The organism is Entomohabitans teleogrylli, from assembly GCF_001484765.1.
Taxonomy (GTDB): Bacteria; Pseudomonadota; Gammaproteobacteria; order Enterobacterales; family Enterobacteriaceae; genus Entomohabitans; species Entomohabitans teleogrylli.
This window is the reverse complement of record NZ_KQ947378.1, coordinates 179,789-352,512: the sequence shown is the minus strand read 5'-3', so window position 1 is coordinate 352,512 and position 172,724 is coordinate 179,789. Positions and strand designations below refer to the sequence as shown.

Here is a 172,724-nt window from a genome sequence, read left to right as displayed (position 1 = left end):
CCGACGCTGATGCCGACGCGGACGCTGATGCCGATGCGGACGCTGATGCTGATGCCGATGCCGACTCCGACGCTGATGCCGACGCGGACGCTGATGCCGACGCTGATGCCGATGCCGACGCCGATGCGGATTCCGACGCGGATGCGGATGCTGACGCCGATGCTGATGCCGATGCCGATGCCGACGCCGATGCGGACTCCGACGCAGATGCGGATGCGGACGCTGATGCCGACGCCGACGCCGACACTGATGCCGACGCTGACGCGGATTCGGACTCCGATTCCGTACTCGCGGTTGACGATACAATCGCATTGCAGATAGCGACAACCGCCACAGAAACCGACAACGGCCAGTCCAGCACCACCAATACGACGCTCGCCAACGTCGGGTTGGGCACAATCCTCGATGTCTCTGTGCTTGAAGGCCAGAACCCTGCCAGCTATAGCGTGGGTGAGGACGCCTCGCGTACCCTGACGCTTCAGGCGGTAGGCGGTGGTGTTGCTGTCGCAGCAACCTACGATCTGTATGTTTACAAACTCGATGCGTCTACCGGACAGTACGTCCAGTACAACTTCATTGATAACTGGCTGAACGTTCCGCTGCTGGGTGGTCAATCCGATCCGTTACAAATCACGCTACCGACAGGGGAATACCTGTTCCTGCTGCAGTCGGATGCAGGGATTTCGGTTCTGGGCACCTACACCATGAACGTGCTGTCTGACATCACTATCACCCAACAAACGGCACTCAGTACCGCCACGGGTAACGTGATCAGCGGCGCAGCGGACGGTAGCGGAGCTGACACTGTACCGGCAGGTACCGTGGTCGAAACCGTCAACGGCACGGCAGTCAATGCTGACGGTATCACGCAGATCACCGGCCAGTACGGTACGCTGACCATTGATGCTCAGGGTAATTACACCTATACCCTGAATGCCGGCCTGTCTCCGTCAGATATTACTGGTAGCGAAACCTTCCAGTATCAGCTGAAGGCGCCGGACGGCTCCACGGGTTCAGCAAATCTGACCATTGATCTGTCCCTGCCTGCTCTGAATGCAGTGAGTGATGTGGCGCTGCTTGATGTCACTACCTCCGAACAGGATACGGTGAATGATCCGTCATCCGTCAGTGGGGTAATGCTGGCACAGGTCGGGCTGGGCACCGTTCTGGATGCCGCCATCGACCTGCAAAACCAGGCGCAGTTCACGGTAGCGGAAGACACCACGCGGACACTGACCGTTCAGGCCAGCTCGTTTGGCGCGTCGATAGCCACGACCTATGATCTGTATGTCTATAAACTGAACGAAACCACCGGTAGCTACGAACAGTATCAGTTCGTCAACAACTGGCTGAGCGTATTGCTGATAGGCGGTACTTCAGACACCTTGACCCTGACACTGCCGTCCGGAAGCTATGTGTTCCTGCTGCAGGCGGATAGTGTACTGGCTCTGGCAACGGCCTATACGCTGAGTGTCAACACAGATATTGTTCACTCTACGTTAACTGACGCGGCCAGCGTTTCCGGTAATGTCATCACCGGAGACAGCAGCGGTACCGGTCACGATACCGGCCCGGCAGGTACTGTCGTTGCCAGTGTCAACGGTACACTGGTGGCGTTGACCGGCGATACAGTAATTACCGGCCAGTACGGTACGCTGACTATCGATGCGGAGGGGAACTATACCTACAACCTCAATGCTGGCCTGACGCCTTCGACAGTGACTGGCGATGAAACGTTCAGCTATGAGCTGAGAGGTGTGGATGGTTCGACCAGTATCGCAACGCTGACCATCGATCTGACGCTGATTGATGATTCGGATGCCGATGCAGACGCCGACGCGGATGCCGATGCCGATGCCGATGCTGATGCAGACGCGGATGCAGATGCAGATGCAGATGCAGATGCAGATGCTGATGCTGATGCAGATGCTGACGCTGATACTGACGCGGATGCAGACGCTGACGCAGATGCAGATGCAGACGCAGACGCAGATGCTGACGCTGACGCAGACGCAGATGCTGACGCTGACGCTGACGCCGATGCGGATACGGACACCATCCCGACCGCGGCTGACACAGCATCACTGCAGATAGCTACGACGGCTACAGAAACCGACAATGGTCCTTCCAGCACCTCCAGTGCCCTGTTGGCTAACGTCGGTCTGGGTAGCGTACTGAACGTCGGTCTGATTAACCTGCAGAACCAGGCCAGCTTCACGGTGGGTGAAAATGCCTCGCGCACGCTCACTCTTCAGGCTGAAACGCTGGGTGTCTCTGTAGCATCAACCTACGATCTGTATATCTACCAGTACAACGCCGTCTCGGGGCAGTACACCCAGTATCAATATGTCGATAACTGGCTCAATGCGCCTCTGCTGGGCGGTTCCTCTGGCGAACTGACTGTCACCCTGCCGACCGGTAACTATCTGTTCCTGTTGCAGGCCGACAGCGGGCTGGCGGTGCTGTCTACCTACACCCTGAACGTGCTTTCTGATATCACCATCACTCAGGAAACCGCGCTCAGTACCGTGACAGGTAACGTCATCAGCGGCGCGGCGGACGGTAGCGGTGCGGATACGGCTCCGGCAGGAACCGTGGTCGAAACCGTCAACGGTTCGTCGGTCAACGCCAGCGGTATCACGCAGATTACCGGCCAGTACGGTACGCTGACCATCGACGCGCAGGGCAATTACACCTATGCCCTGAACCCGGGTCTGTCGCCGTCGCAGATTACTGGTAGCGAAACCTTCCAGTATCACCTGAAGGCGCCGGATGGATCTACCGGTACGGCAAACCTGACTATCAACATGGCCCTGCCGGCTCTGAACGCGGTGAATGACGTAGCGCAGCTTGAGGTCACCACCTCACAGCACGATACAGTCAACGATCCGTCAACAACTACCGGCGTGATGCTGGCGCATGTTGGGCTGGGTAGCGTTCTGGATGCCTCCATCAACCTGCAGAATCAGGCCAAATTCACGGTGGCAGATGACACCACGCGCTCACTGACCATCCAGGCCAGTGCAGTCGGGGTGTCGATAGCCACGACCTATGACCTGTATATCTACAAACAGAACCCCACCTCCGGAAGTTACGAACAGTATCAGTTCGTCAACAACTGGCTGACCATCGTGGCGCTCGCCGGCAATTCCGGCCCCCTGAGCCTCACGCTGCCATCGGGTAACTATGTGGTTCTGCTGCAGGCAGACAGTGGTCTGGCGTTGGCCTCGGCCTATACGCTGAGCGTTACTTCCGACATCGTTCACGCCACGTTGACTGACGCTGCCAGCGTCACCGGCAACGTACTCGATGGAGATAGTGGCGGAGTGGGTCACGATACGGCGCCGGCGGGTACGGTGGTCAGTAGTGTGAATGGTACGGAGGTCTCGTTAACCGGCGATACAGTGATTACCGGCCTGTACGGCTCACTGACTATCGACGCTGACGGGAACTACACCTACACCCTCAACGACGGTCAGTCGGCTTCAGCGATTACCAGCGATGAAACTTTCAACTATCAGTTGAAAGCGGTGGACGGTACGACCAGCAACGCGACGCTGACGGTCGATCTGACCGGCGATGTCCAGACCACCAGCTTCAGTGTCCTGGCGGATTCGGCTCTGCAAGGAGAGAGCCTGACCCCGGTCATTGAAGGAACCAGCCATGAGGACGCGGTTACCAGCAGCGCCGGTAACGAGACCTACACGCTGGAGGCCGGTCAGGACACGGTCATCTTCAAACTGTTGGATGCCACCGACGCCACGGGCGGCAACGGGACTGACAACAAGTGGACCGACTTCTCCACCAGTGAAGGCGACCATATCAACGTCGACGAACTGCTGCAGGGCTGGGATGGCGATAGCAACACCATCGGTAACTACGTCTCGGTAGAACACACCGAGTCCGGCGATACCGTGGTGTCTATCGACCGCGATGGCGCCGGAGATCAGTTCCAGTCAACACAACTGATCACTCTGGAGGGGGTAAACGTCACACTGGATGAGCTGTTACAGCACAACCAGACCTCTGATTAACACCAAAACCATGGCACAGGGAAGTGCCGCATAGCAGTAAACAACCCGGCAAAGAACGGGAAATAATCTGGTGCGCCATCGGGAATCGGAGACAGTGAATGGGAGTCCCGGCCTACCGATGGCTGCACATTTTTAGAAGACTCACGATCAGGAAGAAGTTATGAGCATTAAACACGATCGTAAAACCGGCATAACCCGCCTTGTTGTATCCACCGGCGCGCTATTCTGTGCGTCGATACTGACACCGCCATCTACCGCGGAAGAACCAGAAAAACCCACAATCAGCGCTCAGCGCATGGTTCCGGAACAAAACCTTCCCAGCCTTCAGGGGCGAGTCACCGATGTCGCCAGCCAGTCGGTTCCCGAAACCCTGAGTATCGATCGCGCCGTGGAACGCGCAGCGGCCTGGCATCCGGATATCAGTACTGAAGTGGGCAAACTCTTTCAGGCCCAGGAACAGGTGAATGTGGCGGAATCCCGCTATTACCCGCAAATCAGCGGCGGGGTAAACAACGGCGTGACCAATAACTACGGCTACAAAGGTTACAGCCCATCGCTGGTACTGTCCGTTTCCCAGTTACTTTATGACTTCGGTAAGGTGTCCAGCTCGGTGCGGGAAGCCAACGCCGGGGTCGCCATGCAGCAGGCTAAAGTTCTGCTGAGCATTGATAACACCGCCCACGATGTCGCGGCGACGCTGGTACAGGTTCAGGGCTACCAGCAACTGGTGACCATCGCCCGTGAGCAGCTCGACGCGCTGAACAGCATCGCCAGCCTGGCCGAACAGCGCAACAACGAGGGCGCCAGTAACTTGTCCGACGTGGTACAAACCCGTACCCGTATCGAAGGGGCGCAGGCTACGCTGATCCAGTATCAGGCCAGCCTCGACCGCTGGCGTGCTTCACTGGCCAGCTACCTGGGCTGGCAAACCGTCAACCGGGTCAGTGATGACTTCCCCAACCGTCTGACCAGAGCCTGCGAAGCGACACCCACCGACGACCAGCCAGTGCCGTCGGTACTGGCCGCCTGGGCGCAGGCCAACCAGGCCGCGGCGCAACTGGACGGCGCCAACGCCGAGCTGCTGCCGACCATTACCCTGGAACCAGAAGTCACCCATTATCTGAACGATCGCTACGCCAACCATGACGTCCAGGATCGTACCCAGTACTCCGCCTGGGTGCGGGTAAAAATGCCCCTCTACCAGGGGGGAGGTTTAACCGCGGCGCGCAACGCCGCCCAACACACGCTGGAATCGGCCAATGCGTCGCTGAAAAGCGCGCGCCTGACCGCCAGTCAGCAACTCGATGAGGCGCGTAATGAAGCGTCCGGGTTAACCCTGTCTCTGAACAGCCTGCAACGTCAGCAGAAACTCGGGGAAGAGACCCGTCAGCTCTACCAGGATCAGTATTTACAACTGGGCACCCGCCCGCTGCTGGATGTGCTTAACGTCGAGCAGGAGATCTACCAGACCCGCTTTTCTGAACAGCAGACCATCAGCAAGCTACGCAGCCTGCAACTGGACTGCCTGTACAGCACCGGAAAAATTCGCCAGGCTTTCGCTCTGAATAATCAGTCAATTCAGGGCGTGGAGATCCAGCCATGACTCCTGACACTCTCGATCGCACCACGACGCCTCTTTCCGCCGGCGAACTGCTGGGCTGGGTACGCGCTATCAGCATTATCGCGACCCATTACCGGATTAGCTTCTCGCCGGGAAATCTACAGTCCAGCGCCCGCTGGCTGCAGGATCAACCTTTACCCGACGCCCTCGGCACGCTGGCCCGCCAGGCCGGGCTGGGCTACCAGCAACCGGGCGGCGCGCAAGAGGAGATCTCGGCCTGGCGCCTGCCGCTGGCGGTCCAGCTTAACGACGGCCAGATAGGCGTTATCAAAAGTTTTGACGGCGAAGACCAGGTCAACATCCAGTTCAGCGGCGACACCACCCTGACCAGCCCCCTGTCGCTGTCCGAACTGCTGCCGGCTATCAAAGAGGTCGCGGTTTTTCGTCCGGCCGGGATGCCGAAAGATGCCCGCACCGCCTTCTATCTGGCCAATTTTACTCCCGACTGGATGCGTAAGCTGGTCGTGAGAAATCTCAAGCCGTGGTGGCATATTCTGGCCGCCTCGCTGATTGTTAATACCCTGGCAATGTCAGGCATTTTATTTTCGATGCAGGTCTATGACCGGGTGATTCCGGCGCAGTCAATCCCTACCCTGTATGTGCTGTTCAGCGGGGTCATTATCTCCATCATCTTCGCGTTCATCTTTAAACAACTGCGCGGCCATATCACCGATCTGTTAGGTAAACAGGCCGATATGCGTATTTCCGACCGGGTATTCGGCCACGCGCTACGGCTGCGCAACAGCGCTATTCCCCGCTCTACCGGCAGTTTTATCGCCCAGGTGCGCGATCTGGAACAGATGCGCGAATTGATCACCTCCACCACCATGACGGCGATCGCCGACGTGCCGTTCTTCCTGCTGTTTATGCTGGTACTGGTCATCGTCTCGCCGCAACTGGCCTGGATTGCGCCGCTGGCGGTGGTGCTGATGCTGCTACCCGGGTTGTTATCGCAGCGTAAACTGGCGGTGCTGGCCAACCAGGCGGTACACGAATCGACGCTGCGCAATGCGGTGCTGGTGGAAAGTCTGCAGGGCATCGAAGACATCAAGCTGATGCAGGCCGAAGATCGCTTTCTGCAACAGTGGAACAGTTATATTCAGATAGCCGCGCAGTCCGGGATCCGCACCCGTAAACTGACCCATGCCCTGACCAGTTGGGGAACCAGCGTGCAAAGCCTGGTTTATGCCTCGGCGGTATTATTTGGCGCCCCGCGGGTGATTGAGGGCGATATGACCACCGGCGCCGTGGTCGCCGCGTCGATGCTCTCCTCGCGGATGATCGGCCCGATGACCGCGCTGTGCGGGATTCTCGCCCGCTGGCAACAGGTGAAAGCCGCTAAAGCCGGGCTGGATAACATCATGCGCCTGCCCGCCGAAAACGGCCCCGATGAACAGCGTATTCCCTGCCCGGTGCTGTATGGCCACTATCACTTTAAAGACGCAGTCTTTCGCTACCCGGGCGCCGCGGAACAGCCGCAGTTGCAGATTGCCCGTCTCGACATTCAGCCCGGGGAACGTATCGCCATTCTCGGGCGCAACGGCGCCGGAAAATCCACCCTGTTACAGGCCATGGTCGGCGGTATCGACCTGGCGGAAGGCGAACTACGTCTGGATAACCTCAGCCTGCCCCATATTGATATCGCCGACCTGCGGCGCAATGTCGGACTGTTGACCCAGAATGCCCGGCTGTTCCACGGCACACTGCGTGAAAACCTGGCGCTGGGGGCGCCGGAAGCCACCGATGAAGATATCTTCCGGATACTGGAAATGTGTTCGGCGGTGGATTTTGTACGCCGCCTGCCGCAGGGGCTAAATCATCCGATTATGGAGGGCGGTACCGGCCTGTCCGGCGGCCAGCGCCAGTCAATCCTGCTGGCACGTATGCTGTTGCGCAACCCGGGTATCGTGCTGCTTGATGAACCCACCGCCGCGCTCGACGATCATACCGAACGGGAATTCCTGCAGCGCCTGAAACCGTGGCTGGCCGGGCGTACCCTGATTGTCGCCACCCACCGCGCCGCGGTACTGGAACTGGTCGAACGGGTTCTGGTACTCAAGGATGGAAAACTGGTGATGGATGCGCCGAAAGATCAGGCAATCGCCCGTACTGCCGAACCGGCACGCCACAAGGAGGCCAGCAATGAAATCCAGTCAGCCTGATATGTCGCTCGCGCTTCCCGCCGGAGAAGAGCGGGATCTCAACCGCGCCTGTCGCGTGGTCTTCACCGCGTTTCTGCTGTTTTTAGCCGCCGGGGTCTGGGCATGGTTTGGCGTTCTGGACGAAGTCTCTACCGGTACCGGAAAAGTGATCCCCAGCTCCCGCGAACAGGTATTGCAGTCCCTGGACGGCGGTATTCTGACGGCGCTCTACGTGCGTGAAGGTACCATGGTGGATGCCAGCCAGGTCGTCGCGCGCATGGACCCGACCCGCTCAGAGTCCAACGTTGGCGAAAGTACCGCGCGCTATCGCGCCGCGCTGGCCGCCAGCGCCAGGATGTATGCCGAAGTCAACGATTTACCGCTGCAATTCCCGGAAGAACTGGCGCCGTATAAAGCGCTGGTCACCACGGAAACGCGCCTGTACAACCTGCGCCGCAGTCAGCTTGCCGAAACCGAAAACCGGCTTAAAGATTCACTGAATGCGGTGAATCGCGAGCTGGAGATTACCCGTAAACTGGCCAATTCCGGCGCCGCCAGTCAGGTTGAGGTTTTACGTCTTCAGCGCCAGAAGTCCGATCTGGAACTGAAATTGATCGATGTGCGTTCCCAGTATTATGTCCAGTCCCGGGAAGATCTGGCCAAAGCTAACGCCGAGGTCGATACCCTGCAGTCGGTCATTAAAGGTCGTTCGGACTCCGTGGCGCGCTTAACCGTTCGCTCTCCGGTGCGCGGGATCGTTAAAAACATCAAGGTCACCACTATCGGCGGGGTTATCCCGCCCAATGGCGAACTGATGGAGATTGTCCCGGTGGATGACCGGCTGCTGATCGAAGCCCGCCTGTCGCCGCGCGATATCGCCTTTATCCATCCCGGGCAGACCGCGCTGGTGAAAATCTCCGCTTACGATTACGCCATCTACGGCGGCCTGGCCGGGGAAGTGGAAAGTATTTCACCAGACACAATCCAGGATGAAGCCAAGCCTGAAGTCTATTATTACCGGGTATTTATTCGCACCCACCATGACTATCTGCAAAATAAAACCGGTAAACAGTTTTCCATTGTGCCGGGGATGATTGCCACGGTGGATATTAAAACCGGCGAAAAAACCGTGATGGACTACCTGATTAAACCCTTTAACCGGGCCAAAGAAGCGCTCAGAGAACGATAGTTCCCGCTCAGCCAGCCGTCGGTTTTTCCCGGCGGCATGATTATGGCCATTGCGCTAACCGCAAATCCACCGCAATGGCCAATGACATAGCCTGACGGACCAGGCGCTCAGGAGATTAATGCATGTCACTCAGCCAGTTATTAGCCAGCGCCTACCCAGGGGCCGAACAGTTGTCCGGGAACGCGCTCCCTTCCCCCCACCCCGGCGTGGTGCTGTTTTTCAGTATCAGCAGCGGAAAAGAGCGGGCGCGGGTACACATCGCCCGGGGAGAGGATTTTTCCCGGGCCTGGCAGGAAGGCGCCAGCGCCCTTCAGGCGTGGCGTAAAAAGCAACAGCATGAGCCCATCTGGTTACGCGTGGACGTGGTTTTCCAGCTCGAAGCGCTGAGCTGGGCGCAATTGCGCGACAAACTCAGTAAAACCAAACGTAACTATTTCCGTTTCGGCCTCGCCTTTGACGCCGACTTCCATCACGCGATGCTGGAACAGGAGATCGCCGCCAATGCCGTGCTCTACCAGGGCACGCAGGGCGTGGCGACGCCTAACGACGCCAACCTCGCCCACTATGGCCGCCAGCGCTTCGCCACAGAACTCGCCTGGCCGCAGGATGACCAGCAAACCCTCTGGCGCTTCAACACCCGGGCGGTATTCAGCGATGGCGCGGCCTGTTACCCGATTGAGTTTCGCGGCAAAAACGCCGGCTACCGGGAGCTGGAAAACTGGCAGCAACAGTTGCCGATGATGATCGACAGCGCCACTGACTATCTGGCTCGCCAGGTACAGAAAAGCGGCCGCTATCATTACGGCTGGTTTCCGTGTTTCGACAGGGCGATTCCGTCCTACAATGCGCTGCGCCACGCCAGCTCCACCTACGCCCTGCTGGAAGGCTGGGAACTGACCCGCTCCCCGCAGCATTTCGCCGCCATTGAACGCGCTCTGCAGGATCTGTGCAGTGAACTGATCCAGACCCGAACGCTGCCGGACGGCAGCGAAGCCGACTTTTTGATCGATACCGGAGATGAAATCAAGCTCGGCGGCAATGCGGTATGTATTCTGGCCATGGCCAAGTACACCGAACTGACCGGGGATAAGCGTTATCTGGAACAGATGGCGCGCCTGGCGAACGGCATCGCTTTTATGCAGAACCCGGATACCGGCGGCTTCGTTCATGTACTGAACGCCGGGGATCTTTCCCTGAAAGCGGCGCACCGGATTATCTACTATGACGGCGAAGCCACCTTCTCCCTGATGCGCCTCTACGGCCTGACCCGGGAGCCGCGCTGGCTGGCTATCGTCGAGCGGGCGGTGGACTACTTTATTATCCAGAAGCACTGGCAGGCCCATGACCACTGGCTAAGCTACTGCATCAATGAACTGACGCTGTACCGGCCCCAGGAGCGCTACTTCCGCTTCGGACTGGATAACGTGCGCGACTATCTGGATTTCGTCCTGCAGCGCATTACCACCTACCCGACGCTGCTGGAACTGATGATGGCGGCCCAGCGTATGCTGACCCGGTTGGCGGAATCTCAGCATCGCCACCTGCTGGACGGTTTCGACATCGATAAATTCTACCAGGCGCTGGAAGTGCGCGCCCGTTACCTGGCCAACGGCTTTTTCTGGCCGGAGCTGGCGATGTTCTTTAAAAATCCGGCGCGCATTGTTGGCAGTTTTTTTATTCGCCACCACAGCTTCCGGGTGCGTATCGACGATGTGGAGCACTATCTGTCCGGCTATGTGGCCTACAGCAAATACCTGAAGCAGAACGCGCCGGCGGCACAGCGGCAAGCGGCGCCGGAGCGCCAGCGGGTGGTGTTCTTGTGTGAAAACCTGCGCAAAGTGGGCAACGGGATTGAAGTTGCCATACTGCGCCGCGCCAGACTGTTCAGCGAACGGCTGGGTATCGTGCCGGAAATTATTACCTCCGTACAGGATCCGGCGCTGCCGGGAAATGTCGCCGCGCTGAAAGCCAGCGGCGAACTCCCCGGCGCGGTTGAGGTACGCAACGTCTGGGCATTGCTGAATACCCTGCGCCAGCGCGAGCTTATCCAACCGCTGGAAACCGCCGGCGATGCGCCGCGCGCCGCGCCGGGGGAGATAACCCACACCAGCGAACAACACGAGGACGGCGCCCGCATTCAGACCCTGTACAACGACCAGGGTGAGGCGCTGGCGCGCAAATATTACGCTGCGCGCCTCGGGAAAAATGTCCTGACCCATATTGAGCTTCTGGATCCGGGACACGGCCTGCGCCGTTTTAACAGCGAGGCGGCATTTTGCGCTTTTGTGCTGGAGGCCAGCCTCGATAAACAGACGCGCTGGCACTTTGTGGTGGACAAAAACCTCGCCTGGAAAGAGTTCGTCTGCTCGCAGCCGCGCCAGCGCCTGAATGTGACCATCAGCGCGTTCATCCACAGCACCCACCGCCACCCTAACGGCAGCCTGAAAGGGAGCTATGCCCATCTGATTAACGATCCGCTGATGCTGGATAATCTGCTGATTCAGACCCGCGAACAGCATAACGATCTGATTGAGGAAGGGGTACCTGGCGATCGGCTGCGGGTGATCCCCAACCACCTGGATAATGTGCTGTCAGAAGCGCAAGCCGACCGGGAAAACAGTACCCGCGTGCTGTACATGGCGCGCTACTCGCCGGAAAAGCAGCACGACCTGCTGCTGCGCGCCTTCGCGGAAGTAGTCAAAACCCTGCCGGACGCGCAGTTACATACCTGGGGTACCGGACCGCTGCGCGCCGCGCTACAGGAGGAAGTTAACCGCCTGGGGCTGGAAAAAAATATATTCATTCACGGTTTCTCCACCGACCGGCTGGCGCTCCAGCGCGCCAGTTGTTGCGCAGTACTGTGTTCCAGTCAGGAGGGGCTGTCGCTGTTCGGACTCGAATCCCTGAGCTACGGCACGCCGCTGGTGAGTTTCGCCATCAAATACGGTCCGCGGGATCTGCTGGAAAACTTCGCCGCCGGTCGGCTGGTCGCCCCGGGAGATGAACAGGCGCTCGCCGCGGCGCTGGTGGAGGTGATCAGCCAGCCACAGCAGCAGGCGGAACTACGCCGCCAGGCGCTGCGCAGCGCGCAGCGCTACCACATTGATAATATCGAGAAACTGTGGAAAAAATGGTGGCAAAGCGTCTCCGGCGCCAGCGTCAACCACGCCACCGATCAGCAACCGCTGCTGGTCGAGTAACCATGCTCCCCCTTATCCGCCCGGATAAGGGGGTAATATCACCGATGCAGAGCGGCGCACAGATCTGATACGCCTGTCAGCGCCAGGCTGCTACACTTCTCCATCATCCCCCCTTATCAGAAACAAGGTGAATCACTTATGTCTGACAACCACTATCAGCCCCCCCGGGTCTGGACCTGGAATCAGCAGGACGGCGGCGTCTGGTCAAAAACCAATCGCCCGATTGCCGGCGCCACCCATGAAGCCATGCTGCCGGTCGGCAAACATCCGTTGCAGTTGTACTCGATGGGGACCCCGAACGGACAGAAAGTTACCATCATGCTCGAAGAGTTGCTGGCCGCCGGTGAAAGCGGCGCGGAGTACGACGCTCATCTGATCCGCATTGGCGAAGGCGATCAGTTTTCCAGCGGCTTTGTCGCGGTTAACCCCAACTCAAAAATTCCCGCGCTGCTCGACCGCTCGGTAAAACCGGCGCTGCGAGTATTTGAATCCGGCGCCATTCTGCTCTACCTGGCGGAAAAATTTGGCCGTTTTCTGCCGCAGGATCTGGCTGGACGCACCGAAGCGCTGAACTGGCTGTTCTGGCTACAGGGATCGGCCCCCTATCTGGGCGGCGGTTTCGGCCACTTCTACCAGTATGCGCCGGTAAAAATCGAATACGCTATCGATCGCTTCACCATGGAGGCCAAGCGCCAGCTTGACCTGCTGAACCGCCAACTGGCGGATCATCCGTTCATCGCCGGTGACGATTACAGCATTGCCGATATCGCAATCTGGCCGTGGTACGGTAACGTGGTGCTGGGTAACGTATATGGCGCCGCCGAATTCCTCGACGCCGCCAGCTACCAGCACGTGATGCGCTGGGCGCGCGCGATAGCCGATCGCCCGGCAGTGCGGCGGGGGCGGATCGTTAACCGCACCTCCGGCGATCCCGGCACTTTCCTGGCCGAGCGTCACGACGCGGCGGATATTGATAAGGTCATTAACGGCTGATACTGCCGCGATACCCACAGAACGACGCGTCAGGCATGACTGGCGCGCCATTTTTTTGTCGCGCGCTCCGATGACAAAAGCCCTGGCAATAACACCAGGGCTTAATTAATCCGCTCACCCACTGATGATAATAAGCAGGTATCTATTGCCTGACGATTTAAGCTACCGGCGGCCTTCTCATTACAGCGCGATATCCGCCAGCGGTTCGTGCTGCGCAGCCGTAATGCGCGGATCCGGGAGCGGCGCCTGCCCGGCGCGGCTGCCAGGTAGCGGCAAATCCAGTTGCAGGACTTCGCTGGTGTAGCGCAGTTCTTCGCTGGCGGCTTGCGGGTTACCGTTAAGCTCAATTCCCCAGGAAGGAATTATCTGGCGCAGTTTTTCCTGCCAGGCCGCGCTCGCCACCTGCTCGGGGAACAGATTTTCCAGCAGATTCAGCATAATCGGCGCCGCAGTCGAAGCGCCCGGCGATGCCCCGAGCAGCGCCGCAATGGATCCGTCATCACTGCTGACCAGCTCAGTCCCCAGGCGCAACACCCCGCCCTTTTGCGCGTCCTTACGGATCACTTGTACCCGCTGGCCCGCCGTCCACAGCCGCCAGTCTTCCGCTCTGGCGTCCGGGTAATACTGGCACAGCGCTTCATAACGATCTTCATCGCTTTGCAGTACCTGGCCGACCAGATACTTCACCAGTGAAAAGTTATCCAGCCCGACGTGAGCCATTGGCAACAGATTCGAACCGTTGATGGTCGCAAACAGATCGGCGAGAGAGCCTTGTTTCAGGAAGCGGGTGGAGAAGGTGGCGAACGGCCCGAACAGCAGGACGCGTTTGCCGTCCAGTACCCGGGTATCCATATGCGGCACCGACATCGGCGGCGCCCCGACCGAGGCTTTACCATACACCTTTGCCAGATGGCGATTGACCACCTCAGGGTTTTCAGTCACCAGAAATTCACCGCCCACCGGGAACCCGGCATACCCGGCGGCCTGGGGAATACCGGACTTTTGTAGCAGGCGCAGGGAAGCGCCGCCGGCGCCGATAAAGACAAAACGCGCGTTAATGTCACGACGCCGACCATTGTTTTTCAGATCCGCCACTGTCACCCGCCAGCTGTTATCCGGGTTGCGCCTCATCGCGCGCACCTCTGTGCTCAGGTTGAGAGTGAACTGCGACTTTTTCTCCAGCGAGGCCACCAGTTGGCGGGTAATTTCGCCAAAGTTAACATCGGTTCCCCCGAGAATGCGGGTCGCGGCGACCTTCTGTTGCGGATCGCGCCCCTCCATGATCAAAGGGATCCACTGTTGAATCTGCTGCGGATCTTCGGAGTACTCCATCCCCTGAAATAAAGTGCTGCTTTGCAGGGCGTGGAAACGCTTGCGCAGGAAGTTGACATTTTCTTCACCCCACACAAAGCTCATGTGCGGCACGCTGTTGATAAAGGAAGAAGGATTGCGCAGAACGTTATTGCGTACCTGCCATGCCCAGAACTGGCGTGAAATCTGGAAAGATTCGTTAATTTTTATGGCTTTGGTGATATCAACCGCGCCGCCGGGGTTTTCCGGCGTGTAATTGAGTTCCGCCAGCGCGGAATGCCCGGTTCCGGCATTGTTCCAGCCGTTGGAACTCTCTCTGGCGATACCGTCCAGTCGCTCCACCAGGGTAACGGACCAGTCCGGCTGGAGATCCTGTAAAAAAGCGCCCAGGGTAGCGCTCATAATGCCGCCGCCGATTAACAGGACATCAACGGTGTTTTGTTCTGCGACGTGTGCCTTTTGCCCCTTTTCCAGGCGCCTGGTCGAGGGCGTGGCAAGACCATACTTCCTCATCTGTTCTCTGCCTCAATTTCATTATTATCACTGTCCCTGGAGCCACTCCCCTGCGCGCAAAAATCCCAATAACAATCAATTAATTATCATAAAAACCAGGCAACCCTGCCCAACCCGGTGCAGGTGAATGCTCGGGGCGTGATTAACATAGCACTTTTCAGGATTTGTTAAAGATTTTTATTAAAATTTAAAAAATATGGTTAATAATTTATTTTCTGTTTAGCAAAACGTGGGATTACGGGAAATTAAGCTAAATCGAGGCAGCCTGCCACAATATCTGACTGTCGACAAAATCATCGCCAGGCCGGAAGAAAAACATTCCATTCCTTATGGTTATGCATAAGCACCCGGACTTACCCTGTGGTTGGCAAACCCAGGCCACATTCCAGACACTACGCGCTTGTTGTCTGCGCAAACAGGTTTAAGATAGAAACGCCGTTTCAAATAATGCCCATTGAGAAGGAGAGATCATGTCTTACCTTGCGGCTCCAGAACGCTACCAACAGATGCATTATCGCTACTGCGGACGCAGCGGCCTGCGTCTACCCGCCCTGTCCCTTGGCCTGTGGCACAGCTTCGGACACACCAGCCCCCTGGAATCCCAGCGCGCGCTGTTAAGAAAAGCGTTTGACCTCGGCATCACTCACTTTGACCTGGCGAATAACTACGGCCCCCCTGCCGGCAGCGCGGAAACCAACTTTGGCCGCCTGTTGCGCGAAGACTTTGCCGGCTACCGGGACGAACTGATTATCTCCACCAAAGCGGGCTATGACATGTGGCCCGGGCCTTATGGCAGCGGCGGCTCGCGCAAATATCTGCTGGCCAGCCTCGACCAGAGTCTGAAGCGGCTGGGGCTGGATTATGTCGATATTTTCTACTCCCACCGGGTTGATGAAAATACGCCAATGGAAGAGACCGCCGCCGCGCTGGCGCAGGCGGTACGCAGCGGCAAAGCGCTTTATGTGGGGATATCCTCTTATTCACCGTCACGCACTCAGGCTATGGCAGATCTACTGCAACAGTGGAAAATTCCACTGCTTATCCACCAGCCCTCTTATAACCTGTTGAACCGCTGGGTGGATCACAGCGGCCTGCTGGATACCCTTGAGCAAAACGGCGTGGGCTGTATCGCTTTCACGCCGCTGGCCCAGGGTTTGTTGACCGGTAAATATCTCAACGGTATTCCCCAGGGCTCCCGGATGGAGTCCGAAAAAAATAAAGTGCGCGGCCTGACGGAAAATATGCTCAGCGAAGCCAATCTGAATAGCCTGCGCCTGCTTAATGACATGGCCCAACAGCGTGGACAGTCGATGGCGCAAATGGCGCTCAGTTGGCTGCTGAAAGACCTGCGGGTGACGTCGGTACTGATTGGCGCCAGCCGTCCGGAACAACTGGAGGAAAACGTCGGCGCATTACAGAATCTGACGTTCACCGCGGATGAATTACAGCGTATTGACCAGCACGTCGCGGACGGCCAGCTTAACCTGTGGCAGGCGTCATCGGATAAATAGCGTTTTTGCCATGCGCAACCGTTGGTGCACAGGCGAATGGCAATAAAAACAAAACCGCTGCCTTACGACAGCGGTTTTTTATCCGATCAAGGTGGGCAGCTTACTGCTGCGCTTTCACGGTCTCTTCGCCGACCAGACCGATTTTCAGGTAACCGGCCTGACGCAGCGCATCCATCACGCTCATCATGGTTTCATAGTCGACGGTTTTATCGGCGCGGAAGAACACAGTGGTCTCCTTGTTGCCTTCCGTCAGCGTATTCAGCGAATCCACCATGTTTTCACGGGTCACTATTTCGTTGCCGAGGAACATGGTTTTATCCGCCTTCACCGACAGATAAATCGGCTTTTCCGGACGCGGTTGAGGCTGACTGGTCGATGCCGGCAGGTTAACCTTTACATCCACCGTCGCCAACGGCGCCGCCACCATAAAGATGATCAGCAACACCAGCATCACGTCGATAAACGGCGTGACGTTGATGTCATGCATTTCGCTATCGCTGTCCGGATTTTCGTTAAAATGCATCGCCACAATCCATTACCCCACGCGCAGTTGCTGGGTGTTATTGCGAACCGGCTGGGCTGGCGCGGGAACAGGACGGCTGGCGCTGAGGTCCAGATCGCGGCTCTGCAGCAACAGCACCTGGGCGGCGACGTCGCCGAGATTGGCTTTATAGTTGCCAATGGTGCGGGCAAACACGTTATAAATCACAACCGCCGGGATCGCCGCCACCAGACCAATGGCGGTCGCCAGCAGCGCTTCCGCGATACCCGGCGCTACCACCGCCAGATTGGTGGTCTGCGTCTTCGCGATACCGATAAAGCTGTTCATGATCCCCCATACGGTGCCGAACAGCCCGACAAACGGAGAGATAGCCCCGATGGTCGCCAGATAGCCGTTGCCGCGCCCCAGATGGCGCCCTACCGCCGCCACGCGACGTTCAAGACGGAAGCTGGTGCGCTCCTTGATACCTTCCTTATCTTCGCAGCCTTCGGAAAGCTCCAGTTCATTTTGCGCTTCGTCAATCAGGCGACGGCTGAGGCTGTGTCCGCCAAACCCATCGGCCATTTTGCTGGCTTCATCCAGCGAACGGGCGGTCGCCAGCTGGCGTTTTTCGCGCTGCAGGCGGCGTTTGTGGGACATCAGCTTCGCGCTCTTACTGAAGAAAATCGCCCACGTCACCACCGACGCCAGGATCAGGCCAATCATCACCGCTTTAACGACGATATCGGCGTGCTGATACATCCCCCAGACGGACAGATCCGCCTGCATCAAATTTTCTGTCACGCTAACTCTCCGGCACGAAAAAAGAGACAAATTACCGCTAATGATATCAAAAAAGCATCGAATTGATAGTAGTTCTCATTACTATTTACATGTTGAAGCACTTTCTTCTCATTTTCTTTGCGATGGCACAGTAAAAAAACGCTGTTGATGAATTTATGCCTTTTTTATCCGTAATACAAAAACCCCGCTGCCTTTCCCGGACGTGCGTGATAACGTATGTTTAGACATCCAGACGTATATACGGAGCAATACCACATGGCTGGTAAACAGCATATCGACACAGCGCTGGTCAACGCCGGGCGCAGTAAGCGCTATACCCAGGGATCGGTAAACAGCGTTATCCAGCGCGCCTCCTCGCTGGTTTTTGAATCGGTGGAAGCCAAAAAACGCGCCACCGCCGGCCGGGCGCAGGGAGAATTGTTTTACGGACGCCGCGGCACCCTGACCCACTTCTCGCTCCAGGAAGCGATGTGCGAGCTGGAAGGCGGCGCCGGCTGCGCCCTGTTCCCGTGCGGCGCCGCGGCAGTGGCGAATAGTATTCTGGCCTTCGTCGAACAGGGCGATCACGTGCTGATGACCAATAGCGCCTATGAGCCAAGTCAGGATTTCTGTACCCGTATTCTGGCGAAACTGGGCGTCGCCACCGGCTGGTTCGACCCGTTAATCGGCGCCGGCATCGAGGCGCTGATTCAGCCCAATACCCGGGTGGTGTTTCTTGAGTCTCCCGGCTCGATCACCATGGAAGTACACGACATTCCGGCGATCGTCCAGGCGGTGCGCCGCAAAGCGCCGCAGGCGATCATCATGATCGATAACACCTGGTCCGCCGGGATCCTGTTTAAAGCGCTGGAATTCGGTATCGACATCTCTATTCAGGCGGGAACCAAATATCTGGTCGGCCATTCCGACGCCATGATCGGCACTGCGGTTTCCAACGCCCGCGGCTGGGATCAACTGCGCGAAAACGCCTATCTGATGGGGCAAATGGTGGATGCCGATACCGCCTATGTCACCAGCCGCGGGCTGCGCACTCTGGGGGTACGCCTGCGCCAGCATCAGGAGAGCAGCCTGAAAATCGCCGCCTGGCTGGCGCAACAGCCTCAGGTGGCGAGGGTCAACCACCCGGCTCTGCCCGGCAGCGCCGGCCATGAATACTGGAAACGGGATTTCACCGGCAGCAGCGGTCTGTTCTCGTTTATTCTGCAACAGCGCCTGAGCGACCAGCAGTACGCCCACTTTCTCGATAACTTCGAGCATTTCAGCATGGCCTATTCGTGGGGCGGTTTCGAGTCGCTGATCCTCGCTAATCAGCCGGAAGAGATAGCCGCCATTCGCCCTGCCGGAGGGGTCGATTTCACCGGCACTCTGGTGCGAGTGCACATTGGTTTAGAAAATGTTGACGATTTAATTGCAGATTTAGCAGCAGGGCTGCAGCGTATCGGGTAAAGTTGCCAGCGGTGGACACCCCACTTAACAGTGAGGGATGCCAAAAGACACCATGAGATGCGCCCGGGATCAAGAAGTGCCGGGCCATTTACGGTTATACTCATGAGACTTCAGGTCGCAGGCGCGCTGGTTATACCGGTCTTTGCCCATAAACAGCGCCTGGCGCTGCGCAAAAACGCCGGTCGTTTTGTCCTGCAACGCGAATCATTCGAGTACACAATAGTTAAAACCAGCTGTTCCACAGGATTACCCATGGTTGTCATTCAACATATTGTCGCTGCGCTCTGGCAACACGACTTCGCTGCGCTGGCGGACCCGCATGTTGTCGGGATTGTCTATGGCGTGATGTTCGCCACACTGTTTCTGGAAAATGGTCTGCTGCCGGCCTCATTTCTGCCCGGCGACAGTCTGCTGTTGCTGGCGGGCGCGCTGGTGGCGCGCGGGGTGATGGATTTTATTCCGACCGTCGCCATTCTGACCGTTGCCGCCAGCCTGGGGTGCTGGCTCAGCTATATCCAGGGACGCTGGCTGGGCAACACCCGGGTGGTAAAAGGCTGGCTGGAACAGCTCCCGGCCCACTATCACCAGCGGGCGACCTTCATGTTCGACCGCCACGGCCTGCTGGCGCTGCTCGCCGGACGTTTCCTGGCTTTTATCCGCACCCTGCTGCCGACCATGGCCGGTATCTCTGGTCTGCCCAACCGGCGCTTTCAGTTCTTCAACTGGCTCAGCGGCCTGTTATGGGTCGGCGCCATCACCAGCATCGGTTATGCGCTGAGTATGATCCCCTTCGTCAAACGCCATGAAGATCAGGTGATGACCTTCCTGATGATTCTGCCCGTAGCGCTGCTGGTGGCCGGGTTATTAGGCACCCTGTTTGTGGTACTGAAGAAAAAAGTCAGCGCCTGACAGGCCCCAGGAGAGGCCTGCCTCCCGCGTCTCAGCGGGCCAGCGTTTCGACAATCCCCTGCGCTTCGCGCATCCGCGCCGCATCCTCCCCCGGCGTGGTGCCGAAATAGCGTTTAAATTCCCGGCTGAACTGCGAGGCGCTTTCATAGCCAACCTGCATCGCGGCGGCGCTGGCTTTCAGACCATCATGAAGCATCAGCAAACGCGCTTTATGCAGCCGATAGCTTTTCAGATACTGCAATGGCGAAGTACTGGTCACCGCCTTAAAGTTATGGTGGAACGCCGAGATACTCATGTTGGCCTCCGCCGCCAGCTGATCGATGCTGAGATTTTCCGTGTAGCGGGCTTCTATCTGGCGCAACACCCGGCTTATCAGACTGAAATGGGTCTGGCGACTGACCAGCGCCAGCAGACCGCCGCCGCAGGGGCCGGTTAAAATATGGTAGAGGATTTCGCGCACAATCTGCTTGCCAAGAATCCGCGCGTCCAGCGGGTGCTCCAGGGCATCCAGCAGACGCTCCACCGCACACAGAATCTCCCCGGACAATACCGCGGAATTAATACCGCTCGACGACTGAACCGGGCGAAAAGCGTCGTCTTCGCCAATCTCCATCAACAGCTCCTGCAACTGCAGCACATCAATATTGATACGAATCCCCGCCAATGGATTGTCCGCCGAGGCCTGGGTTTCACACTCAAATGGCAACGGCACCGTCAGCAGCAAATATTCATTCGCGTCATAACGAAAAGTGCGATTGTTAAGGTATCCGGTTTTATGCCCGGAAAAGAGAATAATGATACCGGGGTGATACATCACCGGCGTGCGCGGACAGGGGCTGGTGCTGTACAGCAGCGTCACATCCTGAATAATATTTTGTTTATCTTTCAGAAGTTTGATTTTTTCGGTCAGTTGCCGGCACAGCGGCCCACAGTTCATTTCGCTCATTTTTTACACCTCTTTCTGCTGCGCATAGTGTGCGCAAAAAAAGGCATTTTCTCCAGCACTGCGGAGGATTGGGCAAGAGACTGGCAGAAATGTGCATTGAGCAACGCCAGCGGAAAAGCCGACAATGTGCCCCGGTCATGAAGGTTTTTACCTAATCAGAGGAACCAGGTAATGAATAATTTCAATCTCTATACGCCAACCCGCATTCTGTTCGGTAAAGGATCGATTCAGGAATTACGCGCTCAAATTCCCGCCGACGCTCGGGTATTGATCACCTACGGCGGCGGCAGCGTTAAAAAGACCGGTGTACTCGATCAGGTTCACCAGGCGCTGCAGGGGCTCGATGTGCTTGAGTTCGGCGGTATAGAACCAAACCCAACCTATGAAACCCTGATGAAGGCCGTTGAGCTGGCGCGCGCCGAAAACATCACTTTCCTGCTGGCGGTGGGCGGCGGCTCGGTGCTGGACGGCACTAAATTTATCGCGGCGGCGGCGCAGTATCCGCAGGGGGTCGATCCGTGGGAGATCCTTGAAACCTCTGGCAGCAAAATTACCCGCGCCATCCCGATGGGCTCGGTACTGACACTGCCGGCCACCGGCTCAGAATCGAACAAAGGGGCGGTCATCTCCCGTAAAGCGACCGGCGACAAACAGGCTTTCCATTCGCCGTGGGTACAGCCGGTGTTCGCGATTCTCGATCCGGTATATACCTACACGCTGCCCGCCCGCCAGGTGGCCAACGGGGTGGTGGACGCCTTTGTCCATACCATAGAGCAATATCTGACTTATCCGGTAAACGCCAAAATCCAGGATCGCTTTGCCGAAGGCATTCTTCTGACGCTGATTGAAGAAGGCCCGAAAGCGTTGCAGGAGCCGGAAAACTACGATGTACGCGCCAACGTCATGTGGGCCGCGACCATGGCGCTTAATGGGCTTATCGGCGCCGGCGTTCCTCAGGACTGGGCGACCCATATGCTGGGACATGAGCTGACCGCCATGCACGGTCTGGACCACGCCCAGACGCTGGCCATTGTGCTGCCGGCGCTGATGAATGAAAAACGCCAGCAGAAACGCGAAAAACTGCTGCAGTACGCGGAGCGCGTCTGGAACATCACCAGCGGCGGCGAAGATCAGCGTATCGACGCGGCGATTGCCGCCACCCGTCAGTTCTTTGAATCACTCGGCGTACCGACCCGCCTTGGCGACTGGAACCTCGACGGCAGTTCGATTCCGGCATTGCTGACTAAACTGGAAGAACACGGTATGACGCAGTTGGGTGAACGCAAAGACATCACCCTGGACGTCAGCCGCCGTATCTACGAAGCCGCTCGCTAAGCACTGGCTTTCATTCTGGTGTATTTCGTCCAGACTTAGGGTCTGGCTCTGAGAGTGCAGTTCAACCGGGGTAACTCCCCGGTCATCACGTTCTGAAGGAGGAGTATATGACGAACCCAACCGTAATTAAGCTGCAGGACGGTAATGTCATGCCGCAGCTGGGCCTTGGCGTCTGGCAGGCCAGCAACGAAGAGGTGGTTTCCGCCATTCACAAAGCCCTGGAAGTGGGCTATCGCTCCATCGACACCGCCGCCGCCTACAAAAATGAGGATGGCGTCGGTAAAGCGCTGGCAGATGCGGCGCTACCGCGCGATGAATTATTTATTACCACCAAACTGTGGAACGACGATCAGCAGCGTCCGCACCAGGCTCTGCAGGACAGCCTGGAAAAACTGCAGCTCGACTATGTGGATTTATACCTGATGCACTGGCCGGTGCCGGGTAAAAACCACTATGTCGAGGCCTGGAAGGGCATGATTGAGCTGCAAAAACAGGGACTGGCGAAAAGCATTGGCGTGTGTAACTTCCAGGTCAATCATCTGCAGCGGCTGATTGATGAAACTGGCGTAACGCCGGTGATCAACCAGATAGAACTGCACCCGTTGATGCAACAGCGCCAGCTGCATGCCTGGAATGCCACCCATAAAATTCAGACCGAATCCTGGAGCCCGCTGGCCCAGGGCGGCGCGGGGGTCTTTGATCAGCAGGTGATCCGCAAACTGGCGGAGAAATACGCAAAAACGCCGGCGCAGATTGTAATTCGCTGGCACCTCGACAGCGGACTGGTGGTGATTCCCAAATCGGTCACCGCGTCGCGCATTGCGGAAAACTTCGCGGTCTGGGACTTCCGGCTGGATAAAGAAGAGCTGGGAGAGATAGCGAAACTGGACCAGGGAAAACGCCTCGGTCCGGATCCGGACACCTTTGGTAGTTAAACTCATTGATAGCGCCTGGGCGAGTCTGTCCAGGCGCTACTTCCTGTCACACACCTGTCTCTTTCATATCTCTGCACCGGGGAGGTTCTGTCGGTATACAGACCTTTTTACCAAAGCGCGGCTCGCCATGAGCGCAGGAAAAACGGATGCACTCGGTCTGGCAGCGACAAAGAAATCCTGGTTGCAATCGTCAAAAAAGCCTCTGGCACATTTGCCACACAACAGAAAACACCACCTGCTGGCCTTTACCAGTAAGAAAGAAAGCCCTCTGTTATTTATTTCAACAGAAACCTTAACTGTTTACTGGTAATAGACATACTACCGAGTTCGCAAATTAATTTTTCACCCGTTTCATTTTCTGTAACTTTACTTTTTGTCGGGTACTCCATTGAAAATGTTATTTTTGGTTCGGATTCGCTATCCGTAATCTCCATCAATATAGCATCAGGAAACATAGCGACCGGCATTTCACTTTTAAATACTATTCCTCTGCCCCAGGAAGCTTTTATTTCCTGATGTGTTTCAGTGGTGAGAAATGACTGGTAGTCAATTTTCAGTTCGAGAATGTCACCTCTTTTAAGTAACATAAAGGGCACGCGTTTCCTGCCGCCAGGCCATACCGCTATTTTCTCAGCACAAGGAGGAGTGTACCTGTAGGGTATTAATTCCTGAGGAATCACAAACTCCATATCCAGAATAAGATAAACAGCGGGCCGGGAATAGGCAGCTGCTTCCCGTTCTGCTTTACGTGCCGCACTTCTGGCCGCTTTACAGGAACTACTTCCTACCTTGCAATACCAGCCATCACCAGTAATAACGGTAATAACCGCCATTACAAGAATCATGAAATATACCGTCTGAATTATTTTTTTCACGCTTAAAATCCTTTTTCACTTTATTTCTATAATATCCCCTTTATCACAGCACCCTGAAAAGGGTGCTGATATGTTAGCTATTTTCTTACACTCAACGATATAAACAAATTCCAGGAAGCATGACCTTCCCGGAACCAAATTGTTTAACGTGAACCCGGTTTAGCCCGTTTTTTCGCATTTACGGGCGTCTGACGCTGATGCGCAACCGGCGTATGTTTGGTCAGCGCCGGGCGCGTATTGCGGTTCTGACGCCGCGCTTCACGCATCTCATCCAGCGTCGGCGCCGGCACCAGGCAATCCCGGCGCGGACCAATCAGGTGTTTCTTGCCCATCGCTTCCAGCGCCTGGCGAATAAGCGGCCAGTTGGCGGGATCGTGGTAACGCAGCAGCGCCTTATGGAGTCGACGCTGTTTGTCGCCCTTCGGTACCACCACCTCTTCACTCTTATAGCCAATCTTACCCAGCGGGTTTTTACCGGTGTAATACATGGTGGTCGAGTTGGCCAGCGGCGACGGATAGAAGTTCTGCACCTGATCGAGACGGAAACGGTTCTTTTTCAGCCACAGCGCCAGATTCACCATATCCTCATCCCGGGTACCAGGATGGGCGGAGATAAAGTAGGGAATCAGATACTGCTCTTTCCCGGCCTGTTTCGAATAGGTATCAAACAGTTCCTTAAAGCGCTGATAGCTGCCCATCCCGGGCTTCATCATTTTCGACAGCGGCCCCTCTTCGGTATGTTCCGGGGCAATCTTCAGATAGCCGCCGACATGGTGGGTGGCCAGTTCTTTGATATAGCGTGGATCGGCCACCGCCAGATCGTAGCGTACCCCGGAAGCGACGAGGATCTTTTTAATCCCTTTCAATTCCCTGGCGCGCCGGTACAGATCGATGGTCGGCTGATGGTTGGTATCCATATGCGGGCAGATTTCCGGATAGACGCACGATAGCCGGCGACAGGTCTGCTCGGCGCGCGGCGAGGTGCAGCGCAGCATATACATGTTGGCGGTCGGGCCGCCAAGATCGGAGATCACGCCGGTAAAACCGGGCACGGTATCGCGAATGGCTTCGATCTCATTAATGATCGATTCCTCAGAACGACTCTGAATGATGCGCCCTTCATGCTCGGTGATCGAACAGAATGAGCAACCGCCAAAGCAGCCGCGCATGATATTCACTGAAAAACGGATCATCTCATAGGCCGGAATACGGCTGTCGCCATAAGAGGGGTGAGGTACCCGCTGATACGGCAGCGCAAAGACGCTATCCATCTCTTCAGTGGACAGCGGTATCGCCGGCGGATTGATCCAGATGTAACGATCGCCATGCTTCTGCATCAGCGCCCTGGCGCAGCCCGGGTTGGTTTCATGGTGCAGGATACGCGACGCATGGGCGTACAACACTTTATCGTTTTTGACTTTTTCGTACGAAGGCAACAGCACGTAGGTTTTTTCCCACGGCTTCGGCTTCGGCGGCTGTACGGTTACCGGTTTAGCCTGCTGCTGAGCCGGCGCCGGCTTGCCGCCGTCGGCACAGGGCAGATCCTCACCATAGGGATGAGGGATCGGATCGATACGCCCGGGAGTATCAAGGCGCGTGGAATCCACCCCGGTCCAGCCCGGCAGCGGCCCCTTGCGGATCACCGCCGTATTACGGACATCCACTATCTGATCGATGGGCTCCCCCGCCGCCAGGCGGTGCGATACTTCCACCAGCGGGCGTTCACCGTTGCCGAACATCAGCATATCGGCCTTGGCATCGACCAGGATCGAGCGACGCACGGTATCCGACCAGTAGTCATAATGGGCGGTGCGGCGCAGGCTGGCCTCAATACCGCCGAGGATCACCGGAACATCGCTCCAGGCTTCTTTACAGCGCTGGGTATACACCAGCGACGCGCGATCCGGGCGCTTGCCGGCCACGTTATCGGCGGTGTAAGCATCGTCATGACGCAGGCGGCGATCCGCGGTATAGCGGTTGATCATCGAATCCATATTGCCGGCGGTGACGCCGAAATAAAGATTCGGCTTCCCCAGCCGCATGAAATCCTGTTTGCTGGACCAGTCCGGCTGGGAAATGATACCCACCCGAAATCCCTGGGATTCCAGCATACGCCCGACGATGGCCATTCCGAAACTGGGGTGATCGACATAGGCGTCCCCGGTAACAATGATGATGTCGCAGCTATCCCAGCCTAATTGATCCATCTCTTCCCTGGACATCGGCAGAAACGGCGCCGGACCGAAACAGGCCGCCCAGTACTGGGGCCAGGAAAACAGGTCGCGATCGGGCTGAATCAGGGAGGTTACGCTCATAATGCTTCCGAAAAAGTGGCAAAAAAATCATCAAAGGGCCGGGATTATACGCCGGGAATTGGTCTGAAAAGAAGAGGATTAACGAGAGGGCTGTGTAAAGAGATAAAAAACCAGATGGATGGTAAACGCATCTGATTATCGCAATTGTAGATACCGCCTGATAAAAGCAAGGAAAATCAATTTATTGATTTCCGGCTGATAATACAGAGGAGGGAAAAAACACGCTTTTCCCTCCTCTTTCCGCCGTCTGCAAACCCACCGTAATGGGTTTGCAGGCTAACGAACCGGCGTCAGGATCAGTACAGCAGGCGCGCGCGAATCGTACCCGGAATCGCCTTCAGCTCCTGCAGCGCTTTATGCGCTACCTCTTCGCTGGCGTCGATATCAATGACCACATAGCCCATCTGCGCTGAGGTTTGCAGATACTGTGCCGCGATGTTGATGTTCTGATCGGCGAAGATATGGTTAATCGCGGTCAGTACGCCCGGGCGGTTCTCATGGATATGCAGCAGACGGCTGGTGCTGCTGGTATGCAGCGGCAGCGACACCTCCGGGAAATTGACTGCCGATAGCGTGGAGCCGTTATCCGAATACTTGGCCAGCTTGCCCGCCACTTCAAGGCCGATATTTTCCTGCGCTTCCTGCGTGGAGCCGCCGATATGCGGGGTCAGCAGCACATTGTCAAACTCGCACAGCGGTGAAGTAAACGGATCGCTGTTGGTGGCCGGCTCAGTCGGGAAGACATCAACCGCCGCCCCGGCCAGGTGTTTACTGGCCAGCACCTCGCACAGCGCCGGGATATCCACCACCGTCCCGCGCGAAGCGTTAATCAGCAGCGAACCTGGCTTCATCATCGCCAGTTGTTCAGCGCCGATCATATTCTTCGTCGATGCGTTTTCCGGCACGTGCAGGCTGACGACATCGCTCATATTAAGCAGGTCGGAGAGGTGTTGTACCTGGGTGGCGTTGCCCAGCGGCAGTTTGTTTTCAATATCGTAAAAGAAAACGTGCATCCCCAGCGACTCCGCCAGAATCCCCAGTTGCGTGCCGATATGTCCGTAACCGATGATCCCGAGCTTTTTACCACGCGCTTCAAAGCTGCCGGCGGCCTGTTTATTCCAGATTCCGCGGTGCGCTTTGGCGTTCGCTTCCGGTACGCCGCGCAGCAGCAGCAGCAGCTCGCCAATCACCAGTTCAGCCACCGAACGGGTGTTTGAGAAGGGGGCATTGAATACCGGAACACCACGTTTCGCCGCGGCATTGAGATCGACCTGGTTGGTGCCGATACAGAAGCAGCCTACCGCCACCAGTTTTTCCGCGGCGGCAAAGACCTCTTCAGTCAGGTGGGTACGGGATCGCAGTCCAATAAAATGGGCATCACGGATGGATTCTTTCAGGGCGTCGTTGTCCAGCGCCCCTTTATGATATTCGATGTTGGTGTAGCCTGCCGCACGAAGGTTATCGATTGCTTTCTGGTGTACCCCTTCCACCAGCAGGAATTTAATTTTGTCTTTCTCCAGTGATACTTTCGCCATTTCCCGACCCTGTATTATCTGACTGATGTTGTGTTCGGCTGTATAAGCCAGCCTTCTGTCAACATATCAAAAATTACGCTCCCGGCAATATGAACGTTTGCGTCACCCTCCTGAACAAATATCATCCAGCGGTCACAGGTGGGATAATATGCTGAATCTAAAGGCAGAAAGGGAATGAACGATCGGCGACAGAGTGGAAATGTGATATATATCACTAAATTCAGCAGTGAAGAAATTTCGTGTCTTCACTGCCGGGAATTGGGCGCCGCAGCGCCCGGTAAGATCATTTCACGATAGTTTTAACGCCGTCGGCGGTGCCGATCAACGCCACATCGGCGCCGCGTCTGGCAAACAAACCGACGGTCACTACGCCGGGAATGCTGTTAATAGCATCCTCCAGCGCCACCGGATCGAGAATCTCCAGGCCGTATACATCGAGAATCACATTCCCGTTGTCGGTCAACACCCCCTGGCGATACTCCGGGCGGCCACCCAGTTTTACCAGCGCCCGGGCCACACAACTGCGCGCCATCGGGATCACTTCGACCGGCAGCGGGAAGCGACCGAGAATATCCACTTGTTTGGAGGCATCGGCAATGCAGATGAATTTTTCAGCCACCGAGGCGATGATTTTTTCCCGGGTCAACGCCGCGCCGCCGCCTTTGATCATCTGCATATGACCATTAATTTCATCCGCGCCGTCCACATAGATGCCCAGCGAATCCACCTCATTAAGATCATAAACCGGGATACCCAACGCTTTGAGCTTTTCGGTAGAGGCATCGGAGCTGGAAACCGCGCCGTCGATCTGGTGTTTAATGGTGCCCAGCGCATCAATAAAATGCGCGGCGGTGGAGCCGGTACCCACGCCGACAATAGTGCCTGGCTGTACGTACTGGAGCGCAGCCCAGCCAACGGCTTTCTTCAGTTCATCCTGTGTCATGGTTTTTTGCCTGTGGTGTGTCAATTGTGGCGCATTATAGAACATGGCGCGGAAAATGTGCCCGCTATTCCCGGTTAACCACAGAGATTTCATGCTCATCCCCGGGATAATTCGCATTTGTGGCCTGCCAGTTAACCTGATCTGTGACGGTTATAAAGTGACAAATCCGCGGGATTTCATCTGTACCCATGACAAATTTATGTCATAGTGCTGAAATAACAAAAACAGGAGCCTACCCATCACAATGAAACGTCCGGACTACAGAACACTACAGGCGCTTGACGCCGTCATACGCGAACGCGGGTTCGAGCGCGCCGCGCAGAAACTGTGTATTACTCAGTCCGCCGTTTCTCAGCGCATCAAACAACTGGAAAATACTTTCGGCCAGCCGCTGCTGGTGCGCACTGTACCGCCGCGCCCGACAGAACAAGGGCAAAAACTGCTGGCGCTGCTGCGTCAGGTGGAATTGCTGGAAGAGGAGTGGCTGGGAGACGAGCAAACCGGCTCCACCCCGCTGCTGCTTTCGCTGGCGGTGAACGCCGACAGTCTCGCCACCTGGCTGCTGCCGGCGCTGGCGCCGGTGCTTTCGGACTCGCCAATTCGCCTCAACCTGCAGGTGGAAGATGAAACCCGAACTCAGGAACGGCTGCGCCGCGGCGAAGTGGTCGGCGCGGTTAGTATCCAGCCCCAGCCGCTGCCCAGTTGTCTGGTGGATCAGCTCGGCGCGCTGGACTATCTGTTCGTCGGCTCCCGGGATTTCGCCGCCCGCTATTTCCCCAACGGGGTAACCCGCTCAGCGCTGCTGAAAGCCCCGGCGGTCGCCTTCGACCACCTGGACGACATGCATCAGGCATTCCTGCAACAGAATTTCGATCTGTCGCCGGGCAGCGTGCCCTGTCATATCGTTAATTCGTCGGAAGCCTTCGTCCAGTTGGCCCGCCAGGGAACGACCTGCTGTATGATCCCCCATTTGCAGATCGAGAAAGAGCTCAACAGCGGTGAGTTGATCGACCTGACGCCAGGACTGTTTCAGCGCCGGATGCTCTACTGGCACCGCTTCGCGCCGGAAAGCCGCATGATGCGTAAAGTCACCGATGCGCTGCTGGCCTACGGCCACCGGGTGCTGCGTCAGGATTGAAAAAGCCTGCGGGGTACGCAGGCTGTGCAAAGCAAGAAAGCCCAAAACAGCGTTTTGGGCTTTCTGGTTTAGAGGCCGGGTATCATGTTACTGGCCGGGTGCCGGCGGCTGGCTCGGCGCCAGTTCGAACACCACATCGACCTGGTCGTCAAACTGAATGGTCTGCTGTTCGTAAGTGTCCTGGTCCGATACCGGCGCGGCCGCGGCTTTCATCATCCGCACCATCGGCGCCGGCTGGTAGTTCGACACGTGATAGCGGATGCTGTAGACCGCGCCCAGTTTGCTGTTAAAGCCGTCCGCCAGCATCTTCGCCTGGTGGATAGCATCGTCAATCGCCGCCTGACGGGCCTTATCTTTATAGGTTTCCGGTTGCGCAACCCCCAGCGACACCGAACGAATTTCATTCAGGCCCGCTTTCAGGGCGCCGTCGAGCAGGTCATTCAGTTTATCCAGTTGCCGCACCGTGACTTCCACACTGCGTACCGCGCGGTAGCCTTTTAGCTGCGTTTTACCGTCTTTCAGGTAGTCATACTCCGGCTGAGTACGCAGATTCGCGGCGTTAATGTCCTTTTTATCCACCCCGCTCCCCTGCAGGAAAGTGAGATATTGCGCAACGCGATCGTCGGCCTGCTTTTTGGCCGTTGCCGCATCTTTAGCGGAGACATTCACTTCAATCGCCAGTGTGGCGATATCCGGTACCGCATCTACGCTCGCGGTGCCTGACGTAACGACGTGCGGGCCATTCGGCAGCTCATTTGCCTGCGCCGATACCGCACCGAAACCCAACATTGCGGCCAGGGCCAAAACTTTAAACTTCACTGTAACTCCTCCATGCGTCGTTCCAATATCATCTGCCACTGATTCTGCGGCCGGTTCATCGTTTCAGATAACCGACCGGAACAATAAACGTGGCGCCTGGCTGCAAGCATAGTTGCTGACGACGTATTGTCTATCGGATAAAGGCGATTTGTTACAACAGCGCCCGCAGATGGGCAATGCCCTCCCGGGCCAGTTGCCAGGCGATAAACCACATCACCATCCCCACCAACAGGTTAATGATGCGCTGGGCGCGGGCGGTACGCAGACGCGGCGCCAGCCATGCCGCCAGCAGCGCCAGGCCATAAAACCACAGTATCGATGCGCTTACCGTCCCCAGCGCAAACCAGCGCTTCGGTTCCGCAGCCAGCTGTCCTCCCAGGCTACCGAGTACCACAAAGGTGTCCAGCCAGACATGCGGGTTCAGCCATGTCACCGCCAGCACGGTGACAATGATTTTCCAGCGCCCCTGACGCATCGCTTCCGCGCTGGCCAATTCTATGTTGCTACTCATGGCGGTACGCAACGCTCCCCAGCCATACCATAGTAAAAAGGCAACGCCGCCCCAGGTCACCAGCGCCAGCAGCCACGGGGACTGCATCAGCAGCGCGCTGCCGCCGAAGATACCGGCGACAATTAGCAACAGATCGCTGATGGCGCAAAGGGTGGCAATCATGATGTGGTACTGGCGGCGGAGCCCCTGGTTCATCACAAAGGCGTTTTGCGGCCCGAGCGGAAGAATCAGGGCGGCGCCGAGCATAAGCCCCTGAAAATAATAAGACAGCACGACAGATATCCTTTAACCGACGAGTTCAGGTGCAGTGTACCGGCGGCTGAATATTAGAGGAAATGGATAATATTTATCATCGATAAGGGGAGCTAATAAAGAAGCGCTGACCGGCGAGATCCGGCCAGCGACAGGCGTTACTGCGGTTGCTGCGGCGCAGCGACTTTATGAACGTGAACATCCATCTGCGGATAAGGAATCCCGATCCCCCGGGCGTCCAGCGCTTTTTTAATGCGCTCCAGCACATCCCAGTAGACCTCCTGCAGATCGCTGCTTTTGCTCCAGCAGCGCACCACAAAATTCACCGATGAAGCGCCCAGTTCGTTGAGCCGCACCGTGCGCTCGCGATCCTTCAGGATTCGATCATCGGACTCGATAATTTCCGTCAGGATCTGTTTCACCTCGTCGATGTCCGCATCGTAGGCGACGCCGATAATAAACTCATTGCGGCGCACCGGCTCCCGGGAGAAGTTGATGATATTGCCGGCAATGATCTTCCCGTTGGGCACCACGACGATTTTGCCGTCCACGGTACGCAGGGTGGTAGAGAAAATCTGTACGTTCATCACGGTACCGGCGATGCCCCCGAGATCCACATACTCACCGCTGCGGAATGGCCGGAACGTTACCAGCAACACCCCGGCGGCAAGGTTAGACAAAGACCCCTGCAGCGCCAGGCCTATGGCCAGACCGGCGGCGCCCAGTACGGCGATCACCGAAGCGGTCTGCACCCCGACTCTGCCCAGCGCGGCAATCAACGTAAAAGCGATGATGCCATAGCGCACCAGCGCAGACAGAAAATCGGCCACCGTGCTGTCGATTTTACGCGCCAGCATCACGCGGTTAACGGCATTAGAGACAAGACGCGCGATGATCATACCAACAATCAGAATGGCGATTGCCGCAACAATGTTCACCGCATAACTCAACAACAGCGCCTGGTTGCGCACCAGCCAGGTACCGGCATCGTTTATGCTGTCGACTACATTAATATCTTCCATTCACGGCTCCCTGAATGATGAAATAACAAAAAAGCGTGGCAGGTCTGTAAACCCTATTAAAGGGTAAACAAAAACAACGAAATATGCCAAGTTCATCACATAAATGAGCCATCGCAGGCGCTGTATTTGGGAAAATAACCTGCGGCAAGCTGCGGATGGAGGGGAAAGTCGCGACAAAAGGTATATTCTGTAAGGTTACTCAAAAATCAGGTTCTAAATCAGATAATTAAATTTTATTACTGCAGAATAATGTCATGCCGGAGATCGGCGAATAAAAATCCGCCTTCATAGCAGGCGACATTGATTACGCCCTGGAAAGGCGTACCAAAACCCTTAAAAATAAGTCTCTGCCAGTTTTGTAAGATTTAAATACAAAGACAATAAGGCAGAGCCAAAACCAGTTGATGACCACGCCCACAGGACGTGGTTTTCAGTTGGCAATAAAAAGCCCGCCGGTTAAGCGGCGGGCCTGAGAACCAGTACAACGACTGCGCTTACAGTACGTCGATAGCGTTCAGTTCCTGGAAGGCTTTCTCCAGGCGTACGACCATGCTCTGCTGGCCGGCACGCAGCCAGACGCGCGGATCATAGTATTTCTTGTTCGGCTGGTCTTCGCCTTTCGGGTTGCCCAACTGACCCTGCAGGTAAGCTTCGTTCTCTTTGTAGTACTTCAGGATACCTTCCCAGGTTGCCCACTGGGTGTCGGTATCGATGTTCATTTTCACTACGCCGTAGCTTACGGAATCTTTGATTTCCTGAGCGGAAGAACCGGAACCGCCGTGGAAGACGAAGTTCAGGCTGTTGTGCGGCAGGTTGTGTTTCTTAGAAACATAATCCTGAGAGTCGCGCAGGATAGTCGGAGTCAGTACCACGTTACCCGGTTTGTACACGCCGTGTACGTTACCGAAAGAAGCGGCGATGGTGAAACGCGGGCTGATTTTGCTCAATTCAGTGTAAGCGTAATCAACATCTTCCGGCTGAGTGTACAGCGCGGAGGCATCCATGTGGCTGTTGTCGACACCGTCTTCTTCACCGCCGGTGCAGCCCAGTTCGATCTCCAGCGTCATACCGATTTTCGACATGCGCGCCAGATACTTAGAGCAAATCTCGATGTTTTCTTCCAGAGACTCTTCAGACAGGTCGATCATATGGGAAGAGAACAGCGGTTTACCGGTGGCGGCAAAATGTTTTTCACCAGCGTCCAGCAGGCCGTCCAGCCACGGCAGCAGTTTCTTGGCGCAGTGGTCAGTGTGCAAAATTACCGGCACGCCGTAATGCTCGGCCATCTGATGAACGTGGTGCGCGCCAGAAATCGCGCCGAGGATCGCCGCGCCCTGGGGAACGTCGGTTTTAACGCCTTTACCGGCAATAAACGCCGCGCCGCCGTTAGAGAACTGAACGATAACCGGCGCCTTCACTTTTGCCGCGGTTTCCAGCACAGCGTTGATGGAGTCAGTGCCCACGCAGTTTACTGCCGGCAGCGCAAAATGGTTCTCTTTAGCTACCTGGAATACCTTCTGAACGTCATCACCGGTGATCACGCCTGGTTTTACGAAATCAAAAATTTTAGACATGTTACGTAGTCCTGTATCTTCGGCCGTTTCTGCTCGCCACAATTCGTGCTGCCAGTACGTTGGCTTTACCCGGCCTTCGGCCTCGACCCTTGTGGGCCAGCGCCCCTGGTTGCTGACTTGATGCAAGCTCCCGGGGATTCGCTGCATCGCCGCCTTCTGGCAACGCGAATTATTCAGAGCAACAATTGAGTCTTCTTTGAAAAACAGGCGGGTCGCCCCGCCTGATAAACGCTTACTGCTTAGCGCGCTCTTCGAGCATCGCCACTGCCGGCAGTACTTTACCTTCTACAAACTCCAGGAATGCGCCGCCGCCGGTAGAGATATAAGAGATTTTGTCGGCGATACCGAACAGATCGATAGCCGCCAGCGTGTCGCCGCCGCCGGCGATGGAGAACGCTTCACTGTCAGCGATCGCGTTAGCCACGATCTCAGTGCCTTTACGGAAGTTCGGGAATTCGAATACGCCGACCGGGCCATTCCACAGAATGGTTTTGGCGTTTTTCAGGATTTCCGCCAGTTTCTGGGCGGAAACGTCGCCGATATCCAGAATCTGCTCGTCGCTTTTCACGTCGTTCACAGACTTCAGGGTTGCCGGCGCGGTTTCAGAGAATTCAGTCGCCACCCGTACATCGGTCGGTACCGGAATATCGCAGGTGGTCAGCAGACGTTTGGCTTCGTCTACCAGATCGGCTTCGTAGAGGGATTTACCCACATTGTGGCCCTGAGCGGCAACAAAGGTGTTAGCGATACCGCCGCCAACGATCAACTGATCGGCGATTTTAGACAGGGAATCCAGCACTGTCAGTTTGGTGGAAACTTTAGAACCGCCCACGATAGCGACCATCGGACGCGCCGGTTCTTTCAGCGCTTTACCCAGCGCATCCAGTTCAGCGGCCAGCAGCGGGCCGGCGCAGGCAACCTCGGCGAATTTGCCGATACCGTGTGTGGACGCCTGGGCGCGGTGCGCGGTACCAAACGCATCCATCACGAACACATCGCACAGCGCGGCGTATTTTTTGGACAGCGCTTCGTCGTCTTTCTTCTCGCCTTTATTGAACCGCACGTTTTCCAGCACCACCAGTTCGCCGGCAGCGACATCAACGCCGTCCAGGTAGTCTTTCACCAGACGTACCGGGCTGGAGAGTTTGTCTTTCAGGTAATTAACCACCGGCAGCAGAGAGAATTCTTCGTTGTACTCGCCTTCGGTCGGACGACCCAGATGGGAGGTAACCATCACTTTCGCACCCTGTTTCAGCGCCAGTTCGATGGTCGGCAGAGAAGCGCGGATACGCGCGTCGCTGGTCACTTTACCCTCTTTAACCGGCACGTTCAGATCCGCACGGATAAAAACGCGTTTACCAGCCAGATCCAGATCGGTCATCTTAATTACAGACATGGTGAATCCTCTCGTTGATTCTTAAAGTTTTGCAGACGCCAGAGCGCCTTACCTGAAACCAGTCGCGGCCATTGCCAGGCTCGTGTCGAGCATACGGTTGGCAAAGCCCCATTCATTATCACACCAGACCAGCGTCTTAATCAGATGCCGGCCGCTAACCCGCGTCTGCGTACCATCGACAATGGCGCTGTGCGGATCGTGATTAAAATCGATTGAGACCAACGGTAATTCCGTATAGTCAACTATACCACGAAATGCCCCCTGCGCCGCTTTTTGCAGCAAGTGATTGACATCACTGGATTTTACCGGCTGCTGTACCGCCACGCTAAGGTCGATTGCCGTCACATTGATGGTTGGGACCCGGACCGCAATCGCTTCAAATTTATCGTTAAATTTTGGGAAGATACGGGTAATTCCCGCCGCCAGACGCGTATCAACGGGGATAATCGACTGACTGGCGGCGCGGGTGCGGCGTAAATCCGGATGATAGGCGTCGATCACCTGCTGGTCGTGCATCGCGGAATGGATTGTCGTAACCGTTCCCGACTCTATGCCAAAAGCGTCATCCAGCAGTTTAATGACCGGAATAATGCAGTTAGTGGTACAGGAAGCATTCGAGACAATCCGATGTTCGCGCTGCAGTTGCGCATGATTTACCCCGAAGACTACCGTGGCATCCAGATCGTGCGCGCCCGGATGCGAAAACAGCACTTTCCCGGCGCCGGCCTCCAGATGCGCAACGCCATCTGCGCGACTGCCATACACACCGGTACAGTCGAGCACGATATCCACCCCTAATTCGCGCCATGGCAGCGCCGCAATCGTCGGCTCATGCAGCAGGCGGATCGCGTCATCCCCCACCCACAGTTGGTCCCCTTCCTGGCGCACATCCCAGGAAAAGCGCCCGTGGCTGGTGTCATATTTCAACAAATGCGCCATGCCCGCGGCGTCCGCCAGCTCGTTAATCGCCGCCACGGCGATTTCCGCGCGACGGCCGGATTCGTACAGCGCCCGCACAACATTACGCCCAATGCGCCCGAATCCATTGATTGCGATACGTATGGCCATATTTCTCCCGCCAGGATCCCCTAATCAGGCTGACAGAGTAATGCAGCTACGCCGTCAGGGGAATCCTCGCCTGTCACAAACCACAACCGTTTATCGGGTTGGTGAACACTCAGTTAACTGAAACGCTTCAGCGAGAATAAGCGAAACAGTAATCAAAAGGAATGATTGTCACCCTGAATGAGATAATCTTCTGACAGCCATCACACTTTTTGAGCAAAACGGAGGAATAATACGCCCAGCATCCGTTGCCGGATAAAGGAATAATGGAATAAATGACGGATTCAGGCAACCCGATAGCGGCCTTCTTTATCCATCGCCAGGGTCAGATCCGCCGGCAGACTATGGGCCAAAACCCGCTTCACATTCGGGCCATCGGTACGTAGATAAAAATCCTCAGCCTGCTGCGGCGTTAAGCCGCCGGCAATTTTGCGCGCCACCAGACGCTGTTCCAGAATCACCCGCGGCGCGCGGATGAAAATGGAGAAATCGCAGTAGCGCCGTAACTGGCGCCACGGCTCCTCATCCAGTAGCAGCCAGTTACCTTCAACAATCACTACCGGCGCCGTCACGCGAATAGCGAATTCAACCGGGTCGTGCTTTTGCCTGTCATACTGCGGCCAACTGCCATCGCCGCGCCGTAACTGCTGTAAGTTGCGGGCCAGTTTCCCAACGTCAAAGGTCTGCGGCGCGCCTTTAAACGGCCTGAGCTGATGTTCGTCAAGGTAGTCGTTGTAATGGTGAAAGCCATCCATCGGCAGTGTCTGCAGCGCGGGCAATCGCGGATCGTTAGCCGCCAGATACTCCCAGAAGGTGGTCAGCGTCGATTTACCGGTTCCCGGCGGCGCACTCAAAAAGATAATGCAGCGCTGACCGGATAGCGCCTGATGCAGTTGGGCAAAGCGCTGCAATAACGGTTTGTGGAGGTTATGAATTTCACGGTCGCAGTAGCTGGCCTGGGTGGTCAGCCCGTTAATCGTCAGGGTAATGTTCACAGCGTGAGTTCCTTGAGTATCTCCGTGACCGCCAGCACCATTGCGGTTTTCACCATGCTGGTATAACGAGCCTGCGAATAGACGGCAAAATCGGCAAATTTCATCCCTTTCAACGCCTGCCAGAAGACATCATTGCGCGTAATGGTATTGATATTGCTGATAAAATCCCAGGTTACCTCATCCTGAAACCCGGGCGGCGCTTCCTGTTTCATCACATAGTCATGAAACTGGGAAAAACTGGTGATGTCCGCATACAGCCATTTATCCATTTTACCTAATGCGAAAATCAGCCGTAGCGCCACGTCTATATCATCCAGCGGCCCGCTGCGGGCAAGTAACGGCTTCACTGCATATTCCAGAATCTCTGCGTCATTATTCACAAACAATGACGGCAGAAAACGCCTGACCCCCGCCGACAATATTTCATGGGCCGCGGACATAAAGGCCGGTAAATCGGCCCGGGCGTCCAGTTGCTCAAGAATTTCGTCTTCCGTCAGCGTAGTCATGAGGTTCTCGGTTGCGCTCACTGGTGATGCAGGGAATCTATTATATTACACGTTTGGTCTATGCCATTGATCAGCAATGTTTGGGTACGCACCATACTGCCTTGCTGGCGTACGCCGCGCAGGATATCGCCCCCGGTAACGCCGGTGGCGGAAAACAGAATGGCCGTACTCCCCACCAGTTCATCCAGCCCGTAAATGCGGTTAATGTCGACCCCCATCTCCCGGCAGCGCCGGCGTTCATCATGGGCGATCTGCCGGTGCGACGGCGTATCGTCCTTCGCCTGGCAAAAATCCACCAGCTCAGCCTGCATATCACCGCCCAGCGCCTTCACCGCGCAGGCCGAGATCACCCCTTCCGGCGCGCCGCCGGTGGTATACAGCACATCAAACTGATTGTCTTTCATACAGGTCAGTACGCTGGCGGCGACATCGCCATCAGGCAGCGCGAACACCTTCACGCCCAGACGCGACGCCTCGGCGATCGCCTGTTGCTGGCGCGGTTTATCCAGCGTCGCCAGCCGCAGCGCCGATAACGGTTTCCCCAGCGCGGCGGCGATACGGCGCAGGTTCTCCGCCAGCGGCAGCGCCAGATCGATAGCGCCGCGCCCCCCGGCGTTGACCACCAGCTTTTTCATATACATATCCGGAGCGTGCAGCAGCGTCCCCTGCGGCGCCAGCGCCATCACCGCCAGCGCATTGTTCTGCCCCATCGCCACCATGCGCGTGCCTTCAATGGGATCGACGGCGATATCCACCGCCGGGCCTTTCCCGCTACCGACCTGTTCACCGATAAACAACATGGGCGCGTTGTCGATCTCTCCCTCGCCGATGACAATCCGCCCGCGCATAGCAACATGGTTGAGGGCTTCACGCATCGCACGCACCGCCAGACCGTCAATAGCGTTTTTATCGCCGCAGCCAATCGAGGGCCAGGCAGCGAGCGCCGCCTGTTCAGTGACGCGCAGCAATGGCCATACCAGCGAGTGCATCACACCGCCTCCCCGATATCGACGCCAAAATGGGCCAGCAGGTAGCGTTCAGCCTCCTCGTTCCAGATGCCGTGGGTTTTCTCCACCCGCTCCGCCAGCGCCTGGAATAGCGGATCGGATTTGCCCAGTTCGGCAAAATCGGTAATCGCGGTCAGCGGCAGCGTAACGCCGTTGTAGATAAGTTTCTTACCCCCCGGAATATCCGGCAGATTCAGAATGGTTTCCGGTACCGCATCCAGCCCGCCGATATGCGTCACCATAAAAGAGGGCCGTAGCCGCCCGTTGGCGCTCAAAGTAAGAGCCTCAATCATATCGTCGGTAGAGCCTCCGGAGGTGCCGACCACGTGTGTGCTGTTGTAATGCACATTGTAAAAATTAAACGGTACTTTGAACTGGCTATCCGTCGGACCGGCGAAGAAGTTCAGGCAGCCATCTTCCGCCAGTAATTCATCCGCCAGCGTAACCACCGCGGAAACCGCCGCATAAACAAACACATCGTCAAAACCGTGACCGCCGGTCAGCGCCCGCAGCGCCTGGGTTGGATTTTCCAGCCCAGCGCTGTTCACATAGATAAGCTCGATGCCCTTTTCCGCCGCCTGCGCCACGGGTAATAATTTCTGCGCTTGCGCCAGCCGCGCCTCATCAATATCCACCACCACGATTCTGCCCGGGCGCACCCCGCCATTAATCGCGTAATCGATGGCGCCGATACCCATCGGGCCCGCACAGGCCAGTAGCGCCAGGTTTCCGCCCGGCTTTATCCCCATCCGGTGCTCATAGACATAGGGTGTGGTGTGATAATTCGCCCGGTAAGCGCCGATAATGCAACACATCGGCTCCGCCAGAGAGGCATCGGCAAAACAGGAACCGTGATAGGGCAGAACACACCCCAGATTGATCGCCACCTCAGGGATAATCATATAAGTCGCATTACCGCCAAAATATTCGTAGCTGTAGCCCGCCGAATAACCGCTCGGTAAGCCCATCGCCGGCTGTAATACGAATCGCTGACCGGGCCGATAGCCGGCGGTTAAATTTTTCCCGACCTGAACGATAATCCCCGCGCACTCGTGGCCGGTGATAACCGGATGATTTTCCAGATCCCCCGGTACGCGTTTATGATCGCTCCCCAGTTGCGCCGCCTTCCAGGTGGACAGGCAGACACTATCGGAGATAACCCTGACCAGTAATTCGTTATCGGTGATCTCCGGCAATTCGAATTCGCGGATGCGCACATCCTGTTTCCCGTAAATTGCTGCAACTTTTGTTTTCATGGTTTTTCCGCCTGATGTGACGTCAATCGTTCAAAAAGGGTGTCCAGTTGCGGATCGCCGATATAGTTATTGATCAGGATTAGCGGTTGGTGGGTAACCCGTTTCACGCGTCCTTCCAGACTCGCATGCGTGACGATCAGATCGGCGTCCGGCGGTGCATTTTCAATGGCATAATGCCTGACTTCGATATTCAGTCCGCTCTTTTCCAGGCGCTTGCGAAAGGTGGTGGCGCCCATGGCGCTGGACCCCATACCGGCATCGCAGACAAACGCGATGTGTTTTACCTGACCGGAGAGTGATGTCCCCTGCTGTTTCATGGCTTTCACCGCCTGCGTGGATTGGGCAAAACTATCCACGTCTTCCTGTACGCCGCTCTTTTCCATTTTCAGAATCAACGCGGTCACCACAAACGACACTACCGTCCCCACCGTCACGCCGGACAGAGTAGCGATAAATGAGCCGCGGGGAGTGAGCGCCAGGTAAGCGAAAATGGAACCCGGACTGGGACCGGCCACCAGACCGCCATCAAGTAGATGGAAGGTGTAAATCCCTGACATTCCGCCGGCAATCATGGCGATCAGCGTCAGAGGCTTCATCAGCACGTAGGGGAAATAGAGCTCATGAATCCCGCCCAGGAAGTGGATAATCATCGCCCCCGGCGCCGAACGTTTACTCATGCCTTTGCCAAACACCGCGAACGCCAACAGCAGGCCCAGTCCGGGTCCCGGGTTAGAAGCCACCATAAAGAAGATAGACTTCCCGGTATCCGAAGCCTGCTGCATACCCAGCGGGTAATAGACGCCCTGATCGATGGCGTTATTCAAAAACAGAATCTTCGCCGGCTCGTTAATCAGCGACAGCAGCGGTAGATAACCGGTTTTCACCAGTGATTCGATACACTCTTTGACAAAGTTATTCGCCACCAGCACCGCGGGACCAATAATCTCAAACGCCAGCAGGCACATCAGCATACCGGCAATGCCGAGCGAGAAATTATTAATCACCATCTCAAAACCCGCCGGAATATGTTTTTCCAGCGCGGCATCGATGCGTTTAATCACCCAACCGCCCAGCGGCCCGACAATCATCGCCCCGATAAACATCGGAATATCCGCCCCGACAATCACGCCGATGGTGCCAATCCCCCCCATCACGGCGCCCCGCTTGCCACCCACCAGATGCCCGCCAGTAGAACCAATCATTACCGGTAATAAATAGGTAATCATTGGCCCGACAATTCTGGCGAAATGCTCATTGGGTAACCAGCCGGTGGGAATAAATAAGGCAGTAATAAAACCCCAGGCAATAAATGCGCCAATATTGGGTATAACCATAGCGGTTAAAAATCCCCCAAAAGCCTGGACCTTTGCACGAGCAGACTTATTTTCCATAATCATGTCCTGTTACAGGAAAAGAGAAATCAGGCGCGAATAAGAATATCCGCCAGCTGTTCTTCATTTTTTGCCGCCAGCAATGCCTGAATATTTTCGTCTTCACACAGCAATTCACTGAGTGACTGAATTGCCTCAATGTGAGTATCAGAATCAGCGGCGGACAGGCCAATCAGTAACCTGATAGGTTGGTCATCACCGAAAATAACCGGTTCATCCAGCAACGTTAATGTCAGGCCAGTCTTAATCGCGCCAGCCTCCGGCCTGGTATGGGGCATCGCGATATAAGGCGCCAGAATATAATAAGGGCCATTATCTAATGTCGAATCTTTAATGGCCTGAATATAGTCACTTTTGATATAGCCATTATTTAATAACCCCTCCATCGCATAATCCACTGCCTGGCGCCAGTCTTCCGCCCGTGATTTAATAACGATAGAATTTTTTGGAAAATAATCCCTTAGCCGCATGTTGCGCCCTCTTTTTATTTTCATAGCTCAGGAAGCAAACTACTCGCGAGCGCAAAATAAAGCAATCAGGGGCAATTCCCCTTAAATCAGACAGCGGAGAAATACAAAACCAACCAGATCAAAAAGTTGTATTGTGATATTTATTTGTCAATCATATTTTTGTGATAAATAACTCAAAACAAAACATAAAAAATATATTTTTTTTGTGATCATAATAACGTTAAGGTGATTGCTTTAAGATAAAAACCTTGATCAATCACGCAGATCAGCACAGCTCCAAAACACTTTACGGCGCATCCGGCGTGAAAACTACGGTTCGGGATTTGTCAGCGGCTTGCTCAGCGTATTACGGCGGCCAAAAAGACGGCTGCGGGTAATCAGCAGGCCTATAAACATCAAAGCGCAGGCAAGTTGCTTCTGCGGCGAAAACGGTTCCTGATAGATCAACAGACTGAACAGCAGTACCCACACCGGTTCAAGCAGCATAATCAGCGCGGCCGTTACCGGCGCGGCAAGACGCTGACCGGCGATTTGCACGACATAACGCAACACGGTAGCCGGCAACACGCTGACCAGCAGCCACCCGATACCTGCGGCGGAGATGCGTTCCGGCCACGTTTCCGTCGCCAGCGATACCAGTAGCCCCATAACGCCGACCACCAGTAACTGGGCGCAGCTGAAGGGCAGTACCGGCAAATGCGGCGCCAGCCGGCTGTTAACAATAAAAAATAGCGACATCAGCAAAGATGAGGCGGCGAACCAGATGTGGCCGGAGGCAAAGTTCCAGCTTCCCTGCAGGGAAAGCAGCATCAGCCCAGCCAGCACCAGCGGCAGCCCCAGCCAGAAGGCTAACGGCGGCCGGTTACGGAAAAATAACCAGTTCAGCAGGGGGACAAACAGCATCGCCAGGCTGGTAATAAATCCCCCTTCCGACAGTGTGGGGCTGACCGCCACGGCATAGATCCACAGCAGTAAGCCAGCGCCGAGCAGCCCGCCAGTCAGCAGGCCGTTACGCGCGGTCAGAGTAAAGTTAGCGGCAATATCGCGCCAGCAAAAAGGCAGCAGAACCAGCGCCGCCAGCAAAAAGCGCAGCCCGATAAATCCGCTGACCGGCAACGCCTCAATCGCCTGGCGCGATACAAACCAGCCCGCCGCGGCCAGCAGGCTGGTGAGCAGCATCAGTAATTCACCCTTTCTGGTCGCTTCCATCGCTTTACTATTCCTGGCTAAAAAGAGGGCTGGCGCGCAGCCTTATGCGCAGTTGCAGCCGAATATTATGCCTGTCTTTGGCAAAGAATAGCCATAGTGAAAATCGCCAGGATAGCGCGCTATCGTCGCAATGGCGGGCAAAAAAACGGGCCGCATCAGCGACCCGTTTTCATCAGCAATGCAGACCGCGATTACAGCAGCGCTTTGGCTTTCGCCACGACGTTGTCGACAGTGAAGCCGAACTCTTCGAACAGTTTCTCTGCCGGCGCGGACTCACCGAAGGTCGTCATCCCGACAATAGCGCCATTCAGACCGGTATACTTGAACCAGTAATCAGCGATACCCGCTTCAATCGCCACGCGGGCAGAAACCGCTTTCGGCAGCACGGATTCGCGGTAGGCGGCATCCTGCTTGTCGAAGGCATCAGTAGACGGCATAGAAACCACACGCGCTTTCACACCTTCCGCCGACAGTTTTTCCCATGCCGCCACCGCCAGCTCCACCTCGGAACCGGTGGCGATGAAGATCAGTTGCGGCTGGCCGGCGCAGTCTTTCAGCACGTAGGCGCCGCGGGCGATATCCGCCAGTTGCTGCGCGCTGCGCTCCTGCTGCGCCAGGTTCTGACGCGACAGGATCAGCGCTGTCGGGCCGTCATGGCGCTCAACACCATACTTCCACGCCACCGCGGATTCCACCTGGTCACACGGGCGCCAGGTGCTCATGTTCGGGGTCACACGCAGGGACGCCAGTTGCTCTACCGGCTGGTGAGTCGGACCATCTTCCCCCAGACCAATGGAGTCATGGGTGTAAACCATTACCTGACGCTGTTTCATCAGCGCCGCCATACGCACCGCGTTACGGGCATATTCCACGAACATCAGGAAGGTCGAGGTATATGGCAGGAAACCACCGTGCAGCGCGATACCGTTGGCGATAGCGGTCATACCAAACTCACGCACACCGTAATGAATGTAGTTACCGGCCGCGTCTTCATTGATGGCCTTCGAACCGGACCACAGGGTCAGGTTGGAAGGCGCCAGGTCAGCGGAACCGCCGAGGAATTCCGGCAGCCACGGGCCAAACGCTTCAATCGCGTTCTGGGATGCTTTACGGCTGGCGATTTTCGCCGGATTAGCCTGCAGACTTTCAATCCACGCCTGCGCTTTTGCGGCGAAGTCCGCCGGCATATCCCCCTTCATACGGCGGGTAAATTCTGCGGCTTGCTGCGGGAACGCTTGCGCATAGGCGGCAAACTTCTCGTTCCAGGCAGACTCTTTCGCCTGTCCGGCCTCTTTAGCATCCCACTGCGCGTAGATATCCTGCGGGATAACGAACGGCTCGTATTTCCAGCCCAGTTGTTCACGGGTTGCGGCGACTTCAGCATCACCCAGCGGCGCGCCGTGGGAATCATGCGTCCCCGCTTTGTTCGGAGAGCCAAAGCCGATGATGGTTTTGCACATCAGCAGGGACGGTTTGCCAGTCTCTTTACGGGCCTCTTCTACCGCGCGTTTAATGGCATCGGCATCGTGACCGTCCACCCCGCGCACCACGTGCCAGCCGTAGGCTTCAAAGCGCTTCGCGGTATCGTCGGTAAACCAGCCTTCCACATGACCATCAATGGAAATACCGTTGTCATCGTAGAACGCAATCAGCTTGCCCAGCTTCAGGGTGCCCGCCAGAGAGCACACTTCATGGGAAATGCCTTCCATCATGCAACCGTCGCCCATAAAGGCGTAGGTGTAGTGATCGACAATGTCGTGACCCGGGCGGTTAAACTGCGCAGCCAGCGTTTTCTCGGCAATAGCCATCCCAACGGCGTTAGCGATGCCCTGGCCCAGCGGACCGGTGGTGGTTTCCACACCCGGCGTGTAACCAACTTCCGGGTGACCCGGGGTTCGGGAATGCAACTGGCGGAAGTTCTTCAGCTCTTCCATCGGCAAATCATAACCGGTGAGGTGCAGCAGGCTGTAAATCAGCATCGAGCCGTGACCATTGGACAGCACGAAACGGTCGCGATCCGCCCAGTGCGGATTGTTCGGATTATGGTTCAGATAATCACGCCACAGGACTTCGGCAATGTCCGCCATGCCCATAGGGGCTCCCGGGTGACCGGATTTGGCTTTTTGTACGGCGTCCATGCTGAGCGCACGAATAGCATTGGCAAGCTCTTTACGAGAAGACATTTTAACTCCAGATCGGATGGTTGAAGGTCACGACTTGACTACTATGCGTTATGGGCTACGCCCGAAAAAATTGCCATTAATGTACCCCAGGCCGCATGCTATGTACATGGAACATCCTTGCGGAGACTCAGAAATCTCCGCAAGTGCAGGCTAACGCGCACAACTCACTCGCCGGAAATAGCTATTCTTTTTTATACTCATGTTGCCGCTGTTTGCCGTTGCGGCAGGCCTCATTAACCTTCAATTAAGTGGAAGTGACAGCATGAAGATTCGCCCTGTGTTATTAGCTCTGGGTGTCACAGCCGCACTCAGCGGTTGTCAGAATATGGATTCAGGTTCCCTGATGACGTCAGGGGCGGAAGCTTTTCAGGCCTATACGCTAAACGACGCGCAGGTGATTGCCCTGAGTGACAAAGCCTGCCAGGAAATGGATGCCAAAGCCACGCTGGCGCCAGCGGGCAGCACTTATACCCAGCGCCTGAATAAAATCGCCGCCGCGCTGGGAGATAATATCAACGGTACCGCGGTGAACTATAAAGTCTACGTGACTAAAGACGTCAATGCGTTCGCAATGGCCAACGGTTGTATCCGGGTCTACAGCGGGTTAATGGATATGATGACCGACAATGAAGTGGAAGCGGTTATCGGCCATGAAATGGGCCATGTGGCGCTCGGCCATGTGAAAAAAGGCATGCAGGTAGCGCTGGGCACTAACGCGCTCCGCGCCGCAGCCGCCTCTGCCGGCGGAATTATCGGCAGTCTTTCCCAGTCCCAGCTTGGCGATCTTGGCGAACAACTGGTTAACGCGCAGTTCTCCCAGCGCCAGGAGTCTGAAGCTGACGATTACTCCTACGATCTGTTGCGCAAACGGGGCATTAACCCCGGCGGACTGGCCACCAGCTTTGAAAAGCTGGCGCAGCTGGAACAGGGGCGCCAGAGCAGCATGCTTGACGATCACCCGGCATCGGCAGAGCGCGCCCGACATATTCGCGATCGGATGGCGGCAGACGGTATTAAGTAACCTTCCCTTTATACCCGCGCCAGGCAAGATTATCCCAATGCTGTCTGGCGCAGCCCATGCAGCTATTGGTTATTCACGAAATGTGCCGTTATTTCCTATAGCGGAAAATATAACCCCTTCATTTAGCGCCATAAATTTCGCTCCTGCGCACTGAAAAGTGACGATACGTGTTTAATGGCAGCAAATGTTATTGCATTGTAAATACATTCAGGTAACCATCTCTTTTAGCGGTAGAAACCGCCCTTCCAAAATTACAGACAGAGAAATCAGCAAGTGAAAAAAGAACTACCACTTATTATCCTCGGGATTTTAAGCGCTTCGTCGGCCTTCGCCGCCAGTCAGTCAGAAAGCCGCGGTTTTATTGAAGACGGTCACCTGGATGTGCTGCTGCGCAACGCCTGGATTAATCGGGATTACAAAGCCCAGGGCGTCCGCGACCGCGCGGAATGGGGTCAGGGCATTATCGCCACCTGGAATTCCGGCTTCACCCAGGGGCCGGTAGGTTTCGGGGTTGACGGTATCGCCCAGTACGCTGTACGCCTTGACGGCGGACGGGGACGTAGCGGCGCCGGCGGCATCGATTTCTTTGCTCAGGACAACGACGGAAAAGCCAAATCCGATCTCGCGAAATTCGGCGCCCGCGCCAAAATGCGCTTCTCAAATACCGAACTCAGCTACGGCACTCAAAACCCGGCGCTGCCTATCGTGAATGCCGACAATTCACGCCTGCTGTATGAAACCTACACTGGGGTAATGTTGACCTCCCGGGAACTGGCCGGGCTGGAAGTCAATGCCGGTTACTTTACCGACGAACAGCGCAAAAGCGATGACAGCCACGACAGCGGCCTGAAGAGCCTCTCATTCGGCGGCGCCAGCTACCAGTTTAACGATCAGTTCAGCGGCGCGCTGTACGCATCTCACGTCGAAGAGGTGTTGAACAAACAGTATCTGGGCCTGAATTTCAAACAGCCGTTGGCCGGCAATCAGCAGATGATTCTGGACTTTAACGGTTACAACTCACGCCTTGACCAACAGTACGCCGACAGCCTGAACACCGGCCGCAGCAATACTATCTGGAGCCTGGCGGCCAGTTATGTGCTGGATATGCATACCTTCAAGCTGGCTTACCAACAGAGTAGCGGCAGCACCGGCTATAACTACGGCGGCTATCGTAACCAGGGCGGCGTCGGCGACGGCGGCAATACCATCTGGCTGGCCAATTCCTACTGGTCTGATTTCAATGGCGAAGACGAACGCTCCTGGCAGGTCGCCTACGGGCTGGATTTCGCCGGACTGGGGGTACCGGGCCTGACTTATGATGTGGCGTATGTGCGCGGCGACAATATTAAAACCTCCGCCACCAGCAACGGTCACGAACATGAATGGTTCAACCAGTTGCAATACCAGGTGCAGAGCGGACCGGCGAAAGATCTGAAACTAAAAGTTCGCTATTCAGTACTGCGCGTGTCATCCAATGCCAGCGACTACAACACCAGCGGCAACGAGATTCGCGTCTACGTCGAATATCCTTTCAGCCTGATGTAAATCTCCAGGCAGCCATATTCTCGTCTATAAATATGGCTGCCCTTTTCCCTTCCGCCGCGCTATAGCGTGACATACGCCACAATCAGCCGCATTTTACCTGCCGGAATTGCGTTAACGATCACGAAAGAAACATGCATTTCCCGCGCTTTTCGCTATTCAGGAACAGAATGATCCGGATGTAACACTGAGATCCCGGCACCGGCACAACAAGCGGTGCGTAGCGCGGAGGGCGACCCGATGATTTCCAGCAAATGGCAAGGCGCCGTCGCTTTTATGCTATTGATCGTGATGCTGTATATCGATCGGGTAAATATGCATCTTCAGCTACTGGATCAGCAATTTCTGGTCCAATTTGGTTTCAGCGAGCCATCCGTCGCACAGGGACTGGCGCTCGCCCTGTTCCTGATTGGCTATGGTTTTTCCATGCTACTGATAACGCCGCTACTGGAAAGCAAATTCCACTACCGCACCGGGGTGACGATAACCGTTTTGTTCTGGGCTGCCGTATGCGCGCTGTCACCGCTGCTCGGTTCGCTGTCCGGCTTTATCGTGAGCCGTATCCTGACAGGCGCGGCCCACGGCCCCATCCTGTGTCTGAAAATCCGCTACCTCAACGATCACTTTCCACGCAACGAACTGGGCAGAGCCAGTGCATTGACGCTACTCGGCGCGCCGCTGGGGCTGGTGGTCGGGTTACCGCTGGTCAACGTGATGATACACCACCTCGGCGGATCCGGCGCGGCCTGGGGACTGGCCGCATTCAACCTGTTATGCGCCCTGCTGCTTATCGGCTATTTCCTCCCGGCGGAGCAATCGCGACGCCTGGGAACCCGGCTGCGAATCCGCACCACGCTGCGCCTGGCCTGGCAAACGCCGCTGCCTGGCTGGCTGTTCCTGCTGGAAGTCGCATCGCTGGGATATTTGTGGGGCAGCAGCAGTTGGTTACCGCTGTGGCTGCTGGAAACCCGACACTTTTCCCTGCCCGTCGCCGGATGGCTGGCGGCGATCCCGTTCGCCCTTTGTCTGGGCGCGAAGATGTGCGGCGGTATGATAATTGATAAGCAGCCAGCGGAACGTACGCCGCTGCTGCTGATTTACTGCGCGGCGCTGACCGCGCTGTCCATCGCTGGTCTGGCCTTCAGCCAGCAGAGCGCCTGGATCGCCTTCTGGTTACTGTCCGCCAGTATCTTTTGGGGATTGCAAAGCGCGGTAATTCCGGTGATGGTGCAACAGCGGGCGCGCCCGGAGGCGGTAGCCAGCGCCTGGGGGATTGTCAGCGGTATGGCCCACCTGTGCGCGGCGGCGATCCCGGTGGCGATGGGCATAATGATTTCCCACTACGGCAGCGCCGCGGTGGGATTCAGCGTCCTGACCGCCAGCCAGTTGGTCACTCTGGCCGGCGGTAGCATCCTGCTGCTGCGCCTGAGGCGCGCGCCGGCGCTGCTGGCCTGATATCAGGCGCCTTTTTTCGCCGCCTGGATATAGAGCATTTCCAGCGCCAGCGTCGCTGCCGCCAGCGCCGTAATCTCTGACTGGTCATAGGCTGGCGCCACTTCCACCACATCCATCCCGACGATATTCAGATCTTTCAGGCCACGCACCAGTTTCAGCGCCCGGTCAGATGTCAAACCGCCGATAACCGGCGTTCCGGTACCCGGCGCGAAAGCCGGATCGAGGCAGTCAATGTCAAAGGTCAGATAGACCGGCATATCGCCGACAATCTGTTTCACCTGGGCCAGGATATCATCCACGCCGCGGTCATTGACCTGCGCGGCATCGAGCACGGTAAAGCCATTGTCTTTATCAAATTCGGTGCGAATACCAATCTGCACTGAGTGGTGCGGGTCGATCAGCCCCTCTTTCGGCGCGGTATAGAACATGGTGCCATGATCAAATTCACAGCCGTTGGCATAGGTGTCGGTGTGGGCATCAAAATGAACCAGCGCCATTTTACCGAAATGCTTCGCGTGCGCGCGCAACAGCGGCAGCGTCACAAAATGGTCGCCGCCAAATGACAGCATCCGCTTGCCGGCCGCCAGCAGTTTCTCTGCATGGGCCTGGAGATTCTGGCTCATTTCGCGGGCATCGCCGAAGGCATATACCAGATCGCCGCAGTCCACCACCTTCAGGCGTTCGCGCATATCGAAATCCCACGGGAAGCGATTACCTTCCCAGGCCAGATTGGTGGAAACCTGGCGAATAGCCGCCGGGCCGTGGCGTCCGCCGGCGCGGCCCGAGGTCGCCATGTCGAACGGGACGCCGGTGATCACCCAGTCAGCATCGCTGTCATAGGGCATGAAGTTCAGCGGCAGGCGTAAAAAACCAAAGGCATTGGATACCAGGGAATTATCGTATTGATGGCCTAAGGTGCTCATTATCTGACCTCTCGGTTAGGGTTGAGTCGATATAAAAAAAATCCCTTCCGCGTCGTTAAACCCGACGAGGAAGGGACTGGATAGATTACTGCGTTGTTGGTGCGGATTATCGCCCCATTTACACGACGGTTCAATAGCTCAGTATTTATCAACCAGAGTATAGTGCAACGCTTCAGCGCTGGCAGGGCGGCTGCGCATAACCACTATTATCCGCCGGGAATGCCTGCCCTTCACAGGGCGGCAACGTTTTGCCACGCAGTTCAAACACCGCAAAACCAATGGTCCCGACGTTGTTCACATCGCCATGCTGAGAATTGGCGACATAGGAGTCGCCGACTGCAGAAAATTCAAATGACGCTTCGGCCTGCTTGCTGGTGCGGAAACCCTTAATAGCCAGCGATTCTCCGGCGTTGAGAATATAGCCATTATTGTTCACCGAGCCTGGCTTACCGTTCAGCACATCAAGTCCGTCGACGGTGGCGACAACTTCGTAGTTCTTCCAGCTACTGAAATTGCGGAAATAGAGCTGATAACGCTGCCCGGGTGTTCCTTTGATCACGTACTGAACGCTACCGCTGTAGTTATCACGCTGGCGGAAGATGGGCATTGAGCGAAAACTGGCGTCGCGTACCGCAAATTCAATATCGCCTTTACGCATTGAGTACACGTAATCCTGATGACGATAAGAATCTGCTGAATAGCGAATAATAGTGACATCTGAAGGTTCACTGTATTTACGCTGCGCCTCGACGCTCTTCACCGGCGAGTACACCTCATCCCCCCAGGCGGTACCCAGGGCGCTCTTTTCCATTGCGCTGCTGTGCTGGGGCGCTCTGCTGGCGCACCCGGAAAGCAGGGTTAATATGCTGACCAGTACGCCATATACCAATGTCCGTTTCATGCTGTTTCCCTTTATCTGTCATCCCGTGGTTTCTGCCAGTCAATTCCCACATGGCAGGTAACCGGATAATAAAGCCCCTGGCACACCAGGGGAATAAGAAAACTGGCTAAAAAATAGCAGGCTTAATTAAAATAAGACAAAGTGGTGAAAGAGAGCAGGATTCGTGGGACGAAGAAGGCGGCTCCCACCTTTCTGGCTCATGGTCAAGCGGATATCGCTGTCGGGACCGTCGTCGGAGAAATCACGGGTATGGATCCAGAGTAAGCCCACTGGATAGCCATCCCATGATACCGGCCCGAGAATCATCATCCGGCTGGAAAAGAGATAGCCCCCAGCACACCTGGCCCGGGGGAAAAAAGTTATCAGGCTCTGACAGGAAAGACCGGGATGGTCACAGCATCAATGCCGGAAAGCCCGGAAGCCGTAATGTCCGCCGTGCAATCAGCACGGCCCAGGCTTTCCGGGATACATCAGACTCAATCAGTAAGGGTCAGTCTGACCAAATAAGGCATCGGTGGACGCATCTTACGCTTCAGCCTGGCCAGCCAACCGGTTGAATGCTGTTGATGATAAAAGGAGGGCTGAGAATTAAACAACTCCCGAATATTATCCATCGTACTCGTCCCGGAATCATCAAAGTAAATAAGCTCCATATACGGCGGCATCCAGGGTTTTGCCATCTTCTGTACCTTGAGAAAATGTTGCTGCGCCTCTTGCTTATAATCACATTTAAATTCAATAAACATAACGTACTGGTTAGTATCATTAAGATTAACCAGCGCCAGATTACAGCAGGAGATCCTTTTTTGATCTTCGCAATAACCGTACAACTGGCGTACAAAGGTTACCGGCACGGGGAAACCATCAACAACGGAGAGACCATCCTGCCATTTTTCAACTGTGTCGAGGGCCTGTACTTGCGAAAAAGAGACATATTGCTCAGAATGTTCGGCAATAATTAATATCTGCCGCAGAATATTAAAACGTATATATTCAGCCTCATCCGCGGAAAGAATAAATAAAATATCAAAGCGCACTGAATCAAGAAGTTGCAGAATAATACCACCATGGACCTGTATTAAGTCATCCTCCGCCGCGTCCTCCAGCATCGCCGGGCGGGTATCCGCTTCAGCAGGTATCCACACGCTCAGCATAGGGTATTCAGAATATTCAGTTTCCTCGAACGAAAAGTTGACCCCGGCCTTTCCATCCTGTTCTATCAGACTGGCGGCTATCCAGAACGTCTGCGCCACCATCGCGTTGACTGTCTCGCAGCTTAATGCATGAATGCGTTCGCTATCCTGATGTTGATTCTGTAATAATTCATTCAATTCCCGAATGAGTGAAAATACCTGACTTTCCATATCCTGTATCCCGGTAATTTACAATTCCTGCGGATGATTATAAGTAAAAAAACGCTTTTGCATAGCTACCTGAAAATGGTTGATTTTGCAGTCAATTTGAGCTCACCATCCACTTTACTTGAAGCATTTTTCACCAGGGTTCGCTTATAAAAAAGGAGCAGTTTCCTGCTCCTGGTTTTATTTAATGAATCAAATTATTCATCTTCTAAATAGGTATAACCATACAGCCCGGCCTCAAACTCTTCCAGGAACTGTTTCTGCAATGCCTCGTCCAGATCGGTCTTTTTCACCTGATCGCTGAACTGAGTAAGCAGGGTTGCCGGGTTGAGCTGCACGTACTGCAGCATATCCGCCACAGTATCCCCTTCGTCGGACAGCTCAACTTCGACGCTGCCATCCGGGAATACAAACACATCCACAGCTTCGGTATCGCCGAACAGGTTATGCATGTTGCCAAGAATTTCCTGGTAAGCCCCGACCATAAAGAACCCGAGATGCGGCGGATTTTCCGGGTCATATTCCGGCATCGGCATGGTGGTGGCGATACCGTCACCGTCCACGTAGTGGTCGATAGTACCGTCCGAATCGCAGGTAATATCCAGCAGCACGGCGCGACGGCTCGGCGCATGGTTCAATCCTTCCAGCGGCAATACCGGGAACAACTGGTCAATCCCCCACGCATCCGGCATCGACTGGAATAGCGAGAAATTGACATACAGTTTATCCGCCATGCGCTCCTGCAGTTCATCAATGATCGGGCGATGCGCACGGTTTTGCGGGTCGAGCTGCTTCTGCACTTCGTGGCACATCCCAAGATAGAGCTGTTCGGCCCAGGCGCGTTCCTGAAGGCTAAAGTTGCCGGAGGAGTAACCAATGTGGATTTCGTGCAAATCCATCTGGCTGTCATGCAACCATTCACGCAGCGAACGGCGGTTGTCCGGCTCATGCATCTCCTGCCAGGTTTCCCACATACTCTGCAGCGCCCGGGGAGCATCGTCCGCCGGCGCCGTTGGGCGAGTAAATTCGTTACGCTCCACGCCAATGATATTGGAGACCAGCACCGTGTGGTGGGCCGTCACCGCGCGACCGGATTCGGTGATCACTGTCGGGTGCGGCAGTCCGTTTTCTTCGCAAGCATCGCCAATCGCCCAAATGATGTTATTGGCGTATTCATTCAGGCCGTAGTTCACCGAACAATCTGACTGGGAACGGGTTCCTTCGTAGTCGACGCCGAGCCCGCCGCCAACGTCAAAGCACTGAATGTTGACGCCCAGCTTGTGTAGTTCGACATAAAAACGCGCCGACTCGCGCACCCCGGTGGCGATATCGCGGATATTGGCCATCTGGGAACCGAGGTGGAAATGCAGCAGTTGTAGGCTCTCCAGCCGCCCCGCCGCGCGCAGGATCTCCACCAGTTGCAGCACCTGAGTCGCCGCAAGGCCAAATTTGGACTTCTCGCCGCCGGAAGATTGCCATTTACCGGAGCCCTGAGAGGCCAGACGCGCACGCACGCCGAGGCGTGGCACTACGTTCAGGCGCTCCGCCTCTTCCAGCACAATAGCGATCTCGGACATTTTCTCTATGACCAGATAGACTTTGTGGCCCATCTTCTCGCCAATCAGCGCCAGCCGAATATACTCACGGTCTTTATAGCCGTTGCAGACAATCACGCTGCGGGTCATACCGGCATGGGCCAGCACCGCCATCAGTTCGGCTTTCGAGCCTGCCTCCAGCCCCAGCGGCTCGCCGGAATGGATCAGCGATTCAATTACCCGCCGGTGTTGGTTCACCTTAATCGGATACACCAGGAAGTAGTCGCCGTTGTAGCCATAGGACTCACGGGCGCGTTTAAACGCCGCATTAATCGAACGCAGACGATGCTGCAAGATCTGCGGAAAACAGAACAGCGCCGGCAAACGTTGTCCCTGCGCTTCGCGGGACTTCACCAGTTGGGCGAGATCGACCTGCGCCTGCGGGACATCCGGATCCGGGCATACGCTGATATGCCCCAGTTCGTTAACGTCGTAGTAGTTATTACCCCACCACGCGATGTTGTATGTGCGTAGCATCTTGCTGGCTTCCCGGGAGCTCATCGCTACCTCCTGCATGGAACGTAGTACACCCTGTTCGCCTGCTGACGAACCCGGAACAGAAAAAATGTCGTCAGACATTGCGAACCTCAATCTTTAGCATCAGTGTAAAACAGTTGACTACTATCGCAGTGGCCAACGGCGATAACAACCCACAAAAAACGCGATTGTCCAGCACAATACGCTGTTTTGCGCCCTGTGCGACCGGTTTCTTATTCATAACATTGTAAAACACGTAACCGAACTTCGTGTGACGAGAGTACGGTGAAACCTGAGAAAGCTTCCGAACAGGTCAGAAGCGCCCTTGTTCAGTACCCACGGACAGTACCGGCCCGGGAATCCTGAGAAGCGCCGAGATGGGTATAACATCGGCAGGTTGCAGACAGAGAAAGGCGGAATGCAGGGAATAGACCAGCACCGGGACGGTGCGGCGGTTTTTCACGATAGTAGCGGTTCATCTTACTCTTATCACCTCCACGCTCACGAACGACCGTAAGCGATTAAGCCAAAGCGTTAACAATCATTGCTCAACCCGGCTGGAAGTGGCGTCACGACGAGTCGTGCGCTTTGATAGAGCCGCGCGCGCCGTTTTATACCTGGAACAGGGAGAAAAAGCAAAACAAAAATGCCCGACCTGCGCAGGCTGTCAGGAAAATTTTTGGCAGGATTTATCCGTTTGTGTAACCCGAATCAAAAAACGCTGGCAATCCGCTGACAGGTTAACCTAAAATGGCCGTCCAGAAGTTAATCCATCTATACTGATTAACATTCAGACTGCCTGTCGTACCCCTCACATGGATGACCACCATTTCAGGACTGGCTGAACCGATGCCGCAGTCTGAGCTAACCGATTTATCCTTAGGGTGAAGAAAACATGGCTAAACACCTTTTTACGTCCGAATCTGTATCAGAAGGGCATCCCGATAAAATTGCCGACCAAATCTCCGATGCTGTGCTGGATGCCATCCTCGAACAGGATCCGAAAGCGCGCGTAGCCTGTGAAACCTATGTTAAGACAGGCATGGTACTGGTAGGCGGTGAAATCACAACCAGCGCCTGGGTGGATATCGAAGAGATCACCCGCAATACCGTGCGCGAAATTGGTTACGTGCATTCTGATATGGGTTTTGACGCCAACTCCTGCGCGGTACTGAGCGCGATTGGCAAACAATCCCCGGATATCAACCAGGGCGTTGACCGTACCGATCCCCTCGAGCAGGGCGCTGGCGACCAGGGCCTGATGTTCGGCTACGCCACCAACGAAACCGATGTACTGATGCCAGCGCCGGTCACCTACGCGCATCGTCTGGTACAGCGCCAGGCCGAAGTACGCAAAAACGGTACTCTGCCGTGGCTGCGCCCGGACGCCAAAAGCCAGGTCACCTTCCAGTATGATGACGGCAAAATCGTCGGTATCGATGCAGTCGTGCTTTCCACCCAGCATAGCGAAGAGATAAGTCAGGCAGACCTGCACGACGCGGTGATGGATGAAATCATTAAGCCGATCCTGCCGGCTGAGTGGCTGAACGCCGCCACCAAATACTTCATTAACCCGACCGGGCGTTTCGTCATCGGCGGCCCGATGGGCGACTGCGGCCTGACCGGCCGGAAAATCATTGTCGACACCTACGGCGGCATGGCGCGCCACGGCGGCGGCGCTTTCTCCGGTAAGGATCCGTCGAAGGTGGACCGTTCTGCGGCCTATGCGGCGCGCTACGTGGCGAAAAACATCGTCGCCGCCGGGCTGGCGGACCGCTGCGAGATTCAGGTTTCCTACGCCATCGGCGTGGCGGAACCCACTTCCATCATGGTGGAAACGTTCGGCACTGAAAAAATCGCCTCTGAGCAACTGACCCTGCTGGTGCGCGAGTTCTTCGACCTGCGTCCATACGGCCTGATCCAGATGCTCGATCTGCTGCACCCAATCTACAAGCAGACTGCGGCGTACGGCCACTTCGGTCGTGAGCACTTCCCGTGGGAAAAAACCGACAAAGCGGCGCTGTTGCGCGAAGCCGCCGGTCTGAAATAATTCTCCCCCTCTGCTTCTGAAGGCCAGCTTATTGCTGGCCTTTTCATTTCCGCCACGTATATCTTCGCTTTCCGGATTCAAAATAATCATCAGTACAACATGCCTGGCGATGTTTAACAGGCCGGGTTGCGCCAATACCTTGCGAATTTAGCGTCCCGGAATATGCTGATTATCACTTCTGAATGAATAACGTTTTACTTGATTAACTTTTGGGCTGGCTGACAGGATGGATTATATGTCCAGCATTTGTCAGAAAAGGATTTTCAAACATGCCCTACAGCCATCAGATCGCCGTCAGGATAGAAGAAAATAACATACTGATTTTAAAAATGAAAATGGTGTTATCCGGAGTAAAAGACGCCCCCTGCAAACCCCGGGAAGAATTCAGGATGGAGCAACAAGAGTCTCCTGGTATTTGTCTTGTTTCACGGATAATCATCAGGCTGTGTGTACCAAATTAAAGGATGAAGGTCTGAGTATTAATTAAAATAGCCAAATGGCATGTGGAACCCTTTTAAACAGTGGATTAAAACGCAAATATCTTTTTTACCTGGTCCGTTGTGCCCGTTATTCTGACTACACGATTTTTCATGATTGCAGCAGTTCACTTTCCTGATAAAGCCCATATATCGACTTTAGCATTCTTCACTTTGCCTATGCCGGGATTTTATTCCTTAACAGAAAAAATAATCGGCCTGTACACAACGGTAATATCACCTCCCTGTTCAGGGTTAATATCCTAAAGAAGCCAATCGTAGCGTGTAACCACACATCGGGTGGAAAAAGACCGACAAAGCGGCGCTGTTACGCGAAATCGCCGGTCCGAAATAGCCCACCGCGCTTTTCACACAGAGACCAGCACACTGCAGGCTTCTTCATTTTCGTAACAACTCCCTGTCCATACACTGCCTGACGCCTGACGATGATCTGTAATGCTCTACCCGTCAGTAAAAAATGAAACCGATTACACAAAGAAAAACAGTCAATGATGACACTATCCATAATCATAAAAGCAAGAAAATTACATGTTTTATCAAAAATTTTCGCACGAAGAGCGCCATCACTCAGATAAATCAATATAACATAATGTTTTAAATGCCATTTTAAATTTCACCAAATCAATTGTTTATGTAAACGATTACATCAGTGTGACTACAATCACATTATTTTTGTGAATCGATAACTTATTATTTACAGGTTGAATCTGATTACTGAGCGGAGGGCGTATGCCTGAGATAAAAAAAACAAGACACTCGAATAAAACCATTACGTTCTTTGTCTGCTTCCTGGCCGCGCTGGCTGGACTGCTGTTTGGCCTGGATATCGGCGTTATCGCCGGCGCGCTGCCATTTATCGCCGATGAATTCCAGATCACCGCGCATCAACAGGAATGGGTGGTGAGCTCTATGATGTTCGGCGCTGCCGTCGGCGCCGTCGGCAGCGGCTGGCTCTCTTACAAACTGGGGCGCAAATACAGCCTGATGATCGGCGCAATACTGTTTGTCGCCGGCTCACTGTTTTCCGCCTTCGCGCCCAACGTCGAGATTCTCATCCTCTCACGCGTGCTGCTCGGCCTGGCGGTCGGCGTGGCCTCTTACACCGCCCCGCTCTACCTTTCGGAAATTGCGCCGGAAAAAATTCGCGGCAGCATGATATCGATGTATCAGTTGATGATTACGATAGGCATTCTCGGCGCATACCTTTCTGATACGGCCTTCAGCTACAGCGGCGCCTGGCGCTGGATGCTCGGGGTGATCATTATTCCGGCAATCCTGCTGTTGATTGGCGTCTTCTTCCTGCCTGACAGCCCGCGCTGGTTCGCCGCCAAACGGCGTTTTAATGACGCCGAACGGGTACTACTGAAATTGCGCGATACCCGTGCAGAGGCCAAACGCGAGCTGGACGAAATCCGCGACAGTCTGAAGATCAAACAGAGCGGCTGGTCGCTGTTCAAAGAAAATAGCAATTTCCGCCGGGCGGTATTTCTCGGCGTACTGTTGCAGGTAATGCAACAGTTCACCGGGATGAACGTCATCATGTACTACGCGCCAAAGATTTTTGAACTGGCCGGCTACGCCAACACCACAGAACAGATGTGGGGAACCGTCATCGTCGGTCTGACCAACGTGCTGGCGACCTTTATCGCTATCGGCCTGGTTGACCGCTGGGGCCGCAAACCCACGCTGATTCTCGGTTTCCTGGTGATGGCCGCCGGTATGGGGGTACTCGGCACCATGATGCATCTCGGCATCCATTCCGCCGCTGCCCGGTATATTGCGGTCGCCATGCTGCTGATGTTCATCGTCGGTTTCGCCATGAGCGCCGGCCCACTGATCTGGGTACTGTGCTCCGAAATTCAGCCTCTGAAAGGGCGTGATTTCGGCATCACTTGCTCTACGGCCACCAACTGGATCGCCAATATGATCGTCGGCGCCACGTTCCTGACCATGCTCAACGGCCTGGGCAGCGCTAATACCTTCTGGGTTTACGGTGCCCTGAACGTGCTGTTTATCGTGCTGACGATACTGCTGGTGCCGGAAACCAAACATGTCTCCCTGGAGCATATCGAACGTAACCTGATGCGGGGTCGCCCGCTGCGCGAGATTGGCGCCCACGACTAATCGTTTCTGCGGTTAACGCCACGTCGGGCAGGACTCACTGCCCGACCGGTTGCGCCGCGCCATACTTCCCACTATGCTCATCGGCTATGAAAACACCCCGCATCCCCATTTCCGTGACCCAGGCCGTCATGCGCAGTCTGCGCGAACATTTGCAGCGCGCTAACCAGCACACCGGCCTCAACCTGCCGGAACCAAAAGTTATCTTTCAACAGCGCGGTACCGCTGCCGGCACCGCCTGGCTGGAACAGAATGAAATCCGTCTTAACCCGGTATTATTGATGGAAAATCAGCAGGCGTTTATCGACGAAGTCGTCCCCCACGAACTGGCCCATCTGCTGGTATGGAAAACCTTTGGCCGCGTGGCGCCGCACGGCAAAGAGTGGAAATGGATGATGGAAACCGTACTCGGGGTTCCCGCCCGCCGTACTCACCGTTTCGCCGTACAGTCGGTGCGCCAGAAAACCTTTCCCTATCGCTGCGGCTGCCAGCAGCATCAGCTTACCGTACGTCGCCATAACCGGGTGCTGCGCGGCGAGGCGGAATACCGCTGTGTTCACTGCGGCGAGCGATTACAGGCGGAAAATTCAACGCTTTGTAAATAAAAGCAATTTTTCAGAACTTCTCTTCATAACAGACATTGCAACTGGATAAACGATCAGTTACGGTGCGGGCTGATTGGCTTCCGGAGTCTGGAAATGTCTCGCAATTTTTATCTGATTGTTGCATTCGTTGCGACCGTACCTGCTCTTCCGGCGCAGGCCCAGGGGCTCCCCAGCTTCGCCAGCGCGAAAACCGCCAGCATCAAGGTACATGCCGATGCCCCCGGCGACTTCTACTGTGGCTGTAAAATCACCTGGCAGGGCAAAAAAGGGATCCCGGACCTTGAATCCTGCGGCTATAAGGTGCGTAAGAATGAAAATCGCGCCTCGCGCATTGAGTGGGAACATGTGGTGCCCGCGTGGCAATTTGGCCATCAGCGCCAGTGCTGGCAGAATGGCGGCAGGAAAAACTGCGCCAGGGATCCGGAGTTCCGCCAGATGGAAAGCGATATGCACAATCTGCAGCCAGCCGTGGGTGAAGTGAACGGCGATCGCGCCAACTTTATGTTCAGCCAGTGGAACGGCGGCGAAGGCCAGTACGGCGCCTGTGAAATGAAGATTGATTTTAAAGGCAAAGTCGCCGAACCGCCGGCCCGCGCCCGGGGAAGTATCGCCAGAACCTGGTTCTATATGCGCGATCGCTATCAGCTAAACCTTTCGCGCCAGCAAACACAGTTGTTTAACGCCTGGAATAAAATGTACCCGGTCACCGACTGGGAGTGCGAGCGGGATGAACGCATCGCGCATATCCAGGGTAATCATAATCCATGGGTGCGCCAGGCTTGCCAGGCACAAAAGAGCTAACCTACACTACCGGCTATCGTTCATTACGGCGCGCCGCCGCAGGCCGCGCGTCCTGGCTATCACGGACAGGTATTTCATGCGTATTCCCCGCATCTATCACCCCGAGCCGCTCATCGTCGGCCAGCAGACAGACCTCAGCGAAGATGCCGCCAACCATGTGGGACGGGTGCTGCGTATGGGCGCCGGACAGGCGCTACAGCTGTTTGACGGCAGTAATCACATTTTCCCGGCGGAGATTGTTCAGGCCGATAAAAAGCGCATTCGCGTCGCGATACTGCGCAGCGAGCAGGAAGATCGGGAATCTCCGCTGCACCTCCACCTCGGCCAGGTGATGTCGCGGGGAGAGAAAATGGAGTTCACCATTCAGAAATCTATTGAGCTGGGGGTGAACATCATTACGCCGCTCTTTTCGGAGCGCTGCGGTGTCCGGCTGGATGGCGAGCGGCTGGAGAAGAAAATCCACCAGTGGCAGAAAATCGCTATCGCCGCCTGTGAACAGTGCGGGCGTAACCGCCTTCCGCTGATCCGCCCGGCGATGACGCTGGAAGCCTGGTGCGCGGAGGCCGATGATGGCGTAAAACTAAATCTGCATCCCCGCGCCAGCCAGAGTATCAATACCCTGCCGCAACCGTTATCGCGCGTACGCCTGTTGATCGGCCCGGAGGGCGGTCTGTCCGCCGACGAAATAGCCATGACCACAGAGCGCCAGTTTACTGATATTCTGTTAGGACCACGCGTCTTGCGCACTGAGACTACCGCGCTCACCGCTATCACCGCGCTCCAGGTGCGGTTTGGCGATCTGGGCTAATGGAGAACAACAATGATTAAGCTCGGCATCGTGATGGACCCCATCGCAACGATTAACATCAAGAAAGACAGCAGTTTCGCCATGCTGCTGGAAGCCCAGCGTCGCGGCTACCAGCTTCACTATATGGAGATGGCGGATCTGTATCTGACCAACGGCGAAGCCCGGGCCCGCACACGGCTGGTCAACGTCGAGCAAAACTATGACCGCTGGTATCAGTTCGGCAGCGAGCAAGATATCGCGCTGGCGGATCTGGACGTGATCCTGATGCGCAAAGACCCACCGTTCGACACCGAATTTATCTACGCCACCTATATTCTGGAACGCGCTGAGGATAACGGCACGCTGATCGTTAACAAACCGCAAAGCCTGCGTGACTGTAACGAAAAACTGTTCACCGCCTGGTTCGCCGATCTAACGCCGGAAACCCTGGTGACCCGTAACAAAGCGCAGTTAAAAGCCTTCTGGCAACAGCACGGCGATATCATCCTGAAGCCGCTGGACGGCATGGGCGGTACCTCCATCTTCCGGGTCAAGGAAGGGGATCCAAACCTGTCGGTGATCGCCGAAACCCTCACCGAGTTGGGTAGCCGCTATTGCATGGCGCAAACCTACCTGCCAGCCATTAAAGACGGCGATAAGCGGGTACTGGTGGTGGACGGCGAGCCGGTGCCCTACTGCCTGGCACGCATCCCCCAGGGTGGGGAGACCCGCGGCAACCTGGCGGCCGGAGGTCGTGGAGAGCCGCGCCCGCTGACAGAAAGCGACTGGGCCATCGCCCGCCGCGTGGGCCCGGTGCTTAAAGAAAAGGGGCTGGTATTTGTTGGTCTGGACATCATCGGCGACCGTCTGACGGAGATTAATGTCACCAGCCCGACCTGCGTACGGGAAATTGAAGCCGAGTTTCCTGTCTCTATTACCGGTATGCTGATGGACGCTATCGAAGCCCGGCTGTCCAGGTAACAGACGCATCGGCGGGACACTGCCCGCCGATATTCAGAACTCCGGAATGTTCAACCAGGAAGGCACAAGCACCGACAATGAATTTACAGCATCACTTTCTTATCGCTATGCCGGGACTACAGGATCCGCTGTTCAGGCGTTCCGTGGTCTATATCTGCGAATATAATGACGACGGCGCGATGGGGCTGATCGTCAATAAACCGCTGGATAACCTCAGGGTCAGCGAGGTCCTGGAAAAGCTGCAGATCGCGCCGGAAGATCGCAACCCGCAGGTCAGTCTCGACAAACCGGTGTTTATCGGCGGGCCGCTGGCGGAAGATCGAGGCTTTATCCTGCACTCGCCGCCGGATATGTTTTCCTCCAGTATTCGCATCTGCGACGAGACGGTGATTACCACCTCCCGGGATGTGCTGGAGACGCTGGGCACCGACCGGCAACCCAAAAACGTTCTGGTGGCGCTCGGCTACTCCTCCTGGGAGAAGGGCCAACTGGAGCAGGAAATCCTTGAAAACGCCTGGCTGACCGCCCCGGCCGATCCGGCCATTCTGTTCAAAACCCCGGCCTCAGAGCGCTGGCGCGCGGCGGCGCAACTGATTGGCATTAATATCCACAATATGCCCCATGATGCGGGACACGCCTGATGAGCAGCGGAACATTACTGGCCTTCGACTTTGGCACCAAAAGTATCGGCGTCGCTATCGGGCAGCGCATTACCGGCACCGCCCGCCCCCTGGCGGCGCTCAAGGCCCGGGACGGTACGCCGGACTGGAGCGCCGTTGAGCGGCTGCTAAAAGAGTGGCAGCCGGAAGCAGTGGTTGTCGGTCTACCGTTGAATATGGACGGTACCGAGCAACCGCTGACCGCCCGGGCGCGCAACTTCGCCAACAAGGTCCATGGTCGTTTCGGTGTGGCTATTCAGCTTCACGACGAGCGACTGAGCACCGTAGAGGCGAAATCCGGGCTGTTTGAGCGCGGCGGCTTTCGGGCGTTGAATAAGGGCAGCGTGGATTCAGCATCGGCGGTGATTATTCTGGAAAGCTGGTTTGAGCAGCATCCCTGACGCTGTCTGTCTGCGAACATCGGATAACAGCCTCCAGCCTCCAGCCTCCAGCCTCCAGCCTCCAGCCTCCAGCCTCCAGCCTCCAGCCTCCAGCCTCCAGCCTCCAGCCTCCAGCGTCCAGCGTCCAGCGTCCAGCGTCCAGCGTCCAGCGTCCAGCGTCTTTCAGCTATCATGATCCCCCATATCGCCTGGCGCAACCCGCCCCTGCAGGCGGCGCTGAGCCAGACTGCGTGCGAAATCCTGCATCCCGGACTGTAACCCGGTCTGAATCAGCCCCGGTAGTTGATGGTTCTTCCCGTCGCGGATCGTGCAGGCCACCGCCGGGGTATTGACCAGCAGCTCAAACAGCGCCACGCGCCCGCCGCTACAGGCTGGCACCAGCCGTTGGGCCACAACCCCCCGCAGACAATCCGCCAGTTGCGCGGCGATCAACGGCTTTTCCTCGGCGGCAAACACGTCGGTGATGCGCGCCACCGCCTGTGCCGCGCCGCGAGTATGTAACGTCGCCAGCACCAGGTGGCCGGTCTCCGCCGCCGTCAGAGCCAGACGAATCGTCTCGCTGTCGCGCAGTTCTCCGAGCAGTATCACATCCGGATCCTCACGCAGCGCTGCCCGCAGCCCGGCGGCGAAAGAGCCGCAGTGAACGCCGACCTCGCGCTGCTGGATTAAACTCCCGGCGGAGCCATGCAGGTATTCAATCGGATCCTCAAGGCTAATGATATGTTTACCGCCGCCCTGATTAAGGAAATCAACCATCGCCGCCAGGGTGGTAGACTTACCGCTCCCGGTCGCACCGGTCACCAGCAGCAGTCCGTTGTCCGAGCGCAGTAGCGTGGTCAAATGCTCCGGCGCTTCCAGCTCCGCCAGTTCCGGACAGCGCCACGGCAGGATACGCAGCGCCAGTGAAATGCCCTGGCGCTGGTGAAAAGCGTTAGCCCGCAACCGCTGTCCGTCCGCCAGGGTGACGGCGAAATCCAGTTGGCCGCGCGACGCCAGGCGCTCTTTTTGTTCCGCAGACAGCCACGAGGCCAGCAGTTGCTCCGGCGGCGGCGCGCCGACGGGCATTGTTTCCAGTACGCCGGCTTTGCGCCAGCGGGGAACTTCCCCGGTACACAGGTGTAGATCCGAGGCGTAATGCTTTACACTAAGGGCTACGATTTGTTCCATAGTCAGACATTCCAGGTTCCATGAACGATATAGCCGACAATTTAGCCCAGGTTCGCCAGCGGATCTCAGCGGCTGCACAGCGCTGCGGCCGATCTTCAGAAGAAGTTACGCTGCTTGCAGTCAGTAAAACTAAACCTGCGAGCGATGTCGAAATGGCCATCGCCGCCGGGCAGCGCGCCTTTGGCGAAAACTATGTCCAGGAAGGGGTGGAGAAAATTCGCTACTTCCGCGAACAGCGCCAGACCGACTTAACATGGCACTTTATCGGGCCGCTGCAGTCCAACAAAAGCCGTCTGGTAGCGGAGCACTTCGACTGGTGCCACACCGTCGACAGGCTACGGATCGCCACCCGGCTCAGCGAACAGCGTCCTGCCGGGTTGGCGCCGCTTAACGTGCTAATTCAAATTAATATCAGCGACGAGCACAGCAAGTCCGGCATCGCGCTGGAAGAACTGGAGGCGCTGGCGCAACAGGTCGCCGCTTTGCCGGGCCTGACATTACGCGGGCTGATGGCGATTCCGGCGCTGGAAATCGATTACCACAAGCAGTTTGCGGTCGCCAGTCAAATGGCGGTAGCATTCGGGCGGTTAAAAGCGCGCTATTCCACGGTGGATACGCTGTCCCTCGGTATGACCGATGACATGGAAGCCGCGATTGCCGCCGGCAGTACGTTGGTACGCATTGGCACTGCGATTTTTGGGGCGCGTCACCCTGCGGCGCGCCCGGCACAATAACACTGAGGAACCCCATGCTGACATTGACTTTCCTGGTCAAAACGCTGATTGAGCTGTACGTGATGGTGCTGCTGTTGCGCATCTGGATGCAGTGGTCGCGCTGTGATTTCTATAATCCGTTTTCGCAGTTTATCGTCAAAATCACCCAGCCGGTCATCGGACCGTTACGCCGGGTCATCCCGTCGCTGGGGCCGATCGACACGGCATCGCTACTGCTGGCGTTTATTCTGACCACGCTGAAATATCCGCTCCTGTTGCTGATTCAGTCCGGCGCGCTGAGCCTCGATCCGATGAACCTGCTGGTAGGGCTGCTGTCGCTACTGAAATCCGCCGGTTCACTGGTATTCTGGGTGATTATTATCCGTTCAATTATGAGCTGGATAAGCCAGGGGCGCAGCCCGATCGAGTACGTGCTGATGCAGATGACCGAGCCGATGATGGCGCCGATCCGGCGCATTATTCCGGCGATGGGCGGCATTGATTTTTCAGCGATGGGCGTGATTCTGATTCTCTATTTACTGAACTATCTCGGCATGGATCTCTTTCCGGGGCTCTGGTATCTGCTGTGAGCGCCGTCGCGACCGTAGAAGACGGCCTGGTGCTGCGGCTCTATATCCAGCCCAAAGCCAGCCGGGACAGTATAATCGGGCTACATGGCGATGAGCTAAAAGTCGCCATCACCGCCCCGCCAGTGGATGGCCAGGCAAACGCGCACCTGATGAAGTTTCTGGCGAAACAATTCCGGGTGGCGAAAAGCCAGATTACGATCGAAAAAGGCGAACTGGGTCGCCACAAGCAGGTACATATCATCCACCCGCAGCAAATACCGTCAGAAATCGCGGCATTTCTGTAGTACCGCTCCCAATACACGCCCGATCCCGGCTCCGGGGTCGGGTTATTTTATTCATTCAAGGACTTAGATCATGCAAAAAGTCGTTCTTGCCACAGGTAACGCGGGGAAGGTTCGCGAACTGGCCGATCTGCTGCACGACTTCGGCTTTGATGTCGTCGCGCAGACTGAAATGGGCGTCGACTCCGCCGAAGAGACCGGTTTAACCTTTATTGAAAACGCGATCCTCAAGGCGCGCCATGCCGCGAAAATCACTGGTCTGCCGGCCATTGCCGACGATTCCGGTCTGGCGGTGGACGCGCTCGGCGGCGCTCCGGGGATCTACTCCGCCCGCTACGCAGGCGAAGACGCCAGCGACCGCAAGAATCTCGAAAAACTGCTCGACGTCATGAAAGCGATTCCTGATGGCCAGCGTCAGGCGCAATTCCACTGTGTGCTGGTTTACCTGCGCCACGCTGACGATCCGACCCCGCTGGTCTGTCACGGCAGTTGGGCCGGCGCCCTCGCCCACCAGCCGGCCGGAGACGGCGGCTTTGGTTACGATCCCATCTTTATGGTACCAGGGGCCAGAAAAACCGCTGCCCAACTGACCCGGGATGAAAAACGCGCCATCTCTCATCGCGGTCAGGCTCTGAAATTACTGCTGGAAGCCCTGCGCAATGGCTGATATGCCGCCCCTGAGCCTGTATATCCATATTCCGTGGTGCGTGCAGAAATGCCCGTACTGCGATTTCAATTCCCACGCGCTGAAAGGGGAAGTGCCCCACGACGATTATGTTCAGCATTTGCTGGCCGATCTGAACCGGGACAGCGAGCAGGTGCAGGGGCGCACCGTCAGTACAATTTTTATTGGCGGCGGTACACCCAGCCTGCTTTCCGGGGAGGCGATGCAGACGCTGCTCGACGGCGTGCGCGCCCGGCTGCCGTTGGCCCGGGATGCGGAAATTACGATGGAAGCCAATCCCGGCACCGTCGAAGCGGACCGCTTTGCCCGCTATCAGCAGGCAGGCATTAACCGTATTTCGATAGGCGTACAGAGTTTCAGTCCGCAAAAGCTCCAGCGCCTGGGCCGTATCCACGGCCCGCAAGAGGCGCGCCGGGCGGCGCAGATGGCTGCCGGGCTGGGGTTGCGCAGCTTTAACCTGGACCTGATGCACGGGTTGCCGGATCAGTCGCTGGATGAGGCGCTGGACGATCTGCGCCAGGCTATCGCCCTTAATCCGCCGCATCTCTCCTGGTATCAGTTAACCATTGAACCAGGCACACTGTTTGGATCGCGTCCGCCGGTCCTGCCGGATGACGATGCGCTGTGGGAGATTTTCGAACAGGGCCACGCTCTGCTGAGCGCCGCCGGTTATCAGCAGTACGAAACCTCCGCCTACGCCCGGCCTGATTACCAGTGCCAGCACAACCTCAACTACTGGCGCTTTGGCGATTATCTCGGTATTGGCTGCGGCGCCCACGGCAAAATTACCGCGCCGGACGGGCAGATCGTGCGCACGGTAAAAACCCGTCATCCACGCGGCTATATGCAGGGTAACTACCTGGACAGGCAACATCATGTCGAGACGCAGGAACGGCCATTCGAGTACTTTATGAACCGTTTCCGCCTGCTGGAACCGGCCCCGCGCGTTGAATTCAGCCGTTTCACCGCGCTGGATGAAACCGTGATTCGCCGGCAGATCGACGCCGCGCTGGCGCAGGGGTATTTGACGGAAACCGACCAGTACTGGCAGGTAACCGAGCACGGCAAGCTATTTCTCAACTCATTGCTGGAACTGTTCCTGGCGGAATAAACCGTCAGCGCCTCTCCCGGCGGAGAGGCTCAAATCAGGAGGCGGGCTGTACCAGTAACTGGCCGATAGATCCGCGATCGGCCATCTCCAGCGTCTGGCTGGAATAGAGGAACGGGAAGTGCGACCAGGAGGGCTGCCCAAAGTAAACCAACAGCTCTACCTGGCCATCGACCCACACGGTATCTTTCCAGCCGCGATCTTCCGGGAACGGCGCCGCGCCGTTGACATTGCGCACCAGAAAGCTGACGCCTTCGATATGGAACGCCTGCGGCATATCGGCGCGCACCGTCCAGCGCTCCCAGGTTCCCTGGCGGGCTTCAATATCCACCCGCGTCATATCCCAGAGCTGGCCGTTAATCCCCGGCTCGTCGTTAAGAGTAATATCGCGATTGCGCACCGGCGCGCCGTTAACAATCTCATCGGGAAGCAGACGCCGCGGCAGACTGTCGGTCACCAGCGGCAGCAGCCCGGTGGGGCGCAGGGTCAGCACCAGCGTGGAGATCAGTATGGTCGAAGGCTCGAAGAAGCCACGAATGCGATCCATCAGGCTGGCGGCCTCGCCGCAGGTAATTGAAACCTCCTGGCCGTTGGTCATATCCACAAGGATTTCGCGCCGCTCGCCGGGCGCCAGCGACAACTGTTTTACCGACACCGGCGCTGGCAGAAAACCCTGATCGCTGGAAATGACGTGCAACGGCCGGCCATCGCTCATCTGTAACTGATAGCGGCGCGCGTTAGAAGCGTTGAGCAAACGCAGACGCACCCAGCCGCGGGAAACCTCCACATACGGGCTTTGTACGCCGTTGACCAACAGAGTATCGCCGATAAATCCGCCGCCCCCTGGCTCGCTGTATTCCGGCGCGCCAAAGTTATCCAGGCGCTTATCCTGAATAATGACCGGGAAATCATCTACCCCATAATGGGCGGGAATCGGCAGAGATTTGCTGACCTCATCCTCCACCAGCCACATCCCGCATAGCCCTTTATACACCTGCTCCGCTGCGCGGTTTGGCGTATTGGCCCGATACCACAGCGTGGCGGCCTGCTGGCGGATTGGCAATACCGGCGCCCAGTCGGCATTGGGCGACATCATACGCGCGGCGCCGCCAATTAGCGGACCGGGAACCTGCAACCCGCAAACCGTCATCGCCACGTTTTCCTGGAGACGATTGCTGTAAATCATCTTGACGTCATCCCCGCTCCACACGCGAATGGTTGGCCCCATGTAGCTACCGTTAAAACCCCAGACCGGCGATTTAGCGCCGCCAGTAAATGACCAGTGGGCGCGCTGCATGGTTAAAAACAGCGGCTGACCGCGCCGGGATTCCAGTAACGGAGGAACCGGCAGCGGCTGCTGCTGCCCGGCGGCAACGGCCCTCAGCGGCACCGAACCCGCGCACAGCGCAACGCTGGTAGCCTGAATAAACTGACGCCGACTGAGTGACATAATTGCTCCATGTAAAACTGGCTAACATTAAGGCAGGCGCCGCCTGCCATTAAAGAAATACCCGTTAGTTGCATGGCCGGCGATATACCGACGCCTGCGTTTCCACCTGACCCGCGCTGCGGGTCATCTTTGCGCTCAGTTCGCCTCTTTGCGGGTTACCGAACCACTTGCTTCGCGCTGCGCGACTTCTTCATTCAGCGCCGCCAGCTTCGCTTCCATCAACTGGCGGCAGTGGGCCGCCAGGTCGCGAACCTGCTCTTTGTTATAGCCTGAAATATCCACCGGCGGCAGCATTTCAACAATCACCAACCCGTTATTCCAGCGGTTCAGCTTGATCTTATTGTTGGTATTCGACACACAGATCGGAATGATCGGCACGCCGGCGGCAATCGCTGCGTGAAACGCCCCGGTTTTAAACGGCAGCAACCCTCTTCCCCGGCTGCGGGTCCCTTCCGGAAACATCCAGATGGAAATTTTCCGGCGCTTAAACTGTTTCACGACTTCAGCGATTGTGCTGTGGGCGCTGGTGCGGTTATTGCGGTCGATAAGCAGATTACCGGTCAACCAGTAGAGCTGGCCGAAAAAGGGGATCCATACCAGGCTTTTCTTCCCGACGGTTACCGTGGTGGGTTGCACAATATTAGACGCGGTCACCATGTCATAATTATTCTGGTGATTGGCGATATAGATAGCATTACCGTACTGCTCTGCCCCGGCGGGTTTACGCGTTTCAACGCGCAGTCCGAATACCGGCGCCAGCCGCCCGAAAAGATGGCCGAAGGTCGCCACATGGCGCGGGTTGCGCGGGCTGAACAGACAATAAATCGAACCGAATATGCATACCAGAATGCAGTAAATAACCACAATAATAAAACGAACAATCGCTAGCATAACAACCTCTGAAGCCGCATCCACCGACCAGTATACACATCATCACTCACACTGCCTCGTCGCGGGTTGCGATCGCACACCGCCAGCGACCCTGGCCGATGCTGTGTGAATACCGGCGGTACCGCAAACACACCGTTATTCCCGGCCCGCTTCCTGATTAATGGTGGAGTCTCAGGGCCACGAAAAGGCTATTGTTATGCGCATCGCGCTGACAAACAATGCCCACAGGGAAAAATAGCGGAGAAAATGCGGCGGCCAAATTGACCGCCGCTGTGTTACTCCTCTGAGTCGCCGACCCCAGGCCGCGGCGGCGAATCAATCTCAATACGGTCAATACGCTGCAGACCGCGCATCAGTGTACCGCGCCGGCCGCGCTCGCCGCGCACTTTCTGAAGCTCTTCAGGCCGCAGTTTCAGCTTGCGTTTACCAACATGTACCGTTACCGAGCTTCCCGGCGGCAGGATATTGAGGTACGCCAGTTTATCGTCCCCTTTCGCCGCTTCCGCAGACGGAATCGAGATAATCTTGTTGCCCTTACCTTTCGACAACTGCGGCAAGTCGCTGACCGGGAACATCAGCATCCGGCCTGCGGCAGTGATCGCCAGCAGCATATCGTCCTCATTGTCGATCTCCAGCGGCGCCATGACATGAGCGTTATCCGGCAGAGTAATCAATGTCTTACCGGCCCGGTTACGCGCCACCAGATCGTTAAAGGTGCAGACAAAACCATAACCGGCGTCGGAGGCCATCAGCAGTTTCTGCTCGTCGGCCGCCATCAGCAGATGCTCTACCACCGCCCCCGGCGGCAGGGTCAATTTGCCGGTAATCGGCTCCCCCTGGCCACGGGCTGAGGGCAGAGTGATCGGATCCAGCGCGTAGCTGCGCCCGGTGGAGTCAATGAACACCACCGGCTGGTTACTTTTCCCTTTCGTGGCGGCCAGATAACTGTCCCCGGCTTTATAGCTCAGCCCGCTGGCGTCGATATCATGTCCTTTGGCGCTGCGCACCCATCCCATCTGCGACAGCACGATAGTCACCGGTTCGGAAGGCAGCATGTCATGCTCGTTCATCGCTTTCGCTTCACTGCGTTCATGCAGCGGCGAACGACGATCGTCGCCATAAGCTTCGGCATCGGCCTGCAGCTCTTTTTTGAGCAGATTATTCATTTTGCGCTCAGAGGCGAGAATGCCCTGCAACTGGTCGCGCTCTTTCTCCAGATCGCTCTGCTCGCCGCGGATCTTCATCTCTTCAAGTTTGGCGAGGTGGCGTAGTTTCAGCTCCAGAATCGCTTCCGCCTGCGTTTCTGACAGGCTAAAGCGCTCCATCAGCACCGGTTTCGGCTCATCTTCGCTGCGGATGATGTGAATCACTTCGTCGATATTCAGGAACGCCGCCAGCAAACCGTCGAGGATATGCAGGCGTTTCAGCACCTTCTCGAGACGGTAGTTAAGGCGGCGGCGCACCGTGTCGCGGCGGAAAGCCAACCATTCGGTGAGGATTTCATGCAGGTTTTTCACCGCCGGACGGCCATCCAGACCAATCATGTTGAGATTGATGCGGTAGCTCTTTTCCAGATCGGTAGTGGCGAACAGGTGATTCATCACCTGCTCCATATCCACCCGGTTGGAGCGCGGCACGATCACCAGCCGGGTTGGGTTTTCATGATCGGACTCATCGCGCAGATCGTCGACCATCGGCAGCTTTTTAGCGCGCATCTGGCTGGCTATCTGCTCCAGCACCCGGGCGCCGGAGACCTGGTGCGGCAGCGCGGTAATCACCATCGCGCCGTCTTCTTTTTTCCACACTGCGCGCATTCTCACCGAACCGCGGCCGCTCTGGTAAATTTTACGAATCTCATGGGCGGAGGTGATAATTTCCGCTTCAGTGGGGTAATCCGGCCCGGGGATAATATCCAGCAGCTCATCGAGAGAGGTTTTAGGATTTTCAATCAGGGTAATCGCCGCCTGAGCCACTTCCCGCAGGTTATGGGGCGGGATATCCGTCGCCATCCCGACGGCAATCCCGGTGGTGCCATTGAGCAAGATGTTCGGCAGGCGCGCCGGCAGCATCTTCGGTTCGTTGAGAGTGCCGTCAAAGTTGGGTATATAGTCCACCGTCCCCTGGCCAAGCTCGCGCAGCAACACATCGGCATATTTAGAAAGACGGGATTCGGTATAACGCATCGCCGCGAAAGACTTAGGATCGTCCGGCGCCCCCCAGTTCCCCTGACCATCCACCAGCGGGTAACGGTAGGAGAACGGCTGGGCCATCAACACCATCGCCTCATAGCAGGCGCTATCGCCGTGAGGATGGTATTTACCCAACACGTCCCCCACGGTACGGGCGGATTTTTTAAACTTGGCGCTGGCGTTCAACCCCAGTTCCGACATGGCGTAGACAATACGTCGCTGAACCGGCTTCAGACCGTCGCCAATAAACGGCAACGCGCGGTCCATGATGACGTACATGGAGTAGTTCAGGTAGGCATTTTCCGTAAATTCATGCAGCGCAAGACGCTCTGCACCATCATGAGTCAGATCGCTCATTAATCGTTAATCCTCAGTCTCTCCGGCCGTAGCTGCGATATACCTGTCATTATTTAAGCTGCGCCGCAGCGGCAAGCGGAAAAAAATCCCGGACGGGATTTCTGCGCGCGGCCGACAAACAGGCAGCTCAAAACGAAGGGTATCAACGGCAATATTGCCGCCGATAGTACCGCATCTGCCCTGCTTAGTCACAGGGGGAGTGATATCTTTGCACAATGAGGATAGCAGGGAACGCCAGGCGCAGGGACAGCGGACCGGGTTAGCGGCCCGCTGCGGGTTTACTGACTGATTTTCGTAATCTGTTTCACATCGATTTCGACCGAATTCCAGTCTTTGTCCACTTCCCCCTGAATTTCCACTTTATCCTGGGGCGTGACATTCTGGCCGTTCCAGTGCTTGTTATCGATATCCACATGAATGGTGCCGCTGGCGTCGCGGAACAGGTAGAGATCGTCGGACAGGCGCTGCTCAATGTTACCGCGCAGGATAACCCAACTGTCATCGCGCAGAGTTTTGGCTTTTTCCACCGTGGTCACGCTAACGCCAGGGCCGCTGAACCCGCCGCTCTGCCGGGTCGCCTGTGGCCCGTTGAACCCGCCTCCCTGCTGAGCCATTACCGGTGCAGCGCACAGTGAAAGAACTGCTAATAATGTAGCCATTTTTTTCATGGGTTTTTCCTCCTTCAAATCCCGTTTACCACGTTATTAAAACCCACAGTTCTTAACAGGTTCTTAAGATGCGGAAAAAAAGATTTCCACTGTACATCCCGGCAATGACGGGGTATTACAGCACCAGGATGGGCGTAAAACAGGAGCGTGGAATGCGAATACTGCTGATTGAGGATGATCCGCTGATTGGCGATGGTATTCAGGCGGGTCTGAACAAAATGGGTTTCAGCACCGACTGGTTCAGTGACGGGCCGCAGGGAAAAAACGCCCTCGCCAGCGCCCCTTACGATGCCGTAATCCTTGATTTAACACTGCCGGGCCTCGACGGCCTTGATATACTGCGCGACTGGCGTAATCAGGGCCTGAAAACCCCGGTACTAATCCTCACCGCCCGGGACGCGCTGGAACAGCGGGTCGAAGGGCTACGCCAGGGCGCCGATGACTATCTGTGCAAACCCTTCGAACTGGTCGAAGTCGCAGCGCGCCTGGAGGCGCTGATTCGCCGATCCCATGGCCAGACCCGGGCACTGCTGACCCACGGCGCGGTGGCGCTCGATCCCGCCGGGCTTACCGCCACCGTCAACGGTGAGCCGCTAACCCTGAAACCGAAAGAGTTTGCGCTGCTGGAATTGTTGATGCGCAACGCCGGTCGGGTACTGCCGCGCAAGCTGATCGAAGAAAAGCTCTACAACTGGGACGATGAAGTCTCCAGCAACGCCGTCGAGGTGCATGTCCACCACCTGCGCCGGAAACTGGGTTCGACATTTATCCGCACCGTCCACGGTATCGGTTACACGCTGGAAACCCCATGAAGCTGCCCCGGTTAATGAACCTGAAAACCCGGCTGGCGCTGGGTATGATCCTGCTGGCGACGCTGGCGTGGATCGGCGCCAGTCTGGCGGCCTGGCAGGAGACTCGCCAGAAACTCGATAAACTGTTCGATACCCAGCAAATGCTGTTCGCCAAACGGCTGAGCGTGATGCCGCTGGAGAACAGCGCCCTGCGCCCGCTGGAAAAAAGCAAACAAATGATCCGCAATAATCGCGGCGCGCAGGATGATGACACTCTGGCCTTCGCCATTTTTTCCGCCGATGGCGCGATGTTGCTGCACGACGGCGACAACGGCCCGGCCATTCCATGGCGCTACCAGGGCGATGGGTTTACTAATGGCTATCTTAACGGTGACGACGATGAGTGGCGCTTTTTCTGGCTGACGTCGGCGGACGGGAAATACCGTATTGCGGTAGGCCAGGAGCAGGACTATCGCCACGAAATGGCGCTGGATATCGTTACCGGCCAGATGGCGCCGTGGCTGACGGCGCTGGTACTGATGGTCGTCCTGATGATCTGGCTGTTGATCCGCGAAATGAGCCCCATCGCCAGCCTGGCCCGCGAGTTGCGGCAGCGCCAGGCAGACAACACCACGGCGCTGAAAACAGCCGATGTTCCCGGCGAAGTACGCCCGCTGGTGGAAGCCCTGAACCAACTCTTCGCCCGGACCCGCGCCTGGATGGCCAGGGAAAGGCAATTTACTTCGGATGCCGCCCACGAACTGCGCAGCCCGCTAACGGCGCTGAAGGTTCAGGCGGAAGTGGCGCAACTGGCCCATGACGATGCGCAGGGCCGCCGCCAGGCGCTGGATAATCTGCATCAGGGCGTGGATCGCGCTTCGCGGCTGGTCGATCAGCTCCTGACCCTGTCGCGCCTTGATTCACTGGAATCCCTTGACGGCGTGGAAACCTGTGCGCTGGATGCGTTGATCCAGCAGGCGATCATGGACATCTATCCGCAGGCCACCCAGGCCGATATCGACATTCGCTACCGGCTTATCGCTTCCCCGGCGCCGCGCCTGATCCAGCCGCTGTTGTTCAGTCTGCTGGCGCGCAACCTGCTGGATAACGCCCTGCGCTACACGCCGGCGGGCAGTCTGGTGGATGTGGTGGTCGAAGTGAACGGCTTTACCGTCAGCGATAACGGGCCAGGAGTCAGTGGCGAAGCGCTGGAGCGCCTTGGCGAACGTTTCTACCGCCCTCCCGGGCAGAAAAAAACCGGCAGTGGGCTCGGTCTGTCTATCGTGCAGCGGATCGCCGCCCTGCACCAAATGCGCGTCACCTTCAGTAACCGCCCGGAGGGTGGCTTCAGCGTGCGGATCAGCTGGTAGCTGGTCAATTATTGCAGTAAAAGCAAAAGTATTTGAACATTATTAGCATTTAAACCATTCACAAAACGGATTAACATTCGTGACAAACATCACATTTTAAGGTTTACAACATGAGCAACATTTTAATTATCAACGGCGCGAAAAAATTCGCCCACTCTAATGGCCAGTTGAATGACACCATGACCGAGGTTGCCGAAAGCTTCCTGCGCGACGCCGGTCACGACGTAAAAGTGGTACGCGCCGAAAGCGATTACGATGTGAAACAAGAAGTGCAGAACTTCCTGTGGGCAGATGTGGTTATCTGGCAGATGCCTGGCTGGTGGATGGGCGCCCCGTGGACGGTGAAAAAATATATCGATGATGTCTTTACTGAAGGCCACGGCTCCCTGTACGCCAGCGATGGTCGCACCCGCTCCGACGCGTCTAAAAAATATGGCTCCGGCGGCCTGGTGCAGGGCAAAAAATATATGCTTTCCCTGACCTGGAATGCGCCAATGGAAGCCTTTACTGAAGAAGATCAGTTCTTCCACGGCGTGGGAGTGGATGGCGTCTATCTGCCGTTCCATAAGGCTAACCAGTTCCTGGGCATGGCGCCGCTACCGACCTTTATCGCCAATGACGTTATCAAAATGCCTGATGTCCCGCGCTACATCGCAGAATATCGCAAGCATCTTGGTGAAATTTTTGGTTAACTGAAAGCCTGATCAAAAAGGAGTGAGTGTCATGCTGACAGTGATAGCAGAAATTCGTACCCGTCCGGGGCTACACCATCGCCAGGCCGTGCTGGACGTATTTAAAAAGATTACCCCTACGGTGCTTCAGGAAGAGGGTTGCCACGGCTATGCCCCGCTGGTGGATCATAACGCCAACGTGGAGTTTCAGGCCACGGCGACAGATTCCATCATCATGCTGGAAAAGTGGGAAACGGTCGCACATCTGGAAGCGCACCTGCAAACCCCGCATATGAAGGCATTTGCCCAGGAGACGAAGGACGACATTCTGGATATGCACATTCGCATTCTGGAAGACGGGCTGCGCTAAGCCAACCCGTAGCGGCAGAATAAAGGCGGTGATTCCACCGCCTGAGTATTTAACCGCCGTTGATTTAAACCCGCCGCAAATCCCCGGCCAGTAAAAATCCGCTCAGGGTAATTTCCCTGAGCCGTCGTACTCACACTTCAAGATCCGCGAGATCGCCTTTTTCCTGTAGCCAGTTACGCCGATCCTCAGAGCGTTTTTTCGCTAACAGCATGTCCATCACCGCCAGCGTTTTGTCAGTATTTTCGTCGTCGATAGTCAGTTGCACCAAGCGGCGGGTATTGGGATCGAGGGTAGTTTCACGCAACTGCATGGGGTTCATCTCCCCCAGACCTTTAAAGCGCTGCACATTCGGCTTCCCTTTCTTGCGCTTAAGCTGTTCCAGTACCCCGGCTTTCTCTTCCTCGTCCAGCGCGTAATACACCTCTTTGCCAAGATCGATACGGTACAGCGGCGGCATTGCCACATAAACATGACCATCTTTCACCAGCGTACGGAAATGGCGCACGAACAGCGCGCACAGCAGAGTCGCGATATGCAAACCATCGGAATCCGCATCCGCGAGAATACAGATCTTACCGTAGCGCAACTGGCTCAGATCCTCGCTGTCCGGATCCATCCCGATCGCTACCGAAATATCGTGGACCTCCTGCGAGGCCAGCACTTCGTCGGATGACACTTCCCAGGTGTTGAGGATCTTGCCCTTCAGGGGCATGATAGCCTGATACTCGCGATCGCGCGCCTGTTTGGCGGAACCGCCCGCCGAGTCCCCTTCCACCAGGAATAGCTCGGTGCGATTAAGATCCTGCGCGGTACAGTCCGCCAGCTTGCCCGGCAGCGCCGGCCCGCTGGTGAGCTTTTTGCGCACCACTTTTTTCGCCGCCCGCATTCGCCGCTGGGCGCTGGAAATCGCCATTTCCGCCAGCTGTTCCGCGGCCTGCACATTCTGATTCAGCCACAGGCTAAAGGCGTCTTTCACCACGCCGGAAACAAAGGCCGCGCACTGGCGCGAAGAGAGGCGCTCTTTAGTCTGGCCGGCAAACTGCGGATCCTGCATTTTCACCGACAGCACGTAGGCGCAGCGTTCCCAGATATCCTCCGCGGAGAGCTTGACGCCACGCGGCAGAATATTGCGGTATTCACAGAATTCGCGCATCGCATCCAGCAGCCCCTGGCGCAGACCGTTGACATGGGTGCCGCCGAGCATGGTCGGAATCAGGTTAACATAGCTTTCGGTAAGCAGATCGCCGCCTTCCGGCAGCCACAGCAGCGCCCAGTCCACCGCTTCCGTCTCACCGCTGAAGTTGCCGATAAAGGGTTTTTCCGGCAGCGTCACCAGACCGTTGACCGCCTCGCACAGATAATCATTCAGGCCATCCTGATAGCACCAGCGCTGCTCCGTGTTGTTCACCTCATCTTTAAAGGTGATTTCCACTCCGGGACACAGCACCGCTTTCGCTTTCAGCAAATGCGCCATACGGGAAACAGAAAAGCGCGGACTGTCAAAGAAGGATTCATCCGGCCAGAAGTGGACACTGGTGCCGGTATTGCGTTTGCCGCAGGTGCCGACCACCGTCAGATCCTGCACCTTCTCGCCATTTTCAAAGGCGATACTGTAAACCTGACCATCGCGGCGCACCGTCACTTCCACACGCCGCGACAGGGCGTTAACCACCGAGATACCGACGCCGTGCAGGCCGCCGGAGAACTGGTAATTCTTATTGGAGAACTTGCCCCCGGCGTGCAGCCGGCAGAGGATCAGCTCAACGGCGGGCACGCCTTCTTCCGGATGAATATCCACCGGCATTCCGCGCCCGTCATCAATGACTTCCAGGGACTGATCGGCATGCAGGATCACGTCTACGCGTTTAGCGTAGCCGGCCAGCGCTTCGTCCACACTGTTATCAATAACTTCCTGCCCCAGATGGTTCGGGCGAGTGGTATCGGTATACATCCCCGGGCGGCGGCGGACCGGCTCAAGCCCGGTGAGTACCTCAATGGCATCAGCGTTATATGATTGCGTCATGATTTAATCGTTCAGATAACCAAACAGGGGTCGCTTCCCGGCTTACTGAAGCCCAAGGAAATCGACAATCTGTGTGAAATGATTTTCAAAGCCAGTGAATGCGTGGTTTCCCCCCTGCTCCACCGTCTGACGACAGGAGGCGTAGTACGCCACCGCCTGGCGGTAATCCAGCACTTCATCACCGGTCTGCTGTAGCAACCAGATAAGATCCGGCGCCTCCAGCGGGTCAATTTGCATGACTTTGAGATCATAAATATGGCGAGACTCTAACACATATTGCTGGCCCGTCCACGGATTCTCGTTTTCGCCCAGATAGTCAAGCAACAGTTCAAAGGGGCGCACCGACGGATTCACCACCACCGCGGGCAGCATAAAACACTGGGACAGCCAGGTCGCATAATAGCCCCCCAGCGACGATCCGACGATCCCCAGCGGCGCGCCGCCATGTTCCAGCACGATACCCTCCAGCAGTTCCGCCGTCGCTTCCGGAAAGGGAGGAAGCTGCGGCACTACCATTTCAATGTGCGGATGATGGGCGCTGAGCCACTGTTGCAGGCTGGCTGCTTTTGCGGAACGCGGCGAACTATTGAATCCGTGTAAATAGAGGAGCGTAGCCATCAGTATCCTTCTGAAGCAGTATCAGGGCTGAAATGAGCCTCTTCCAGGCGGCAGACGCCGGTCGTGAGGGCGCCATCTGGGTGCAGTTCCAGCCAGCGCCAGCCTGGCGCGATGGTATCAAGCGTAAAGTTAGCGCAGTGCGGCTTAAATTGTACGCAGGTTGAAGGGGTAGCCAGAACCCGACGGCCATTCCAGTCGACGTCCAGTTCCTGGTGAATATGCCCGCACAGCAGGGTCGTGACCTGCGGGTAGCGGCACAGGATGTGATCCAGCGCCGGCGCATTGCGCAGACTGTGCTGGTCCAGCCAGCTACAGCCGGCGGGCAGCGGATGATGGTGCAACAAAAGCAGAGTATGGCGCTGCGGATCCGCTTTAAGCCGACGCTCCAGCCATTCCAGTTGATAGTCGCTGAGTTCGCCGTGCGGTACGCCAAATACCTGACTATCCAGCAGGATGATTTGCCATTTAGCGCCGATAAGCACCTGTTTGGCGCAGGAAATGCCCGCTTCCTGAAGCGCGCTAAACATTGCTGGCTGAAAATCGTGGTTTCCCGGCAACCAGACGCAGGGCATGGTGAAGCCGGCAATACCTTCAGCAAAATGGTGATACGCCTGCGCGGTATGATCCTGGGCCAGATCGCCGGTGGCGACGATCAAATCATAGTGCGCCTGCTGGCGATGGATCGCCGCGATAACCGCCTGGTAACTCTCCCAGGTGTTTACGCCAAGCAATGTTTCGCCCTTTCCGGCAAACAGATGGGTATCAGTGATTTGTAAAATCCTGATGCTGGCCTCTTCGGCAACAGGAATCTTTAACAGGCTTTCCAAATGGTGTCCTTAGGTTTCACGACGCTAACAAACCGGAACCGCCACCGCTCCATGCGCTAAACAGTAGCGCAACCAATCAGCAAGAAACTGGTTAATTTGATGCTTTTCGTCGCGTTGATGCAACTTTTTATTCGGATAATCATAACGCGCTTTAAAACGAAAGATCTGCTGGCTCGAACACACTTCGGCGACCATCGCATCATGATAGAGCCGCACCGTCATTGAGGGCAGGCTCCAGTAGCTGATCGCTGGCACCGTCTGTACTATCTCCACCAGTGTAGTGTAACGGGTAGACTCCAGCACCGTTAACCGGTATTGCGCATTATTAACCTGATAACTTACCATCGCGCCCGGCTCGTCCTGGCGCGGCAACAGGCGACGCAACTGGGCGAAATTGGTTTCGCACAGTCTCATCATTTCTGGAAAATCAGGCGTATAGCGCTTCATGTTCAGATATTCCACTCTTTTTGCAAATTCTCATAGTGCAGCTGCAACCATTGCAGGGCGATGACTGACGCTGCGTTATCAATTTTCCCCTCTTCCACCCACCGGTAAGCCTGTTCCCGACTTACCACCTGAACCCGAATATCTTCGTTTTCATCCGCCAGGCCATGAATTCCATGGGCGCTGGCGGCATCCACTTCCCCGGCGACGATAGATAACCGCTCGCTGGTGCCGCCGGGGCTGGCCAGATAGCTGAGTACCGGCTTAATACGTCCTACCGTGATACCCGCCTCCTCCATCGCTTCGCGCCGCGCTACGTCTTCAACGGTTTCGCCCACTTCAATCATGCCGGCGACCATTTCCAGCAGCCACGGAGTTTCACTGCTATTCAGCGCCGCAATACGTATCTGCTCGATCAGTACCACTTCATCGCGCACCGGGTCATAGGGTAGCAGTACGGCGGCATGGCCGCGCTCAAAAATTTCGCGCTGAACCTCACCACTCATTTCCCCGCTGAATAGACGATGGCGAAAACGATAAAGATTGAGCGAAAAAAAACCGCGATAAAGCGTTTCACGTGCAATAATTTCTACATCGTTTTTGGTGAAGTTCATGGCTGGCGCGTTCGACGTGTTGGTCATAATGATGTCCACTAGCTATGGTGATGAATTAAGCGATTTCAAGCTTGTCCGAAGACAGTTACTGGCGATAATAGCTATCTTGCTTAGGGAAATTGCTGAAAAGGGCGCTGCATGGCACATTAGGCCAACCTTAACTGCTGGCGCATTCGGTTAAAATCGGCGATCATTTTCGACACTTGTCAGCGCTAACAAAACAATTTCTGCTTCACAACAAGGAATGCAAATGAAGAAACTGCTCCCACTACTTATCGGTCTGAGCCTGACAGGGTTCAGCGCCATGAGCCAGGCAGAAAACCTGTTGCAGGTTTATCAGCAGGCGCGCCTCAGCAACCCGGATCTGCGCAAATCCGCTGCTGACCGTGATGCTGCGTTTGAGAAAATTAACGAAGCACGCAGCCCGCTACTGCCGCAACTCGGTCTGGGTGCAGATTATACCTACAGTAACGGCTACCGCGATAGTAACGGCGTGAACTCTAATGCCACCAGCGCGTCGTTATCCCTGACTCAGACCATTTTTGACATGTCAAAATGGCGGGCGCTGACTCTACAGGAAAAGACCGCCGGCATTCAGGACGTCACTTATCAGACCGATCAGCAAACGCTGATCCTCAATACCGCGACAACCTATTTCGAAGTGCTGAACGCCATCGACACGCTTTCCTATATTGAAGCGCAGAAACAGGCCATTTATCGCCAGTTAGATCAGACGACCCAGCGTTTTAACGTCGGCCTGGTGGCGATCACCGACGTTCAGAACGCCCGCGCCCAGTACGACAGCGTGCTGGCCGACGAAGTCACCGCCCGCAACAACCTTGATAACGCGGTGGAAAAACTGCGTCAGGTGACCGGCAACTACTATCCGCAACTGGCGTCCCTGAATGTCGCAGGTTTTAAAACCAATAAACCGCAGACGGTGAACAACCTGCTTAAAGAAGCGGAGCAGCGTAACCTGAGCCTGTTGCAGGCGCGTCTGAGCCAGGATCTGGCCCGCGAACAGATCCGCTATGCCCAGACCGGCCATATGCCGACCCTGAGCCTGAGTGCCTCAACCGCGGTGTCCGATACCAGCTATAGCGGCTCCAAAACTAACGGCGCCCAGTATGACGACAGCAACATCGGTCAGAATAAAGTCGGTCTGACGTTCTCGCTGCCACTGTATCAGGGCGGTTCAGTGAACTCCCAGGTTAAACAGGCGCAGTATGCGTTTGTCGGCGCCAGCGAACAACTGGAAAGCGCCCACCGTACCGTGATTCAGAACGTGCGTTCATCCTATAACAACATCAATGCTTCCATCAGTAGCATTGCCGCCTACCAGCAGACCGTGGTTTCTGCGCAGAGCTCCCTTGATGCGATGGAAGCCGGCTACTCGGTGGGTACCCGTACGATTGTTGATGTGTTGAACGCCACCACCACGCTGTACAACGCCAAACAACAACTGGCGAATGCCCGTTATAACTACCTGATCAACCAACTGAATGTGAAATCGGCATTAGGTACCCTTAACGAGCAGGATCTGGTGGCGCTGAACAACACTTTAGGTAAACCGGTTTCCACCACCCCGGATGTGGTCGCCCCGGAAACTCCGCAGCAAAATGCAGCGGTAGCCCAGGCGGCATCAACTACCAGTAACGGAAATAATCCGTTCCGTCACTAAAAGCCGTATCCAGGGCGTGCGTGCACGCCCTTTTTTACGTAAGACAACGTAAAGATCTCCGCCGGGCATCCGCTTTTCGCTTTAATTTCAACCATCCATCCCCTATCCTTAAGCACTACAGATCGACAATCCCCTGGGCTCAGGAAGACAAAAATGAAACGGACAAAAAAGATAAATCACGCGGCGTTTCGCAAAAGCTGGAACGCAAAACATTTAACTCCGGTAGCGCTGGCCATCACCGCTGTTTTTATGCTGGCGGGCTGTGAGCAGAGCGATGAGACCGTCTCGCTCTACCAGAACGCCGACGACTGTTCGCAGGCCAATCCGGGTAAAAGCGCCGAATGTACCACCGCGTACAACAGCGCCCTGAAAGAAGCGGAGCGCACCGCGCCGAAATACGCCACCCGCGAAGACTGTATCGCCGAATTTGGCGAAGGCCAGTGCCAGCAGGCGCCGGCTCAGGCCGGTATGGCCGGTGAAAACCAGGCTCAGGCGCAGTCCAGCGGCAGTTTCTGGATGCCGCTGATGGCAGGTTACATGATGGGTCGCCTGATGGGCGGCGGCGCAGGCTTTGCGCAGCAGCCGCTGTTCTCGTCGAAAAACCCGGCCAGCCCGGCATACGGAAGATACACCGACGCCGCCGGCAAAAACTATGGTGCCGCCACCCCGGGTCGTACCATGACGGTACCGAAAACCGCGATGGCGCCGAAACCGGCCACCACGTCGACAATCACCCGCGGCGGTTTCGGAGAGTCGGTCGCTAAACAGAGCACGATGCAGCGCAGCGCTACCGGCAGCACCAACCGCTCAATGGGTGGCTAAGCATGGAACGTATCGCTATCAGCGAACGCCCGGACTGGCGTGAAAAAGCCACCGAGTACGGTTTTAACTTTCACACCATGTATGGGGAACCGTACTGGTGTGAAGACGCTTATTACCAGTTTACGCTGGCCCAGATTGATCGCCTGGAAGAGGTGACGGCGGAGCTGCACCAGATGTGTCTGCAGGTAGTAGATAAAGTCGTCGCCAGCGATGAGCTGATGGCGAAGTTCCGCATACCGAAACACACCTGGGAGTTTGTCCGCCAGTCCTGGCGTTCCGGCCAGCCTTCGCTCTATTCGCGCCTCGATCTCGCCTGGGACGGGAAAGGCGAACCGAAGCTGCTGGAAAATAATGCCGATACGCCAACCTCCCTGTACGAGGCGGCGTTTTTTCAGTGGATCTGGCTGGAAGATCAACTCAACGCCGGCCAACTTGCGGCGGGCAGCGATCAGTTCAATAGCCTGCAGGAAAAGATCATTGAGCGCTTTGCCGAACTGAAAACCCGCTACGGGTTTAACCTGCTGCATATCGCCTGCTGCCGGGATACCATCGAAGATCGCGGTACCGTGCAGTACCTGCAGGACTGTGCCGCAGAGGCGGAGCTGCCGAGTGAGTTTCTGTACATCGACGATATCGGCCTCGGGGAAAAAGGGCAGTTTACCGATCTACAGGATCAGGTGATCAGCAATCTGTTCAAGCTCTATCCCTGGGAATTTATGCTGCGCGAGATATTCTCCACCAAACTGGAAGATGCCGGCGTGCGCTGGCTGGAGCCAGCCTGGAAGAGCATCATCTCCAACAAAGCGCTGCTGCCGATGCTCTGGGAGATGTTCCCCAACCATCCGAACCTGTTACCGGCGTATTTTGCCGAAGACGACTACCCGGCGATGGATAAATATGTAGTGAAGCCGATCTTCTCCCGGGAAGGAGCCAACATACAGATCATCGAAAACGGTCAGGAGATCGCCCGGGTCGACGGGCCTTACGGTGAGGAAGGTATGATTGTTCAGCAATTCTGCCCGCTGCCGAAGTTCGGCGACAGCTATACGCTGATCGGCAGTTGGCTAATTGACGATCAGCCAGCCGGTATCGGCATCCGGGAGGACCGCGCATTGATCACTCAGGATCTTTCACGCTTCTATCCGCATACCTTTATTGAATAATCTTTCCGGGCAGGCGCCATCTCAGGCCCTGCCCGTCTTCTCTTTTTAGCCGATCTGTACCGACAGCATACTCAGGGATCCCATCTCGATACCGTCGACAGGTACACTGATCGGTTCCTGACCATCCCAGGTACCCAGCACATACAGCAGCGGCAGAAAGTGATCCGCCGTCGGGTTAGACAGCGAACCGCCTTCATGATCCAGATAATGCGCCAGCGGATGCGCCTCATCGGGTCCTTTCCACGCCAGATTAGCATGAACGAAATCATTAAAAGATGTCGCCCACGGATACGGCGTGCTCTCGCCGTGCCAGCGCGCGGTACGCAGGTTATGTACTACGTTGCCGCTGGCAACCACCATAATGCCTTCATCACGCAGCGCCGCCAGCTTACGACCCATCTCCAGGTGCCAGAGCGCAGGCCTGGTACTGTCAATACTGAGCTGCACCATTGGAATATCCGCCTGCGGGTACATTTTAATCAGGACGCCCCAGGAGCCGTGATCGAATCCCCAGGCTTCTTTATCCTGAATCACCGGCACCGGCGCCAGCCGTTCTGCTACCCGCTGCGCCAGCGCCGGGGAGCCGGGCGCCGGATAGCGCATGTCGTACAGCGCCTGCGGAAAACCGCCAAAATCATGGATAGTCTGCGGGTGTTCCATCGCCGTTACCCCGGTACCGCGGGTAAACCAGTGCGCGGATATCACAACGATAGCCTTTGGCCGCGGTAGCGTCTCTCCCAAATGCTGCCACGCCCGGGTATATTGGTTATCTTCCAGCACGTTCATCGGGCTACCATGGCCAAGGAACAGTGCCGGCATACGGGAGGAGGTCATTTGCTCTATCCTTCAGGGTTATCTGCTTAATAACCACAGACTACGCGCTTTCGCGCCGGGAAGAACTCAGATAACCATGATGAAGATCTTCAGTAAATTTGAAGTTCACGCCCGGAACCTCCCTCGTATTTTCCGGAAAGGGACTTTACTATTCTTAAGAGTGTTGTTTAAAAGGAGCGTTTTATGTCGGTACCGCTGATCCTGACTCTACTGGCCGGGGGAGCCACATTTATTGGCGCCCTACTGGGCGTTCTCGGGCAGAAGCCGTCAAACCGGGTGCTGGCGTTTTCTCTGGGCTTTGCCGCCGGGATCATGCTACTTATTTCCCTGATGGAAATGTTGCCGGCGGCATTGCATACCCCCGGTATGTTTCCACTACTGGGCTACGGCATGTTTATGGTCGGCTTGCTGGGCTATTTCGCCCTCGATCGCTGTCTGCCCCACGCTCATCCGCAGGATTTGATGGACCACGCCCCGCGGCCGCGCAATCTGCGGCGCACCGCCATTCTGTTGACGCTGGGTATCAGCCTGCACAACTTCCCGGAAGGTATTGCCACCTTTGTAACCGCCAGCAGCAACCTTGAGCTGGGATTCGGGATCGCGCTGGCGGTCGCCCTGCACAATATCCCTGAAGGGCTGGCGGTCGCCGGCCCAGTCTACGCGGCCACCAATTCAAAGCGTAAAGCGCTGTTCTGGGCCGGGCTGTCCGGATGCGCGGAAATCTTTGGCGGTATTCTGGCGTGGTTGATTCTGGGCAGTATGGTATCACCGGTGGTGATGGCGGCGATTATGGCCGCGGTGGCCGGCATTATGGTGGCGCTCTCGGTGGACGAACTGATGCCGCTGGCTAAAGAGATCGATCCTGCCAACAACCCCAGCTACGGCGTGCTGTGTGGGATGTCGGTCATGGGCCTCAGCCTGACCGCCCTGCAAAGCGCCGGGATCGGCTGATTCAGAGACACAAAAAAACCGGCTGAACGCCGGTTTTTTTTATGCCTATCGCCGGTTAGCCGGCTTTACGCTGTTCGTGAGCCTGGCGGTAAGCCACCAGATCCTCAATCGTCACCACGGCCATATCGTGTTTGCCGGCGAAAGCGATACATTCCGGCGCCCGGGCCATACTACCGTCGTCGTTAGTCAGTTCACACAGCACGCCGGCAGGCTTCATTCCGGCCAGCGTCACCAGATCGATGGTAGCCTCCGTGTGGCCGCCACGGGTCAGTACCCCGCCAGGCTGAGCGCGCAGCGGGAACACATGCCCCGGGCGGTTGAGATCGCTCGGTTTGGCGCCATCGGCAATCGCCGCACGCACGGTGGTCACACGATCCGCGGCGGATACGCCGGTGGTGACGCCGCTGGCGGCTTCGATAGTGACCGTAAACCCGGTGCCGTAGGCGCTGGTGTTATGATCCACCATCATCGGCAAATCCAGCTGCTGGCGGCGATCTTCGGTAATGCACAGGCAGACAATGCCGCTTCCGTGGCGAATGGTCAGCGCCATCTGTTCAACGGTCATGGTTTCAGCGGCAAAGATCATATCGCCTTCGTTTTCACGATCTTCATCGTCCAGCACCATTACGCCGCGGCCTTCGCGCAGCGCAGACAGTGCCAGTTCAACACGTTCGAAAGGTGTACCTGTAAGTAGCGTCTGATTCATGGTAAGAATGCCTCATTAAAATTATCGATTACCAGAATCAGGGCAGTCTTAGGAGTGCCGGAATGCGGCTAAATAAATAACGCGAGCGGGCACGCAAGCCCGACTGGACCGTTATCCTCTCCCATCCGGACTTTAACCGTCGGCCCCGGAATTACACCGGATCTGCTGACCTCCGGAAATCATCCGGAGCGCTCGCGGGCTTTCAGCGTCTGCTGATTTACCGCCGGTGGGGAGTTTCACCCCGCCCTGAGAATAAGCGGATTTACTATAACGCTAATATTTGCCCCCGGCAATCCATCAAAGCCACGTATTTCCGGTTTATCCCCCGCGAGACACACATTACAATGGAATGTATTCACCCATTCACCAGCAGGAAATCACGATGATTGACCCGAAAAAAATTGAACAGCTCGCTCGTCAGGTCCATGAGTCCATGCCTAAAGGCGTGCGCGAGTTCGGGGAAGATGTGGAGAAGAAAATCCGCCAGGTGTTACAGGCGCAATTAACCCGTCTTGATCTGGTCAGCCGCGAAGAGTTTGATGTTCAGACTCAGGTACTGCTGCGCACCCGCGAAAAAATCGCCCTGCTGGAACAGCGTCTGACCGAGCTGGAAAATCGCCAGTCGGCGGCTAACGCGCCGGCACCGGCGATCCCGCCGGTAGAGAATCAGGAGTAACCCCCCCTGGTTCCTGGGGGAAACCGGCCGCCGCCGCGGACGCAGAGTATAATGTGCGTCGCGGCGCCAGTGTATTCAAGGAAGAAATAACATGGATTTTTTTACCGACTACAACACCCCCTATCTGTGTGCGCTGGCTATCGTTTTTCTTATCGGGCTCCTTGAGGTCATTTCCCTCCTGGTCGGCCACACGTTGTCCGGCGCGCTCGACGCCCATATCGATCACGTTGATCCGCTGGGTAGCCACGACGCCATCTCAACGGTACTCAGCTATCTCAACGTCGGACGGATTCCCTTTCTGGTCATACTGTGCCTGTTCCTGCTGCTCTTCAGCTTGTTGGGTATCTTCGGCCAGGGACTGGCCGTCACGCTGCTGGGAAGCCCGTTATCCAACGCGCTGACGGCGCCGCTCGCCATGGCTTTTTCTTTACCAGGGGTTCATTACCTGGGCCGCTGGGCCGAACCCTGGCTGCCGAAAGATGAAACCGCCGCCGTGTCGGAAGACAGCTTTGTCGGCTGCGTGGCCGTGATCACCGGCCACCGGGCGACGCCGGGCTCCCCCTGTGAAGGTAAACTCACCGATAAACATGGCAATACCCACTACCTGGCAATTGAACCTGATGAAGGGGAGACCTTTCAGCGCGGCGATCGGGTGCTAATTATTTCCCGCCTCAACCGTACGCGGTTTCTGGCGGAAGCCTATCCATGGGCTGACAGGATATAACCTACCAAAGGACGTAAATAGATGGACATACTTAACAACTTTTCTTCATGGATGATTCCGGCAGTCATTGTCGTCGTCGGCCTGTTCATTATTGGTATTATTTTCGCTCGCCTCTATCAGCGCGCCTCGGCGGAGCAAGCCTTTGTGCGTACCGGGCTGGGCGGCCAGAAAGTGGTGATGAGCGGCGGTGCCATTGTGTTGCCGATCTTTCATGAAGTGATCCCTATCAACATGAACACCCTGAAGCTGGAAGTCAGCCGTGCGGCCACCGACAGCCTGATCACCAAAGACCGTATGCGCGTCGATGTGGTGGTCGCGTTCTTTGTGCGGGTCAAACCGACTGAAGAAGGTATCGCCACCGCGGCGCAGACCCTTGGTCAGCGCACCCTGTCGCCGGAAGATTTGCGCATGCTGGTGGAAGACAAATTCGTCGACGCACTGCGCGCCACCGCCGCCCAGATGACCATGCACGAGCTGCAGGACACCCGCGAGAATTTCGTCCAGGGGGTACAGAACACCGTTGCCGAAGACCTGTCCAAAAACGGTCTTGAGCTGGAGAGTGTGTCACTGACCAACTTTAACCAAACCTCTAAAGAGTATTTCGATCCCAATAACGCGTTCGACGCCGAAGGTCTGACCAAACTGACCCAGGAAACCGAGCGTCGCCGCCGGGAAAGAAACGAAGTTGAGCAGGATATTGAGGTTGCGGTACGCGAGAAAAACCGCGATGCGCTGGAGCGTAAACTTGAGATTGAACAGCAGGAATCGTTCATGACCCTGGAGCAGGTACAGCAGGTAAAAACCCGTACCGCCGAGCAGAACGCCAGAATCGCCACCTTTGAAGCCGATCGCCATCGTGAGGCGGAACAGAGCCGCATTGCCGCCGAGCGCCAGATACAGGAAGCGGAAATCGAGCGCGAACAGGCGGTTCGGGCCAGAAAAGTTGAGGCGGAGCGGGAAGTTCGGATTAAAGAAATCGATCAGCAGCAGGTCACGGAAATTGCCGAGCAGAACAAGGCGATTGCTATCGCGGCGAAATCCGAACAGCAGTCCCAGGCGGAAGCCCGGGCTAACGATGCGCTGGCGGAAGCCGTTCGCTCTCAGCAGAATGTAGAAACCACCCGCCAGACCGCGGAGGCCGATCGTGCCAAACAGGTTGCTCTGATCGCCGCAGCCCAGGAAGCGGAAACCCAGGCGGTGGAACTCACTGTTCGCGCCCGGGCTGAGAAAGAAGCGGCCGAACTGCAGGCGGCAGCCATCGTCGAACTGGCGGAAGCGACCCGGAAAAAAGGCCTGGCGGAAGCTGAAGCGCAGCGCGCCATCAACGATGCCATTAACGTACTTTCCGATGAACAGACCAGCCTGAAATTCCGTCTGGCGCTGTTGCAGTCGCTGCCGGCGATCATTGAGAAATCCGTCGAACCGATGAAGTCTATCGACGGCATTAAGATCATTCAGGTCGACGGTCTGAATCGCACCGGCGGCGCAGGCGCAGCGGCGCTGGAAGCGGGTACCGCTGGCGGCAGTAACCTCGCCGAGCAGGCCCTGTCCGCCGCCCTGAGCTACCGCACCCATGCGCCGGTGATTGATTCGTTACTCAATGAAATCGGGCTTTCCGGCGATTCACTGAACAAACTCACCGCGCCGCTGCAAGCTTCCACCATTGGAAGCGCCCCGCAGATAGCAGACCCGGAAACGCCGGCGGTTCAGGCGCCAGTCGCACAGATCGAGGAAGTGAAACCGGAAGGCGTCTCAGGTTCCTGGACGCTGCCCTCTTCTGAGCAGAAGAAATAATGCCAGGCAGGCCACCTCGCCAGAGGCTGGCCTGAGATTGATGATAAACCTCATCTCATGTCCGGACTTGCTGATAACAAAAAAGGAGGAAAAACGCGTTTTTCCTCCTTTTTTCAGCCATCTGAGCAGACCGCTGAGTCTGTTTTTTATTCAGTGACGCGGCGCCCGCATCGGGCTTAGCTCTGTTTCTGAATCTTTTGAATGATGTTGGTTGTGGAGCAACCATCTTCAAAGTTCAACACCATCACCTCGCCGCCGTTTTCCCAGACCTCTTTGCTACCAGCGATCTCATCCGGCTTGTAATCGCCGCCCTTGACCAGCAGGTCGGGCAGGATTTCAGCTATCAGGCGCTGTGGGGTGTCCTCTTCAAATGGCACCACCCAGTCCACGGCTTCCAGCGCCCCCAGCACAATCATGCGCTGTTCCAGCGGGTTAACCGGGCGAGTATCCCCTTTCAGACGCCGGGTAGAGGCATCGCTGTTCACCGCCACAATCAGGCGATCGCCCAGTTTACGGGCATTAGCGAGGTAAGAAACGTGGCCGGCGTGCAAAATATCAAACACCCCGTTGGTCATGACCACCTTTTCGCCACGCTTGCGGGCGGCCGCCACAGCATCCTGCAGGCTCTCTTCGGTCATCACCCCGAAGCCGGTTTCCGCCCGGCCGCGCACGGCGTTTTCCAGTTCCACCGGCGAAACCGTGGATGTGCCCAGCTTGCCGACCACCACCCCTGCCGCCGCATTCGCAAAAAAGCAGGCTTCTTCCAGCGCCTTTCCGGACGCCAGCGTGGCCGCCAGAACGCCGATCACCGTATCGCCGGCCCCGGTCACATCATAAACTTCCTGCGCCTGGGTCGGCAGATGCAGTGGTGCTTTCCCGGGCTGCAACAGCGACATCCCCTGCTCAGATCGGGTAATCAGCAGCGCGGACAACTGATAATCGTCAATCAGCTTCATCCCGCGTTCGACCAGCTCGTCTTCGCTTTTACATTTGCCGACCACCGCTTCGAATTCCGACAAATTCGGCGTTAACAGCGTAGCGCCGCGATAGCGCTCAAAATCCGTGCCTTTAGGATCGATCAGCACCGGCACTCCGGCCTGACGCGCCAGGGCAATCATCTGCTGTACGCTGGCCAGCGCCCCTTTGGCATAGTCGGAAAGCACCAGCGCGCCAATCTGCGGCAACGCCTGGCTGATACGCTCATGAATCGGCTGCGGATCGACGCCTTCAAACCCTTCTTCGAAATCGAGGCGAATCAGTTGCTGGTTACGCGACAGTACGCGCAGCTTAGTGATGGTCGGATGGGTCGCCACAGAGACGAAATCGCACTTCACATTAACGCCGGTCAGCGACTGGCTCAGCGCGCGCGCCGCATCGTCGATGCCGGTCAACCCGACAAGGCGTGAACCCGCCCCCAGGGAGGCAATATTCATCGCCACGTTGGCCGCGCCGCCGGGCCGCTCTTCAATGTTATCCACTTTCACCACCGGCACCGGGGCCTCGGGGGAAATACGGCTGGTGGGACCATACCAGTAGCGATCGAGCATCACATCCCCCACCACCATGACGTTGGCGCGGTGGTATTCGGGCAGCGTTACTTTCATTCCTGACTCTCCAGAGCGAAACTAAATTCTGGCGCGATGATAGCACAATTAGCTGTCAGCGCGCGGTTGTGAGGCGGCCAGCCACTTTTGCCAGCTGTGGGTAACACAGGCGCGCTCGGCGCTGAACGCCTCTTCCGATACGTGTCCTGGCAGTTCCTGCAGCGCCAGGTGATGCAGAGCATCGCGCAGGGTGACGTAAGCGTGCGTCAACGCCCGGGCTTCTTCTTCCGGCATAATCTCCGCCGCGGTCAGCAATTCCAGGATACGTACATTGTCCGACCAGCGCGTCAGCTTCGGCGCTTCATGGGCGTAGCGTAGTACCAGATACTGGGTAATGAACTCAATATCGGTGATTCCGCCGGCGTCGACTTTAATATCAAAGCGTTCCCGTTGCTTGTTGCCAAGGTGAGCGCGCATTTTCTCGCGCATCTCGCGCACCTCCACCTGCAGCTTAGCGCCATCGCGCCGGTTACACAGGATCTGACGGCGAATATCGTCAAAGCGCTGGCGCAGTTGCGGATCGCCATACACTACCCGCGCCCGCACCAGCGCCTGGTGTTCCCAGGTCCAGGCCTCGTTTTGTTGATAATCGGCAAACGCGTCGGCGGTGGTCACCAGCATTCCGGCAGCGCCGGAAGGACGCAGCCGCGCGTCCACCTCATAGAGGATCCCCGAAGAGGTGCGGGTACTGAACAGGTGCATAATGCGCTGGGCCAGTCGCAAATAAAACTGGCGCCCGTCAATCTCCCGCTCGCCGTCGGTCATAACCTCCGCCGGGCAGTCGTGAAGAAAGACCAGATCGAGATCGGAACTGTAGCCCAGTTCCCAACCCCCCAGCTTGCCATACCCGACCACGGCAAAGCCGCGTCCCTCACGATCGCGCAGATGAATCGGCTGACCGTAGCGGGCCACCATCTGATTCCAGGCCTGCTGTACCACGGCATCAATCATCGCCTCCGCCAGCCAGGTCAGATGATCGCTGACCTTCATCACCGGCAGAGTGCCGGCGATATCGGCCGCCGCCACGCGCAGCAACTGCGCCTGTTTGAACTGGCGCAGCGCCTCCAGCTGTTGCTCTTCATCTTCTTCCGGCACCCGCAGCTGGTACTGGCGCAACTCATCCCGGTAAGCGTCGGTCGCGGTGGGCTGATAAAGGGTTGCCGGGTCCAGCAGCTCATCAAGCAACAGCGGGTAGCGCGCCAGTTGCCCCGCCACCATCGGCGAGGCGCCGCACAGGCGAATCAGGTGTTTCAGGGCGCCGGGAAATTCCACCAGCAGTTCCAGATAGGTGGTGCGGGTGACAATACCCGCCAGCAGCGGCGTGAGACGCGACAGAGGAACCGAAGCATCTTCCCGCTCGCAGACTTCGCGCAGCAGATGCGGCATCAGTTGATCGAGCACCTGGCGCCCGCGCGGGCCGATAGTGCGTTTGTCCATCTCCTGACGGAAATCCGCCGCCAGCGCCAGCACCCGCTGGCGCTCCTGCGGGGAGAGAGGATTCAGCACCGGCGTCGAATCATCGGCGTCCAGCGCGTCCTGCCACAGTTCGCGCCAGCCTTCCGCGCACTTCTCATCCTCTGCCTGCGGTTCATCATCGCCGATCAGTTCATTAAACACCCGGCGCACGCCGCTCATATGGCGATCCAGCGTGGACTGCAACCCTTCCCAGTGCTCTTCCGCCATCCCCCACGCCAGCCGGGCGCGGTTAAGCGCGTCTCCGGGCAGCGTCTGGGTCTGTTCATCATTGATGCTCTGCAACAGGTTTTCCAGGCGGCGCAGATACAGATAGGCCTCGCGCAGCGTCTCCACCTCCTCTTCAGTCAGCAGATGCAACTGGCCGATAGCCTCCAGCGTCGGCAGCAGCGCCCGCGCCTGAAGCTGCGGCTCACGACCGCCGCGAATCAACTGAAAAACCTGAACAATAAACTCCACTTCCCGGATACCGCCGGCGCCCAGCTTGATATTGTCGGTTAAGCCGCGACGCCGCACCTCGCGGGCGATCATGCCCTTCATATTCCTCAGCGACTGAATAACGCTGAAATCGATATAGCGGCGGAAGACAAAAGGCCGCAGCATGGCGCGCAGCTCCTGGCTCCAGATATCATCGTTATCGCCCATGATGCGCGCTTTGACCATCGCATAGCGTTCCCAGTCGCGCCCCTGCTCCTGGTAATAATCTTCCAGCGCGGCATAGCTGAGCACCAGCGGCCCGCTATCGCCAAAGGGGCGCAGCCGCATATCCACACGATAGACAAATCCATCCTGAGTAGGCTGGTCCAGTACTTTGATGAGGCGCTGGCCAAGGCGGGTAAAGAACTGGGCATTATCCAGCTCGCGGCGCCCGCCCTGAGTACTGCCGTTCTCCGGCCAGGCAAAAATCAGATCGATGTCTGAGGAAAAATTCAGCTCGCCGCCGCCCAGTTTACCCATCCCAAGAATCATCAGCGGCTGAGCGACGCCGTCGCTATTGACCGGCGTCCCCCATTCGCGACAGCAGGCCTCATACAGCCAGTCCCGGGCGGCGACAATCAGCGTCTCCGCCAGCGCGCTCAGTTGCTGCAATGTCTGTTGGGTGGTCGCCGACCGCGCTATCTGGGCCCAGGCGATACGCACCATCACTCGCCGCCGGAAGCCGCGCAGCGCCTGCATCAGCGCGCCTTCGCTGTCTACCTCCGCCAGCGCTGTCTGCAACCATGACGCGTAGTGACGCCATTCATCGGGCGCCGGGGGCTGCGCCTGCAACTGCGCCAGCCATTCGGGATGCGCCACCACACTATCAGCGACAAAATCGCTGAAGGTCAGCACTTCCCTGGCCTGTTCATTCAGGGCGGCGGCGTCCATCTCCTGCGGCAGGCGCGACGCGACGGCCTGCCATTGCTGTTCCAGCATCGAACCTGACATCATTATTTTCCCCGGTTAAGCTTTTCCACTGTGCCGCCAGAATGGCGGCTGAGCCAGCGCCTGGCGACGCAATTCCTCCACTTCGGCCCGCTGTCCGTGAGCCATAGCGTCATGCAACTGTTGCCAGCGTTCCAGCCACGGTAAGGCCAGGCTTTCCTGATAAGCCCCGGCCAGCAGGCGAACGGCGTCAATTTCCCGCACCAGCCGCGGCAAACGCTCCTGATAGTTCGCGCCGATCGGCAATTCAAACGCTCGCCGCTGCTCAGCGGCATGACGCGACAGCTGGTTATCGGCAAAACGTTTAAAAGAATCGGCGATTCTGCGCCGGGCTTTATCATCAAGAAACGGCTGCCAGCCGGCGCCGATAATCCATTCCGTCAGCGCCAGACGCGCGCCGCTGAACAACGGGCTGAATGCCAGCGTCATAGCCGATTCCCCGCTAACCAGCGACGCCTCGCAGCGGGTCAACTGATCGCGTAAGTGAGCGCTCGCTTTTCGTGGCACAATACCGCCAAACAGCGCCAGTGCATGACGCACCAGAGCCATGCCCGCAGCGACTTCACCGCGGGCACTTTCATTACCGCGCACCCACAACTCTTCATGGTACTGCCAGTGCGCCAGCGCCATTTCCAGCGCTCCGGCAAGCGCCTGTTCTATGGATGATTTTGCCGCCACGCGCAGCACGCCCAGCGGTTTGATCGGCCGCGTCGGGTTCCCCTGCGCCAGGTGATAACCGCGCGCCGCCTTGCTCAGACTCCCCTGACGCAGGCCGGGAACCGCCACCAGCTGGCGCGCCAGCTTCAGCAGATCGCCGGTAGCGCCTTCCAGCAGTTCCAGTTCCAGCTCGCAGATCGGTTCCGCATCGGCGCCACTTTTCACCTCGCCCAAATCCAGAGCTATCTCAATGCGGCTGTCACCGTAAGTAACCACCCACTTCTCACGCAAAAAATCGGTGCTGAACAGGGGTTCAACCCGCAATGCCAGCGCCTGCGCTTCCAGCCCTTGCGGCCACATATCCGCCGGGAACAGCGCCAGTTGCAGTTCAGGCGTCGCCAGCTCGACATTGTATTCCGGCCGCTGATGCAGCCCGCCAGTAGTGCGCCCGGCGGTTTTCATCGTCATCTCATAGCGGCCATTATCGCCGCGGATACGCAGCCCCATGTCATGACGACGCAGCAGCAGATCGGGGGTTTCATAATAGATGTTCAATAACTGGCGGGGCGCCGTATGATCGGCAGTCAGCGCATCAAGCGCGGCGCGCAGCGGTTCCAGGGCGGTTTGTTCAACAATAAACTTGAGTTCGATTTCCTGAGCCATAGTATGTTTAATTACCGTTGTCGACGGACGGGAGACAATTCCCGCGAACTTACCAGACGAATGTTTGTCAGTAGATATTATTTTGCAGCAAATTGCCATGTTCACGGGTGAGACTGATTTACAGCGCAAACCTCCTGGATGATTCTCATTCAGTTTCAGGTTTGGCCTCGTCAGACTGAGCCATTACTATCGTTCCACATTTAATGAAAACAACGAAAAACTGATGCACAAATTACGCCTTGTTTGCTTTACCTTACTTACGCTCAGCGTTTCAGCGACAGTCCATGCCGAGGAGAAACGCTACATTTCCGACGAACTGAACACCTGGGTGCGCAGCGGTCCGGGGGACAACTATCGCCTGGTCGGTACCGTGGATGCCGGTGAAGAGGTGCTGCTGTTGCAGAGCAATCCTGAGACCAAATACGGCCAGATTCGCGATACCAACGGGCGCACTTTCTGGATCCCGCTGGCTCAGCTCAGCACTGAACCGAGTCTCAAAGTACGGGTGCCGGATCTGCAAAACCAGGTCAACTCACTGACCGAGAAGCTCAATAATATTGACGCGACCTGGAACGATCGGACGGCGGAAATGCAGAAAAAAGTCGCCGCCAGCGACAGCATCATCAACAGCCTGAAAGACGAGAATCAGTCTCTGAAAAACCAACTGGTGGTGGCCCAGAAAAAAGTTGAAGCGGCCAACATCCAGTTGGACGACAAGCAGCGCACCATCATCATGCAGTGGTTTATGTATGGCGGCGGCGTGGCTGGCGTCGGCCTGCTGTTGGGCCTGCTGTTGCCGCACATCATTCCGGGCCGTAAGCGAAAAGATCGCTGGATGAACTGAGTCTTCGGCCCCGAATGGGGCCGACACGATTATCGATTTTTCCGGCATTCCCTGACCCGGCGCTGGCGTTTTTGTCTGTGCGCCGGATGCCCTACCTGCCGCCGTCTATCGCAGCGGGTCGCCTTTTCTTTTGGCGATCCGCGCGCTTCTTAACGTATCATCAGTAGAGTATATCAATTCAGGAGAGGTTGAGGTGAAGCGTTATCTGGTCGGTGGTGCAGTGCGGGATGAATTATTGGGGCTACCGGTCAAAGACAGGGATTGGGTGGTGACGGGCGCCACGCCGCAGGAGATGCTGGCCGCGGGTTTTCAGCAGGTCGGGAAAGATTTTCCCGTCTTTCTGCATCCGGATAGCCACGAAGAGTATGCGCTGGCGCGTACCGAACGCAAATCCGGCCGCGGCTACACCGGTTTCACCTGTTATGCGGCGCCTGATGTCACGCTTGAGCAGGATCTGCTGCGCCGCGATCTGACCATCAACGCTATCGCCCGGGACGAAGACGGCCAGTATGTCGATCCCTGGCGGGGCCGCCGCGACCTTGAGGCACGCTGGCTGCGCCATATCTCCAGCGCATTTAGCGAAGATCCGCTGCGTGTACTGCGCGTGGCGCGCTTTGCCGCCCGCTATGCCCATCTCGGTTTTCGCATTGCGCCGGAAACCCTGGCGCTGATGCGTACGATGACGGAGCAGGGAGAACTGGCGCACCTGACCGCCGAACGGGTATGGAAAGAGACGGAAAACGCCCTCACCAGCCGCAGTCCCGAGGTCTATTTTGAGGTGCTGCGCGACTGCGGCGCGCTGGCGGTTATGTTCCCGGAAATCGACGTGCTGTTTGGTATCCCGGCGCCGGAAAAATGGCACCCGGAGATCGACACCGGTATTCACACCCTGATGACACTACGCCTCGCCGCCCGGCTCAGCCAGGCGGTAGATATTCGTTTTGCCGCTCTGTGCCACGACCTGGGTAAAGGACTGACGCCCCGCCATCTGTGGCCCCGCCATCACGGTCATGGCCCGGCGGGGGTGAAACTGGTGGAACAGCTGTGCCTGAGGTTGCGCGTACCCAACGAGGTGCGCGACCTGGCGAAACTGGTGGCTGAGTTTCACGACCTGATACATACCATTGGGCAGTTACGACCGGAGACGCTGGTCAGGCTGTTTGACCGCCTTGACGCCTGGCGCAAACCGCAGCGGGTGGAACAAATCGCCATCACCAGCGAAGCGGACGCCCGGGGGCGAAAAGGGCTGGAAGAGATCGACTATCCGCAGGGCCGTCTGCTGCGCGATGCCTGGCAGGTAGCGCAAAGCGTGGCGGTCAGCGAGGTTATCGCGGCAGGATTTAAAGGGGCGGCGGTGCGTGATGAACTGACTCGCCGCCGTATTCAGGCGCTGGCAGCCTGGAAAGCCACAGCCTGCCCCCAGCCGCAAAGCTGAGGGCCAGGGCGGTTACATAAAGACCACCCATACCGCTGCGGCAACCACAAAGCGGTAAATGGCGAAAGGAATGAAAGAGACGCGCTTGATGAGCTGCAGGAAGGTTTTAATCGCGATCAGCGCCACGATAAAGGCCATCACAAAGCCCACAGCAAACATTGGTACATCGGCCATGGTCAAAAAATCGATGCTTTTGTAGAGATCCAGCGCAGTAGCGCCCATCATCATCGGCACCGCCAGCAGGAAAGAGAATTCGGACGCCGCATAGCGGCTCACCCCCATCAGCATCCCGCCGGAAATGGTGGCGCCGGAACGAGAGAACCCGGGCCACAGCGCCAGGCACTGAAAGCAGCCAACCATAAACGCCTGCCGGTAGGTCATATCGTCCAGCCCTGCCGCTCGCGGTACTTTCGGTTTCAGCACTTCAGCGGCGATCAGCAACAGGCCGCCAACCACCAGGGCATACATCACGTTGACCGGGTTAAACAGCGACTTAATGGTATCGTGGAAAATCAGTCCCAGCACCACCGCCGGGATCATACCGAGGATGATATGAATCAGAGATAAGCGCCTGGAGCCGGAACCCTCATGAGGCGGCCTGCCGAAATGAATACCGATCAGGCCAAACAGACGCCGCCAGAACATCACCACCACGGCGAGAATCGACCCCAGTTGGATCACCACTTCAAAGGTTTCAGCGGTGTCGCCCTCAAAGCCCAGCAGATGGCCGACGATGATCATATGACCGGTGGACGAAACCGGCAAAAACTCCGTTAATCCCTCAACGATCCCAAGTATCGCCGCCACCAGCAGCGAATGCATATCACCCATTAATAAAACCTCAGTCGTTCCGAACAAAAAACGGTCATAACAACGCTGACCGCAAAAAATAAAAAACCGCGCTCACGAATATACCACCAGACGGAGAAACACCGGCGCAGCGGATGGCTTAAGCCACACAGTCTGGCGTTAAGACCAGCATATGCGGATTTTGTTTAATAAAGATGACGTTATTTCGGAGGAATTCCACTATTTACACGCTCAATGAGTACGCCGACGTTCGCCGCGCGGGCCACCGCGCCGGGTTTGCTGACTTTAATTTTCACCCGCGGAGCGTTAAAGCGGGCCAACAATAATTGCGCTACCTCTTCCGCGACCCGTTCCACCAGCGCAAAACGCCCCCCTTCGACATGCTCAACCACCGCCTCGCAGACATCTGCATAACTAAGACAATCTTTAACGTCGTCGCTGCCGGCCGCTTTGCGGTTATCCCAGGCGATTTCGATATCGAACACCAGGCGCTGCTCAATGGTTTGCTCCCAGTCATAAACACCAATCGTGGTGATTACCGAAAGTTGCTCTATAAATACAATGTCCATCACGTCCACCCGCTTTTTAGCCCAACCGGATACCACTTCCGGCAAAATATGCGTATTATCCACAGATGCTGAATATAAAACGACATTTTCACAACGGAACAGCGTTATGAGTGCAATCGCGCCAGGCATGATTATCCTTGCGTACCTTTGCGGCTCGATATCCAGCGCCATTCTGGTCTGCCGTATCGCCGGTTTACCCGATCCGCGGGAAAGCGGCTCCGGCAACCCGGGAGCCACCAATGTGCTACGTATTGGCGGTAAAGGCGCCGCCGTCACGGTACTGATTTTTGATATTCTGAAAGGCATGCTGCCGGTCTGGATATCTTATCTGATAGGCCTGACGCCTTTCTGGCTGGGGCTGGTGGCGATCGCCGCCTGTCTGGGCCACATCTGGCCGGTTTTCTTCCATTTCAAAGGCGGAAAAGGGGTGGCTACCGCCTTCGGCGCCATTGCCCCGATCGGCTGGGATTTGACCGGTGTAATGGCCGGCACCTGGCTGCTAACGGTGCTACTCAGCGGTTATTCGTCACTTGGGGCTATCATCAGCGCGCTGGTCGCGCCGTTCTACGTCTGGTGGTTTAAACCCCAGTTCACCTTCCCGGTCGCCATGCTGTCGTGCCTGATCCTGATTCGCCATCACGATAATATCCAGCGGCTGTGGCGCGGCCAGGAGACTCGAATCTGGAAAAAACTGCGTAAAAAGAAAGCGCCGGAGCAGGATAAGTAGTCGCCGACCTTCCGGCTACAGCGCTAGCGGATAAGGTTCGCCGCGCCAGGCTGCGGCTGATAGACCTCATTCGACGTCCCAAGGAAACGCTGGCAGTATTCCGCCAGAAATTCAACGCACACCCGCAGTTTCACGCTACGATACAGCGGCTCCTGATACACCGCCCAGATATTGGCGCTTTGCGCATAGCCCGGTAGTACCCGCACCAGTTCCCCGGAATCCAGAAACGGCAGCACGTCCCATTCGGAACGCAGCATGATGCCTTTACCTTCCAGCGCCCAGCGCAGCACAATTTCACCGCTGTTGGAGGAAAGATGGCCGGAGACCTTCACCGATCTTTTCTCTGCGCCGTTGTCCAGCTCCCAGACGCCGTGGGTCATATCCCGCTCTTTCGTCACCAGGCAGTCATGGGCCGGTAACTCGACCAGCGACGCCGGCGGCGGATTTTTTTCCAGATACGCCGGGGCGGCGCATAATATGCGATTATTCTTTGCCAGCAGATGAGCAATATAATGCTGAGGTATTTCGTCATTAATGCGGATATCCAGGTCAATATTATCGCGGCTTAAGTCAATCTGCCGATCGAATAATTCAAAGTGCACCTGCAGTTCCGGATATAAACGCATTAATTCGGTGATCGCCGGAGCAATAAAGGTCCGGCCAAAACCAAAACTGCAGCCGATGCGTATCAACCCCTCTGGCCGGGTCTTAATCCTGGTCACGTCTTCCACCAGCACCTGCAGCCGGGTCAGGATATCCAGCCCCTGCTCATAGCAGCGCCTGCCGCTCTCGGTCAGCGTCACGCCGCGCGCCGATCGGTTAATCAGGGTTGCCCCCAGCGATGACTCAAGGATTTGGATCCGCTTGGTCACAAAGGCTGGCGTCTGGCCGAGCTTTTCCGCGGCGCCGCTGAAGCTTCCGGTATGGACAATCTCCACCAGCACCTGAAGATCTTTCGGCAACGGGTATTGCGCAATTACCATGGCATATCCCTCAAAATCGACTGAGGGCAGTTTACGTCCTGCCCGATACGCTAACTTTGGCCTTGCTCAATTTTGTAGATCCCAGGCGCTGTTTTTCTCGCGCCGACAGGTGAATTCACGAATCGTTAATTGAATATTCACAGCCGCAGAAAATAAAAAACCACTCTTTCAGTGGTAGTTTAATTTCAGCTTTTTTATTTCTTTTCATCCAGATGGATTAATAATACTGGAGCAATGTCATGAACCCACAAAATAATCAGCAAGCGATCGGTAAACTGACGCAAATTGTCGCCGACTTTACCGCCATGATATCCACCCGTATGCCCGACGATGTGGTGGATAAACTCAAGCAGTTGCGCGATGCCGAAACCTCGGACATGGGGAAAATTATCTATCACACCATGTTCGACAATATGCAAAAAGCCATCGACCTGAATCGTCCCGCCTGCCAGGACACCGGGGAGATCATGTTTTTCGTCAAGGTCGGCGCCCGCTTTCCTCTGCTTGGCGAATTGCAGGCCATTCTGAAGCGGGCCGTGGAAGAAGCCACAGTGAAAGCGCCGCTGCGTCATAACGCCGTCGAGATTTTTGACGAAGTGAATACCGGTAAGAATACCGGCAGCGGCGTACCGTGGGTCACCTGGGATATTGTGCCCGACGGAGAGGACGCGGAGATCGAGGTCTATATGGCCGGCGGCGGCTGCACCCTGCCCGGTCGTTCCAAAGTACTGATGCCTTCCGAAGGCTATGAAGGTGTAGTCAGATTTGTATTTGAAAATATCTCCACGCTGGCGGTCAATGCCTGCCCGCCGGTACTGGTCGGCGTCGGCATCGCCACCTCGGTGGAAACCGCCGCCGTACTGTCACGCAAGGCGATTTTGCGCCCGATTGGTTCACGCCATCCCAACCCGAAGGCTGCCGAACTGGAGCTACGCCTGGAGGAGGGGCTCAACAAACTGGGCATCGGCCCACAAGGCCTCACCGGAAATAGCTCGGTGATGGGGGTACATATTGAATCCGCCGCCCGCCACCCTTCCACTATCGGCGTTGCCGTCTCCACCGGCTGCTGGGCGCATCGCCGCGGCACCCTGCTGGTCCATGCCGACCTGTCCTTTGAAAACCTGTCACATACCCGGAGCGCGCTATGAAAAAGATCCTGACGACCCCAATCCAGGCTGAAGATCTGGCGGATATTCGCGTCGGCGATGTGATTTACCTGACCGGCACACTGGTGACCTGCCGCGATGTCTGCCATCGCCGGTTGATTGAGCTTAAAAGACCCATCCCCTACGACCTGCGCGGTAAAGCCATCTTCCATGCCGGCCCGATAGTGCGCCAGAACGGCGACAAATGGGAAATGGTCTCTGTAGGCCCCACCACTAGTATGCGTATGGAAGCCTTTGAGAAGCAGTTTATTGAGCAGACCGGCGTACGGTTAATCGTCGGCAAAGGCGGCATGGGACCGCTGACTGAACAGGGTTGCCGGGAGTTTAAGGCGCTGCACGTCATCTTTCCCGCCGGCTGCGCGGTACTGGCGGCCACGCAGGTTGAAGAAATCGAAGAGGTGCACTGGACCGAGCTGGGTATGCCGGAATCGCTGTGGGTGTGCCGGGTGAAAGAGTTCGGCCCGCTGATTGTCTCGATTGATACCCAGGGTAACAACCTGATTGCCGACAACAAAAAGTTATTTGCCGAACGCCGCGAACCGCTGGTTGAAGAGATCTGCGAGCACGTTCATTACATCAAATAGCCGTCACGGAGAGGCGAGTGCCTCTCCCCGCAGCAGGGACACACCATGGCTACTCTACGTGATTACTGGCGCTACCTGGCGCCACTGCTGGTGATTGCCGTTATTGCGCTGATCCCGGCGCCCGATGGCCTGGAAAGGCATACCTGGCTCTACTTCGCTGTTTTTACCGGCGTGATCGTCGGGCTGATCCTCGAGCCTGTGCCTGGCGCCGTGGTCGCTATGATCGGGATTGCCATTATCGCTATTCTGTCGCCGTGGCTGCTGTTCAGCCCGCAACAAATGGCGCAGGACGGTTTTAAATTTACCTCAAAAGCGCTTTCCTGGGCAGTATCCGGCTTTTCCAACTCGGTTATCTGGCTGATTTTCGCCGCCTTTATGTTTGGCACCGGCTATGAAAAAACCGGCCTCGGGCGACGCATCGCCCTGATGCTGGTGAAAAAAATGGGCCACCGCACACTGTTTCTCGGCTATGCGGTGATGCTGTCGGAGCTGGTGCTGGCGCCGGTCACCCCGTCAAACTCGGCGCGCGGCGCCGGTATTATTTACCCGATTATCCGCAACCTGCCGCCGCTCTATGACTCGCAGCCCAACAGCGCCAGCTCGCGCAGTATTGGCTCTTATATTATGTGGATGGGCATCACCGCCGACTGCGTGACCAGCGCTATCTTTCTTACTGCGATGGCGCCAAACCTGTTGTTGATCGGGTTGATGAAGAGCGCCTCTGGCAGCGCCCTTTCCTGGGGTGACTGGTTCCTCGGCATGTTGCCGCTGAGCATCGCGCTGATTTTGCTGGTGCCATGGCTGGCATACCTTCTTTATCCGCCGGTGCTAAAATCCGGCGATCAGGTTCCCCGCTGGGCGGAAGCGGAGCTAAAGGCAATGGGGCCGTTGTCCAGCCGGGAAAAACGCATGCTGGTACTGATGATCGGCGCTCTGGCGCTGTGGATTTTCGGCGGTAGCTATATTGATGCCGCAATGGTCGGCTACAGCGTGGTGGCGCTGATGCTGACCATGCGTATCATCTGCTGGGACGATATCATCAGCAATAAATCGGCCTGGAGCGTGTTTTTCTGGCTGGCGTCACTGATTGCCCTGGCGACCGGGTTGAACAATACCGGATTTATCACCTGGTTCGGCCAGTTGCTGGCCCAGGGGCTGGCGGGCTATCCCTCCACAATGGTGATGATAGCGCTGATTGTCGTGTTCTATCTGCTGCGCTATTTCTTTGCCAGCGCCACCGCCTACACCTCGGCGCTGGCGCCGATGATGATCGCCGCCGCTATCGCTATGCCGGAAATTCCACTGCCGGTCTTCTGCCTGATGGTCGGCGCCGCTATCGGCCTGGGCAGCATCCTGACGCCTTACGCGACCGGTCCCAGCCCAATCTATTACGGCAGCGGTTATCTCCCAACCACGGATTACTGGCGGCTGGGGGCTTTGTTCGGCATCACCTTCCTGCTCCTGTTGCTGCTCACCGGGCTGATATGGATGCCATTGGTGCTGTAACGATCGCCCTAAATGAAAACCCCATGCATCGGCATGGGGTTTCTGATTGCTGACCAGTCCTGCGCAAATTTCGTAACCACAGGCAGGCGGATCCTCTTAAAAACCGGCCGGTATCAGGCGGCGGGCAGTTCCGCCAGCGGCCAGCGCGGACGAACGCTGACGCTCAGATCTGTGCCGCCTACGGCCTTCAGCCGTACCATACCGGCATAAGCGATCATCGCGCCGTTATCGGTACAAAACTCAGGCCGGGCATAGAACACCTCGCCGCGGCGCTTCGTCATCATCCCGGCGAGCCTGGCCCGCAGCGTGCGGTTGGCGCTGACGCCGCCGGCCATCACCAGGCGTGTAAATCCGCTCTGATCCAGCGCCCGTTTGCACTTAATCATCAGGGTGTCTACCACTGCGTCTTCGAACGCGCGGGCGATATCAGCGCGAGTTTGATCGTCTGTGCCGCTGTCGCGGATGGTGTTAGCCGCAAACGTTTTCAGGCCGGAGAAACTGAAATCCAGTCCCGGGCGATCGGTCATAGGCCGCGGGAAGGTAAAACGCCCGGGCGTTCCCTGAGCGGCCAGTTTCGACAGCAACGGCCCGCCCGGATAATCCAGCCCCAGCAGTTTGGCCGTCTTATCAAAGGCCTCCCCCGCCGCATCATCAATAGACTCGCCCAGCAGTTCATAGTGACCGATGCCGGTTACGCTAATCAATTGCGTATGGCCGCCGGACACCAGCAGAGCGACAAACGGAAATTCGGGGGGATTTTCTTCCAGCATCGGCGCCAGCAGGTGCCCTTCCATATGGTGCACCGGCACCGCCGGCACATCCCAGGCGAATGCCAGCGCCCGGCCGACCGTGGCCCCCACCAGCAGCGCGCCCACCAAGCCTGGACCGGCCGTGTAAGCCACGCCGTCGATATCTTTTGCTGTCAATCCGGCCTCTTTTAGCGCCGCCTGAATCAACGGTACGGTCTTGCGTACGTGGTCCCGGGACGCCAGTTCCGGCACCACACCGCCGTAATCGGCATGCAGTTTCACCTGGCTATATAGCTGGTTGGCCAACAGACCGCGCGCATCGTCGTAGATGGCGATGCCGGTTTCATCACAGGAAGTTTCAATACCCAGTACACGCATCACTTTTACCTCTTTTACCCGGCGCGCAGTGTATGCCTTAGCGGCAATATTGTAAAACCTTGCGCACTTTTCAGCGCCGGCGTGTATACTCTGCCCCCCTGGACAGGGGTGAAGCAATAAAGCCGCTTTCTTGCCCTGGCGGTGCTTTACAAAGCAGCCGCAGTTGAAGTAAAATTCCGCACCATTTTGAAATAAGCTGGCATCGATGCCAGCGGCAAACCGAATTATCTAAAGGTGAGAGGCACATGCCGGTAATTAAAGTACGTGAAAACGAGCCGTTCGACGTAGCACTGCGTCGCTTCAAGCGTTCCTGCGAAAAAGCAGGTGTTCTGGCGGAAGTTCGTCGTCGTGAATTCTATGAAAAACCGACCACTGAGCGTAAGCGCGCCAAAGCTTCTGCTGTAAAACGTCACGCGAAGAAACTGGCTCGCGAAAACGCACGCCGTACTCGTCTGTACTAATCTGCGGAGGGTTTTTCCCCTCTTTTCAGACCGAGTTGTAGTTATAAAGGCCGTGCTTCCGAAAGGAATGCGCGGCTTGTTCTCGTTTATAAGCTAACAAAACGGGGCTTATGGCTGGACGAATCCCACGCGTCTTTATCAATGACCTGCTGGCTCGCACCGATATCGTCGACCTTATCGACGCACGGGTGAAGCTCAAAAAGCAGGGCAAGAACTATCATGCGTGTTGTCCCTTCCATAATGAGAAGACCCCTTCTTTCACCGTCAACGGTGAGAAGCAGTTTTACCACTGCTTCGGCTGCGGCGCCCACGGTAACGCCATCGATTTTCTGATGAACTACGACAAGCTGGAGTTTGTCGAATGCGTTGAAGAACTGGCGGCAATGCATAACCTGGAAGTGCCCTTTGAAGCGGGCAATGGGCCGAGCCAGATAGAGCGCCACCAGCGGCAAAGCCTTTACCAGTTGATGGACGGACTGAACGCGTTTTACCAGCAATCGCTGGCGCAGCAGAACGCCGAAAACGCCCGTCAGTATCTGGCAAAGCGCGGGATGAGTCCGGAAGTGATTCAGCGTTTCGCTATTGGCTATGCCCCGCCGGGGTGGGACAACGTTTTGCGTCGTTTCGGCGGCAACAGCGAAAATCGCCAGGCCCTGACGGACGCCGGTATGCTGGTCACCAATGACCAGGGCCGCAGTTATGACCGCTTCCGCGAACGGGTAATGTTTCCGATCCGCGATAAGCGCGGGCGAGTCATTGGCTTCGGCGGGCGCGTGTTGGGCGATGCGTTGCCTAAGTATCTGAACTCGCCGGAAACCGATATTTTCCATAAAGGCCGCCAGTTGTATGGCCTTTATGAAGCACAGCAGCATACGCCGGAGCCCCCCAGATTACTGGTGGTAGAAGGTTATATGGATGTGGTCGCCCTGGCGCAGTACGACATTAACTATGCCGTCGCGTCGCTCGGGACCTCAACCACTGCCGATCATATTCAGTTGCTGTTTCGCGTGACCAATAACGTGATCTGCTGTTATGACGGCGACCGGGCGGGTCGGGACGCGGCATGGCGGGCGCTGGAAACCGCCCTGCCGTACATGAGCGATGGCCGCCAGCTACGGTTTATGTTCCTGCCGGAGGGCGAAGATCCGGATACCCTGGTGCGCAAAGAGGGTAAAGCGGCTTTTGAAGCGCGTATGGACAAAGCGCTACCGCTGTCGACGTTTTTATTTAACAGCCTGCTGCCGCAGGTGGATATGAGTACGCCGGACGGCACGACCCGGCTCAGCGCGCTGGCGCTGCCCCTGATAAGCCAGGTACCGGGAGAAACGTTGCGCATTTATCTGCGCCAGGAACTGGGCAACAAGCTGGGGATTTTTGACGACGCTCAGCTCGATCGCTTAATGCCGAAGCTGGCGGAAAACAGCGCGCCGCGCCCGGTTCCGCAGCTAAAACGCACAACCATGCGTATACTGATAGGATTGCTGGTGCAGAATCCGACCCTGGCCGCTCTGGTACCGCCGCTGGCAGGACTGGAGCAGGAAAAAATGCCGGGGCTGCAATTGTTTAGCGAGCTTGTCGAGCTGTGTATTGCTCATCCCGGGATGAGCACTGGACAGATTCTTGAACACTATCGCGGCAAAAATGAGGCTGCCACCCTTGAAAAACTGGCGACATGGGACGATATAGCAGATAAGGACATTGCAGAAAAAACGTTCACTGATGCGCTGGATCACCTGTTTGACTCAGCGCTTGAGCAGCGGTTAAACGAATTGATTGCCCGTTCGCGGACCCAGGGGTTAACCCCGGCAGAGCGGGAAGAAGTGCGCGTCATTACGCAGGCGCGCGCCAAAAAATAGTTACAGCGCCGCAGGCCGGCGCCGGTAAGGCAAAGATTTCCACGGCTTATAACATACGTGGAGAGCCGGGCTGGCGTCCAGATGTAAATGCCGTGGCGGCACAGAATTCCTCGGCTTAACTGCCGATTATGACTCGGGAAAACCCGAAAGCCGCACTGAAGGGCAGCGGCACTAATATAAGCAGGCCCTTGTTACACAAAGTTGGCGGTTTCGCCGACCGATACCAACCCTAATGACTTTAGTGTGGATACCGTCTTATGGAGCAAAACCCGCAGTCGCAGCTGAAACTTCTTGTCACCCGTGGTAAGGAGCAAGGCTATCTGACCTATGCCGAGGTCAATGACCATCTGCCGGAAGATATCGTCGACTCCGATCAGATCGAAGACATCATCCAAATGATTAACGACATGGGCATCCAGGTGATGGAAGAAGCGCCGGATGCCGATGATCTGATGCTGGCCGAAAACACCGCGGATGAAGATGCCGCCGAAGCCGCCGCGCAGGTGCTTTCCAGCGTTGAATCCGAAATCGGGCGCACCACTGACCCGGTGCGTATGTACATGCGTGAAATGGGTACCGTTGAGCTGCTGACTCGCGAAGGTGAAATTGATATCGCCAAACGCATTGAGGACGGCATCAACCAGGTACAGTGTTCTGTCGCCGAATATCCGGAAGCGATCACCTATCTGCTGGAGCAGTACGATCGCGTGGAAGCGGAAGAAGTACGCCTGTCCGATCTGATCACCGGTTTCGTCGATCCCAACGCGGAAGAAGATCTCGCTCCGACAGCGACCCACGTTGGCTCTGAGCTTTCCAGCGAAGAGATGGACGACGACGAAGATGAAGACGAAGACAGCGACGACGACAGCTCTGATGATGACAACACCATCGATCCGGAGCTGGCCCGCGAGAAGTTCGCCGAGTTGCGCACTCAGTACATCGTCACCCGCGACACGATCAAGGCCAAAGGGCGCAGCCACGCGAACGCGCAGGAAGAGATCCTGAAACTGTCGGAAGTCTTTAAACAGTTCCGCCTGGTGCCGAAGCAGTTCGATTATCTGGTCAACAGCATGCGCGTCATGATGGACCGTGTTCGTACTCAGGAACGCCTGATCATGAAGCTGTGCGTTGAGCAGTGCAAAATGCCGAAGAAGAACTTCATCACGCTGTTTACCGGCAATGAGACCAGCGAAACCTGGTTCAACGCGGCGGTTGCGATGAACAAGCCGTGGTCCGAAAAACTGCATGACGTCAGAGATGACGTGCAGCGCAGCCTGCAGAAATTGCAGCAGATTGAAGAAGAAACCGGTCTGACCATCGAGCAGGTAAAAGATATCAACCGCCGTATGTCGATCGGCGAAGCGAAAGCCCGCCGCGCCAAGAAAGAGATGGTGGAAGCGAACCTGCGTCTGGTTATTTCTATCGCCAAGAAATATACCAACCGCGGTCTGCAATTCCTGGATCTGATTCAGGAAGGCAACATCGGCCTGATGAAAGCGGTGGATAAGTTCGAATACCGTCGCGGCTACAAGTTCTCCACCTATGCGACCTGGTGGATCCGTCAGGCGATCACCCGCTCTATCGCGGATCAGGCGCGCACCATTCGTATTCCGGTGCATATGATTGAGACTATCAACAAACTCAACCGTATTTCTCGCCAGATGCTGCAGGAGATGGGCCGCGAGCCGACGCCGGAAGAACTGGCTGAACGTATGCTGATGCCGGAAGACAAGATCCGCAAAGTGCTGAAGATCGCCAAAGAGCCTATCTCTATGGAAACGCCGATTGGCGACGATGAAGATTCGCATCTGGGTGATTTCATTGAGGATACCACCCTCGAGCTACCGCTGGACTCGGCCACCACCGAAAGCCTGCGCGCCGCTACCCACGACGTGCTGGCTGGCCTGACCGCCCGTGAAGCGAAGGTACTGCGGATGCGTTTCGGTATCGACATGAACACCGATCACACGCTGGAAGAAGTGGGTAAACAGTTCGATGTTACCCGCGAGCGCATCCGTCAGATCGAAGCGAAGGCGCTACGTAAACTGCGCCATCCGAGCCGTTCCGAAGTGCTGCGCAGTTTCCTGGATGATTAATCGTCCGGCGCATTAAACTCACAAACCCCGCCAGGCGGGGTTTTTTTATGCCGGTCAGAACGCGTCATCAACAGAAGCAGGCATTAAACGGACTGCCGCTGGTTCTCCGTTGCCAAAGCATCATAAAGTTCCCTGTAAGCGGCCACCAGTTGCTCCAGCGAGGCGCGGTTAAGTCCGCTGGGATTTGGCAATACCCATATCTGCGTCTCACCTATCCGATATTCCTGCTTCCCCCAGCGGATACCGCGACGCCCGCTGGCCTGTTCCCAGGCCTGCTTACCCAGCATCGCCAGGGCAGCGGGCTGATACCGGATGATTTTACGCTCCAGTTCTCGTCCTCCGGCGCGCAGTTCATCCAGGCCAACCTCACTGGCCTGTATCGTAGGCCGCTCCACCAGTTTCGTCACCCCGCATCCCCACTCCGGCAATAGCTGCGCTTCTTCCGGTTTAAGCTGGCGCCCGGTAAACCCGGCCAGATGGATAACTTTCCAGAAACGATTCGCCGGATGGGCGAAAGGGAAACCGGTATGGGCAGATGACTTCCCGGGATTAATTCCGCAAAAAACCACCCTCAGCCCCGGAGCCAGAATATCGGCAACCATTTTCTCTCCTTAAGATGTTCAGATTCCTGAATTATCAGGCTTTATCAGCCGGTTGTTTATAAAAACAGCATCTGTACCATTGAGGCTGGATTGACGCCCCCTGTTACATTATAATCCCTCGCCACGGCCCCTTAGCTCAGTGGTTAGAGCAGGCGACTCATAATCGCTTGGTCCCCCGTTCAAGCCGGGGAGGGGCCACCAGAATTCGATAGCAATATCAAAAAGTTAAGTCACCCTTTGAGGTGGCTTTTTTGCTTTTTATATCAGGAGTGGCGATAAAATGGCGATCTATTTTATACACTCTTAAAGGCAGTTATAAAAAACCCCGCATTCTGCGGGGTTCTCTTCACATCCAAAGCGATTCCTGTCCACCCCTTACCGGGTGTGGTGGCACTGGTTTGACATGCCCCGGCGTAACGATAAAGCGCTCAATAGACTCCATCGTCACAAAGGTGCAACTGCAATTAATGTTTGTGCACTGGTGGTAGCGTTCTTTGGTGTTTTCACTCAGATAACGGCTGGTGCGCGCGTGGGCGGCGTGCTGACACTTAGGACAGTGAAACATATGACCCCCATAAACCCGAAAAGTGATATAACATTACTCAAAAATTCATAAAATGTGAATTTATTTTCCAATAAATCACAAAATGGAATTTAATCTTCCTCCTCGTACTCGACATCCGACAACTTAACCTCAAGTTCCAGCACCGTCGTGTAACCACTGGTGCTGAGCGAATGCGTCACCTTCGTGATGATCCACGCCTGCTCATCAATGACCCGCTTAAACCCGGATACTCGTACCGGCGTTTCCGGGTAAATATCCGCCCGTCCCGTTGCCAGACTAATAGAGAACTCCGCCACACCGCGCTGTAATTTGTCCCATTTCGCCTGAGCAGCGCGCATGGCCTGAGCCCTGGTGGCGTATATCGTCGTCAGGGCGAAAACGTTGTCCGCCTCACCGGCCATGTATTCCCCTTCCCGTGCTTCCTGCTCCTTTCTGGCCTTCGGCTTGCTCGTCGCTTTCGCCTTCGGGTGCTGTAGCGCCCTGAGCTGTTGCTCTTTTGGCTTGCGTTTCAGCTTCACCTTTTGCGCCTGCTGCCTGGGGTCTTTGGTATGCAGCCATTTAGCGGTCACGCCGGTATAGGCACCCCGATCGGCAATGGCAAACTGGTGCCGGTCGCCATCGCTGCGCGTGAGGGTGATTTCCGGGATGGGCTTGCCGCTGGCAGTCACTCCCCTCCCCGCCTTCAGGAAAAGCAGCTTTCCGGCCTTTACCGAGACCTCACCGCCGTTCCGCTCCGCAAGCCGGGTCAGGAATTTTGCGTCAGACTCCTGGGACTGGTCGATATGGGAAACAGGGATACCGGCCAGACTCTCTGTCACGCTGGCCGCCAGCTTATTACGGGAGGCTATCGCCTCCACTATTGCGCCCAGGGTGGTATCATGCCATGACCCCTCACGCCGGGAATTGAGCGTCCCACGAAAGTCAGCGCTGCGGGCGCGAACCGTCACCGTATCCGGCGCCCCCCTGTGCTCAATTTCATCAACCGTAAACCGCCCCTTACCGACCAGCGCCGACCCCTTCCACCCCAGATATAACGTCAGCACCGCCCCCCTGAGCGGTAACTCGACCCGTCCGTCACTGTCGTCGATTTCAATATCGAGCTGGTCAGCCTCAAAGCCCCGGTTATCTGTCATCGTCAGGCTGATTAACCGTTCACTGATGTCCTGCGTGATATCTTCTTTTCCGACAGTCAGCATAAAATCAGGCGTGAGTGTCGCATCTGCTCCCCATGTCAGCGCATTCAGCATCAGCCCACCCCCACCATGCCAGCCAGTGACGCAGCAGCGCTCCCGGCCTTATCAATCAGCACTTCCGCCTGTTTCTGGATATCGCCATACAGGGACGCCAGCGACTCATCGACCCGGGTCAGGCTCAGGGTAAACTCAATTTTTCGCGGCGTACCATCCGCAAAAAATACCGTCTTCGTATCACTGACATTTTTTATGACATACATGCCGTATATCGTGCCGTCTCCACCAATCAGCGGCCACGCCCGCCCCTCATCGGCCATCATATTGACAGCCAGCATGGAAAGCCTGCCGCCGGTGATTTCAGGGTACAGGATACCGCTCAGCGTGATCCGCTCCTCATCCGGGCCGAGGTACTGAAAAGCGGCACGTTTACCCACACGGCTGTTAGGTGACCACCGGTAGTCCGCGCTGCGCTGCCAGTTCTGATAGGGCAGCGTCTGGCGCATAAAAACAAACAGTCCTAAAGCAAGCATCATTGTCGCTGTCCTCCTCAGTCATGCCCCATACCGGCACGCTGGCGCGCCCGTTTATCCCGCTCGTATTTTTCGAGTGCATCCTGTAGCTGGCGATCAAGCTGACCGCCCGGTACCGGGTGAGTGATACTGACATGATATTCACTGCGGCTCTGATCGATATATGACCGGCCCGCCGGCGCCGTTACAGGCTGATACGCGTTATACCCGCCGTAACTGCTCGTCGCCGGAATATAACCGCCCGCACCATACGCGGTGGCCCCGGGCCTCTCTGCTTTTTGATCAATATCTGAAGACTCTTTTTTAATGATGCCGAGTTTTTCCAGCAGCCAGGTGGCTTTGTCCCGCAGTGAATCAAATAACCGGATCGGCATCGTCAGTGCATTGCCGATAGCCTGACCAAACAGCACGCCGGCATTCCGGCAACTGTCCAGAGTTTCCTTGCTGGCCTTTACCGGCTCGATCAGGTCTTTAAACCACTGCCAGATTTTCGCCAGCCAGCCTCCCAGCGTCTCAAACACCGGCTTAAGCGGGGCGAACAACTCCGCCACCGGCGCAAAGGCCAGTCTCAGCCCCTCCACCACGCCCGCAAAAAAGGCGCTGACGGGCTCCCAGTATTTACGGATCAGTACCGCCGCGCCGACGACAGCCGCCACCACGGCCACCACTGGCCAGGAGATGGCACCAATCGCCGTCACCACGCCACCACAGACCGTCGAGAAGACGCTCCCCATCATCCCGACAACACCGATAATCGCATTGATACCGGCGACCACCGGCCAGGAGAGCAGGCCAATTGCGCCAACCGCACCAATCACGCCCAGCGCCGCGCCGCCGACGGCGGTCAGGGTCTGCGCCAGTCCTTTGTTACGGGTGATCCAGTTATCCAGCTTCAGCATATAAGTGGTGGCCGTCTGTACCAGCTTACGGAGTGACGATTCCTGCTGGTCAAACAGATCTGTCCCGACTGCCTCATACGCTGACTGAAACTCCTTAAAATCACCGCCAAGGTTATCCTGCATGACCTTTACCAGTTCTGCCGTCTTCCCGTCCGATGTTTTCAGGGTGGCCGTAAGCTGGTCGAGTTTGCCGGACGATGCCGCCGCCATCAGGACCGCCGCCGACGAGCTGGCTTCCTCCCCAAAAATGGCCTTCATATATTCGGCCCGCTGCGCCGTTCCTAACCGGTTTTTCTCAAAGCTGGTCTGCATTTCCTTCAGGATGGTAAACAACGGGCGCATATTCCCTTTTTTATCCGCCGTCTTCACGCCCAGCTCTTTAATCGCCGCCCAGGCTTTACCGGTTGGCGCCTGCAACCGGGTGATCACCGCACGGCTGCCGGTACCGGCCATTGAGCCGGTAATTTTGGCATCGTGCAGCGTCCCCACCATCGCGGCGGCCTGCTCAATGCTGATCCCGGCGTTCTTCGCCACCGGTGCCGCATAGGTGAGCGCATCACTCAGCCCGCTGAAATCAGCGGCGGTCTTGTTCATCGTCATGGAGAGCACATCGCCGATGTGACCCACAGTGTCATTAGAAAGCTGAAAAGCGGATTTCATCCCCATCAGCAGCGCGGCGTTCTCCTCCATCGTCTGGCGGTTTGCCAGCGCCATATTGAGGGTGACCGGTGTGATCGCCTGTATGGCCTCTGCATCCCCGCCCCCTTTGGCGATGATGATTTGAGCTCCTGCCGCATCATCCGCTGAGGCGGCGGTATTGTCGCCGAGCTGGCGCGCCTGCTTACGCAGTGCCGTCATTTCGGCTGAGTCTTTCGCCACCCCAAGCACAGCCTGAAGCTCTGAGTTTTTCAGCGAAAAGTCATAGCCCGGCCTGAGTACTTTACTGCCGGCCACAATACCCGCCGTCGCCATACCCACCCCCATAGCCCCCACGGACGCCGCACTTCCGGCCAGTGACTTACCGGCCTGATAACGGGATTTAACGGCATTCAGGCGCGCCTGTTGGGTACTGACCCGTGCCAGCGCTTCCCGCTGCCGGTTAAGTTGTGTGGTGGTTTCACCGATAGACGCCTTCAGACGCCGCTCATCTGCCGCCAGTGACCGGGTATTGATTCCAGCCTGACTCAGTTCCTGCCGCTGGCGCTGCACAGCCAGTCGCAGACTGTTGTGCTTCGCCTGAAGCTCTGCCGCACTGCGCCGGGCAGCCTCCATGGCCCGCGCCTGTTCCCGGGTGGGGTTAGTGGTCTTTTTAAACTGGATAGCCAGCGCCGCCGCTTCCTGTTTCGCTTTCTTCAACGCCTGCCCGGTCACCGCCAGTTGCGCACTGGATTTGCGAAACCCGTCAATACGGGACGCCTGGCCGTTCAGATCGCGCAGGGTTTTCTGCGTGTCCCGTATATCACCCGACAGCGATTTACTGGCTGTGCGGATGGATTTAAACGGACGGGTAGCCTGATCCACAGCCCTGAGCAGCACTTCAATCTTTACGTTGTTACTCACTGGTATTCCCGCTTCGCTGTAGCGCCTTTTCGCGCCAGATAAGGAGATCGGTCAGACCGAGGGAATAAAGCTCTGACGGCGGCCAGTGGAAGATCACCGCGATATCCGCCATCAGGTCATCAACAGTCAGCCGGGAAGGGAACTCTGTTGTCCCGAATTCCCGGACAAAAAACCGACCACCTTACCGGCAAACGACATCAGGTCCGGCCATTCCATCATTGACACCTCATACTCAGTCAGCGACGGGTATGTCATGCGTGGCAGTACCTTAATCAGGGCATCGACATCAGAAGTCGCCAGCGCGGCCAGCGACACGCCGCGCAGCGTGCCCGCATTGGGTTTCATCAGGGTAACCTGACTAACCAGCTCCTCCCCGCGTCGGATGGGATTTTCCAGGGTGATAATGTTCTGATTTTCAGTCGTTACGTTCTCTTTTTTCATGATGATTTCTACTCTGTCAAAAAAGGGAAAAAGGACCGGCCATTGTGCTGACCGGTCATTCAGGTATTACAGGCCGATATTCCGGCGGTGCTGTTCCAGGCGATTATTGCCGTTGACGTTCTCCACCATGTTCACGGTGTCAATTTCCACCATCACCTTTCCGTTCATGGTCAGCTTGTAGTACGTGCAGATCACCGGGATTTTTGATTCAGTATCTTCACCCTGCTTACCTTCACCAGTATCGACTTCTTTCTGGCGGCCACGCATCACCACTTCAACGGGGATAGTTTCCCCGGTGTCGTCCCGCTGGTAAGAACCGGCAAAACGCAACGGTACCGCATCAACACCAACGGCCCCGTACAGCGACCAGATGGCTTCATCAGGAAATCCGCCGACAGAAAACTCCATCGACAGGGCATCATCATCCAGACCCAGATCCACCGGGGCGCTGCCATTCATACCGGCGCCACGGTAGTTCTCCAGTTTGCGGGTCAGCTTAGGCAGAGTCACCGACTGTGCGACCCCCATAAAACTGACGCCGTCATAAAAAAGATTCATGTACTTGAGCTTGCGCGGTAATGCCATCAGTCAGACTCCTTAACTGTTGTTGACTGACGAGATAAGATTCGCCAGATATTTGTCAGTGATACGCTGGCGTAACGTCAGGTTTTCCAGCGGCGGGACCGGCGTATAGTCGTAATCCAGAATGAGCTTTCCGGCCTTCAGGGTTTCCTCATCGTTGGCGCTTTCGTCAAACCAGCACTGCGCATCAACGATGTACCCATTCGTTTTCAGCTCGCGGAACTTCGCGTTAATACCTTCCACGATGTCGCGGATAAGCGTCGCAGTGACCGGCTTATCCACCGCCCACATATGCCCCTCAGCCATGGTGTCGGCGATCACCTGTGCAGTGCGGGTGTAGTTCTCAAACAGGAAAAGCGGGTCATCAGAGCAGGTCCGGTTTCCCCAGAAGCGGAAACCCTCTTTGCGGATCAGGGTGGTCACCCCGGCCTCATTGAGGAGATCGGCATCAGTACCGGATTCCTGCAAATCCCAGAAGACAGACGCACTGATACCGGTGACGCCATTGACGCCCACATTTGACAGGGTTTTATGCCAGCCGGTGTCCTGGTCGATTTTCGCCCGCAGCCCCAGCGCCCGCGCAGTGGCGTAAGCCGTTGTGCCGGCGTTCGCCGTGGTGTCCCATGCCAGAAAATCCGGCCAGATGACCATCAGCTCACGCTGGCTGAAGTTATCGCGGTACAGCCTGGCCTCAGAAACCGTCCGACAGTCCCACGCGCTGACATAGCCAAAAGCGCGCAGCTTCTGACAGACTGACGCCAGCGCCGTTGATACCGCCTGCGTATCCAGTCCCGGCACGCCGATAATACGGGGTTTTACGCCGGTTACCGCCTCCGCAGTTAACAGCGCTTTCATGCCGGTATATTTGCCATTCTCATCCGTGGTGCCGATGATATTTGAAACCGTCTGCGCGAGAGCATCCTCATCGTTGCCGGCGCCCTCCTCCACACGGACCACCACAATGACCGGCTTTGACTGGTCGGCGATAGCCTGAAGCGACGCAGACAGGGTGCCCTTTTTACCGGCCTTACCAATCGCGGTCTGTACATTCGTAATCAGTGCCGGTTCATTAAGGGGAAATGTTGCGGCGTCAGCATCGCTGGCCGTGCAGACCATACCGATGACCGCTGTCGAGACAGTGGAAATGACGCGGGTGCCGTCGTTGATTTCGACGACCTGCACGCCGTGATGATAGTCACTCATCCGTTTACCTCATGGTTAATGGATTATTTCGTGGTTAACAGGCGTGTTTATTGTCCGGGGTCACCGGCAGACGGGCGAGCGGATGAGGTTTGCAGGGGAACAGCACAACAGAAAAGCCCCGTTGCGGGGCTTACGCGACACGACTCCAGCACATAAGCAGGGTATGCGCCTCAGTCACGCTGAGAGACTTGCCTTGCCCAAGGTTTTCCGTTTCCCCCTGTACAATATGGCTGTGAGATCCCAAGGCAATCTGATGAATATGCTCGCCAGCGCTGTCAGTGCTGCCTGCTGCGTTAGGATCAAACAAAACCCTGACTCCTCCCCCTAACTCCCATTCGTTGTTTCGTTCTGGAACACCACCATGTACATGCTCCCCGGCGGGGAGAGTTTCTTTAGTTCCCAGGTCAACATCGGTTGCCACACCGGTCACAGTGATCGGCGCTGCCGGGAGGTGCTGACGCGTCAGGGTGACGGTATCGCTTCCACCGGTCTGACCAACGTCTGAGCCGTCGGCCTTACCGATGCGTATCGTTTTATTTTCACCGGTATATATCCATTCTGACCATGGCCATTTTTCGTTTGGATTCAGCCACTGATTAAAAAATCGGGTTGTGCCGACCGGATTATCCTCTTCCCACATATCACGCCGCGCCTGGGAAATTTCAGATTTCACCATATGCTGGAGTTGAGCGCCCATTTCGTCAACGTAATCTTTTACTTCGCTTTTCGCTTTTTCGACCTCGCTGACCGACGCCATAATGACCGCCGGATCTGCAATTAAATTAACGTCCGCCGCATTACTCACGGCAATCCAGATATTTACAGCCTGCTGCCGGCCAGCACCAGATGAAAGTTCAGGCTTAAATGATTCTGGGAGATTGGCCACTGCCAGACACAAACCACTATCATCAAAGAGTGCCGCCTCCCGTATCCAGAAGCCGCCCTTCTGGGCCGGAATGACTATCTCCGCACGAATAATATTTTGCCTATGATCTGCGATAATCAGCCGATTGAGCGGGGCGCGGTACACCTCATTAACCAGAGCATTCTGATCTGCATCAGGCAAAGGCAAATATCCTCCCCCATCCCCAACGGCCATATAGGCAAAACCAACCGGGACGCCGGTCAGCGCGGCGGTGGCTACAGCCTTTTCCCCTGCGTGCGTTAACAATGCATAAAACTGGCGCACCATGCTTCACCCCATCAATGAAATAAGTTTATCCATTTCGCCCGATGTCAGAGCACCATTGAATGCCAGAATGTGCCCATAATTTCCCGGTCGCAATAACAATGTATTCTCATTATTCACCAGCCCAAATTGATAAGCAGGATGGAGCACCAGCCCTTTAATCTCATTGATATGGAATGTTCTGCTATAAGTGGTGCCAACTCTGATTGTTACCATCCCTGAAAGGGTATCAATACAAAAAACCACTGATAACACACTGCCAGCAGTTAACAATGGACCATCGTAATCATCCGCTGTTGAGGTATATTCACCAACCCTGAATAATAACTTTCCATCAGTATCATTGCGAATCCAGAATGTAGATCCAGTCGGCGCGGCATGACTTGAAATACCGATCCCCCCTGTCACTTTTGCTGCAAAAGTTGCACCGCCATTAAATGTCGATACAAATGATCTCCAGCATGTATTTTGACTACCGATAACCACCGCTGAAGTGCCGTCACGAAGTGAAGTGATTGAAAATGACTCCGCCCCAACGGTTCCGAGGTATGAGTCAGTCATCCTGTCATATAGTGATTGTGGTGACGAGCCAGAAACACGCCCGTAAATATCATCAATATACGGCCAGTAGATAATCCCTGGAATATTTGCCACCGCAATTTCATTGCTCGTAATATCGAGAGGGATGGATCCCGTTTGCCCTGGAATATCATCAAGAATAAAAGCAACACGAGTAGTCATTATACCTGGCTCCTTAATTATTTAATTTCCAGCACTTTGCCGACTGAAAAGTTATAAAGATAATCACTGTCGTAAGATGACCGGTCTCTCTCATCACTGTCACGAACAGCCCCACCCGCACCCGCCTCACCGATCGCGTATTTAACAACAGAACCTGCGACCGGAGCTGTTGACAGAGATAAAATTACAGAGACGCCATCCCCACCAGTTGTGACAGATGTAACAGAGACGTTAGTATCCGAAATATAAAAACCGCAGCAACCATCAGTATTAACCCCGCGCTCAGTATCGAGCACCAGTTTGCCAATCGGCCCCGGAGTATCATCACCACCATTGAGCATATTATTAAACCTGATAGTCAGTGTTGTGCCAGCCAGCGCGGCTGACACCGGGCGAAGGCAATCCCATTTCCTCCCCCCGAGCATGAACCTCCGGGCACGGGCCCGCAGTTCTCCCACTTTGACATATCCCTCCGCTAAAAGATGTTGCGCATCATAGCGAGGAAACTGATATTTCGGACAATACAGAATAAAATCGGGGTCAGTTTCGTGCAGGTTTACCTGCGCAGACGCGACGCCCTCTGAAGCCAGTCCGCCAGTATTGCACTGTGAATATGTCATTTTAATTGAGCGCCGTGACTGCCCGGTCCGTAAAATGACATCGTCACGGAAATCACTCAACCATTCCCGGCAGTATCCTTCATACACGGCCTGCCCTGTATACAGCTCAGCCTCACCGTGCGTAACATCCAGATCACCAGCGCGGTATATCATACCTTGTTCTTCAATAATCTCTCTTGCTGCATCAATGGCATTAAACATCGCCTGCCAGACATTCGAGCCTTTTTTCAGCGAAGCGTATTTACTCGCCCCTTTTGCTGACACTATCGGCAATAGCCTGAAACGTACGTTTTTTTGTTTTTTTAATGCTGTCATTAATGCGTCAGCGTATGACGAACAGATAGTTTGTCCTACAACACCACCGTCCCAGCGCTCATACATAGGTTCAATTCCGGTGAAGTCTGTAATCTCCGGGGGGACGTATGTGTCATTATTTACAAACACACGCACACCCAGTTTATTACCGGCAGAATCAACCCCTTTTAGCATTAAACATAAATTGCCATGTTGTGATGGTGCAGATGAAAATACCTCACCGGATAATCCTCCCCCCGGCACAGTATTGATAAAACCACGGGAACCGAGAGCCAGCGACTGACCTGTAAACACATCAATAATGACAAGCGATGGAGTGTAAACCGACTCGCCAATAGATTGCTGCCTACCGTCAACATACATACCGTTTTCATCCAGATACCACACATAAGCACCACCCACGATTAATCCGTCAATAACACCTTTCGGACCGCGTGGCAGTTTGCTCTTTGTTGTACCAGTCAATTTATTGACCAGTTCAGGGTTAGCCAACGTTCGGAATATTTCCTCGTATTTATCATGCGAGTGTGAACTGATAAACTCCCCGAGCTTATTCACTGCGATTAACCATTTCTCTCCTGAGATAACGCCCCAGCGTATATCTGACGGCCCCCGAGGTATTTTTTTTACAGTCAAGTATGACGATGAATTATAAAAGTCCCGAAAAAGTTCAACTGTAAGCTTTCCATTTGACATAAAGGCAACGGGAACAGCCACACCTGAATTATTCAGGTAATAGATAAATGAATATTCACCGGTCGCATGGGCCACACGAAACAACTGTCCGTCCTTAGTTGATGACAGCCCGGCATTCTCCCCTGACTCATCTCCAGCACTGGGATAGAATGTAAATTCCTGACTGTCAAAATTTGACTCAATAATTTTTTTTAAAAATAGCGTCCTGTTTGCAAGCTGTCTGGCCTGACGGTTAGCGGGTCCATGAATCCCCCCCTCCACTTTTTCACCGCGCTTTATCATGGAAATACCATTTTCCCATAACGGCGTTTCAATTATATCTGTCATATCATTCCCCGGAATAATGGTAATTTCCGTCATAATTCACAACGGCATCATAATAAACACTGTCATCCGGTTCATATCCTGGTGGATATACCGTAATCACATCCCCCTCAACAACAGCCACACCGGTGTATATCGAACCGCCCGATCCAACTGAAATTGTCAGTTGCGAGACATGACGGCTGGCGGGCTTCGTCTCTCCGATAAGGCGCTCCAGCTCCCTGAGCATCGGCTCACTGATGCCGGCCTCTTTCAGGTCAACGGTCAGCCGGAACGTACCCGCCGGATCGGCGACCTGCCACCACTCCTCAATCGTCATGGCATAGCCGAGGTTTTCAATCACCCGCCGGACGGCGGCTACTGAGCCCTTACGCTGATGGATCCAGAAAGCATCCGCCACCGCCCGGCGCTTTTCGCTTTCGCGCCAGCCCTCGTCCCAGGCATCCACAGAAAACGCCCAGGCGAGGTACGGCAGAAACGCAACCGGGCAGGAATACGGGTTCCACAGGTCACGCAGCGGCACCTGTAAATCACAGAGCCTGGCGCACGCCTGCGCAGCGCGACGCTCTGACGCAGACGCGCCGGGCGGCAACAGGTCGCTACTCATCCGATCCACCGATCACCACCTGATAATCCGTGCAGTTTGCCGCCTGAGTTTTATCCAGCACCACATCAACCAGCGGGGCGGCCAGCTCCACCCGTTGCACACCCTGGACATGCAGCGCGGCATAAATAGCAGAGCGGCGGATATCACGCCCGAGGCGGCGCTGTTCGTTGATATAGGCGACTAACTGCTCTTTAGCCGCCGCCAGAATGGGCTCAGTCGCCGGACCGGGGTAGACATACAGCACAGCATCCACGGCATAATTCACAATCTGCGCGGACTGCACAGTCACCCGATCAGCTACCGGACGCACCTCCTCATCATTCAGCGCTGCCGCAACAGCGGCCAGCAGACCAGCAGTGGCCGTGCCGTCGCCGTCCCGTGACAGTACAGTGACCGTGACTTCCGCCGGCGCCGGGCTTATCACTGACGCATCCGCGACCTGGCCATCCGCACTCAGGGCATGGAATTCATAGGCACCTGTCGGCCCGGCCACGCTCATCCCCTCAAAAGCGGCCGGAATACGCTGGCGTAAATCCCCGTCAGACTCCATCACCGCCGCCGTCGGGGGCGTGGAGGTATCATCCGCCGGGGTGATGGTCAGCCGTTTAACGTTATTGTTTGCCGCCAGATTATCGAGGTCACTGCTCAGGGCATAAGCGACCATGACGGCCCGGGCGGCTTCATTCACCCGCTGGCGTAGCAAAACTTCGCGGTAGGCGTTCTCCTCCAGCACCTTGACAATGGGCTCCGACTCCAGCGCCAGCGTGCGGGCAATCGCATCCTGTTCATCTTCCGGGTACAGGGAAATCAGCGTCGCCTTTCTTTCAGCGAGCAGGGTCTCATAATCCAGCGTTTCCACCACATCCGGGGCAGGTAGCTGGCTCAGGTCAATGACGGGCATAGTGTCAACTCAGTGGAATGATGGAAGAAAAACCCGCGCCGGTGTCCTGGCGCTGGCCGGTGATTTCCGCGGTCATGTTCCCGCTGGCGTCCCGCTCCACGGTCAGCCCGGTCAGACTGACGCGAGGCTCCCACTTCAGGAGAGCCATATAACAGGCGGCCATAATTTGCAGTTTCAGCGCGTCACTCTGCGGCTGGTCAATCAGGGCAGACAACAGCGACCCGTAATCACGGCGCATCACCCGCGAACCGATGGGCGTGCGCAGAATGTCACTCATGCTCTGACTGATATGCTCATCATCGGTCAGGGCTCTGCCGGTGGTCCGGTTCATGCCGGTATAACGGATTGTCATTGGGTGCCCTCCGTCCAGTCATCGCCCTGACGCACTGCGCCATGACTGTGATTGTCAATCTGTACGCCGTTCGAGGTAAACGCGCCGCCGGTGTGAGCAATGTTCCCGGACATGGTGCCGCCCTTCTGCACTTCCAGCGTGCCGGTGATCAGTTTGCTGGTACAGACCACTTCCGGGGTGTCGAGGGTGATGCGCGTATCGGCTTTAATCAGGACCAGCGGCACCGTCGCGGTAACAGACTCTGAGGCCGTAATCGTGGCGGTTTTAATACCGGTGACAGTCAGCGCGCCGCTGGCGGGCTCATATTCCAGCGCTGCTCCGTCAGGAAACGACACATGCCAGGCGTCCGCCGAGGCCGACGGCGCGGACGCATCGTCAGAGAAAATTGCCGGCAGAACAAAAGCAACATCCAGCTCACCGCCAACGGACAGGATCAACACCTGCTCACCGACTGACGGCGCCCACCAGACACGCGAACGCCCGGCGCGGCAGGTCAGCCACTGGAGCCAGTCGGTCATGATGCCGCCCGTCTGCACGCGACAGCGTCCGGCATCCGTGTCTGTCTCGACGATGATGCCGGTGCGTATCATGTTGCGCAGCAGTCGCGCGAGTTCATTTAATTGAGCAAGTATATTCATACCGGAAAGGATGCCGCCGGGGATGTCCGGCGGCAATTCGGGCGGGTTTTCTCAGGTGTGACACAACTATCAGCCAGACAGGCGCTTAATGATAATGTCCTCAATAACCTGACGGTCACCGTCAGCAAATCCCAGCAGCTCACGCGCCGGATATTCCACCGGACTGCTGTTGCGGGCTGGCCTGTCCCTGAGCCCGTACTGATGAACCTGCGCGATACGCTGCACCCTGCCGGTAAACTCCACTACCGCCGCCTCCGTCGTGGCACTGGCTTTCATAAAGCGACTGGTACGCAGCTTCGCAAACATTTCACGTTTAACCCGGCCCTTCTTTCCCCTGACCGGCTGGCGCTTCCTGGCTGCATATGGCTTACCGTCCGGCGCAGTCTGCGCTTTAATACGCTTCTGCTGGCGCTGGCGCAGTGTCTTCGCGATATCAGCAGCCATCCTGCGACGTTCAGCAGGCGACAGGGAAGCAATCAGGGCGGCCAGCCGGTCCTCAAAAGGGGTAAATTCATTCATGCCACACGCTCACCAGTTCATCGCCGGCATACAGGGCGGTGGGCCTGGTTACCGGCTCCGGCGGTGACGGCTCCGGCACATGCCGCACATGGAGACGGCCGTCCGACTCACTGACGAGGGTGCGCTCCGTGAGCATCAGGCTGATGCTCACGTCCTGGCTGTCATCGTTATTAATATCTGCAAACCAGGTGAATCCTTTTTTCCGGCCTTCGTCCGTGGTCATGATGTCCGGCTGATGTTCCCGCAGCCATGCCTGAATCGGGACCAGCAGATAATCCAGCTCCCCGGTATAGTCCGTCACCACCACGTTGAGGGTGTACTGGTTTTCAAAAGAGAGCGACGCGGCCAGCGTGGAGGCAATTTTCCCGCTGTCGATAAACAGCCTTACCATCTCGGGATTTTTGCGCAATACCGGCACGGCATCAGTTAAGGCTTTGCGTAAACTTCGCGGCTTCAGCATCAAGTTCATCCTGGCAGTATTTAACGGTTTCCACCTGAAGGGCACAACTTTCCAGCGCGCGTTCAAGCTGGCGAATATCGGCGCTCAGGTCACCCTGGGTTTTCGGGTCACTTTCCGGCATCGGGCACAGGCTGACTTTCGGACAACCGCTGTAAACAATGACCGGCGCTGGCACAGGCGGCGCGTTGGTGCACCCGGCGGACAGCATCAGGCAGATCAGCGCCGTACCAGCGGCGAAACGCTTCATTTTCATTAAGTAACCTCGCGATAGTCTGTTCACGCCGTACCGCCAGTGCCCCGGCAGCGTCCAGTTTCTGACGCAGTTCCGCGTGCGCCCGCTCGTTTTTATCAGCCCTGTTACCTGCAACCGTGAGCTGATTTTTCAGCATGACAATCTGGTTTTTCTGCTCACCGGCGACCTGATTTGCTCGGGCAAAAGAACGTGTCAGATTGCTGTTCTCCCGCTTGAGCCAGAACAGACACGCCAGGCATAACAGCAGGGCAATCATCAGCGTTTTCATTTAATCCCCTTAAGGCAGTAATCCCGTTCACGCACACGCCGGTTTTCCAGCCCCTTATTCCGCACACCGTTGACATACACCCAGCGCGGAAACTGGTCACAGGCCGCCTCCCACTGGCCGCGCTTCACAAAGTGCGCCAGCGTCGAATCACATGCGGCGCCGGATCCGACATTAAAGGCAAAGCTGACTACCGCGTCATAAACCGGCGGCGGCATATCAACCGGCAGACATATCGCGAGACGGCGCTCCACATTCAGCACATCGCTGACCAGATTCTCCGCCGCTTCCCGCTCGGTGATGTCCCGTTTGGGTACCACCCCGGCAGTGTGGCCGATGCCGGATGTCCAGACTCCGGCGCTGCACTGATACGGGCGCAACCGGCACCCCTCCAGATCGGCAATCAGTGCCAGCCCGCCTGCCGATGTATTCAGGAGCCGGAAATCCGGTACCAGGACCGCCAGCGCCAGTACAATAGCCACGCTACAACGCTTAACGATTGAGCCCACGAATAGCCCCCTCACCCAGCCCCAGAGACCGGAGATAGTTATAGGTCTTGCGGCGGTACCATAAATTCACCAGCGCGGTGAAAATGGCGCAGCCGCCCCCCACGTAAAGCGCTAACCGCTCTGTTGTCTGCGCGCCAAAATATGCCAGCGCCACAGACAGCCAGTAGGTCAGAAACGTGGTGATTTTTTCCGTTGTCAGTCCCACAGATTCACCGTCTCCGTAACAGATGATGACGGCACGGCGGGCAGATCAATAACCGTGCCGTGGGGCAGAATAACTCCCAGCTCAGCCAGACCCGGATTGGCATCCAGCACCCGTTCAAACACCGCCTGCGTTCGCCCGTAATACCGCTGACAGATAATGTCCAGGGTGTCACCCTGGCTGGCGATAACGTTCATCAGATTTGCCCCACAATGCAGCGGGGTTTGTCCTGGATTCGCGCCACAGACCAGCGCATATCCCGCCACAGTTCATCAATGGTGCCATCAATGCTGTCGGCCTTTTTATCGCCCTTCGCACTGGCATCCACCCCGCGATAACGCTCGTAAAGCGATGCCGTCGCCATCGCACACACGGCACGGGTATAGTGAAAAACGCGCACACTTTCGCCGTCGATGTCATCTGCCGGGACATCCGTCAGACTGGAGAAACCGGCGGCGATCTGCGCTTCGCGGTAGTCGAACAACTCCGCATTGGTTTCCGCCATTCCGGCGCGGATGGCCTCCCGTAACCGTTCCGGCGCGATGGTCTGCTCAAGACGCATCAGCGCCCGCACCCGCTTCGGATCGATATCCGGGAAAAAGAACGTATTTTTAATAACCGGCTCATCCACGGCGGCAGGCGGTATCACCACGCCTGCGCCGCCCGGTTCTCCGGTGTTTTTTTCAATAATCAGCGTTTTCATGACTACCTCTGAAAAGGTGGGCGGTGGACGCCGGTCTCAGGTCAGGTAAATCACCGTCATCGACCGGCGTGCCGCCCGGCGCGGGGCGCATTCTGTTAACCGGCGTTTTTTCTGGGACGACCCCGCCCTCGCTTCGCCGGTGCGGCGGCGCTGGTCCGGGATTTTGCCGGGGTTTTACGTTTAGCGGCGGGTGCCGGGTTCAGTTCCCGACCCAGACGCTCAATCTCTTTTTTCACGCCTGCCCCTCTGTCGAGCTGCATCGCCCGCTGAAGGTGCGCCAGCGCGTCAGCAGGCTGACCGTTGTCCCGCAGTACCAGACCGGTAACCTTATGGAGCCGGGCGCGCACCTGGTCCGGCATATCGTCCGCAGTGGTCAGCGCGAGGGTTTCCAGCAACTGGCAGACCGCCACCGGCTGTCCGGCATCGCGGGCCCGGAGAGCGGCAAGGGCCACCTCTTCGGCCAGCAGGTAAGGCACCGGGCGTTCATGACGGCCCGGCATTGCCAGACCGCAGCGCAGCGCATAACGGGCGATTTCCAGCGCGCCGGTGATATCCCCGACATCCAGCCGCCACAGCATGACCGTCATCAGGATGTCATCCTGTGCGCCAGTCCCCTTCTCCAGCACACCGGTTACCCACGGCAGCCAGAACGGCAGCAGCTCGCGCTTTTTATCTGCCTTACGCTCAACGGAACGGATGTTTTTCAGGGCGCGACAGTCTGCGGCCATCTTGACGAGCATTTGCTCATAAGCGCTGGCATGGCGCAGCGGGGTTTGTTCCCGCTGCGCAGCCATCATGGCCGAGACCCGCATCCGGTGACGCTGTGCGGGGCTCATCATGATTTATGCCTCCCCGCCCTGAGCCGGTGCTGTCTGTGAACCAACCAGTAACTGGACCGCCTTCGCCAGTTCTGCCGCCAGTGCGCTGGCGCCGGGCGTCTCATCGGTGGCGTCTTCGTCCGGCTCCAGAATCTCAATGTTTTCAATCAGGCAGCAGGCGCTGTAGTCCTCAATGACGAAATCGACTTTCACCTGTTCGTAGTTTTCCACCTGATCGAGCTTCGGGTTTTCGGTGATGTGGCGGCGGTGGCCATCCTCATAGAGGTAAATCGACAGGTTATCCAGCGGGGTGATCATGATGGCATTGGCCGGGAAGAATGGCGCCCGCACAGCCTGTAACTGCCCGATGGTTTTCTGGCTGATAATCAGCTCACCGGCCAGATGTTCGCTGTTCGCCTGAAACTTGTTAATCATCGGGAAATATTTGTCGGTCAGGATACGTCGACCGCAAATCACCACCATTTCCGGGTTTTCGCGGTGAACCTCATCAATCAGGGATTCCTGCGTATCCATAACCAGAGCGTCGATGTTGGCATAATGCCCGCCCTTACTTTTTCGGCCGATTTTGATGGTGTCCGAAATAACGGTACCGTCATCATCAGTAACGTTATTCATCACGCGCTCAGGAGCGTCATTGCGACATTTCTGTAACCAGCCGACCGCGACATCCTGCAACAGCGGATTTGCCGTGCGATCAGAGGTGGGCGCACGCATCACCCCGTTAAAGCCGACAGTGATATAGTCCAGCGCCTGGCGCCGGATAATGGCGTTACGGATACGGATCTGAAAATCCTGATAACGGGCCCACAAATCCAGCTTGTTATATTTCAGATGAAAATCGAAGTTCATCGGCTGGCAGAAATAGCGGAAGCTGTCCAGCTTTGAAAAGTCTGCGGTCTTACGTTCCACGTTATTATCGGTATCGGTGGTGCTGGCAATGGTGCCGTTGACATCAATACCGACTTTCTCCTCCGTCAGCTCTTTGACCACCACCATATTGATCAGCTTCAGGAAGGAAGAGGACTGCTGAATCTTGTCAAACAGGGTCTGCGTGACCGAAGGCTCAACGGTGAATTTTTTATTCAGATCGTTAACGCTGACATTATTCAGCTCGGCGATACGGCTCAGGTACTGATTAAATTTAAAACGGGTTTCTGCTCGCATTATGTCTGTTTTCCTGTGAATAAATTCAGGGTAAAAATCGTGCTTAACCCCCGGTAATACCGGGTTTAACAGTCGGTGAGACTGGTGTCCGCGTTATCCCCGCCGGTACTGACCGGACGGCGCGGCTGGCGGAAGCTTTCCGTTTTATCCAGAGTGGTTTTCAGGGTGGAGAAATCCTGCTCGGTTTTACTGATACGGCCTGTCACGTCCTGGTTTAATCCGGCGAATGCCTGCTCCAGTGCAGTGATACGCTGGTCACTGGCGCCAAGACTGTCCTGTACATGCTCACCCACCGCCGTCACCGCCTCATGAATGTCCGCGAAACGGGCATCGTCAGACGCCTGTTTACGGCTAAAAATGGCTTTGACCTTGTCAGTCAGGGCAGTGAGTACAGTCTCTGGCTGGTCTTCGAATTCCAGCGCCGCCAGGGTGGCGACAGAGAACAGATCGTCAGGGTGAGCCTTACGGCCCGCCAGGGGGTTTTGTCTGGCACGGGCGCAGAATTCCAGATATTCCGTGCCGAGGCTGGCCGGGTCATCAGTTACCGCGAGACCCACCAGATAGCACTTGCCGGAATTGGCGAAATTGGGACGGATTTCCATGGAGGTGTAAACTTTCTGGCCTGCCGCTACCATGCTGACCAGCTCATCAAGCGGGGCCATTTTTGCATACAGCGCCCATTTACCGTTAAGCGCGGAATCGTCGCTGATTTGCTCAGCTTTCAGATCCACCACATCGCCATAACGTTTAAAGACACTGTCCGGCAGGATGCCGCGCAGATGTTCGAGATTAATCCGGCAGCCGAAGACACGCGGGTCGAAGGTTTCCCCCATTTCCTGAATATCAGTGCCGCTGATAACACGACCGTCACAGGTGTCACCCTCAACACCAATGCGGAACCATTTGGAGATTTTTTTTGCCATCGTCAGGAGTCCTGATTAGTGATTAGTCGCGGTTAGTTTCCTGACTGACAGCGGGCGGGGCCATCGGTTACAGATGGCTTACTCCTGACACAACAGCGCCTTAGCGATTCATTTCCGGCGATTCCTTAGCCTTGCCTCGTATCCACACCGCGAGGCAGAAATGATCACGACAGACACCAGCCTTTTACACGACCCACGACGACAGGCGGCGCTGCTTTTCTGGCAGGGGTTTTCTGTACGCCAGATTTCCGAAATGTTGCAGGTAAAGCGCCCCACAGTGCAGAGCTGGAAACAGCGCGACGAATGGGACGCCGTTACCCCGATTGACCGCGTGGAAAAAAGCCTCGAAGCGCGGCTGATTCAGCTCATCGTGAAGACGAAAAAAGACGGCGGGGATTATAAGGAGATTGACCTTTTGGGCCGTCAGATTGAGCGGCTGGCGCGGGTCAACCGCTACAGCCAGACCGGCAACGAGGCCGATCTCAACCCGAAGGTGGCAAACCGCAACAAGGGAGAACGGAAGCAGCCGAAAAAGAACTTTTTCAGCGACGAGGCGATCGCCCGGCTGGAAGAGATATTCATTGAAAATTGCTTTGATTATCAGCTCGGCTGGTATGAGGCAGGACTGGCGCATCGTATCCGCGACATCCTGAAATCGCGCCAGATTGGCGCAACGTTCTATTTTGCCCGCGAAGCCCTGTTACGGGCACTGAAGACGGGCAATAACCAGATTTTCCTGTCTGCCAGTAAAACCCAGGCATACGTTTTCCGGGAATACATTATCCAGTTTGCCCGCCTGGTGGATGTTGACCTGTCCGGCGACCCGATTATCCTCGGTAACAACGGCGCAAAACTGATTTTCCTCGGCACCAATTCAAACACCGCGCAGAGCCATAACGGCGACCTGTATGTCGATGAAATATTCTGGATCCCCAACTTTCAGAAACTGCGAAAAGTGGCGTCCGGTATGGCGTCACAGAAGCACCTGCGCACCACTTATTTTTCCACCCCGTCCACCCTGGCGCATGGCGCCTATGCCTTCTGGTCCGGTGAGCTGTTCAACCGTGGGCGTGATGATCCGGCGGAACGGGTGGAAATCGACCTCAGTCACGCCGCGCTGTCCGGCGGCGTACTGTGCGGTGATGGCCAGTGGCGACAGATTGTCACCATTGAGGACGCCCTGGCGGGAGGCTGTACCCTGTTTGACCTCGACACCCTGCGTAAGGAAAACAGCGCCGACGATTTCCGCAATCTGTTTATGTGTGAGTTCGTTGACGACAAAGCGTCCGTATTCCCGTTTGAGGAGCTACAGCGCTGCATGGTAGACAGCCTGGAAGAGTGGGAGGACTACAGCCCGTTCGCCGATCGCCCGTTCGGGTATCGACCGGTCTGGATTGGCTACGACCCGTCACACACCGGCGACAGTGCCGGATGCGTGGTACTGGCGCCGCCGGTGGTTCCGGGCGGTAAATTCCGTATTCTGGAGCGTCATCAGTTCAAGGGGATGGACTTCGCCACCCAGGCCGAAACCATCCGCCGTCTTACCGAAAAATACCACGTTGAATATATCGGCATTGATGCCACCGGCATCGGCCAGGGCGTTTATCAGCTTGTTCGCGCGTTCTGGCCTGCCGCACGCGGTATTCGCTATTCACCGGAAATGAAAACGGAAATGGTGCTGAAGGCAAAAGACACCATTAATCGCGGGCGCCTGGAATATGACGTCGGTGCCACCGATATCACTCAGTCATTTATGGCCATCCGCAAAACCATGACCAGCAGCGGGCGCAGTTCCACCTATGAGGCCAGCCGCAGCGAGGAAGCCAGCCACGCCGATCTCGCCTGGGCCACCATGCACGCCCTGTTAAATGAACCCCTTACCGTCGGTAACGGGTCCGCACCGTCATCCATTCTGGAGTTTAATTAATGGCAAAGCGAAAATATCACCAGAAAACCCGCACGACTGTCACCACGGCAGAGCCACAGCGCATGGAGGCGTTTACCTTTGGTGAACCGGTACCGGTGCTCGACCGGCGAGAAATTCTGGATTATGTGGAATGTGTCAGCAATGGCCGCTGGTATGAACCGCCGGTCAGTTTTTCCGGTCTGGCGAAAAGCCTGCGCGCCGCCGTCCACCACAGCTCACCGATTTACGTTAAACGTAATATTCTCGTCAGTACGCTGAAGCCGCACCCGCTGTTATCCCGGCAGGACTTCAGCCGTTATGCGCTGGATTATCTGGTATTCGGTAATGCTTTTCTGGAAAAGCGCATCAGCCATACGGGCCTCCCGGTCCGGCTGGAGACATCCCTCGCCAAATATACCCGACGTGGCGTGGAGGATGACGTCTACTGGTTTATTCAGTCATACGACAGGCCGCACCAGTTCGCGCCCGGTTCTGTCTTTCATCAGCTTGAACCCGACATCAATCAGGAGCTGTACGGGATGCCGGAATACCTGAGCGCGCTTAATTCAGCCTGGCTCAATGAGTCGGCGACGCTGTTCCGGCGCAAATATTACCAGAACGGGGCGCACGCCGGTTACATCATGTATGTGACCGACGCAGCACAGAGCAGTACGGATGTTGAAGCCCTGCGTAAGGCGATGCGTGACTCAAAAGGCCTGGGAAATTTTAAAAATCTGTTTTTCTACGCGCCCAACGGAAAACCGGACGGCATAAAAATTGTTCCCCTCAGTGAAGTGGCAACGAAGGACGATTTTTTTAATATCAAGAAAGTCAGTGCTACTGACCTGCTTGACGCTCACCGTATCCCGTTCCAGCTAATGGGCGGCAAGCCAGAGAACGTCGGGTCCATTGGCGACGTGGAAAAGGTTGCAAAGGTATTTGTCCGCAACGAGCTAACCCCGTTACAAAACCGGTTCAGGGAGATTAACGACTGGATAGGCGAGGAGGTCGTCCGGTTCGATGAGTACAGCCTCGACGACGTATAATAACAGCCGCCCGCGGGCGGCTTTTTATTGCCTTTCTCACGCCCTCAACGTCCTACAGAGTCCCTGTCCCGATACAGCCACATAACCCCCCCCCGAGAAATTAAATCGCCCAGCGAGCCGCTCAGCTCGCCAGAGAAAAATAAATAACCACGCTGGCGCGCAGTGCTATCCCCGCCTCGCCTGCCCGCTTTATGGGTCGGAATTAGTGCAGTTGCAACAGGTCATCAGATCCGCATCAGCTCTGGCGGTGATCGTCAAAAGTAGTGGGTAAGCACGCATGCAGAATGATGCACTTAATGCATGCACGACTATAAAACGGAAAAATCTCGGGAAAATGGCATAAAAAAACCGGCATTCAAGATGACGGTTCAGCGTGGATAAACATAGGTCTATGGTCGGCTCGGCGGGGATTTTGGCATATTTGGTGCGCTAATCTCACTCGTTTTTGGGTGACTGATGCTGTAGAGCTTAGAGTAATTATCTTTCACTATCTCAGCACACCCAACCAGCTCTTCAGGACTAAGGTTCTCGTTGAGCATTATCTGTTGAAGGCGATTAACTACAGCCATCAGCTTAACGCTGTGGGTTTTATGCTTTGGGGTATCAAATGGCACATGATGCATATTGTCTCCTAGAATCGATAGATCACCAAAATCTTGAGATAACACATTGATAAAGATCCTTTTATTTTTGCATTCTTATGTGATTTAGTAGGTCTTTAATGACTAGCCCGAGCTCAGTACTGCTCGTATGCTCGACCAGCTTGTCGGTATAGGTGTCGACCTCGCGTGAACTAAGGTCATTGTTCTGGGCAAGACAGGTAACGTGTTTCGACCAACACTTTACCCACTCACCCTCACTAGAAACGGAAATTTGCATGCCTAATAACCTCGATTTATTTAACCAGCAGACAGCGGAAATCTTTGGGGTACTATGGGAAAACTTTCCAGTCCCACAGGTCATCACCTACGAAAAATTTAACGCTGCATTACCCGATGACTACTTTAACCAACTTAACTCACCGGAAATGAAAGCATTAAATCAATTGCGTAGTGTGGTTGAAGGTACATTCACTTTTCTTGGTGAAAATGGATATATCCAATATGAAACAGACCATCAAACATATTTTCGAAATGTGCGCCTAACCGAAAAATCGCTCGCAGTGCTCAACAAAAAGCCCGAGGCACTGGGAGGGAATGAAACTATGGGTGATAAGATTGTCAGTGCGGTGAGGGATGGTACCCCTGGTGTCATTGCTGGAGCAGTAACAAATTTGCTAACCCTAGGTATGAACCTAGTGACGTCAGTATAATAACCAATTTACTTCTAACACAGATTTAAATTAAATGAATGTTAAAACCAACAGCATATGGAAAGAAGAACAATGAAAAAAATTCATCAGATGGCAAGCGCCAACGCTCTTAAATACTTCCTCCGCAATGACTCTTATACAACTCTCGAAATCCCGAACTACATAAATTTTTCACCACTACTCAACAAAATTAATTCAGCAATAGATAATAATGAAATTTCTTTTGCTCCCGACGCCAAATTGTTAATGGGGAAAAACATAAACCATGAAATACTTGTTAGTAAGGATGGATTATACAGCTGGAGAAGAATAACACTCATTAACCCATTGTACTATGTTTATTTCTGTAAATTGATAACTGAAAAAGAGAATTGGAAAAAGATAAGGGCGAAATTCAAAGAATTTGAGTCAAATGAAATATTTCTATGCTCAAGCATTCCTGCCCAACAGAAAAATGAATCTAACATAGCATCTTCCATCATAAATTGGTGGGAAGATTTTGAACAAAAAAGCCTGGCTCTTTCGCTTGAGTATGAGTTTATGTTTAGTACGGACATAGCTAATTTTTACCCATCTATATACACTCATAGCTTTGAATGGGTGTTCATTCCAAAAGAAGATGCAAAAAATAAAATTAACGGTGACAACCCTGGTCAATTGATAGATAAGCATATTCAAATGATGATGAGTAATCAAACGAATGGCATCCCTTTAGGTAGTACGCTGATGGATACATTTGCTGAACTCATATTAGGTCAAATTGATCTTCAATTGAGGATTGAAACCACTAAATTGAATATATCTGAATATAAGGTTGTTAGATATCGGGATGATTACCGTATTTTCTCAAATAGCAAGGATGATTTGGATAAAATATCTAAATGTCTTGTTACGGTATTGGCGGGGTTTGGTTTAGATCTGAACTCTAAAAAAACCGAGTTACATGATGATATAATATTCAACTCACTTAAACCGGTTAAAAAAGACTACATTAAGGAAGCGCGAGTAGACTCCTTGCAAAAAATGCTATATGTCATTTATCTTTTCTCCCTCAAGCATCCTAATTCAAAAACAACCGTTAGATATTTGAATGATTTTTTAAGAAAATTATTCCGTAGAAAAAAAATTGTTAACAGTGGCAATCAACTTGAAGCTATGCTGGGCATAACTTCAGGCATCATGTCAAAAAACCCAACGACATATCCTGTTTGCACAGCCATATTCTCTAAAATACTCAGTTTCTTATATGATGATGATGAAAGTAAGTTCATTAAACTAGATCAACTTCATCAAAAATTAAGCAATCAACCAAATACTGAAATGTTAGATATTTGGTTCCAGCGAGTTCAAGGGAAAATTAACCCCGAATGGGCTGGAACTTATCATTCTTCCCTTTGCCTTCGAGTAGATAGTGAGTTTAGGAAAAAGAAAACATTCCCGATAGATAACTTATGGGACATGGACTGGATTCCGGGAAAAAGCACAAACAAAAATAAGGCCAAGATACTATCTATACTGAAGAAAACTAATATTGTTGACTTTGATATTCTTGATGAGATGGATGTGGATATCACCCCCGAAGAGGTCAATATATTCGTTAAGGAACATAGTGCATAATAACAGACGAGCCATGTTAATTTAAAACATGGCTCTCTATATCTTTTATCTCCAGCTTTCGTCTTCCCAAACTTCCTGGAGAATACCATCTAACGCCTCTCGGTCTGATTCCTGTTCAAACCCCACTAACTCAACACCAGTCATTGTTCCTTTTTTAACCGTAATGCGTGTTGTTGGAAAAATTGACTGTACTCTCTTAGTTAGTTCGTTCTGAAAAGCATCAATCACCTGCTGCCCTACTTTTTGTTCTTTATCTAACGTGATGTTTACTCTCACTTCGCCCCCTTCTTTTAATCGTTTTTCAACAGGAGCGGGGGCGAAAACGACAGAAAAAGAGTTGTTTTTCATCAAGTTCCCTCTCGCAATTTCCGCAATTAAATTCAAAGCAATTTCACGATCTCTTTCCTGACACACTCCCTCGGTCGTCAGACGCGCAATCATTTCGACCCGTTCAATCATGACTTGCTCGTTTAACTCTCTATCCACACAACCTCCAACTCGGGATACTGTATAAACATACAGTATCACGTATCAACAAAAGGATGGAAGAAAAAATTGTCGCAACCATAATTTGTATGTAACTGATAAGGATGAACTTAGTTATGCTTTTATCTTATAGACATCAGTTAACCCCGCGACTCGATTCAGGATTTGTCTTGCATGCTCCCTGCACGTTCTCGCCTTTACCAGGTGTGATGGCGTAGCCGGGAAAATTTCACCGGCAACAGAACCACGACACCATTTCCCATTTATGCAGCTTTTGCCACCGGCCATTAGGTGCAAGGCCTCACCCCGGCTAATAGTTTCGCCGGTCATAAGCTGAATCTCGTCTATTGTTCTGTCAATTGCAGCGCTTTGTTTATCCGTTCCGTGGACAAACTCCCGCATTGAAACCCGTTCCTTACCCCTGAGCCGGGTTGTTAACTTCCACCTTTGACTTCGACTCAACGGTTTGGATAAATCGAGGCCCAGGGGAACACTTCCACTTCCCGTACAGTTATTGACAGAACTCCAAGAGGGCGCAGGAGCGCCCTTAACGTCAACGGCCAAATCAACGGCACGCTTCGGCACAATTTTCCACTGCGTTAGCCGGGTTAAAATCGGGGTGTCAGCGCCGACGGCGGAATCGTATACGCCACGAATACAGAGAGTTTCCTCGCCATACTGGTTAAACTCGGCGCGCGGTTCATACAGCGTGCGCACCTGCAAATCATCGCGACGGACAAACGGGCCACCCTGCGCATTAACGTAACCAGCCCAGTCACCGGCGTCGGCGGCATCATGGACGGCGGCAAACTCAACGCTTAGACCGTGCGCGGTCTCGCTATCAGCGAGGCGACGCAATTCACGGTAGACCGTCACCGGCGCACCGCCGATAAACTGGAATTGACGGATGTGCCAGCGAGCCGCCCATGCTGATACGGCAGGAGCTGTATCTTTCAGCAGCTCACCGCTTTCGTCATCGGTTTCACCATCGAGAGCATAGCCGTCGATATTTTTTGAAATGTATTTAGCAACATAGCCGGTAGCGCTGCCCTTTTCCGGATCAATGGCCTCAGCATGAAAGCGCGCTTTTTTGGCTTTATCGCTTCTCAGTTCGTGGCGGTCTTCATCCCACGCATAATCACGGATGATTAGGCGCACGCGCTCGACGTCTTCCGGCAACATGAACATAAGCATGTGCCAATGCGGCGTTCCGTCGTGATGAGGCTCGGCAACACGTATGCCGAAAATGCGAATTTCTTCCCGATGCAGCTTGGCCCGAATGCGCGCCCAAAGACCGGTGAGATAACCTTGCGTATCCGACGGGCTGGCTCCATTCCATTTGCTGTTACGGTATCCCGCTTTGGTCGTGGCGTGATATTTAGACGGTGCAGTCAGGGTGTAAAACTCCCCGACGTATCCGAGTTCATTACAGATATTTTCAAACCCACGGATACGCGTCATCAGCTCGCAGCGACGTATCGCAGGGTTAGCGACCGAACCATCATATTTTTCAATCAGGCTGATGCGGTTGCCGTCTTCGTCTTCCAGATCCAGCCCCTTGAGAAATTCACGCGTGCGACGCTTCTGCTCGCGCCAGTCGATGACGCAGTTTTTACTCGCGTAGGCATGCTTTTTCTTGCTGACGTTGCCAACGGCAATGTGCAGGTGTTCGCGCCATGCAGCAGCAATGCGACGCAAACGGCCACGCCACCAAACCTCATTAAACATGCGGGTGATGGCTGGGGCAATTTCATCCTCACCGACATATTTCTTTGTCACCCGCTCCCAATGCGGCGGGTTAACGTCGAATTGCAGGGAAATAATACCGGCGCGCATGTACCACGTGTACAGCGTTTTAAGCTCGCTAAATCCGGTGTCATCAATGTCGGCCAGTTCAGCGCGAATGAAATTAGCGATATCAGCGGCCAGCAGGTCAATATCGGCGCGCGACATATCGGGGAGGCGGTTATATCTGGCGACCATATTGACCATGCGTGACGCCAGATATTGCATAAGCTGGGTATCAAAATGACCACCAAAAACAGCGGCTGATACGTTGCTTTTGATACCCGCACACTCATATTTTTTTACGACCAGTTCAAGACGCGGCAATGCCTTTTTACAAAAGCTGATTAAAAAGGCATTGGCTCGTTGACTGCCCTGATTTTGCTCCAGCACCGCCGCGGTGCGATAAACGTCAAAGCGCACGCACTCGGGCTGGAGAGAAAGCACTTTTCTCGCATGCAGCAAAGCCGCGAACATACGGTCGCGGCGATGCTGTTGGTCATAGGTAAGATATGGGCTGGCTATTGCCGACCGTGGAGTATTCCACGGATAAGCGTACTCAATCATTACTTGCCTCAACATCAGGCAAATATTTGACATTGATTAAATCCAGAGCACGCCCCATTCCCATTCTGTCAATAACAATCGAGTGCTGACGCGGATGAGAAATGGCCATGCGTTGAAAACGATTCATTCCCTTTTCAAGATGTACGCCAAACCCGCAAAACATGCAGCCAGTTCTTTTTTCGGCAGGTACACGACATCCATTGATTTCCCTGTCGAAATAAACTTCACATATTTCTACACCGCGCGTGTTTATATATTCCCATACATCACTTTCAAGCCAGAACAGCATAGGGGCGCAGTTAGGTCGCTTACCTTCGTAAACGTTGCACTGAGTACGCATTTCGCGCGCACCTCCTTCATCAGCCATGATGGCACTAATACCGTGACGGCCAGATTCTTTGGCATATGTATCAAGAGGCTCTTTTTTGAGGAAGTCACAGCACAAATCTGTAATACGCGGTGCCTGATCATTAACATACACCCTCCATTTTTCAGGTATCTTCCAGCTTTTAGCTATTTCTCCTTTTGAATTAATTCCAGTATCGTAAAGACGATGCATATTAGTGTTCTTTCCATTATCCCCCTCTTGCAAAACACGAATCATCTTGGCTACTTTTTTACTGCCAATAGGAAGACCATATTTTTTCCAAACTTCATTAAAGGCAACTTTTGGTTTAACCTGAATAACACTCGAATCAGTGCTGGCCTGCTTACGCACGAAATCAACAACTTCTGGCATTTCCAACCCAGTATTGCTGAATACGAATGGCATTTTTAGCTCCATGCTCATAACAATATGGCGTAGTACCGTACTGTCTTTGCCACCAGAGAATGAGCAGTAAACCTCACCGTCAAAATGATTGTAAAAGTCCTTTATACGACGCATAGTTATCTCAATTTTATCTTCTAAGCTCAAAGACTGACGCTGCAATATTTTTTGCTTATCGAGCAAGTTGGATTTACTCATTGTTACACCCTCGAAAAGACACAGCGCACAGTTCACCGATACGAGTTATTTCATCAGCAATGGAATTAAGTGAATTCATTTCTGAACCATGAATATGGTGATGAATCAGACCAGAAATAAGCTGATTAATTTTGGGGTAATAGCCGATAGTGTCGAGCCATTCCTCACCAGCTTTATTACCGGTCTTAACGACTTTCTTTTCATTCAGGATAAATTGATATTGGTCGCAGGTAATAACCCATTTGTCACCGACTTCGATGCGGATAGCCATTTATACACTCCTGTAATGCTTGGATTTGAGCTCGGTTATTTGCTGGCAGGTCACGCAAAAGGCCACACCCGGAATCGCAATACGGCGAGCTTCCGGGATTGGTGCGTCACATTCTTCGCAGAGGAAACGAGATTGCGCAGCGATACGGCTGCGCGCGTTGCTGATGTGGCGTTCGCGGTCTTCCTGCTCGCGCTGTTGTACTAAATCCATTGCGTCGGCCATTAGTGCAGCTCCTGTGATTCGTTCTCAAAGCGATTAGCTTCACGGCGCAGCAGTTCGGCGGCTTCGGTACCGCTCATACCCTTTTGGGTGATATGGATCGCTAGCGCCTCAAGGCGGATTGAAACTGCGAGAGCGCGGTCTTTGCGCTCTTCTTTTTTTGCATCGGTCAGCAATACGGCCAGCGCAACGCTATCGGTGTTAAAAGTATGGGTTTCGGTATTACGCATAATTGATTCTCCTGTTTTCGGGCAATAAGAAGCCCGGCGGGTTTACGCCATTAAATTTCTGTTTGGATTAATTCGGCATTGTTAGCCGTTTGGGAAATAAGCTCACTACTGCGCGAAAATGGTTCATCGCTGTAATAAGCGCCTTTTTCTCGTCAGTAGTCAGCTCACTTAATTCGAGCTCATGACGAGCCGCCGGTATTTTTGCCAGAAAGAAGATAGCGGCCAGCGCCCGATTATTTTCTTCAAATTGTGGATCACGTTTATCGCGCATATCATCGACAAAACGCTCGACCCCTTTCCAGCTATCTCCCCAATATCTCGCGCGCAATTCAGCTACATGATTGAGACCGGCCAGACGTTCGCCCGCTTTCAGCGAAACAGTCGCGGAAACAGCTTCGATAGCCATGATTCCCCCTGCTTTTGAGTAGAGAGGCCAGCCAGTAAATCAGCCTGTGAGCGGCTCGGGTGCCAGCGCTTGCCGTCCTTACCTGCGATCCAGCCGTGGCCGTAGTGCATGCCGGGGCTTTGCTTGACGAGCAGAGACGCGAATGATGGTTCACTTTTCAGCATACGCACCTCAAATCAGACCGAATGACGCGCCAATACCGCTCATGGTATCGACCACGCTCGTCATAGCGGGATTAGTCTGCAGACGCGCATGCAGCGCCAGCGCCGACAACGACAACATGCGAATGCCAGCGTTAACGCTTTCAATCATGTTGTGCTTACGGACAGAGGTCAGACGTTCATCAGATACCGTACCGCTTGCCAGTTCGCCGAGTTCACGCATTGCGCGCATGACATAAGACTGCAATTTGTCTTTAGCCAGCTCATTAACCGGTACGCATGGCAGGCAATGAATCTGCGCCAGAAAACCATCAACGAGGGTTGAGTCTTCTGTCAGGTCAGTCAGTAGCCACAATTCAGGCGGCGTAAACTGGTGAGGCTGTTCCGGGTTGAGCTTGTTACGTAACGTTTGAACGTTCATACCCGCACGCTCGGCCAGCTTCGCCATGTTGTGACGCTGCGCAAAAGCCCGGCACGCTTCGTCATAGTGGGGATGTTTGGAAACCTGAAAATCAAACATGTTGCATCCCTCCAATTCACATAAAGTGAATTAAGCACCGATGACGAGTTGAAAACGGGAATGACCCAACGCCTTACGCAACTGCTCTTCTTTCCATCGTGCGTAATAAATGCGAATCGGGCCACCTGCTTTCTTGCAGCCTTTACGGATGGTGCGGGGTTCGATTGGTACACAAGGGTTGTCGCCGGTTGTCCAGCGATAAGCGGTGCGTTCAGAAACACCCTCAAGCTCTGCAAATTGTTGCAGAGTAACGATAGGTGCAGGCACTTTGATGATTGCGATTTCAGAAGCCATATTGCATGATTCCCCATTGGTAAACATTTTCCATTGATAGCCGAAGTTTTGCCAACGTTTGCCATCAATGAACTTCACAATTGAGGACTCTATTCAACAAATGAGTAGCTGTCAACATGGAAATCACAAATGAAGATTAGAGACTACACATTTGAGGCTGTATCTATACTGGATCGCATATGCGAGATTTATGGTTTTCGCCAGAAAATTCAGTTAGCAGACCATTTTGAAATTTCCGCAAGCTCTCTTTCAAACCGCTATACACGCGGCACTATCTCATATGATTTTGCGGCTATATGCGCGCTTGAAACTGGTGCCAGCCTAAAATGGTTACTGACGGGAGAGGGAGAGCAGTACAGCGAAAATGCAATTAACTCCAACGTAAAAGAAATCCCATCATTCACTTTAAGTGAAGAAAGATTAACTGAAGACTCCCCTTTGAGTATTGACCTTAAGTTAATCAACAAGCCGGAATCTGATTGCTACGTAGTTCGTGCTGATGGAAAACTTCACTTCATAGATAGAGACTCAACTCTCTCCGATGGCTTGTGGTTAGTTAACATTGATGATGCGATAAGCATTCGAGAGCTAACCAAACTCCCCGGCAAGAAACTCCATGTAGCAGGTGGCAAAGTTCCTTTTGAGTGCGGGATAGATGAGATTAAGGCTCTTGGTCGAGTAATCGGGTTTTATAGCGATGCAAGCTAATCGCTTTTAATGTTATTAATAAGGAAATTATGATGGATACTATAATTCCATTTTTGCTATTAGGCTTGTCGGTTTTCTCAATGGTTATTTACTTGAAATCACCTGAAAAACTGATTATGCGTGCGGTTAAAGGAATTACAGCTTTTATCTTCCCGATTGGAGCTTTAGGCGCATTTTTGAGTGGTGATTATGCAACAGCGTTAACAATTCCCGTTATTGTCTTTCTCATTACGATTCGTCGTATGAATATAAACAAAAAAGATGCGTTTCCATCAGTTGCAACTGAACAAAATACTCATGTGAATAAGTCAAAGCCATTCTATGGCAATCACAACACAAAGGATTGGTTCAAAAATATTTCCTTCAGATACACGGATTCTAACGGCAATTCATCTTATAGAGAGGTTGACATAAAAGAAATTAACGAACAAAGCATGACAGGCTATTGTCACTCACGCAGACAACTACGAACATTCCGATTAGACCGAATTGATAATAGCGAAATTGTAATCCGCGACACCGGCGAATTAATCAATGTTTATGACTGGATTGTCCAGCTATATGAGGAATGAGGTTAACTAATGACCGTGCGTAAAAATCCTGCTGGCGGCTGGATTTGCGAGCTCTATCCAAACGGTGCAAAAGGCAAACGTATCAGAAAGAAATTCGCCACCAAAGGCGAGGCGCTGGCGTTTGAACAGTACACCATTCAAAACCCGTGGCAGGAAGAAAAGGAAGACAGGCGCACGCTAAAAGAGCTGGTTGATTCATGGTATAGCGCTCATGGTATTACACTGAAAGACGGCTTGAAACGCCAGTTAGCCATGCACCATGCTTTTGAGTGTATGGGCGAACCACTCGCACGCGATTTCGATGCGCAGATGTTTTCCCGCTACCGAGAAAAACGGTTAAAAGGTGAGTATGCCCGTTCAAACAGAGTGAAAGAGGTATCGCCTCGCACGCTTAATCTTGAGCTGGCCTACTTCCGGGCAGTGTTCAATGAGCTAAACCGCCTCGGAGAATGGAAGGGTGAAAACCCACTGAAAAATATGCGCCCATTCCGCACAGAAGAAATGGAAATGGCCTGGCTAACTCACGACCAAATTTCGCAACTGCTCGGAGAGTGTAAACGGCATGATCACCCTGATTTAGAAACCGTGGTAAGAATCTGTCTCGCCACTGGCGCACGGTGGTCTGAGGCCGAGAGTCTGAGAAAAAGCCAGCTTGCGAAATACAAAATCACATACACCAACACAAAAGGCAGAAAAAACCGCACCGTTCCAATTAGCAAAGAGCTCTATGAGTCCTTGCCTGATGATAAAAAAGGCCGGTTGTTTAGTGATTGTTATGGCGCGTTCCGGTCAGCTCTGGAAAGAACAGGTATCGAACTACCGGCAGGACAGCTTACCCACGTTTTGCGCCATACCTTCGCCAGCCACTTTATGATGAATGGTGGTAATATTTTGGTCTTGCAGCGCGTACTCGGCCATACCGACATAAAAATGACTATGCGATATGCGCACTTTGCCCCTGACCATCTAGAAGATGCTGTAAAACTCAACCCGTTGCAAAGTAATGAAAATCCATCATGAAAAAAGAATGCCCTATATGCAGCTCCTTATCTGAACTAAGTAAGCACGCCCATGAAGTCTATTATTTTTCATCTTTCTTCATAGGTAGTGCCGACATTAAAATACGAGCGATTAGTGAATGGATAAGATTATCATCAATGCTTGAAAATGTTGAAATATCCCCTTGGAAGCATGACCGCCAGTCTATATTCATGTGTGAACCAGCTGTTGAAGCATTGGACTCTGAGGGAAAGCATTACAGCCTATATGCCACTGAATTAACGAGATTTTTCTACACCATCAATGCACTTGAAGAAACCTACCGTTTTGTTTCACAATATTACAACGAAAGACTTAACAAACGGTTCAAAAATGACATCAGAGATGAAAGCGTTAAAGCTATAATATTATTTGAAAGCATGGAAAAATTACACATCCCTAAGCACATGCCACATATTAATGATAACTTAAGAATTTCCTTCGAAAAATATTGCAGTACATACAATAAAAACTTAAACAACAGCTTTAAATATGAAATACACCATAAATGCTATGGTTTAAATTTAGTTAGAAATCTTCGAAATCACTTAGCTCACGGAGTAATCCCAATAAACATAAACCCTAACTACAACTCAACTTTCGAGCAGTGGCTGGATCTCTATCATTTAATCAGGAAGGCAACCCGGGTTTCACTTCTTTATATACAGGCATTTTTATCGAAATACGGAAGCATCTTCGATACGGAGATATATCTTGACAGCATAGGATACTATAACTGGAGAGAAGAAAATTATGCAGATTCCTACACCCAAGGAGATCAGGAAAACGAATCTCCTGATGTTACAGACATTATTTCTCAGCTTCATCTTGATGACTGCTTCGGGTATTACAAGTTTTCCAATTTTTGAGAAGCCGTAGAGTGGTGGCAAAAATGAGGAACAATGGGTAATCGCTGAAATGGAGGAGAACGGGCTAACCTTCTCGAAGCTTTGAGTAGTTGGATTGTAGTAACGGAAAACAATGCATCACAAATCGAGAAATTTTGGGGTGCATTTTTTTTCGCGATGACAAAAACTCTAACAAGCCCTTGATAAGGAAGAAGAAAAATATAGTTTTGTATCTCTATCTTTCCAACGTTTACCTTTGGATCGCTAAGAGATCGACCAACGATAACGCTCATCGCATAATCAAGATAACTTCTTTCTAGATCATCTTCGCCAGCATCAAAGCCTAAAGCATCAGCCGCATGCGATAGCACCTCATGGATTCGATCAATGTTGATCGCTTCCAGGTTACCATTTCGCTTTGTGACTAGTAATTGCTTCAATGCTTTTCCTCGTTACATTTACCCTAACGTTCCAGAAGAGCTACTCCTCTTCAACGGAAGCTAAAATGGAGGGGATTCCTCCGTTTTAAGTGGTTTTTATGCTTCAGAAATCGTAGAAGATAGGGACGAATTTCTCATAAGCCCTCCATTATTCTAAAAAAATCGTTTAAAAACCAATGACAGCAACTTCAAAACTACGCCTATTTTCTCCACAAGCGCTGGAAGGTGTTCTAACCAACCTAAGTCCCGCATAGATCTGTACATTGAAAAAGCACATGAAATAAATTGAAAAACTTTCAATGCCTTACATGAAAATTTACTTTTTGCAACAGTTCGACTACGACGAGAAACTTGAACGCTTTTAGCGTAGGTTTTATGTTTTCTCTTAAGCTTCTTTTTCATATCCATTCCTTAGGGATTTAAGGGATATGAGGAAGCCACCTTGCCACTTTCAAACAAGCCAGTGCGGGTATACTCACGGCTTAATTCAAAATGTATGGCCATAGCTTCGTTGAAGCAATACCTCAAACAGTAAAGAAATGAAATGGCGATAAAGTGGCGGTAGAAATGGCGAATAATAGGTAATCATTGGCAAACAATGGCAATCTATGTCAATGATAAATAACGCAAACTATTGATTTTCGGTTGTTCCGGTAGGAACTCATAATCGCTTGGTCCCCCGTTCAAGCCGGGGAGGGGCCACCAGAATTCGATAGAAATATCAAAAAGTTAAGTCACCCTTTGAGGTGACTTTTTTGCTTTTTATATCAGGAGTGGCGATAAGTTTCATACCGTGCATGTTAAGGACTGCGGCGTTGATGTTCACCCTGAACCACTGCTTGTCCAGGTGTCGCCATAGCAGGCGCAGTAAAGCCTGTCCTGATAAAACCGTAAAGAGATAATGCCCCTGGAGTTCCTGCATAACGCAGGCGGCAACCGCCTCCACCAGGTCTTTACTCGTTCCTGTAACAAGCGCGACGTCCTGAAAGATTATCCGGCGCAACCAGCGATATTGAATCATCTGCGACAATTGGCTTGTATCCTGTGCATCCAGCTATACCAGCATCTAAGAATCAGGCCGCGACTGCATCACTTCGGAAATAATATTGGTGCCGAGAATAATCATTATTCAATGTCGCCCGCACGAGGCTCTCGAAGCTGATCAGGTCGGGAAATGTCCAGATCGACACCGCCAATGCTTCTGAAGCGCTGGTTAATTCGGCTCCCTGGTCCCCTTTATGGTTGCGGCGCCTGTAACGCCTTGCTCAGGATGTTATGCCATCGAGTTGCCATGACAAGCCGCTGCAATTCGCAGACTCGCTTTCAGTTCATCATCCAGGTTACAAATCGTAATCGTTGCCATAAGTACCTCTCTTAATTTCATTGCTATCCTTGATAGCATCGTTGAGCGATAACTCTCTGTTCACCTTGAATAGAAAGTGGTAAGTGCCCCAGCTCCTGAATATCGCGCCAACAGGCATATTCGGCCAGACTCACTGCCCTTTATTGCCGACATCGGCCCCACAGCCATTTAAGAAAATTCTCCCAACGGATTACCGCCTGGTAGTTTATTACGCACCATCTAAAGAGAAAGCCATCGCATCTGTTTGTAGCCATCCTCTCTTTCTGGTTTTTAGCAAACATAAACCATTCATAAACAGAACAAAAAACCAATAAAATTCAGATAAATTACAAAAACAACGTCATAGCACTCGATAAGTAAGCTCACCAACTAAAATTAATCAGGAAAATTCCCTTTTAAAAATACCCATAAAAATCAACCTGTTGATTTTAAATCATTTTTTAATATACCCATCTTAAAAAAACCCAGGATAATTCCCTAAAGACTGGAAACGTACTTTGAATGTCTATACCACCACGCAGGCAACCGAAGCATTCTATTTTTTCAGATGCATATTGATATACATCAAAAAAAATCATATTCAGAACATCAATCTGCTATTTCAGCCACATCAGAAGAAAAATCAAACCATGCCGAAAAAATAGTTTTTAATTAGCAACCGAGTCGGATTTTATTGATCTTTTTTCCTGTCGCAATGACACAGCATTAGCGAAAAATCCTATTACTCATTTTACCTGATTTACAGATAGTATTGGAGTTAACTAAGAATAATCTGTCTTTCTATGTGCCGACATTACAACAAGAGCATTCTCCGGGAGCCTCATACCGGAAGCGCACGACTACCAGCACAATATGCTACTGGTATTAATGACAGTGATGCCCTGAACATGAATCAAGAATGTTCATAACTGAATCGTTAATTAAAAATCGATCATAAAACAATACTACAAACAATAAACACTGAAGTCCGACTGTAACATTTGCTATCTAACCTGACCTGGTATAATACGAGAAAATATTATGTTTTTTTATCTGGTTTCTGATGATTATTATTTTTCACGGGGAATCTTTCACCTGTTAGCCTCACGCGGGGTCAAAATCTCCTGCCATACAGCGAATGAGAGGGAATACGACGAGCTTTTGCCACGACTGGGCTCAGACGACATCCTTATCGTAGCCATTAACTCACCAGAACAGCTCTATCGATTCCTGGATGCCCGACGTGGCATATCAGACAATGTTAACTACCTGCACGTCATGGATATCAAAAAGCTCGCCATTGCTAAAAAGAATAAAATTTCATTTATTCCAAAAAATATAACAGCCGAGGAATTACTAAAAAGGCTGAGTCTCACTTATACTCCGCGGAGAATAATGCTTTCAACCCGGGAACAATTTATCCTCGATAACATTATGAAGGGTAAAGATGTTGAATCAATTGCCCGACTATTAAACAGATCGGTGACCGCCATTTATGCCGGACGCAATCGCATTATCAATAATATGGGGTTGAACTCAACCAGTCTGGTGGCGTTGCAGTTATGCCAGGATATCTCCAGACTGAATGCTCTGGCAGACCAGAAACGATGCAAAACGCTGTCAAAATAAATGACCGCATTTAAAAATCACATCCCCTTAATTACTCACCAGTAAAAGCCCCTGAAAGCCGCACTCGTCAGTAATAAAGTACATTCTGCCGCAGCGGCATTTCACCGCCGCTGCGACACCTGGTTTAATGATGCCAGGGCTGCGCGTGCTGGCGGAAGAAATCCTGATTAATCGCGAAACCCAGACCCGGCTTGTCGGGCAGCGACAGCCAACCCTTTTTATGTTCCAACGGCTCCTCAACCAGCGCGGTACGGAAGGGGTGCGCAGAGGTGTCGTACTCAAACAGCGGCTGGCCGGCAAACAGCGCATAGTTGGTTAACGGCGTGGCGGCTACCATACATACCGAAGCATACTGACCAATCGCGGTACCCCAGACGTGTGGATTCACCTGTACGCCGCCGGCCATCGCCAGCACATTAATATGGCGCAGCGCGGTAAACCCACCGGCCAGGCAGATATCCGGCTGGGCGATATCAATCGCCTGGGCATTAATGAAATCCCGGAAACCATAGAGCGTAAATTCAGCCTCTCCGCCGGCAATCGGAATATCCAGCGCCTCCCTGACCCGCCGATAGCCGTTGAGATCTTCAGGCACCACCGGCTCTTCGAGCCACAGCGGGTTCATATCCGCCAGCGCCCGGCCAAGGCGGATGGCTTCATTAGCGCCATAGCCATGATTGACATCCACCATCAGCCCGGTATCACGGCCTACGGCGCCACGCACGGCGTTCATCACCTGAATATCATCCTGCAGGCCAAATCCCAGCTTCACTTTCATGATCGAGAAGCCCGCTTCCCGGTGTCTGAGGGCTTCTTCGGCCATCTCCTGTGCCTGACCCTGTCCTCCCGGCCGGAAAAATCCGGTAGCATAGCACTGAATTTGTTCGCGGAATGCGCCGCCCAGCAGTTTCCAGACCGGTAAACCCGCGGCTTTACCGCAGATATCCCACAGGGCGATATCCACGGCGCTGATCGCGCCGATGACCACGCCTTTACGCCCGTAGTCCCGGGTGCGCACATACATCTCCTGCCACAGTACTTCGGTGTCGCGCGGGTCTTTGCCTAACAGCAGCGGTTTCAGGGCGCTTTCAATCACCGCGGCGCCAATATGCGGCGGCTGGAGCCCGACGCTGAATGTTTCCCCCCATCCCTCCAGGCCATCATCCGTGCGGATACGCACCACCACCGTCGAGCGTCCTTTTACCCATCCCTGTGAATATGCAAAAGGCTGAGTCAGAGAACTTTGCAGAATAAACGAATCAACATGCGTTATTTTCATTTCCGGAACTCCTGTAAGGGTTGGCCAGGCTGCGGCTCAGCACTCTGGCTGGAAATAATCGGGCGGCGTACCAGGTTCAGGTAGATCAAAGCCCCAATAACCGAGACCACCGCGGAAATAAGAAACACCAGGGTAAAAGATTGGGTACTGTCGACAATAATCCCGGCCACCAGCGGCGAAATCGTCGCCCCGAGGAACCCACCAAAGTTTTGCACCGCCGCCACGGAGGCTACCGTTGAAGGCGCGGTCACTTCGGCAGGAATGGACCAGGCATGGGCGACGACGGCGCCGTTGAAACCGAGCGCCAGCGCCATCAGCAATACGGCGACGGTCAGGCCGATCCCCTGGCCGAACATACCGTTAAACGGCAACAACGCCATCACCACCGCCTGCAATAACAGAGCGCCGATAATGGTCGCCTTTTTCGCTTTCATGGTGGTCCAGCCCGGGCGTTCAGAGAGTTTTCCGGAAATCACACCGCTGGCGAGATCGCCTATAATCGCCCCAATCCACGGCACGCTGACAATCAGCCCGAGCGATTCAAATTTAATGCCAAACTGTTTGATAATAAAAAGCGGGATAAACACCAGGAATATCTGGTAAACCCACATATTGCAGAAGAATCCCGCCATCATGCCCCACATACTCTGGCGTTTAAACATCGCCGCCCAGGGCGTGTGTTTTTTTTCATGAACCGGAACGCCATCCTGGCGAATATAATCGCGCTCTTCGTCAGTCAGGCGCGGACATTTATCCACATCGCGGAAAAAAGCCATAAAAATAATGGCGGCAATTATTCCCACTCCGCCGGCCAGGAAATACATCATGCGCCAGCCATAGGTCGCGACGATCCACACCAGCAGAAAGGTGAAAAACGCCGGCCCGACTTTTAACGCCGCATCCCAACTGGCATTGGCAATACCCTGCTCTTTTTTCGGAAACCACTGGGTGACAATTTTATTGGTCGCCGGCAGTGAAGGCGCTTCCGCCAGCCCCAGCCAGACGCGGGCCAGAATTAACGCCGTCAGGGTGTAGGAGAACCCCATCGCCGCGGTGGCCAGACTCCAGACAATCACCGAAACCCCCAATAAAACCCGGGGGCCGAAACGGTCGACAAACCAGCCGGAAGGCAGTTGCCCAAAGGCATACGACAGCGCGAACGCACTCCCCAGCAGGCCGATATCGGTGGTGGAAATGCCCAGTTCAGACTGCATCGCCGGCGCGCTGATGGATAGCGTGAGACGATCGATATTGTTCACCAGCGCCAGCAGGCACAGCAGACTGAGCACCATCCAGCGCTGGCGTCCCTGCGGTTTCGGGAGCAGGCTGACTCCAGAATATTTTACCCCTGCAGACATAAGCGTGCTCCTTTAAGTAACGAGTAAACCAGTTGACCAGATGAAAAACCGTTATATTTTCCTGCCATACCAATAAACAAAAGAGGCTGATATCCAGGTTTTATTTCTTTGGGTACAGATTTTTCTTTCATACCAGACATCCTGTGATGGCCGTACGCAGATAACAGAAAGCACAGGCTCTGTTATTTATCCACGGCGGCCAGGGTTATTGACGATAAAAATAAAGCGTCTGTTATTTAGCAATGACCTCGTCATAAATACTGATAATCCGGCGGGCGTTTTTACTGACCTGCTGCGCACTGTCCCCCGGGCGATATAGCGACGTCCCCATACCAAAGGTTTTCACGCCAATGGCCGCATAATCGGCGAATGAGGTTTCAGAAATCCCGCCCACGGCGCCGATAACCGTCCCACCGGGCAGTACCGACCGGAGCGCGGCGATACCCTTCACTCCCAGTACCGATGCCGGAAAGAATTTCAGGGACGAAGCGCCGGCGCCAAGCGCGGTAAACGCCTCTGTGGCGCTGAACACGCCAGGCATCGTCACCATGTTTTTACGCGCCGCGGCTTCCAGCACCTGAACATTCACATTCGGGCTGACCATCAAACGCCCGCCCACATCGGCAACGCGCTCCACGTCCTGCGGCGTCACCACCGTCCCGGCGCCCGTCAGGATATGCGCGGGCAGAAAATTGACCAGTCGCTCAATGGAGTGAAAGGGCTCCGGCGAATTAAGCGGCACTTCAATCGCCTCAAATCCCGCTTCCGCCAGCGCTTCGCCGATCGCGCACACCTCATCTGGCCGCACGCCGCGCAGGATAGCGACCAGATTGCGGGAAAGCGCCGGCCAGGGAGCTGATATCTGCATAATGAACTCCTTATTTTCCGCACCACGTCAGCTGCGACGCCAGAAATAGCCCCTGACGCACCGCCCTGTCGGCATCAATCTGGATGCAGGATAATCCCGCCAGCGCCAGCGCTTTGCTGTACAGACGTCCCATCGCCCCGGACGCCACCAGCGTGACCGGCGTATCGCCGGAAATGGCGCTGGCCCCGGCGATTTCGGCGCCTATCAGCAAACCGGACAGACGCGCCGCGCTTTCATCCGGCCCGCTATTTTTGAGCAACATCGCCCCGCGGACGCTGAACAACTGCCCGGTTAACGGCTGACCGGACAGCATCTGCATCACGGCATCGCTAAAAGCCGGGTGATTTTCATCCACGCTTTCTGCGGCGTCGCCCAGCGAATAGCGGAGGATGGAATAGCGCGACAGCAGCGCATACAGCTCTCCGGTCAGCCAGGTATCAAAGCGTTCGACGCGGCCGTTAACCAGCCACACCCATTTCGAATGCGTGCCGGGCAAGATAATCAGACCATCGCGCATCTGCTGTTCAAGGATCGCCCCCAGCAGTTGAGTTTCCTCACCGCGCATCACGTTCGGCGTCCCCTCTGTCCGGGATAGCCCCGGCAGAATCCGCACATCGCGCGCAATATCCGTTATCCGCCGCGCGCCGCCGGTAATGGCATATACATCGGCGGGGGTGGCGACATATCCGGCGTCCTGCCATCCCTGACGCGCACCAGCCATGCCGCAAATCATCACCGGCAGATCCGCCGGGGCCTGCAGCGTATCCAGCGCGGCCTCCAGCACCCGGGCAAAGCCCTTTTGTCTGGCGGCGTCCATTCCGTCATCACTGCGGGTTTCCCCCAGGACATTGCCATCGTTATCCACCAGCCAGAGCCGAAAGCGCGAGGTTCCCCAGTCGCTGAGGGCGTAGACAGGTAATCGGTTCATCATTTTCTCCAGTCCGTTAGTGAATGATGGCGGGCGACACAGCGCTTGCCGCCCGCGGCATCAGTCAGATACGGCCAAATTCGGCCAGCAGATCCTCGACGGTTTTCCCCTGTTTCACCCATTCGCGGGTAGCTTCTTCCCTTTCCACCTGTTCTTTCGCCAGTTTCAGCACCTCCGCGGCTTTCTCCTGCGGGATCACCACCACCCCCATCAGATCCGCCACGATAAAGTCGCCGGGTTTCACAACCTGACCGCCCACCGCGATGGGCACATTAATCGACAGCTCTTCTTTACGCCCGGAGAACATGGTGTGGGTGCCGCGCGGGGTAATCGCCCGGGTCCAGACAGGCCAGCCAATATCTTCCAGTTCGTCGGTATCGCGGCCGGCGCCGTCAACGATCATCGCCCGGATACCGCGGTTTTGCGCCAGCCCGCCCATCAGGCCGCCGCACACCGAGGTATTCATATCGCCCCCGGCATCCACCACAATCACATCCCCCGGCAGCCCCATCTCCAGCGCTTTCAGGGGATCGACCAGGTCACCTTTCGACAACTGCACCGTCACCGCCTGGCCGCAGACTTTGGCGCGAAAAGCCGGTTTGATACCGCTGTCCATGACGCCAGTACGATACTGAACATCAGCAAATACCGCAGAGATGGAGTAGCTGTTAAGCAAAGCGTCAAACTGCGCCAGTAACTCAGGGCGGCGGGTAAAGTCATTAAATTCTTTTAACATGATGAATAACCTCTGGATTAACGTTGATTTTTAAGCTTGTCGCCATTAACCGGGAAACGGGGAGTTTTGCCGGTCAGCACGCTGGCGACTTCACTTGCGGCCAGGGTGCGCGCGGCGCGGATAGACTCTTCGGAGTAGTAGGCGGAATGGGGAGTCACCAGTACGCCGGGCAGTGAAAACAGGGGATTATTGGCCGGGGACCAGTTGGCGCGTTTCGCGGGCTCTTCTTCCGGATCGTCCAGCGCGGCGCCGGCGACCCAGCCTTCCGTCAGGGCTGTATACAGCGCCTGGTTATCGATTGTCGGTCCACGTCCGGTATTGACGATCAGCGCCCGGGATTTCATGCGCCGCAGTTCATCCTCGCCGAGGAAGTGACGGGTTTCCGGGGTCATCGGCACCTGCATCATCAGCACATCGGAGCTTGCCAGCAATTCATCTTTCTCGACCTTACGACCACCGTGTTCGGCAATCACACTGGCCGGCAAGAAGGGATCGTAGACCACCACATTGACGCCAAACGCCCGGGCGCGCTGCGCAATCGCCTGGCCAATGCGTCCGAAAGAGACAATGCCCATGGTTTGTCCGCGCAGACGGTATACCGGAGCGCCGGACTGCCAGCGCCAGATGCCGTCATGGGTCGCCTGGTTATAGGCTTTCAGGTTCCGCGCCAGCGCCAGCCACAGACTGACGGCATGATCGGCAACCTCTTCGGTACAATAGTCGCGCACATTGGTGACCAGAATTCCGCGCCGGGTCGCGCTGTCGACATCCACGATATCCACCCCAACCCCGTAGCGGGCGATGACCTGGCAGCGTTCCATGGCGGCGATGGTTTTCGCCCCCACCCGCGCGTACTGGTTCATAATGGCGTCGCAGTCCCGCGCTTCGTGCAGCAGTTCTTCTTCGCTTTTCGCCTGCAGGCCGACGACTTCGGCTCCAATTGGCTCGAGTATCGCGCGCTCAACATCGAGGTTGCCGTAATCGTAATCGGTGATGACTACTTTAAATTTGCCACTCATGGGTTTCTTCCCTCGTAAAAAAGATGGTCATGCAACAGACAAGTCACTTTATTGCGACAAGGAATAACTGATATCTGATATACCAGTCAAAATTAAAAGCGACGATTTGTGACGCGGATAGAATTATTTCGCCGGCGAACGGCTGCGGGAAAAAGGCCAGAACGTGTCTGGCCCGGGGAGGAAATTAGATGTTGATCAATCAGTTATCGCATCAGCCGCAGCGATATCCTCCACGCCGATTTCATAGGTTTCGTGGGTGCGCCCCAGGTGTTGATCCAGTAATGCCAGCAGCGGTTCGAGCTGCCCCTGACGTATGGTTTCAACAATCTGGCAATGTTCCTGAAACGACAGGCTGGTATGGCGGGGCTTAATCGACAGATGAGTACGCAGCGCCGCAATCTTGCCCGCATAGCGCACATAAGAGTTGGTCAGATAGCTGTTATCGCAGAAGTCAAAAAACACCTGGTGGAAATCATTGTCCAGCATCAGGTAGCGGCGCTGATCGCCAGCCTCCAGCGCCGCGCCCATTTTATCCACCACCGCCTGTAGCGCTTGCGCCAGAGCCGCCGGATCGTTCTGCATCGCGATGGCGATCGCCGCAGTCTCCAGCGCCTTACGGAACACACAGATTTCGCGCACTTCTCTGGCGCTCAGGGTGAATACCCGGACCCCGGACTGCGGCTTAATGGTGACCAGCCCCTCGTTACTGAGCTGGGCCAGGGCTTCGCGCACCGGGGTTTTCGAAACATTAAGTTCCGCAGCGATAGTACGTTCGCTGATGGCCGCGCCAAGATGGATATCACCGTTAATAATCTGCTGGCGGATATGCTGTGTTACTTCTGCCGTCAGTGTTTTCGGTCGTTTGAACTCCGTCACCATTTTTTCTCCATGGGTAAGCCTGAATATGGCGCCATAGTAACATTGATGTAGCGGATCAGTCATACCAGATACCAGATGCCTGTCGGTCTTCCGGTAAACACCTCAGCCGGCTCAGACACAGACGATGCAGACAGACGCTAACGCTACGGTCACAGCGGCGATGTAGCGATATCCCCTGGGGCGGGGAAATGGCCGGAAAAGTGTGATTCCGGCCACCGCTCACCGTTTATTCTCTGCACACTCGCCGTTAACTTGTGGTAGCGTCCCCGGATAGCCAGCAACAGGACGGTACTATGTGCAAAGGACTTTCCCCTTCAACCATCCACGATGTCGCCCGGGAAGCCGGGGTGGGGAAAACCAGCGTATCGCGCTACCTGAACGGTGAACAACACCGGCTTTCCGACGCGCTGAAACGGCGTATCAGCGAAGCCATCGCCCGCCTTGACTACCGCCCCAACCAGATGGCCCGCAGCCTGAAAAGCGGCCAGACCCGGATGCTGGGTCTGATCCTCGCCGATGTCACCAACCCGTGGTCGATTGGCATCATGAAAGGCATTGAAGATACCTGCCAGCAGCAGGGATTTACGCTGCTGATGGGTAACGCCGGCAACAGCCCGGCGCTGGTCAAAGAGTACCTGCAGTTATTCACCAGTTACCGCGTCGAAGGGCTGCTGATCAATACCGTTGATTTTCCCCCGCAGGAGTCGCCGGTCCCGCTGTTGCCCGACCTGCCCCGGGTGCTGATCGACAGAAACCTCCCCGGCACCGGCAGCGACTTTGTGGGCCTGCATAACCATGAAGCGGTGCAGGCCGCCTGCCAGCACCTGATCCAGCAACAGTTTGAAGCGATACTGTTTCTCACCGAACCGACCGGCCAGCTCACGCCGCGTATTGAGCGGTTACAGGCATTTCTCGACGTTATGGCCGGTTTCCCGCATCTGACGGCACAAACCGCGCAACTGGCGCTCCACGACGCCCGGGCCATTGAGCAGCAGCTGCGCCAGTTTTGCCAGCAGCAGCGCGGCAAACGCAAAGCGGTGATCGTCAGCAATGGCGCCCTGACGCTGCAGGTGGCGCTGGCGATGAAGCACATTGGCCTGAAATGGGGCGATGACATCGGACTGCTGGGTTTTGATGAACTGGACTGGGTGGATATTGCCGGCACCGGCATCACCACCATACGCCAGCCGGCCTTCCAGATGGGCGCGCTGGCCTGCCAGTTGCTCATCGAACGTATCCACGGAAACGATTGCCATGGGCGTGAAAAACGCTTTTTTGGGGAACTTATCATCCGCCAGTCAACGGTTATTTATTAATACTTCGTCACATTTTTTTACTCTCTGACGTGATCGCTGTGTCAAATGTGAAGGATTTGTTTGGCCAATGGAACCGGTCCCATATAAGTTACCGACTAAGGAAACGACGGCAAAGCATGGAACGCCGCGTTACCGACATTCCCCTCATTTCATGTAGTACAGACGGAAGACTATACATATGAAAGCGAAAACACTCTTTACCTCTACCCTCATCGCTGCCAGTCTGTCCCTGGTGTCTTTTTCCTCTCAGGCGGCAGACATCAGCTCCCGCAACCTGAAAATGCCGATTGTTAACGCCATTGACCATCCGCAGGGCGTCGGCGCCAAAGTGTTTGTCGATGAAATCGCCAAACACACGGATAACAAAATCAAAATTAAAATCTTCCCGAACGGTACGCTGGGCGGCGAACAGCAGGTCGCCTCCGCCATGCAGGGCGGCACTATCGAAATTTCCATGATGTCCCCGGCGCAGATTGTCGGCACTGTTCCGGAATTTATCGTGCTCGACTTCCCGTTCTCGTTCAAAAATGAAGCCCAGGCCGACGCGGTGCTGGACGGCCCGTTTGGCCAGAAACTGATGGACTACATGCCGGGTAAAGGCTGGGTGGGTTTGGCCTATATGGAACAGGGCTACCGCAGTATCAGTAACAACAAGCGCGCCATTCATAAGATTGAGGATGTCAAAGGACTGAAGATCCGTACTATCCTTAACCCGCTGTATGTCGATATGCTGAACGCGCTGGGCGCCAACGCCGTACCAATGCCGATGCCGGAGCTGTACACTGCGCTGGAAACCCGCACCGTTGACGGCCAGGAAAACCCGGAAACCTCGGTAGACGCCAACAAGTTCTACGAAGTACAGAAATACTTCAGCGGCACCCGCCATATCTATAACCCGCAGATGCTGATGGTCAGTAAAAAACTGTGGGACAAACTGTCCGCCGATGAGAAGAAAATCTTCCAGGATGCCGCCATTGTCGCCCGCGATGCCCAGCGCAAATCTGCCCGCGATATGACCGAAATATCCCGTAAGAATCTGATTGCCAACGGTATGGAACTTAACGAACTGGCGCCGGAAGAGATCGACCGCATGCGCGCCGCTGTACAGCCGGTCACCCAGAAATATGCCGAAAAACTGGATCCGGAACTGTTAAAACAATTCCAGGCTGAACTGGAAAGAACAAAAGACCTGTAATTCATCCCGTCCGGGGGCGCGTGCGAACACCAACACCAGGGAACGTTCTGCGCGCCGCCTGCAGGTCCCCGTTCAAGGAGAAAGTCCCCATGGCGACGATAGAAAAATATATCCTCCACCTGATCAATGCCATTATCGTGTTTTGCCTGGCGTCGATGATGTTAATGGTGTTTGTTAACGTCGTTTTACGCTACGGCTTTAACTCGGGCATTACCTTTTCAGAAGAAGTCTCCCGGCTGTTTTTTGTCTGGCTAACATTTCTGGGTGCGATCGCCGCCATGAAAGACGGTACCCATATTCGGGTCGATTCGCTGGTCCAGAAGCTCTCGCCTGCCGGGCAAAAAGCCTGTGCCTTTATTAGCAACGCATTAATTCTCTATGTCTGTTCCTTCCTGCTGGAAGGGGGCTGGCAGCAAACCGTCATCAACATGGACACTGTTTCTCCGGTCACCGGTTGGCCGATGGCGTCGCTGTATATTACCAGCGTCATTGCCAGTATCGGCATCGCGCTATACGCCATTCGCAACATCATTAACCTGTTCCGCAAACAAGACAGCCAGCCAGAGGAGAATAACGTATGACGGTTCTGATTTTCCTCGGCATCCTGCTTGGCGCTATCGCCATTGGCGTGCCTATCTCCTTCGCCCTGTTCCTGAGCGGCGTCGGGCTGATGTGGCACCTGGACTTGTTTGATGCCCAGCTCATCGCCCAGAACGCGGTGGACGGCACCAATAACTTCGTACTGCTGGCAGCGCCGTTCTTTATGCTGGCGGGTGAATTCATGAACGCCGGCGGCCTGTCGCGGCGCATTGTCCGCATGGCGCTGGCGCTGGTCGGCCATATCCGCGGCGGTCTCGGTTATGTAACGGTGTTCGCCGCCATCCTGATGGCCAGCCTTTCCGGCTCAGCGCTGGCGGATACCACCGCGCTGGCAGCGATGCTACTGCCGATGATGCGTGAAGCCGGCTATAACCTCAACCGTTCCGCCGGGCTTATCGCCTGCGGCGGGGTTATCGCCCCGGTCATTCCGCCGAGCATCGGTCTGATCCTGTTCGGCGTTGCCGCACAGGTGTCGATCACCAAGCTGTTTATGGGCGGCATCGTCCCCGGGATCCTGATGGGGGTCAGCATTCTGATAACCTGGTGGTTTGTTTCGCGCCATGACAAGGTAGTAACGTTCGAAAAACCCACCCGCGCCGAAGCCTGTAAAGCCTTTAAAGAAGGCGCCTGGGCGATGGTACTGCCGTTCATCATCCTGTTCGGTCTGAAGTTCGGTATCTTCACCCCCACCGAAGCCGGGGTGGTTGCTGCCGCCTACGCGCTGTTCGTCGGAAAATTCGTCTACAAAGAGCTCCAGTTCCGCGACCTGTTCAAACTGTTCCTCAACGCCGGGAAAATGACGGCCACCGTCATGTTCCTGGTGGGCGGCGCCATGGTCACCTCGTGGCTGATCACTGTTGCCGACCTGCCGGGCGATCTGATTGTCATGCTGGAACCGTTTATGGAACATCCGACCATCTTCCTGCTGGTGCTGGTTACCCTGCTGTTTGTTATCGGGACTGCAATGGACCAGACGCCAATCATCCTGATTCTGGCGCCGGTACTGATGCCGGTGGTGAAAGCGGTGGGCATCGACCCGGTGTACTTTGGGGTCATCTTCGTGATGATTACCGCGCTGGGACTGATAACCCCGCCAGTGGGCACCTCCCTGAACGCGGTGTGCGGGGTGGGTAAACTGAAGATAGGCGCGGTGACGGTGGGTATGATGCCATTCCTGATGGCGGAATTCCTGGTGGTGATCCTGCTGATTATCTTCCCGCAGATTATCCTCGCGCCTCTGGCATGGATGAGCTAGCGCGTATCACCGATAAGCCTGGCGGCGCGCAGTTTGCGCCGCCGTAGTCAGGAGACTCCCCATGCAGCCGGCTATTTTTGTCGTGGCGTCAGCCTATGGTTATGCCACCGTGCGCCATTTCGGCGGCCAACAGCCACTGCTGGCGATCGTCGCTGCCAGCGGCGCCGACGGCATTGAGATCCGCCGCGAACTGCTGGACGAAAGCGAACTGGAGGGGCTATCCCGGTTACAGGTTAAAATCGCCGATAACGGTTTGCTGGCCCACTATTCCGCGCCATTGCCGCTGTTTCAGCCGGACGGCAGTCTGAATCCCCAGTTACCTTCGCTGTTTGGCGAAGCGCAGCGCCTCCGCGCCCGGCAGTTAAAGCTCGCGCTGGGACATTTTTCCGCCCGCAGTCTTGACGACCTCGAACCGCTGGCCCGGGCGCTCAACGGCCAGCCGTTCATTCTGACTATCGAAAACGATCAAACGTCTGTCGGAGGCAGCCTGGCGGTGATGAACGCTTTTTTCCACGAAATAGCCGCCCGTTCCCTGCCGGTGAAACATACCTTCGATATGGCAAACTGGTGCTGGGTGGAGCAACCCGCTCTGGAAGCCGCCGCAGCGCTGTGTCACTGGGTGAGCTATATCCACGTTAAGGTCGCGACCTGGCACTACAACCTCTGGCGCGCGACGCCCCCCGATGAGCAGGACGCCTCATGGAAAAACCTGCTGCGCGCGCTGCCCCGGGACGTTCCGCGGGGTATTGAATATCCGCTGGCCGGCAGCAACCTCGCCGCCGTCACCCGCCATCACGTTGAGCTTTTAAGGAGTACATCACTGTGACTATGAAGCTGGTTTCTCCGCCCCGAACGGACGATACGCTGGATCTGGTAACCATTGGCGAAGCGATGGCCATGTTTGTCGCCCGGGAGTATGGCGATCTGGCCGAAGTGGAGCATTTCATCAAACGCATCGCCGGCGCGGAGCTGAACGTCGCCACCGGCATCGCCCGTCTCGGCCTGCGCGCCGGCTGGGTCAGCCGGGTGGGCAACGATGCCTTTGGCCGCTATGTCCTGAACTGCCTGGAGAAAGAAGGTATCGACCACCGCCAGGTCACGGTCGATTCCGGCTACGCTACTGGCTTTCAGATCAAATCGCTGGAAAAAAATGGAATCGATCCCATTGTGCAGTATTTCCGTAAGAACTCCGCCGCCAGCCATCTTTCAGTAGCGGATTTCTCCGCCGACTACTTCCTCCGGGCCCGCCATCTGCATCTGACCGGCGTGGCGGCCGCGCTCTCGCCCGAGGTCCTGGCGCTATGCCATCACGCGGCGGACGCCGCCCTCGCCGCCGGAAGAACCCTCTCTTTCGACCCCAACCTGCGGCCGGTATTGTGGCCGGATACCCCGACGATGGTAGAAACCCTGAACGCGCTGGCGTTTAAAGCGGATTTGGTCCTGCCGGGATTGCAGGAAGGCAAACTCCTCACCGGCCACGATGCGCCGCAGGCCATCGCCGACTTTTATCTCGAGCAGGGCGTCAAAGCGGTGGTCATCAAACTTGGGCCGCAGGGGGCATGGTTTAAATCGGCATCCGGAGAACAGGCAACCATCCCCGGATTTCCGGTCGCCCATGTCGTCGATACCGTCGGCGCCGGCGACGGCTTTGCCGTTGGGGTGCTGAGTGCACTACTGGAAGGCAAAGCGCCCGGAGATGCGTTGCGACGCGGTAACCTGATTGGCTCGCTGGCAGTCCAGGTACAGGGCGACAGCGAAGGTTTGCCGAACCGGGAGCAGCTCGCCGCCCATGAACAGGAGGAAATATCATGAAGCCAGCAATCGTATTGTACAAACGCATCCCGGAAGATTTGCGCCAGCGGCTGGATGCCCATTTCGAAGTGCGTTTTTTTGACGGCATCAACGACGCCAACCGCAGCGCGGTGCAGGCGGCGCTACAGGACGCCCGGGGAATGATCGGCGCCAGCGCGCCGGTACGCGCCGGTCTTCTCGACTGTGCGCCGCAGCTACAGGCCATTTCCACAATTTCAGTGGGTGTCGATCAGTTCGATCCCGACGACCTGACCCGCCGCGGGATCCTGCTGATGCACACCCCCACCGTCCTCACGGAAACCACCGCTGATACCATTTTCATGCTATTGATGATGACCGCTCGCCGCGCCGGCGAACTGGCGGAGTGGGTGAAAGCCGGACACTGGAAGCGCAGCATTGACGCGACGATGTACGGCGTCGATGTCCACCACAAAACGATCGGCATTATCGGTATGGGGCGTATCGGCGCCGCACTGGCTCGCCGGGCGCACGGCGGATTCGCCATGCGGGTGTTGTACGTAAACGAAACCGCTAATCAACAGGTCGAACAACAATACGACGCGCGCCGCTGCTCGCTGGATGAGTTGCTGGCGCAGTCCGATTTTGTCTGCCTGACGCTGCCTCTGACGCCGCAGACCGAGAAAATGATCGACGCCCGTCGTCTGGCGCAAATGAAACCCGGCGCGATTCTGGTTAATGGCGCCCGGGGGAAAATCGTCAACCAGCAAGACTTAATTGACGCCCTGAAAAAAGAGATTATCCGCGGCGCCGGGCTGGACGTCTTTGAACAGGAGCCGCTGCCCGCTGACAGCGAGCTGCTCCGGTTGCCTGGCGTTGTCGCCCTGCCGCATATTGGCTCGGCGACCCATGAAACCCGCTACAACATGGCCGCCTGCGCCGTCGATAATCTGATTACCGCGCTGACCGGTACCGTCACGCACAACGGCTATAACCTGCATCAACTGACGCAGCGCTAAGCCGCAGTTTAACCAGCCAGCCCGCCTCCGGGCTGGCCAGGCCGGCTATCGGGTCGCCGGAAATTCAGATATTACCAGAAGCGAAAAAACCATAATTATTATTTATATTTATTCAGTGGCGGCTATAAATAAAGATCGAGATCTATTCCTAAAAACACCTGTAAAATACTACTTTAATACCCGCCATCAATTCTGCGCTATCCGGCAAAGCATCCTATTCTCATTAATAATCAATCAACTAAAAGTCACTGCGTGATACTTACCAGAAAACCTGATAGTTGTTTTTTTATTATTTAAATTCTGCTATAACTCCTTCCCCTTTTCGGACAAAATTATACCTCTGTTATCATTTTGGATTTTTATACAACCTAATAATAATATTAGCAGATGAAATTGTTCCACTGGTGTACAGGGAGTTACCACCATGTCTTTACCTAATCGATTTTTTTATTCGCTGCCGGAAGCCGCGGAGTTTCTGACCTCCAGGAACTTAAAATGTAGTGTCAATGATTTATTACACTTTGCCGACACCGGCATGCTGGAAGTTTGTACGCCGGTATCAGGATACTGGCGCTCGACGACAGGAACTTCCGGCCTGGATTACCGCGAATCCGTCTTTCTCCCCCATCCGGATTTCTCCTGGCACTATCCATTTTCGATACCCGATAATTATCAGATCGATGATTTAGAGCTATCAACACGAATTTTATATATATCATCCAAAAAATTACTGGACTTCCCGGATGCCCCGGACCACCAGGCGCCTGAAGCAGCAGCCTGCCGCTATCTTTATATCGATGGCATGATGGCGTTACATAGCCTGCGTAAATCGATGGCCTTTTATGATTTCCTCAAACAAGGCCTTGCGCCGGCGGCCAATTTTATCTATGCCTGCCCGAGAAATATCGGAAAAGCAACAGACACCCAGACCTTCCCAAAGCTCAACTTTAACCTGGTGCCATTTAGTATTGAATTTGCCGACCTGTTTATCACCGACAGCGAAATACGCCTGTTGATGAATGGTGGTAAAGAGTTCACCAGTGATTTTACCGGCCGGGAACGCACTTACTGGCTGCCTTTTCTGGCCCGCCATTCTGTTTCCCGCCAGGATATCATCGCCCGGGGGAAAAACGTCCACGCTTTTTACCGTGATACCAGCAACCCATCAGTAACAGACCTGCTTTAACCGGTGGCGCCGGTCGTCACAGACGGCCGGCCATTCACTGCGCTCCCATGTTTAATCCGGGGTTATTACGCTGCAAAGTATTGGCCGTAACGACACTGCCACGGATAAAACAGGAACAGTTTAATAAAACGCTCCTCGTTTACTTCCGGTTAATCAATATACTTATCATCACAGGTCAGGTTACCGATACGTTTCCTGATTAATCCCCTCCTCATCACAGGGCCGGTTGCGAAATAAAGGCGGCGCTTCAGCCCTGAAGCAGGAGTTAAGCACATAATTCACGTCAATGGAGGTGGAAAATGACAGGCTTCCGACAGGAAATCGACTATCTGCGTCACTATTTTCAGCGCGTACAGCATATTGAAAAACCGCTCTTCGCCTGGCTATGGCTCAGCCCGGAACAGCGTATTGAACGATTAACTGAATTAATGTCGCCAACGGTAAAAAAACGCCGCTAATATATTTAGCAGACATATAAATTAATTATTCAAATCAGATTTATATATGTATTAAACCCAAAATCGTTTTTATATTTGTTCCTTGTTTTTACTTTAAGTAAAAAATCAATATGCCCGAAGTTATTTTTTTGCAAACTACATCACTAAATTTAATTTCGGGTATTTATTTCTCTTACTGATGCGATTAATTTTCGACGTGAATTAAGTACCTTTACAGGATCCATCGCTAATGAACGTATTCAGTTACCTGCAACGTCTGGGTAAAGCCCTGATGTTACCCATCGCCACGCTTCCGGTGGCCGCGATTCTGCTCCGTCTCGGCCAGCCGGACGTTTTAAATATCCCGTTTATCGCCAGCGCTGGCGGCGGTATCTTTGACAGTCTGCCGTTATTGTTTGCACTGGGGATCGCTATCGGTCTGGCCAAAGATAACGCCGGCGCCGCCGCGCTGGCTGGCGCCGTCGGTTTTCTGGTGCTGACCAAAGCCACTGCGGTGATTGATTCCACCATCAATATGTCTTTCTTTGCCGGCATTATCGCCGGTATTGTGGCGGACCATTGTTACAACCGTTTCTCCGACACCAAACTGCCGGATTTTCTGGCATTCTTTGCCGGTAAACGCCTGGTGCCGATCATGACCGGGCTGATCTGCCTGTTGCTGGCGTGGATTTGCGGTCATATCTGGCCTGCCGTACAGCACGGTATCGACCACTTCAGCCTGATGGTCTCCAGAAGCGGTGAAACCGGCTGGTTTGTGTACGGTATTCTCAACCGGGCGCTGATCCCGTTTGGTCTGCACTATATTCTGCACTCGGTATTCTGGTTCAGCCTCGGTGATTGCCTGAAAGTCACCTACGATCTGGGCGGCGCGATGCACAATATCTGCCTGGCGCCGGAGGTGGTGAAAGGTTTAACCGTCGGTGGCATGGTGCCGGGGATTGATGGTTCGGCGATTAGCCAAATCGCCAGCGAAATGACCCGCGGCGATCTGAACCGTTTCTTTGCCGGCGATCCCCATGCCGGGGTCTATATGGCATGGGCCTATCCTGTCTTTATGGGCGGCCTGCCGGGTGCTGCGCTGGCGATGTATTTCGCCGCGCCAAAAACACGCCGCCCGCTGATTGGCGGTATGCTGCTCTCCGTGGCGCTGACCGCGTTCCTGACCGGTATCACCGAACCGCTGGAGTTCTCCTTCCTGTTCCTCGCGCCGGGACTGTATGCGCTGCATGCCATTCTGGCCGGCGTCAGCATGGTAATCGTCAATAGCCTGGGGATTCTGCACGGTTTTGGTTTCTCCGCCGGGCTGATCGACCTGGTGCTGAACTGGGGTCTGGCTACCCGACCGTGGATGCTGATTCCGCTGATTGCGGTATTCTTCGCGATCTACTTCGTCTGCTTCTCGCTGGCGATCCGCTTCTTTAACCTGAAAACCCCGGGCCGTGAAACGCAGGATACCCTGGCGCAAAGCGTGACGGATGACGATATCACCATTGAGCGCTATATCACCGCGCTGGGCGGCAAAGACAATCTGCGATCCGTGGACGCCTGCATTACCCGCCTGCGTCTCACCCTGGCCGACAACCGCCGCCTGGATGAAGCGACCCTGAAAACGCTCGGCGCCAAAGGGGTGCTAAAAATCGGTACCCAGAGCGCCCAGGTGATCCTGGGTCCGCAGGCGGAAGGCATCGCCCAGCGAATCCGCAACCATACCGGTTTGTAATTCAGCAGGGAAACCGTCACGACGGTTTTCCCTTTATTGCGCCTGGCTCAGCGAACCTATTCATTACACGCCCTGCGCGATTTCATGGCCTGGGAGATAAACAGGAACAGTTTGTGCATTGCAGCCTTATTTGTTCCTGTTTAAAACGTACACTTAAAACAAAACAGCCCGGCCAATATTCACCCGGAGGTTAACGATGCGTCAGTTGCAGAAAGTTCGCCAGTACCAGCGCCTGCTCGACCGTTTCGGTAACCAGGAAACCCACACCACGCTCAGTGAGCTGGCCGAGATCCTGATTTGCAGCGAACGCCACGTACGCACGCTTATCAAGCAGCTCAGCGCCAGCGGCTGGTTGAGCTGGCAGGCCAGCCCGGGCCGCGGTCATCGCGCGCGACTCCAGTGCCAAATGCCGGCCAGCAGCCTGAGCGTATCCCTGATGCAGGTTTGCCTGGCAAAAGGGGATTACCAGAGCGCGCTCCAGTTAGCCGACGGCGATCCCGCCAGCCTGCACCACATTATCGCCCCGTTTCTGGGCGGAAAATGGCTGCAGCACCAGCCAACGTTACGCATCCCCTGGTACCGCAGCCTGGGGACGCCAGCCCCGACACTGGGCGCCCAGCGGGCGGAACGCCACCTGGTCGGCGAGATCCACGCCGGACTGACCCGTTTTATGCCCGGCCACCCGGAGCCGATCGCCGATCTGGCCCATCACTGGCAGTGCGATGCCGCCAGACGCCGCTGGCGTTTCTTCCTGCGCACCGGGCTGCGCTGGCAAAACGGCCAGGGGATTGAGGCGGAGCAGATTCTGGCCGCGCTGCATCAGGCGCTGGTCGATCCGCTGCGTAACCGGGGAACCGAACATATCAGCGACATTCGCCTGAGCCATGAGGATTGCCTGGAGTTCCGTCTTGCCAGCCCTGACGCCCTGCTGGCGCAGCGGATGGCCAGCCCGCTGTGGCGTTTGCCGCACCCGGCGCTGCCGGAAATCGGCGCCGGCCCTTTCAGTATCGCGTCTCACCAGAGCCACTATCTGCGCCTGGAAAAACATCCGTGGTATTTCGCGAACCACCCGCTACTGCATGCCATTGAATTCTGGACCACCTCCGGCGCCGGGGCGCGCTCGCCAGCATTTAAATCCGGGCATATTACCGTTGGTCAGGGTCAGCAAAATCGCCAGCCAGAAACCCGGTCCCAGCCAGGAAAAGGCTTCACCTGGATGATGATCCACCACCGGCACCCGCTGCCGGTGCGCCAGGCGCTGCGCAGTCAGTTGCTGAGCCTGTTTTATCGTGACCTGGCCGCACGCAGCGATCTGGTGCCGGTAAGTCAGTTACTGGATGACCTCGCCATGCCGGCCTTTTCTCCGGCAAATGAGGGCGCACTGCCGACCAGCGCCAGCCTCGCCTGTTACGACACCGCGGAACTACGCCTGCTGGCGGAAAAAATGCAGGCCTGTTGGCGCCGCCAGGGCCGGGAACTGAAGATGTATTTTTATCAACGCCGCGAGTGGTACCAGGCCGGAACACTGGACGGTATGGATATGATTATCGGCGACCACCTGGCGGGAGAGATTCCGGCATTAACCCTGGAGGAGTGGTTCACCCACGATCCCGCCTGGCAGGCGGTGCTCGAACCTGATGTCTGGCTGAAGGGGAAACAACATCTGCTGGCCTGTAGCGCCGATGCCGAAAGTTATCCGCAGCGGATTGCCGATTTCTATCGACCGCTGCTGCATGATGCCCTGTGCACACCGCTATTCCACTACAACTACCAGATCAACGCGCTGGAAAATGTTGAGGACATTACCCTCACCGCCGACGGCTGGTTTGATTTCTCCCGCCTGTGGCTGCCCCCGGCGCCGGCTCAGCGCAGCGGATAGCCGTCGGAGACAATCTCCATCAACTCTTTCACATAGGGGGTCATCGGCGTTTTTACCATCGCCGGGAAAAAGATCTGCGGAGAAGGGAAAACCTCCAGTACATGGCTGTTGTGTAACTGGCTGGCGTCCACCTCGCAACAGGGCAGCAGGGTAGCGCCCTCCAGCCCGGATTCCAGCCAGTCGAGGATCGCTCCGGGCTGGGTAATGTGCATCATCACCTGCGGATGCACGCCTCCCTTACGAAACAGATCGAGCAATATTTCATAAGTCCCGGCATCCCGCGCCCGATGCAGCAGCACCAGCGGATATTTACCCAGCGCCAGATACGGGAAAGGATCCTGCGGTTTTTCCGGCAACAGCTTTTTACTGACCACCGCTACCAGTTTGATCGGATCGAACGCCACAAAATCGTAGCCTTCGCTGCGATAGGGTTTCTGAATCAGCGCAATATCAATTAATCCGTCATTGAGCAACGACTCAAGGTGACTGGAATCCGATACTGAAATACTTAATTCCACCTGTGGATGGCGGCGGTGTAATTCCAGAAACAGCGGCTTAAAGTAACGCTGAAACAGATGAGTCAGGCCAATACGTAATACGCGCACCTCCTGGTGGGCAATCTGAATGGTTTCCTGAGTCGCATCTTCAACCTGGCGTAAAATTTCGCAGGCGCGGCGATACATGTGGTAACCGGCATTGGTCGGTTCAATGCGGTTGCCGTTCCGTACAAACAGCGCCACACCCAGCTCTTCTTCCAGTTCCTGAATCCGCTTGCTGAGCGGCGGCTGCGCCATATTCAGTAGCCGGGCGGCCTGGCTTACCGACCCCTGCTCCACCACCTTGCAGAAATACTTCAGCCTCTTCAGATCCACCGCATCCTCCCGATTTGCTGCCGATGTTTATCCATCATAGCGCACCAGCACCACACTTTTTCGATATGGGCTGCATGACATAAACGGTATTTGTCGCTGTTTTTTCCGGGGAATATATTTCTTATTCCCCCTCCCGGTATCGAGAAAATAACATCATGACCCAGTACGCCGATGAAAAATCGCTGGTCCGCGATATGCGCACCGCGCTGGAACTGCTTAAAACACTGCCCGGCGAATATGTCGAAACCCGGGTGGAAGTCGATCCCCATGCCGAGCTATCCGGGGTATACCGCTATGTCGGCGCCGGCGGCACCTGCCAGCGCCCGACCCGGAAAAACGGCCCGGCGATGGTGTTCCACAACCTCAAAGGCTTTAAAGATATCAGCGTGGCCATCGGGCTTAACGGTTCACGCAAACGCGTCAGCCATTTTCTCAACTGCCCGCCGGAAAAACTCGGTTTCCTGCTGAAAGATTCGGTAAAAAACGCCATCCCGCCGGTGGAAATCGCCGCCAGCGAAGCGGTTTGCCAGCAGGTGGTCCACCTGGCCGACGACCCGAATTTTGACCTGCGTACCCTGTTGCCGGCGCCGACCAATACCGAAGAGGACGCCGGCCCCTATATCACGATGGGTCTGTGCTACGCTTCCGACCCGCAGACCCGGGAGTCGGACATTACCATCCATCGCCTGTGCGTCCAGAGCCGCGATGAACTCTCCATGTGGCTGACGCCAGGACGCCATATTGATGCTTTCCGTATGAAGGCGGAGGCGGCGGGCCAGCCGCTACCGATATCCATCAGTATTGGGGTGGATCCGGCTATCGAAATCGCCGCCTGTTTTGAGCCCCCCACGACCCCGCTGGGGTTCAACGAGCTGAGCATCGCCGGCGCCCTGCGCGGCCACCCGGTAGAGATGGTGAAATGTAAAACTATCGATGAGAAAGCGATTGCCCACGCGGAAATCGTCATTGAAGGCGAACTGCTGCCAAACGTGCGGGTACGCGAAGACCAGAATACCCATACCGGGCGGGCGATGCCGGAATTTCCGGGTTATACCGGGGAAGCCAAAGAAGCGCTTCCGGTAATCAAAGTGAAAGCCGTCACCCATCGCCGCAATCCAGTCTGGCGCACCACGCTCGGCCCGGGCGAAGAACATGTCAATATGGCCGGGATCCCCACGGAAGCCAGTATTCTTGATATGGTGGAACGCGCCATGCCGGGCAAACTGCTCAACGTCTTCGCCCATTCCGCCGGCGGCGGCAAACTGCTGGCGGTGATGCAGTTTAAAAAATCCTCCCCGGTGGATGAAGGACGTCAGCGCCAGGCGGCGCTGCTGGCGTTTTCTGCCTTCTCTGAGCTGAAAAACGTTATCCTGGTGGATGAAGACGTGGACATTTTTGACAGCGATGATGTGCTGTGGGCGATGCAGACCCGCTATCAGGGTGATGTCGATACGGTGTTTATCCCCGGCGTGCGCTGCCATCCCCTCGACCCGTCGCAGATGCCGGAATACAGCCCGTCGATTCTCCAGCAGGGCATGTCCTGTAAAACCATTTTCGACTGCACGGTGCCGTTCCACCTGAAATCGCATTTTGAGCGTTCGAAATTCAAAGCAGTGGACGTCAAACGCTTCCTGACGGATTTCGAATAACGATGTCGGGGAGTTATCGTTTTTTTTCGCTGGCGCTCGCCGTCCACCCGCGCCCGCGCTGCGCCGCTGAAACGTGCCCCACAGCACCCGGCGGGATTCTACCGCGCAAAGTCACCCGGACTGGCGACAGCAGAGGCATGACAAGCGAACATAATGCTGACGGGTCCAGCGGTTAATGGTGCCGCGATGATTTTTAGCGGTCTGCTATGGGTGATGTCGTTCTCCTGGCGATGGAGCACACTGGCTGGCTAACGGCGCCAAAAAATCGCCGCTACAATAGGCTGACAGATACGGCGGATGGGTTGCCCGGTCCGCTGTTTATTGCTCCTGTCAGCCTCGCCTGACCCGCAGCGCCTCCCCCAACCCACGGATGTTAAAGATGATTTCCGAACATGTTGTACTGCTGGATGAACAAGGTCATCCGGCAGGTATTCAGGAAAAAGCGACGGTACATCACACCAGTACTCCCCTGCATCTTGCGTTTTCCTGTTGGGTTTTCAACCAACAGGGTCTGCTATTGCTTACCCGTCGGGCGTTAACCAAAAAGGCCTGGCCCGGGGTATGGACCAATTCAGTATGCGGTCATCCGCAGCAGGGAGAAGCAATGGCAGCGGCAATAGCGCGCCGCTGCCGCTACGAGACCGGGCTGGAGGTCAGTGATATTCAGTCGGTCTACCCGGAATTTCGTTACCGCGCCGTGGACAGCAGCGGGATTGTTGAAAACGAGATTTGCCCGGTGTTCGCCGCCCGGGCGCAGAACGCGATAGCCCCCCGCGCCGACGAGGTGAGTGATTACCGCTGGTTGCCCCTGGAGCAGGTGCTGCAGGCGGTTGAGACCGCGCCCTGGGCGTTGAGCCCGTGGATGGTGATGCAGGCCAGCCACCCGGCGGCGGCGCAGGCGCTGAGGGGGTATCAGGGGGGGAGGGGGTAAGTTTTTTCGTTCAGGCGGTGAGTCTGGAGCGACGCTTTTTTCCGTTCATGGTGTCAGTCGGGAATCTGTCTGATGCACCGCTGTTTTTCCGTTCACTTTATGTCTGGTGCTCTTTGTTAACTCCGGTTATCAGTGAACGGGTCGGGGAGCGTCCCGCTCGCTCCCCGACTCCCCTCGCGGCCCCGCAACGGAAATCGCCGCTTCGCGGTCCCTTCCACTCCCGGCCTTATCCCGCGGACCGGGCATGACTCGATGTCCTGTCTCGGCATGCCCTCCCGGCGCCATCCATGGTGCCTGGTCCTTGTCTCGCGGCCTTCGTTCCAGCGATTTCCAGCGGGGGGATATGCCCCGCTGCCATTTTATTGTCTGGTTTGCAGCATCATTGTCGCGGTAAGACTGGTTTAATTCTTTGAAAAATAGGTGGAAGTCTGCGGGAAGTCTGCGGGAAGTCTGCGGGAAGTCTGCGGGAAGTCTGC

General features: G+C 55.3%; 169 protein-coding genes, 1 tRNA gene and 1 riboswitch. Of the genes, 71 read left to right on the top strand and 99 right to left on the bottom strand.

The annotated features are described in order from the left end of the window. The 6 genes from AQ981_RS27585 to yghU form a co-directional block, all read left to right on the top strand. Positions 1 to 4,034, top strand: a 4,034-nt coding sequence (locus AQ981_RS27585; RefSeq protein WP_154675910.1) for a beta strand repeat-containing protein, incomplete at its 5' end; no start/stop codon positions are given. Positions 4,035 to 4,194: 160 nt separating this feature from the next. Next, positions 4,195 to 5,637, top strand: a complete 1,443-nt coding sequence (locus AQ981_RS07210; RefSeq protein WP_058911075.1) for a TolC family outer membrane protein — start codon at positions 4,195 to 4,197, stop codon at positions 5,635 to 5,637. Continuing rightward, the gene (locus AQ981_RS07205) at positions 5,634 to 7,817 is read left to right on the top strand and encodes a type I secretion system permease/ATPase (RefSeq protein WP_058911074.1); all 2,184 of its coding nucleotides are present in this window, start codon (positions 5,634 to 5,636) and stop codon (positions 7,815 to 7,817) included. The genes AQ981_RS07210 and AQ981_RS07205 overlap by 4 nt, the downstream gene beginning before the upstream one ends. Next, the gene (locus tag AQ981_RS07200) at positions 7,798 to 8,985 is read left to right on the top strand and encodes an HlyD family type I secretion periplasmic adaptor subunit (protein WP_058911073.1); all 1,188 of its coding nucleotides are present in this window, start codon (positions 7,798 to 7,800) and stop codon (positions 8,983 to 8,985) included. Before AQ981_RS07205 ends, AQ981_RS07200 begins: the two co-directional genes overlap by 20 nt. 122 nt (positions 8,986 to 9,107) lie before the next feature. Beyond that, entirely contained in the window at positions 9,108 to 12,185 is a 3,078-nt protein-coding gene (locus AQ981_RS26845) for a glycosyltransferase (protein WP_082683159.1), read from the top strand. A 138-nt stretch (positions 12,186 to 12,323) separates the two neighbouring features. Beyond that, the gene (gene yghU / locus AQ981_RS07190) at positions 12,324 to 13,178 is read left to right on the top strand and encodes a glutathione-dependent disulfide-bond oxidoreductase (protein ID WP_058911072.1); all 855 of its coding nucleotides are present in this window, start codon (positions 12,324 to 12,326) and stop codon (positions 13,176 to 13,178) included. A gap of 180 nt (positions 13,179 to 13,358) precedes the next feature. Here yghU and mqo read toward each other — a convergent pair whose 3' ends face one another. Then, on the bottom strand, positions 13,359 to 15,002 hold the full coding sequence (gene mqo, locus AQ981_RS07185) for a malate dehydrogenase (quinone) (RefSeq protein WP_058911071.1): 1,644 nt from the start codon (positions 15,000 to 15,002) through the stop codon (positions 13,359 to 13,361). A gap of 470 nt (positions 15,003 to 15,472) precedes the next feature. Here mqo and mgrA point away from each other — a divergent pair, with 470 nt between their 5' ends. Then, positions 15,473 to 16,513, top strand: coding sequence for an L-glyceraldehyde 3-phosphate reductase (gene mgrA / locus AQ981_RS07180; protein WP_058911070.1), 1,041 nt, complete (start codon positions 15,473 to 15,475; stop codon positions 16,511 to 16,513). Positions 16,514 to 16,613: 100 nt separating this feature from the next. Here mgrA and exbD read toward each other — a convergent pair whose 3' ends face one another. Next, positions 16,614 to 17,042: a TonB system transport protein ExbD gene (exbD, locus tag AQ981_RS07175; RefSeq protein ID WP_058911069.1), complete on the bottom strand. Its 429-nt coding sequence runs from the start codon at positions 17,040 to 17,042 to the stop codon at positions 16,614 to 16,616. A 6-nt stretch (positions 17,043 to 17,048) separates the two neighbouring features. Then, a complete protein-coding gene (gene exbB / locus AQ981_RS07170; RefSeq protein ID WP_121500624.1) occupies positions 17,049 to 17,798 on the bottom strand; it encodes a tol-pal system-associated acyl-CoA thioesterase in 750 nt (249 codons plus the stop codon). A gap of 255 nt (positions 17,799 to 18,053) precedes the next feature. On the opposite strand from exbB, the gene metC reads away from it, so the two are divergent. Continuing rightward, a complete protein-coding gene (gene metC, locus AQ981_RS07165; protein ID WP_058911067.1) occupies positions 18,054 to 19,244 on the top strand; it encodes a cystathionine beta-lyase in 1,191 nt (396 codons plus the stop codon). Between the two features lie 69 nt (positions 19,245 to 19,313). Here metC and AQ981_RS28410 read toward each other — a convergent pair whose 3' ends face one another. Continuing rightward, positions 19,314 to 19,442, bottom strand: a complete 129-nt coding sequence (locus AQ981_RS28410) for a hypothetical protein (protein ID WP_275935295.1) — start codon at positions 19,440 to 19,442, stop codon at positions 19,314 to 19,316. A 54-nt stretch (positions 19,443 to 19,496) separates the two neighbouring features. Here AQ981_RS28410 and yghB point away from each other — a divergent pair, with 54 nt between their 5' ends. Next, a complete protein-coding gene (gene yghB / locus AQ981_RS07160) occupies positions 19,497 to 20,153 on the top strand; it encodes a DedA family general envelope maintenance protein YghB (protein ID WP_058911092.1) in 657 nt (218 codons plus the stop codon). A gap of 31 nt (positions 20,154 to 20,184) precedes the next feature. On the opposite strand, the gene AQ981_RS07155 is transcribed toward yghB, so the two are convergent. Further along, on the bottom strand, positions 20,185 to 21,090 hold the full coding sequence (locus tag AQ981_RS07155) for an AraC family transcriptional regulator (protein ID WP_058911091.1): 906 nt from the start codon (positions 21,088 to 21,090) through the stop codon (positions 20,185 to 20,187). A 180-nt stretch (positions 21,091 to 21,270) separates the two neighbouring features. Between AQ981_RS07155 and yqhD the strand changes: the two genes are divergently transcribed. Together yqhD and dkgA are read left to right on the top strand one after the other, a co-directional pair. Beyond that, on the top strand, positions 21,271 to 22,434 hold the full coding sequence (gene yqhD, locus AQ981_RS07150) for an alcohol dehydrogenase (RefSeq protein ID WP_058911066.1): 1,164 nt from the start codon (positions 21,271 to 21,273) through the stop codon (positions 22,432 to 22,434). 107 nt (positions 22,435 to 22,541) lie between these two features. After that, the gene (gene dkgA / locus AQ981_RS07145) at positions 22,542 to 23,369 is read left to right on the top strand and encodes a 2,5-didehydrogluconate reductase DkgA (protein WP_058911065.1); all 828 of its coding nucleotides are present in this window, start codon (positions 22,542 to 22,544) and stop codon (positions 23,367 to 23,369) included. A 275-nt stretch (positions 23,370 to 23,644) separates the two neighbouring features. Here dkgA and AQ981_RS07140 read toward each other — a convergent pair whose 3' ends face one another. The 4 genes from AQ981_RS07140 to rpiA all read right to left on the bottom strand — a co-directional run bounded on the left by AQ981_RS07140 (position 23,645) and on the right by rpiA (position 29,037). Then, the gene (locus AQ981_RS07140; protein ID WP_058911064.1) at positions 23,645 to 24,244 is read right to left on the bottom strand and encodes a hypothetical protein; all 600 of its coding nucleotides are present in this window, start codon (positions 24,242 to 24,244) and stop codon (positions 23,645 to 23,647) included. Positions 24,245 to 24,387: 143 nt separating this feature from the next. Continuing rightward, positions 24,388 to 26,559 (bottom strand): YgiQ family radical SAM protein, encoded by a 2,172-nt coding sequence (locus AQ981_RS07135; RefSeq protein WP_058911063.1) that lies wholly within the window; start codon positions 26,557 to 26,559, stop codon positions 24,388 to 24,390. 296 nt (positions 26,560 to 26,855) lie between these two features. Continuing rightward, positions 26,856 to 28,094, bottom strand: coding sequence for a phosphoglycerate dehydrogenase (gene serA / locus AQ981_RS07130; protein WP_058911062.1), 1,239 nt, complete (start codon positions 28,092 to 28,094; stop codon positions 26,856 to 26,858). Positions 28,095 to 28,377: 283 nt separating this feature from the next. After that, positions 28,378 to 29,037, bottom strand: coding sequence for a ribose-5-phosphate isomerase RpiA (gene rpiA, locus AQ981_RS07125; RefSeq protein ID WP_249226279.1), 660 nt, complete (start codon positions 29,035 to 29,037; stop codon positions 28,378 to 28,380). 244 nt (positions 29,038 to 29,281) lie between these two features. Between rpiA and argP the strand changes: the two genes are divergently transcribed. Next, positions 29,282 to 30,175 (top strand): DNA-binding transcriptional regulator ArgP, encoded by an 894-nt coding sequence (gene argP / locus AQ981_RS07120; RefSeq protein WP_058911061.1) that lies wholly within the window; start codon positions 29,282 to 29,284, stop codon positions 30,173 to 30,175. Between the two features lie 87 nt (positions 30,176 to 30,262). Here the strand turns inward: argP and AQ981_RS07115 are convergent, their stop codons facing one another. From AQ981_RS07115 to tkt, 14 genes are all read right to left on the bottom strand, one after another. Continuing rightward, positions 30,263 to 30,994 carry an oxidative stress defense protein gene (locus AQ981_RS07115; protein WP_058911060.1) on the bottom strand — a complete coding sequence of 244 codons (732 nt, stop codon included), beginning with the start codon at positions 30,992 to 30,994 and terminating at the stop codon, positions 30,263 to 30,265. A gap of 151 nt (positions 30,995 to 31,145) precedes the next feature. Beyond that, positions 31,146 to 31,778: an arginine exporter ArgO gene (gene argO / locus AQ981_RS07110; protein ID WP_058911059.1), complete on the bottom strand. Its 633-nt coding sequence runs from the start codon at positions 31,776 to 31,778 to the stop codon at positions 31,146 to 31,148. Positions 31,779 to 31,915: 137 nt separating this feature from the next. Continuing rightward, entirely contained in the window at positions 31,916 to 32,779 is an 864-nt protein-coding gene (locus AQ981_RS07105) for a small-conductance mechanosensitive channel MscS (protein ID WP_058911058.1), read from the bottom strand. A 494-nt stretch (positions 32,780 to 33,273) separates the two neighbouring features. Continuing rightward, positions 33,274 to 34,353 (bottom strand): class II fructose-bisphosphate aldolase, encoded by a 1,080-nt coding sequence (gene fbaA / locus AQ981_RS07100; protein WP_058911057.1) that lies wholly within the window; start codon positions 34,351 to 34,353, stop codon positions 33,274 to 33,276. Positions 34,354 to 34,585: 232 nt separating this feature from the next. Next, on the bottom strand, positions 34,586 to 35,749 hold the full coding sequence (gene pgk / locus AQ981_RS07095; RefSeq protein WP_058911056.1) for a phosphoglycerate kinase: 1,164 nt from the start codon (positions 35,747 to 35,749) through the stop codon (positions 34,586 to 34,588). A gap of 48 nt (positions 35,750 to 35,797) precedes the next feature. After that, the gene (epd, locus tag AQ981_RS07090) at positions 35,798 to 36,817 is read right to left on the bottom strand and encodes an erythrose-4-phosphate dehydrogenase (protein WP_058911055.1); all 1,020 of its coding nucleotides are present in this window, start codon (positions 36,815 to 36,817) and stop codon (positions 35,798 to 35,800) included. Between the two features lie 281 nt (positions 36,818 to 37,098). Then, on the bottom strand, positions 37,099 to 37,809 hold the full coding sequence (locus tag AQ981_RS07085) for a nucleoside/nucleotide kinase family protein (protein ID WP_058911054.1): 711 nt from the start codon (positions 37,807 to 37,809) through the stop codon (positions 37,099 to 37,101). Continuing rightward, entirely contained in the window at positions 37,806 to 38,315 is a 510-nt protein-coding gene (locus tag AQ981_RS07080; RefSeq protein ID WP_058911053.1) for an MltR family transcriptional regulator, read from the bottom strand. Before AQ981_RS07080 ends, AQ981_RS07085 begins: the two co-directional genes overlap by 4 nt. Before the next feature lie 17 nt (positions 38,316 to 38,332). Next, complete coding sequence (gene glpX, locus AQ981_RS07075) at positions 38,333 to 39,304, bottom strand: class II fructose-bisphosphatase (protein ID WP_058911052.1); 972 nt, start codon at positions 39,302 to 39,304, stop codon at positions 38,333 to 38,335. Further along, complete coding sequence (locus AQ981_RS07070) at positions 39,304 to 40,578, bottom strand: zinc-binding dehydrogenase (RefSeq protein WP_058911051.1); 1,275 nt, start codon at positions 40,576 to 40,578, stop codon at positions 39,304 to 39,306. The genes glpX and AQ981_RS07070 overlap by 1 nt, the downstream gene beginning before the upstream one ends. Beyond that, positions 40,575 to 41,969: a PTS mannitol transporter subunit IIBC gene (locus AQ981_RS07065; RefSeq protein WP_058911050.1), complete on the bottom strand. Its 1,395-nt coding sequence runs from the start codon at positions 41,967 to 41,969 to the stop codon at positions 40,575 to 40,577. Before AQ981_RS07065 ends, AQ981_RS07070 begins: the two co-directional genes overlap by 4 nt. A gap of 29 nt (positions 41,970 to 41,998) precedes the next feature. After that, positions 41,999 to 42,439 carry a PTS mannitol transporter subunit IIA gene (gene cmtB, locus AQ981_RS07060; RefSeq protein WP_058911049.1) on the bottom strand — a complete coding sequence of 147 codons (441 nt, stop codon included), beginning with the start codon at positions 42,437 to 42,439 and terminating at the stop codon, positions 41,999 to 42,001. Positions 42,440 to 42,748: 309 nt separating this feature from the next. Beyond that, on the bottom strand, positions 42,749 to 43,648 hold the full coding sequence (locus tag AQ981_RS07055) for a DMT family transporter (RefSeq protein ID WP_058911048.1): 900 nt from the start codon (positions 43,646 to 43,648) through the stop codon (positions 42,749 to 42,751). A gap of 191 nt (positions 43,649 to 43,839) precedes the next feature. Further along, positions 43,840 to 45,831: a transketolase gene (gene tkt / locus AQ981_RS07050; protein WP_058911047.1), complete on the bottom strand. Its 1,992-nt coding sequence runs from the start codon at positions 45,829 to 45,831 to the stop codon at positions 43,840 to 43,842. 262 nt (positions 45,832 to 46,093) lie between these two features. On the opposite strand from tkt, the gene loiP reads away from it, so the two are divergent. From loiP to AQ981_RS07035, 3 genes are all read left to right on the top strand, one after another. Then, positions 46,094 to 46,852, top strand: a complete 759-nt coding sequence (gene loiP, locus AQ981_RS07045; protein ID WP_058911046.1) for a metalloprotease LoiP — start codon at positions 46,094 to 46,096, stop codon at positions 46,850 to 46,852. Between the two features lie 273 nt (positions 46,853 to 47,125). Continuing rightward, positions 47,126 to 48,397: an OprD family outer membrane porin gene (locus tag AQ981_RS07040; RefSeq protein WP_058911045.1), complete on the top strand. Its 1,272-nt coding sequence runs from the start codon at positions 47,126 to 47,128 to the stop codon at positions 48,395 to 48,397. 237 nt (positions 48,398 to 48,634) lie between these two features. Further along, entirely contained in the window at positions 48,635 to 49,849 is a 1,215-nt protein-coding gene (locus tag AQ981_RS07035; RefSeq protein WP_058911044.1) for an MFS transporter, read from the top strand. A 2-nt stretch (positions 49,850 to 49,851) separates the two neighbouring features. Here the strand turns inward: AQ981_RS07035 and speB are convergent, their stop codons facing one another. The 6 genes from speB to AQ981_RS28405 all read right to left on the bottom strand — a co-directional run bounded on the left by speB (position 49,852) and on the right by AQ981_RS28405 (position 55,585). Next, positions 49,852 to 50,772: an agmatinase gene (speB, locus tag AQ981_RS07030; protein ID WP_058911043.1), complete on the bottom strand. Its 921-nt coding sequence runs from the start codon at positions 50,770 to 50,772 to the stop codon at positions 49,852 to 49,854. A gap of 172 nt (positions 50,773 to 50,944) precedes the next feature. Continuing rightward, the gene (locus AQ981_RS07025; RefSeq protein ID WP_058911042.1) at positions 50,945 to 51,673 is read right to left on the bottom strand and encodes a hypothetical protein; all 729 of its coding nucleotides are present in this window, start codon (positions 51,671 to 51,673) and stop codon (positions 50,945 to 50,947) included. A 476-nt stretch (positions 51,674 to 52,149) separates the two neighbouring features. Beyond that, entirely contained in the window at positions 52,150 to 53,037 is an 888-nt protein-coding gene (locus tag AQ981_RS07020) for a hypothetical protein (RefSeq protein ID WP_058911041.1), read from the bottom strand. 194 nt (positions 53,038 to 53,231) lie between these two features. Next, complete coding sequence (gene speA, locus AQ981_RS07015) at positions 53,232 to 55,208, bottom strand: biosynthetic arginine decarboxylase (protein WP_058911040.1); 1,977 nt, start codon at positions 55,206 to 55,208, stop codon at positions 53,232 to 53,234. Further along, entirely contained in the window at positions 55,201 to 55,347 is a 147-nt protein-coding gene (gene yqgB / locus AQ981_RS27180) for an acid stress response protein YqgB (protein ID WP_154675912.1), read from the bottom strand. Before yqgB ends, speA begins: the two co-directional genes overlap by 8 nt. Positions 55,348 to 55,435: 88 nt before the next feature. Further along, entirely contained in the window at positions 55,436 to 55,585 is a 150-nt protein-coding gene (locus AQ981_RS28405) for a hypothetical protein (protein WP_420809740.1), read from the bottom strand. Between the two features lie 416 nt (positions 55,586 to 56,001). Between AQ981_RS28405 and metK the strand changes: the two genes are divergently transcribed. The 8 genes from metK to ruvX all read left to right on the top strand — a co-directional run bounded on the left by metK (position 56,002) and on the right by ruvX (position 64,008). Next, on the top strand, positions 56,002 to 57,156 hold the full coding sequence (gene metK / locus AQ981_RS07010; protein ID WP_058911039.1) for a methionine adenosyltransferase: 1,155 nt from the start codon (positions 56,002 to 56,004) through the stop codon (positions 57,154 to 57,156). Between the two features lie 1,226 nt (positions 57,157 to 58,382). Next, positions 58,383 to 59,777: a sugar porter family MFS transporter gene (locus AQ981_RS07000; RefSeq protein ID WP_058911037.1), complete on the top strand. Its 1,395-nt coding sequence runs from the start codon at positions 58,383 to 58,385 to the stop codon at positions 59,775 to 59,777. An 86-nt stretch (positions 59,778 to 59,863) separates the two neighbouring features. Then, positions 59,864 to 60,379 carry a SprT family zinc-dependent metalloprotease gene (locus tag AQ981_RS06995; protein ID WP_058911036.1) on the top strand — a complete coding sequence of 172 codons (516 nt, stop codon included), beginning with the start codon at positions 59,864 to 59,866 and terminating at the stop codon, positions 60,377 to 60,379. Between the two features lie 93 nt (positions 60,380 to 60,472). Then, entirely contained in the window at positions 60,473 to 61,180 is a 708-nt protein-coding gene (gene endA, locus AQ981_RS06990; RefSeq protein WP_058911035.1) for a deoxyribonuclease I, read from the top strand. A 76-nt stretch (positions 61,181 to 61,256) separates the two neighbouring features. Continuing rightward, entirely contained in the window at positions 61,257 to 61,988 is a 732-nt protein-coding gene (rsmE, locus tag AQ981_RS06985) for a 16S rRNA (uracil(1498)-N(3))-methyltransferase (RefSeq protein WP_058911034.1), read from the top strand. 12 nt (positions 61,989 to 62,000) lie between these two features. Continuing rightward, complete coding sequence (gene gshB, locus AQ981_RS06980) at positions 62,001 to 62,948, top strand: glutathione synthase (protein ID WP_058911033.1); 948 nt, start codon at positions 62,001 to 62,003, stop codon at positions 62,946 to 62,948. A gap of 77 nt (positions 62,949 to 63,025) precedes the next feature. Continuing rightward, the gene (locus AQ981_RS06975; protein WP_058911032.1) at positions 63,026 to 63,589 is read left to right on the top strand and encodes a YqgE/AlgH family protein; all 564 of its coding nucleotides are present in this window, start codon (positions 63,026 to 63,028) and stop codon (positions 63,587 to 63,589) included. After that, entirely contained in the window at positions 63,589 to 64,008 is a 420-nt protein-coding gene (gene ruvX, locus AQ981_RS06970) for a Holliday junction resolvase RuvX (protein ID WP_058911031.1), read from the top strand. Before AQ981_RS06975 ends, ruvX begins: the two co-directional genes overlap by 1 nt. 162 nt (positions 64,009 to 64,170) lie before the next feature. On the opposite strand, the gene AQ981_RS06965 is transcribed toward ruvX, so the two are convergent. Then, positions 64,171 to 65,181, bottom strand: coding sequence for a type IV pilus twitching motility protein PilT (locus tag AQ981_RS06965; protein WP_058911089.1), 1,011 nt, complete (start codon positions 65,179 to 65,181; stop codon positions 64,171 to 64,173). Between the two features lie 14 nt (positions 65,182 to 65,195). On the opposite strand from AQ981_RS06965, the gene AQ981_RS06960 reads away from it, so the two are divergent. The 5 genes from AQ981_RS06960 (at position 65,196) to hemW (ending at position 68,555) form a co-directional block, all read left to right on the top strand. Then, positions 65,196 to 65,909: a YggS family pyridoxal phosphate-dependent enzyme gene (locus AQ981_RS06960; RefSeq protein ID WP_058911088.1), complete on the top strand. Its 714-nt coding sequence runs from the start codon at positions 65,196 to 65,198 to the stop codon at positions 65,907 to 65,909. Between the two features lie 14 nt (positions 65,910 to 65,923). Continuing rightward, a complete protein-coding gene (locus AQ981_RS06955) occupies positions 65,924 to 66,478 on the top strand; it encodes a YggT family protein (RefSeq protein WP_058911030.1) in 555 nt (184 codons plus the stop codon). Continuing rightward, positions 66,475 to 66,762 carry a DUF167 family protein YggU gene (yggU, locus tag AQ981_RS06950; RefSeq protein WP_058911029.1) on the top strand — a complete coding sequence of 96 codons (288 nt, stop codon included), beginning with the start codon at positions 66,475 to 66,477 and terminating at the stop codon, positions 66,760 to 66,762. The genes AQ981_RS06955 and yggU overlap by 4 nt, the downstream gene beginning before the upstream one ends. 70 nt (positions 66,763 to 66,832) lie before the next feature. Next, a complete protein-coding gene (gene rdgB, locus AQ981_RS06945) occupies positions 66,833 to 67,426 on the top strand; it encodes an RdgB/HAM1 family non-canonical purine NTP pyrophosphatase (RefSeq protein ID WP_058911028.1) in 594 nt (197 codons plus the stop codon). Next, positions 67,419 to 68,555, top strand: coding sequence for a radical SAM family heme chaperone HemW (gene hemW, locus AQ981_RS06940; RefSeq protein ID WP_058911027.1), 1,137 nt, complete (start codon positions 67,419 to 67,421; stop codon positions 68,553 to 68,555). The genes rdgB and hemW overlap by 8 nt, the downstream gene beginning before the upstream one ends. A gap of 34 nt (positions 68,556 to 68,589) precedes the next feature. On the opposite strand, the gene ftsP is transcribed toward hemW, so the two are convergent. From ftsP to AQ981_RS06920, 4 genes are all read right to left on the bottom strand, one after another. After that, entirely contained in the window at positions 68,590 to 70,002 is a 1,413-nt protein-coding gene (ftsP, locus tag AQ981_RS06935) for a cell division protein FtsP (protein ID WP_058911026.1), read from the bottom strand. Positions 70,003 to 70,137: 135 nt separating this feature from the next. After that, positions 70,138 to 70,893, bottom strand: coding sequence for a 1-acylglycerol-3-phosphate O-acyltransferase (locus tag AQ981_RS06930; protein ID WP_058911025.1), 756 nt, complete (start codon positions 70,891 to 70,893; stop codon positions 70,138 to 70,140). Positions 70,894 to 71,168: 275 nt separating this feature from the next. Next, a complete protein-coding gene (parC, locus tag AQ981_RS06925; protein ID WP_058911024.1) occupies positions 71,169 to 73,439 on the bottom strand; it encodes a DNA topoisomerase IV subunit A in 2,271 nt (756 codons plus the stop codon). Positions 73,440 to 73,717: 278 nt separating this feature from the next. Then, complete coding sequence (locus AQ981_RS06920) at positions 73,718 to 74,107, bottom strand: YgiW/YdeI family stress tolerance OB fold protein (RefSeq protein ID WP_058911023.1); 390 nt, start codon at positions 74,105 to 74,107, stop codon at positions 73,718 to 73,720. Positions 74,108 to 74,259: 152 nt separating this feature from the next. On the opposite strand from AQ981_RS06920, the gene qseB reads away from it, so the two are divergent. From qseB to AQ981_RS06900, 4 genes are all read left to right on the top strand, one after another. Continuing rightward, positions 74,260 to 74,919 (top strand): quorum sensing response regulator transcription factor QseB, encoded by a 660-nt coding sequence (qseB, locus tag AQ981_RS06915; RefSeq protein ID WP_058911022.1) that lies wholly within the window; start codon positions 74,260 to 74,262, stop codon positions 74,917 to 74,919. Further along, positions 74,916 to 76,268 carry a quorum sensing histidine kinase QseC gene (gene qseC / locus AQ981_RS06910; protein ID WP_058911021.1) on the top strand — a complete coding sequence of 451 codons (1,353 nt, stop codon included), beginning with the start codon at positions 74,916 to 74,918 and terminating at the stop codon, positions 76,266 to 76,268. The genes qseB and qseC overlap by 4 nt, the downstream gene beginning before the upstream one ends. Before the next feature lie 110 nt (positions 76,269 to 76,378). Then, the gene (locus AQ981_RS06905) at positions 76,379 to 76,960 is read left to right on the top strand and encodes an NAD(P)H-dependent oxidoreductase (RefSeq protein WP_058911020.1); all 582 of its coding nucleotides are present in this window, start codon (positions 76,379 to 76,381) and stop codon (positions 76,958 to 76,960) included. 31 nt (positions 76,961 to 76,991) lie between these two features. Further along, positions 76,992 to 77,309: a putative quinol monooxygenase gene (locus AQ981_RS06900; protein ID WP_058911019.1), complete on the top strand. Its 318-nt coding sequence runs from the start codon at positions 76,992 to 76,994 to the stop codon at positions 77,307 to 77,309. 130 nt (positions 77,310 to 77,439) lie between these two features. On the opposite strand, the gene parE is transcribed toward AQ981_RS06900, so the two are convergent. Genes parE through nudF form a run of 5 tightly spaced genes read right to left on the bottom strand, consistent with a single transcriptional unit; the run spans position 77,440 to position 81,835 of the window. Beyond that, a complete protein-coding gene (gene parE / locus AQ981_RS06895) occupies positions 77,440 to 79,332 on the bottom strand; it encodes a DNA topoisomerase IV subunit B (RefSeq protein WP_058911018.1) in 1,893 nt (630 codons plus the stop codon). A 42-nt stretch (positions 79,333 to 79,374) separates the two neighbouring features. Continuing rightward, positions 79,375 to 79,950 (bottom strand): esterase YqiA, encoded by a 576-nt coding sequence (gene yqiA, locus AQ981_RS06890; protein ID WP_058911017.1) that lies wholly within the window; start codon positions 79,948 to 79,950, stop codon positions 79,375 to 79,377. Next, on the bottom strand, positions 79,950 to 80,777 hold the full coding sequence (cpdA, locus tag AQ981_RS06885) for a 3',5'-cyclic-AMP phosphodiesterase (RefSeq protein ID WP_058911016.1): 828 nt from the start codon (positions 80,775 to 80,777) through the stop codon (positions 79,950 to 79,952). Before cpdA ends, yqiA begins: the two co-directional genes overlap by 1 nt. 24 nt (positions 80,778 to 80,801) lie before the next feature. Continuing rightward, the gene (locus AQ981_RS06880; protein WP_058911015.1) at positions 80,802 to 81,224 is read right to left on the bottom strand and encodes a DUF1249 family protein; all 423 of its coding nucleotides are present in this window, start codon (positions 81,222 to 81,224) and stop codon (positions 80,802 to 80,804) included. Positions 81,225 to 81,226: 2 nt separating this feature from the next. After that, positions 81,227 to 81,835: an ADP-ribose diphosphatase gene (nudF, locus tag AQ981_RS06875; protein WP_420809744.1), complete on the bottom strand. Its 609-nt coding sequence runs from the start codon at positions 81,833 to 81,835 to the stop codon at positions 81,227 to 81,229. A gap of 250 nt (positions 81,836 to 82,085) precedes the next feature. Here nudF and tolC point away from each other — a divergent pair, with 250 nt between their 5' ends. The 3 genes from tolC (at position 82,086) to AQ981_RS06860 (ending at position 85,501) form a co-directional block, all read left to right on the top strand. Further along, the gene (gene tolC, locus AQ981_RS06870) at positions 82,086 to 83,516 is read left to right on the top strand and encodes an outer membrane channel protein TolC (RefSeq protein WP_058911013.1); all 1,431 of its coding nucleotides are present in this window, start codon (positions 82,086 to 82,088) and stop codon (positions 83,514 to 83,516) included. Between the two features lie 153 nt (positions 83,517 to 83,669). Beyond that, the gene (locus AQ981_RS06865; RefSeq protein WP_058911012.1) at positions 83,670 to 84,338 is read left to right on the top strand and encodes a DUF1190 family protein; all 669 of its coding nucleotides are present in this window, start codon (positions 83,670 to 83,672) and stop codon (positions 84,336 to 84,338) included. Between the two features lie 2 nt (positions 84,339 to 84,340). Then, positions 84,341 to 85,501, top strand: coding sequence for a glutathionylspermidine synthase family protein (locus AQ981_RS06860; protein ID WP_058911011.1), 1,161 nt, complete (start codon positions 84,341 to 84,343; stop codon positions 85,499 to 85,501). Between the two features lie 45 nt (positions 85,502 to 85,546). Here the strand turns inward: AQ981_RS06860 and ygiD are convergent, their stop codons facing one another. After that, a complete protein-coding gene (ygiD, locus tag AQ981_RS06855; protein WP_058911010.1) occupies positions 85,547 to 86,335 on the bottom strand; it encodes a 4,5-DOPA-extradiol-dioxygenase in 789 nt (262 codons plus the stop codon). A gap of 183 nt (positions 86,336 to 86,518) precedes the next feature. Here ygiD and zupT point away from each other — a divergent pair, with 183 nt between their 5' ends. Then, positions 86,519 to 87,286: a zinc transporter ZupT gene (gene zupT, locus AQ981_RS06850; RefSeq protein WP_058911009.1), complete on the top strand. Its 768-nt coding sequence runs from the start codon at positions 86,519 to 86,521 to the stop codon at positions 87,284 to 87,286. A gap of 55 nt (positions 87,287 to 87,341) precedes the next feature. Here the strand turns inward: zupT and ribB are convergent, their stop codons facing one another. Continuing rightward, the gene (gene ribB / locus AQ981_RS06845; protein WP_058911008.1) at positions 87,342 to 87,992 is read right to left on the bottom strand and encodes a 3,4-dihydroxy-2-butanone-4-phosphate synthase; all 651 of its coding nucleotides are present in this window, start codon (positions 87,990 to 87,992) and stop codon (positions 87,342 to 87,344) included. A gap of 109 nt (positions 87,993 to 88,101) precedes the next feature. Continuing rightward, a riboswitch (FMN riboswitch) is annotated at positions 88,102 to 88,250 on the bottom strand. 124 nt (positions 88,251 to 88,374) lie between these two features. Here ribB and ubiK point away from each other — a divergent pair. From ubiK to AQ981_RS06830, 3 genes are all read left to right on the top strand, one after another. After that, complete coding sequence (gene ubiK / locus AQ981_RS06840) at positions 88,375 to 88,668, top strand: ubiquinone biosynthesis accessory factor UbiK (RefSeq protein WP_058911007.1); 294 nt, start codon at positions 88,375 to 88,377, stop codon at positions 88,666 to 88,668. Between the two features lie 91 nt (positions 88,669 to 88,759). Next, complete coding sequence (locus AQ981_RS06835; protein ID WP_058911006.1) at positions 88,760 to 89,392, top strand: OB-fold-containig protein; 633 nt, start codon at positions 88,760 to 88,762, stop codon at positions 89,390 to 89,392. Between the two features lie 21 nt (positions 89,393 to 89,413). Further along, complete coding sequence (locus AQ981_RS06830; RefSeq protein WP_082683158.1) at positions 89,414 to 91,186, top strand: flotillin family protein; 1,773 nt, start codon at positions 89,414 to 89,416, stop codon at positions 91,184 to 91,186. A gap of 176 nt (positions 91,187 to 91,362) precedes the next feature. On the opposite strand, the gene hldE is transcribed toward AQ981_RS06830, so the two are convergent. From hldE to AQ981_RS06815, 3 genes are read right to left on the bottom strand one after another with little or no spacing between them, the layout of a single operon-like run. After that, positions 91,363 to 92,790: a bifunctional D-glycero-beta-D-manno-heptose-7-phosphate kinase/D-glycero-beta-D-manno-heptose 1-phosphate adenylyltransferase HldE gene (gene hldE / locus AQ981_RS06825; RefSeq protein WP_058911005.1), complete on the bottom strand. Its 1,428-nt coding sequence runs from the start codon at positions 92,788 to 92,790 to the stop codon at positions 91,363 to 91,365. A gap of 48 nt (positions 92,791 to 92,838) precedes the next feature. Beyond that, positions 92,839 to 95,694 carry a bifunctional [glutamate--ammonia ligase]-adenylyl-L-tyrosine phosphorylase/[glutamate--ammonia-ligase] adenylyltransferase gene (gene glnE / locus AQ981_RS06820; protein WP_058911004.1) on the bottom strand — a complete coding sequence of 952 codons (2,856 nt, stop codon included), beginning with the start codon at positions 95,692 to 95,694 and terminating at the stop codon, positions 92,839 to 92,841. 12 nt (positions 95,695 to 95,706) lie between these two features. Continuing rightward, on the bottom strand, positions 95,707 to 97,008 hold the full coding sequence (locus AQ981_RS06815) for a CYTH domain-containing protein (protein WP_058911003.1): 1,302 nt from the start codon (positions 97,006 to 97,008) through the stop codon (positions 95,707 to 95,709). Positions 97,009 to 97,231: 223 nt separating this feature from the next. Between AQ981_RS06815 and AQ981_RS06810 the strand changes: the two genes are divergently transcribed. Next, positions 97,232 to 97,852, top strand: coding sequence for a TIGR04211 family SH3 domain-containing protein (locus tag AQ981_RS06810; protein ID WP_058911002.1), 621 nt, complete (start codon positions 97,232 to 97,234; stop codon positions 97,850 to 97,852). 193 nt (positions 97,853 to 98,045) lie between these two features. Continuing rightward, positions 98,046 to 99,287 (top strand): multifunctional CCA addition/repair protein, encoded by a 1,242-nt coding sequence (locus tag AQ981_RS06805; RefSeq protein ID WP_058911001.1) that lies wholly within the window; start codon positions 98,046 to 98,048, stop codon positions 99,285 to 99,287. Between the two features lie 12 nt (positions 99,288 to 99,299). On the opposite strand, the gene bacA is transcribed toward AQ981_RS06805, so the two are convergent. Beyond that, complete coding sequence (gene bacA / locus AQ981_RS06800) at positions 99,300 to 100,118, bottom strand: undecaprenyl-diphosphate phosphatase (protein WP_058911000.1); 819 nt, start codon at positions 100,116 to 100,118, stop codon at positions 99,300 to 99,302. Positions 100,119 to 100,297: 179 nt separating this feature from the next. Then, complete coding sequence (folB, locus tag AQ981_RS06795) at positions 100,298 to 100,666, bottom strand: bifunctional dihydroneopterin aldolase/7,8-dihydroneopterin epimerase (RefSeq protein ID WP_058911087.1); 369 nt, start codon at positions 100,664 to 100,666, stop codon at positions 100,298 to 100,300. 106 nt (positions 100,667 to 100,772) lie between these two features. Here folB and plsY point away from each other — a divergent pair, with 106 nt between their 5' ends. Beyond that, entirely contained in the window at positions 100,773 to 101,393 is a 621-nt protein-coding gene (gene plsY / locus AQ981_RS06790; protein WP_058910999.1) for a glycerol-3-phosphate 1-O-acyltransferase PlsY, read from the top strand. Positions 101,394 to 101,416: 23 nt separating this feature from the next. On the opposite strand, the gene ttdR is transcribed toward plsY, so the two are convergent. Beyond that, the gene (gene ttdR / locus AQ981_RS06785; RefSeq protein WP_058910998.1) at positions 101,417 to 102,376 is read right to left on the bottom strand and encodes an L-tartrate utilization transcriptional activator TtdR; all 960 of its coding nucleotides are present in this window, start codon (positions 102,374 to 102,376) and stop codon (positions 101,417 to 101,419) included. A 239-nt stretch (positions 102,377 to 102,615) separates the two neighbouring features. On the opposite strand from ttdR, the gene ttdA reads away from it, so the two are divergent. The 3 genes from ttdA to AQ981_RS06770 are packed head-to-tail and all read left to right on the top strand — an operon-like array spanning position 102,616 to position 105,632. Continuing rightward, on the top strand, positions 102,616 to 103,524 hold the full coding sequence (gene ttdA, locus AQ981_RS06780; protein ID WP_058910997.1) for a L(+)-tartrate dehydratase subunit alpha: 909 nt from the start codon (positions 102,616 to 102,618) through the stop codon (positions 103,522 to 103,524). Next, on the top strand, positions 103,521 to 104,126 hold the full coding sequence (gene ttdB, locus AQ981_RS06775; RefSeq protein ID WP_058910996.1) for a L(+)-tartrate dehydratase subunit beta: 606 nt from the start codon (positions 103,521 to 103,523) through the stop codon (positions 104,124 to 104,126). The genes ttdA and ttdB overlap by 4 nt, the downstream gene beginning before the upstream one ends. Positions 104,127 to 104,171: 45 nt before the next feature. Beyond that, positions 104,172 to 105,632 carry an anion permease gene (locus tag AQ981_RS06770; protein WP_058910995.1) on the top strand — a complete coding sequence of 487 codons (1,461 nt, stop codon included), beginning with the start codon at positions 104,172 to 104,174 and terminating at the stop codon, positions 105,630 to 105,632. A gap of 113 nt (positions 105,633 to 105,745) precedes the next feature. Here the strand turns inward: AQ981_RS06770 and tsaD are convergent, their stop codons facing one another. Further along, positions 105,746 to 106,759: a tRNA (adenosine(37)-N6)-threonylcarbamoyltransferase complex transferase subunit TsaD gene (gene tsaD, locus AQ981_RS06765; protein ID WP_058910994.1), complete on the bottom strand. Its 1,014-nt coding sequence runs from the start codon at positions 106,757 to 106,759 to the stop codon at positions 105,746 to 105,748. A gap of 245 nt (positions 106,760 to 107,004) precedes the next feature. Here tsaD and rpsU point away from each other — a divergent pair, with 245 nt between their 5' ends. The 3 genes from rpsU (at position 107,005) to rpoD (ending at position 111,172) form a co-directional block, all read left to right on the top strand. Then, positions 107,005 to 107,220 carry a 30S ribosomal protein S21 gene (rpsU, locus tag AQ981_RS06760; RefSeq protein WP_001144069.1) on the top strand — a complete coding sequence of 72 codons (216 nt, stop codon included), beginning with the start codon at positions 107,005 to 107,007 and terminating at the stop codon, positions 107,218 to 107,220. 110 nt (positions 107,221 to 107,330) lie between these two features. After that, positions 107,331 to 109,076 carry a DNA primase gene (gene dnaG / locus AQ981_RS06755; protein ID WP_058910993.1) on the top strand — a complete coding sequence of 582 codons (1,746 nt, stop codon included), beginning with the start codon at positions 107,331 to 107,333 and terminating at the stop codon, positions 109,074 to 109,076. Positions 109,077 to 109,333: 257 nt separating this feature from the next. Next, complete coding sequence (gene rpoD / locus AQ981_RS06750; protein ID WP_058910992.1) at positions 109,334 to 111,172, top strand: RNA polymerase sigma factor RpoD; 1,839 nt, start codon at positions 109,334 to 109,336, stop codon at positions 111,170 to 111,172. Between the two features lie 83 nt (positions 111,173 to 111,255). Here the strand turns inward: rpoD and mug are convergent, their stop codons facing one another. Next, the gene (gene mug, locus AQ981_RS06745) at positions 111,256 to 111,774 is read right to left on the bottom strand and encodes a G/U mismatch-specific DNA glycosylase (RefSeq protein ID WP_058910991.1); all 519 of its coding nucleotides are present in this window, start codon (positions 111,772 to 111,774) and stop codon (positions 111,256 to 111,258) included. A 125-nt stretch (positions 111,775 to 111,899) separates the two neighbouring features. On the opposite strand from mug, the gene AQ981_RS06740 reads away from it, so the two are divergent. Beyond that, a tRNA-Ile gene (locus tag AQ981_RS06740) sits at positions 111,900 to 111,975 on the top strand. 145 nt (positions 111,976 to 112,120) lie between these two features. Here the strand turns inward: AQ981_RS06740 and AQ981_RS25780 are convergent. From AQ981_RS25780 to AQ981_RS06615, 26 genes are all read right to left on the bottom strand, one after another. Beyond that, positions 112,121 to 112,339, bottom strand: coding sequence for a DNA-binding transcriptional regulator (locus AQ981_RS25780; RefSeq protein WP_071608821.1), 219 nt, complete (start codon positions 112,337 to 112,339; stop codon positions 112,121 to 112,123). 89 nt (positions 112,340 to 112,428) lie between these two features. Then, complete coding sequence (locus AQ981_RS06735; RefSeq protein ID WP_058910990.1) at positions 112,429 to 113,586, bottom strand: phage late control D family protein; 1,158 nt, start codon at positions 113,584 to 113,586, stop codon at positions 112,429 to 112,431. Continuing rightward, the gene (locus AQ981_RS06730) at positions 113,586 to 114,065 is read right to left on the bottom strand and encodes a phage tail protein (protein ID WP_058910989.1); all 480 of its coding nucleotides are present in this window, start codon (positions 114,063 to 114,065) and stop codon (positions 113,586 to 113,588) included. The genes AQ981_RS06735 and AQ981_RS06730 overlap by 1 nt, the downstream gene beginning before the upstream one ends. A 14-nt stretch (positions 114,066 to 114,079) precedes the next feature. Next, positions 114,080 to 116,521 carry a phage tail tape measure protein gene (locus AQ981_RS06725; protein ID WP_058910988.1) on the bottom strand — a complete coding sequence of 814 codons (2,442 nt, stop codon included), beginning with the start codon at positions 116,519 to 116,521 and terminating at the stop codon, positions 114,080 to 114,082. Beyond that, on the bottom strand, positions 116,514 to 116,633 hold the full coding sequence (locus AQ981_RS06720; RefSeq protein ID WP_058910987.1) for a GpE family phage tail protein: 120 nt from the start codon (positions 116,631 to 116,633) through the stop codon (positions 116,514 to 116,516). Before AQ981_RS06720 ends, AQ981_RS06725 begins: the two co-directional genes overlap by 8 nt. Before the next feature lie 14 nt (positions 116,634 to 116,647). After that, positions 116,648 to 116,962, bottom strand: coding sequence for a phage tail assembly protein (locus tag AQ981_RS06715; RefSeq protein ID WP_058910986.1), 315 nt, complete (start codon positions 116,960 to 116,962; stop codon positions 116,648 to 116,650). Between the two features lie 66 nt (positions 116,963 to 117,028). Beyond that, positions 117,029 to 117,547 carry a phage major tail tube protein gene (locus tag AQ981_RS06710; protein WP_058910985.1) on the bottom strand — a complete coding sequence of 173 codons (519 nt, stop codon included), beginning with the start codon at positions 117,545 to 117,547 and terminating at the stop codon, positions 117,029 to 117,031. A gap of 12 nt (positions 117,548 to 117,559) precedes the next feature. After that, positions 117,560 to 118,747, bottom strand: coding sequence for a phage tail sheath protein (locus AQ981_RS06705; RefSeq protein ID WP_058910984.1), 1,188 nt, complete (start codon positions 118,745 to 118,747; stop codon positions 117,560 to 117,562). A 130-nt stretch (positions 118,748 to 118,877) separates the two neighbouring features. Next, positions 118,878 to 119,939, bottom strand: a complete 1,062-nt coding sequence (locus AQ981_RS06700; protein WP_058910983.1) for a phage tail protein — start codon at positions 119,937 to 119,939, stop codon at positions 118,878 to 118,880. Between the two features lie 3 nt (positions 119,940 to 119,942). Then, positions 119,943 to 120,677 carry a hypothetical protein gene (locus tag AQ981_RS06695; protein ID WP_058910982.1) on the bottom strand — a complete coding sequence of 245 codons (735 nt, stop codon included), beginning with the start codon at positions 120,675 to 120,677 and terminating at the stop codon, positions 119,943 to 119,945. 17 nt (positions 120,678 to 120,694) lie between these two features. After that, positions 120,695 to 122,635: a hypothetical protein gene (locus AQ981_RS06690; RefSeq protein WP_058910981.1), complete on the bottom strand. Its 1,941-nt coding sequence runs from the start codon at positions 122,633 to 122,635 to the stop codon at positions 120,695 to 120,697. A gap of 1 nt (position 122,636) precedes the next feature. Further along, positions 122,637 to 123,239: a phage tail protein I gene (locus AQ981_RS06685; RefSeq protein WP_058910980.1), complete on the bottom strand. Its 603-nt coding sequence runs from the start codon at positions 123,237 to 123,239 to the stop codon at positions 122,637 to 122,639. Continuing rightward, positions 123,232 to 124,140, bottom strand: coding sequence for a baseplate assembly protein (locus tag AQ981_RS06680; RefSeq protein ID WP_058910979.1), 909 nt, complete (start codon positions 124,138 to 124,140; stop codon positions 123,232 to 123,234). Before AQ981_RS06680 ends, AQ981_RS06685 begins: the two co-directional genes overlap by 8 nt. Before the next feature lie 4 nt (positions 124,141 to 124,144). Continuing rightward, on the bottom strand, positions 124,145 to 124,492 hold the full coding sequence (locus AQ981_RS06675) for a GPW/gp25 family protein (RefSeq protein WP_058910978.1): 348 nt from the start codon (positions 124,490 to 124,492) through the stop codon (positions 124,145 to 124,147). After that, entirely contained in the window at positions 124,489 to 125,130 is a 642-nt protein-coding gene (locus tag AQ981_RS06670; RefSeq protein ID WP_058910977.1) for a phage baseplate assembly protein V, read from the bottom strand. Before AQ981_RS06670 ends, AQ981_RS06675 begins: the two co-directional genes overlap by 4 nt. A 69-nt stretch (positions 125,131 to 125,199) precedes the next feature. Beyond that, entirely contained in the window at positions 125,200 to 125,649 is a 450-nt protein-coding gene (locus tag AQ981_RS06665) for a phage virion morphogenesis protein (RefSeq protein WP_058910976.1), read from the bottom strand. After that, positions 125,642 to 126,109, bottom strand: a complete 468-nt coding sequence (locus AQ981_RS06660) for a phage tail protein (protein WP_058910975.1) — start codon at positions 126,107 to 126,109, stop codon at positions 125,642 to 125,644. The genes AQ981_RS06665 and AQ981_RS06660 overlap by 8 nt, the downstream gene beginning before the upstream one ends. Beyond that, positions 126,072 to 126,317 carry an Rz1-like lysis system protein LysC gene (gene lysC, locus AQ981_RS26840; RefSeq protein ID WP_082683157.1) on the bottom strand — a complete coding sequence of 82 codons (246 nt, stop codon included), beginning with the start codon at positions 126,315 to 126,317 and terminating at the stop codon, positions 126,072 to 126,074. Before lysC ends, AQ981_RS06660 begins: the two co-directional genes overlap by 38 nt. Next, entirely contained in the window at positions 126,217 to 126,630 is a 414-nt protein-coding gene (gene lysB, locus AQ981_RS06650; protein WP_058910973.1) for an Rz-like lysis system protein LysB, read from the bottom strand. Before lysB ends, lysC begins: the two co-directional genes overlap by 101 nt. After that, complete coding sequence (locus tag AQ981_RS06645; RefSeq protein WP_058910972.1) at positions 126,627 to 127,136, bottom strand: lysozyme; 510 nt, start codon at positions 127,134 to 127,136, stop codon at positions 126,627 to 126,629. The genes lysB and AQ981_RS06645 overlap by 4 nt, the downstream gene beginning before the upstream one ends. Beyond that, positions 127,120 to 127,341, bottom strand: coding sequence for a hypothetical protein (locus AQ981_RS06640; protein ID WP_058910971.1), 222 nt, complete (start codon positions 127,339 to 127,341; stop codon positions 127,120 to 127,122). The genes AQ981_RS06645 and AQ981_RS06640 overlap by 17 nt, the downstream gene beginning before the upstream one ends. After that, positions 127,332 to 127,535 (bottom strand): tail protein X, encoded by a 204-nt coding sequence (locus AQ981_RS06635; RefSeq protein ID WP_058910970.1) that lies wholly within the window; start codon positions 127,533 to 127,535, stop codon positions 127,332 to 127,334. Before AQ981_RS06635 ends, AQ981_RS06640 begins: the two co-directional genes overlap by 10 nt. Next, positions 127,535 to 128,041 carry a head completion/stabilization protein gene (locus AQ981_RS06630; RefSeq protein WP_058910969.1) on the bottom strand — a complete coding sequence of 169 codons (507 nt, stop codon included), beginning with the start codon at positions 128,039 to 128,041 and terminating at the stop codon, positions 127,535 to 127,537. Before AQ981_RS06630 ends, AQ981_RS06635 begins: the two co-directional genes overlap by 1 nt. A 95-nt stretch (positions 128,042 to 128,136) precedes the next feature. Next, positions 128,137 to 128,880 (bottom strand): phage terminase small subunit, encoded by a 744-nt coding sequence (locus AQ981_RS06625; RefSeq protein ID WP_058910968.1) that lies wholly within the window; start codon positions 128,878 to 128,880, stop codon positions 128,137 to 128,139. Positions 128,881 to 128,883: 3 nt separating this feature from the next. Then, complete coding sequence (locus tag AQ981_RS06620; protein ID WP_058910967.1) at positions 128,884 to 130,044, bottom strand: phage major capsid protein, P2 family; 1,161 nt, start codon at positions 130,042 to 130,044, stop codon at positions 128,884 to 128,886. Positions 130,045 to 130,109: 65 nt separating this feature from the next. After that, positions 130,110 to 130,967: a GPO family capsid scaffolding protein gene (locus AQ981_RS06615; RefSeq protein WP_058910966.1), complete on the bottom strand. Its 858-nt coding sequence runs from the start codon at positions 130,965 to 130,967 to the stop codon at positions 130,110 to 130,112. Positions 130,968 to 131,127: 160 nt separating this feature from the next. Here AQ981_RS06615 and AQ981_RS06610 point away from each other — a divergent pair, with 160 nt between their 5' ends. Both AQ981_RS06610 and AQ981_RS06605 read left to right on the top strand, forming a co-directional pair. Further along, positions 131,128 to 132,894 carry a terminase ATPase subunit family protein gene (locus AQ981_RS06610; protein WP_058910965.1) on the top strand — a complete coding sequence of 589 codons (1,767 nt, stop codon included), beginning with the start codon at positions 131,128 to 131,130 and terminating at the stop codon, positions 132,892 to 132,894. Continuing rightward, complete coding sequence (locus AQ981_RS06605; RefSeq protein WP_058910964.1) at positions 132,894 to 133,919, top strand: phage portal protein; 1,026 nt, start codon at positions 132,894 to 132,896, stop codon at positions 133,917 to 133,919. Before AQ981_RS06610 ends, AQ981_RS06605 begins: the two co-directional genes overlap by 1 nt. A 389-nt stretch (positions 133,920 to 134,308) precedes the next feature. Here AQ981_RS06605 and AQ981_RS28020 read toward each other — a convergent pair whose 3' ends face one another. Next, a complete protein-coding gene (locus AQ981_RS28020) occupies positions 134,309 to 134,542 on the bottom strand; it encodes a hypothetical protein (protein WP_071608827.1) in 234 nt (77 codons plus the stop codon). Between the two features lie 254 nt (positions 134,543 to 134,796). On the opposite strand from AQ981_RS28020, the gene AQ981_RS06595 reads away from it, so the two are divergent. Together AQ981_RS06595 and AQ981_RS06590 are read left to right on the top strand one after the other, a co-directional pair. After that, the gene (locus AQ981_RS06595) at positions 134,797 to 135,231 is read left to right on the top strand and encodes a hypothetical protein (protein ID WP_058910962.1); all 435 of its coding nucleotides are present in this window, start codon (positions 134,797 to 134,799) and stop codon (positions 135,229 to 135,231) included. Positions 135,232 to 135,303: 72 nt separating this feature from the next. Continuing rightward, positions 135,304 to 136,848 carry an RNA-directed DNA polymerase gene (locus AQ981_RS06590; protein ID WP_058910961.1) on the top strand — a complete coding sequence of 515 codons (1,545 nt, stop codon included), beginning with the start codon at positions 135,304 to 135,306 and terminating at the stop codon, positions 136,846 to 136,848. Positions 136,849 to 136,893: 45 nt separating this feature from the next. Here the strand turns inward: AQ981_RS06590 and AQ981_RS06585 are convergent, their stop codons facing one another. From AQ981_RS06585 to AQ981_RS06545, 10 genes are all read right to left on the bottom strand, one after another. After that, a complete protein-coding gene (locus AQ981_RS06585; RefSeq protein ID WP_058910960.1) occupies positions 136,894 to 137,334 on the bottom strand; it encodes a DinI-like family protein in 441 nt (146 codons plus the stop codon). 114 nt (positions 137,335 to 137,448) lie between these two features. Beyond that, entirely contained in the window at positions 137,449 to 139,686 is a 2,238-nt protein-coding gene (locus AQ981_RS06580; RefSeq protein ID WP_249226278.1) for a replication endonuclease, read from the bottom strand. Continuing rightward, positions 139,679 to 140,653: a phosphoadenosine phosphosulfate reductase family protein gene (locus tag AQ981_RS06575; protein WP_058910958.1), complete on the bottom strand. Its 975-nt coding sequence runs from the start codon at positions 140,651 to 140,653 to the stop codon at positions 139,679 to 139,681. Before AQ981_RS06575 ends, AQ981_RS06580 begins: the two co-directional genes overlap by 8 nt. Further along, entirely contained in the window at positions 140,646 to 140,924 is a 279-nt protein-coding gene (locus tag AQ981_RS06570; RefSeq protein ID WP_058910957.1) for a DUF5405 family protein, read from the bottom strand. The genes AQ981_RS06575 and AQ981_RS06570 overlap by 8 nt, the downstream gene beginning before the upstream one ends. Then, positions 140,925 to 141,146: a TraR/DksA family transcriptional regulator gene (locus AQ981_RS06565; protein WP_058910956.1), complete on the bottom strand. Its 222-nt coding sequence runs from the start codon at positions 141,144 to 141,146 to the stop codon at positions 140,925 to 140,927. Beyond that, positions 141,146 to 141,373, bottom strand: a complete 228-nt coding sequence (locus AQ981_RS06560; protein WP_058910955.1) for a DUF2732 domain-containing protein — start codon at positions 141,371 to 141,373, stop codon at positions 141,146 to 141,148. Before AQ981_RS06560 ends, AQ981_RS06565 begins: the two co-directional genes overlap by 1 nt. Before the next feature lie 67 nt (positions 141,374 to 141,440). Then, positions 141,441 to 141,779 carry a DUF5347 domain-containing protein gene (locus AQ981_RS06555; protein WP_058910954.1) on the bottom strand — a complete coding sequence of 113 codons (339 nt, stop codon included), beginning with the start codon at positions 141,777 to 141,779 and terminating at the stop codon, positions 141,441 to 141,443. Further along, a complete protein-coding gene (locus AQ981_RS25770) occupies positions 141,743 to 141,943 on the bottom strand; it encodes a phage filamentation protein Fil family protein (RefSeq protein WP_000920169.1) in 201 nt (66 codons plus the stop codon). Before AQ981_RS25770 ends, AQ981_RS06555 begins: the two co-directional genes overlap by 37 nt. Positions 141,944 to 141,950: 7 nt before the next feature. After that, the gene (locus AQ981_RS06550; RefSeq protein WP_058910953.1) at positions 141,951 to 142,460 is read right to left on the bottom strand and encodes a phage regulatory CII family protein; all 510 of its coding nucleotides are present in this window, start codon (positions 142,458 to 142,460) and stop codon (positions 141,951 to 141,953) included. Positions 142,461 to 142,490: 30 nt separating this feature from the next. Continuing rightward, the gene (locus tag AQ981_RS06545) at positions 142,491 to 142,754 is read right to left on the bottom strand and encodes a hypothetical protein (RefSeq protein WP_001630878.1); all 264 of its coding nucleotides are present in this window, start codon (positions 142,752 to 142,754) and stop codon (positions 142,491 to 142,493) included. 129 nt (positions 142,755 to 142,883) lie between these two features. Here AQ981_RS06545 and AQ981_RS06540 point away from each other — a divergent pair, with 129 nt between their 5' ends. Genes AQ981_RS06540 through AQ981_RS06525 form a run of 4 tightly spaced genes read left to right on the top strand, consistent with a single transcriptional unit; the run spans position 142,884 to position 145,941 of the window. Beyond that, positions 142,884 to 143,462, top strand: coding sequence for a phage repressor protein CI (locus tag AQ981_RS06540; RefSeq protein WP_058910952.1), 579 nt, complete (start codon positions 142,884 to 142,886; stop codon positions 143,460 to 143,462). Positions 143,463 to 143,491: 29 nt separating this feature from the next. Continuing rightward, complete coding sequence (locus tag AQ981_RS06535) at positions 143,492 to 144,034, top strand: WYL domain-containing protein (RefSeq protein WP_154675909.1); 543 nt, start codon at positions 143,492 to 143,494, stop codon at positions 144,032 to 144,034. A 9-nt stretch (positions 144,035 to 144,043) separates the two neighbouring features. Next, complete coding sequence (locus tag AQ981_RS06530; RefSeq protein ID WP_058910950.1) at positions 144,044 to 145,054, top strand: phage integrase; 1,011 nt, start codon at positions 144,044 to 144,046, stop codon at positions 145,052 to 145,054. Beyond that, the gene (locus tag AQ981_RS06525; protein WP_058910949.1) at positions 145,051 to 145,941 is read left to right on the top strand and encodes a hypothetical protein; all 891 of its coding nucleotides are present in this window, start codon (positions 145,051 to 145,053) and stop codon (positions 145,939 to 145,941) included. Before AQ981_RS06530 ends, AQ981_RS06525 begins: the two co-directional genes overlap by 4 nt. Here the strand turns inward: AQ981_RS06525 and AQ981_RS27580 are convergent. The 4 genes from AQ981_RS27580 to AQ981_RS28495 all read right to left on the bottom strand — a co-directional run bounded on the left by AQ981_RS27580 (position 145,920) and on the right by AQ981_RS28495 (position 147,723). After that, positions 145,920 to 146,360 carry a hypothetical protein gene (locus tag AQ981_RS27580; RefSeq protein WP_154675908.1) on the bottom strand — a complete coding sequence of 147 codons (441 nt, stop codon included), beginning with the start codon at positions 146,358 to 146,360 and terminating at the stop codon, positions 145,920 to 145,922. The genes AQ981_RS06525 and AQ981_RS27580 overlap by 22 nt on opposite strands. 153 nt (positions 146,361 to 146,513) lie before the next feature. Continuing rightward, positions 146,514 to 146,762, bottom strand: coding sequence for a hypothetical protein (locus tag AQ981_RS27575; protein WP_154675907.1), 249 nt, complete (start codon positions 146,760 to 146,762; stop codon positions 146,514 to 146,516). A 319-nt stretch (positions 146,763 to 147,081) separates the two neighbouring features. Continuing rightward, positions 147,082 to 147,390, bottom strand: a complete 309-nt coding sequence (locus tag AQ981_RS06520; protein ID WP_154675906.1) for a hypothetical protein — start codon at positions 147,388 to 147,390, stop codon at positions 147,082 to 147,084. Positions 147,391 to 147,633: 243 nt separating this feature from the next. Continuing rightward, positions 147,634 to 147,723, bottom strand: coding sequence for a FitA-like ribbon-helix-helix domain-containing protein (locus tag AQ981_RS28495; RefSeq protein ID WP_420809743.1), 90 nt, complete (start codon positions 147,721 to 147,723; stop codon positions 147,634 to 147,636). Between the two features lie 1,020 nt (positions 147,724 to 148,743). On the opposite strand from AQ981_RS28495, the gene AQ981_RS06515 reads away from it, so the two are divergent. Next, entirely contained in the window at positions 148,744 to 149,331 is a 588-nt protein-coding gene (locus AQ981_RS06515; protein ID WP_058910947.1) for a helix-turn-helix domain-containing protein, read from the top strand. A gap of 124 nt (positions 149,332 to 149,455) precedes the next feature. On the opposite strand, the gene AQ981_RS06510 is transcribed toward AQ981_RS06515, so the two are convergent. The 8 genes from AQ981_RS06510 to AQ981_RS06480 all read right to left on the bottom strand — a co-directional run bounded on the left by AQ981_RS06510 (position 149,456) and on the right by AQ981_RS06480 (position 156,461). Next, positions 149,456 to 150,610 carry a mandelate racemase/muconate lactonizing enzyme family protein gene (locus AQ981_RS06510; RefSeq protein ID WP_058910946.1) on the bottom strand — a complete coding sequence of 385 codons (1,155 nt, stop codon included), beginning with the start codon at positions 150,608 to 150,610 and terminating at the stop codon, positions 149,456 to 149,458. Continuing rightward, complete coding sequence (locus AQ981_RS06505; protein ID WP_058910945.1) at positions 150,607 to 151,968, bottom strand: MFS transporter; 1,362 nt, start codon at positions 151,966 to 151,968, stop codon at positions 150,607 to 150,609. Before AQ981_RS06505 ends, AQ981_RS06510 begins: the two co-directional genes overlap by 4 nt. Further along, complete coding sequence (locus tag AQ981_RS27570; protein WP_154675905.1) at positions 151,953 to 152,099, bottom strand: hypothetical protein; 147 nt, start codon at positions 152,097 to 152,099, stop codon at positions 151,953 to 151,955. The genes AQ981_RS06505 and AQ981_RS27570 overlap by 16 nt, the downstream gene beginning before the upstream one ends. Positions 152,100 to 152,200: 101 nt before the next feature. Then, entirely contained in the window at positions 152,201 to 152,836 is a 636-nt protein-coding gene (locus tag AQ981_RS06500) for a 2-dehydro-3-deoxy-6-phosphogalactonate aldolase (RefSeq protein WP_058910944.1), read from the bottom strand. 10 nt (positions 152,837 to 152,846) lie between these two features. Next, positions 152,847 to 153,764, bottom strand: a complete 918-nt coding sequence (locus AQ981_RS06495; RefSeq protein ID WP_058910943.1) for a 2-dehydro-3-deoxygalactonokinase — start codon at positions 153,762 to 153,764, stop codon at positions 152,847 to 152,849. A 64-nt stretch (positions 153,765 to 153,828) separates the two neighbouring features. Beyond that, entirely contained in the window at positions 153,829 to 154,500 is a 672-nt protein-coding gene (locus AQ981_RS06490; RefSeq protein ID WP_058910942.1) for an RraA family protein, read from the bottom strand. Positions 154,501 to 154,517: 17 nt separating this feature from the next. Beyond that, on the bottom strand, positions 154,518 to 155,519 hold the full coding sequence (locus AQ981_RS06485) for a C-terminal binding protein (RefSeq protein WP_058910941.1): 1,002 nt from the start codon (positions 155,517 to 155,519) through the stop codon (positions 154,518 to 154,520). 195 nt (positions 155,520 to 155,714) lie between these two features. Further along, on the bottom strand, positions 155,715 to 156,461 hold the full coding sequence (locus tag AQ981_RS06480; protein WP_249226276.1) for a GntR family transcriptional regulator: 747 nt from the start codon (positions 156,459 to 156,461) through the stop codon (positions 155,715 to 155,717). Positions 156,462 to 156,691: 230 nt separating this feature from the next. Between AQ981_RS06480 and AQ981_RS06475 the strand changes: the two genes are divergently transcribed. The 11 genes from AQ981_RS06475 to AQ981_RS06430 all read left to right on the top strand — a co-directional run bounded on the left by AQ981_RS06475 (position 156,692) and on the right by AQ981_RS06430 (position 168,796). Next, on the top strand, positions 156,692 to 157,714 hold the full coding sequence (locus AQ981_RS06475; protein WP_058910939.1) for a LacI family DNA-binding transcriptional regulator: 1,023 nt from the start codon (positions 156,692 to 156,694) through the stop codon (positions 157,712 to 157,714). 178 nt (positions 157,715 to 157,892) lie between these two features. Then, a complete protein-coding gene (locus AQ981_RS06470; protein WP_058910938.1) occupies positions 157,893 to 158,909 on the top strand; it encodes a TRAP transporter substrate-binding protein in 1,017 nt (338 codons plus the stop codon). 89 nt (positions 158,910 to 158,998) lie between these two features. Next, entirely contained in the window at positions 158,999 to 159,490 is a 492-nt protein-coding gene (locus AQ981_RS06465) for a TRAP transporter small permease (RefSeq protein ID WP_058910937.1), read from the top strand. Further along, positions 159,487 to 160,764, top strand: a complete 1,278-nt coding sequence (locus tag AQ981_RS06460; RefSeq protein WP_058910936.1) for a TRAP transporter large permease — start codon at positions 159,487 to 159,489, stop codon at positions 160,762 to 160,764. Before AQ981_RS06465 ends, AQ981_RS06460 begins: the two co-directional genes overlap by 4 nt. 61 nt (positions 160,765 to 160,825) lie before the next feature. After that, a complete protein-coding gene (locus AQ981_RS06455; RefSeq protein WP_058910935.1) occupies positions 160,826 to 161,590 on the top strand; it encodes a sugar phosphate isomerase/epimerase family protein in 765 nt (254 codons plus the stop codon). 2 nt (positions 161,591 to 161,592) lie between these two features. Next, positions 161,593 to 162,576, top strand: coding sequence for a sugar kinase (locus AQ981_RS06450; protein WP_058910934.1), 984 nt, complete (start codon positions 161,593 to 161,595; stop codon positions 162,574 to 162,576). Beyond that, positions 162,573 to 163,553, top strand: coding sequence for an NAD(P)-dependent oxidoreductase (locus AQ981_RS06445; RefSeq protein ID WP_058910933.1), 981 nt, complete (start codon positions 162,573 to 162,575; stop codon positions 163,551 to 163,553). The genes AQ981_RS06450 and AQ981_RS06445 overlap by 4 nt, the downstream gene beginning before the upstream one ends. Before the next feature lie 424 nt (positions 163,554 to 163,977). After that, positions 163,978 to 164,739 (top strand): hypothetical protein, encoded by a 762-nt coding sequence (locus AQ981_RS06440; protein ID WP_058910932.1) that lies wholly within the window; start codon positions 163,978 to 163,980, stop codon positions 164,737 to 164,739. A gap of 299 nt (positions 164,740 to 165,038) precedes the next feature. Further along, positions 165,039 to 165,197, top strand: a complete 159-nt coding sequence (locus tag AQ981_RS28015) for a hypothetical protein (RefSeq protein WP_249226275.1) — start codon at positions 165,039 to 165,041, stop codon at positions 165,195 to 165,197. Positions 165,198 to 165,426: 229 nt separating this feature from the next. Continuing rightward, positions 165,427 to 166,917, top strand: a complete 1,491-nt coding sequence (gene nagE, locus AQ981_RS06435; protein WP_058910931.1) for an N-acetylglucosamine-specific PTS transporter subunit IIBC — start codon at positions 165,427 to 165,429, stop codon at positions 166,915 to 166,917. 196 nt (positions 166,918 to 167,113) lie between these two features. Next, positions 167,114 to 168,796: an SgrR family transcriptional regulator gene (locus AQ981_RS06430; RefSeq protein ID WP_058910930.1), complete on the top strand. Its 1,683-nt coding sequence runs from the start codon at positions 167,114 to 167,116 to the stop codon at positions 168,794 to 168,796. Here AQ981_RS06430 and AQ981_RS06425 read toward each other — a convergent pair. Beyond that, positions 168,781 to 169,668 (bottom strand): LysR family transcriptional regulator, encoded by an 888-nt coding sequence (locus tag AQ981_RS06425; protein WP_058910929.1) that lies wholly within the window; start codon positions 169,666 to 169,668, stop codon positions 168,781 to 168,783. The two genes, AQ981_RS06430 and AQ981_RS06425, sit on opposite strands and share 16 nt — an antisense overlap. A gap of 155 nt (positions 169,669 to 169,823) precedes the next feature. On the opposite strand from AQ981_RS06425, the gene AQ981_RS06420 reads away from it, so the two are divergent. Together AQ981_RS06420 and idi are read left to right on the top strand one after the other, a co-directional pair. Then, positions 169,824 to 171,317, top strand: a complete 1,494-nt coding sequence (locus AQ981_RS06420; RefSeq protein WP_058910928.1) for a UbiD family decarboxylase — start codon at positions 169,824 to 169,826, stop codon at positions 171,315 to 171,317. 379 nt (positions 171,318 to 171,696) lie between these two features. Continuing rightward, entirely contained in the window at positions 171,697 to 172,248 is a 552-nt protein-coding gene (gene idi, locus AQ981_RS06415; RefSeq protein WP_058910927.1) for an isopentenyl-diphosphate Delta-isomerase, read from the top strand. Positions 172,249 to 172,724: the final 476 nt, after the last annotated feature.

Excerpts from the sequence above, each read along its gene's own strand:
- ubiK (WP_058911007.1), top strand. The coding sequence starts at position 88,375 with ATGATTGACCCGAAAAAAATTGAACAGCTCGCTCGTCAGGTCCATGAG.
- AQ981_RS28405 (WP_420809740.1), bottom strand. The coding sequence starts at position 55,585 with ATGAACCGCTACTATCGTGAAAAACCGCCGCACCGTCCCGGTGCTGGT.
- rpoD (WP_058910992.1), top strand. The coding sequence starts at position 109,334 with ATGGAGCAAAACCCGCAGTCGCAGCTGAAACTTCTTGTCACCCGTGGT.
- AQ981_RS07065 (WP_058911050.1), bottom strand. The coding sequence starts at position 41,969 with ATGGAAAATAAGTCTGCTCGTGCAAAGGTCCAGGCTTTTGGGGGATTT.
- AQ981_RS06510 (WP_058910946.1), bottom strand. The coding sequence starts at position 150,610 with ATGAAAATAACGCATGTTGATTCGTTTATTCTGCAAAGTTCTCTGACT.
- AQ981_RS06605 (WP_058910964.1), top strand. The coding sequence starts at position 132,894 with ATGGCAAAGCGAAAATATCACCAGAAAACCCGCACGACTGTCACCACG.
- AQ981_RS06470 (WP_058910938.1), top strand. The coding sequence starts at position 157,893 with ATGAAAGCGAAAACACTCTTTACCTCTACCCTCATCGCTGCCAGTCTG.
- AQ981_RS06905 (WP_058911020.1), top strand. The coding sequence starts at position 76,379 with ATGAGCAACATTTTAATTATCAACGGCGCGAAAAAATTCGCCCACTCT.
- mqo (WP_058911071.1), bottom strand. The coding sequence starts at position 15,002 with ATGAGGAAGTATGGTCTTGCCACGCCCTCGACCAGGCGCCTGGAAAAG.
- ftsP (WP_058911026.1), bottom strand. The coding sequence starts at position 70,002 with ATGTCACTCAGTCGGCGTCAGTTTATTCAGGCTACCAGCGTTGCGCTG.
- AQ981_RS07200 (WP_058911073.1), top strand. The coding sequence starts at position 7,798 with ATGAAATCCAGTCAGCCTGATATGTCGCTCGCGCTTCCCGCCGGAGAA.
- AQ981_RS28015 (WP_249226275.1), top strand. The coding sequence starts at position 165,039 with ATGACAGGCTTCCGACAGGAAATCGACTATCTGCGTCACTATTTTCAG.
- endA (WP_058911035.1), top strand. The coding sequence starts at position 60,473 with ATGTCTCGCAATTTTTATCTGATTGTTGCATTCGTTGCGACCGTACCT.
- tkt (WP_058911047.1), bottom strand. The coding sequence starts at position 45,831 with ATGTCTTCTCGTAAAGAGCTTGCCAATGCTATTCGTGCGCTCAGCATG.
- AQ981_RS06715 (WP_058910986.1), bottom strand. The coding sequence starts at position 116,962 with ATGAAAAAAGAGAACGTAACGACTGAAAATCAGAACATTATCACCCTG.
- AQ981_RS06445 (WP_058910933.1), top strand. The coding sequence starts at position 162,573 with ATGAAGCCAGCAATCGTATTGTACAAACGCATCCCGGAAGATTTGCGC.
- AQ981_RS06710 (WP_058910985.1), bottom strand. The coding sequence starts at position 117,547 with ATGGCATTACCGCGCAAGCTCAAGTACATGAATCTTTTTTATGACGGC.
- ygiD (WP_058911010.1), bottom strand. The coding sequence starts at position 86,335 with ATGACCTCCTCCCGTATGCCGGCACTGTTCCTTGGCCATGGTAGCCCG.
- AQ981_RS07105 (WP_058911058.1), bottom strand. The coding sequence starts at position 32,779 with ATGGAAGATATTAATGTAGTCGACAGCATAAACGATGCCGGTACCTGG.
- rsmE (WP_058911034.1), top strand. The coding sequence starts at position 61,257 with ATGCGTATTCCCCGCATCTATCACCCCGAGCCGCTCATCGTCGGCCAG.
- rdgB (WP_058911028.1), top strand. The coding sequence starts at position 66,833 with ATGCAAAAAGTCGTTCTTGCCACAGGTAACGCGGGGAAGGTTCGCGAA.
- AQ981_RS06560 (WP_058910955.1), bottom strand. The coding sequence starts at position 141,373 with ATGCGTAATACCGAAACCCATACTTTTAACACCGATAGCGTTGCGCTG.
- AQ981_RS06480 (WP_249226276.1), bottom strand. The coding sequence starts at position 156,461 with ATGACTGATCCGCTACATCAATGTTACTATGGCGCCATATTCAGGCTT.
- AQ981_RS07205 (WP_058911074.1), top strand. The coding sequence starts at position 5,634 with ATGACTCCTGACACTCTCGATCGCACCACGACGCCTCTTTCCGCCGGC.
- plsY (WP_058910999.1), top strand. The coding sequence starts at position 100,773 with ATGAGTGCAATCGCGCCAGGCATGATTATCCTTGCGTACCTTTGCGGC.
- AQ981_RS06975 (WP_058911032.1), top strand. The coding sequence starts at position 63,026 with ATGAATTTACAGCATCACTTTCTTATCGCTATGCCGGGACTACAGGAT.
- AQ981_RS07020 (WP_058911041.1), bottom strand. The coding sequence starts at position 53,037 with ATGGAAAGTCAGGTATTTTCACTCATTCGGGAATTGAATGAATTATTA.
- dnaG (WP_058910993.1), top strand. The coding sequence starts at position 107,331 with ATGGCTGGACGAATCCCACGCGTCTTTATCAATGACCTGCTGGCTCGC.
- AQ981_RS06630 (WP_058910969.1), bottom strand. The coding sequence starts at position 128,041 with ATGAAAACGCTGATTATTGAAAAAAACACCGGAGAACCGGGCGGCGCA.
- AQ981_RS28495 (WP_420809743.1), bottom strand. The coding sequence starts at position 147,723 with ATGGCAACGATTACGATTTGTAACCTGGATGATGAACTGAAAGCGAGT.
- AQ981_RS06660 (WP_058910975.1), bottom strand. The coding sequence starts at position 126,109 with ATGCTGAAGCCGCGAAGTTTACGCAAAGCCTTAACTGATGCCGTGCCG.
- AQ981_RS06735 (WP_058910990.1), bottom strand. The coding sequence starts at position 113,586 with ATGCTGAATGCGCTGACATGGGGAGCAGATGCGACACTCACGCCTGAT.
- AQ981_RS06430 (WP_058910930.1), top strand. The coding sequence starts at position 167,114 with ATGCGTCAGTTGCAGAAAGTTCGCCAGTACCAGCGCCTGCTCGACCGT.
- AQ981_RS06680 (WP_058910979.1), bottom strand. The coding sequence starts at position 124,140 with ATGCCCGTCATTGACCTGAGCCAGCTACCTGCCCCGGATGTGGTGGAA.
- AQ981_RS25780 (WP_071608821.1), bottom strand. The coding sequence starts at position 112,339 with ATGTTTCACTGTCCTAAGTGTCAGCACGCCGCCCACGCGCGCACCAGC.
- AQ981_RS07135 (WP_058911063.1), bottom strand. The coding sequence starts at position 26,559 with ATGAGCGTAACCTCCCTGATTCAGCCCGATCGCGACCTGTTTTCCTGG.
- AQ981_RS06615 (WP_058910966.1), bottom strand. The coding sequence starts at position 130,967 with ATGGCAAAAAAAATCTCCAAATGGTTCCGCATTGGTGTTGAGGGTGAC.
- AQ981_RS06485 (WP_058910941.1), bottom strand. The coding sequence starts at position 155,519 with ATGAGTGGCAAATTTAAAGTAGTCATCACCGATTACGATTACGGCAAC.
- AQ981_RS07080 (WP_058911053.1), bottom strand. The coding sequence starts at position 38,315 with ATGACTACGCTGACGGAAGACGAAATTCTTGAGCAACTGGACGCCCGG.
- AQ981_RS06810 (WP_058911002.1), top strand. The coding sequence starts at position 97,232 with ATGCACAAATTACGCCTTGTTTGCTTTACCTTACTTACGCTCAGCGTT.
- AQ981_RS06685 (WP_058910980.1), bottom strand. The coding sequence starts at position 123,239 with ATGAGTAGCGACCTGTTGCCGCCCGGCGCGTCTGCGTCAGAGCGTCGC.
- speA (WP_058911040.1), bottom strand. The coding sequence starts at position 55,208 with ATGTCTGACGACATTTTTTCTGTTCCGGGTTCGTCAGCAGGCGAACAG.
- AQ981_RS28020 (WP_071608827.1), bottom strand. The coding sequence starts at position 134,542 with ATGCATCATGTGCCATTTGATACCCCAAAGCATAAAACCCACAGCGTT.
- AQ981_RS06460 (WP_058910936.1), top strand. The coding sequence starts at position 159,487 with ATGACGGTTCTGATTTTCCTCGGCATCCTGCTTGGCGCTATCGCCATT.
- AQ981_RS06695 (WP_058910982.1), bottom strand. The coding sequence starts at position 120,677 with ATGACTACTCGTGTTGCTTTTATTCTTGATGATATTCCAGGGCAAACG.
- AQ981_RS06440 (WP_058910932.1), top strand. The coding sequence starts at position 163,978 with ATGTCTTTACCTAATCGATTTTTTTATTCGCTGCCGGAAGCCGCGGAG.
- lysB (WP_058910973.1), bottom strand. The coding sequence starts at position 126,630 with ATGAAAACGCTGATGATTGCCCTGCTGTTATGCCTGGCGTGTCTGTTC.
- AQ981_RS06570 (WP_058910957.1), bottom strand. The coding sequence starts at position 140,924 with ATGGCTATCCGCATCGAAGTCGGTGACAAATGGGTTATTACCTGCGAC.
- AQ981_RS06525 (WP_058910949.1), top strand. The coding sequence starts at position 145,051 with ATGAAAAAAGAATGCCCTATATGCAGCTCCTTATCTGAACTAAGTAAG.
- ribB (WP_058911008.1), bottom strand. The coding sequence starts at position 87,992 with ATGAATCAGACGCTACTTACAGGTACACCTTTCGAACGTGTTGAACTG.
- pgk (WP_058911056.1), bottom strand. The coding sequence starts at position 35,749 with ATGTCTGTAATTAAGATGACCGATCTGGATCTGGCTGGTAAACGCGTT.
- yqiA (WP_058911017.1), bottom strand. The coding sequence starts at position 79,950 with ATGGCTACGCTCCTCTATTTACACGGATTCAATAGTTCGCCGCGTTCC.
- gshB (WP_058911033.1), top strand. The coding sequence starts at position 62,001 with ATGATTAAGCTCGGCATCGTGATGGACCCCATCGCAACGATTAACATC.
- AQ981_RS06530 (WP_058910950.1), top strand. The coding sequence starts at position 144,044 with ATGACCGTGCGTAAAAATCCTGCTGGCGGCTGGATTTGCGAGCTCTAT.
- AQ981_RS06545 (WP_001630878.1), bottom strand. The coding sequence starts at position 142,754 with ATGGCTTCTGAAATCGCAATCATCAAAGTGCCTGCACCTATCGTTACT.
- nagE (WP_058910931.1), top strand. The coding sequence starts at position 165,427 with ATGAACGTATTCAGTTACCTGCAACGTCTGGGTAAAGCCCTGATGTTA.
- AQ981_RS06700 (WP_058910983.1), bottom strand. The coding sequence starts at position 119,939 with ATGGTGCGCCAGTTTTATGCATTGTTAACGCACGCAGGGGAAAAGGCT.
- lysC (WP_082683157.1), bottom strand. The coding sequence starts at position 126,317 with ATGCTGTCCGCCGGGTGCACCAACGCGCCGCCTGTGCCAGCGCCGGTC.
- AQ981_RS06920 (WP_058911023.1), bottom strand. The coding sequence starts at position 74,107 with ATGAAAAAAATGGCTACATTATTAGCAGTTCTTTCACTGTGCGCTGCA.
- AQ981_RS06865 (WP_058911012.1), top strand. The coding sequence starts at position 83,670 with ATGAAACGGACAAAAAAGATAAATCACGCGGCGTTTCGCAAAAGCTGG.
- AQ981_RS06550 (WP_058910953.1), bottom strand. The coding sequence starts at position 142,460 with ATGTTTGATTTTCAGGTTTCCAAACATCCCCACTATGACGAAGCGTGC.
- loiP (WP_058911046.1), top strand. The coding sequence starts at position 46,094 with ATGAAGATTCGCCCTGTGTTATTAGCTCTGGGTGTCACAGCCGCACTC.
- epd (WP_058911055.1), bottom strand. The coding sequence starts at position 36,817 with ATGGCCATACGTATCGCAATCAATGGATTCGGGCGCATTGGGCGTAAT.
- cmtB (WP_058911049.1), bottom strand. The coding sequence starts at position 42,439 with ATGCGGCTAAGGGATTATTTTCCAAAAAATTCTATCGTTATTAAATCA.
- argP (WP_058911061.1), top strand. The coding sequence starts at position 29,282 with ATGAAACGTCCGGACTACAGAACACTACAGGCGCTTGACGCCGTCATA.
- serA (WP_058911062.1), bottom strand. The coding sequence starts at position 28,094 with ATGGCGAAAGTATCACTGGAGAAAGACAAAATTAAATTCCTGCTGGTG.
- AQ981_RS06815 (WP_058911003.1), bottom strand. The coding sequence starts at position 97,008 with ATGGCTCAGGAAATCGAACTCAAGTTTATTGTTGAACAAACCGCCCTG.
- bacA (WP_058911000.1), bottom strand. The coding sequence starts at position 100,118 with ATGGGTGATATGCATTCGCTGCTGGTGGCGGCGATACTTGGGATCGTT.
- metC (WP_058911067.1), top strand. The coding sequence starts at position 18,054 with ATGGCTGGTAAACAGCATATCGACACAGCGCTGGTCAACGCCGGGCGC.
- AQ981_RS06995 (WP_058911036.1), top strand. The coding sequence starts at position 59,864 with ATGAAAACACCCCGCATCCCCATTTCCGTGACCCAGGCCGTCATGCGC.
- AQ981_RS06930 (WP_058911025.1), bottom strand. The coding sequence starts at position 70,893 with ATGCTAGCGATTGTTCGTTTTATTATTGTGGTTATTTACTGCATTCTG.
- AQ981_RS06770 (WP_058910995.1), top strand. The coding sequence starts at position 104,172 with ATGGCTACTCTACGTGATTACTGGCGCTACCTGGCGCCACTGCTGGTG.
- zupT (WP_058911009.1), top strand. The coding sequence starts at position 86,519 with ATGTCGGTACCGCTGATCCTGACTCTACTGGCCGGGGGAGCCACATTT.
- mgrA (WP_058911070.1), top strand. The coding sequence starts at position 15,473 with ATGTCTTACCTTGCGGCTCCAGAACGCTACCAACAGATGCATTATCGC.
- AQ981_RS27575 (WP_154675907.1), bottom strand. The coding sequence starts at position 146,762 with ATGAAAAAGAAGCTTAAGAGAAAACATAAAACCTACGCTAAAAGCGTT.
- mug (WP_058910991.1), bottom strand. The coding sequence starts at position 111,774 with ATGGTTGCCGATATTCTGGCTCCGGGGCTGAGGGTGGTTTTTTGCGGA.
- AQ981_RS06830 (WP_082683158.1), top strand. The coding sequence starts at position 89,414 with ATGGACATACTTAACAACTTTTCTTCATGGATGATTCCGGCAGTCATT.
- yqgB (WP_154675912.1), bottom strand. The coding sequence starts at position 55,347 with ATGAATAAGAAACCGGTCGCACAGGGCGCAAAACAGCGTATTGTGCTG.
- idi (WP_058910927.1), top strand. The coding sequence starts at position 171,697 with ATGATTTCCGAACATGTTGTACTGCTGGATGAACAAGGTCATCCGGCA.
- folB (WP_058911087.1), bottom strand. The coding sequence starts at position 100,666 with ATGGACATTGTATTTATAGAGCAACTTTCGGTAATCACCACGATTGGT.
- AQ981_RS06555 (WP_058910954.1), bottom strand. The coding sequence starts at position 141,779 with ATGGCTATCGAAGCTGTTTCCGCGACTGTTTCGCTGAAAGCGGGCGAA.
- yghB (WP_058911092.1), top strand. The coding sequence starts at position 19,497 with ATGGTTGTCATTCAACATATTGTCGCTGCGCTCTGGCAACACGACTTC.
- AQ981_RS06540 (WP_058910952.1), top strand. The coding sequence starts at position 142,884 with ATGAAGATTAGAGACTACACATTTGAGGCTGTATCTATACTGGATCGC.
- AQ981_RS06955 (WP_058911030.1), top strand. The coding sequence starts at position 65,924 with ATGCTGACATTGACTTTCCTGGTCAAAACGCTGATTGAGCTGTACGTG.
- AQ981_RS06675 (WP_058910978.1), bottom strand. The coding sequence starts at position 124,492 with ATGACAATCCGTTATACCGGCATGAACCGGACCACCGGCAGAGCCCTG.
- fbaA (WP_058911057.1), bottom strand. The coding sequence starts at position 34,353 with ATGTCTAAAATTTTTGATTTCGTAAAACCAGGCGTGATCACCGGTGAT.
- AQ981_RS06420 (WP_058910928.1), top strand. The coding sequence starts at position 169,824 with ATGACCCAGTACGCCGATGAAAAATCGCTGGTCCGCGATATGCGCACC.
- AQ981_RS06590 (WP_058910961.1), top strand. The coding sequence starts at position 135,304 with ATGAAAAAAATTCATCAGATGGCAAGCGCCAACGCTCTTAAATACTTC.
- AQ981_RS06490 (WP_058910942.1), bottom strand. The coding sequence starts at position 154,500 with ATGTTAAAAGAATTTAATGACTTTACCCGCCGCCCTGAGTTACTGGCG.
- tsaD (WP_058910994.1), bottom strand. The coding sequence starts at position 106,759 with ATGCGTGTACTGGGTATTGAAACTTCCTGTGATGAAACCGGCATCGCC.
- AQ981_RS07035 (WP_058911044.1), top strand. The coding sequence starts at position 48,635 with ATGATTTCCAGCAAATGGCAAGGCGCCGTCGCTTTTATGCTATTGATC.
- AQ981_RS06900 (WP_058911019.1), top strand. The coding sequence starts at position 76,992 with ATGCTGACAGTGATAGCAGAAATTCGTACCCGTCCGGGGCTACACCAT.
- AQ981_RS06960 (WP_058911088.1), top strand. The coding sequence starts at position 65,196 with ATGAACGATATAGCCGACAATTTAGCCCAGGTTCGCCAGCGGATCTCA.
- AQ981_RS06465 (WP_058910937.1), top strand. The coding sequence starts at position 158,999 with ATGGCGACGATAGAAAAATATATCCTCCACCTGATCAATGCCATTATC.
- AQ981_RS06565 (WP_058910956.1), bottom strand. The coding sequence starts at position 141,146 with ATGGCCGACGCAATGGATTTAGTACAACAGCGCGAGCAGGAAGACCGC.
- dkgA (WP_058911065.1), top strand. The coding sequence starts at position 22,542 with ATGACGAACCCAACCGTAATTAAGCTGCAGGACGGTAATGTCATGCCG.
- AQ981_RS06580 (WP_249226278.1), bottom strand. The coding sequence starts at position 139,686 with ATGATTGAGTACGCTTATCCGTGGAATACTCCACGGTCGGCAATAGCC.
- AQ981_RS07055 (WP_058911048.1), bottom strand. The coding sequence starts at position 43,648 with ATGGAAGCGACCAGAAAGGGTGAATTACTGATGCTGCTCACCAGCCTG.
- tolC (WP_058911013.1), top strand. The coding sequence starts at position 82,086 with ATGAAGAAACTGCTCCCACTACTTATCGGTCTGAGCCTGACAGGGTTC.
- AQ981_RS06625 (WP_058910968.1), bottom strand. The coding sequence starts at position 128,880 with ATGATGAGCCCCGCACAGCGTCACCGGATGCGGGTCTCGGCCATGATG.
- qseC (WP_058911021.1), top strand. The coding sequence starts at position 74,916 with ATGAAGCTGCCCCGGTTAATGAACCTGAAAACCCGGCTGGCGCTGGGT.
- AQ981_RS06595 (WP_058910962.1), top strand. The coding sequence starts at position 134,797 with ATGCCTAATAACCTCGATTTATTTAACCAGCAGACAGCGGAAATCTTT.
- AQ981_RS06620 (WP_058910967.1), bottom strand. The coding sequence starts at position 130,044 with ATGCGAGCAGAAACCCGTTTTAAATTTAATCAGTACCTGAGCCGTATC.
- AQ981_RS06835 (WP_058911006.1), top strand. The coding sequence starts at position 88,760 with ATGGATTTTTTTACCGACTACAACACCCCCTATCTGTGTGCGCTGGCT.
- nudF (WP_420809744.1), bottom strand. The coding sequence starts at position 81,835 with ATGAACTTCACCAAAAACGATGTAGAAATTATTGCACGTGAAACGCTT.
- AQ981_RS06515 (WP_058910947.1), top strand. The coding sequence starts at position 148,744 with ATGTTTTTTTATCTGGTTTCTGATGATTATTATTTTTCACGGGGAATC.
- AQ981_RS06670 (WP_058910977.1), bottom strand. The coding sequence starts at position 125,130 with ATGAATATACTTGCTCAATTAAATGAACTCGCGCGACTGCTGCGCAAC.
- yghU (WP_058911072.1), top strand. The coding sequence starts at position 12,324 with ATGTCTGACAACCACTATCAGCCCCCCCGGGTCTGGACCTGGAATCAG.
- speB (WP_058911043.1), bottom strand. The coding sequence starts at position 50,772 with ATGAGCACCTTAGGCCATCAATACGATAATTCCCTGGTATCCAATGCC.
- AQ981_RS06575 (WP_058910958.1), bottom strand. The coding sequence starts at position 140,653 with ATGAGTAAATCCAACTTGCTCGATAAGCAAAAAATATTGCAGCGTCAG.
- AQ981_RS27570 (WP_154675905.1), bottom strand. The coding sequence starts at position 152,099 with ATGAAAGAAAAATCTGTACCCAAAGAAATAAAACCTGGATATCAGCCT.
- AQ981_RS06475 (WP_058910939.1), top strand. The coding sequence starts at position 156,692 with ATGTGCAAAGGACTTTCCCCTTCAACCATCCACGATGTCGCCCGGGAA.
- AQ981_RS06720 (WP_058910987.1), bottom strand. The coding sequence starts at position 116,633 with ATGGCGGATATCGCGGTGATCTTCCACTGGCCGCCGTCAGAGCTTTAT.
- rpsU (WP_001144069.1), top strand. The coding sequence starts at position 107,005 with ATGCCGGTAATTAAAGTACGTGAAAACGAGCCGTTCGACGTAGCACTG.
- yqhD (WP_058911066.1), top strand. The coding sequence starts at position 21,271 with ATGAATAATTTCAATCTCTATACGCCAACCCGCATTCTGTTCGGTAAA.
- parE (WP_058911018.1), bottom strand. The coding sequence starts at position 79,332 with ATGACGCAATCATATAACGCTGATGCCATTGAGGTACTCACCGGGCTT.
- rpiA (WP_249226279.1), bottom strand. The coding sequence starts at position 29,037 with ATGACACAGGATGAACTGAAGAAAGCCGTTGGCTGGGCTGCGCTCCAG.
- AQ981_RS06500 (WP_058910944.1), bottom strand. The coding sequence starts at position 152,836 with ATGCAGATATCAGCTCCCTGGCCGGCGCTTTCCCGCAATCTGGTCGCT.
- qseB (WP_058911022.1), top strand. The coding sequence starts at position 74,260 with ATGCGAATACTGCTGATTGAGGATGATCCGCTGATTGGCGATGGTATT.
- AQ981_RS07155 (WP_058911091.1), bottom strand. The coding sequence starts at position 21,090 with ATGAACTGTGGGCCGCTGTGCCGGCAACTGACCGAAAAAATCAAACTT.
- AQ981_RS06690 (WP_058910981.1), bottom strand. The coding sequence starts at position 122,635 with ATGACAGATATAATTGAAACGCCGTTATGGGAAAATGGTATTTCCATG.
- AQ981_RS06535 (WP_154675909.1), top strand. The coding sequence starts at position 143,492 with ATGATGGATACTATAATTCCATTTTTGCTATTAGGCTTGTCGGTTTTC.
- AQ981_RS06880 (WP_058911015.1), bottom strand. The coding sequence starts at position 81,224 with ATGAAGCGCTATACGCCTGATTTTCCAGAAATGATGAGACTGTGCGAA.
- AQ981_RS06495 (WP_058910943.1), bottom strand. The coding sequence starts at position 153,764 with ATGAACCGATTACCTGTCTACGCCCTCAGCGACTGGGGAACCTCGCGC.
- parC (WP_058911024.1), bottom strand. The coding sequence starts at position 73,439 with ATGAGCGATCTGACTCATGATGGTGCAGAGCGTCTTGCGCTGCATGAA.
- AQ981_RS06665 (WP_058910976.1), bottom strand. The coding sequence starts at position 125,649 with ATGAATGAATTTACCCCTTTTGAGGACCGGCTGGCCGCCCTGATTGCT.
- AQ981_RS26845 (WP_082683159.1), top strand. The coding sequence starts at position 9,108 with ATGTCACTCAGCCAGTTATTAGCCAGCGCCTACCCAGGGGCCGAACAG.
- metK (WP_058911039.1), top strand. The coding sequence starts at position 56,002 with ATGGCTAAACACCTTTTTACGTCCGAATCTGTATCAGAAGGGCATCCC.
- AQ981_RS06455 (WP_058910935.1), top strand. The coding sequence starts at position 160,826 with ATGCAGCCGGCTATTTTTGTCGTGGCGTCAGCCTATGGTTATGCCACC.
- glpX (WP_058911052.1), bottom strand. The coding sequence starts at position 39,304 with ATGCACTCGCTGGTATGGCCATTGCTGCGCGTCACTGAACAGGCGGCG.
- ttdR (WP_058910998.1), bottom strand. The coding sequence starts at position 102,376 with ATGGTAATTGCGCAATACCCGTTGCCGAAAGATCTTCAGGTGCTGGTG.
- AQ981_RS06635 (WP_058910970.1), bottom strand. The coding sequence starts at position 127,535 with ATGAACGTTATCGCCAGCCAGGGTGACACCCTGGACATTATCTGTCAG.
- AQ981_RS06705 (WP_058910984.1), bottom strand. The coding sequence starts at position 118,747 with ATGAGTGACTATCATCACGGCGTGCAGGTCGTCGAAATCAACGACGGC.
- AQ981_RS07000 (WP_058911037.1), top strand. The coding sequence starts at position 58,383 with ATGCCTGAGATAAAAAAAACAAGACACTCGAATAAAACCATTACGTTC.
- AQ981_RS07025 (WP_058911042.1), bottom strand. The coding sequence starts at position 51,673 with ATGAAACGGACATTGGTATATGGCGTACTGGTCAGCATATTAACCCTG.
- AQ981_RS06730 (WP_058910989.1), bottom strand. The coding sequence starts at position 114,065 with ATGATGCTTGCTTTAGGACTGTTTGTTTTTATGCGCCAGACGCTGCCC.
- hemW (WP_058911027.1), top strand. The coding sequence starts at position 67,419 with ATGGCTGATATGCCGCCCCTGAGCCTGTATATCCATATTCCGTGGTGC.
- ruvX (WP_058911031.1), top strand. The coding sequence starts at position 63,589 with ATGAGCAGCGGAACATTACTGGCCTTCGACTTTGGCACCAAAAGTATC.
- ttdB (WP_058910996.1), top strand. The coding sequence starts at position 103,521 with ATGAAAAAGATCCTGACGACCCCAATCCAGGCTGAAGATCTGGCGGAT.
- glnE (WP_058911004.1), bottom strand. The coding sequence starts at position 95,694 with ATGATGTCAGGTTCGATGCTGGAACAGCAATGGCAGGCCGTCGCGTCG.
- AQ981_RS25770 (WP_000920169.1), bottom strand. The coding sequence starts at position 141,943 with ATGCTGAAAAGTGAACCATCATTCGCGTCTCTGCTCGTCAAGCAAAGC.
- AQ981_RS06860 (WP_058911011.1), top strand. The coding sequence starts at position 84,341 with ATGGAACGTATCGCTATCAGCGAACGCCCGGACTGGCGTGAAAAAGCC.
- AQ981_RS06505 (WP_058910945.1), bottom strand. The coding sequence starts at position 151,968 with ATGTCTGCAGGGGTAAAATATTCTGGAGTCAGCCTGCTCCCGAAACCG.
- hldE (WP_058911005.1), bottom strand. The coding sequence starts at position 92,790 with ATGAAAGTAACGCTGCCCGAATACCACCGCGCCAACGTCATGGTGGTG.
- AQ981_RS06610 (WP_058910965.1), top strand. The coding sequence starts at position 131,128 with ATGATCACGACAGACACCAGCCTTTTACACGACCCACGACGACAGGCG.
- AQ981_RS07070 (WP_058911051.1), bottom strand. The coding sequence starts at position 40,578 with ATGAAAACAAAAGTTGCAGCAATTTACGGGAAACAGGATGTGCGCATC.
- AQ981_RS07210 (WP_058911075.1), top strand. The coding sequence starts at position 4,195 with ATGAGCATTAAACACGATCGTAAAACCGGCATAACCCGCCTTGTTGTA.
- ttdA (WP_058910997.1), top strand. The coding sequence starts at position 102,616 with ATGAACCCACAAAATAATCAGCAAGCGATCGGTAAACTGACGCAAATT.
- AQ981_RS06450 (WP_058910934.1), top strand. The coding sequence starts at position 161,593 with ATGAAGCTGGTTTCTCCGCCCCGAACGGACGATACGCTGGATCTGGTA.